Source organism: Prolixibacteraceae bacterium (genome assembly GCA_019856515.1).
Classification (GTDB): domain Bacteria; phylum Bacteroidota; class Bacteroidia; order Bacteroidales; family Prolixibacteraceae; genus Halosquirtibacter; species Halosquirtibacter xylanolyticus.
In genome coordinates this window covers 3,921,654-4,152,339 of the sequence record CP082230.1, presented here as the reverse complement: position 1 = coordinate 4,152,339, position 230,686 = coordinate 3,921,654, and the positions used below count along the sequence as shown (strand labels likewise).

The window sequence follows — 230,686 nt, the reverse complement described above, 5'->3', positions numbered from 1 at the left end:
AAGTGTATAAGAACGATATTTCATGAAAAGTATAAATGTTTTTTAATGCACGTTCCCTAAAGAAATATAAGATAAAGTGCATCTGTTTAAGTTACAAACGATGTTTAGAATTAAGCCTAAAAAATTCTTCTCCAAACTGATACAAATATACCTAAATTACACAAAACCAACAAATTGAAACACATTGACACATAACAAGCCAATACCATCTCAAATAGTAACACAGAAACCCATTTAGACAACATTTTACATCATTAATCAACTAAATTGTGACATTACCACAATACATCCATTCTATCAGAATCCAACTTAAGAAATATTGACAAAAGAATAGTAAAGGACCATAAAGAAGAGCCACCATAACTAATAAATGGCAAAGGAATACCAATCACGGGTGCCAAACCTATAGTCATTCCGATATTTACCGCAAAGTGAAAGAACAAGATACAGGCCACTCCATAACCATAGACCCGACTAAAACGAGAGCGCTGTCTTTCAGCTATATATATCAGCCTAAGAAACAAGAAGATAAACAGAAAAACGACTAATGAAGAGCCCATAAAACCCCACTCCTCACCGATAGTACAGAAAATAAAATCGGTACTCTGTTCAGGAACAAAATTAAACTTCGTTTGGGTTCCATTCAAGAACCCTTTACCTGTAATACCACCAGAACCAATAGCAATCTTTGATTGATTCACATTATATCCAACACCTAAAGGGTCATTTCTTATCCCCAACAACTCCTCAATACGAGCACGCTGGTGAAGTTGCAATATATCATTAAAAACATAATCTACAGAAGAGGAAAAAATCAATGCTCCAAGAAGACTCAAATAGACAAGAGCCTTGCTAATATGTCTTGACAACAAGGTTTTTATCGAAAAAATAGCGGCATATAACATCAAGCCATACAACATTATATTGCCCACACTTATATCATATCCCATCTGCTCAATCATATAAGTTGGAATAAAATAAAGTAAACCCAATCCAATAGTAAACACCACAAAATGTTTGTAATCCTTAATAAAGAAACAATAAATAATGGCATATAATCCACCGATAATCAACAGGTTTACTCCTCCAGAATAGACAAGAGTTACAATAAATATAGAAGTCAATAAGAAACCAATAAAAAGGAATATACCAGGAAGTCCTTCGCGATATAAAACCAAAATAAAGACAAAGAATACTAAAGCTGATCCAGTATCATTTTGAAGTAATATAATCAAAATAGGCAAACCTATGATCAAACCAATCTTCAAATAAGAGTTAAAGCTATTCACCTTAAAATTATACTGACTAATCATCTTTGCCAATGCTAAATTTGTAGCAAACTTAGCCAATTCGGCAGGCTGCAGTGCAAAACTACCAATCTTAATCCATGCCTTAGCTCCTTTCACAGAGGTACTAGAAACAAGGGTGACAAGCAAGAGCAGGATGGCGGCACCATATATATAATAAGCGAAAGTTGTAAAGAACTGACTATCCACAAGCATAACAACAGCCATTAAGATCAATGAAGCACCAATCCACATCAACTGCTTTCCATACCTTTGACTAAAATCAAACATACTATCATGATCAATATTATACACCGCGGCATAAATATTTACCCAGCCAATCAACATCAGCATAATATATAGCAAGATGGTCACCCAATCCAACTTTGAAAGTATATTTGTCTGTCTCATTCTTCTTCTTTCTTTTCTTCTTCCGATTCTAGCAATACGGATGTTTTCATTCTATCCTCGAGATACTGTCTCCGCGGAGAGATAAATCCTTTTATATACTTCTCAATCATCAAACTCGCAATAGGCGCAGCATACTTAGCACCCCACACACCTCTCTCCACATAAACAAAGATGGCTATCTTAGGATTATTCATAGGAGCAAAAGCAATAAATGCAGAGTGGTCTGTTCCCGATGAGTTCTCAATAGTTCCTGTTTTACCTACAATCGAAACAGAATCGATATAAGCAACACGACCAGTACCATTCAAAATCACTTCCCTCAAACCTTCTGTCGTCAGATTATAATAGGTACTATCAATACCCGTTTCATAATGCTCAAAAGTCAACTCATCCACTTTACCTGTTGGCGACACCACCTTCTTTATAATATGAGGTGACACAAAATAACCTCTGTTGGCTATTGTTGCTGCCACATTAGCCATCTGTAAAGGAGTACATAAAAGCTCTCCCTGACCAATAGACAAAGAACGTACCGTTAACGAATTCCACGATCCTCGATATAGCTTATCATAGAATTGTGCCGAAGGAACATTACCTTTCCGCTCACCACTAATATCTCCTGAAACACTTCGCCCTAACCCAAAACGCTTTATATAGTTATACCACTCCACATACCCCTCTTTTGTCGAAGAGTATTTAGACATGCTCGCTTTGAAAGTTTGCCAAAAAAATGGATTACACGACTCCCTAATCGCATCAACAATACCCAGAGGTGTGATGTGATCATGAGTACATCTTACTGGACGTGAAGCCCTTCCATGACAAACAAATTTAGTATAAGGGGTGATTACCCCCTCCTGCAAGGCTACCAATCCATTAACGGGTTTAAAAGTAGAACCAGGAGAATATGCAGCTGAAACCGATCGATTATATAAAGGTTCGTTACTATCTTTCTGAAGTATCGTATAATTCTTACCACGAATACGACCAACCAATAGACCCGGATCATAAGACGGGGCACTAACCATCGATAAGATCTCGCCAGTTGCCGGCTCAATAGCCACAATAGCTCCAGCTTTTCCTGCCATCAACTGCTCACCATATAGTTGAAGTTTAGCATCCAACGTAGAGATCAAATTATCTCCTGTTACAGCTGTCGTATCGTAACGCCCCTCTTTAAAGCTTCCCTTCAATCGACTATGAACATCCACTAACTGGTAAGTAACCCCTTTCTTGCCACGAAGTTGCTTCTCATAAGCATACTCAACACCTCTCTTGCCAATATAGTCTCCTGAAGCATAATACTCATCTCGCTTAAGATCTCGATCCCTCACCTCCCCTACATATCCCAGTGCCTGAGATGCTATTGGGAAAGGATACTGTCTAAGTGTACGACTTCGTACATAAAAACCAGGATATTTATACAACTGTTCCTGCAAAGAGGCATATCGACTCGCAGACAACTGCTTTAAAATCACCGAAGGTTTATATCGAGAATACTCCTTTGCCTTATTCAGATTTTTAACCAACAGCTCTTTCTCTACCCCTAAAATAGCACACAATGCGGTGGTATCGAAAGAGGCGATCTCTCGGGGAGTAGCTAAAAAATCATAAGCCGCTTGATTATACACAAGCAGTTCCATATTACGGTCATAGACCAACCCTCTTGCAGGATACGAAACAACCTTCCTAACGACATTGTTCTCTGCCGAGAGTTTCCATTTATCGTCAACAACTTGCAGATCTAACAGCCTTACGATCAAAGCAATCGCAACAAGGGTAAAGATACCTGCAATAACAAAAGGTCTATTCGTTTGAACATCTGGATTCATAACAACTTCTTTTTAATCCAGTTTCTACTCTTTTATAAACAAAAACTGACTCAACACCATCACACTCACAGTCACTACAGTAGTCACCAAACTATGTAATATGACCTCAAAAAGATGAACAAATGAGAGGGACTCTAAGATATATAGGTATAGCGTATAGATAAAAGTAATAATGAAGCAATACTTCATAAACCAAGCTACGCCATAATATTTGATTCTAGGCAACGAGCCCTTCTCATAAACATCACGTGAAGAGATAAGTCTCAACACCGTAGGTCTAATAAAACCGACCAACAAAGTAGCGGAAATATGAACTCCCAACGTATTACTAGGAATATCTATCATCAGCCCCAAGAAAAAAGACAACACCAAAAGTGTGACGCCACTAATTTCAAAAGGGAGCAATAGAAGAAAAAGAATATACACCTGTGGATTCACATAACCTAACCAATAGATATTATTCAGAACAAAGACTTGAAGCAAAACCAAGCCGATAAAAAGATACACATATTTCAAATAGTCCTTAATCATTCTTGCTCCTCCAATGTTATTCGTTCTTCCTTCGAAGTATAATTAATGATATTCACAAAGTTAACACTCTTAAAGTCGGTTAACAACTCCACATCGATATCATAGAAATTACTCCCCCCCTTCTTTTCGAACGTTGAAACCACTCCTACAGGAATGCCCTCTGGAAAAATAGAAGAGTAACCACTAGTGACAATAGTATCACCAACTTGAATATCTACATGAAAAGGAATCTCATTGAGTTGTGCATGGCGATATGACTCTCCATCCCACGACAAGGAACCATAATAATCATTCTTCTTTACCTTCGAACTCAACTTAAAATGTTTATTCAACAAAGAGATAGCCACCGCATAATGTTTCGACACCGAAGTAATTACACCAACAATCCCCTGATCGTTCATTACCCCCTGATCTACCTTTAAACCATCCTTCGAACCTTTGTCTAGTGTCAAATAGTTAAAATTTGTAGAAACGCAATTATTAATCACTTTTGCATTATTCATGGTGTAAACCAAAGTACTATCTAGCCCATTTACCAATCTATCGCTTACAGCCGAAACACTATCCATCTCTTGTTTCAAACTATCCACCACAACAGAATCACCATATGCCACAGACTTAGTGGCCTGAAACTGAAGCACCACCTCTTTTAAACGTGCATTCTCATTCACCAAACGCTGATTCTCTTTAGACAAATAGCCATACTCTTTTACGTCGTCCACCATAGAAAATAGGGTTCCCGTGATAAAATTACTTGAATTAAAAAAGGAGACCTGATGATAGTTATTAAACTGAACCATCATCAACAGAGCGATAAGTTCCAAGAATAGGAACATAAAACCGAAGTGGTACTTTACTAAAAATTTCAATAGGTTCTTCACCTGATATGCGCTGTTTATAAAGTGATTAGATAGATTAATTCTACACAATAAGCTAAAACCAACACAAGGTGGATGAGAGATTCGTCTTTCATCCACCTTGAGTAAACTTTAAATATTTAAATATGGTAAGATATTATCTTTCAAGGAACTTAAACCTACCCACATTCTTCAATGCAATACCTGTTCCACGAGCCACAGCTCTTAGAGGATCTTCCGCAATATGAAAAGGAATATTAATCTTATCCGACAATCGCTTATCCAACCCTCTCAACAGTGCACCTCCTCCTGCTAAGTAGATACCTTTATTTACCAAATCCGCATATAACTCTGGTGGAGTCTGCTCTAAAGCACTCAAGATCGCTGTCTCAATCTTAGAGATCGACTTCTCCAAACAGTGAGCAATCTCCTGATACGAAACAGGAATCTCCACTGGCAATGCAGTCATCTGGTTTGGTCCTTGTACAATATAATCTTGAGGTGGCTCTTCCAACTCGGTCAATGCTGCACCCACATTAATCTTAATATCTTCTGCCGTACGCTCTCCGATCTTAATATTATGCTGATGACGCATATACTCCATGATGTCAGCAGTCAAATCATCTCCTGCGATACGAATGGACTTATTGGTTACAATACCACCCAAAGAGATTACAGCAATCTCTGTCGTACCTCCTCCGATATCCACCACCATATTACCTTCTGGGGCTTCCACATCAATACCAATACCAATAGCAGCAGCCATAGGTTCATAAATCATATAAACCTCACGACCTCCAGCATGCTCTGAAGAGTCACGTACAGCACGCTTTTCCACTTCAGTACTTCCTGAAGGAATACATACCACCATTTTCAATGAAGGAGAAAAGAAGCTGCTTCTACGAGGAATCATTTTAATCATCCCACGAATCATCTTCTCTGCCGCATCAAAATCAGCAATAACTCCATCTTTCAACGGACGTATCGTTCTTAGATTCGAATGTGTCTTTCCTTGCATCTGGCGAGCCTTTTCGCCAATAGCCTCCATCGCATCTGTTTTGGTATTCATCGTAACAATCGATGGTTCGTCCACCACAATCTTATCGTTATGGATAATGATCGTATTGGCCGTACCCAAGTCAATTGCTATCTCCTGTGTTAAGAAAGAGAAAATCCCCATTATATTGACAAGCTTTAAATTTTAATGTTTAAAATGCCTGAAACCTGTCATTACCATTGTCATATCGTTCTGATCACAATACTGGATAGAATCATTATCTCGAATTGAACCTCCTGGCTGAATTACACACTTTATACCTTCTTTATTGGCTATCTCCACACAATCAGCGAAAGGGAAGAAAGCATCCGAAGCCATCACAACACCATTTAAATCAAACCCAAAATTCTTCGCCTTATCGATAGCTTGTTTTAAAGCATCTACACGCGAAGTCTCTCCTACTCCACTACTGATCAACATATCTCCTTTTGCAAGTACAATGGTGTTCGACTTAGTCTGTTTCACCAATCTATTTGCAAAAAGTAGATCACAGACTTCGCTATCATCTGCAGCTCGTTTCGTGACCAAAGTTAAATCTTTCACAGTTTCTTGCTTCAAATCTTTATCTTGAACAAGCATCCCATTTAAGACCGAACGATACTGTTTTACACCAGTTTCAGTTTCTTTGCGTACTAAGATAATTCTATTCTTTTTAGTAGACAACACTTTTAACGCATCTTCTTCATATGAAGGTGCAATTATCACCTCAAAGAAAAGCTTGGTCACCTCCTCTGCCGTCTCCACATCCATTTTCTTATTGGTAATTAAAATACCACCAAAAGCAGAAACTGGATCACTAGACAAAGCGGCCACATACGCCTCCTTCAAATTATCCCTCGAAGCACATCCGCAAGCATTATTATGCTTCATGATTGCAAAGGTAGTAGAATCAAACTCATCAATCAAGTTTACAGCTGCATCAATGTCTAATAAATTGTTATATGAGATCTCTTTTCCATGCAACTGATCAAACATCAAATCAAAATCACCATAAAAAGTACCATCTTGATGTGGATTCTCCCCATATCTTAATGGCTTTCTTTGGTTATAAGACAAACGTAACGATTCACCATCTGAAGGAGCAAAGAAATCATGAATAGCAGTATCATAATGAGAAGAAACAGCAAAAGCTTCTCCTGCCAATTTTTTACGATCGGCTAACGATGTCGCCCCATCCTTCTCTTTCAAGATATCCAACAATGTCACATACTGGTCACGATGTGACACAATCGCAACATCCTTAAAGTTCTTTGCTGCTGCTCGAATCAACGAGATACCCCCAATATCGATCTTCTCAATAATATCGGCCTCCGAAGCACCACTAGCAACAGTCTCCTCAAAAGGATAAAGATCAACCACGACCAAATCAATAAACGGAATCTCATACGCTGCGACCTCTTTTTGATCGCCTTCATGATCTCTACGCGACAAAATACCACCAAACACTTTGGGATGTAAAGTCTTTACCCTGCCACCCAATATCGAAGGATACGAAGTTAAATCCTCTACAGCTGTAACCGAAATACCCAAATCTTCAATAAATTTCTGGGTTCCACCAGTAGAAAAAATCTCGACATCTTGTAATGCCAACTGTCTAACAAGAGGTTCTAGGTTGGTCTTGTCAAAAACAGAAATCAATGCTTTACGAATACTCTTTAAACGGTCCATCTTTAGGTTTTTAAATGATACCCTAAAATTACAACATTTAATCTACTTCTAAGTATTAAGTTATTGTAAACACCCCCTATTTTAACACACCAAACATCAGAAAATCAACACCAAACAGGCCGAACCCCTATTTTCTCTTTTATTAACTATTTATTAAGCCATCTCTCGACAACATAGATTCTTAAAATGGAGCTCATCTCTAATACATATTAAAAAAGCATGACTGCTTGTTAAAAAATATCAAACAACGAAACAACAACGGATTAGATTAAACTAAAATCATTATTCCATGTTTGATAATTAAACTACTCTTCCAATTTAATTTTGTAATAAAACCATAACCACATCTTCATTAAAATGAAACATCTACTGCATTCTTTTGTATTGTAAATTTCTAATACAGCTTTTATGAAACATTTTTACATTTCCCTTAGAATTGTAGCGATACTATCCATCTCTTGGATCTCCATCTCAACCTCTTTTGCTCAAACCAATTTTCCTAAAAAAATTATTCTCTTAATTGGGGATGGCATGGGTACCGAAGAGGTTAAAGCAGCCAACATGTTTCAAGGTGCACCCCTCTCATTCGAAAACATGCCTTACAAAGGATATGCAACAACCCACTGTTACAATAAAAAAATTACCGACTCCGCAGCATCTGGCACAGCCTTGGCTACAGGTAGAAAGACCAACTATCAAACTGTAGCCATGGACATTAATGGGAATAATCTAACCACCGTACTTGAATATCATAAACAACAAGGTAAAAGTACTGGGTTGGTAACCACGACATTCTTAACCCATGCTACACCTGCTAGTTTTGCCTCACATCAAATAAAAAGAAACAGGTATACACAAATTGCCCAAGATATGTTAAGCATAAAACCAAACGTACTGATGGGAGGTAGCAAATACATTAAACGGACCAATGCTATCAGTGCGGGCTATCGAGTGGCCTACACAATACCTGAATTTAAAAAACCGATCCAAATAGACCAGAATCCACACTATGCAGTCCTTTGGCCTACCAACAACCATATGCCATACGAAGCAGATTATGCAAACAGAACCTATCCTTATGCACATCTTTCTGATATGGCCATCAAAGCAGTTGAAATATTAAACCAAGACCCGGATGGTTTCTTTCTAATGGTTGAAGGGGGCAAAATTGATCATGCAGGTCACCAAAACAACATCAAAAGAAATGTCTATGAAACCATTGAATTCTCAAATACCGTAGCCAAAATATTAGCGTGGGCCAAGACAGAAGAAGATGTACTTATTCTAGTGACAGCGGACCATGAAACAGGCAGTTTACTTGTCAAAAAAGATAATGGAAAGGGAAAACTACCTACCGTAGTGTGGGGAACAGGTGGACACAGTTTTTTACCCGTAGGAGTATATGGTTATGGAGAACAAGCCAAATCCATTCACAACAAGGTTATTGACAACATCGACATCTGCCATCTAATGATTCCAACCCCTCCTTTAAACCCATCATTAGATAGTCAGAAACGACCTAAATTAACCTGTAGTCAATGGGCACTAGCAGGAGGATACACCTTTATTTCATCTCCTTCAACCCAACGTATTAACCTTAATATATCGCCTTCATCAGCTGTCGACCATCGAGAGACCTCCCCTATAGGAGAAAAAATATATTGGTCAAAAGCCTATCGAGGAGCCGTCAGTGTCACACAGATCAATCCAAGTCCACAAATCACACAAAACATTCAAATTTATGGGCAACCCAACACACCCAAAAAACCTTCCTACACACCATATCCATATGCAGGAAGAGAATCAACACTAAATAGCAAACATACACTCGGCGCAACAAACTACACATGGACCATTACCCCCGAAGAGGCATACGAATCTATCCAACCTCTTTTTAATGAAGCCAAAGTAATATGGAATGAAAACTTTTCTGGATCTATAAAAATAGAAGTTCAAGCAGTTAACCATTGGCAAACACAACCAACAAAAGCCCAACGAAACACCTTTGTTAGACTTAGCTATCCCCTTCACCTTAAAGTGATGAGTCAAAATAATCACCTTCCAATAGAAGGAGCTAAAATTAATGTGGCAAATGAAAACTTTATAACAGATTATCAAGGAAAAGCTGAAATCGAACATTGTATATCGGGAGACCAGATCCCCCTGACGGTTCACTCTGAAGATTATCTTGATCTTCAGAAAAACATCTCCGTAAATCAAGAGAAAACCATTGAAATTGAACTGACCTCTCTATCCACCTCTACGAATTTAAAAGCAACCCAAGAGCCTTTCTTAACCACCCAAGGCTCAACGATTGAACTACACCAGGTAGATAAAATTAAACGTATCGAAGTGATTAATTTATATGGTTCCGTACTTCAAACCATCCTCAACCCTAACCAAGACCAAAGAATTCGTTGTCAATCGATTCCTTCAGGAGTATACATCATTCGTCTTTATAGAGAAGAAGGAGCCAAACCCATACTACTAAAAACAACATTATAACACCATCAATAAATTCATTTACAACCATGCGTTGGAAGTTATACACTTTCGGCGCATGATCACCAGTTCCATATTAAAAGCTTATAAACAAAAACCGTTAGGAAAACGACAGGACATTATGGATTACTTTTTTATGAAACCCTCTGTACCGATCATATAAACATACATCGTGTAATACTAAAGTCCCTGAGTAGACTCCTACTTCAGGGATTTTTCATTATATTGCAACTCTAGAAATCTAAACATCCAATAAGCAAGCTTTTAATAGATACAGAAACCATTATGTTTTTGCATCAAATAAAAACTAATTAAATTCAACAATTTATGAGACAATTATGTCTACACATGAAGTGGTTAGGATGTTTATGCCTTTTATTTTTTACCACCAACACTTTTGCCCAAAAATCTTTTCCTAAAAAAATCATTCTCATGATCGGAGATGGAATGGGGCAAGAAGAAGTGAAAGCAGCCCACATATATAATGGAGGTCCACTATCTTTCGAAAAGATGCCATACCAAGGCTTTGCAACCACCCACTGTTTCGATAGAAGAATCACCGACTCTGCAGCTTCGGGTACGGCACTTGCAACAGGTCGAAAAACAAATTATCATACTGTAGGACGCGATGAAAATCAAAAAGTATTGACCAATATCGTGGAGTACTACCAATCGCAAGGTCGTAGCACAGGGGTGGTTACTACAGCCTATGTTACCCATGCCACTCCTGCGGCATTCACAGCCCACCAACCCAAGAGAAGTAAGCTAAAAGATATCGCACAAGACATTCTTAAGCTAAAACCAAACGTTTTGATGGGTGGTAGCAAAATACTACATAAAGATGACGCGGAAGCCGTAGGCTACTATGTTGCAGAGACAAAAGAGGACTTCAACAAATCAATACAACTAAACAAAACACCACACTTTGCAGCACTATGGCCAACCAAAAATCATATGCCATACGAAAAAGCATATCGTGGTAAAGAGTACCCCTATGCCCATCTCTCTGAGATGACCACCAAAGCGGTAGAGATCCTCGATCAAGATCCCGATGGATTCTTTCTAATGGTCGAAGGTGCTAGAGTGGACCATGCTGGACACGGAAACAACATCAAGAACAATGTCTTCGAAACACTCGAATTCGCAAATGCCGTGCAGAGAGTATTAGACTGGGCCAAAGACAGAGACGATGTCTTAATCCTAGTAACTGCCGATCACGAAACAGGTAGCCTTCTTGTAAAAAAAGACAATGGAAAAGGAAAGATCCCTTCGGTGACTTGGGGAACTAGAGGACACAGTTTCCTTCCTGTAAGAGTTTGTGGATATGGAGATCAAGCCAAAGCCATCCATAATAAGGTGATAGACAATATCGATGTCAATAACCTAATGGTTCCTAACGGCCCAATCAACCCTGTCGTAAACGCAAAAAACAAGCCTGTTCTGACCTGTAGCAACTGGGCTTTAGCAGGAGGATACACCTTTATATCATCCCCTTCAGATCAACGTATCAAGATAGATATAAAACCCGCAACAGCCGTTCTAAAAAGAGAAGAAGGTCCTTATGGCGAACGAATCTATTGGGCAAAAAACTACCAAGGAGAAGTAACCTTGAAACAGACCAATGGGGCCACAACAAAAACGGTAACCATATACAGTCAGCCTGACACAGCCAAAACTCCTACGGTATCTCCATCTCCTATTGCTGGAAAAAAATCCACACTAAAAACAAAACACGCATTGGCAGCAACAGAGTATCAATGGACCATCACCCCTAAAAAAGCATACCTCTCCATCTCACCCAATAGCAACGAAGCACAAGTGGTATGGAACAAAAACTACAAGGGGAAAGTAACGGTAGAGATTACCACCAAAAACAATTGGGCCGTACAACCCATTAAAACAAAACTAGAGACAAACGTTCAATAGATCATAAAAAAGGGGGAGCTCGACACAAATGTCAACACTCCCCTTTACTATTACCACAAAAAAGGTTAGGTTAGGCCAATAAAAACCCTATTTGCTCAATAAAACATATCTACAATCCGATACCGCCTCAGCTCCTCGAACAGTGGGATGCACATAGAAAGCATACATATGTAGTTTCGCCTCCACCATATTCGATGGAATCATAAACTTCGTAGAGCCTTCCGAAACCTTTGCTACATCCTCCATCACGTAGACCTCACTCAAATCTTCTGTCACAATCATCACCTGCACTTGAAAATCCGACAGATAATCCACACCACTCCAAGACCAACTTAAGTCTACCAAACCTGTCGAATCCAACGCCCCTGTAACATCAGTTAATGGCGAATGCATTCCGTTAGACAACTCCAAACGAGGAAAATCGACCACGATACAATCATCCTTAAATTGGAAACAATCGAAGTTACGAGACATCGCCACATTATGACTCGTCTGTTTGATCGCCTCAGGATATAATCCCTTTCTCACCAAGGCCCCTGCCCTACTAAAAAAAGATCCAGCAGCACCAAAACGAGCACGATGCTCCAACAACTTCACACTACTCGACTTCTTCACATGAGCAGGCAACGAACGCATTACATTAATGCCCTTCCATGTGCTACCAACCACACTACCTACTTTTCCAGAAAAGCCTCCAAGAATCCCTTTTTTAAAAGTACTCATAAGTCATATTAGATTAGGTGATACAATAAATTATCACCACAATAATACCCCCTTTTCATCCCCAAAACTAAGGGTAGGTAAAAGATGCACGCTATTACCACCAAATGCATCATAAAAAACACAAAAGCGATGCTCGCGTCTCCTTCTTGCGACTCAACAAAGATCCTTCTAATCCGTGGCTAAAATTCCTTGTTTTCCATCCTTGCGCTCCACCCCTTCGTGCCTTTGTGTCTTCGTGGTTCAATTCTCCTTACACCACAACCAGATCCGTGGAAATCCGTGGCTATATAATTTAGACGCGAACATCGCGCCTCTACGTAATCATAAAAAAATCCGTTTCATCAGTGTGCCATCCCTGCGAATCATCCCAATATCCAAGTTTCTGCCAATGCCTTACCATGAGAGGGATACTACAACCGCTGGGAACGCTGAGCTTCGCTCGGCATCGTACCGCAAGAGAGCGACAACCTTAGTATTCATCTGCATATGTTGCATCACAGGCAAGTTTCTCCATGGTAAGGTTGACACACGATGCCGAGCGAAGCGCTGCGTTCCCAGCGGTTGTCCCATCCCTTGCGCTTCAACCCTTCGTGCCTTTGTGTCTTCGTGGTTCAATTCTCCTTACACCACAACAAAGATCCGTGAAAATCCGTCTGATCCGTTGAATCCGTGGCTATATTTCCCGTGCGCTTCAACCCTTCGTGCCTTTGTGCCTTAGCGGTTCAATTTCACTTGCACCTCAACCAAGATCCGTGAGAATCCGTCTAATCCGTCCAATCCGTGGCTATATTTCCCATGCGCTCCAACTCTTCGTGTCTTTGCGGCTTCGCGGTTCAACTCCCCTTACACCACAACCAAATCCGTTTCATCTGTGTGCCATCCCTGCGTGTCTTAGCACCTTAGTGGTTCTGATAATGAGTAAGAGACGCTTTGAAAACTAAGTTCCACCAATAGGTATGATAGAATTTGTTCCATAGCAACCTAAATCGTAAGATATGACTATTTCACTGAGAACAGAGAAATAGTCATATAGCGACGCAATACTCGTTATCTCCACAACCCACCCCTATTTAGAGTCATTCTATCGAACAAAAATGAGAACAGTTAACTAGAAGGGTATAAGAGAGAAATAAAAAAGCACAACCCCTTGAATAAATATATGTTAGATCGGTTTCTCAATCTTCATATGACTCCCCCTATATGTTAGGATAGATCCGTAGTGGGAATTGCTGAAGAGACACTTCACCTCTGCCATATAATGGCCGTCATTACAAAAGTCATATAATTTATCCTACAATATTTATTATATTAGATCCTACACCCCTTTATTAATTGGGACAAAAATTATTGAACCTAAATGATTTCTTATGGAAAGAGAATGCTTAAAAATGACCGTGTCCAAGCTATATGTGGACAACCCATTGAACACCTTACACAAAATTAAGAAGTGCCTTCATGAGAAGATTTCATCATTCTCTCCACTTCAAGTTGAGATGCTCTATAAAGATACACTTCAACAGACCACACAACAAGTAAAAGAAGACTTTCAAACCCTCGCCTCTTGCCAAAGAGAAAAAATGCGCCCTCACCACAAGAAACAGGTGTCCATTTTCATACTAAGACAGCTTGATCATCTGTCATTATTGATCTACAGCTACTACCGATGGAACGACAGACACCTCAAAGAGATATTCTATAGTCGTATCTATTTTGGAGACACCGAAGAGTGGATCGTTTTCTATCAATACACCTATTGGGCACAGATGCTCGAACATTTCGCACCTGAATATAAAAATATCATGATCCCTAGAGAGACGTATCTATACAAACAGCTCGTAAGTCTTTATGATGCCCAGACAAATAAAAATAGTATTCATCTTAGTCGTCCTCACAAACTACTGAAATTTATACATATTGTGGCTCCTCTTCATTACGACCACCTTCAGCTACATCAAAGAATCACCAATCTATTGGAGAAACTAACATCAAAACCATTTCAGCAAGAAGATGTGGTAATTAGAATCAATGCTCTACTACACGAGAGTTATCAACAGATCATGGAGACCTATCAAGAGAATAGAGAACAGTGGATCGGAGGAATAAACAAAACACAATTACGTTTTTCCTTCACACACCTTAATATTCTATATGCCTATCTTAAGTCTGAAAGCATCAAAAATGATGAACAAGAGTTCTTTAGTAGTATCATAATAATGATTGAAGAGGCCGAAATATACCTTCACTCACAGGTGGCAACACCTGTCACACCCACAAGAAAAAAACAAGCAATACACTATGACAACCCCATTAAAGTAACTCACCCCTTAGAGAGAACAAAAATTATCGAACATCATGAACTACTATTTAAAAAACAGTTCATCAAAGCACAGCTACCGATCTTTCTTAAACTGTTCAGCCAACAACCCATCCATGAAGTGATCGTTTGGCACGGCTCTCAAAGAGATCTACACACATGGCTAACCACCCTCAAAAAGATGAATATCATATCTATTCCTCATGGAGGCTGGCAACAGATTAGCCAAATGTTTGTAAGCGAAAAAAACGAACACTACACTGCCCAAAGTCTCACCAAAAGCAAAGAGAGTATCAACAAAGAACAGATTGAACTATGGTGTAACATCCTAAAATAACAACACCTTGAACAGATTAGCGATTCCTCTTCTTTATCTAAAAACAAAGAAGAGGGATCTCATTAAAGACGATTTTTACACCTCCCCAAGCGAAAAACTTTTTCTCCTTTACAATTCATCTTCTCCTTGCATATCCTCCCATCTTGTCGCAACCACACCCACATACTTCAACTCCATAGGGACGTACAATTAGCCAGAATCGTTTCATTCATCCTATCCCCTCTCTACCTTTGAATGAGTAGAAACTATAACCCCACATAAGGATGAAAAAAGATAGTCACACCCACGACACACCCAAAGCACCTTTTGTTCGCCACACCCTCCTCTGTCTCAAAACAGAGAAGGCCACCCTACAAAAAGTACAAAACGAGTTAAATCGTCTCGTAGACATCATCTGCCTTCTTAAAGATCTACTGCACCCTCTGCTGATGCGCAAAGACCGATGGCTCGACACCCAAGATGTTTTGGTTTTGCTACATATCTCCAATCGCAAACTGGTATCCCTGCGCAATAGAGGCACACTCCCCTACACCCGTCTAGGAAAGAAGTATCTCTACAAAGAGTCGGACGTGATGGCCATGCTACACAAAAACTATCGGTCACAAAACACTTCTCCTCCTAATGAAGACAAAGAGAAGTGACCATAAACTATCAAAAATCATCATCTAATTTCATGTGTATCATGCTTCAGTGGGATAGCGACTCCCACCCTCTAGCGCCGATCGCATAATATGGTGACAAGGGCACCATCAGGCCACAAACAATAGCCCTATACGATCCCATTGGTTGTAAGTCCATACACATGAAATTTTCATCAAAACCTTATACTATGAAATATCTGTTGATCCCCATTGCATTAATTCAATTTACCTATCAACACAATGCCCTCGATGCACTACAACTATACCTCTACCTTCGTAACCAACGATCAGTATCGTTCGACACCCCTACCATCACAACGATCGCCACAACCTTTAGTTGCTCCATCCCAACCATCAAACGACGCATCCAAAAACTCCAGCGCCTTCGTATGATACGATTAGACCGACATAGAAACCATCGAACAGTATCGCCCTCTCAACTCATCAAACAACATCACTTGGCACCACTAGGGTCACTCTATTGGCTCAACAAATACCAGATGAGACATTTCAAAATCATCGCCATTGTCACCCTTCTCTACTACACCGCTTTTCGCCGTGAGATGATCCAACAGAAAGCCAACCACACGGCCCACTATCGCAAGCTGCTACGCAAACACAGTCGCTATGCCCCCCATCTGGGGATGGTACTACACACACGACAGTTCACCGTGCCGAAGAACTATTTACAAAAAGCACTCCGTGTGTCCACCTCCCAATTCTATCGCTATCGACAACAGGGTCAACGGCTCGGATTATTGGTCATTCAACAGAATCACCAACATCTACCCTTAAAACCCAAAGAGATTAATGGTTTACGAAGCCACCATAAGTCGCTTCCATATATTATTCATCGTAATGGACAATGCTACCTTCAAAAGCCTTCAACCATTACATTTAAAATTAACATTCGGTTATGAGAAAAATAACAAGAATTATCATTCACTGCTCTGATAGCGATAATCTCGAACACGACAACATCCAAACCGTTCGCCGTTGGCATATGGAGAGAGGATGGAAAGATATAGGCTACCACTACTTTATCTGCCTCAATGGAGACATCAAATGGGGAAGGGCCGTGGAGACAATTGGAGCACACTGTAGAGGTTACAATGCCGACTCTATAGGCATATGTCTCAGTGGTAAATATCGTTTTTCAGATGCCCAATATGCAAGCCTTTGTCTTCTCCTTCGAAAGCTGATGAAGAAATTCTCTATTAAAAAGAACCGAATATATCCACACAACCATTACAACAAGAAAAAGACATGTCCCAACTTCAATCTCAAAGAGATCTTGATGAGACTATAATCCCATCTCATCATTCAATACAAACCGAATAATTAGGTATAATACACATTCGTCATAGTATCAATTCAGGTAGCTGGGTGCACTTCGGTGCCCCAGTTTTTAAATCACAATTCCCATGAAACATCTCAAAACCATCGCTCGTACAGCCCGACATATCACCGACAAGGTCATCAACAACACCGCCACCGCCGACAAACAAGACGCCCGCCACCGCAACGATCAAGCCAACCAAACTGCCACCACAGGCTTCCTTGATCGCAACATCCACGAGATCGTCATTCTCATCATCCTCTTCACCTGCCTCTTCGGCCACAAACTCAACATCCCATCCCCCACCCTCAACAAATTCACCGAATACCTCGCCTACGTCATGTGCTTCCTCTTCGGCCGTCACCGCAAATAACCATCACCACATTCCACATCCAATACGACATAGTTTGAGCCAATGTCTTGCCACAAAAGAGCATCAACCCCAGGGAACGCCGAGCTCCAGCTCGGCATCATGCGTCAACCAAATCCGTTAAAATCCGTTGAATCCGTGGCTATAATTCCCTGCAATTCAAACACAAATAAAATCAGTAAGAATCCGTCCAATCCGTTTCATCTGTGTACCATCCCGTAAAATCCAACCCATCGTGCCTTCGTGGTGATTTTTAAAAATCCGTTCCCGACAATTGAAACCAAGCCCCGAACGGGGTGGCCGAACCTAGCCCAACGGTGAAATGAATATGTTGCGCGGTAGTGCTGCATAAGAATGAGCCTTGGGTACAACACACGACCTATCACCAAAGGCTGAAGGCCTGACCCATCTCAGACATAACGCATCCAATACGACCAAGTTTGTGCCAATTTATTGGCACGAGAGGGATACCTCATACAGGCACGAGCATCTCGCCTCTACCCTTCCTATCTTTGCGCCTTCACAGTGCGCTTCATCCATGAGAACACATCGTTCCACTCGGTATCATGCGTCAACCAAATCCGTCTAATCTGTTGAATACGTGACCATAATTCCCGTGCACCACAACCCTTCATGCCTTTGCGCCTTTGCAGTTCAATTCCCCTTACACCACAACAAAGATCCGTGAGAATCTGTCTGATCCGTTGAATCCGTGGCTATATTTCCCATGCGCTCCAACCCTTCGTGCCTTTGTGTCTTCGTGGTTCAATTCCTCTTGCACCACAACAAAGATCCGTGATAATCCGTCTGATCCGTTGAATACCATCGATTGTCTAAGTATTTGGGAAGAAATATATAGTACAGATTTTAATTCCCTCGATTTCGATGGAATTAAAAATCAAACAGATCTTACCCATTTGTACTATCGGTAAACATCGTACAAGACACACAATTCCGCCAATGGGCCGCACAACGCTTAAAAGATTACTTGGTAAAAGGATATAGTATAAACCAAAAACGAACGTCAGCAAAATGATCGTATCGGACTTACAGCCCTCCTATTATCATGAATCTGTCTGATCCGTTGAATCCGTGGCTATATATTTTAGACGCGAGCATCGCGCCTCTACGTAGTCACTCTCCTGACACACGATGCCGAGCTGGAGCTCAGCGCTCCCAGCGGCTGTCCCATACCCTTGCACCCCATTCGTGGCTATGATACTTTTGTTTAACCTATAGGGGGCCAGGCCTTCAGCCCTTGGGTATTGATTTTATTATCAATACCCAAGGCTCCAACCTGTATGATGCGCTATTGCGCAACATATGGTTTTCACCATTGGGCTATGTTCGGTTTCCCTTTCAGGGAATGTTGTCTCATTACCATAATTAAACAGATATAAGATCTGTGGATATCTGTGTGACATCCCTTGCGCATCAACCCTTCGTATCTTTGTGTCTTCGTGGTTCAATTCCCCGTGCGCTTCAACCAGATCCGTGAGAATCCGTCCAATCCGTGGCTATATCGTTCCCAATGGTTTTAATTAACCTTACAACCTAAAATTACTTTTTTTCATATTCATCTATTTTATTCGTTGTTTTTCACATCCCATTTCGCACTTTTATCTATTTTTATAACTCCTTTATTACATTATTCAATCTAAGTAACTACACAACTATGAGTTTCAATGAAGACACCCGCGTTAAAATACCTGCAATCATCCACTTAACCCACTTAGGGTACAAATACATAGACCTCAATACAAATAAAAGAGATAACAATACAAATATATTTACCGATATCTTTTTTGATGCTATATCAAAAATAAACCCTTCGGTGAAGGAAGACGATATTAAAAGAAAATATCACGAGATAACGCTCCAACTACAAAATAACGACCTCGGAAAAGCTTTCTTTAAAACATTAACTTCTCAAAATGACATAAAGATTATTGATTTCGAGAATTTCAACAACAATCAATTCAATGTAGTTACAGAGCTAACATACAAAATAGATCAAGAGGAATTTCGCCCTGATATTACAATTCTTATCAATGGATTGCCTCTTGTTTTTATCGAAGTGAAGAAGCCAAATAATAAGGACGGTATTATTGCTGAAAGAAACAGGATTAATGCTAGATTTAAAAATAAAAAATTCATCCCTTTCATAAACATTACTCAGTTTATGATATTCTCTAACAATATGGAATACGACGATCTCGACAGAGAGCCTATTCAAGGGGCATATTATGCAACCCCCTCATATGGTAAAGTCGTGTTTAACTATTTCAGAGACGAAGAATTCAACAAACAAAATCCTCCTATTTTAGATCCTTTTAATAACACGAATGAAGATCTAATCCTTGCAGACAACAACCTGATCAACATTAAAAATAGTCCCGAATTTATCCAGAATAAAGATCCATATACTCCGACGAATCGAATTTTATCTTCGCTTCTTCATAAAGATAGATTGGCTTTCATTTTAAACTTCGGGTTGGCATATGTGAATGAATCTTCTGGGTTGCAGAAACACATAATGAGGTATCCTCAAATATTTGCTACTAAAAAAATAGCAGAACATATCAATATTAATAAAACGAAAGGTGTTGTTTGGCATACTCAAGGAAGCGGTAAAACGGCTTTAGCTTATTTTAATGTAAAACACCTTACAAGCTACTACAACAAATTAAATGTCATTCCAAAATTCTATTTTATCGTCGATCGGCTCGACCTTCTTACCCAAGCCTCTATTGAATTCACCAATCGTGGACTTATTGTCCATAAGATAAACTCTAGAAACGACTTCGTGAAAGATATTAGATCTACGAAGTCTGTTGAAAACGATCAAGGTAAGATGGAGATTACCGTTGTCAATATTCAAAAATTTAAAGACGATCCGAATGTTACTAGACCAAACGATTACAACCTTAACATTCAGCGTGTTTTCTTTCTAGATGAAGTACATCGAAGTTACAATCCCAAAGGTAGCTTTCTTGCAAACCTAAACCAGTCCGACAAAAATGCAATTCATATTGGTCTTACTGGAACTCCTCTTCTTAAAAAAGATGCAAATACAAAAAATCTTTTTGGAGGTTATATACACAAATACTACTATGATGCATCTATTGCGGATGGTTTCACCCTTCGTCTTATCAGGGAAGAGGTCCAAACTAGGTACAAAATTTTACTTCAAAAATCGCTGAACGATATTAAACTTTTGGAAGGAGAAATCGACACTCGAGACCTCTATGCGCATCCTCGTTTTGCAGAACCAATGCTTCAATACATCGTGGACGATTTCGAAGAGTCTCGTCATATTTTTAACGACCCTTCTATTGGTGCAATGGTCGTCTGCGACTCTGCAAAACAAGCAAAAGAACTTTACAACCAGTTTATAATATCTCAAAAACACAAAAACAGCCAAGACTTATCCGTCGCTGCTGAATCCAATGCCACATACAAAACTTCTCTTGATCAATATAAAGTAACCTCGGCGGAGATTATTCTGCACGATATATATACCAAGGACGAGAGAGCTGATATTGTCGAAAAATTCAAAGAGGGTAAAATTGACATCCTTTTTGTCTACAATATGCTTCTTACTGGATTCAATGCTCCGAGGCTTAAAAAATTGTACCTCGGTCGGGTAATTAAAGAGCACAACCTCCTTCAAACACTCACTCGTGTCAACAGAACCTATAAAAATTTCCAATATGGATATGTCGTTGATTTCGCAAACATTAAAAAAGAATTCGACGCAACAAATAAAGCTTACTACAACGAACTTCAAGAAGAACTCGGAGAAGAGTTTCAGAACTATTCAAATCTTTTTAAATCTGCAGAGGAAATCAAAGAGGATCTAGATGTCATTAACACCACTCTAACTCCTTACGACACACTCAATAGCGAGATTTTCTCCCAACAGATATCTGAAATAGCCGATCGAAAAGAGATGCTCAAAATTACTTCTGCACTAAACCATGCAAAGGAACTCTACAATATCATGAGACTCACCCAGCAAGATGAACAATTAGAAGATTTCGACATTCATAAGATTAACGAACTGGCTCGGGAAGCCAATAACCACCTTGCACTTCTCAACCAAAAAGAAGCGCTAAACACAAACCCTGAAAATGTAGATATTCTAAATCTTTCCATTGAAAACCTACAATTCTCTTTCTCTAAAGCTGGTGAAGAGGAACTCATTATGGCTGATAAGATGAATAAACTAAAAGCCCAAATACACAAAGAGTTTCTCTATAATTTCGATCAAAAAGACATTCAATTTATTTCCCTTGCCGAAGAGTTTAAAAGAATTCTTGCCAAATACGATGCCAGAGAGTTTTCTCAAGATGAACTTAAAGAAGAAATATTTACTCTTACTAAAGTTCACGATCAAATTAAAGAGGTAAATAGACGAAACAATCTTTTAAAAGCAAAATATACCAACGACAAAAAATATGCACGTATACATAAACGTCTTCGCGAAAAAAGTTTGCTCTCTAAAAAAGAAGAACTTATTTTGTATGCCCTCCAAAACATTAAAACGGAGGTAGATATTATTGTTAAAAAAAATAACGCCATATTGAAAAACGAAAGATATTTCTCCAAACTCATGGCTAAAACGATCCTTGAACAATTACAAAAAACAAAAGGAGTACAATACGATCTCGAGGCAATTAACAACATTAATATCCTCATTACAAAACAATATACTGAAGAGTTTAACGCAAGATTTAAATAAAAATGACATCTCTAGAATTTAAAACTCAAGTTACAACACTCATCGACGACCTCAAAAGTGTATGTGCCACTTTTGGCCTTGGTAACGATGGCAATGAGTTTAAAATAATTACCCAGCTGTTCCTTTTCAAATTCATGAACGATAAGTTCGAATTCGAATTCAAGAAAGCAAATCCGAAATACAACAACAACGACTGGTTCACTGAGATTGAAAAACTTTCACCAAGCGAATACGAGATGCTCCTATTGATGCTCGATGTGGATACTGCCAAACTAATGCCCCAGCATCTTCTAGCTCACCTATATCAAAATCAGAACGCTCCCGATTTTGCAAAATATCTCGATGATACCCTCAATGAAATTGCGCTTAAAAATGTCGACCTATTCTCTGTACAAACTGCAGGTGGTGAAAAAGTGAAGCTATTCGATCGTGTTACAGAATTCGTCTCTGACGGTCGCGACGAATTCGCAAAAGCGATTATTAACAAGCTTATTACATGTAATTTTCAACCTATATTTAATGAAAAATTCGACTTCTTCGCCACAATTTTCGAATATCTAATCAAAGACTACAACAACGACAGTGGTGGTAAATATGCCGAATACTACACACCACATGCTGTTGCTAAAATTATGGCTTCTATCCTTGCTCCAGTACCCGTCGAAAATGTGACATGCTACGACCCTTCTGCGGGTTCTGGTACGCTTCTAATGAATATTGCCCATGCTTTAGGCGAACAAAACTGTACAATTTATTCTCAAGATATTTCACAAAAATCGTCAAATCTTCTTCGTTTAAATCTGATTCTAAACAATCTGATTCATTCGATTCCTAATGTTGTGCAAGGAAACACCATCCTCGATCCTTTTCATAAGGAAGACAATCTTCTTGATGAAAACAACACTGCACAGACTCTTAAAAAGTTCGACTTTATCGTTTCTAATCCACCGTTTAAACTCGACTTCTCTGACTATCGCGATCAACTAGCAGACAAAAACAACAACGATCGATTCTTTGCAGGCGTACCAAAAGTCCCTGCTAAGGCAAAGGATAAGATGTCAATCTACTCTTTATTTCTCCAACACATTATATTTTCCCTTAGTCCCAATGGGAAAGCAGCGGTTGTAGTTCCCACAGGTTTTATCACTGCTCAAAGCGGGATTGATAAAAAAATACGTCAACATCTTGTCGACAATAAGATGCTTGCAGGGGTAATTAGTATGCCTTCAAACATTTTTGCTACAACAGGAACCAATGTCTCCATTATCTTTATCGATAAAAACAACCAGGAAGATGTCGTACTGATCGATGCTTCTTCCCTGGGTAAAACAGTGAAAGAGGGGAAAAATCAAAAAACAGAACTAACTCCTGAAGAGGAGCAGTATATCATCACCTCTTTTCTCAATAAATCAGCCATAGATGAGTTTGCGATGGTTGCAAAATATAATGAGTTAAAAGAAAAAAACTATTCTCTTAGTGCAGGGCAATATTTCGATATTAAAATTGAATATTCCGATATCTCCCACCAAGAATATTTGGATAAAATGAAATCCTTTCAAGATAACCTAGATGCTCTTTTCAATGAAAGTAAGGTCCTTGAAAATAAAATTCAAAATAATTTGAAAGGATTGAAATATGAATAAATGGATCAAACTAAAAGATGTTGTTATCTTTAATCGAAAATCATATAAAAAAAATGAAATACCAACATTTGTTAAATATCTAGATACAGGTAGTCTCACAAAGAATAAAATAACAAAACTCCAATATATTGATACTAGAACACAAGTACTACCAAGTCGTGCTCAACGTAAAATATCTAAATATTCAATTTTATACTCGACAGTACGACCAGTTCAAGAACATTATGGTTTTTTTGAATCTGAAATAACTAATCTTGTCGTTTCAACTGGCTTTATTACAATTGATATTATTGATGATTCAATATTCCCCAAATATATTTATTATTTACTTTGCCAAAATTATGTTACTAATTTTCTCCAAAATGTTGGTGAAAATTCAGTATCTTCATATCCATCAATATCTCCACATGATTTAGGGAATCTAAGATTCAAAGTCCCTCAAAATATTCTAATTCAAAAAAAAATCGCCAAAGTTCTTTCTGATCTAGATTCAAAAATTGAATTAAACAACAAAATAAATCTGCAACTAGAGGAAATGGCCAAAACAATATACGATTATTGGTTTGTGCAATTCGACTTCCCCATATCTAAAGAAATTGCATTAGAAATGGGAGATCCTTCTCTTGAAGGTAAACCATACAAATCCTCTGGTGGTAAAATGATTTTCAATAAAGATCTAAATAGAGAAATCCCTCAAAATTGGTCCGTTGTAGAATTAAGTGATATCGCTGAAATTACAATGGGACAATCACCGTCAGGAACTTCATATAACGAAAACAATGAGGGCATTATATTCTTTCAAGGATCAACTGATTTTGGATGGAGGTTTCCTGCTATTAGACAGTTTACGAATAATCCTAAACGTTTTGCAAAGCAGGGTGATATTTTGTTAAGTGTTCGTGCTCCTGTCGGTGACATAAACATAGCAAATCATAATTGTTGTATTGGTCGAGGTTTAGCTGCATTAAGAAGCAAAGAAAACTATAATTCATATCTTTTTTATGTTATGAAATATTTTAAAAATATTTTTGATTCAAGAAATAAAATAGGTACAACATTTGGTGCAATAACTAAGGACGATCTTTTTTCATTGAAACTAGTTTACCCATCCAAAACAGAACTTATAGCTTACGATAATATTGTTAAAAATCACAATACATCAATTTTTAATAACGATCAACAAAATCGTCAACTCACCAAACTTCGTGATTGGCTACTCCCTATGCTTATGAATGGACAAGTCTCTGCTGAAGACATACCAATAGATTAATTAAGATATACTTATTCCTCCTTTTGTTCTTATCTCAAAAGGAGGAATAACCTCTTTTTATTCGAATAAACAAACCGATTCCAAACATATGAACTACATAGACTCTCTTATTGACACCATTAATTCACACAACAGTAAACTTCCTATTTGTCTAAATGCGAATAACCACAACATAGTACCTGAACTTCGCAATCTGTTTGATGATTACATCAATCAAGTTAAAACCTGTATCCATGGGAATAGCATATCTCTGACAAAAAAACTTCCTCCTTATTGGACATACAATTCTTTGATCGAAATGTTAGAAACAATATCAAATTCTTTATTAAATTCTATCGATCATTTCCATGCTGGCTTACCAAACAAAGCATATAATCGTTTAGCAGAAGGCCTATCTATATTATTAAAAAACAAGTCCACCAGAAATAATTTTAGAGAGCACTTTACTCTTTCACTATCTCACTTCAAATCATATCGACTACGCAATAAACTTAGACCCAATGATATAATAAATCACCCGAAAGATTTATTTCATATTCCATTTGGAATACGAAGAATTACCAAATCATACAGATACAGTATCCCTGGATTTCCTTGTCTATATCTCGGAAGTTCCCCTGAGATTTCATTCAAGGAAATAGGAGAGAGTATGAAAGATCTTTTTGGAATTGTATTCGAATCAAAGAAAAATCTCACCTTTTTTAATATTGATTTTTCCGAAGTGCCATATTCAATCGATATAGAAAAACTCTACATCAAAATAGTATCTTGGCCTCTTATTGCGGCATGTTCTATCAAAATGAATGATTCTCATAAATCATATGAGTTTAAACCAGAATACATCATTCCACAACTTCTTCTTCAATATATACGTCAACAAGAAATTGGTCTATACACCCAAACTCAAGACATTAATTTGGATTATATCAAGGACCTTATTCATCTCCTGAAAAAAAACATATCATCATCCCCTGACTATATTAATAAGCTCATAAAAGAACTCGATAGCCTTCAAAAAATCATATCTGAAATACTTTGCTACAAAGAGTCTGTATCAAACGATGACGAGAGATCTAATAAGAATAAAGAATACCAATTGAAAGCCCTACAAAAAGATCTTAAGAAAAACCTACAAACCAATCTCAAACTATTAAAAAAAGACAACTCTAAAAACTTATACATACAGGAGGAGGATGATCTTATGAGTAAATCAAAAAATGAAATAAATCGATTAATCTCACTATTATCTTATGAATTTAAAGAAAACCCAATTAATGGAATCAGATACTTATCTACCCATTACGACTCTAATGTCAGTTTCAACCAAGAAAACTACGTCCTCCCTGTTCTAGAAAATAAATCAGAAGGTTACTGTTCACAATTAACGAATCTATTTACAGTATCTCCAGTTGTTGAAATAAAACAAACAACAAATCCTTTTAAAGAACTATGTAAACAAAGTAATTTATCAAATTTAAAAATAAAATAAACACCTCAATAAACATATGAGAGCTTTTGCACTAATAATAGGAAATAATGAATACGATGATTCTAACGCGAATCTAAATAATGCCAGCAATGACGCGAATGATCTAGCAGCAAGACTTGAAGAGTTAGGTTTCTTCGTTCGTTGTTTGATAAATATGAGTTGTGAAGAAATTGACAGTGTATTACTCGATATTGAAAACACATTAACAGAATATGATCTTGTTCTTTTTTTCTATGCAGGGCATGGTTTTCAAATTGAAAATAAAAACTACCTAACGGCTAGAGACACCCCTTTTGAGAATATTACATCTATTACAAGGAGGTCTATTGGACTTGATGATATAATATCGAAACTCAATAGACCTAAAGATTTAATTAAAGTTATAGTCCTAGATGCTTGTCGAAACGACCCATTCCCTAATAATACAAGAGGTATAAGCACAACATCGTTAGCTCCAATGTTCGCTCCAACAGGAACTATTATAGCATTCTCAACATCTCCTGGTCAAACAGCTCTTGATAGTGGATCAAATGACAGAAATAGTATCTATACCGAAGCCTTATTAAATCATTTAGAAGATGAAAACATATCAATTGAGGAGTTTTTCAAAAGAGTAAGAACGACGGTCTATAATTTATCCAATAAAAGGCAAACAAGTTGGGAACATACTTCCCTTATTGGCGATATCTTCTTGAACTCTGGAAATATAAATCATTCCATAGATCTTCCATATAGAGATGAGGTAATTGCAGATAAGAATTTCGTATCCAAAGGAGAGACGATTGATGATATTATAAATAATCTTAAAACTTTAAAGTGGGATTGCCAAACAAAAGGAATTGAAAATATAGTTTTAGTAAATAAGAATTCTATCGATAAGAACTATCAATTTCTTCTTGGAAGAAATATCGTTCAAGCAGCAGAAGGCAATGCTTACAGTGCTATAAATTTTTGTGAAGACCTTTCAAGTCGGTTAAATAGGTGGTTCTTAAATGATCAAAATCACATATTAAATGGGATGTTATTTGAGATCTATTTTAATAATTATGGGCGGTTTCGTAAAGAGAAATTTAAATCTAGGTTTCTAAAGAACTTCAGCCAACTATCTTTCAACTCCAAGTTCAAAGCATCTTTCGATTTCATTCAGAAACAGCTTCAGCCATTCAAAGATCAATTAATATATATCCCATCGACAAATCCTAAAACGATTCATTTAGAAATCATCTTAACAAACAATGAGACAGATTCAATCCATTATGTAAAATCAGTTAAACATCAAAATAGAGAATTTGTTCATGACGTAGATGATAAACTTAATGATATTTCATTTTCAATAGAAGAGTTTAAGAAGCAATTATCAAACAAATTGTTTATCCCAGAAAACTTATTGAAGATATCATTTAATATAAATGATGACTCCATTAACGTGATTTGTATTTCTAAAAACCAATCAATTGCCTTAAGTAAGTAGGAGATAAAAGTTAATATTGATACCATAAAGAGTATTGTTCTAGTTACAAAAGAAAGAGTTATAACTAGAATAATACTTTTTATTAAACAGAGTATTTCAAGTGTCGTAATTAATTTAGTGTAAATGTTTTAAATATTAAGAAACAAAAAGTCATATGTTATTATTTTCTTTTTGTTTTACTCTAATATTCAACATGAGGTGACAACAATAAACACTCCATAAATTCCAAACAACCTATGGCAGCATCCTATACCACCAGAGGTCTTTCTTTTCAACTGGAAGAGCTGATCAAACGAGGCACCATATTTGTAATCTTAATGACTCCTTACCTCAAGTTTTTAGAAAGCACGAGATGAATCAACATCATATTACAAATAGATACAGGGCTTATTTTTTAATGATAAAAGCCTCAACACGAATGTAGAGGCTTATATTTTTTATGTAAAGAGGATTCGATTATTAATGTTTCCAAACAGATGGACTCTTTTGATATTTAATATAGAACGAATTGGGTTTGCTTTCTTTAAATCTTGCCACCTTTTGAACACTATTTTCACCACAAAACGAATCATACTCATAGGTGATCATTTTTGATTCAGGCAAATTGATTATCGACTGCACATAAAAATCATTCTGTAGTGATATATTCTCTTTCCTATCTCCTATTCGATATGTAAAACGGTTAGAAACGACAAAAGGGCTGCTTGCAGAATCAAAAGAGAGCTTACGTATCTCTCTCTTTTTCGGATATCGATAGAGTTCACAATCTCTAAATACAATGCTATTGATATCGTACTCTCCGATGCTCTTCGATGATTGAGTAGGAATACAAATAACCCTCTTTTCTTTCATTCTAACCGAGCTTCCATTTATGGAGTTAGTTATTTGCGATATATTACTCTTTTTTAGAATTGAATGGGTTATAACACTTTCGGTTGTGCGATTCTTGAAATAATCATAGGCATGACCATTTAACACAAAAAAACTTTCCCCTAAATCTAGATAGATATTTTGATCGCTTTTATTAAATAGCTCTAATTTCACAAAGCCTTTCTCACTCCACAGATCATACGTTACAATACAATGCTCATCTTCAAACACTAAATTATCTTCTTGTAATGAACTATTATCAACAGACTTAACATCATATACCTGATAGTAATATTTCGACATACACGATGTCATACTCATCAGGAATACAAAAACAGAAAACACTTTTATCGATTTCATTTTTTACTAGTTTTGTAGTTATTCATTTATTATTTACGATCAAAAACGTGTGACTTATGGCAAACAACACAAGTCAATATTTTTATATGGATAAAATCAAAGAGATGATTAATTCGGATTGTATTATCACACCTTTTACATCGAGATAGATCTTTTTGATTTGAAGGCAAATATATCAACTATCAATGCAGTCTATCTACATAGAAAAAAAAATCTTCTAAATATATCATCACTTCTACATCCATTAATGCGCAAGGCGTGCCAATGAATTGGCACAAACTACGTAACCCAATGTCGACAAAATGATGGGGTCGGACTTACAGCCCTCCTATTTATTTTCACATCAATACCCAGCGCTTCGCACTGGGCTATGTTCTATTTCCCTTTCAGGGAATGTCTCAGCATACAAAAGATCTGTTCCATCGGTCTAATCCGTTTCATCTGTGTGCAACCCTTGCGCTTCAACCCTTCGTGCCTTTGTGTCTTCGTGGTTCAATTCCCCTGGCACATCAACCAGATCCGTGAAAATCCGTGGCTATATAATTTAGACGCGAGCATCGCACCTCTACGTAATCATAAAAAAATCCGTTTCATCAGTGTGCCATCCCTGCGAATCATCCCAATATCCAAGTTTCTGCCAATGCCTTACCATGAGAGGGATACTACAACCGCTGGGAACGCCGAGCTCCGCTCGGCATCGTACCACAAGAGAGCGACAACCTTTGTATTCAACTGCGTAGGTTGCATCACGGGCAAGTTGCTCCATGGTAAAGTGGACACACGATGCCGAGCGAAGCTCAGCGTTCCCAGCGGTTGTCCCATCCCTTACGCTTAAACACTTCGTGCCTTTGTGTCTTCGTGGTTCAATTCCCCTTACACCACAACAAAGATCCGTAAAAATCCGTCTGATCCGTCCAATCCGTGGCTATATTTCCCGTGCGCTCCACCCCTTCGTGCCTTTGTGTCTTAGCGGTTCAATTCCCCTTGCACCTCAACCAAATCCGTTAAAATCCGCGGCTAAAATTCCTTGTTTTCCATCCTTGCGCGTCAACCCTTCGTGCCTTTGTGTCTTCGTGGTTCAATTCCCCTTACACCACAACCAATCCGTGAAAATCCGTCTGATCCGTGGCTATACTCCCAGTGAATTCATTTTCTCTTTTATTAACGACCCTAAATCTCTATATTTACAGTATACTGTGGTATTCACGAACAGTATGATAAGACGTGACAAACATTCATTGTAGAAAAGAAGCTGAACTCTAGACAGCAAGAAAATACATTAAGTAAATCTTAGAACCGATGGAAACAAGTGGACAACATAACATCATCATATACAATACACCTGACGGTAAAGCTTCAGTAAAACTCTATGCCAAAGATGGATCTGTATGGATGAACTAAAATCAATTGGCAGAACTTTTTGCCACCTCCAAACAGAACATCGGTCAACACATTCGTAACATCCTAGAAGATGGTGAGTTAATTGAACATTCAGTTGTAAAGTTTTTCTTTACAACTGCTCCTGATGGAAAAGAATATAACGTAGCTTTCTACGCTCTAGATATGATCATTGCTCTTGGTTTTAGAGTCAAAGGAAAAAGAGGGACACAATTTCGTGTTTGGGCCAATAATAATCTTAAGTCATATATGGTCAAAGGATTCATTATCGATAATGACCGCTTAAAGAATCCTGATGGTCGTCCAGACTACTTCGATGAACTTCTAGAACAAATTCGAGACATTCGTGCTTCGGAAAAACGTTTCTACCAAAAGGTAAAAGACCTTTTTGCTTTAAGTAGCGACTACGATGCCACCGACAAAGCAACCCAAATGTTTTTTGCCGAAACCCAAAATAAACTATTATACGCCGTAACAAACCAAACTGCAGCGGAATTATTGTATCTCGTACGAATGCTGAATCTCACAATATGTCTCTAACATCATGGAAAGGTAAAACAGTGCGTAAACAAGATATCTATATTGCCAAAAACTACCTGAACAAAGACGAAATTGACGAACTAAATCGATTGGTTACCATATTTCTTGAAACAGCGGAACTACGTGCCAAAAAACGAATTGATATCACAATGAATTTTTGGCACGATAACGTACATCGTATCCTTGAATTCAATGATCTGAAGCTCCTAATTGGACAAGGAGCAATAAGCAGTAGCAAAATGAAGTCGATTGTAGATAAGATCTATGTTAAATTTGATCAACACAGAAAATCGTTGGAAGCACTACAAGCCGATAATGAAGAGTTAAAAGAGATAGAAAACGAAATAAAAGCAAATAAAAAATAGATAACATTACCCAAGGCTACGTTCGGTTTCACTTTCAGGGAAAGATGTCAGAGATAGACCACAAACGAGAGACGAAAAATTTGATAATATATATTTATCTGTGATATTTTTTAAATTAGAGTAATATTGAGAAAATAAAGATAAGTGGTAATTTTAACATTAAATATTTGTAAACTAATGGCTTTTTACACTATATTTGTAATCAATAATACCCGCCACGCTTCTCGTCGACCAGCGCACCTTGGTGGGTTTTCGATTTTTAAGAAGGAGGTGTACGTATGAAATACACCAAATCTTCCCTCTCTATAGTAGATCAAATTGAAAGACTAAAGTCTCGTGGGCTAACATTCAATGACGAAGAAAAAGCGGCTCATACCTTATCAAATATTAGTTATTATCGCCTAAGAGCTTATACCTATCCTTTTCAGGATAACGAAAACGTAAACCATCCATTCAAAGAACATATATCCTTTGAAGAGATATTACAACTATATTACTTTGATGCCAAACTAAGACGTCTCGTATTCGAAGCCTTAGAGAATATTGAGGTTGCTTTACGGACACAGATTATTTACCATATGTCCCTAGCTTATGGTAGCCATTGGATGACAGAAGAGGATCAGTTTATAAACAGTCGGTTCTATAATAGTAATCTGATATCGATAAAAGAAGAGCTCAATCGCTCCAAAGAAACTTTTATCAACCACTACAAACAAAAATATAACGAACCTCAATTACCTCCTTCTTGGATGAGTCTAGAGGTCGTTTCAATGGGACTCCTAAGTCAAGTATTTTCTAACATCAAACCTTTTCAACCCAAGAGAGATATTCAAACTCATTTTGGTCATAAACGTGACTCCATTTTCAAAAGCTGGATACATAGTTTTGTTGGCCTTCGTAATATCTGTGCACACCATGGCAGGCTATGGAATCGTAGATTTACAATTAGACCTACATTACCTACAAACAGCATCTTCCATTTTCTTGACAACTCTGAAATTACGAATAATAAGCTCTATGCAATGCTCTCATGTTTGAATTATACCTTACGTTGCATTCAACCCGATAGCGATTGGTTAACAAGAATAAAAACACATTTAGTAAGTTGTCCATTGGCGAACCTACATCATATGGGATTCCCTGACAGCTGGGAATCTGAAAGGTTGTGGGAAGACAACAAACATTTTATCCCTATTATTAAAAACAACTTATAATTGAATTGTAAAGTTGCAATTTAAAGAACAATAATTCTTTAGAGCCAAATACCCCTACCTTTATTAACAAGTTGAAGACAGTAAGAGATTCCCACTATCATCATAGATATGTATAGGGGGAATTCTAAACCTAGGATAACATACTAGGCAAGAGACAATTTACCCTTTCAGGGAATGTCGCAACATATAAAAAAAATCAGTTTCATCGGTCTAATCAGTTTCATCTGTGTACCATCCCTGCGCTTCAACAAAGATTCGTGACAATCCGTGGCTATGACACTTTTGTTTAACCAATGGGGGGCCAGACCTTCAGCCCTTGGTTGTTGATTTTACTATCAATACCCAAGGCTCCAACCTGTATGATGCGCTATTGCGCAACATATGGTTTTCACCATTGGGCTACGTTAGGTTTCCCTTTCAGGGAATGTCGCAACATATAAACGAAATCCGTTTCATCTGTCTAATCTGTTTCATCTGTGTACCATCCCTTGCGCTTCAACAAAGATTCGTGACAATCCGTGGCTATGATACTTTTGTTTAACCAATGGGGGGCCAGACCTTCAGCCCTTGGTTGTTGATTTTACTATCAATACCCAAGGCTCCAACCTGTGTGATGCGCTATTGCGCAACATATGGTTTTCACCATTGGGCTAAATTCGGTTTCCCTTTCAGGGAATGTCGCAGCATATAAAAAAATCCGTTTCATCGGTCTAATCTGTTTCATCTGTGTGCCATCCCGTAAAATCCAACCCATCGTGTCTTCGTGGTTCTTTTTAAAAATCCGTTCCCGACAATTGAAACCAAGCCCCGAACGGGGTGGCCGAACCTAGCCCAATGGTGAAATGAATATGTTGCGCGGTAGCGCTGCATAAGAATGAGCCTTGGGTACAACACACGACCTATCACCAAAGGCTGAAGGCCTGACCCATCTCAAACATAACACATCCAATACGACCAAGTTTGTGCCAATTTATTGGCACGAGAGGGATACCTCATACAGGCACGAGTATCTCGCCTCTACCCTTCCTATCTTTGCGCCTTCACAGTGCGCTTCACCCCTGGGAACACATCGTTCCTCTCGGCATCATGCGTCAACCAAATCCGTTAAAATCCGTGACTAATGATACTTTTGTTTAACCAATGGGGGGCCAGACCTTCAGCCCTTGGTTGTTGATTTTACTATCAATACCCAAGGCTCCAACCTGTATGATGCGCTATTGCGCAACATATGGTTTTCACCATTGGGCTACGTTAGGTTTCCCTTTCAGGGAATGTCGCAACATATAAACGAAATCCGTTTCATCTGTCTAATCTGTTTCATCTGTGTGCCATCCTTGCAGATATACTCCCCCTAGAATGCAGCCAAAGAGCAGCCCACCAAAGGAAGGAGCATCTATATCTACATTTCACTTTTAAGACCATGGATTCATAAAAAATAGATATCTTAAACGATTATTTGGTTTAAGATACTAACAACTAAATGTATGATGTGATAAATCTTCATCGAAGAAACCATCAGACAACCTTTAAAACATCCATTATGAACAACAAAAACAGACAATGGAGGTACTATTTACCTCTATTCGTAACCCTTTTGTTATGCACATTTCAAGTGAAAGCACAAAAGGATCTTATTCAAGAAGAGTCAAAAAAAGTCCAGTTAGAGACGTTGACTTTCCCTAATTATCCAACCTATCAAGACAAAGACTTTTGGAATAACGTCCCTCCTAAATGGAAGCAGAGCTTTATTAAAGATGGCGAAGCGTGGTTAGATTACTCTTGGCCTATTGCGAGCGCATGGGGATATATGTCTTATAAGCTAGAGGGTGATCGTGGTCCTATCAATGAAGTGTATCATAAACGCAAAGAGGCACTAGAACAGTTAGTGATTGCCGAATGCATAGAGCGCAAAGGACGATTTATGCCACAGATTATTAATGGTGTATATGCTTTTTGCGAACAGACAGCATGGTCTAACTCGGCCCACCTATCTCTTCAAAAAAAGGGAATAGGTCTTCCTGATCACAACGAACATATCATTGACCTATGTACTGGAGAGATTGCTGCCAACTTAGCACTGACCTACTACCTTCTAAAAGATCAATTTGACTCTATTCATCCGCTTATCAATCAGCGAATCAAAGATGAGATACAAGAGCGTGTCTTAGATGTCTATTATGCCCGTGATGACTTCTGGTGGATGGGATTTAATACTGAGTTTGTCAATAACTGGAACAGTTGGATCAATTTTAATGTATTGAACTGTATGTTAATCTGTGAAGAGGATAAAACACAACGCACAGAAGGAGTAAAAAAACTACTTAGTAGTTACGATAAGTGGCTAAACTTCTATCATGAAGATGGAGGATGTGAAGAGGGAGCTACCTACTGGGGACATGCTGGAGGTCAGATGTGTGCATTCTTAGACTTGATGTATAAAGCCAGCGATGGAAAGGTGAACCTGTTCAACAACACGAAAGTGAAGAATATCATTCAATTCCCAATGTACTCATACATCGGAAATGAAAGATCCGTAAATTTTGCAGATGCCACCCCATTTGTAAAACCTAAGCCAGGACTACTATATCGTATGTCTAAATATATCGACGACAAAAACCTAGAGACTTTTAGTCGTATGATGGCACAGGAGTATGGCTATGGTGATCACCTCTCTTTTGACAACTTAGCCAAGGTGATGCCCAACATTATTGAAGGGGACAAATGGATCGACAAACCGATCAATCCATTCACTTGGAAGACCAAATACTACCCAGAGACAGAGGTTTTATATGCTCGTGACAACGACACCAAACATGGAGAGTTCTATCTCGCAGCCAAAGGAGGATATAATAGAGAGAGCCACAATCACAATGATGTAGGTAATTTTATGCTATACTACAACGGACAACCATTCATTATGGATGTCGGTAGTGGCGTATATACCCGTAAAACGTTTAGCTCTAAACGTTATGAAATATGGAACTTTACCAGTGACTTCCATAACGTACCTAAAATTAATGGGGTGAGTCAGAAAGATGGATATGAATATAAAGCCACGAACTTAAAACTTAGTCGCAAGAAGAGTAAGACGGTCTTCTCACTAGACATCAACCAAGCATATCTAAAAGAGGCAGACGTAAAACAGTGGCATCGTAGTTTTGATTTCAGATATGGCAAACAGTTAACCGTAAAAGACAACTATACGTTGAATAGATATATCGCACCGCAACAGATCTATTATATGACTGCGGCCAAGGTTGAGAAAATCAAAGATGGGTGGATAAAACTAGAGTTAGAGAAGACCACCCTAAAAATGAAATACAACGCCAAACAGTATGATTTTGAGGTAGAAGAAATAGCCCTAAAAGATAGCAAGATCATGAAAACATGGCCATCAGGTGTTCGTCGAATGATACTTAAAAGTAAGAGCAAAAACACAACAAGAACATGTGAAGTGACTTTTATTAAATAGAAGAAGTTTCACTCCAATCACTTATTCTCAACAACCTATTCGATCCGAATGGGTTTGTTGAGAATATCCTCCCAACCATACCTCAAACACAGGATATAGGGTCACCAACACCATATATCTCCCACATCAAACTCCACAAACCAACACACCACCATCTCAAAGAACGTGCATGGCGTGCCAATAAATTGGCACAAACTACGCAAACCAACGTCGATGGGATGGATAGAGAGCGGTCGGACTTTCAGCCCTCCTATTTATTTTCACATCAATACCCAGCACTTCGCACTGGGCTATGTTCTATTTCCCTTTCAGGGAATGTCGCAGCATACAAAAGATCCTTCGTATAGAATACGCTGGTGCGTTTTACCGTGCCCTTCAACTAGATCCATCCGTGAGAATCCGTGGCTATATATTTTAGACGCGAGCATCACGCCTCTACGTAACCATAAAAAATCCGTTTCATCGGTCTGATCTGTTTCATCTGTGTCCCATCCCTTGCGCTTCAACAAGATCCGTAACAATCCGTGGCTATGATACTTTTCTTTAACCTATGGGCGGCCAGGCCTTCAGCCCTTGGTTGTTTATTTTACTATCAATACCCAAGGCTCCAACCTGTATGATGCGCTACTGCGCAACATATGGTTTTCACCATTGGGCTAAGTTCGGTTTCCCTTTCAGGGAATGTTGTCTCATTACCATAATTAAACAGATATAAGATCTGTGGATATCTGTGTGACATCCCTTGTGCATCAACCCTTTGTGTCTTCGTGGTTCTTTTTACCGTGCCCTTCAACTAGATCCATCCGTTAAATCCGTGGCTATATAATTTAGACGCGAGCATCGCGCCTCTACGTAACCATAAAAAAATCCGTTTCATCGGTGTCCCATCCCTTGCGCTTCAACCAGATCCATGCAATTGGTATAATAACTTTCGTAATAGTGTTGTTCGAGCGGATCGTATGGCACGAGCCATAAATGCATCTCTTCGGTTTTGGACAGATGGTCTGGGAGAGGAACGGTGAGGTAGTTGTTGTTAGGCCAAGAGAATGGACCTAGCTGTACAGGATCTCCCTCCACCAATAGAAGAAGGTAGAGGGTTAGATGGGTAGGCTGTCGTTTTGTTGCATTGGTAATTTGAAGATGAAGCTCCGCTCCTACTCTGTGCGCTTTAAGCTGTGTGATCACTTTCTCTTCCGAGATGCTCATTCTGATTTTTGCATAGTCAAGATATAAGTTTGGGTATTGTCCAATAATATTATGTCGCATAATTAGTGATTTGGCTCTATTATAGGAGGTTATTGTTGTTTTACTCTCCACAACAAAGGCGTGACGCACGATTTGTGGCCAGTAGGATAGAAATTGGTTTGCCAAACGCATCCGTTCTCTCTGTGCCAACTGCTTGGTGGATTTGCGATCACGATATTTGTGTGGTCTACTTCTTGCAACTTTCTGTCCATGGAGGGTATAGCATACCACATCCCCTACCATCCCATGTAGGGCATTGTTTTTTTGTGTTGCCATTTTTAACTGAATTTTAGGTGGTTATCAACTGTTTACAACATGGTTAATAACTCTATTACCTCCCATTAGTACGGTTCTATCACCGATGGTATTTTGAAGGAGTTCATAAAGATCACCACGCTTGCATTACTATAAATAGAACGTACCAAACCGCCTCTTTGTTCTTGATTACAAGACCTTTTCGTTACGGTTTCGTTACCTTCTTGTCGTGTGGAGGTAAGGGAAGGGTAAGTTAAAGGTAACTTTAGGGTAAGTTTAGTATAGGGATGGTATAGGGAAAGAGTAGGTGAAGGGGTGGTCGATCTAGGAGCATAAAACTTAAAGGTTGTCCATTAACCATAATTAGGTATTTTATTACCAGACTTCTAACACGTAAACTCCACAATATACTAACAGACAGATTATTATGATGATACATGATCTATCCCCATAAATAGGTATAATAGAAATAAGCCCTAGATATTCGGACTAACGGGTCTATATTTAAGGACTTAATCATCTATTTAAACAAAAATTATGAACATTAAATTCTTCTCACTTCTTATAGGTTGGATTCTTATAGGAATATCTACGCATATTACTGCCCAAGAGAGAACAGATATAATAAAAGGTACTGTTGTGGACCAGGCAGGACAAGCTATTCCATCTGTTGTGGTCATCTCTTATCCTTCTGGTTTGGGAACCACGACAAATGCTAATGGAAATTTTAGTATCAATATAAAGGATACGGACCGATATATAGAGTTCAAGATGATGGGGTTTGAGAACCAACGTTTATTAAGAAGTCGTTGGAGTAATCCTCTTCAAGTAACTTTAGTGTCTGGAGACGAGAACTTAGACGAGGTGGTGATCACTGCAGGCCGAAGCAAAGAGACATTGAATGAAGTGCCTGGAGCTATTTCGATAGTATCAAAACGAGTGTTGTCACAACAGCTTGGTGTCACCACGAACCTTAATGAGGTGTTGGCCAACAGTGTACCTGGAATGGCGCCATCATCACAAACATCAAGTAACTGGGGACAGACCTTGAGAGGTCGGAATGTTTTGGTGATGGTAGATGGTGTTCCTCAATCCACCCCTCTAAGAAATGGGCAGTTAGGTATTCGTAGTATCGATCCCAATGTCATTTCGAGGGTTGAAGTGATCAAAGGAGCTACGGCCATCTATGGAAATGGCGCCGAGGGAGGAATTGTAAATTATATTACACAGAAGAGTGGTGGAGAGAAGAAAATATCTTCAAAAACAGTTATTAGAGGGTCACAATCGTTGGTATCCCCTGAAGATAGTCGAAGCTATAGTGTTCAGCAGATGTTTTATGGTACGGTAGGTAAGTTCAGATATCTCGTTAATGGAGGGTATGAGAAGACAGGACTGTTCAAAGATGCTGATGGAGATATCATAGGACAGATCTATGGTCTATCTAATAACACGAACTATAATATTTTTGGTAAACTAGGCTATGATTTCACGTCGAAATCTACACTAGAAGTGATGGCCAATCGTTATCAGTCGAAACAAGGTTTGGACTATACCACTGAGGCTGGAGGTGCATTTATCAATAGTGATGGAGAGTATGAGCTTAAAAAGGCTCAAGGTAAGAGTGGCGAACAACCGGGAGTTTCACCAGGGGTGGTCATAAGCAATATTACGGCGAGTTATAGTCATCAAGATATTTTTTCTGGTAGTCACTTGAATGTGGATGGGTATTATCAGAAAGCAGAAAATATATTTTTCTACTCAAAGAATTTTGAGAACGGAGGACAGTCTGAGATTAATTCAGAGAAGATGGGATTACGTCCACATATTGAAACTACCCTATCTCTTTTTGACACCAGTACTTTACGTTTGCTTTATGGTCTTGATCTTTTAAACGATAAAACATCTCAAGATTTGGTTGATGGTAGACACTGGACTCCTGTGATGGATATGTTAAGTGTGGCACCCTATCTTCAAGCTTCATTGCGCATAAAAGAGGCGTGGATGTTAAAGGGAGGTGTAAGATATGAGAATATGTCGGTACGTGTTCCTACTTATAAGACCTTACCCTATAGTGCCAAAGGCGATGGAGTTTTCTCTGCGAACAGTACGATTCAAGGAGGGACACTTCGTTATGATAATGTGACATTTAATGCAGGGCTTCGCTATATAGCGCATGATAGTTTTAGGCCATATTTTAGTTACTCTCAAGGGTTCTCAGTGTCAGATCTAGGGCGTGTACTTCGTTATGTTCCAGCAACGAAAGCGATTAATTCTATCGATGATATCTCGACAGAACCTGTGATAACAGATAATTATGAGCTTGGATTTAGCAGTCACTTTGGAATCTTTAAGATGTCTGCCTCTGGATTCTTAAGCACATCAGAGATGGGTAGCAGTTTGGTGTTTGATAAGGTAAGTCAAGGGTATGTCAACAAACGACAACCTCAAACAATATTTGGTTATGAAGTGACTGCGGATTTAAAGCTATGTAAGAAATTAATGGTTGGGGGTAGTTACTCGTTTACCGAAGGTCTATATGCGGATGATCAAACCAAGAGCATATCTTATATTCCAAACACCATTATTTCGGCTCCGAAGAGCACTGCATATATCGATTATCAACCTATTGAGAAATTATCATTACATATGAACGTACTACACGTAGGTCAAAGAGATCGCTTTGCTGCAAATGACAAGGGACTCTATGCATTTGGTCATCATCCTGTTAAAGATGCCTATACTGTGATTGATCTACTGGGGAGTTATCAATGTAATTCTCATCTAAAATTAATGGCCTCGGTGAAGAATCTATTAAATACAGACTATTTCCCTGCACGTTCGCAGTGGGGAGCTTTTAATGGGTCATATATTATTAAGGGAGAAGGGTTGACAATGCAACTCGGGCTAGAGTATACTTTATGATGCCATAAAATATGAAAATGAAATGGAGTGAGAACAGAGCCTTAAGATCGATGTAACACCAATAAATAGATGTTATAAGCGATATTCTTACGTTCTAAATTGTTTATAACTCACTTGGATCAATGCCATAAGGAAGGAGACCTTTCCTTATGGCACTCTGTATAAACAAAATATACTTACCACTGCTTACCGTTTACTACCTGATTCAATGGGTTTAAAGGGTATCATTTCATACCTTTCGCCTATAGTTGAATAAAATAATTATAGATAAGTTTATTTCTTTTCTAGTAGCGGAGAGAACTGTGATTGAAGCAGCTCAAACCACTGTTCAAGAGAAGGGTCCATATTGAATCCATTCAATTCATTAATCACAATTAATTTATCGAAATCTTTATCGTCTAATTGGTATTGCTGAAAGAACTTGAACAGGTTTGGGTGGTTCTCACTCCATTTTTTTGAACATATTTTCACGATATCATAACTATCCTCAAAGGCATGGTAAGGATCGTCAAGCATCTTTATGTACTTCTTGTTGAACATCGGATGAGGATGACCACCAACAATAAAGAAGTCTTGTTTCTCTGAATATTTGGCATTGATATGCAGTGCTGTCTCCGACTCAATCTTCTCTTCATTACAGAAGTGGAAACTATATCTTTTGGCCACCTCATTCAGTCCATGTTCTGACTCTGTTCCGAATAGAGGTCGAAAGATAGTAATATCTTTATACTTGCTGTTATTCTCTAGATCGGTCAAGGAGTTTAGAGTAGAGTAACTTGGAACAAGAACACCCATCTGTGCATTCTGATATAGGTCACCAATAACGACCTGTTCAGAGTTTGTTGTCACATGAACATTTTGAGGAAACCACCCTGTAATAGAGATATCTATCTCACCTTCGGTAAGTGCTTCAGAAAGATTTGCCACCGTCTTAATCTTCACGGTATAGCCTTTGGATTCAATAATTTTCTTTGTGAAACGGGTAATCGCAATGTCTTCAGCCCATGGCACAGATCCAATGACTACATCAGGCTTACTGTTTTCTGAGGGATTCGCTTTCTTACTTGTCTTTGTGCTACAGCCAAATAGGCACAATACAAATAGTAATGATAATCTAAAATTCATAATGATCTGGTGATTTAATAAAACAATATATGTCCTTATCAAGCACTATGTTAACGTCAAAGGGGACCTGACATAGCAAGTTCATAAATGTAACAATTATTGTATTACAATAAAATCAATTAACATAACAACAACAATTTTCCCCGATAAAGAACTTTTAATAACAAGAGAAAATTCCGATCATTTTTGAAGAAATAGTATACTATACAATAATTAATCAACTTATAATCAATACTTAATCGTCGCTAAAAGCAGAATAAAACTTGATAATACAGTTCAAATATTAGATGTTATTTGAGTTTATTTTGTATCTACCAACACCACATTTTATTAAGATTTATTTTAGTTATGATTTATTTACGCCACCGAAAGATCTCTTTATAAAGAGATCGTCTGTGATAGACAATTAATCTTTAAATATTATATATGCAATACTATTATTACATGTAAACAGAAGTTGATCATGACAAAATAGGGCGTAGAGGTCACAATATCAAAGTTACATATGTACGTTAATATTATGCTCTACGCCCTTGTATCGTAAGCAGATCTTTTCGATAGATGTGATTTTAATCTATAACTATCGAAAAGGGGGAATTATATTCGTTAAATTATTTCTCTTCTAATAGAGGTAAGAATTGTGGTTTTATAAGCTGAAACCACTGTTCAATGGCAAGCTCTAAATTAAACACATTCAATTCGGTAAGTTCAACTAATTTATCGAAATCTTTATCATCTAGTTGATAATGTTGAAAGAACTTATAAAGTTCTGGATTTGCCTTACTCCACTCCTTAGAGCAGATCTTCACGATATCGTAATGCTCTTCAAAAGCATGGTATGGATCTTCAAGCATCTTCAAATACTTTGAAGTAAACATTGGATGAGGGTGTCCTCCGACAACAAAAAATTCCTCTTTTGCTTGATATTTAATTCTCATATATATCGCTGCGATGCTATCATGTTTCTCCTCATTACAGAATTTGAAGTTGTATCTTTTAGAGAGTTCATTCAATCCATGTTCGGACTCTTGACCATGAAGAGGTCGATAGATTGTGATGTCTTCATAGTCTTCATTGTTTTCCAAATCGGCCAAAGAGTTCAATGGAGAGTAGGAGGGGACAATGACACCCATGACTGCATTTTGATAGGTGTCGCCAATAACAATAAAGTCAGAGGATGTTGTGACATACATATTTTGTGGGTACCAGCCCGTAAGGGAGATATCGATATCTCCAGCCTCAAGTGCGTCAGAGAGGTTGGTCACACTTTTCACCTCCACTTTATAACCTTTAGATTCGATAATTTTCTTCGCCAATCTTGTGATGGCAATATCCTCAGCCCATGGTACCGATCCAATAACCACATCTGGTTTATTATTCTTTGGGGTGTTGACCTCTTTATTGCTTTTAGTCCCACAAGCAAAGAGACAGAAAACAAATAGCAATGATAATCTAAAATACATAGTGATTTCATGATTTAATTTAAACAACAAATGTCCCCATCAAGCACCATGTTAATTCCTAAGAGGTCTTATCAACCAAGCCCATAAAAGTAACAATAATAATATGATCATAAAATATATTACTTAATTAACTATCTAAAACAAGTCATCATATTCCATAATAAGGTTAGATTCGCTCATGCTCCGCTACGAATTGGGTACTGATGTTGTAATTAATGAATGCTCTACAAATAACAAGATATAAAACAATTAATGAATCCTGTCGATTGCCATACATAGAGATAAGATGGAGTGATTTAAATTTAACACATCATGAAAGACATCGATACACAGGAGGCGAACTGATTTTAATTACTACTCCAATCCTGCATAAACACATATGCAGACGAAACTAATAATATAGAACCGGATGACACTATTTTACCCTAATAATATTTTATCATCAGGAATATCATCCAGAACAAAGATGTGACATCGTCAATGAGAAGTAATGCACCTTCTTTAAAGGTATGAACTTTATCAAAAAAGGAGCAAATAAATCTGTTAATAATAATTCATGAAATCACACTCTGTTTTATAGATGCTATTTGACAATTAACTTGGTCCGTTTACATCTAAAAAACGCAAAGTAACTATCATAGTTTGTAAAATATTATATACTTGGGATGAATACAATTCAATTTCATTAAAAAATATCCCCATTAGGAAAGATATACTTTAGTTTTAGTGTCTAGTTCGAACAAAACATATTAACCATAACCTACAACTCATTTCATAACCTAATTGTAGTTCTAAGATATCTCATCATCGCGTGAGCAGTAAATTGGTGAGGTATGAGGTCATTGAATAACATAACTACAAGCGGCAGTATAAAATGTCGAAGTACATATCATTGGAATCATCAAACAGGTGTCATTGAAACATCTCCTATGCGTTAGCAAAAAAGGTTAATAACAAGACATAAACAATAATGAGTGTGGCATATGTTTATCCTGGCTTAGATTATTTTATGACTGTATTTACTCCCAAATAAAGATAATCGAAATTAAAATTATACATCAGGGGATAAAAAAGCATAAAACAGACTGTATAATTTAAACACATCATATATTCATCAATTACAACCTACTACAATAAAACTCTATAAAACAATGTATTAATACAGCATCTACTTCCAAGATCCATTAATCAAATGTATAAAATCATACAACTAACACAAAAAGGACATTTTTTAACACTATACGTATAGAAGAAAACAAATCACATATTATGTAGTGATACTTTTACTAGACATAGTAAAAGATATAATGGTATTTATTAATATTTTAAGATCTAACTACAATTATCAACACTTTCATCAGCATATAATGTTAGTGTTCTTTTCATATTATCTATAACTACTTTCTCAATACATAAAGTTATCAATAAACCGAATCAACAACTAGAGAACATATTTAAAACTAGTTGAATTAACATCAAACAATTGGTCATTATTTTATGAATCCAATGATACACATTTACAATCTATGAAATTATTATTTAATCACAAGTTGAAAAGAAGGTTAAGCTCCAGCTTGAGCACACCTCGGATCACGCTTAAATCTCTGGCTATAGTTACTGCCTTATTTATGTCATATAACTCGAATGCAATTTCATCTAACGATGCTATAGAATCGCATATTGAAGTGACACAAACTGTAAAGACAAAATTAATCAGAGGTCAAGTCATTGATGAAAACAAAGGTCCTCTACCTGGAGTTACCATAACTACCGAAGGAGCCAAACATGGAACAATTACTGATATGGATGGGTTCTTTCAACTGAAGATAGAAGAGAGTGTTGATAAATTACATTTTTCTTTTGTTGGTATGAAGACAAAAACGGTAATCTTGGGAACCAATAAGTTAATTAATGTGCAGTTATTTCCAAGTGCAATTGGACTTGACGAAGTTGTAGCTGTAGGTTTTGGAACGCAGAAAAAAGCCAACTTAACGGGGTCAGTAGCCTCAGTTGGAGAAGAAGCCTTCTCAAGTAGACCCGTTTCAAATGTCACACAAGCTCTACAAGGGAAAGTTGCTGGATTATCTATTACGACCAATAAATCTGGTGGCACGCCTGGGGCAAGCAAGTCAATCAACATTAGAGGATTAGGGTCAGTAAATGGAAAGAATGCTCCTTATGTACTAGTAGATGGTATTGAGATGAGTTTAGATGATATCAACCCTAATGATATTGCACAAATTTCTGTATTAAAAGATGCTGCTGCTTCAGCGATCTATGGTGCACGGGCAGCATATGGAGTGATATTGGTAACGACCAAAAATGGAAAAGAGGGTATTCATGTTAACTACTCTAACAATTTCTCTTTTTCTACTGCCACAAACCTTCCCAATAAGATGAATTCACTGGATTTTGTTGAGTATTATAATGATGCAGCACACAATTCAGGACAATCTCCAGTATTTAATGATGAGATGATTGATCGCATCAGAACTTACATGGGTGATCCCAATAGCATTCCCGTTGCAGTACCTAAAACGACAGATCCAACACGTTATGATTGGGGAACTGCGAATGCCAATACGGATTGGTATGACGAGCATTTTAAATCTTGGGTTCCAAGTCAGACACACAACATTAGTATTAGTGGCGGAAATGGTAATACTAAATTTTATTTGAGTGGAGGATATTTCACACAAGATGGAATATTAAAGTATGGAGATGATAAATACACACGAAAGACGATTAATGCAAAATTAGAGACTAAAATTGCATCATGGATTACCGTTAAAGGGTCGATCTTGTATAGGTCATCGACAAATGACAAACCATCGACAGGAATTGAGCAATATTTTCATGATGTATCAAGATTATGGCCTACGTACCCTATTATAGATCCGAATGGAAATTTCACCGATCTATCAAAAGTGACAGGAATCAGAGATGGAGGGCGTAATATTCAAGAGAAGAATCTGTTTGGATTAACAGGGGAGATTAATTTTGAGCCTATAAAGAACTGGGTTACTACGGTTAGGATAAATAAAAAGATTGGATTTAACGAAAGCAATAAGAGCTCATTATTCTATAATGGTTATTTGGTTGATGGTTCAACAGTTCCTTTAAATAGACAGAACTCATTAACAACGGGGGCATCATCTGCAAACTTACTATCACCTCAAGTTTTTACCACATATAAATTAGATCTTGCGAAGGATCATCATTTCAATATTTTGGCTGGTGTACAGCAAGAGCTAAAAGAGTCAGAAGGAAAGACAATAACACGAAAAGACTTAATCACTCAAGGTGTTGTTTCTGTAAAAACAGCAGTCGGAGATCTAACGGCTTCTGATAATCGAGAACATTCATCTACACAGAGTCTATTTGGACGTTTTAATTACAACTATAAAGGCAAATACTTGATTGAGATGAATGCTCGTGCTGATGGAACTTCGCGTTTTGCTGAAGGTAGTCGTTGGGGGTTCTTCCCATCAGTATCTTTGGGTTATGATATTGCGAAAGAGGGGTATTTCAAATCATTGACTGATCATATATCTCAATTAAAAGTGAGGTTCTCTTATGGTTCTTTAGGAAATCAGAATGTTGCTAATTACTTGTATTTGGAGAACATGAAATATAAGGCTCAATCAAGTTGGATACTGGGAAGTGTTCGTGATCCTTATATGGAAAATCCGAATATCAAGAGTTCAAGTTTGACATGGGAGGTGGTAACCACAAAAACAATTGGTCTTGATATTGCCCTCTTAAACAACAGGCTGACAGGTACATTTGATTTCTATGAAGGAATAACAAGTGATATGTTAGGGCCTTCAAATACAGTCCCAGCAGTATTGGGAACTGGTGCACCCAAAGAGAATAATGCGGAGATGAGAACCCGAGGAATAGACTTCTCATTATCATGGAAAGATAAAATTGGTGATTTTAATTATTTCATCACAGGAACACTGAATAACTACTCAAAGGAAATTACGAGCTATAAGAATGATCGCCAGTTGATCAATAATTATTATGTGGGTAAGGAAATTGGAGAAATATGGGGATACCGTTCCAATGGATTGTTTCAATCAGAAGAAGAGGTAAAGGGAGCTCCAAGTCAGAAGTTCATAAATAAAAAGCCATGGCAGGAAGGTGACGTAAGATATGAAGATCTTAATGGAGACAATGAAATAAATAAAGGGAAGCAAACCATTCAAGATCATGGTGATTTAGAGGTTATTGGAAATACGACACCTAAGATGCAGTATGGAATTAGTCTTGGTGCTTCATGGAAAGGATTCGATTTTTCTATGTTTATTCAAGGGGTAGGAAAACGAGATCTGTGGTTAGATCAGAGTTATTTCTTTGGAATTGTAGGTAATAAACATGTCTCTTCCGCTTTTAACGACCATAAAGATTATTGGACACCTGAAAACACCAATGCTTATTATGCTCGTCCATATATGGATAGACAGTCTGGAAAGAATCAGCAGAAGTCATCAAGGTATCTACAAAATGGTGCATATATACGACTTAAGAACCTACAATTAGGGTATTCATTACCTAGTTCCTTACTACAAAAGTGGTCGATCACTAAAATTAGACTATTTGTCTCAGGAGAGAACCTATGGACACACTCTAACCTTGCAGATATGTTTGATCCAGAAGCAACTTCGGGAAAGAAAAATCGAAATTCAAACAAAGCAGGTACGGGTAATGGTAAAATATATCCACTACAGATGGTTCTTTCAACAGGTATCAGTGTTTCTTTTTAATAATTATGATGATGAGAAAAAATTTAGCTTATATATTTATACTTTCTTTCTTAATGATTTCATGTGAGAAAGACTTTCTAGAGAGATATCCATTAGACAAGATTAGTTCTGCTGATTATTGGACTTCTGAAAATGACCTTAGGTTATATGCCAATAAGTTTTATCAGAAGTTACCGTCACATGGCACAAACTACTCCTCTGGTTATATGTTTAGTCGAGATAAAGGCACAGATAATCTAATCTCAGGTAAAGCAGATGATCGTTTTAGTGGTGTATTGGTTACTCCGTCGAGTGATGGCAGTAAGTGGAATTGGAGTACTATACGTTCTGTAAATTATTTTATTGCTCATTGTGATAAAGTTACGACAGGAAATAAAGCTTCAATTAACACATACAAAGGGGAGATCTATTTTTTCAGAGCATATTTTTACTATAATTTATTAAAAAAATATGGTGATCTTCCTTGGGTTGATAAGGTGATGACAGAAAATTCTCAAGAGCTTTATAATCCACGTGTTTCTAGAAATATCATTGCAAACAATATTGTTAAAGACTTAGATATTGCCATTGAACTGCTTAAGTCTCGCGCATCTCAAAAAGGGGATGATAAGATGAGGATTTCTAAAGAAGTAGCATTGCTTTTTAAGTCTAGAGTTTGTCTATATGAAGGTACTTGGGAGAAGTATCATCAAGGAACAGCATTCGGTGTTGATGGAAAAGATGGTAGAGAATTTCTAGAGCTTGTTCCAGACGTATTGAAGCAAATGAAGATGCTAGGGACATGCGCTATTGAGACTGGAGACCCTACGAATGCTTACTGGTCTCTGTTTAATAAGAGCGACTACACGAATAGTAAAGAGGTTTTATTGTGGAGGAAGTATGATATAAGCTTAGGCTTAGGTCATAACCTAAATAGAAACCTTGCGAGAGGAAACAGCGAAGGGTTAACCAAATCATTTATTGATTCTTTTTTGGATATTGAAGGAAATCCGATTTCAGCAAGTAATGTTTTTCAGGGTTATAATTCATTGACTGAGATTGTAGCTGATCGTGATCCTAGACTGAAACAATCGGTTTGGGTAGAGAATACGACATTGACAACAAATCATCCTTCTGGTAAAGATGAGTATTTTGATATCCCTCTAGTGGTGGCAAGTACAGAAGATCGTAGTATTACTGGATTTAATACTTACAAAGGTTTTAATCCTGATTATGATCAGAGATCAGCAAATCATATTTGTACTACTGGTGCGATTATTATGAGATATGCAGAGGTGTTGTTAAATGATGCTGAAGCCAAAGCTGAATTAGGAACATTAACACAAGCAGATGTGGATCAAACAATTAATGTTCTACGTGATCGTGTAGGAATGGTTCATCTAGATATTGCAAATATCACAGAAGATATTAATTGGCAATTCCCAAAAGTATCAGATGTGATTAATGAAATAAGAAGAGAACGACGTATTGAACTGTCATTATCAGGATATCGTAAAGATGATTTGATGAGATGGAGAGGTGCCTCTTCTTTTATCAATAAACGTCCACTTGGGTTTAAATATACCGGGTCAGTATACGAAGGAAAGTATTTAGACAAAAAAGGAAAAGACATGGTTAAATTAAATCAAAATCTTTTCTTGACAGATGAAGGATTTATTGATCCTTTCAAAAAGATACTGCCTAATGGTTATGGTTTTGATGAGAATAGAGACTATCTACTTCCGTTGCCATTAGATCAATTGAATCTAAATAATAACTTGAAGCAGAATCCTGGATGGGAATCGTAATGAATTGAGTTAACTATGATGAATTAAAATAATTACGTTTATCTCATTACAGACAAGTCTTTATTAAGTTCTATTATTGTATTGAAAGAACTTGGTAAAGACTTTTTTAATGGCACATGTTCATCTACACTGTCATAATCTATTGACAAAAAGAACTTCAGATATAACAAACGAGAAGTTCGTATGTATTCTATTGAAATTGTCGATATTTAAAACAGAGCAAACCTATCCATTATAATCGATTCGTTCTGTTTTAAATATCAACAATTTATTTTATGTACTGACCTATTTAGTTTATATTATTCATCTAAATATAAGTACTTAAGACTCCTTCTCTTCTACTAATAGGGAGTATTCAGGTTTATATAGTTGATACCATTCATCTATGGATACCTTGGTATCCCATTTGTTTTTATCGGTCAACTCTATTAGTTTCTCAAAATGAGAAGTCTCGAATTGAAAGTTTTTAAAGAATTTCTCTAGTTTAGGATGTTTTTTGGCCCATGAACGAGAACATACTTTTACCAGTTGGTATTTGGTTGCAAAAGCATGGTATGGATCTTCAACTATTTTAAATAGTTTTTTGTTGATCATGGGATGAGGATAACAGCCTACGATAAAAACATCTTGCTTTTTTTGCAGTCTATCTTTAACCAAAGTGACCATTTGTAATTGGTCCATTCTTTCGACACATAGGTTGAAGTTATAGCGCTTTTTGATTTCATTAAGAGCACACTCCGATTCGAAACCGAATGTAGGAGTATAGATCGTATGAGAATCTTTATTTTCTTTGTTTTCTAACTCAGCCAAAGAGTTAATCTTAGTATAATGAGGAACGATCACTCCCATCAAAGCTTCATTATAGAGGTTTCCTAATACGGCATAATCAGGACCTGGCTCTGGATAGATGTTTTGTGGAACCCAATCAGAAAGCACAATATCTACTTTTTTATTTCGTAGGGCTTCCATTGGGTTATGGGTAGGTTGGATCTTCACGTTATATCCTTTTGAGACAAGGATACGCTTTGCAAATTGTGTAATGGCTTTATTCTGCCGCCAATGATCGTATGCAATCACAACATCTGGGCGGCTCTTATCATTCGTATTTACTGTTTTCTTTTTTGATGTTGAACATGCAAAACAAGCACAACAACAGATAAGAACAGACACCAAAGAATTAAGGTTCATGGGAAAAATTTTAATTAGATTATTATTGTCAACTATGGGTATAAGGGGAAATTTATAAAATCGAACAAATATATACATTTAACTTGATTGGATTTTTACTGAATTAGCTCATATAATATGATAATTTATTATCGTAAGGACTTTTAAATTTGTCCAATTTTCAATATTCATCTAAACCACAGAATATAATGGGACGAATATGTACGATGATTATGAACCATTGTGCAATAAATGACATTCTATAATAATTGGTTGAGCTATCTTAGACTAGTCATGATGTATAGAGCTTATAATACAACAAATAAGAGAAGAGTAGTTATAAGTATATGATCGATAGCTTTCGTTCTATTTTGGTTATACCGTGGTTATATTTTCACTATTAGGTGAGTAATGCTCTCTGGTTATCTAAACAAAATATATTCGCAATAACTTATCTATTATTTCGAAATGATTTTGAGGTTATATCAAGCATGATGACTTTAACTAAATAAACTTAACAAACGTATGAGTAAAAGAGATCTACTATGGATTATCTGCATGGTCTGCTTTATTTCGATAAACAGTTATGCACAAGAGGAGTTCCCTCACTATTCTAAAGGAAGAACGCATGTCGATACTTCGCAAGTAAGTGCGACAAAGTGGAAAGCATTGAAAAGAGATGTGCCAGCATGGTTTAATGATGCTAAATTTGGCATTTATGCCCATTGGGGGCCATATTGTGTACCGATCTATACTACCCATTACACTGGAAGTGGAAATAGCTGGTACTCACGATGGATCTACACCAAAGGGCATCCCTATAATATCAATCAAATCAATAAGTATGGTCCTTTGCAGTCGTTTGGATACAAGGATTTCTTTCAGATGTTTTCGGCACCGAGATTTAATGCAAACGAGTGGGCAGAGATTGTAGCAGCTTCTGGAGCTAAGTTTGCAGGTCCTGTAGCGATGCATCATGATGGTTTTGCAATGTGGGATAGTGATGTGGCTCCATGGAATGCAGCCGACTATGGTCCCAAAAGAGATATCTGTGGAGAGCTGATAGAGGCCTATAGAGGTAAGGGGTTGAAGGTGGTCTCCTCTTTTCATCATGGTTATACTTTTTCGGGGCTCTACTATGGTAGGAGTAAGAATATAGAACCCAATACGGATATTTACGATCCGAAGTATGCCAAACTTTATGGAAACTTTAAGGATCAACGGGATGCAGAAGCATATTGGCTCGCCCTACTAAAAGAGTATATCGTGAAGTATAAGCCGGATCAGTTGTGGTTTGACTGGGGCCAGAGGTGGATTAGCTGGGAGACACGATATCAGTTGGCGAAATTCTATTATGAGACATTAGAGAGAGCTGGGATGAAGGGTATTATTTCAATGAAAGCCAACCAATGGCCTATCGAAGTCAGTCTACGTGATTTTGAGAGAGGTGGCGCAAAACAGATCGAGTCGCGTCCTTGGCAGACAGATGACTCTCCAGGTCCATGGATGTGTAAAGAGCAGATGGTCTTTAAAGGAGCTGATTGGATTAAAACATTGCTTGTGGATGTGGTAAGTAAAAATGGTACGTTGCTACTAAATATTACACCTCATCCTCTTGGATATATACTCGAAGATCAAGCATCGTCTCTTCGTGAGGTTGGTCAATGGTTAAATATCAACGGGGAAGCTATCTATGGTTCACGACCTTGGAAAGTGTACTATCAAGGTCCAAACAGTAGGTTTACGTTGAAGATAAAGAAAGGGCAGCATCTTCCTAAAGGTGTCGAAGTATATGCTAACAGTGGGCACACCTACTATATCAAGCTACAAAGCAATGATTTTAGATTTACTCGATCGAAGGATGGTGGTTCACTCTATGTTTTTGCAATGAATCGTCCATCGGACTTTGCTATTGCCTCGCTCCATTCGAAAGATCTAAAGCGACACAGTACAATTAGCCTGTTGGGTTCTGACAAGAGGGTAAGCGTTGAATTTAATAAGGAAAAGCAAGCTTATGTGAAGCTTGACACTTTCAGTAAGGAGATGGAGAAGCTTTCGGCTCCATATGTATTTAAAATTGAAGGGTTAAAACGATAACCGTTAAAGCAAAATATCATGATTCATAAGGAAATCATATTGTCCTTTTTGAATCATGATATTAATACCAATTATCTTTATAGATAATTGGAATAATCATTCCCTAATGGGTCCCCGAAGGGACCCGACCTGTTCGAAGTTACTCTTTATCCCAACCGGGATTCTGTTTCAAATTAGGGTTCTCAACAAGCGATTGACGAGGAATCGGCTTTAGATAATGCTTCGATTCGTCGAAAGTTCTAGAATATCCAACATCTCCTTTATACATGTCGATATAACCATTCTCATCTATTTTCGTTTTACTTGTAACATATTTTGCATTCATTCCTGTGACTTTCATACCTCTTAATGGCTTCTCTAAGAATTTACCAGCTTTCCAACGCATTAAGTCATCATATCTAAACCCTTGGGCAGCTAGTTCCACACGACGCTCACGACGTATCTCTTCCAAAAGTGGAGATAATGAATAGTCGAGAAGGGATCTATCTGATGTTGCAGCAGGTTCAGCAATAGGGGCAACGGTTAACTTTGCATCCATACCGACACGAGCACGAAGATCATTTACGGTAACATCTAACACCTCTTGTGTACATTCGCCAAGTTCCGCAGTTGCTTCAGCATAGTCTAACAGTACTTCAGCATAACGAATAATAGGTGCATCCATACCTCCCATATCACCATAGTTTGTTTCGTTAAATTCGTAAGATAAAGAGAAATGATAACCTGTCGTGGTAGAAAATAAAGCTCCCACATTCTGTTCTTTTCCCTTTGGATTTACAAACTTAGAACCAAGAAGTGAAGGTACTGGAATAGTCGAGATTGGCACTTCAGATGCAATTGGTGCAAATACACCTCCTTTAGGTGAGAACCATATGGTTTGACGTAGACGAGGATCACGATTGCTTAGCTCTGCTTCAAGGTTCTCATCATTACTGCCATCATAGAATGTACCATCAAGATTCAAATAGTCATTGACAAAGTCTTTTGTTAGCCCATCTTTACCATTACGGTAACGTAAACGAGCATGTCCATAGATACCAGTGATATATCGACGTACAAGGATAAGTTCATTAATACCACTCATTTCAACGAATTTGAATAGATCATGGTATGAGCTTTCTACACCACTTCCTCTATAAAGAGAAAATTTCTTCGAGTCTATTAACTCTTTGGCTGCATCACGCGCATTCTGTAGAAATATCTCTTCATCACCCAATCCATGGTACTTTCTAAAGGTTCCTTCATGTAGGCAGATTCGTGCTTTCAAAGCCAATGCAGTTCCTTTGTTGACATAGTCGTTTTTCTTGATATCCCCCCACTTCATATTCTCACAAGCGAAAGTAATGTCAGTCAACACAGAGTCCATCACATCTTTTCGAGGGGTACGCGCACCAAAAAGAATCTCTTTATCGTTTGGTTCAATCAATTTTGAAGACCAAGTTACATCTCCAAATTGCTTTACTTTTTTGAAATAGAACCATGCTCTCCAGAATTTAGCAATTCCTTCATAATGTTTCTTTTCTACATCTGTCACCACACTATTAGGAAGACCTGCCAATAGGAAGTTTGCCTTTCTAAGCTGCGCCCAGTTTTTCACTTCACCCCATCCACCTTTGGAATCTGGGACGATCTGCTGTCCAGCGGAGATCTTATTAAACCTAAAAGGTGCTTGATTATCTGTTTTATCATCTTCATATAGATAACCTTTTTGGCCCCATCCACCATCGTGTCCTACAATCTCCGTATAGAAACCATTACAGTAAAGGTCTAAGAATGTATTGGTCCACTTTGTTTCAAGAGTCAAAGCATCTTTGGGTTTTGTCTCAAGAAAATCATCATTACATCCGACCAAAGCGATGATGCTGATCATTAATACTCCTAAATATTTTATATGTCTCATGTTCATGTCCTCCTAATTAGAATGTGATGTTTGCACCAAAAGCTACGGTTCTTTGGAATGGATATATCTTTCCCCCTTCATTCAATCCTTCAGGATCGAACGTCTCATTCAGTTTAGTATACTCCCATAGGTTCTGACCAGTAACATAAAGTCTAATTTTACTGATTCCTGCGCCTTGAGTCCAATGCTTTGGGAATGTGTACCCAAAAGTGATGTTCTTAAGTCGGATATATGATGCATCTTGTAGATAACGAGTCTGCTTATTCATGTTACCACGATCTTTATTGGGGGCATTACGTGGAAGGAATCCATCTTTGTTGTCTTCTCTCCAGTGGTTGTTATGTGTCCATTTCGTCGGAACAGTATATGTTTGAGCAATATTACCCCAATAGTGTGTAGATCCAATCCAGTAGTCTCTCTTGGCAACCCCTTGGAAGAAGATTGTACAATCGAACCCTTTAAAGTTTAGATTGGTTGTAATACCATAAGCATAGCGTGGTGTATCGTTTCCAATAATCTTCAAATCACCATGATCATCTAGCGTTTTTGCACCATTGGTGATCTTACCATCTCCATTTAAATCTTTATATCGAACATCACCAGGTTGTGAATCATATAGACGGAACTGAGAGTAATCGACGTTTTGCTCCTTAACTTCTTCGACTGACTGAAAGATCCCTTCGGTTTCGTATCCCCAAATCTCCCCAAGCTTCTGACCTTTATAGTATATATTTTTTGTGTCAATAATATTATTAGGATTGTCGAACCTTGTTATTTCTGTTTCATTATCTGAAAGGGCTAAAGTTACTCCATATCCGAAATCCGATCCTATCTTATCTTGCCATTTAAGCGAAAGTTCCCATCCTTTAGTCACCAAATCAGCTCCATTTACTTTTGGATAAGCTGCACCAAACATCGCTGGGCCACTCATTGGCAAAAGCATATCTTTCGTTTCACGCTCATATTTGTCAAAAGAGACATTCATACGACCACGCAAAGCGGTGAGGTCTAGTCCGTAGTTAGTTGTCGTTACCGTCTCCCATGTTAGGTCGGCACTGGTTGCACTCGCAGGTGTAATTACCATGGCACGCTCTCCACCTAAAATATATGGAATCGTTTTGGTTTGCATGGTTCCAAGGTAAGGCTGGTAAGAAAAGACAGCTTTCCCATTCACTTTATCCTTAATCATCTGGTTACCCTGTGATGCATAAGATACTCTAAGTTTAAAGTTGTCAATTACCTTCTTCACTCCTTTCATAAATGGCTCTTCTGTTACTCTCCAACCTGCAGAATAGGAAGGATAGAATGCCCCACGATCTTCAGTTCTAAAACGAGAAGTAAGGTCATAACGTCCATTCACTTCCATTAAGTAACGCTCTTTAAAGTTATAATTTACTCTAAAGAATCCTCCTCTTATGGAACGTACACCACCACTACCATTTGTTGTTTGGTCTCCTGAGGTGAGTCCTAAATTCGGAGTTTCGGCAAGCTTATCTTTACGCTGTACCCAATATGAGTTGTCGATTATCTCCTCTTGGTTGTAACCAGCCATTAACTTAAAGTTATGGGCATCAAATGCACTACCTGTATATTCTGCAAAAGCGTTAATGGTTTCGTAATCTTTATAAGCAGCAGACTGTTTTACATAGTCGTTTGCAGGTTCAGAAAGAACTTCTCCTTGGTTAAGATAAGCTATCTTTCTAAAATCAACCTGTTTATCATTAGATTTACGGTTAGTAGTATAATCGGCCTTGATAATCATCCCTTTGAATGGTCGAATAATTGTATTTGCAGTGATCCAGTTATCATCGATACGAATATTTTCACGTCCACCATCGGTTAGATAGGCAATAGGGTTAGATTTTGATTTCCAAGCACCCATTTCATCATCATACTCTGAACTTGCATTTGGCTTTTGACGATAGATAGCATGCCAATAAGAGCCAATATTATTATACTTTACAGGCTTATCACTCTTACTACGGTTAAGGGTTGACTTCAGTCCAATAGTCCACCACTTATATAGATCTACATCTATTTTCAGTGACACATTAATTCGCTTATAACTATCATCTGCCGCTTTTAACAGACCTTGTTGATCATACATACCGAAAGATCCATAATAGGATACTTTACCTGATCCACCAGATACATTGGCTGAATATTTCTGTACTGGAGACTGATTCGCGAAAATAAGATCATTCCAATCAGTATTTTTGAAGTTAATAACGTTACCGTTATCATCTAACACATCTCCATTTTCATCTTGCAAATAAGAGATATCTTCACCGTTTACATATTTCTGGTATGCTGACAAGACTTTCTCTCCATAAAATGGCTTCTCTCCATCCGCAACTCTCCACTCGTCGTAATTGAGCATGTAGTCATATGTATTTACAGGATCTGGTTGACGACTAGGGCGATTGAAACCATAATATGCACTTACATTTACCGTAGGCTCACGATCGCGCTTACCATTCTTTGTAGTAACCAATACCACACCAAAGGCAGCACGTCCACCATAGATAGCACAAGATGCCGCATCTTTAAGGACCGTAATATTCTCTACATCATCAGGATTAACTAGATTCATGGCCATCTCTACCCCATCAACAAGTACAAGCGGGCTACCACTAGTAATAGAAGTAGTACCACGGATATTAATCTTAGGAGCAGATCCGGGTTGTCCATTTTCTACTGTCACGTTCAGTCCCGCTACGGAACCTTGAAGGGCATGACTCAAACTAGGTGCTGGTCGATCGACAATCGTCTCGGAAGATATCGTCTCCACAGCCCCAGTAAGGTTGGCTTTTTTCTGAGTACCATAACCAACAATAACGACCTCATCAAGGCCCTTTATATCACTACTAAGGATCACGTCTATTTTTGTTTTTCCTTTTATTATAACTTCTTTGGAAGCGTATCCTACGTAAGAAAAAACAAGGGTATTACCTTCAGTCGCTTTGAGCTGGTAAACTCCATCGAAGTTAGTAATGGTACCTGCATCGGACTCTTTTACTCGAACAGAAGCACCCGGAATAGTCTCACCAGAGGCATCAGAAACCGTTCCGGTGATCACAATCTTCTCTTGTGCTATAGATGAAGAGGAAATCATCATATAAACAGAAAGCAAAAGAAGCGTTGCAATCTTTTTTGTTAATAATTGTTTTCTCATATGTTTTTGGTTTTAGAGAGTTTATTGATTTCACTTACGAAAATATGTTTATGTATGTTCATAAGTGTTTCATTCCTTCCAATGATTGACTGTATATGAACAATTAACAACATTTATGTTTGCGTTTATCCATATGTTCAATTCCATTTATCATATAGTTAAATAGAACTACGTACAATTCAATCCTGTCAATATGAGAGATCAAAAAGAGTTCATTTTTTGGGATATTATAATGAGATTTGGTATGATATTGAAGAGAAAAAGAGTATTCAACATTCAATCAACAGCACTTTATTGACATCTAAATGAACACATTATCATTAAACAGACAGAAACTAATGATGCTCATATAACTTATGCTGAAGTATAAATATCTATTTCGGCATCCAATTCTAGGTAAATTTGAAATACACTACGTATAGAGATCAAAACTAGCATTACACTATTTTTCACTATATTTACTATTGCTAAATAGATATACAAATATCATATATATCCTAACACTGAAGAAGAGATTGAGGGTATAGAGATAAATTATTTAGTTGTGTTAAGAAAAGCACATACTTCAGTTGTTAATCTAGGATTAATGACTGAAGTATGTGCTTTTTTTGCTTGTTATTCCAACGGATTATCAAGACGGGAGTGAGACTATTTCGAAAAGGTCTTATTCAAACAGATTTAAAGATAGAATCATAACCTTAGGATTATGATGATAGTTTTAATGTCGAACAGACAAATAGAGACTAAGAATAAGGTTCCATCTAATCTGGCATGTAATTATTAAACTCTAAATAGCAGAATGTATGAAAAGGAAGAGCTCTTTTTTAATGGTGATTATTTTACTCCTATCTCTTACGACAAGTTGTGAATGGCTTTCGATGAGGAAGCTCGAAAGAGCAAATATCTTTTGCATCTCTGAAGATAAATCGGCTATCATTGTCGATGGAATAATCAACTCAAATGCTCTTGAGGATTTTAAACGACTGATGGAAGAGCAACCTGATATCAAGAAGTTGAGATTTATACAGTGTGATGGGTCTATCGATGACAGTATCAACCTTGTGCTAGGCACTCTTATTCACAAAAACAGGTTCAACACCGAAATCGTAGCTAATGGGAGTGTTGCATCTGGAGGTACTGACCTATTCCTAAGTGGGATATATCGTACTATAGGTTCTAATGTTGAAATAGGAGTTCATTCGTGGGCAGGAGACGAAGAGGTTGCCACTGACTTTGAGAAAGGACATAAATATCACGAGCCTTACATCCGTTATTATCAGGAGATAGGGATGACAAGAGATGATGCGGAAGCTTTTTACTATTTCACTATATATGCTGCACCAGCAGATGGAATACATATTATGACACCTGAAGAGATCGAACAGTATAAGATCCAAACAGAGTAGTGTTTTGCAATAGATAGGCCCATATAAAGGAATTAATACCATTATATGGGCCTAATTAACCGACTGTTAGAATCTATATTTAATTATCCTAAGATATCATTCAACATCTATAGTTCTATTTACTTAATATTTAGGATTCTTAGGAGTCCATGCAAACTTCTTAGAACTATTGTCTAATGGTGTTTTTGCCAAGTGGTTCACATAATTACTTATAACCTTTTGTGATAGGCCTAATACGATATCTAAAAGATGTCTGTTTTCGTAACCCACATCATAAAATCGTTCTAACTCAGCATCTGTTAGCACACCTCTATTTCGCACAATAAGCAGGGTGGTATTATGTAGAACTTGCAACTTATCGGAAGGCAAGAAAGTCTCATTTCTTAATGCCTCTATAATATCACTATCCACTCCCATCGACTTAGCAATAAGGGTATGTGCCGGAACACAGTAAGTACATTCGTGTTCAACATTAATCGTCTGCCACACCACCGTAAGCTCTTCTTTGTTAAACGAAGAGTTCTCAAATAACTTATGTAATCCAACATAGGCCTCAAGGAGTTGGGGAGATTCAGCCAATACACCGTATAAATTAGGGATACGTCCTCTATTCTTCAAAGCATCTTCTAGTATTGAATGACTCTTCTCTGGTGCAGATGCTACATCGTGTATCTTAAATATTCTCATCATAATATAAAGCGTTACATTTAAACTTTGGTTCTGAAATTAGATATGAGATAGTGATCGCAATGTTTCGTTACTTTTCATCAAACATTAAGTCCTATAAGAACACCATATTGCCAGTTATGTTTTCATGAAATCAGATGTTTAACGATAGGTGCTTATTATTAACAGATGGATTCATATCATGTTAATTCAGCAAATGAAGACACAAAGAGAGGAGTGACCTAAGATATTTGGATAAAACCGATACCAGAGAAGTGTTGGTGCTACAAGGGAAAGCAGGTAATAGGAGGAAAAACATTGCCTCTAACATGAGGAGTTCTCACGATAGAGGCTATGGATAGTATTTTTATGATCTGTTCATTAGCTCTTCAACCATACAAGTCAGAGAGATAAAGTCTTCAACACTCATCTGTTCAGGACGTCTTTGAAGCATTTCAGTATCTAACTCTGAAACATTCGCACATACCGACTTGAGACTGTTACGAATGGCTTTCCTTCTTTGATTAAAGATAGCTTTGACTACACGGAAGAACATCGCCTCATCACAAGGAAGAGTTTGACGATCATTACGAGTAATACGCATCACTGCCGACTGCACTTTTGGTGGTGGGTTAAAGACATTCGCCTCCACCGTAAAAAGATATTCGACATCGTAGAAGGCCTGTACAAACACCGAAAGTATTCCATACACTTTTGATCCATGAGGCGAACAAATACGCTCTGCCACCTCTTTTTGGATCATCCCGACAGATTCAACCACTTGATCTCTATTCTCTAATATCTTAAAGTATATCTGCGTTGAGATATTGTATGGAAAGTTACCGATAATGACAATAGGATCTTCTGATATCGCTTTAAAATCCATCTTCAAAAAGTCGCCATCGTAAATACGATCAGAAAGAGTTGGATAGTGTTCTTTTAGATATGCCACAGATTCGACATCAATCTCTACAGGATATACCTCTGGAAATTCCTCTTCGATCAAATATTGAGTTAGCACCCCCATTCCTGGACCCACTTCAATAACCTTAGACACCTCTCGGTGTTGAATACTATCGACAATTCTTCTTGCAATACTTAAGTCTGTCAAGAAGTGTTGTCCTAAATTCTTTTTTGCTCTTACCAGTGACATATTTTTCTTCTATTAATATATGGAATTCATCCAAAAGAGATATCTTAGCTAGCTACAATTTGGTACTTTTGTATGTTAGCATGAATATGGATGCAAATATAACAAGCTTGATGAAACTTCTGTTTTGTTAAACCTCTTAAAATTAATTCTCTTGGTTAAGATATTTCAAAATAAACTTAAATATATTCTTTTTCTTCTGATAGGTGCAGGAATATTTTACTATATCTATCGTGACTTTGATTTTCAGTTATTACGCAACCATCTGTCTCAAGGCTTTAAATACCAGTGGGTATTGATGGCCATGGGGATGATCATCTTAAGCCACGTATTTAGGGCTTTAAGATGGAATATTGTATTAAACAACAACCAGCGTACCGTCAGTTTTAGCAACTCTTTTTTGGCGGTAATGTCTGCATATTTCATGAACTATATCGTTCCTCGAATGGGAGAAGTGACTCGTTGTGCTGGCATATCTAAAATGGAGAAGATCTCTTTTAGCGAGGCTCTAGGAACAGTAGTAAGTGAACGTATTATCGATATGATCATGCTCCTATCGCTGACAGTGGTAGTGATCCTTGCACAGACCTCTAAAATCATTGACTTCATAAAAGAGCAACCCAAGATATATGATAAGATCACGATGATTTTTCTAAATCCTATGGGCATAGTGGCTATTATAGCCATCGTAGCTGCATTGGGATTCATAGCGTACAAAGTGATCGTTTCGGAAAGACTAAAGAAAATCACAATGGTACAGAGCTTTATACAAGGTATTCTGGCTATTGCAAAGATTCAAAAGCCATTTCAGTTTATTCTCTATACGCTAGCCATATGGTTTCTATACTTTGCGATGGACTATGTATGCTTCTTTGCTTTTGACTTCACAAGCCACTTAAGCGTCATGGCAGGAATGACAGTATTTGTCTTTGGTAGCTACGGAATGGTGGCGCCCGTTCAAGGAGGAATGGGACCATGGCATTTTATGACTGTCGAAGCATTAGCACTTTATGGCGTGGGTCGACAAGAGGGATTAATCTTTGCATTGGTAGTACACTCCGCCATAACCCTTGTGACCATCGTGGTTGGAGGGATCACATCTATCATAGTTACATTTAAGAAACCACATCAATTGACGGAGGCATAAGAAAATGAAGTATGAATATTTTTTAGCAAAAAGACTGTTCTTCGATAAGAATCAGAAGCACCATTTTAGTCGGTCGATCATTAACTTTGCCGTAGCAGGAATAACGATTGGTATTGTGGTGATTATTCTGGCGGTCTCAATTACTGTCGGTTTTAAAAAAGAGGTAAAAGACAAAGTTGTAGGATTCGGTTCCCACATTCAGCTATTGAACTATAGCACAAGCAATAGCTATGACAACATACCAATTCTCTCTGATGAGGAATGGGTCGATAAAGTGAAGTCGCTCGACAACGTCAATCATATGGAGACCTTTGCGACCAAATCTGGTATCATACATACCGGTGAAGAGATCGAAGGAGTAATACTTAAAGGATTCGGGACAAACCACCGCTGGACCTTCTTCAAGAAGCATCTTGTCGATGGCAAGGTATTAGATCTAAAGCGCGACAAGGCAGGCATTGGTATCATGATATCCCAATCTCTTGCATCGAGAATGCGACTCAAAGTAGGCGATGCAATACGAATGTATTTCATGAAAGAGTCACAAACGGTTCCCCAGCTACGTAAGTTTATTGTAAAAGGCATCTTCTACACCTCTCTAACAGAGTTCGATAAGATCTTTGCCCTTGTAGATATCCGACAAATTCAACGTCTCAATAAGTGGGCACCAAATCAAGTCAGTGGTTATGACATTACACTTAACGATTTTGACCGTCTAGATCAAACCACATATGATGTACAAAACATTGTTCTTAACTATAAAGAGAACATCCCCACCATACGCCCCGTGAATATCAAACACAAATACAGAGAGATATTCGACTGGCTAGGGCTTATCGATATGAATGTGTGGGTTATACTAGGGCTCATGATTGCGGTGGCTGGCTTTAATATGGTCTCGGGTGTACTGATCCTTATTCTAGAGCGCACACAGATGATTGGTACATTAAAAGCGATAGGAGCTCAGAACAAAAGCATCCGAAGATTGTTTCTAACCATAGCAGCCTTTCTTATTACCAAAGGTCTGTTTTGGGGGAATCTTATCGCATTAGCACTCTGTTTTGCACAGAAAAAGTTTGGTATCATTCCTTTAGATCCAACTTCATACTATGTCGATAAAGTCCCCATCGAACTCAATATCTCTTATCTGGTAATCCTCAATATCGCGACACTTGCCATTACCATTATAATGCTTGTGATTCCGTCGATGATGATATCTAGGATCTCGCCAGACAAGGCCATTAAATTTGATTAGATGAATAGAAGAGAATCCATTAGCTACCTAAAAGAACAGATTACACACCATCTCCCTGGAGAGGAGGCACACCTTCGAATGCTACCTTATATTAGAGAGCTGAAGCCTCTAGGAAAGCATGTACAACCGAAAGAGAGTGCTGTATTGATCGTGATATGGTTCGACCAGACATTCAAAACATGTGTGATCAAACGAACTTCAAAAATGAGAAATCATGCAGGACAATTTGCCCTCCCTGGAGGCAAGTTCGACATCGAAGAAGATCGTAACCTAATGGATACTGCACTCAGAGAGACTTTCGAAGAGGTGGGACTCAACATCAATAAAGAAGATGTGATAGGACCACTCTCTAAAATATATATCCCTGTGAGCACCTTCTATATCACCCCCTACCTTGCGTTTATCAGTGGCAAACCACAATTTCAAATCAATCCTGATGAAGTAGAGGCACTCGATGAGTTGATTATCGACGATCTCTTTGGCTCTAAAGGCAATATGCAAGTCGATGTCAAAGGGAACATCGTCACAGTTCCTAGCTACAACTATCATAACACCAAAATATGGGGAGCCACCGCCATGATTCTTTCAGAGATGGAGATAATATGGAATAGGTTAAAAGAGAAGGCACAAAGTCAGATTACATTTTAACCCCCATCACATCCGTTAAACAAGGATATCTATACAGGAGCCTGGCTTACCAAAATCGGGTAGATGGCTGGAAGATATTTTATCTTCCAGTACACCTCCCACACCACCGTACGTACGGGTCTCGTATACGGCGACTCCCTAAATCACGACTTTACTTTCTGATAATAATCACTTAGCGTAATATAGCCTGCCTTCTCCAAATTCTTATTCGTTATAGTCGTTTGTAGAATTGGACTCTTTGAAATGCGCCAATACTTTTTCCTCGTATTAGCATATTCATACGCTTTGTTCTTCGAAACTCCGAGTTTCATTAAATTCTTCATCTTCGTTCTTACTCTTTTCCAACATTTCCATATTACCATACGGATACGTCGTCTTAGCCATTCATCTACTTGTTTCAGAAATGATTTCATATCTGCCAATCGATAATAGGTTACCCATCCTTGAATATAGCTTTTAAGCTTGGATTTGATTTCATCGTAACCAATACTATTATTCCGTGCTACAATTCCTTCCAAAGAGCGCTTCACTTTCCGTTGTGTCTTTTTCGACAATCGAAAACGAACGACACCTTTTGTTTTGTAAAAACTGTAGCCAAGAAACTTAATCTGATTGTAGCGCACCACTTCTGTTTTATCTCGATTCACTTTTAAGAATAGAGTATCTTCTATAAAACGAATTGTAGAATTCATCGTGCGTGTAGCTCCTCGCTTGCTTTTACATAAGATGACAATATCATCTGCATAACGAACAAACTCATGTCCTCGTCTTGTGAGTTCATGGTCTAATTCATTCAGCATAATGTTGCTTAGCAATGGACTTAATGGTCCTCCTTGAGGAACTCCTGTTTCTGTTTCTTGAAACTGCTCTTCAACAACAACTCCGGCTCTTAGATATTTATGGATTAAGGAAACTAATCGACCATCTTTTATCGTTCGTGATAAGATCTCTATCAACTTGCTATGATTTACGGTATCGAAAAATCTTTCCATATCCATATCGATAGCATAATGATAACCTGCTGTGATCGTTTGGCTACAGGCTATAATAGCTGTATGTGCTCCTTTATTCGGACGGAATCCAAAGCTATAATTGGAAAACTGTTCCTCATAAATAGGACTAAGAACTTGTGAAATGGCTTGTTGAATAACTCGATCCACGACAGTAGGAATACCTAAAGGGCGTGTTTTACCTGGTTCTTTGGGTATTTCGACTCGTCGTACAGGATTGGGAAGGTACTTCCCTTCTCGTAGTTCTGCTATTAAAACTTCTCGATGAAGTCTGAGATAATCTTTTAAGGATTCCACTTGCATCTCATCAACTCCATGACTCCCTTTATTACGATAAACCTGTAAATAAGCCTTATTTAGGTTACCTGATTCTAGGACACGTTCTAATAAATTATCTGTTGTAATGTTCGTTTCCATAATGCCTTCAGTTATCCCTTGAAAGTGTGCGCTCTTGAGTTATTCTCGAGTTCCGCTCTACCTTCACTTAAGTAGCTATCTTCCGATATTTTCTGCATTGATCCTTTCATTAGGTAACAGTCTGTATTATGAACAATTTAAGATTCAGTCCTTCCTGTAAAGTGGCTACAGTACTATGACCTCGGCTGACTTCTCACAGTTAACTTTTTATGAATGGACAGGGAAATACATTGTATCCATCTGCGAGACCTCCCATGGTAAGGAAATTAACTTTCACTCCATCTATCCGCCACATCTACGGTATAAACTCCGTGTAGAATTCGGACTTTACTTTGTTGTGCAAGCTTATCCAGTTATATACCGCCTAATGCGATTCGTATACCTCGGATCAGAGTTTTGCATACGGCTTCCTTCAGGTTATACCTCACGATAAGCACCCTTGCCTTCTGCTAGGTGGTTGGCTCTACAAACCTCCACTACGGACTTACACCGATTAGTTAATTTCCATGCATGGCACACAATCGGGTAGATGGCTGGAAGATATTTAATCTTCCAGTACACCTCCCACACCACCGTACGTACGGGTCTCGTATACGGCGACTCCCTAAATCACGACTTTACTTTCTGATAATAATCACTTAGCGTAATATAGCCTGCCTTCTCCAAATTCTTATTCGTTATAGTCGTTTGTAGAATTGGACTCTTTGAAATGAAATGCGCCAATACTTTTTCCTCGTATTAGCATATTCATACGCTTTGCTCTTCAAAACTCCGATCAAATATGCCGCATGAAATAATGATAATTCGCCATCGGGTTAACACTTACCTTTTCGTAGTTCTGTTATTAAAACTTTTCGATGAAATCTGAGATAATCTTTTAAGGATTCCACCTGCATCTCATCAACTCCATGACTCCCTTTATTTCGATAAACCTGTAAATAAGCCTTATTTAGGTTATCTGATTCTAGGACTCGTTCTAATAAATTATCTGTTGTAATGGTCGTTTTCATAATGGCTTCAGTTATCCCATTGAAAGTGTGCGCTCTTGAGTTATTATCGAGTTCCGCTCTACCTTCACTCAAGTAGCTATCTTCCGATATTTTCTGCATTGATCCCTTCATTAGGTAACAGTCTGTATTATGAACAATTTAAGATTCAGTCCTTCCTGTAAAGTGGATACAGTACTATGACCTCGGCTGACTTCTCACAGTTAACTTTTTGTGAATGGACAGGAAAAAAAATACACTGTATCCATCTGTGAGACCTCCCATGGTAAGGAAATTAACTTTCACTCCATCTATCCGCCACATCTACGGTATAAACTCCGTGTAGAATTCGGACTTCACTTTGTTTGGCAAGCTTATCCAGTTATATACCGCCTAATGAGATTCGTATACCTCGGATCAGAGTTTTGCATACGGCTTCCTTCAGGTTATACCTCACGATAAGCACCCTTGCCTTCTGCTAGGTGGTTGGCTCTACAAACCTCCACTACGGACTTGCACCGATTAGTTAATTTACATGCATGGCACACCAAAAAAAGGAGATCTTTTTAAATAAAGATCTCCTTTTTTATATATCGTATAATATCAAACTTATGACGCCCTCAATAGATTCGCATAACTATGATATCGCTCCATCACGTTCTGTACGTAATTCGTCGTCTCAGTACCTCTACAATAACCCCATTTAACCACAGGATCTTTATAGTATTTACTCAACGACTTCTTCAATAAGAAAGGCGCTACATTATCGTCCCACGTATTCATATCCTTACCATACTTATTGGCCAAACGGCGCGCATCTAGAATATGACCCAAACCAATATTATAAGAAGCAAGCACAAATTTAACTCGCTCTTTAGGGTCCGATATATGATCCATAAAGTAACTATCCAGCCATGCTAAGAATCGCGTTCCAGCATAAACATTCTGCTCTGGGTTCTTTAAATCAGTAATCTCATAACGATCTGCTGTCTCTGGCATCAGTTGCATTAAACCAACAGCTCCAGCCCATGACTCCGCATCTGGATTAAAGTTCGACTCCTGATAAACAACCGAAGCTACAAGACGCCAATCCCACTCAATATTCTTACTCGCCTCTTTAATAATATCATCATAAGAGGACAAGTGATCGCTCGTTGCCGACTTACTTACATTAGCGGTATATCGTCTCGAACGTTTCGAAGTGTAATATTTAGCATACAACATCTTATATTGACGAGTCTTAGAGAAGTCTAACAACCACTTACTAATATATTCGTTCAAGGCCGTCGAATTAGAACGAACAGCCCATGCCATATCTTGGGTAAAGCTAACGGGTGTTGAAATATCTAGATTCTCATAATAAGCTTGATTAAGTCGCGCCACCTCTTCATCACAAACTGTCATAGGTACTTTGCCATTTGCAACCATCCCAATCAACTGCTCTACGCCATGAAGCGAATCGGTCACGATATTAATATCCTCACCTATTTCATCAGAAAGACTATTCAATCTCTTATAGAAGGCAGTATTTTTCTGTACATAAACTGTCTTCTCTGCTAGATCTCTCACATCTCTAATTAGATGTTCGTCGACCTCTTTACTTGCCATTTTACGCCATGATTCTGGCTTTGGCTGTACCAAAACCTGTCGGCTAGACAATAGCGGATAAGTGAAAAGAACTTTTGCCTTACGCGATTTGGTAATCGTAAGATTCTTTGCAATTAGATCTACGGTACCACTATCTAATAGGTCGAATGTCTCTTTTATATTATTACTTACACGAATATCTAAGGATACTCCCATATCATCAGACAGTAGGTGTAAGATATCATATTGGAAACCCATCGGTTGACCACGATAAATAAAGTAGTTAATTGAATTATAATCAATAACAACTTTAAGTGTTCCTGATACTTGAATCTGTTCAAGCTCTTTTAAAGCTGCGCCACGTTGTGCTTGCCCAACTTCTTTTTGTAAGTTTTTATCGCCCTTACAGGAAGCGAATATAAACAACATCAATATCAAATGCTTGATATACGATCTCATAAAATATGTATTGGTTCATAAATAGGATAAATCCCTTACTTTAGAAACAATGTTCCTTAAATATGGTTCATCCGTTACCTTGCCCTATATCTCGTATAAGGTCTTCTCAAAAAATTATATATCTATTTAGTCATAGAAGCTCCACGATGCTCCGAAAGAGAGATCTGCAGGCTGTATTGGATACGATGGTGATGTAAAGTAGTCAATTCCTCCAAGTAGTTGGTTAACAAATGCATATTTCACAAACAATCTCACACGCTTTAACTTAAGCGATAAGAATAGGTCACAAACTGGATATCCTCCAATTTTCTCGTCATTTTGTAAATAGAATTGATTTAAAGATGGAGAGTATTTATCCGCATAATATTTCGTTGAAAAATATGTGTCCACTCCAAACTGTCCCTCTAATACAGGGTATATATAGCCACTAATGTAAGTACTATTTCTAAATATAAATGACGGTATATGAATGTACGTATCAGAACTGCTTTTCTGATAGATCATACGATTCTCCATTATGAATGGTCCAAAATGGAAATCTTTTTGTAAAGAGACCGACCAAACAGAGAACTCACTCGCTGCTTGCTCTGGTACTACGTTATATCCATAGTATACGTAATTGTTAATAAAGGCCATGTCCGCTCCTACCTTGAAATGGATCGATGGCTTCTCATATTTTGCATGTAATAATAGACGATATGTTTTATCAAAATTATTATCCCACTTATAGTGGTTCGATGTATATTTCTGCACATAATAGTTAGGCGTAGTCAAATCCATCTCTGCATTCAACGTCAAAAATGATGTATCACGCTTCGTTCGTATCGGCTTCGACATCACACCATAAAGCGATAGATCCTGGCTACGGTATCCTGTTACATAGTAACGTCCTCCTGCCGACCAGTTCCAAAACTTCCCTTTCTCGCGTGCCACCTCTCCGCCAACATACACATTATACAAATTCTCCTTGATATTCACTCCCGAAATAGACTGTGTCCCCTCCGGCGTAAGAATCTGTTCTGTCTGTGGCAGTTGCTCTCCTATGATATCAAAACCTCCATACACACGTTTCGAAAATGAGTATTTACGATCCTCATCCTCTTGAAATTTCACCTGTAACAAGTTAGACAATACGCTCTCTTTTGCAAAATCATCCGTGCGACTATCCGACAAATAGTAGGTGGGATTATATCCATAATAATAGTCCGAATCCAATGTAGAACCTGTTCCATTCGACGGATTAGCCTCTGTCTCTGTATACGATTTTGTATCGTTACGATAAGAGATCGTATGCATCAACGTGATTTTAGGTACGAACTCTTCATATACACCATCTTCATACTGTACCTTCTCGAATTTACCCAGGTCATACTTATGATTATAAGAGATATTAAACTCTTTCATCACATTCTGACTCCCTTCCATCCACACAATGTAGTTCTCAGGCTTCAGATCTTTGTTATGAATCACATTTGGGTTTCGCAACCCTCCATTCTCTTGCTGGCTAACCTTGTTTTGTGAAAAACTCAGATATCCAGAGTATCGCTCTCCTTCATAATTCGTAAAGAAAGTGAATGAATTATCCGTACTGTTTTGATACTGATAACGACCATCAGAGCCATTATACTTATAGTCAAACCCAAAGTTCAGATAAGGAGTGATATTTTGTGTATGAATAACATGAAAAGTAGTCTGCCCTTTGGGTTTATTATTCCACCACTGTGAGTAGTCCAATAAAGTATAAGGCGTTGTGGTATTATAGTAAACCACAGAGTTTGGATTCGTAATATAATCTTGATAATTTTTCAAGTACTGGAATCCACTAACAGAGTAGTCTCGCTCAAAAAAAGAGTAAGATTGATATGCCGTACCTAAGTTACCTGTGTTCTGCACATATATATTCTTCTTTTGATCTAAGCGTCGTTGATGAAAATGCGTCAAACTAGTATCCATCTCTGTCGTGATCTTCTGTGAGAAGTCTTCATTAAAACGCCACGTTTTAATGTACGACTTTATAGAATCACTCTCTTCAGGATGATTATGCCCACTCTCCTCCTCTGATTCTTCAATCCCTGTCAGGTCATTTACTTGACCTTGAGATGTAGACACTGTTCCGAGGATAACGAGAACAAATAATGATATGACGTACAATAATTTCATCGCAGCAAAAGTAAATATTTAAATCTTGTTCTCAATGATTTTAAGCCCTAATCGTATGTGACAATTCATACCCTCCAACACACCACACCACTTAACAAACTATAATACAATTAAATACACCTAATTTCCAATAATCAACCTACGGGTATTTTTTATTGAATTATAGCCACTATTATTCAATAATTAGGCTTTTTATAGCAAGTACTATTAAACATAGTGTTATAATTCTTCTTAAAAACAGAAGAATATCCTATACAACAGTCAAAAACAATGCCATAATTTTATGCCAATTCTAATTTGAAATGAGAGATATAGTATCTAATTCAAAACCCTTGACCTCCCTGATAAGCTTTCTCAAGAACAGGATATATTATGTTCCAGTTAGGTTGTGCAAACAACACATTCTGCACTTCGTGATATCCCTCCAAATATTTACGTCGTCGATGCTCATCCATGTCCAACGTCTCTCTCTTTATCACCTCACCTACAACATTCCTTAATTCATAATAAAGATCTTCTCCAATACCCACCTCGATAACATCACCATCAGCGACCTCAATAACCCGCTTCGAGAAAGATGGAAAATCAAGTATCAGTTTCGTCACAACACCATCAGAGTGAATAAGATACTTATCCATCAAACCTGTACCTCGTAAGAACGAATATCGGATATGACCACCCATTATCGGCACCTCCACATCCACATCCGTTAATGCTGTAGGTATACGAGGAGCAAATGTGATGGCATCTAATGCATTATCACTCGGCCTCACCCCCATGAAATATTGATACCATACCCTTATCTGCTCCGCCTCCGACCAAGCCTGCCAATAGGTTCCTGTAAGTCGAGGATAGTCCCCTCCTTTATGTGGATAACAATCACTATTCTCATTGACCATGCCAACACCAGTACGTTCCATACCTTGCCTACACATATTATGAAAAAGCTTATAGGCAATATCCTTACCCCCTATCTCAATCATCTCTTGCATCGCAACACCATTAAGCCACTGCCATACAGTCCCATTATGGTATGCCTCATCTTTATGATAGTGTGACCATGCCAAATGAAAAGGGTGGAAATCCGGATCATCATGATCAAGCGATGAGACTCCCCAAGGATAAACCAATCGTTCCCATACCAATCGAACAACCTTTTTCTTCTTCTTAATATCATCCACATGCTTCAATGCAAAAAGCTGATTCGGTCTCAACTGATAGTCTGCGACCCCACGAGGATCAATACGATCGGCCAAATACCCTCTCTTATCACTCCAATAGTCGCGAATAAAATGTGTCTTCACCTTATCATACATCGCCTGCCACTTGCGAGCATCCTCCGTTCGATCTAAATAGGTCGCAAATTTAATCCCCGTAAGTAACTGATCCATCCATAACGACTGAATATCATTGGCTGCCTCATCTCTTGGCGAATAGGACTTTAGATCCGAAGCCCGTCGTGCATCCATCCATGTCTCATTATCAGCATGAATCAAATAGCCTCTATCGTTAGTCCATCGCTTCATCGCACCTTCAATACTTCTTCTAACCGTAGGATAAAAAGTGGCAATAGAAGCCGTATCACCCGAATACTGCACATAAGCCATCATCTGAGAAATAAATCGTGGAGTCCCATCCGTTGTATGATAATTCAAAGAAGACATCTTCACAATATTAGGGATACGCCCATAATATTTCGAATCCTCCACCGTATCTTGAACCGAGGCAAAAGAGTCTAAAATCTGTTTCGCAGTAGATGTATCGCCTAAAACGAGCGTACCGCCAGGAAGAGATATAAACGTGTCTCGTCCCCAATACTCATTAAACCACGGAACTCCTGCATAAATACCATATCCTCTTTGGTGTGTCACCAACCCATCCATTGTCAACGTAAACCATTTCAAAGCACGATTCACCAACGTATCATTCGTTTGGGTATAGGTAGACTCCTGAATAAGTCTATTCATTCGATCAGCCCGTTCCCTCTTTAGCTTATGAGACATCGATGCTGCAACTGCCGCCTGATCCATTAACAACGAGCGATCCTTACTATATATCAGATAGAAATGAACGCACCTACCTGAACCTACTTTTACATCAATAGAACCATCCTTCAACGAGATATCTTCTGCATCCGAAGTTAAATAGACATATCCGCCACTCTCTTTAGATCGAAATATCACCCCACGTTCATCCACATCAATAAACTCCAACAGTCCATCACCATGAACCAAACTCATCCGAACATAATCTCCAACAACATCACACAAATCAACTTCTATGAACTGCTGGTCATCAAACAAATATAGTTCCTCAGCCCCTTGATCACCTCTCCGCTCCAAATAGTGAGGATAAACCTTAACTTTCGCACCTGCTCGGTCAAATAGTATTCCATCGACATAAAGCTGATAGCCCTTTAAAATACGTCGCTGTCCAATATTCCATCCATCAAACCAACCATACAACTCACTCTCTACACCATGCGTTGTCGTCTGATAATACGAATCCATCTTATTGCTGTAAGCAACCATACGTTGTTCATTTACCCCAATATCGACCCCCAACCGATCCACACTATCTCTTGAACTATAGCGATCATCACTACTACTATCACAAGAACTAATTATCATGGGCAAAACCAACATGAATACTATATATAACTTGAGCTTCATACACCTTCATTTATTACTTTAAACATCCCGCCTCTGAGCGGCCCGAACAAATATAATTCGATATCTGTACATCAATAACAATACCAATCTTTTTATACCAATCAAATGATCAAATAAATGCTAAACCAGTACAATCATATCTTGTTTAGTCAAGAACGCAACAACAGTGTTCATCTCATGGTTTAATTGGTATTAAAACATCGTACAAGCCTAAAAGTTCTAATATCACCAAAGATTACACCCCCAACAATAAACAAAAAAAAAGGCCTCTATAATGATATAGAAGCCTAAGTAGAATAACTCGAAAAGAAAATAATCTAGAACTCATCTTTACTTAGTAAATACAATTCAGGATAATTTTTATCATCATCACCATATCTCTCTTTCAATGTCAAAAGCTCTGACTTCAGCTGCTTTACCAGCGAAGCACTCTTGGCATCATCATAAATATTGTGCATCTCCATCGGATCGTTCTTTAGATCATACAACTCCCATCCTTCAGGTGTATCCCAACCCTTAGTACAGCCATCCAATCCCAATCCACGACCATAAAAATAGATCAACTTATATCGATCCGTCTTAATACCATAATGAGCTGGCACATTCGAACCCTTTATCTGCATCCAATAGTGGTAATACATCGAATGTCTCCAATCTTTCGGCGTATTCCCTTTTAGGTTCTCCTTAAAACTTCGCCCTTGCATATCGCTTGGTATAGCAATCCCAGCAATATCCAAGATGGTTTCAGGAAAATCTAAATTGGTAATCATATCCCCATTTCTTACATCCTTCTGTCCCTTCTGTGGATACTTAACAATCAAAGGCATCCTTAACGACTCATCATACATCCAACGCTTATCGTAATAGTTATGCTCTCCTAAAAACATTCCTTGATCCGAAGTATATACCACCACCGTGCTCTTTGCCAATCCGCTCGTCTCTAAATAATCTAACAAACGACCCACATTCTCATCAATAGATGCCACCGTTCGAAGATAATCCTTCAAATACTTCTGATAAGCCGACTTGACACGTTGTTCATAATTCATCCCTTCCGTATTCAATCGCCCTGTTGGATACTCTTTCTTACGCATCCCTTTGTTCATACGACCCGAAAGTTCATCCATATTGCGACCATAAGCTCTCGATCCTTTCGACCTCGAATCCTTTGGATCAAACAATGATGACGGCTCTGGAATATCAACTCCATCCAACAAATGCTCATACTTAGGATGATACTCCCACAAACCATGGGGTGCCTTATGATGACACATCAAAAAGAAAGGCTTATCACTATCCCTTTGCTTTAACCATGACAAACACTGATCCGTAATCACATCCGTAGCATACCCCTTATATTTTACACCTTTAACCTTCTTACCTGGCTCCCATTCGTGATTCGAATCCTGAAAATTTGGATCAAAATACTTACCCTGACCTGGAAGAACACTATAATAATCAAAACCTTGAGGTTGGGTGTGTAGATGCCACTTTCCAATAATAGCAGTTTCATACCCCGCTTTCTGCAACAACACAGGGAAAGTCTTCTCCTTCACATCTAAATCATCCCATAACGTATACACTCCTGTCTTATGACCATATTTACCTGTCATGATAGTAGCCCTACTCGGAGTACAGATAGAGTTGGTCACATTACAATTCGTAAACAACACCCCATCTTTCGCAATACGATCAATATTGGGAGTCTGAAAAACATCCGCATACCGCCCCTTATAAGCACTAATTGCATTTGCAGTGTGGTCATCACACATAATATACAGAATATTCGGCTTCTCCACCTCACTCTTCTTTTTCACCTCTCCTCGACACGACACCAAAGAGATTAACGACAATCCTACAGTTACAGCTTTATCAATACGAAACATACACACAAAGTTTTTATACCAAAGCTATCAGTCCACCTTCATCTCCGCGAACAAATACGCACAATCCATAACACCTATGTAACAATCAACTCATTGTTAACGTGCATATTTCATTTTCTCTCCTCCTAAATAAATCATCCCTACATCCCTCACTATAAACAATCACTCAACACCCAAAACCCAACTCACTCAACATCAAAACCGAATTCACACAGCATCAATAGTCTTTAAATTCCAAACAACCAATATCCAGATTATCAATCAAAAAAACCGACTCTTTAATAAGAATCGGTTCTCTGTAAAACGGCGGCGACCTACTCTCGCCCATATCTGCAGTAGCCTCAGCACAGTAGTCCTTAACTTTTCTGTTCCCAAAGGGCAATGATGTCGGGGAGAGGTTCCTCTTGCCATAATGGAGACACAATAATTTCCATAGTTCATCTATAGCATTATTCACAAAAAGTATAGACGCAAAAAAACCGACTCTTTAATAAGAATCGGTTCTCTGTAAAACGGCGGCGACCTACTCTCGCCCATCTCTGCAGTAGCCTCAGCACAGTAGTCCTTAACTTTTCTGTTCCCAAAGGGCAATGATGTCGGGGAGAGGTTCCTCTTGCCATAATGGAGACACAATAATTTCCATAGTTCATCTATAGCATTATTCACAAAAAGTATAGACGCAAAAAAACTAACTCTTTAATAAGAATCGGTTCTCTGTAAAACGACGGCGACCTACTCTCGCCCATCTCTACAGTAGCCTCAGCACAGTAGTCCTTAACTTTTCTGTTCCCAAAGGGCAATGATGTCGGGGAGAGGTTCCTCTTGCCATAATGGAGACACAATAATTTCCATAGTTCATCTATAGCATTATTCACAAAAAGTATAGACGCAAAAAAACCGACTCTTTAATAAAAATCGGTTCTCTGTAAAACGGCGGCGACCTACTCTCCCACACCTCTGCAGTAGCCTCAGCACAGTAGTCCTTAACTTTTCTGTTCCCAAAGGGCAATGATGTCGGGGAGAGGTTCCTCTTGCCATAATGGAGACACAATAATTTCCATAGTTCATCTATAGCATTATTCACAAAAAGTATAGACGCAAAAAAACTGACTCTTTAATAAGAATCGGTTCTCTGTAAAACGGCGGCGACCTACTCTCCCACATCTCTGCAGTAGCCTCGGCGCGGTAGGGCTTAACTTATCTGTTCCCAAAGGGCAATGATGTCGGGGAGAGGTTCCTCTTGCCATAATGGAGACACAATAATTTCCATAGTTCATCTATAGCATTATTCACAAAAAGTATAGACGCAAAAAAACCGACTCTTTAATAAGAATCGGTTCTCTGTAAAACGGCGGCGACCTACTCTCCCACATCTCTGCAGTACCATCGGCGCGGTAGGGCTTAACTTCTCTGTTCGGAATGGGAAGAGGTGGAACCCCTATGCAATAACCACCTTAAATTGTAAATATTATAATGTCATTGAAAAGATCAACTCTAGTGAATTGATCTTTTACTAAAACGGCGGCGACCTACTCTCCCACATCTCTGCAGTACCATCGGCGCGGTAGGGCTTAACTTCTCTGTTCGGAATGGGAAGAGGTGGAACCCCTATGCAATAACCACCTTAAATTGTTAATACGGTTATTTATATCTGACTTAATGTTACAATCTAACATTATCAGCATACATAGTTCAATATATCTTTTGACATGCTCCTGGAAAAAGTAATCTAAATACAACTAATCTTTTATTCTAATGAAAGTTTCGGGTAATTAGTACTGCTCGGCTTTGGTCTCACAACCTTTACACCTGCAGCCTATCAACGTCGTAGTCTCCAACGACCCTCTAAGGAAACCTCATCTTGAGTGGAGCTTCGTGCTTAGATGCTTTCAGCACTTATCTCTTCCAAACGTAGCTACTCAGCAATGCACCTGGCGGCACAACTGATACACCAGAGGTTTGTCCACCGCGGTCCTCTCGTACTAGCAGCAGCTTCTCTCAAGTTTCCTGCGCCCACAACAGATAGGGACCGAACTGTCTCACGACGTTCTGAACCCAGCTCGCGTGCCACTTTAATGGGCGAACAGCCCAACCCTTGGGACCTTCTCCAGCCCCAGGATGTGACGAGCCGACATCGAGGTGCCAAACCGCTCCGTCGATATGAGCTCTTGGGAGCGATCAGCCTGTTATCCCCGGAGTACCTTTTATCCTTTGAGCGATGGCCCTTCCATACGGAACCACCGGATCACTATGCTCTACTTTCGTACCTGATCGACGTGTTGGTCTCACAGTCAAGCACCCTTGTGCCATTACACTCTACAGACGGTTACCAATCGTCTTGAGGGTACCTTTAGAAGCCTCCGTTACTCTTTTGGAGGCGACCACCCCAATCAAACTACCCACCACACAATGTCCTCATTGCTGAGTTAGGTTTCAAACAAGCAAAGGGTCGTATTTCAAGGACGACTCCACAACGCCTAGCGACGCCGCTTCAGTGTCTCCGACCTATCCTACACATTACTTGCCCAAAATCAATGTGAAGTTGCAGTAAAGGTTCACGGGGTCTTTCCGTCCCGTTGCGGGTAATCGGCATCTTCACCGATACTTCAATTTCACCGAGCTCATGGCTGAGACAGTGCCCAGATCGTTGCACCATTCGTGCAGGTCGGAACTTACCCGACAAGGAATTTCGCTACCTTAGGACCGTTATAGTTACGGCCGCCGTTTACCGGGGCTTCATTTCAGCGCTTCTCCATACGGATAACGCCCCCACTTAACCTTCCGGCACCGGGCAGGTGTCAGGCCTTATACATCATCTTTCGATTTAGCAAAGCCCTGTGTTTTTGATAAACAGTCGCCTTGGGCCTTTTCACTGCGGCTCCCCTTGCGAGGAGCGATCCTTCTCCCGAAGTTACGGATCGATTTTGCCTAGTTCCTTAGCCATGAATCACTCGAGCACCTCAGGATTCTCTCCTTGACTACCTGTGTCGGTTTGCGGTACGGGTTTATATAATCTACGTTTAGAGGTTTTTCTAGGAAGCCCTTAGGCACACTATCCAATCGTCCGAAGACTCTCGGTACTATCGGGTTTCAGCTCAACGTGCGGATTTGCCTACACATCTCATAACCTACGCCCTTCAACGTACTATTCCGTCAGTACGCGGTGCTTTCATCACTCCGTCGCCCCATCACAACTATATAAAGTACGGGAATATTAACCCGTTGTCCATCGAGTTCGCCGTTCGGCTACCCCTTAGGTCCCGACTAACCCTGATCCGATTAGCGTTGATCAGGAAACCTTAGTCTATCGGTGGGAGGGTTTCTCGCCCTCCTTATCGTTACTTATGCCTACATTTGCTTTTCTAACCGCTCCAGCGCACCTCACAGTGCACATTCAACGCAGTCAGAATGCTCCCCTACCACTTAATGGTAGTCCATTAAATCCATAGCTTCGGTGATATGTTTGATGCCCGATTATTATCCATGCCCGATCGCTCGACTAGTGAGCTGTTACGCACTCTTTAAATGAATGGCTGCTTCCAAGCCAACATACTAGCTGTCTATGCAATCAGACCTCGTTTGTTCAACTTAACATATACTTGGGGACCTTAGCTGATGGTCCGGGTTCTTTCCCTTTCGGACATGGACCTTAGCACCCATGCCCTCACTCCTGGTAATCATATTACAGCATTCGGAGTTTGTCTGGAGTTGATAGGCGGTGAAGCCCTCGCATCCAATCAGTAGCTCTACCTCTGCAATACTATATCCAAGGCTGCACCTAAATGCATTTCGGGAGTACGAGCTATTTCCGAGTTTGATTGGCCTTTCACCCCTACCCACAGGTCATCCAAGAGCTTTTCAACGCTCCTGGTTCGGTCCTCCATCTTGTGTTACCAAGACTTCAACCTGCCCATGGGTAGATCACACGGTTTCGCGTCTACCCCCACTAACTTCGACGCCCTATTCAGACTTGCTTTCGCTTCGGCTCCGAGCCTTAAGCTCTTAACCTTGCTAGTGAGGAGTAACTCGTAGGCTCATTATGCAAAAGGCACGCCGTCACATCTAATGATGCTCCGACCGCTTGTAAGTGTATGGTTTCAGGTACTATTTCACTCCCCTGTTCGGGGTACTTTTCACCTTTCCCTCACGGTACTGGTTCTCTATCGGTCTCTTAGGAGTATTTAGCCTTACCAGGATGGTCCTGGCAGATTCAGACAGGGTTTCACGTGCCCCGCCCTACTCAGGATACTGCTAGATCATATTTGCTTACGTGTACAGGACTATCACCCTCTCTGTGTAACTTTCCAGTTACTTCTACTTCACGCATAATCTCATATCGCAGTCCTACAACCCCAACCACGCCGAAACGTAATTGGTTTGGGCTAATCCGCGTTCGATCGCCACTACTAACGGAATCACTTTTGTTTTCTCTTCCTCCGGGTACTTAGATGTTTCAGTTCTCCGGGTTTGCCTCTGACATAGTCAGATAACCAATAAATTGGCTGGGTTGCCCCATTCAGAAATCTTCGGATCAAAGGTTGTTTGCACCTCCCCGAAGCTTATCGCAGCTTATCACGTCTTTCATCGCCTCTAAGAGCCTAGGCATCCACCATACACCCTTACTTACTTTCTATTATAATTAACCTTTAATGTTAATCTCGATATCTGTTGTATTCTTTTACAGATTACTTTTTTCCAGAATGTCAAAGAACTTATATACACCGATCTAATCAAATTAAATCTAACTAAATCAATATAAATGTGTGGAGAATATCGGAGTCGAACCGATGACCTCCTGCGTGCAAGGCAGGCGCTCTAGCCAGCTGAGCTAATCCCCCAAATAACCTCGTATAAATAATATTACGAATGTAGTCCCGCCAAAGACTTGAACTGGGACCTCTACATTATCAGTGTAGCGCTCTAACCAGCTGAGCTACGGGACTATGTTATAAACATAACCACCTTAGTTTTTCAGCCTAACGCTATCCACTTTGGTTATGTGGGTATATAAGGTTTTTTGATATGACAAGAAAAAACAACCTAATCTCGTCGATTTTCTTTAACCGTTCTTGTCGGCTCCAGAAAGGAGGTGTTCCAGCCACACCTTCCGGTACGGCTACCTTGTTACGACTTAACCCCAATCACTAGTTTTACCCTAGGCCGCTCCTTTTCGGTAACAGACTTCAGGCACCCCCAGCTTCCATGGTTTGACGGGCGGTGTGTACAAGGCCCGGGAACGTATTCACCGCGCCATGGCTGATGCGCGATTACTAGCGAATCCAGCTTCACGGAGTCGAGTTGCAGACTCCGATCCGAACTGAGACCAGTTTTAGAGATTAGCATCCTGTCGCCAGGTAGCTGCCCTTTGTACTGACCATTGTAACACGTGTGTAGCCCTGGACATAAGGGCCGTGCTGATTTGACGTCATCCCCACCTTCCTCTCACCTTACGGTGGCAGTCTCTCTAGAGTCCTCAGCTTAACCTGTTAGCAACTAAAGATAGGGGTTGCGCTCGTTATGGGACTTAACCCGACACCTCACGGCACGAGCTGACGACAACCATGCAGCACCTTGTACGTCGTCCGAAGAAAAGTCTATCTCTAGACCGATCGCCGTACATTTAAGCCCAGGTAAGGTTCCTCGCGTATCATCGAATTAAACCACATGTTCCTCCGCTTGTGCGGGCCCCCGTCAATTCCTTTGAGTTTCAATCTTGCGATCGTACTCCCCAGGTGGATTACTTAAAACTTTCGCTTAGCCACTGACTGTGTATCGCCAACAGCGAGTAATCATCGTTTACGGCGTGGACTACCAGGGTATCTAATCCTGTTCGCTCCCCACGCTTTCGTACATCAGCGTCAGTTATACCTTAGTAAGCTGCCTTCGCAATCGGTGTTCTGAGTAATATCTAAGCATTTCACCGCTACACTACTCATTCCGCCTACCTCAAGTATACTCAAGTAATACAGTTTCAATGGCAGTTCTACAGTTGAGCTGCAGGATTTCACCACTGACTTATATTACCGCCTACGTACCCTTTAAACCCAATAAATCCGGATAACGCTTACACCCTCCGTATTACCGCGGCTGCTGGCACGGAGTTAGCCGGTGTTTATTCATATGCTACCTTCAGCTACTTTCACGAAAGTAGGTTTATTTGCATATAAAAGAAGTTTACAACCCATAGGGCAGTCATCCTTCACGCGGGATGGCTGGTTCAGACTTGCGTCCATTGACCAATATTCCTCACTGCTGCCTCCCGTAGGAGTCTGGTCCGTGTCTCAGTACCAGTGTGGGGATCATCCTCTCAGAACCCCTAGACATCGTAGCCTTGGTAAGCCGTTACCTTACCAACTAGCTAATGTCACGCATGTTCATCTTGTACCGCCGGAGCTTTAATCACCAAGTCATGCGACTCAATAATACTATGGGGCATTAATCCAAATTTCTCTGGGCTATTCCCCTGTACAAGGCAGATTACATACGCGTTACTCACCCGTGCGCCGGTCGTCGTCTAGTAGCAAGCTACTTCCGTTACCCCTCGACTTGCATGTGTTAGGCCTCCCGCTAGCGTTCATCCTGAGCCAGGATCAAACTCTTCGTTGTATAAAAAGTTAATTAATTTAGCTCAACAAAAACTCAAAAATCTATTAGATTGACGGTTGCTTTTTTGTACTTGTCATTATCAAAAAAAATCTTCAAAGAACGTTTAGTTCATAAAAAAATCAACTCTAGTGAATTGATCTTTTATTAAAACGGCGGCGACCTACTCTCCCACATCTCTGCAGTACCATCGGCGCGGTAGGGCTTAACTTCTCTGTTCGGAATGGGAAGAGGTGGAACCCCTATGCAATAACCACCTTAAATCTTAAATACGGTTATTTATATCTGACTTAAATGTTATGATATAACATTATCAGCATACATAGTTCAATATATCTTTTGACATGCTCCTGGAAAAAGTAATCTAAATACAACTAATCTTTTATTCTAATGAAAGTTTCGGGTAATTAGTACTGCTCGGCTTTGGTCTCACAACCTTTACACCTGCAGCCTATCAACGTCGTAGTCTCCAACGACCCTCTAAGGAAACCTCATCTTGAGTGGAGCTTCGTGCTTAGATGCTTTCAGCACTTATCTCTTCCAAACGTAGCTACTCAGCAATGCACCTGGCGGCACAACTGATACACCAGAGGTTTGTCCACCGCGGTCCTCTCGTACTAGCAGCAGCTTCTCTCAAGTTTCCTGCGCCCACAACAGATAGGGACCGAACTGTCTCACGACGTTCTGAACCCAGCTCGCGTGCCACTTTAATGGGCGAACAGCCCAACCCTTGGGACCTTCTCCAGCCCCAGGATGTGACGAGCCGACATCGAGGTGCCAAACCGCTCCGTCGATATGAGCTCTTGGGAGCGATCAGCCTGTTATCCCCGGAGTACCTTTTATCCTTTGAGCGATGGCCCTTCCATACGGAACCACCGGATCACTATGCTCTACTTTCGTACCTGATCGACGTGTTGGTCTCACAGTCAAGCACCCTTGTGCCATTACACTCTACAGACGGTTACCAATCGTCTTGAGGGTACCTTTAGAAGCCTCCGTTACTCTTTTGGAGGCGACCACCCCAGTCAAACTACCCACCACACAATGTCCTCATTGCTGAGTTAGGTTTCAAACAAGCAAAGGGTCGTATTTCAAGGACGACTCCACAACGCCTAGCGACGCCGCTTCAGTGTCTCCGACCTATCCTACACATTACTTGCCCAAAATCAATGTGAAGTTGCAGTAAAGGTTCACGGGGTCTTTCCGTCCCGTTGCGGGTAATCGGCATCTTCACCGATACTTCAATTTCACCGAGCTCATGGCTGAGACAGTGCCCAGATCGTTGCACCATTCGTGCAGGTCGGAACTTACCCGACAAGGAATTTCGCTACCTTAGGACCGTTATAGTTACGGCCGCCGTTTACCGGGGCTTCATTTCAGCGCTTCTCCATACGGATAACGCCCCCACTTAACCTTCCGGCACCGGGCAGGTGTCAGGCCTTATACATCATCTTTCGATTTAGCAAAGCCCTGTGTTTTTGATAAACAGTCGCCTGGGCCTTTTCACTGCGGCTCCCCTTGCGAGGAGCGATCCTTCTCCCGAAGTTACGGATCGATTTTGCCTAGTTCCTTAGCCATGAATCACTCGAGCACCTCAGGATTCTCTCCTTGACTACCTGTGTCGGTTTGCGGTACGGGTTTATATAATCTACGTTTAGAGGTTTTTCTAGGAAGCCCTTAGGCACACTATCCAATCGTCCGAAGACTCTCGGTACTATCGGGTTTCAGCTCAACGTGCGGATTTGCCTACACATCTCATAACCTACGCCCTTCAACGTACTATTCCGTCAGTACGCGGTGCTTTCATCACTCCGTCGCCCCATCACAACTATATAAAGTACGGGAATATTAACCCGTTGTCCATCGAGTTCGCCGTTCGGCTACCCCTTAGGTCCCGACTAACCCTGATCCGATTAGCGTTGATCAGGAAACCTTAGTCTATCGGTGGGAGGGTTTCTCGCCCTCCTTATCGTTACTTATGCCTACATTTGCTTTTCTAACCGCTCCAGCGCACCTCACAGTGCACATTCAACGCAGTCAGAATGCTCCCCTACCACTTAATGGTAGTCCATTAAATCCATAGCTTCGGTGATATGTTTGATGCCCGATTATTATCCATGCCCGATCGCTCGACTAGTGAGCTGTTACGCACTCTTTAAATGAATGGCTGCTTCCAAGCCAACATACTAGCTGTCTATGCAATCAGACCTCGTTTGTTCAACTTAACATATACTTGGGGACCTTAGCTGATGGTCCGGGTTCTTTCCCTTTCGGACATGGACCTTAGCACCCATGCCCTCACTCCTGGTAATCATATTACAGCATTCGGAGTTTGTCTGGAGTTGATAGGCGGTGAAGCCCTCGCATCCAATCAGTAGCTCTACCTCTGCAATACTATATCCAAGGCTGCACCTAAATGCATTTCGGGGAGTACGAGCTATTTCCGAGTTTGATTGGCCTTTCACCCCTACCCACAGGTCATCCAAGAGCTTTTCAACGCTCCCTGGTTCGGTCCTCCATCTTGTGTTACCAAGACTTCAACCTGCCCATGGGTAGATCACACGGTTTCGCGTCTACCCCCACTAACTTCGACGCCCTATTCAGACTTGCTTTCGCTTCGGCTCCGAGCCTTAAGCTCTTAACCTTGCTAGTGAGGAGTAACTCGTAGGCTCATTATGCAAAAGGCACGCCGTCACATCCAAAGATGCTCCGACCGCTTGTAAGTGTATGGTTTCAGGTACTATTTCACTCCCCTGTTCGGGGTACTTTTCACCTTTCCCTCACGGTACTGGTTCTCTATCGGTCTCTTAGGAGTATTTAGCCTTACCAGATGGTCCTGGCAGATTCAGACAGGGTTTCACGTGCCCCGCCCTACTCAGGATACTGCTAGATCATATTTGCTTACGTGTACAGGACTATCACCCTCTCCGGTGTAACTTTCCAGTTACTTCTACTTCACGCATAATCTCATATCGCAGTCCTACAACCCCAACAACGCCGAAACGTCATTGGTTTGGGCTAATCCGCGTTCGATCGCCACTACTAACGGAATCACTTTTGTTTTCTCTTCCTCCGGGTACTTAGATGTTTCAGTTCTCCGGGTTTGCCTCTGACCGAAGTCAGATAACCAATAAATTGGCTGGGTTGCCCCATTCAGAAATCTTCGGATCAAAGGTTGTTTGCACCTCCCCGAAGCTTATCGCAGCTTATCACGTCTTTCATCGCCTCTAAGAGCCTAGGCATCCACCATACACCCTTACTTACTTTCTATTATAATTAACCTTTAATGTTAATCTCGATATCTGTTGTATTCTTTTACAGATTACTTTTTTCCAGAATGTCAAAGAACTTATATACACCGATCTAATCAAATTAAATCTAACTAAATCAATATAAATGTGTGGAGAATATCGGAGTCGAACCGATGACCTCCTGCGTGCAAGGCAGGCGCTCTAGCCAGCTGAGCTAATCCCCCAAATAACCTCGTATAATAATATTACGATTGTAGTCCCGCCCAGACTTGAACTGGGACCTCTACATTATCAGTGTAGCGCTCTAACCAGCTGAGCTACGGGACTATGTTTAAAACATAACCACCTTAGTTTTTCAGCCTAACGCTATCCACTTTGGTTATGTGGGTATATAAGGTTTTTTGATATGACAAGAAAAAACAACCTAATCTCGTCGATTTTCTTTACCGTTAATGTCGGCTCCAGAAGGAGGTGTTCCAGCCACACCTTCCGGTACGGCTACCTTGTTACGACTTAACCCCAGTCACTAGTTTTACCCTAGGCCGCTCCTTTCGGTAACAGACTTCAGGCACCCCCAGCTTCCATGGTTTGACGGGCGGTGTGTACAAGGCCCGGGAACGTATTCACCGCGCCATGGCTGATGCGCGATTACTAGCGAATCCAGCTTCACGGAGTCGAGTTGCAGACTCCGATCCGAACTGAGACCAGTTTTAGAGATTAGCATCCTGTCGCCAGGAGCTGCCCTTTGTACTGACCATTGTAACACGTGTGTAGCCCTGGACATAAGGGCCGTGCTGATTTGACGTCATCCCCACCTTCCTCTCACCTTACGGTGGCAGTCTCTCTAGAGTCCTCAGCTTAACCTGTTAGCAACTAAAGATAGGGGTTGCGCTCGTTATGGGACTTAACCCGACACCTCACGGCACGAGCTGACGACAACCATGCAGCACCTTGTACGTCGTCCGAAGAAAAGTCTATCTCTAGACCGATCGCCGTACATTTAAGCCCAGGTAAGGTTCCTCGCGTATCATCGAATTAAACCACATGTTCCTCCGCTTGTGCGGGCCCCCGTCAATTCCTTTGAGTTTCAATCTTGCGATCGTACTCCCCAGGTGGATTACTTAAAACTTTCGCTTAGCCACTGACTGTGTATCGCCAACAGCGAGTAATCATCGTTTACGGCGTGGACTACCAGGTATCTAATCCTGTTCGCTCCCCACGCTTTCGTACATCAGCGTCAGTTATACCTTAGTAAGCTGCCTTCGCAATCGGTGTTCTGAGTAATATCTAAGCATTTCACCGCTACACTACTCATTCCGCCTACCTCAAGTATACTCAAGTAATACAGTTTCAATGGCAGTTCTACAGTTGAGCTGCAGGATTTCACCACTGACTTATATTACCGCCTACGTACCCTTTAAACCCAATAAATCCGGATAACGCTTACACCCTCCGTATTACCGCGGCTGCTGGCACGGAGTTAGCCGGTGTTTATTCATATGCTACCTTCAGCTACTTTCACGAAAGTAGGTTTATTTGCATATAAAAGAAGTTTACAACCCATAGGGCAGTCATCCTTCACGCGGGATGGCTGGTTCAGACTTGCGTCCATTGACCAATATTCCTCACTGCTGCCTCCCGTAGGAGTTGGTCCGTGTCTCAGTACCAGTGTGGGGATCATCCTCTCAGAACCCCTAGACATCGTAGCCTTGGTAAGCCGTTACCTTACCAACTAGCTAATGTCACGCATGTTCATCTTGTACCGCCGGAGCTTTAATCATCAAGTCATGCGACTCGATAATACTATGGGGCATTAATCCAAATTTCTCTGGGCTATTCCCCTGTACAAGGCAGATTACATACGCGTTACTCACCCGTGCGCCGGTCGTCGTCTAGTAGCAAGCTACTTCCGTTACCCCTCGACTTGCATGTGTTAGGCCTCCCGCTAGCGTTCATCCTGAGCCAGGATCAAACTCTTCGTTGTATAAAAAGTTAATTAATTTAGCTCAACAAAAACTCAAAAATCTATTAGATTGACGGTTGCTTTTTTGTACTTGTCATTATCAAAAAATATCTTCAAAGAACTTTGTATCTTATTCATCCATCGTCGCCGTTGCGCCGATGTTTTTGCGGTTGCAAAGATAAACGATTTTATCTTTAAACTCCAAATGTTTTCTTAAATAATTTCTCAACTTAATTGAGACTTAAAAAACACTCTCCGCTTTTTTCTAGAACGTGGCTGCAAAGATAACTCATTTCATTTGAAAGATCCAAATGAAAAGTGAAATATTTTTTCACCTTATATTCTAGTCAAAATTTCAATGTCCTACCTACCTCTAATCATGCCCTGGTTTTCTATCAGCTTCTTATGTCCTCTCTTTCTCATCTCGCTAGAATCAATGGAGCCACACAGCGGAAGGGATAATATTCAGTTCACTGTAAATATGTCGGTAGAACGTGTGCATTTGTTCTCAAATGCGATGCAAAGAAACATCATTTTCACCCACTATTCCAAATAAAACAACATGTTTTTTCTTAGAAAAAAACAGACCTCCACCCCCAGCCCCTTACGACCAACCTGTTACACCCAAAACTTTTTTCAAACAAAACACACAACACCCCATATCCTATCCACACCACACTCCTCTCCCATCTCAAAAAATGCATCCGTTATATATATAACCCCATTCAAAGAGAAAAAACACCAGAATCAAATTTCAAACACACCACATCAACCACTCCCTAAAATCAGCACGACAAATACACCAACCCAGGAACAACAGCAACCAAAATCACACCTCCCCCTAACCAACCTCGCACCTAATCCGTCGTTAATCCGTCCTTAATATATACTTAATCCGTCCTTTGTCCATGGTTTAGCCATGATTCGTCCATGGTTTGTCCATCGATTTCGGGGGTTTCGATGGCTGAACCATGGACGAATCATGGCTAAACCATGGACAAAGGACGTACTAGGGACGGGTTAAAGACGGATTAGGAATGGATTAAGTCCGAGGTAGGTAGCTTTTAAGGCATAGTTAAGTAGGGAATCGATGGAGAGAAGGTGGGAAATAACGATTTTTCGTGGTAGTGTAAATTAAACTCTGTCTGGATTATGAAATACCAATTATGGTGTTGGTATCTGAGAGGTTAAGAGATGTAAATATCATTGGATAATTTGGATGGTAGAGGGACAGTGTAAAATAAGCTCTCTCCCCCTCTACAAATGATTGGGGTTAGATATTGCACTAAAGTAAATAATTAATATTTTTATACCATATTACATATATATATACATACTTTTAATTTAATCTCAAAAAGTATGTTTCAGTTTACTGGGCAAAATAGGATTGAATCAAAGGGATCCTAACATGCTCATTTATAGGGATACTAAAGCCATTATACCACATCGACATGGTTATTTTCAGTGGGTTAACAGCAAGAGCTGCCATTACACAATCAACTGGCATATAAGGTATTACATAACATTAATTCATAATACTAACGACACACAATGAGATCTCTTTTATTAATTTTAGTGGTTGCATTTGGTTTTACCTCTAATGCAAAGAGTTCTTCTAATGAAGATATTAATGACACCGACCCCATCTAATACCGAATGTCTTAAAGACAGTATTATATTTTACGTACAACAGGAAGATATAGATATGGCGAAGATATGCTTTGACCAACTTGTAAAAAGAGAAGAGGCTGATTACAGCATTACTTATTCGGAAAGGGCATATTATTCAATCTCAGCAGTTATTTTATTGAACATCTAAAAGGAGTTATCCCACATTTACATATTTATTTGAACTTAAGACGTCCTATGAAATTTACATTTCAACATTACATTTTATTGTTGATGATATTCATCAGCACTGATGGATATGGCATAACTAGTAAGAAAGATAAGGCGAAAGCCACAAGTATCGTTGGCTCTGTTATAGGTCAAACAGAAGAAGTCAATACGACAACTACTGTATCGGTTACAGAGCGTGGTATTTTGTCGGATAATTATAAGAAAAGAAAACGACGAACCTATAAGACACTTACGAGTAAAAAGAAAAAGCCTCAGGATATGTTCTACGTTGGGCTAGCGGGAGTTATCCTTGCACCTAAAACTAATCTTCTTTGTGAAGGTCGCGGGGTTAGTTTTTCGATGGGAAGCATTCAATCTAATGTCGATATTGATTTCTCGACAGATATAATGGGTGGATTAACCAAGTACGACATAATGTCTTATATCACCCAATATGAAACGGAAGAATTTAAAGCAGGCACAGAATATCTTTACATAAACTATAGTACAGGAATAGGCTATATTATGCGGTTTGGGAATAGTTCTTTTACGTTTACAGGAAGATTAGGTTATTCTCGGTTTAATATCGATAAATATATACTATCCAAAACGATAGACTTAACACCGTGTGGGAAACTAAACCTCTGTTTATATAATCAGACCAAAAGATATAACAAAAAGAGCGTATTTCGGATCAATCTGATGGCTGAAGTTGGTTATGCTGTCACTATGATTAAACTAGATGGGAATACAGGAAACAGTGGAGGATATATAAAGATGGGGATTAGTGTTCCCTTCGCAAGAGATTGACTTCAATTATTGTGAACAGCTTCTATTGTTGTTAAAATAAATAACGATACAAATGATGAGACAACTAACTTCTCTATTGCTTTTAATGATAGCACAAACGGTATGTGGGCAGCATACTGAAGATATTTCGCTCACGGATACTATCGATATTACTGAAAGGATGTCGAAAGAGTATCAGAAAAAGGAGTATCATCAATTATACGTATATTCTAAGCACTATATACTGATACAACTGGAACATAGAGATCTAGAAGAGGCTGCAGCGGCTTTTGATGTTCTCTTGGACCATGAGATGAAAGACTCTTTGCAAGTGAGTGGGTATTCGAAAAGTATTATAAGCCTGATGTTAGGGGATAAAGATAAGTTCTTTCGGTATGTGAATGATATTTCAGAAGGATCGAAGAGAGTAGTTACGGCCCCTAATGAGGCTGTCAGTATTCGTAGTATGAGTGCCCCTTGGCCCAATTCTAGTTATAACGATAAGTTAAAGGAGATCTATATTGAGCATAAGGATTTCTATCGAGATGTTTTTGACAAAGAAGGGTTAACCGATGCACAAAAGCAGGTTGTGGATTTCTTCGAAGAGTATATCACAACACCTTGTTATATAGAGAGACATAAGCAACTGATGAGAGGTATGTTGAAGTATCACATAGCAAACCAGAATAGTGATTATAATTTGTTTTATCAAAGGTCTCTTTTTCAGAATAGCCTCCCACTCAAAGAGGCGGATAACATTTCAGCGTATTGCTTTAAGGCTTTTGAGGCAGGCTATCAAACCCATTTCTTAAGCAAAGAGGCTACACCGTATTTAAAGGCCAATGGAGAGGGGGGATATATAAAGATCGCTTCCGCATATGGAATAGATTACAAGCTCACGACCATCCCTGCCTACATTGATATATTTTTCGGTGTATCCACTTTTACAAGTCGTGTCTCTTTCAGATCTGGGAATGATGGAAGAGTAGTGCCTATTGGTAGTTCGATCAATCTAATTGAGTATGGTTTTAATTGTGGGATACCTATCTATAACAATAGGGCTATTAATGTTATTGTTCATGGGGGTTATAGTTGGAGTTCTCTGAATTATAATACGACGATTAAGGATAGTAAGAGTGGGAAAGATAAGGAGGAGTGGTATAAGATTGATAACAAGAACAATCGTTTTACAGCAGGTATTACGGGACATTTTAGATTGCTTCGTTCGTATTCTTATGAACATAGTTATATCCGTTTTAATGGGTTGTATCTCACCGTATGTTCTAAATATAATTTTGATTCTAACGCAAACATATTTGAAGTATCTAAAATAAACACCCATATAGGATTGGCTTATCACTACTAGCAAGTTCTATATTTTACGAATAAAATCAACATGAAAATATCTATTATGAGGTTTATAATTTTATTAATGCTAAGCACTCTTTCTTTTGGGGCTTATAGTCAAGCATTTGATCCATTGTATGAAAGTAAAAAGAAAGAGGCAGAAAGTGTGCAGAGTATCAAAAGAGAGATGATTGGTCATATAAATAAAGATCAATTGACTGAAGCTAGTAACGCTTACAATAGATTGGTAAAGAACAAGAGTGCAAATTCGATTATGTTGTATTCTGAATGGATCTACTGTACAGCAATATTTGAGGATACAGAACAGTTCCAAAAGATAATAAGTAGCAGGTATAAGAAACCTGTATTTCAATCAGAAGAAGATTTGCATCAATTTGGAAGCTCCTTAAAGAGTATCAAAAAGTATTATAATAGACATTTTGATGAGATCAAAGAGCATATTATCCATAAAGACTCCTTAGACGATGAGATTAATAACCTCTATGTCTACCAATTCATTGTAACAGACCCAAAGATAGAGGATAAGAAACAGAAGCAGTATAAAGCGATGTTGGAGGCACATGTAGATAGAAATCCAGACAGTAAAGACAGATACTATATCCTATGGCTTATTAATGAGATAGATGATATTAATAGTATTATTACACAAGGAGAGATGAAAGGTGGGATAAAAACACACTCGTCTAACGAATGGAATGCTATTGGAGTCGGGATGGGCGGATTTAGTCCAAATATTTCACTGTTTGACCAAGGCAAAGGTTTTTATATTTCTTTTGGTTCAATCTATAATAACTTATATCTAGAGAGTAATTTAAACTACACCTTCAGCAACTTTACCAGACCAGATCACATCATTGGAGAAGATGGTTCAGGATTTGATGTTTCGACCAAAACAGGTGTAACATACTATAATCTTAATATCGGTGTTGGTCCAATGATATCACTAGGCAAGAGTCATATTATTATTATGGGAAGATTGGGATATTCTAGTATGAGGGTTAGCAATAATGGTAAAACATATTCTCTTACGAGTAATTTGAATATCGCACCCGCAGGTCGTATAGGTTTATGTCTTTATGATAAAAAAATGAAGAGTGAATATGACAGACCATTCAGGTTGTATTTGACAGGTGAGGTAGGCTATAATAAGTCTATAATAAAGTTCCACGAGCTAAAAGTTGGAGATGATGGAAGTTATTTTCAAGTGGGACTAAATTTTGCTTTTAAATAATTCGAGTCATGATATTATAAGGATATTGTTGACCCAATATCCACTTGTGATAATCTATTTTCTTTCGAACAAATACATTTACTAAGGTTCAGTTTTACGAAGAGAGAATACATTCATAAAACTATTGGTGTATTTTATATCGAAGTCACATTGATATAATGTATAGATCATTTCAAGTGGTAACATAGAATAACGACATAATATTGACACTATTTAGGGTCTAGTCTTCGATAATATCCCATAGGTATGGGGGTTATATGATTATTCCTCACATGGTATAAAACGAATGGATAATTTAGGTTATAAGAGATGAAGGGAAGTGTACTATTACTTCTATGTTTGATCACATGGAGTGTGAGAGGAGCAGAGTTTAAGAGAGAGGATGCCAACCATAATCGTACCACATCACCGTTATGGAGTATGAAAGAAAAAATGGTGAAGCAGATCAGTAGTGAAGAGTTAGATGAAGCCTACAGGACTTATCAACATCTGTCGAAAAGAGTTGATGCAAATGATGTAATGCGATTTTCAGAGTGGATCTACTGTTCTCTGATCTTTGACGATGAAGCACAGTTTATAAAGATGACCCATATAGAGGATTATTCAGAGCCTTGTTTAAATTCAAGTCAGGTCGGCAATAAGGCTTCAAAGGAAATTCAACGGTGCTATAAGAGACATTTTGGAGAGATCAAAGAACATTTTAATAAAAAGAAGTCTATTCAAGATGGGGTTGATAGCTTGTATACGTATCTATTTTGGGTCAGTAATCCGATATTGGAGAAAAAGGAGTCATCTGAGGTTAAAAACCAATTAATAGAGGTATTAGATCGTGACTCGAGTTCTACATATAGATTTTATATCCAATGGTTAATTAACGAGATAACGATAGATAATGAGACTGAGAAAGATAATGAGACTGAGAAGTTTGTTGCATCCTCTCAGTCAGATGAGCAATGGTGGGCAATGGATATTGGGTATAGCAATATCAATTTAAGTAATTCGATCCTGCAATCCCGAGGTGGTTTCTATTGGGGTTTTATGTGTTGGTATAATAATTTTATTTATGACATACGATTACAGCTCTACAGTCTTAAAAATAAAACTGCATATAATATTCCTAATTATGAAGATATTATCATAAGACAGAACTCTTATATTGATTACAATAACATTCAACTAGGGGTTGGGCGTCTCATTAATATTGGAAAAAACCAGTTGGTTATAATGGGTAGAATTGGTTATTTCTATTTAGTGTACCAGGAAGATCCAAATGATGAAGAGAGCAGACTATTTTTCTCTAAAACCCTAAACATTAGCCCTTCAGCTAAATTTAATCTTTGTCTTTACGATAAGAAAGAGAAAGATTCATTTAATCTATTACATAGCATCTTTCTATCCGTTGAAGTAGGGTATGTTCAACATTTGGTGAAATTTCAATCTGGGATTGAGAACAATGGTGCTTTTATCAACCTCGGTTTGGTATTTGCGAAAAGAAATAATCATTGATTAAATGACGATGAAATAAAGAACAGCATAATCATAACTGACACATAGTTTAACACCTATGGTTGTCTCTAAAATCAACAACAGATGAATAAAATGAAAACGATTCTCTTACTCTTACTTTGCTATTGTCCACTTATCTCATTTTGTCAAACTACTGTTAATAGCAAATCGTCAGAGAGCCTATTAACAGTGAAACGGAAGATGGTAGACTGTATAAAAAGCAGTGAGATAGAAGAAGCACAGAAGTACTATCAGCAATTGGTACAGGACAATGAGTCTAATTCGATTATGATGTATTCTGAATGGCTTTATTGTTCTATGATCTTTAACGATCCAGAGCAGTTCCACCGAATGATTTTTGTGTCAGATTACAAGAAGCCTAAGGTTGTATCGGAAAAAGCAATGCAACAGTATAAATCTACATATAGTACGATAAAGAGGTATTATAAAAGGAATTTTAGGACGATCAAGAAAGCTATTGTTCATAACTCGTCTATAACAGAAAAAGAGAATATCTTATATGTAAACTTTCTTACTACAACAGATCCCAATAAAGCTTCTTCGATGTATTATCAGCAAATAGGGATGCTGAAACACCAATTAAAGAGTGATGAGTATCTAAACAATCAATTCTTTAACACGTGGCTAATCCAAGAGATGTCTTCTAAAAATAGTGTATCATCAGAGTTGGAGCTTGGGGAAGAGATGCAATCGTATAATCCAGGTCCTTGGACCATTATTGGAGTAGGAATGAACGGCTATTCACCGATTGAGAAAGATTTTATTGGTGGTAATGGTATCTATTTTTCGGTAGGAACCATGTATAAGGCATTTCTTATTGAATCAAATTTTAGCTTCACTAACTGCGAAATAGCTGAGAAGATGAATTTATTCGGAGATGATGGATCTATTAACATAAAAGGAAAAGGGGCAGATATGACCTTCTATGATATAAATATTGGTTTTGGGCCAGCAATAAGTATTGGTCAAAGTCAAATTATATTGTTAGCTAGATTTGGCTATTCAAGTATGCAAATAAAGGGATCTAGGGAGAAATATAAGCTTACGAGTAATCTAAATATTTGTCCTGCGGCTAAATTAAACTTATGTATCCACAATAAAGTATTACGCGGAGCTGGAGACAAGCCGTTTAAATTATATCTATCGGCTGAAGGTGGCTATAAGAAGTCCGTAGTTAACCTTTATCGTGATATAGATGATGACGGTGGCTACTTTCAGGTAGGACTGAACTTCGCCTTTAAATAATCGGGTAGTCTATTTCTGAAAACTATATGGAGTACCATAATTATTGATTATTATGGTACTCCAAATGATGAAGTGTAACTAACTTATCGATACAATTCGGTTTGTGTTTATTCAAAAAGATGGTAACCAATGTTCAGGCTAACCTCTTTAATATTTACGTCATTGGAGAAGGTGGGTATAATATGGATCTTAAGCGATTATCTAAAAAGATTATATATGATGAACTGTAAATAAGCAAGTTCTATTTCCAGTTCTGTATAAATATCACTTTCTAAGCAGCACATTGCATCCAATCATTTCAAACGATGCTTTAACCATTTACCGATAGTTAAAGCATCGTTTTTTTATATCAAATACTCATATCATATACCATCATTATAGCTTATTAGAACATTATGCTTACTATGTAATCAATTGAATATGGACATTTAATGGAGACTAATATCTACATAAACTAGAAGGTTGATGTACGAGTCTATAAAGTGTTTACCCTTATTGGAATATTGTCTTTATTATATCGAGTTAATAAACTGTTTAACAATTTATTATGAAACAATAACAGACCTACGGTGTTGTAAATATGGTTAATGAAGTATATGCCACTCTAATCATCGGAAGTCATTATAGGAATTCAAACCAAGGAGTTATAGGTCAAGAGCTATTGAATCATTGCTAGATGATCATGACTTCGCAATTGAAGAGTAAGATGAGATTGTCGTTCTGACTTACTTAACTTATTAGAGCATATGGCTCATTGATGTCTTAGAACTAATGAATATTATTTATTTAATCATAAGATAGCATCCATCATGAGTGAATTGATTAATAATTCGAAGTATCGAAAAGAACAGTTAAAGCAGTTAATACTTAAATTACATGAAGGTGAAACGGTAGAGGTGGTTCGTCGGGAGCTGGCTGAGACTTTAAAAGAGATCCCATATGGTGAAGTAGTAGAGGTTGAGCAAGAGTTAATACAGGAGGGATTACCAGAAGAGGAGGTGTTACAGCTTTGTGATATCCATGGCTCTGTGCTGGAAGGGAATGTGGACCTGAGTGGAGTACAAGATGTACCGGAAGGGCACCCTGTAGATGTATTTAGGAAAGAGAATATTGAGATCACAAGAGTAGCAGAGAAAGCTTTTCAGGTATTAAATTCATTAGAGCATGTGGAGCCGTCTGAGTTCATGCCATTTGTATATGGTGTTCAGGGTCTTTTTCATCAATTGATGGATGTGGATAAGCATTACCAACGTAAAGAGTATTTGGTTTTTCCATATTTAGAGAGGAGTGACATCACTGCTCCACCTAAGATTATGTGGGGTAAGCACGATCAGATAAGAGAGCAGCTTAAAGCGTGTATTGAGATTCTCCATACCGAAGGAGTTACGAAGGAAGATTTAGAAGACTCTATTGAACTGTTGTTTTTACCCACACTTCAGTCGATCATTGATATGGTTAAGAAGGAGGAGGAGATCCTTTTTCCTATGAGTTTAGATGTACTTACGACAGAGGATTGGTGGCATATAAACAATCAAACCCTTGAGTTTGGATATTGTCTTTATGATCCTACTGTAGCGTGGAAGCCAGAAGGAATGATAGAGGAGGTTGCTGATACGACAATCTCTTCGGATGGTAATATTCAGCTACCATCAGGCAGTTTTACGTCGAAAGAGATTATGGCCATCTTGAATTCTGTACCCTTCGATATGACCTTTGTGGACAAACATGATAAGGTGAAGTATTTCACACAAGGAACAGAGAGGATATTCGCTCGTAATCGTTCCATAATAAATAGAGATGTTAGGTTGTGTCACCCTCCTGGCAGTACACATATCGTAGAGAAGATCATTGAAGATTTTAAGTCGGGAGCTGCGTCGCATGCACCATTCTGGATTCAGATGAAAGGTAAATTTATAAAGATTGAATATTTTGCTCTACGTGGAGAAGATGGGGAATATCTTGGAACGTTAGAGGTATCTCAAGATCTTGCTGAGAACAGAGCATTAGAGGGAGAACGAAGAATATTAGAGTATACCAACGAGAAAGGGGACGATGATGCATAGTTTGATAATCACCCCTAAGACAAAGATATCAGATCTTTTAGAAGCATATCCTCAACTAGAAGAGGTATTGATTGGGATTGCCCCTGCCTTTAAGAAATTAAAGAATCCTATCTTAAGAAAAGTGGTAGCTAAGGTGACAACCCTATCACAAGCAGCAGTCATTGGAGATATTAAGGTAGAAGAGCTGGTACTACTGTTACGAAAAGAGGTCGGGCAAGAAGGTGTTGGGATGATGGAGGTAGAAGAGAATCGCTTTCAGACCACACGCCCTGACTGGCATGACACATCATCGATCGTTGAGACCCTTGACATCAGAGAGAAGCTGAATGAAGGAGAGCAACCGATGCATGATATTTTATCCTCGATAAAGAGACTTAAATCGAATGAGATGCTCAAAGTAATTGCACCTTTCATTCCTGCCCCTATCATCGATAAGACCTTGAGTCTTCAATATGAACATTGGCTAGTAGAGAAAGGACATCAGGAGTATTGGGTTTTCTTTAAGAAACAGTTACCGAAATAATGGTAGTCTTTCTTTAGAGGACCTATTATTTACGAAGAATCTTATTATCATATGGTTATACAACATGATTCTATATAACTAAAACATAAAGATGACTGTTATATGGTAAGAGAGCAACATGTCGATGAATGATTTATATTGGTCTCTAACTATATAATTCTATTGTGAAACATATCATTTTTAGAAACTAAGTTTATGAAGAAATTATGGATTTACTTTGCCGTCGTAATGGTGGTATCCTTCGCTGTTCTAGGATACTACGGGGTAGAGATTTATAGAGAAGCACCACCTATCCCGACAAAGGTGGTAAATAGTAATGGGGAGACCATATTTACAAAACAAGATATCCAAGAAGGTCAGCAGATATGGCAGTCTATTGGAGGTCAAGAGTTAGGGAGTATATGGGGTCATGGGGCATATACAGCACCCGATTGGAATGCGGACTGGATTCACAGAGAGGCCACTTACCTATTAGATGGTTGGTCTGAGAAGGAGTTTCATCGTTCATACGATGATCTAGATACAGAGCAACAAGCGGCATTAAAATCACGTTTAACCAAACAGATCAGAAAGAATACCTATAATAGTGATACGGATCAGATTGTCCTATCGTTACAAAGAGAAGATGCAGTAAATAGTAACGTGACCTATTACAGTAAGTTATTCTCTGATGATCCAGATCTATCTCACTTGCGAGAGCAGTATGCCATGAAAGAGAATACACTCTCGGGGCATGAGAAATTATTTAAGCTTGGAGCCTTCTTCTTTTGGACTTCGTGGGCATGTACGACAGATCGACCGAACCAAAACATTACATATACAAATAACTGGCCAGCAGAAGAGTTGATAGGAAATAAACCATCAGGATCTTTACTATTATGGACAGGATTTAGTGTGATCATGTTATTGGCAGGTATTGGAGTTTTGGCATTCTATCATGCAAAGAAGCAAGAAGACGAGATTGATGAAGCTCACCTACCTGCAGAAGATCCTCTTATGGGTATTAACTCTACCCCATCGATGCGTGCGACATTAAAATATTTTTGGATCGTTAACTTTCTTATTCTGTTTCAAGTTGTCATGGGAGTGGTTACGGCACATTATGGTGTAGAGGGTCAAGGGTTATATGGAATTCCATTAGCGAAGTTCTTGCCATATTCTATCACACGTACATGGCATGTTCAGATAGCCATATTCTGGATCGCTACATCGTGGTTGGCCACAGGATTATATATTGCACCAGCGGTGTCAGGTTATGAGCCTAAATATCAACGACTAGGTGTTAACTTTCTTTTTATATCACTACTTATCATTGTGGTAGGATCGCTTATAGGTCAACTACTAGGTGTGATGCAACAACTGGGTTTGACTACAAACTTCTGGTTTGGACACCAAGGCTTAGAGTATGTTGATCTAGGTAGATTCTGGCAGATATATCTATTTGTAGGACTTATCTTATGGCTTATACTCATGTTAAGAGCACTAATGCCAGCACTTAAACGTAATCATTCGGATAAGAATCTACTTCTACTCTTTATTATCTCCGCAGTTGCTATTGCACTTTTCTATGGAGCAGGACTTACATGGGGACAACACACCCACCTCTCTGTTATAGAATATTTTAGATGGTGGGTTGTTCATCTATGGGTTGAAGGGTTCTTTGAAGTATTCGCAACAGTTGTAATTGCATTCCTTTTTGTACGAATGAAGATTATCAATATCAAAGTGGCGACCTTTACAGCGATTTCATCGGCGACCATATTCCTTGTCGGAGGTATAATAGGTACATTCCATCATCTATACTTCACAGGAACACCTACAGCTGTTTTAGCATTGGGATCTACATTTAGTGCCTTAGAGGTGGTACCCCTAGTGTTTATGGGTTATGAAGGATTCCATAACTATAGGGTGATGAAAGCGACCACGTGGACAATTAACTACAAGTGGCCTATATATTTCTTTATATCCGTTTCTTTTTGGAATCTTGTGGGTGCAGGGATATTTGGTTTCATGATTAATCCACCTATTGCATTATATTATATCCAAGGACTCAACACCACTTCTGTACATGCCCATACAGCACTCTTTGGGGTATATGGTATGTTAGGTATAGGATTGATGCTCTTTGTCGTTAAGGGATTATCGAGACCACAACAGTGGAAACAAGGGTTAATACGATTTGCTTTTTGGTCATTAAATATTGGTCTTATCTTAATGGTACTATTGAGTGTTCTTCCCGTAGGACTAGCACAGACGGTAGCAAGTGTTGATAAAGGATTATGGTATGCAAGATCGGCAGAATTCCATCATTTAGATTATATCCTTGTTTTCAAATGGCTACGTTTTATTGGAGATACAATCTTTGCAGTTGGAACCATTGTCCTCGCATACTTTGTTATTGGATTAAAATTTGGCTGGTCATATGAAAAATCAGACAAGTCATAACTAAAAGACACATAAGCATAGAAGAAATTACTAAATTATATCAGCTCTAACATTGAGATGGTAGTTATAATACATTCGAACGTAATACAACTATCAACTCAATGTTAGGGCTGATTTATTTCCCCATATTTAGAGAAATCCTATTATGTATTAATCTCTTCTTATCGATTTTACATAAACAAGATAAATATCATTATGGAGTATACTGTATTAATGTATTTTTTAATTAACTTAAACCTACGCAAAAAAGACCCTTACAAACATTGATTTAATAGTATACAAAACATTAATACTTTCAATATGTTATAATATTAATATTAACATAAAACAACACTTAATTTATATAAGTAAACGTGGTTGTATATTTGCATATCATTTGTTTATCGAGCATATCCTAAAATAACAAATATACAAACATGAAAAATAGATTACTTTTAATCACCTTATCCCTATCTCTCCTGATGGGATGTAGCACATCTAAGGTCGAATATGTGTGTAGTACCGACGCAACAAAACTTGCAGGAGAGTACATCCCTGTAAAATTAACTACAGATGTCTCACACCTATCCAAGAATCAACAGAAGATACTACCTCTTCTTTTCGAAGTTTCGGATATTATGGATAATATCTATTGGAAACAAGCATGGGGAAATAAAGAGGTATTGTTCGAACATATTAAGGATAATAATTTAAGGAAGCTTACTACAATAAATTATGGGCCATGGAATCGTCTAGATGGGGATAACTCTTTTATCGTAGGCATCGGCAATAAATCCTTAGGAGCTGAATTCTATCCTAAGGATATGACGAAAGATGAGTTTGACCAATTGAAAGACCCAAATAAGACGAGTCATTACACCATCATTAAGAGAGATTCAATGAACAACCTTAAAGTTGTTCCTTATCATCTTGCCTATAAATCGGAGTTGGACAAAGCTTCTAGCCTCCTAAAACAGGCAGCAACACTTGCTGAAAATCCCCCTTTTAAGGCTTACCTAGAGTCGATAGCTCAATCATTGGTAGATGACAACTACTATAAGAGTGACATGGCATGGATGGATATTAAAGATAGTAAATTAAACTTTGTGGTTGGGCCTATTGAACGTTACGAGGACCAATTGTATGGTTACAAAAACTCATTTGAGGCGATTGTTCTTGTGAGAGATGACAGTTGGTCTAATAAAATAGATCATATCATACAACTACTCCCTCAACTGCAAAAAGCGCTCCCTGTGGATGAGACATATAAGAGTGAAGTCCCATCTCTAAATTCACATCTAGATGTTTGTGATGTGGTCTATTGCAAAGGAGATGGTAATGGTGCAGGAAAAACCATTGCATTAAACCTTCCAAACAATCCCAAAGTGCAACAAGCCAAAGGTAGTCGAAGAATATATCTAAAGAACTGCATGAAGGCCAAGTTCGATAAGATTATGGTGCCTATTAGTAAAGAACTTATCGTTCGAGAGCAACAACAGTATGTAACTTTTGATGCATTCTTTGACAATACATTACTTTTAGAGATCGCGCACGGGTTAGGGATGAACCATACTGTTGATGGAAAACACACGGTGATGGAACAACTGAAGGAACACTACTCTGTCATTGAGTTGGGTAAAGCAGATATCGTTGGACTTTTCCTTATCAATGAACTAGACAAGGTGAAAGCACTTGGTGAGAATCATGATATCAAAGATAATTACGTCACTATTATGGCTGGGATATTTAGAGCACTACGTTTTGGTGGGGCAAATACACATGGTAAGGCCAATATGATTCGTTTCAACTATTTCTGTAAGTATGGGGCATTCGAGAAAGACATGGTAACAGGCAAATATCATGTAGACTTCGACAAAATGCATGATGCTATGGTTAACCTCTCTAAGATATATCTAAAGCTACAAGGTGATGGCAATTATGACAAAGCTTCTGCATTTATATATGATCTAGCAGTCATCCCTGCCGATCTTGAGGCTGACCTAGTAAAACTAGAGACTGCTGGCATACCAAGAGATATTGTATTTGAACAAGGGTTAGATCAGTTAGATCTATAACCGACTATTGGCTTTGGAAGTGGTAGACCTCCAAAGCCAATAATATTTATATTATATTAACTCTTACATTTCAAAACTACAATCGCACACTGCATTAAATAATCATTAAATATCTATTCAAACAACACATCCATCCACGCAACAAACATAACACATATACACCTAATAAACAACACAATATAAAAACATAAACATCCACAGATTACTCCTTAAAATCTCAATACACACTGCTTTGAAATCATAAGCGTCATATGGGTTTACATATAGTATATATTCACGAAATAATATAATATGAAAACCAAAACATCATGAGACAATTCTTTACTTTGTCAACTCTTTCCATCTTAATTCTGTTAGGATGTAACCCCTCTAAAGAAGAGTACAAGTGTAACACCAATGCCCAAAAACTTTCAGGAGAGTACGCTCCTTTCGCATTAACCACCAATACAAGTCACCTAAGTGATAACCAAAAAGAGTTACTTCCCATCCTCTTTGAAGTGGCAGATATCATGGATGAGCTTTATTGGAAACAAGCATGGGGCGACAAAGAAGATCTATTAAGCCGTATAACTGATGATCATCTAAGAGAGATAACTCTTATTAACTATGGACCTTGGAATCGATTAGATGGACAGAAATCATTTATTGTTAACATCCCAAAGAAATCTTTAGGTGCTGAACTTTATCCTAAGGATATGCATAAAGAGGAGTTTGACCAGTTCCTGTCCCCAATAAAGACTAGCAACTTTTCTCTTATTAAAAGAGACTCCTTAGGAGCTCTTAAAGCGATACCTTACCATATTGCTTACAAAGCATCGCTACAAAAAGCATCTACCCTACTTCTTAAAGCGGCATCCCTTGCAGAGGATAGTAAATTTAAAGCGTATCTAACCAAACGAGCAAAGTCACTGATCACAGACGAATACTATGAGAGTGATATTGCATGGATGGATATTGCCGATAGTAAAATAGATTTTGTTGTTGGCCCTATCGAGAACTATGAAGATCAACTATATGGATATAAGACCTCTTATGAAGGGATCGTATTAATTAAAGATGAAAGACAATCAGAACAACTAGATCAACTGATATCTATTCTTCCCGAACTACAAAAAACACTCCCTGTAGCAGAAGCATACAAAAGTGAAGTTCCATCACTGCACTCGAAGCTTGGGATCTATGATATGATCTACTCTCAAGGAGATGGAAATGCAGCAGGTAAGACAATTGCGATAAATTTACCTAACGATGCCAAGATAAGAAATACCAAAGGAAGTCGTCAGATGCTCTTACGCAATGCAATGAGAGCCAAATTTGATAAGATCGTTATTCCTATAACAAGAGAGGTGATTGTAAAAGAGCAACAGCAGTATGTAAATTTTGATGCTTTTCTTCAAAACACGATCTTTATTCATCTAGCCAACAGTCTCGGCATGCGACAAACTCTTGATGGAGACAAAACAGTTGCCGAGAGCCTTAAAGAGCACTACACCACCATCGAGTCTTGTAAAGCAGATATTCTATCACTATATCTTCTATCAAACACACAAGAGCTTGGAGAAGATCATGACATCAAGAACAACTATGTAACGATCATGGCTGATATCTTTAGATCACTACGTTTTGGAGAAGCAAGTAACAGCGGTAAAGCCAACATGATTCGTTTCAACTATTTCTGTCAATATGGAGCATTCGAAAAAGACATGATAACAGGAAAGTATCAAGTCAACTTTGAGAAGATGAATGAAGCCATGAAGAATTTAGCAACAAAATTGCTTACTATTGAAGGAGATGGTGACTATCAAAAAGCATCAGAGCTTATTGAGGATCTAGCCATAGTACCTGCAGACCTTAAAGCAGATCTTGTTAAAATAAGAAATGCAGGAATCCCTAGAGATATAGTATTTGAACAAGGAATAGATCAGTTAGAACTATAACTCCATCTATTATCTATACAAGGATAAAAATAAAAAACTCCAACTACATGATGTAGTTGGAGTTTTTTACCTTAAAACAATACATAGTCATCTTGCGACTTATTGTTTAATATAGAATATCTCACTCGGCATACTCTCATTACTCGCCCTATCTACTGTCGTGATAATATAGTAATGTTTTTTACGGAACAGTCGTAAAAACTTACGGTGGATATCAAAAGTACAGTCAGAAGTGAATTGCACCATATTATCTGGAGTTAACTCAAATAGCTTATCTGCTTTCGTAAATCGATACACGGCATAAAAACGCCCCTTATCCATCTCACCACCTAACACAGGGTCCCAGTATATCTGACGCCCTCTCTTTACCTTTCGCATATTGATATTGATAGGGTAAGCTGGAGGAACAGAATCCATCCATGCCATATTAGGTGTAAAAGCAGGTGTCGAAAGATAATTTGCTTTCAATGAATCTTTAAAACCCATCATCGATTGGGTCAAGTACTTCGATGAATAGAATGCAAAACCATCTACGCCTTCAATATCACGATCAAGTTTAATCTGTTCTATTCCCTCTTGTGCAGATTGCCATGAAACAGCAGAAGCATCAGGCTTCATCTTATATAGTGCATTCCCAATGTAGCAATGACGACCTTTATTATTCTCCCCCCACCAGTGAGCTAGCGTCTCATAGTCTACTTTCGGTTGTCCTCGATACCAATAAATTTGAGGCAACAGATAATCGATCCACTTCTTCTCTTGCCACATAATAACATCCGCATAGAGGTGGTCGTAGTTGGTCATTCCACCAGTAGTGTTAGAGCCTCTCAAATCAGATCGTTTCTCTCGCCATACACCGAAAGGACTAATCCCGAACTTAACCCATGGCTTAGTCGCATGAATACTATCACTTAACTGCTTAATAATAGTATTCACATTATGACGCCTCCAATCCTTCACCTGATTTGCCTCGAATCCAGCAGGATATCGTGCAAAAGAAGTAGAATCAGGCAGAGCCTTGCCTGCAATAGGATAGGGATAAAAATAGTCATCAAAATGGATAGCATCTACGTCATATCTTCGCACCACATCTGTCACTACATCAGCCACCCAATTTCTTACTTGTGGTAACCCTGGATCGAAATAAGTACGCTTGCCATATTTAAAGGTCCACTCAGGATGGACTTTCGCAATATTCCCATCACTTAATTGATCTTCTTCACGTTGCTTCACACGATAAGGATTAAACCATGCATGTAGTTCCATACCTCTTCTGTGACATTGATGAATCACAAAAGCCAAAGGGTCAAAATAGCTCTCAGGCATTTCCCCTTGTGTCCCAGTTAAATATTTAGACCAAGGTTCATATTTTGAATGGTAGAATGCATCAGAAGTTGGTCTTACTTGAAAAATCACAGCATTCATATTGTAAGATTTCAAAGTATCAAGTAACGTACATAGATCGTGTTTCTGCTTCTCCACATCCCCACCACGTGCTTTCGGCCAATCAATATTGGCTACGGTAGCAATCCATGCCCCTCTAAACTCATGTTTAGGTTGGTTACGATGGTTTTGTGCGAACAGAGCGCCTTGAGAAAGAAGTACTATTACTGTAAAGAGAATAGATCGGTAAAAATTCATAAGTATTAATCAGAATTCCATTATTTGTATTTACGTAATACAAATATAATCAATTAAAATATCGAAGACTGATTTTCCTCTACATACTGTGAATAATGATCAATAAACTCTCCAATATGATTACGCATCGCCTCTTCTGCACGGTCCTCATCTTGATCTTTTATTGCATCATAAACGATTTGATGTCTATCACAAATCACCTCTTTAGCCGAATAACCATCTTCGGCATAGATTGAGTCACACAGTTTTGGTAGAAGGTTAAACACAGGTTCCATACTCACCACCACAAAACGGTTATGGGTAGCCTGAGCAATCAACTGATGAAATTCAACATCTAGAGCCGCCGTTTTACGATCGGTATACTCGGTAAAAAGGCGTGAACGTTCAATGTTTTTCTTAATACACTCTAAGTTATATCCGTTACGACTTTTGGCAGCCATTCGTGCCACTTGAGGTTCAAACTGTAGTCTAAATTGAGCAAGTTGATGCAACCACTTTTCATTGAAAGTAGAGTTATAGAAATGGTTCACAGAATCCAATGCATTATTCATCGCATAATGCGACACATAGACACCACTCCCCTTACGTATCTCGACCAATCCCTTGGCAGACAACGAACGGAGAGCCTCACGAACAGTGGTACGGCTCACCGATAACAGTTCACACAACTCTCGTTCAGCTGGAAGTCGTGTCCCCTCTTGAATCTTTCTTTGCAATATTGCTGTTTCTAATGTCTTGATTACACGCTGAACTAGCGTTAATCCCCCATCTAGATCACTAAATATATTCTTCATACTTCTTCTCCTCCACTAAACCTTGCTACAGTTGATCTGCTTCCATACGCCTAATAATATGTAACAACATTTTATCATCTTCCTCATCGAAAGTGGTATTAAGATTTGCCCCCACCATTAGTGCCATACCTCTCCACAACCAAGCATTGCCTGTTCCTCTAAACTCTTTGATCAAAACATAAGGAGATTTTCCTGTTTGATAACTAATCAGCTTCAGTAAGAGTTTATTTTCCGAATAAGACAGTGCCTTAAGTGTATCTATATAAGTATCATAAATATGATCTTGATACCATTTAATATACTTCTTACGTTTACGCTTCGAATTATACACCTTGGCATACTCTTTATTCACCTTATCATACTCCTCCAATACGATCAACGAAACAGGATAGACTCTTTTGACTCTCTCCTCCAGTTTCTGATATTTATTCTCTTGTCTATGGTTTTTAAACTTATAAGGAGGGATAATCTTAACCTCTAGAAGGTTAAAATGTAACAAAGAATCTTGCCTTGTCTCATAATTCACTTCGTCTTCTTTCTCTTGAGCAACAACCTTTTGGAAAGAAAATAGGAAGATAAACAAAACAAGGGGGCGCAACAAACTAAACAATTTTTTCATCTCTTTACTTCATAAACAGAACCACAAGCTCCATTATATTACAGCACAAGTTAGAAATAAAAATCACAATTTCATGTTAAGCAGACAAAAAAAGGAGGATTTACATCCTCCTTCTTAATACAATTATATTGTAACTCTTCGAATTCTATTTGAAATAATCGATATTGAATCCGTACAATTTACTTCGTTGTAGGTGCTACTGATTTCTCTATAATGTCTAATCCAATACGAGGCATTAACAATCGAGTAATCACATTTCCGCCTCTAGAAGGAGCTTCATCAATCTTATTTGTGTAAAGTGAACGTACACACTGTACTTCATACGCTACATTTGCTTCAAGCTTTGCTGTCTCTTCTCCCTTTATCACAATAGAAGAGGCACCATCATCATCTGTGGTTAAAGTAATTAGTGGTACTTCTGCTGTATTTGGAGGAGTATCTCCATCATCCACTAACTTCATTACATAAACCGACATAGTCTCATCCGCTACAAGAGGAACATCCCACTCCACTGTTGTTGGACTTCCTAGCTCAATCATCGACTCTGTCAAACTAGGCTCTGTCATATTTATTGACACAACATTAGTATAAGTCTGTCCATTATCCCCTTTCACTTTAAAGGTTCCTTGAAACACAGTCTTATCTTTAAAACCTAATGCATAATAACTTCCATCCGCATAGAAAGGCATTGGCTGATCATCAAACATCACTGTGTTACCACCAACTAATTCTGTTGTATATCCATTTGAATTAAAAAACTGGGTTTGTGCAATACTGCTATTGTTCACCATATCACACGTTAAGCTAACTGTCATAGAGCTATCGGCAATAGACTTTGGTTTAAAGTCATCATCTAAGCAAGATGTTGCAAAAATCGCAACGCAAATTAATAGGAGGTGTTGTACTGTTCTCATAAGTATCTAATTATTAATCTAGTTTTCAAATATAAACAAGATGAAGCAAAATGCGTACCATTTTCAATAATAAACGATCTTAAAAGATTAAAAAAACTAAAAAACCACCTTCCGATATGAAAGGTGGCACTCATAGATGACATAGTTGATTTGCTACATATATGATTCTATCGGATCACATGTGCATACCAAATTCCGGTCTCCAAATGCGTCATCCACACGACCTACGGGCACCCAATATTTACCATCTCTTAGCCATGGTAGCGGGTATGCAGCCTTCGATCTTGGATAACTATGTTCCCACTCATCAGCAGTAACTACCAAATCCGTATGCGGTGCATTCTTCAACACATTATCTTCTTTATTGGCCTCGCCACTCTCCACCTCTTTAATCTCCATAAAGACGGTATTAAGGGTTTCGATAAAACGATCCAACTCATATTTCGATTCACTCTCTGTTGGTTCAATCATCAATGTTCCAGCCACTGGAAACGATAGTGTTGGGGCATGAAAACCATAATCCATCAAACGCTTTGCGATATCCAACTCCGTAATACCCGAAGTAGCCTTCACTCCACGACACTCTAGTATAAGCTCATGTCCGACACGTCCGTCCGCACCAGTATAAAGCACTCCAAACGTATCTTTCATATGATGTGCAATGTAGTTTGCATTCAGAATCGCAACTTCAGTAGCACGCTTCAACCCATCGGCTCCCAACATCTTGATATAACCATAAGTGATAGTTTGTACCAAAGCACTACCCCATGGGGCAGAAGAGACAGCATGAATACCCACATGACCATTATTGATCACCGAGTGTGAAGGCAAACACTCCACTAAGTGAGCAGCCACACCAATAGGGCCTACACCAGGACCACCACCACCGTGAGGAATCGCAAAAGTCTTATGTAGATTCAAGTGACAAACATCTGCTCCAATAAAGCCAGGATTAGTCAATCCTACTTGCGCATTCATGTTCGCACCATCCATATAAACCTGACCTCCGTTCTCATGAATAATATTACATATCTCACGTATCTCCACTTCAAACACCCCATGTGTCGATGGATAGGTAATCATACAAGCCGAAAGATCATCCTTATGCTCTTTCGCCTTTGCTCTCAATGCTTCCACATCCACATTACCATTCTCATCACATGGCGTCACCACAACTTTCATTCCTGCCATCACCCCACTTGCTGGGTTTGTTCCGTGTGCCGAAGAGGGAATCAACACCACATCACGATGTCCTTCACCTCTGCGTATATGATACTCTCGAATCACCATCAATCCGGCATACTCACCCGCTGCTCCTGAATTTGGTTGCATCGACATGTCCGCAAAACCGGTAATCTCACTCAAGTCTCTACGCAACTCCTCCATCATGGCATGGTATCCCAATGCCTGATTTTTAGGAATAAATGGATGCAAACCGTTAAATTCAATCCAACTTAATGGCAACATCTCGGTAGCAGCGTTCAGTTTCATCGTACATGACCCCAACGAAATCATTGAGTTCAACAACGAAATATCCTTACGCTCCAAACGCTTAATATATCTCGCCATCTCTGTCTCACTACGATAGCGATTAAACACCACCTGCTCCATAAAAGGCGTAGTTCTTTTCAACTCACTATCGTAAGTTACCGCCTTAGGGAACGTCGTTACTTCTGGCTTTGGAAGGTTAGCCGCTTTAGCAAACACCTCTAGTATCCAGTTTATATCTTCTAAGTTAGTGGTCTCGTCAATAGCAATTCCCACATCTCCATTATCGAAATAGCGGAAATTCATCTCTAGATCCAAAGAGAACCACTCAATATCTTCTTTCTTCACTTTGGCTGGCAAAGCAATACGCAACGTATCGAAAAATGTCTTGTTCACCTGACAGTACCCCATCTGTTGAAGCTCTGTTGAGATAAACGAAGCGATCGTATGGATACGCGTTGCTATCTGAGTCAACCCATCTGGCCCATGATAAGTCGCATACATCCCCGCCATGGTAGCCAATAGCGCTTGTGCTGTACAAATATTCGATGTTGCGCGCTCTCTCTTGATATGCTGCTCACGAGTCTGCAAAGCCATACGAAGTGCTTGATTTCCTTGTACATCTTTCGTAATACCAATGATACGACCAGGAAGATTACGCTTATATGCCTCTCTTGTTGCAAAGAAAGCGGCAGCAGGACCACCATACCCCATTGGAATACCAAATCGTTGTGACGAACCAAACACCACATCTGCACCCCATGTTCCTGGAGCTTCTAATACAGTCAATGCCATCAAATCTGTAGCCACAGCCACACGAACCTCTTTCTCATGACAAACAGCCGTAAAATCGCGATAATCCGCTACTACACCATCCGCATTTGGATACTGCACCAACGCACCGAAAAACAGATCATCTAGTTCAGCCGTCTTAAAATCACCAACCACAAGCTCGATACCAAGAGGCTCAGCACGAGTAATCAAAACATCCAAAGTTTGTGGCCACACTTGATGATCCACAAAAAACTTCACCGACTGTTTCTTCTTACGACCTTTGGCATTAAACAACATGATCATAGCTTCCGCAGCAGCAGTACCTTCGTCCAATAAAGAAGCATTCGCTAGCTCCATTGCTGTAAGCTCTGTAACCATGGTTTGGAAATTCAACAAAGCCTCTAAACGTCCCTGTGAAATCTCTGCTTGATAAGGAGTATAGGAAGTATACCATGCTGGATTCTCCAACACATTACGTAATATCACCGATGGTGTAATCGTATCATAATACCCCATTCCAATGTAGGTATTAAACACTTTGTTCATCGATGCCAACTTCTTAATATGCTTAAAATAGGCTCTCTCTGTCATCGCAGGAGAGATATTCATATCGGAGATACGAATATCTTTAGGGACCGTTTGATCGATCAACTCATCCATCGATGCAACCCCCAACTCTTGAAGCATCTGTTCCACCTCATGATCTCTAGGACCAATGTGTCTATCTATAAACTTTTCGTATGGCATAACGAACTATATTTTAAACAGTCTAACCTCTCTTTCCCCTTCCCTAATAGGGAGTAAAAGCAGACTACTATGAATAACAATAAAACATTCAATGATCACTTAAATCACTACCCAATGTTACAACTCATTTCAAGAAAAAGGCGTGATAATAGTCATTTGCATGTAACAATTGATATAAAATTAATCAGAAGCATCCTAAAATCATAATATAGCTATTGCATAACATATAAAAATACAGAGCATCTGCCCTGAAACACGGAGCTCCTGCTCAGCCAAGACTTCAACAAAAAAAAGAGAGGAAGAACTCCTACAAACGATGGGGGTAACAGCGGGGAATACTGAGCTCCAGCTAAACTATGACATCAACAAATAAAATTACCACATAATTTTATTATATTTACAAATAAATACACTTGTAAACAATAATACCACTTTCATTAGAAGAACATTAATGGAGTGTGTTTACATTTTGTTCTAAAGATATAGGCGACAACCTTTTCCATAAAAATAACGAAGAAACCCATTCGAAATCAAACAGACCTAATCATATGATAACGAACCAAATCATGAAGCGATCTACTCTTTTTATCGTTAAAAATGTAACAACCGCAATCCTATCATTACTACTATTTAGCAATTGTTCCAAGGATGATGAAGTAATATATTTTCCTCCACAAGCTGAAGGTTATTACAAGTTGGTCTCAATAAGTCCTGACGAGCAACATTTTATCGATTCCAATGAGAATGGTAAAAGGGAAGATTTTTACACCGAATTCACTACAGGCAATAACCTATTTATCGTTGATGACCCAACCAACTTTCTTCAAGTTAAGAGTGAATTTGATGTCAACAAAAACAAAACGATTCTTTTTGAATTTGCTGTTCCTGGATTCCATCTGCTCAAACAAAATGAAGTAAATGCTATCGAACAGAAAGAAGGACAACGATGGAAAGTATGGTTCAGCAACAAAGTAGAGACAATCCCATATGAGGAAAATATTCTCGCAATGAACGAAATAAAACTATCATCACTAGGTTATCAAGTAAGGGTTCTATCGACTAAATACTCCAACAAAATTTTAATGGTTCGAGTTCATTTCTTGAATCAAAGTCAAGACAAGAATGAAGCTGGAGGATATGTTCTAGACCTTGTATATAAATTTATCAACAACAACAGAGAAAGTGCCATAAAACAGTCTTCTTCCGTTAAATTAGAAAATAGAGATGTAGTCCCTGAATAACACATTCAACACCTATCATCTCTTCAAACTTATGTTATTGCAATATGCACTGAAAGTGCTACAGTTAACAGCCCAGTGCGAAGCGCTGGGTATAAGTGTCAAAGATATAAGAGGGCTGTAAATCCGATCATTATATATCCATTTGTTATAGCGAGTATCTTGAGATGGATCCGACTTACAGCCCTTAGTGGTTGGTAATTATACACACCTAGTGTAAAATCCTAGACTAGAAAGTGTTAAACTTTCAGCGCATGGTTGCAGCAAATACAGATGGACTGTTTTGAATAGGTTTATCTTTCAATATAATCTTTTAGATCTCTTCGAATGATGTAAATGGATCATCCCTGATGATACTGAAATCATTACGATAACATAAAATCTAATAGCTAAGCCTATTCAAAATACTGAGTTGTATTAAACTATCTTACTTCTACTTTCTTTCGAATAACTATATTATCACTCGCATCTCCTATCAATAATTGATATTTACCAGCATGAACAGCCCAGTCATGTCTCTCCACATCATAAAAAGCAAACATATCTCTCTTTACATGAAAAGTCACCTCTTTTGATGCTCCAGCTTCTAAAAATACTTTCTGAAACAACTTTAACTCTTTCATTGGTCTTACTACCTTAGGCTTCATATCGTGAACATACAGTTGAACAGTCTCCGAACCGCTTCTATCTCCACAGTTCTTTACAGTCAAAGTCAGTTTTACGGTCTCCATATCCGAAACGATATTGCGATCCATCGAGACCGAACCAAGTTTAAATTTCGTATAGCTTAATCCAGAACCAAAAGCAAACAGAGGTTTCTTCTTGACATGATCAAAATGACGGTAACCAGTAAAAACACCCTCTTTGTAGAACTCCTTACCCATCTTGTGAGGTTTACCATGAATACTATAAAGCGGTTTACTATCCAACTTCGCATGGTTTATATCATAGCTAGCAGAAGCAGCATTGTCTTCCCAACGCTTCTCGATAGTAATAGGAAGCTTACCAGAAGGGTTGACCTTCCCATAGAGAATATTAGCTAGAGCACGACCTCCTTCTTGACCAGGATACCAACTGTGAACAATAGCTCCGACTTTATCCACCCAAGGCATCGCAACCCCACCACCTGCGTTGATCACCACCACAGTATTACGATTACGTTGTGCCAAAGCTCCGATCAAATCATTCTGAAACATAGGCAAACCAAAAGGTCTATCATGTCCCTCACCTTCAATATTACTGGTAAAGCCAACAAAGGCCACCACCACATCATACCCAGGCACAGCATATAGTTTAGAAACAAAGTCATCTGATAAACCGTCGTTAGTATACGCATCATTTTTAGGCAACTCCAACAAGTCTATTTCATAATTATTAGGAGCAGATGCCACCATGCTATCATAAAAAGACAGAGGTTTCGCCGCCTTCACTTTCGCTGCACCTCCACCACTATACATGCTCTGTTTTGCATTAGGCCCAACAACGAGTATTCTCTTCATTCCTACCCCTTCAATAGGGAGTAGAGATCGTTTGTTCTTCAACAAAACAATTCCCTCTTCTGCCACGCTCTTAGCACACTCCTCTCGTGAAGCAAGATCAACACCTTGCTTACTATATTTATCTTTCTGATGGTTGAGTGTAAAAGTAAGAATCCGTCGAACCTTATCATCTAAAAGCTTCATGCTATCAGGAGATGAAAGCACGATAGGTTTTACACTCTCTACATTTAAATATTGAGGTCTCGGCATTTCCAAATCCAATCCAGCCTTAAAAGCATCCGTACTATAAACAGAGACCCAATCTGACATTACCACCCCTTTAAAGCCCCACTTTTCCCTCAGAACGTCCTCTATTAAGTAGTGCGATTCAGAAGTATGTACCCCATTAAGAGGATTATAAGAGGTCATGATCGCTCCGACCGCAGCCTCTTGAACCGCAGCCTTAAATGGAGGGAAATAGATCTCATGCAATGCACGTTCGTCCACTTCTGAACTTACTCTATGGCGATCATAATCCTGATTGTTAGCCACAAAATGTTTCACTGTCGCAACCACCCCCATATCTTGAACTCCTCTGATATATGCTACAGCCATCTGAGAGGTTAAATATGGGTCTTCTCCCATATACTCAAAATTACGACCACACTGTGGCACACGATACAAATTAACCCCCGGAGCAAGCAAAACATCTTTATCAATGGTCTTTACATCTGAAGCGATAGACTGCCCCATTTGAAAAACAAGATCCCTATTCCATGTCGCTGCAGCGCAAATCGTCGCAGGGTAAGCCGTAAATTTTTTCTTCTTATCCTTCACTCCCATCGGACCATCTGTAAAGCGCATCGTTGGGACATTTAAACGAGGAACACCCCTTGTATTAAAACCTTTATAACCACCGATAAGATCAATTTTCTCTTCTATCGTCATTCTCAGCAGTAACGACTCCACTTTCGAATTCACATCTGTTTGTGCAAAGCCCAAACTAGAAAGCATAAAACATATTAGAACCAATAAATAACTTCTCATACTCAAGGATTTTAGACCAATACTACAAATCGCATAGGATTGGTGATTTAGTTGTGTATTTAATCTCTTCTATCAGCTATATATTGAAATGCACCCAATTCAACTGATATAATTATTAACTACCAAATTTATCCTTCCATTCCCTTATTTATTACCACAGATGTAACACAAGAGTGATAATTATATTACCGACATAAGTATTTATGCGAAAATAGTGATCATTAGAAAAAGAAAAAGACATCGAATGGTAGGAGAGAAAGAGAAAATGTAAATATCATTGAATTCAAAAACTGAGAGTACTGAGCTATAACTTCAACATAAAAAGATGAGATGCGCACATCTCTTAGAAACAAACTCCACATCCAGCACGACTTAGTTTGGGCCAATTCATTGGCACGAGAGGGATACCTCCACCGCTGGGAACGCCGAGCTCCAGCTCGGCATCGTGCCACAAGAGAGCGACAACCTTAGGATTCATCTGCGTACTATGTTGACAAATAATGGGGTCGGACTTACAGCCCTCGTGTATTTCTTTTTATCTATACCCAGCGCTTCGCACTGGGCTATGTTCTATTTCCCTTTCAGGGAATGTTGCAGTATAGACAAAATCCGTAGTGTCTTAATGGTTCTTTTTACCGTGCGCATCAACCAGATCAGTGATAATCCGTGGCTATATTTCCCTTCGTGATATATTTCATACACGTCATCCATTCCACATCCAGCACGACTTAGTTTGGGCCAATTCATTGGCACGAGAGGGATACCTCAACCGCTGGGAACGCCGAGCTCCAGCTCGGCATCGTGCCACAAGAGAGCGACAACCTTAGGATTCATCTGCGTACTATGTTGACAAATAATGGGGTCGGACTTACAGCCCTCGTGTATTTCTTTTTATCTATACCCAGCGCTTCGCACTGGGCTATGTTCTATTTCCCTTTCAGGGAATGTTGCAGCATAGACAAAATCCGTAGTGTCTTAATGGTTCTTTTAACCGTGTGCATCAACCAGATCAGTGATAATCCGTTTAATCCGTGGCTATATTTCCCTTCGTGATATATTTCATACACGTCATCCATTCCACATCCAATACGACATGGTTTGTGCCAATTCATTGGCACGAGAGGGATACCTCCACACACATCATAAAATCCAACACAAACCATGTACACAAATAAATCATCGAGCAGAGGTTGTATGCGATGCAGAGGCGCACGGCGTACCAATGAATTGGCACAAACTAAGCAAATCCACTTCGATGGGATAGACAGGATTGGTTCACACCTTCGACCTTAAGGCAAAGAGTAGTTTCTATCCCCTGTACTTCACTTTCAGAGCAGAAATAGTATTAAAAACAATTAAATAAGAAAGACTATATATGATCTATCTCCGAATACTCCCTACGAAACAATAAACATATATGTCATTTTAAATTCAATTTAAAACACAAACACCTGCCAAACCTTAAAAATGACATGTCAATATTTTAAAATATCACTTATTGCCAACAACAATAGCCCAATAACACATCCAAAACAATCAATAAACCAACAAATACAAGACTAGCCCCACCCAACAAGTCATATGTTAAAACATACAAACAACGCAAAATAAATGTGTTAATACATTATAATTACATCAATATAATTTAATATTTTTTATAATGAAAAAACTAATCTTTTCACTTATTGTATTAAAAAAAAAGGGGGGGGGGGGAGGTATAATGTTATACCAACAAGAAGCCATGGATACAACAAGTAAAACAGTAGATACAAATACCTTTGATATCTTATAGATTAGAATATTAACCTTTAGTCAGATAGATTATTACTTCAGTCTGACTCCTATTAAAATTACGCTATGAAAAAAACAAACTTATTATTTATCCTATTAATCACACTATTCTCGTGTTCTAAAGAGGAAACTCCTGAAGTTCCTTCGTACATCGAAGGGCACTATAAACTTGTAGGAGTAGATGCACCATCGTTTAACTCAGACATCAATTATAACGGTAAAATAGAAGGCTTCTATACCGAATTCACTACTGGAGACAATGTTTTCTTAACAAATAATAGAAATAAATTTCTTCATCTCGGTTTAGGTAAAGACTATAATAATAAGCCAGCAGCAGTTTTTCTTTTTCAGGTTCCAGGACAAGTTTTAGACATCAAAGAGATTCCAGACAAATACTTTGACAAAAACATGAGTAGAAGGTGGTATGCAACAGCAGAAAAAACTCTTTGTCCATATGACAACAATGGTGCTATTAAATTTAATTTAAACGGTGATAACAGTGGTAGTAGTTATGGTGGAATTAATCAAATTATATATCACAACAATATGCTTATTATCTCCATCAACTCAATATATTACAACCAAAAGAAAAAAGCAAGTGAATTAATTAAGCTAAAATTAATATACAAGTATCTTGACAATGATATAGACAAAGCATCTAAAATAGCTCCGTCAATCACACTAGATAAAGACGACTTCACTGATAAATAATTATCAAAACTTTAATGGCGGAGTGAAGTATCAACATATACATGATTAACCCTTCAAAAACGCATATTCCCCAGCGACAAAAGATCTATTCGCACAATGCCACAATCCAGCAAAACATTAGTGATCTATATGGCATCGGATAATGATCTCAAAGGGAATGCAATGGTAGACCAATGGTTTTAGTTGTACCAGGAGAAGAACCTCCTGCTCTTAATAAGGAGAATCCATCAAGATATATGGACTAAAATAATAACAGTTAGAACAATTGAACACAACTTCAATTGTTCTACTTTTTTTAATACTTAATACTTACTACTTATGAAATATTTATTTAAAATAATTGGTTGTTTAATTCTTTTCAACTCTTGTAAAACAAATGAAGATCTAAATAATATACCAAACTATATTCTTGGGGACTACAAGATGGTAGCATGGGAATCTTCAGAAAAAATTGATATTAATAAGAATGGAAAATTTGAAGATCTTCTTACGGAATTTGAATCTTCAGGATACGGATTAGGCTTCGATCCAAGCTCACCTCAATTTAAACTTTCTATTTACAATAGTATTGGCCGTACATATTTCATTTATGAAATACCTAAAGCTGTTGTTGACCATATCGAATACCCAAATAATGTTGCTTTAGATTATGAATATTGGAATATAGATAGTAAAGAATGTAATCGATCTATAGATCAAAGTCTTCTTTTTAAAACACACATTACAACAAAGGGAAATAAGAATGACACCTTTAATTCAATACAATTCAAGAATGACACAATTATAATAGACATGACAGCCGAAATTACGAATCTCGAAGACCCTAGGGCTGTTTACATAACTGATATGAAATTATATTATAAGAAGGACAAACAATAAGTAGTACTATGCACTCAAAAAGTACGAGCAAATAAATACCTCATTACTATTTTGAGACATCTATTCTTCTTAAAAACATTTAATTAAAACAAAGATGAAACACCTCCTATTTATTGTCTTTGCTATCATATGCTTCAGCTGTAAGCAAACTGACACCTTAAAACCACAAGCCAGCGAGACATTAGTGATCTATATGGCTGCGGATAATGTTCTAAAAGGCAATGCGCTGTTGAATGTATATGATATGGTAGAAGGCATAAAGGAGGATCAGAAGATCGTGGTTTTTATGGATAAAGGAGACAAAAGCTCTTACCTTATGGAGCTAAACAAAAAGAATGGTACGGCTATCCACCGACAAGTAGTTAAACAATATCCCGATCAAAACTCGGCGGATAGCCATACCCTCCATCAGGTACTTAAAGAGGTAATCGAGAGATATCCATCCCAGCAGTATGGATTGATATTATGGTCACATGGAACGTCATGGTTTCCTGTGCCGAAACCGAAGACCAAATCATTCGGTGTAGACAAGCAATCTACTATGGAGATCCATGATCTCGCAACGGCATTGCCAACCAAATTTAAATATATCCTTTTCGATGCCTGTTTGATGGGAAGTGTAGAGGTGGCTTCAGAACTACAAAACAATACCGACTACCACGTTGCATCACGGTTATCTTGCTCGATAGTAGGGTTGACACACGATGCCGAGCGAAGCTCAGCGTTCCCAGCGGTTGTCCCATCCCGTGCCCATCAACCAGATCAGTGATAATCCGTGGATATATTTCCCTTCGTGATATATTTCATACACGTCATCCATTCCACATCCAATACGACATGGTTTGTGCCAATTCATTGGCACGAGAGGGATACCTCCACCGCTGGGAACGCCGAGCTCCAGCTCGGCATCGTGCCACAAGAGAGCGACAACTTTAGGATTCATCTGCGTACTATGTTGACAAATAATGGGGGCGGACTTACAGCCCTCGTGTATTTCTTTTTATCTATCCCCAGCGCTTCGCACTGGGCTATGTTCTATTTCCCTTTCAGGGAATGTTGCAGCATAGACAAAATCCGTAGTGTCTTAATGGTTCTTTTAACCGTGTGCATCAACCAGATCAGTGATAATCCGTTTAATCCGTGGCTATATTTCCCTTCGTGATATATTTCATACACGTCATCCATTCCACATCCAATACGACATGGTTTGTGCCAATTCATTGGCACGAGAGGGATACCTCCACACACATCATAAAATCCAACACAAACCATGTACACAAATAAATCATCGAGCAGAGATTGTATGCGATGCAGAGTCGCACGGCGTACCAATGAATTGGCACAAACTAAGCAAATCCACTTCGATGGGATAGACAGGATTGGTTCACACCTTCGACCTTAAGGCAAAGAGTAGTTTCTATCCCCTGTACTTCACTTTCAGAGCAGAAATAGTATTAAAAACAATTAAATAAGAAAGACTATATATGATCTATCTCCGAATACTCCCTACGAAACAATAAATATATATGTCATTTTAAATTCAATTTAAAACACAAACACCTGCCAAACCTTAAAAATGACATGTCAATATTTTAAAATATCACTTATTGTCAATAACAATAGCCCAATAACACATCCAAAACAATCAATAAACCAACAAACACAAGATTAACCCCACCCAACAAGTTATTTGTTAAAATACAAAAACGATATAAAACACATGTGATAATACATTATAATTGTATCAACATAATTTAATATTTTTTATGATGAAAAAATTAATCTTTTCACTTATTGTTCTAGGGGGGGTATAATGTCGTGCCAACAAGAAGCAATAGAACCAACTAGTCAAGCAGTAGATGCAAGTGCTTTTGAAATCTTGCCTACCATTTCTCAGAGCGAAGCACAAACCAAATTCGCTAAGATTCTTTCTAAAGCAGTGTACAATGATGAAGGTGTTCGAGGCTTTATTCAAAGAGAAGCACTAAAGCAGTTCGATTGTGACTATGATATTCTTTATGGTAAAATAAAGAACAAAGAAGTCAAAGAAGGACTCACTTTTAAACAAGCTCTAGATGTATACGCTGAGGATGCAAATACATTGGATCAGATCGAAAAAAGTGCTCCGCTTATCAATATTTTACTTCCAAACCTAGAATTTGCAGGTGGAATGAGTGCAGAAAAATGGGATATCTCAAATAACCGCATTGGTGTCGCAGCAGAAGCTGGAAACACTGAAAATACCGTTTATGGTAATGGAGAAAAGGTATACTATATTGGGAAAAATGAAATCCCAAAATTTCCGTTACTTGTAGTCAAGAACAATGAGAGAATGATTGTAAAAACTCCTGCAACAAAGTCTACCGAAGCAAAATACGAATTTGCAAAAAATTCATACAACCCTAATTATAACAATTCGAAATCTACGAAATGGTCTGAATGGAGAGAACAGAATGTTTCAAGAGGAGGGGACACTTTAGATTATCTTTCAGGAAAACGTATATACTCTAGATTGATTGAAGCATATAAAAAAACAAACACTCCAATATGTCAACGTGATTATGTATATTACAATATTAAAAATGATTCGAAACTACTTAATCGAAAAAAGAATATTGAAGAGAAATTAATTCAATTCCGAGTTAATGGAAGTCTTTGTGATGATTTAATTAATGATAATAATAATTTACATCCGACTACTGGAAAAATATTACTTGAAAATAATGATCCAAAATTTACAAGTTTTACCGTGGAAAAAAGATATGCAAGTTCAAGTGAGATAATAAAAGGAATCTGGACAGAAGGTGCATGGGAGTTCGTTCTAATATTAAAACATCAATGGCTTGATGGGTCAACCACACAACAACCATATTCATTTTCAGTAAAGGGGGAAGATCTATTTGATATTATTACAGTTTCTAACGATAGAACAATTCCAACATGGTTTAATCATAGTGAAAACAATTATCAAATGAGGACCAAAGATAAGAACCGAATTACATCAAAATGGTTTAGGCCAAACGGGGAATATGGAGTATGGCTTTTTGAATGGGATATTGCAAAAGAATCAACAACAGTAGCTTGGGTATTAGTTGAGCAAGATTATAACAATAACAAATTTGAGACTGAAGTTGAAACAACATTTACTCGCCAAACAACTTGGGATTTTAAAGCTGGAATTTCGGCTAAAGTCAAAGAGCTAGTTTTTAATCTTTCAGGAGGTTATAATAACAATTATGGTTCTGTGATTAAAACAAAAACAAAAATATCGATTAAAGAGTCAGATGACGTAATTGCAAAAGGAGATATGAAATACCATCATCCATTGATTACAAAAAAAAGACCAGTTGTTGAGAATCACTATCCAGTAGAACCTGTTTGCAATGGGAATACAGCGTTTATGATAATTCAACCTGACTTAAGAAACTAAGAACATGACAAAATATTGCATTCTACTTCTTTCTATATTTTTCTCATGCAAAAATGAGGATCTAACAACAGCAAAGGAAGATCTCCCCATGGAAATGAGAGGCCTTTATAAACTGATTGAAGCTAAAACAGAAGAAACATATCATAATTCAATTGACATCAACAATGACGGTATTGAATCAGTTGATATTCTTGGACAGATCATGAACAGTTACTGCACTATTAATATCAATAAACCCGCATTATTTTCAGTTGTCACATCAAATACTATATTTCTAAAATTTCCGAGATCGAGTAAATACAGTTCAGCAAAAAGCACTTGTTTTACTAGAGACCTTACATGGAGATATACAGCACAACGATATGTACTTAATAGAAATATAACTTTAGATCTTGACAATGTAAATTACAATGATGGTTCATGGAGCAAAATTAAGTACAAAGATGGAATAATTTCAGCTACATACCAAGCTGATTTCTATGACTTTAAAGAAGATAGATTTACAAATCTTATAGTCAATGTAAAACTTAAGAAACTAACTTACGATCAAAACAAAGCCTCTATGGTTGCTAAAAACACGCCCATAACCTACTCTAAGGATTACCCTAAGAAATAATTCAAACGACCTTGTAGTTCAAAATGGAGCTACAAGGTTTCTTTATTTATCCCTTATAAAGAAAATACGATCTAGTTATGAAACACCTCCTATTTATCAGCTGCAAGCAAACAGATCGTTCAGAACCACAAGCCAGCGAGACATTAGTAATCTATATGGCTGCGGATAATGATCTAAAAGGCAATGCGCTGTTGAAAGTGTATGAGATGGTAGAAGGAATAAAGGAGGATCAGAAGGTCGTGGTTTTTATGGATAAAGGAGACAAAAGCTCATACCTTATGGAGCTCAACAAGAAGAATGGTACGGCTATCCACCGCCAAGTGGTTAAACAATATCCCGATCAAAATTCGGCGGATAGCCATACCCTCCATCAGGTACTTAAAGAGGTAATCGAGAGATATCCATCCCAGCAGTATGGATTGATCTTATGATCACATGGCTCATCTTGGTTTCCAGCTCCGAAACCCAAAACCAGATCATTCGGTGTAGACAAGCAATTTACTATGGAGATCCATGATCTCGCAACGGCATTGCCAACCAAATTTAAATATATCCTTTTCGATGCCTGTTTGATGGGAAGTGTAGAGGTGGCTTCAGAACTACAAAACAATACCGACTACCACGTTGCATCACGGTTATCTTGCTCGATAGTAGGGTTGACACACGATGCCGAGCGAAGCGTTGCGTTCCCAGCGGTTGTCCCATCCCGTGCCCATCAACCAGATCAGTGATAATCCGTGGATATATTTCCCTTCGTGATATATTTCATACACGTCATCCATTCCACATCCAATACGACATGGTTTGTGCCAATTCATTGGCACGAGAGGGATACCTCCACCGCTGGGAACGCCGAGCTCCAGCTCGGCATCGTGCCACAAGAGAGCGACAACTTTAGGATTCATCTGCGTACTATGTTGACAAATAATGGGGGCGGACTTACAGCCCTCGTGTATTTCTTTTTATCTATCCCCAGCGCTTCGCACTGGGCTATGTTCTATTTCCCTTTCAGGGAATGTTGCAGGCAAGTTTTGATCATAATATACCAATAACATCAACATATCTTAATAGCTATCCCCTAGCATTCAAACCACTGTTTGGTTCTCTGTTTAAAGAGTGTTGCGATACAGTTGGCTTACCTTTTGGTGCTATTTTGGTAAGGGAAGGGTAACTTAAAGGTAAGTTAAGGGTAAGTTTAGTATAGGGATGGTACCTATGAGGTGTAGGGATGGAGGCAGGAAAGAGGATGGGATATGGGTACGAAAAAAGAGATAACAGGATGCTATCTCTTTTTTTATGTTGATTAAAACCAATCAAACCCGTTGGTAGATGGGTTTTTTCTATTGTAGAAAAGGGTTGTTCTGCTTTTCGTTGGCGATGGAGGTAGCGATGCCGTGTCCTGAATAGATGGTTGTCTGTTCGGGAAGAGGCAATACTTTCTCTTTGATTCCATCAATCAGCTGTTGGTGGTCGCCTTTGTATAGATCAGTACGTCCAATACTACCATTAAATAGTACATCTCCACACACCATAAAGTGATCTTCTGGACTATAGAAGATGATACTTCCTGGCTCATGACCAGGGACATGGATGGTGTCTAACTCACTGTTACCAAAGGTAATTTTGTCGCCTTCGTGGATCTCTTTTTCAATCGCTGGAGCCGATGGTACTTCAATACCAAACATAGCACCTTGGGATGGACCACGTTCCATGATCTCTTGTGAATAAGGGTGTGCTTCGACAGGAAGATCCCATTTTTTAGCCACAAAATCATTACCCCAAATATGGTCAAAATGGCCATGTGTATTTATGAGTCGTACTGGTTTCAACGATTTTCTTTCGATAAAGTCCACCAGTTGTGCCTCTTCGGCTGGATTAGAACAACCCGGGTCGATAATAACACATTCCAGTGTTTCGTCCCAAATAACATATGTATTTACCTGTACAGGGTTAAAAGTCAAGCATGCAACATTCATCATAACGTATCTATTTTTTATTCTCTACCTTTGAGCATCGGAACGAATGAAAAGGCTCCGTGATTCTCTGTTTGAAATTGGTCGCCACATCGTCTTATCTTGATCATCTCTTGATCTTTTCCTTCGCCAACAGGCACCACCATAATTCCACCATCTCCTAGTTGTTTTAAGAGTTGTTGTGGTATTTCGGGGGCAGCAGCAGTGATTAGGATTCGATCGAATGGTGCGATGGTGGGTAGGCCAATATAACCATCCGCATAGTATAAACGTGGACGGTATGTTAATTGTTCTAAGAGCTGTTTGGATTGCTCATGCAGTGGAAGGTGACGCTCGATGCTAAAGAGATTGGCTCCCATATCACATAGCACTGCCGATTGGTAGCCAGATCCGGTACCAATCTCCAACACTTTCATACGTGGAGCAACTTCTAATAGAGAAGTTTGGGCAGCCACGGTGAAAGGTTGGGATATTGTCTGTCCACAACCAATAGGGAAGGCCATATCTTGATAAGCATATCGAAGAAACGACGGCTCAATGAATAGGTGTCGCGGAACGCGAAGCATAGCCTCCATTACTTTAGGGTCAAAATTCCCTTTATGTGCAAGCTGTTGCACCAATCTTTTTCTTAAACCTCGATGTTTTATGTTATCCATTACCACGCATTAAACAGTAGAGAACATATTTTTAAAGCAACCGAAAATAAGAAATTTAATTCATATCTAAGAATAGAAGTGGTAAAAATGGCTATAGAGGTGCTGTTTGGTAAAGATTAAGGTAAGATTACGTCCATACGATATGAATAAGGTCGATTATATCTCGCCTCTATCGATGGCTTGGACAATCAATTCGATCAGGTAGTCCTCGCCATAAGGGTCGTATTTTGATTTGAGGTCTTGTCGGAATATTCTAGCTACGGATTGCCAGATGAAGGCTGTGAAACCACCACGAAACTCTTTGATGATATGGTATGAGGTGAGGTTTACCTCTCGGTCGATTAGGCGGATCAATATGCGCCCTTCACTCATTTTCATCTTTCGGATCATCGGTTCGTACTCTTTAAGCAGTGCTTTTTCGAGTCCTTTGGCAAATCGACGACGGTCGCGCTTCTTGTTATATTTGTTGTATTCCTGTTCATACTCGGCTACGACTACTCTCGCTTTTTTGGCTAAGGGGTATACTTTTTTTACCTTACGTACCAAGCGATAATACTTTCGCCAATAGTTACGGCTGTAGTTCTGATTTACACGAACTTCGGGCAGTAGCTGTGGTTTCGAAATGAGCGTATCAGACACACCGACATTGTGGATCGAAATAGGGGCTTTCTCTTGTGCTATCCCTCTTCCAACCACTCCAATGAAAAAAAGCAGTATCATGTGTCTAAATCCTCTCATTTTCCTTCGGTTTTCTTGAAATACAAAGATATCAATGAGAAACAATATAAGGAAGAAATAATAATCATACCTTAAATTGTGATAATAAATTATATTTGTAGATAGACAGTATTCAAAAAAGATAATCGCATAACCCATGAAAAATTTTCAACTGAATGTGACTTCAGAGATCGGGAAACTAAATGGTGTGATTCTACACACTCCCGGAATCGAGGTAGAGAACATGACCCCAGAGAATGCGGAGAAAGCATTATATAGCGATATATTAAATCTATCTATCGCACAGAAGGAGTATGCTCAATTTAAAGGAGCACTTCAGAAGGTAACCAATGTTTTCGAAGTAAAAGATCTATTGGCAGAGACACTTCATAGCCATGATGCTAAGGCGTCGTTGTTAGAGAAGATCTGTTGTGAAGAGAAATGTTTCGATATTATCGATGAATTGAAGGAGATGCCTACGGATGAATTGGCTCGACAGCTACTTCAAGGGGTTCCTATTCAAAGAGATAATCTAACCAACTTTTTAACGGAGGATCGTTTTGCTCTTCGCCCATTGCATAATTTCTTGTTTACGCGTGATGCGTCGATGAGTGTTTGGGACAATGTGTTGATTGGTAAGATGGCCAGTAAGGTGAGAGAGAGAGAGAGTTTTGTGATGGAGACGATCTTTCAATATCATCCGACCATAAAGGCCAGTACGGTAAATCCATTGACTGCGAAGCGTAAGTTTCCATTAGATCCACGTGTCTCTATCGAAGGAGGAGATGTACAGGTTGGCGCAGAAGATCTGTTGGTGATTGGGTGTGGTAGTAGAACGACGACCTATGGTATTGATTTTATCATCGAGACACTGAAGCAGAGAAAAGATACCCCAAAACATATTATCGTTCAAGAACTTCCTCATACACCTGAATCATTCATTCATCTGGATATGGTGTTTACTTTCTTAGCAGAGGATAAGTGTATGGTTTATGAACCATTGATTTTGGGACGTAATAAGTATCAGACGATCCATATCGAGATCGATAACGGTAAGGTGAAGAAGATTGAGACGGAAGAGAATCTACTGAAGGCATTGGCAAAGAGAGGTATTCACCTGGACCCAGTTCAGTGTGGAGGAACAGCTGACCGTTGGACTATGGAGAGAGAGCAGTGGCATAGTGGTGCTAATTTCTTTTCGTTTGCTCCAGGTAAGGTGATTGGTTATGCCCGAAATGTGCATACGATAGAGGAGATGAATAAGCATGGTTTTGAGGTGATTCCAGCATTGGATTTTATTGTAGGAAAGAGAGATGTCAACGACTATGAAAAGGCGGTAGTTACGATCGAAGGGTCTGAATTGGCTCGTGGTGGTGGTGGTGCTCGCTGTATGAGTATGCCTATTCAGCGTGAGAAATTCACTTGGAAATAGTTAATACCAATTACATCTATAAATGAGCTATATCCTTGTGTTCTAATTTGTTTATCCGTTTGGTGGCAAGAGTGTCTTGAGATCAGGGTTGATGAATGACACCATAAGATGGTTAAGGATTTTTGTATAAAACAATAAAGCGCATCCTCATAGTTGTTGACTATATAGGGTGCCGCTTTATTTGTTTTAATGATCAGGGAGGGGTCTAAATCTTCTTGATCTTTATGGTTTGTCCAATAGATAGCGATCTTGCATTACGGATGCTATTAAGGCTCTTAATAGAGCTCTCAGTAACTCCGTTGTACTTCTTCGCGATCTTCCATAGGGTGTCGTTCTTTTTCACGGTGTAGTAGACGTATTTTCCAGAACTAGACTTAGAGCTAGAAGCTGTTTTATTGCGATAACCTCTTGCTCCAATCGCTTGTTGCTTTTGGGTAAAAGACTTTGTGTTAAAGCCTTTATAGTAGCTATATTTTGAGGCAGGGACGTAGATTACGAGCTTCTGTCCTACACGGATCATGTTACGGCGAATGTTGTTCCAGTAGCGAAGGTCACTACTTCTAACATGAAACCATTCGGCAATGTATCCCACGTTGTCTCCATTCTTCACTTTATAGTATACTTTCTTTTTCCCTTTGATGTCTCCGTGGGCATATTTAGATGACCCTAATGATTTTGGTTTCATCAATCTGTTGTTCGGGAAATATTTGTTTCTATCTAGTGCATAGATGTGTGACTCTTGGTCGATGAAGTCTCCAACTCTTTCCGCTGGAAGTCTTAACATGTACGTATCAGTAGCTGTTGCAGGGATTACATCTTTACGATACTGAGGATTCAACTCACGTATCATATCGATCGGGATGTTCATCTTGGTTGCCACCTGCTGTAGGTGTAGATAGTGATCGACGGTGATGGTATCCGTAGCTAGTGGTAAGACGCGTTTGTTTGGTGTGATTCCATATTCATCGGCATAGTTCATGATGTATGTTGCAGCGATGAATGAAGGCACATAACCTCTTGTCTCTCTTGGTAGGCGATAGTATATCTCCCAGTAGTTACGTGCTCCACCACAACGACGTATGGCTTTGTTTACATTCCCTGGTCCACAGTTGTATGCCGCAATAACTAAATGCCAATCTTTGTAGATGCTGTATAGGTCTTTCAAGAATTTGGCTGCTGCTTCAGAGGCCTTGTAAGGGTCTCTTCGTTCGTCGACATAGCTGTTAATACGAAGTTTATACTGTTTTCCTGTGTGGTACATAAACTGCCATAATCCAGATGCACCAGCTCTAGAGTAAGCTCTAGGGTTCAACGAAGATTCGATGATCGGAAGATATTTCAGCTCTAAAGGCATGTCATAACGATCTAAAACTTCTTCAAACATTGGGAAATAATACTCTGATAGTTGCAGTAAGTTTGCAATCTGTCTCTTGCGACGTACGGCATATAAGTTGACAAAATTCTTTACGGTCCCGTTATAAGATAGATCAATAAATGAGTTGATATTTTCGAACTGTTTGATGTATACACTGTCCGATAACATTCCTTTTAATACCTCTGATTCGTCGATCACATGGTCAAGTCCATTGATGGTGTCTTGGTTGAGTGGTTCGAAAGATGTCAAACAGTTGGTTCTCCATTGGATGACCATTGAATCTAATCGGTCGGTAAAGATATCGGATAGATCTTCATCTACCTTCACGTAAGACCACTGATAGGTTCCATCGAAGTCTAGCTTGTCTACGGACTTGATCTTAATTCTTTGTAGTGAATCAGCATCTACACTTTTGCTCTTGTTGTAGTCATTGGCCGTGACTGGAGAAAAGGAGATGAAAAGAGATATAAAAAGAAGAATATATAACTTCATTATTGTCTATTGAGTGAGGTTAAAATTTGAATTGTACACCCACTCCCATTTGGTCTGGAGTGGCATAGGGTTGAACATCCATCGAAAGATTATCGCTGATATCAAAAGTAGAGAAGTGTGCATCAATACTGGCATCAATGATATTCAGTAGATAAAGTGCTGCCATACCTACGACGTTCAAATCTCTATTACGTTTGTAGTAAGACATACCAGATTCTAGCTGTCTTAGTAGGTACTCTTGCTGTTGTGGATCTTCAAGGTTAACGTTTGGATTTCGAATCAACTGCTGCAAGTAAGCAAGTTCTTCGGGAGTCAATGAGCTATACTCTTTAGATAGAATCTGATATCCTTTCTTATAGTCTTTGTATTGACCGTTGTTCCATGTGAATCCATATGTCATGGCTGCAAAACCACCATAAATTAGTGGAAGTTTCCAATATTTATGGTTGTAGATCTGTCCAAGACCAGGAACAAGTGCTGACATAATAGATGCCTTCTTAGGAGAACGAGGAATCATACGAAACTGAGGCTCAAGCTCTGTAGTATCCATAGGAAGTTTGACACTATCTGCAACGACTACAGAAGCTGGCATCACCTCCTTTTTCTCTTGACCAATGGATTGAATTACCACTGAAAGAAGTACTACACATGTGATCAAAATACGCTTACTGAAACTATTCATCTCCATCTAAAGATCTACCTATTTAGTTTTTGTTTGGTCCAATATAGAAATAATACGCTCCAATTCCTTAGGATCGTCAAAAGGAATTACAATTTTCCCTTTTCCTTTGTCATTCATTCTGAAATCCACCGTCGCATCGAAATAAGAACGAAGATGTTGTTGAAGTGAACCAAATTCTTGTGGGAAAGGGTCTCTTTTAGCTGCGGGATTCTTTGGAAGTTCACTCTCTTGCTCTCCTTGATTGTATTGGCGAACAAGCTCCTCTACTTTTCGTACAGAGAGACCTTCCTCGATGATCTGATGGTAAAGTTCGACTTGGAAATCTTCATCATCGATGTTAATGATAGCTCTTGCGTGTCCCATGGATAGGGCTCTCTTCTGAAGGCCATTCTGTATTACCACAGGAAGCTTTAGAAGACGTAGGTAGTTGGATACCGTAGCTCTTTTTTTGCCTACCTTATCGCTAAGGGCATCTTGGGTCAAATTACATTCGTCAATTAATCGCTGGTAGCTTAATGCCACCTCTATAGCAGATAGGTTTTCACGTTGTATGTTCTCTACCAATGCCATCTCGAGCATCTGCTCATCGCCAACTTGTCTAATCCAACAAGGAACGGATGTTAATCCTGCAACTTGAGAGGCTCTAAAACGTCTCTCACCAGCAATTATTTGGAGCTTACCACCTCCGATTTTACGTAGAGTAATAGGCTGTATTAGCCCCAACTCTTGAATCGAAGTTGCTAATTCAATAAGTGTATCATCATCAAATTCGGTACGTGGCTGAAAGGGGTTTGCCTCAATCTTATCTATGTCCACATGGGTGATAGATGAAGATGGATCATTCACTAAATCAGCATCATTGATTAATGCACCCAAACCTCTACCTAAAGCATTTCTTTTTGCCATAATTACTCTATCCTGAACGGGTATATATTTAAACTGTAGCTAAGCTACTATTATTAACAATTATTTCGCGAGCAAGTTCTAAGTATTGTTTTGCTCCCGTTGAATTAGCATCATACTCTATGACTGCTTTGCCATAACTAGGAGCTTCACTCAACTTAATATTTCTTGATATCACGGTCTTAAATACCATCGATTTAAAGTGTGTCTTTATCTCTTCATATATTTGATTCGCTAAATTTAATCGTGAATCATACATGGTCAGTAAAAACCCTTCGATCTCTAAAGTGGGATTCAGTCGACTCTGTATAATTTTGATGGTGTTAAGAAGTTTTCCTAATCCCTCTAAGGCAAAATATTCGCTCTGTACAGGTATTACAACGGAATCCGCAGCGGTAAGTGCATTGACTGTGATTAGTCCCAAAGAGGGAGAACAGTCAATGATGATAAAGTCATAATCATCCCTTACCTCTTCGAGGACCTTCTTAAGAAGTTTTTCTCTATTGGCTAGTTGAAGCATCTCGACTTCAGCACCGACCAAATCGATATGTGAAGGGACCAAGTATAGCCCTTCGATGTCGGTCTCTTTAACGATAGTTTTTGGGTCTAGCTTATCTACTATACATTCATAGATGGTAGACTCAACTTCACTCAAATCAAAGCCTAAACCAGAGGTAGCATTCGCCTGAGGATCTGCATCAATAATTAAGACCTTCTTCTCTAATACAGAAAGGCTTGCAGCCAAATTTATTGAAGTGGTTGTTTTACCCACCCCTCCTTTTTGATTCGCTAACGCAATGATTTTACCCATAGTAATTTGAATTATTCCATCATTAAAACGTGTAAGACATCCAGTGTGTGCCTTCTTTGTTCAAGTAAACAAAAGTAAGATATTTTTTGCAAAATGACCTATAATGGGTCGACATCTATAATAATCGAGACATTCTTGTTCGATGAATGTGATAGTACATGAGAGATAATCTTTTCAATCAGTTTCTTTGCCGCTGAAATCGAATAGTCTCTTTCGTACTTTAGGATTATCTGTTTTTGGTAACTATTCTGAACCCTACTTAACAATGGATATTCAGGACCAAGAACACGATCGCCAAACTGCTGTCGGAGGACATAGGCCAGTTGATTAGCAAAAGTATCTACGATATTCTGATACTTATGTTTAACCATAATCGATACCATCCGGTAGAAAGGGGGATAGTGGAACATCTCTCTATCTTTTATTTGTGAACGATAGAGCGATGGATAATCCCCTTTGATTACATCATTAAATAGTGGGTTGGTTGGGTCGCTTGTCTGTATAACCACCTTACCGCCACCATGAAGACGTCCTGCCCTGCCACTGACCTGTAGCATTAATTGGAAACTTCTTTCGTATGCTCTAAAATCGGGAAACTTAAGGATGGCATCCGCATTAATGATACCCACAACGGCTACATTAGAGAAGTCAAGCCCTTTGGTGACCATCTGTGTACCGATGAGTATATCAGCTTCATGCCTTTCGAAGGAACCGATGATATGATCGAATGCATTCTTCTTTCTTGTGGTGTCGAGGTCCATACGTAGAAGCTTTGCTTCAGGAAACAACTCTTTTATCTCCGCCTCTATCTTCTCGGTGCCGTGACCTATGTCTTTGATCTCTTTCCCATGACATGTAGGGCATGCTTTTGGGAAATACATCTTATAACCACAGTAGTGACACACCAATGAATTATCAGCTTTATGATATGTAAGACTCACATCGCAATGCAGACATTTAGGGGTCCAACCACAACTATTACATTGAACAAACAACCCATAACCACGTCTATTTTGAAATAGGATGACTTGCTTCTTATTCTCTAGGCTTTGCTTTATCTCTTCGACAAGGACAGGGGTGAAAGCCCCCTGCATGGATTTTGTTCGTTTCGCTTCAGAGATATCCGTGATGACAATCTCTGGAGGAACAATATCGTTATATCTTTGGGTCAATGTTACTAGGCCAAACTTACCACTCTCTGCATTATAGTATGTTTCAACCGATGGTGTTGCAGAACCTAATAGTGTTTTACACTGGTGAATATGAGACAACACAATTGCTGCATCACGGGCATTATATCTTGGAGATGGGTCGTACTGTTTAAATGAGGATTCATGCTCTTCATCAACAATAATCAACCCAAGCCTTTTGAATGGCAGGAATATAGCTGAGCGAGCTCCGAGGATTACTTGACACTCACCCTCTGTATTAGAGGGGTCATAAGCATGCATCTTCTCCCACAACTCAAGCCTCTCATTATCTGAAATACGACTATGGTATATCGCCACTCGATTGCCGAAAACGCTCTTTAAACGACGTATAATCTGTGTGGTCAACCCTATCTCTGGCAATAGGTATAAGACTTGCTTATTTTGCTTTAAACAGTCCGCAATTAAACGTATATATATCTCGGTCTTTCCACTTGCTGTCACTCCATGAAGTAAGACGACCTGTTTCTCAAAAAAGTTATGTAGAATCTCTTTGTAAGCCGTCTCTTGAACCTCTGATAAACAAGGGAGTGTTGTCTCCGTAGAATGAGCATTAATCAACTCACGCTCTTCTACTTCAAAGAGTTCAATGATCCCCTTTTGAACAAGTGGTCGTACACCGCTATAAAGCTGTCTTTTTTTGATTTCATCTGTCGAAAATCCATAAGCCCAGTTGTCGTCTATACGACACTCATCCATCATATAGACCATTAGCTCTTGCTGTTTGGGTGCTCTAGAGAGCCCCTTTAGCACCATCTCTAGCGTTTTCAAATGTCTATATGAAGAAGATAGCCGCACCATCTTAACCATTCTTTTTTGGACTCCTCTAGCGGAACCATCACATGAGAATACGCTTTCTCGCATTAAAGAAGAGACGATTTGGTATACCTCCTCTTTACCGAATTCCTTTACTAATTTCGATAGCTTAAGGTCGCGATCACCAAGTGCATAATAGTAGATCTCTCTGGTTTGGTTATCCCACTGCTCCACTCTTTGTGGTTCAACCTCTTCATCAACCGAGATTCGAGCATCGGCATCTAAACGCAGTGATGCAGGAATGGCTGCTTTCATCACCTCTCCAATAGTACATTGATAGTAGTTGGCAATCCAAGACCAGAAGTTTAATTGAATATCACTAACAGAAGGTGTCGTATCTACGATAGATACAACCGCTTTCGTTTCGTATCCTTCAGGTTTATTGCCATGTAGCTTAAGTACAATCGCAACAATAGGCTTGTTTCGAAATGGCACAACAATCCTCTTACCAACTTGTATCTGCCCACTTAACAATTCGTCGTAGTGATAAGTAAAGGCAGATGCAAGTGGAAAAGGCACCACTACATCGACATATAAACTTGAACTATTCATAATTCACACATATAAAAAAAGGGTAGCTTTCGCTACCCTAATATATAATATTTTTCTTCGCTTAATCGAATTATTTCACGATATCTTTGAATTGAGCATCATCGATATACTTAGCGAATTCAAGATCTGTTTTAGCCAATGCTTTATATTTAGCATCTTTTGCAACAGCATCACGCAAACTAGCATACAACAAAGTTGTTTTAGCAGTACGTGCACCGATAACAGCTTTCAAGTAATCAACTAACGCATCGTCAGACTTGTTGTTGTTCAAAGTACGAAGTGCACCGTTGTTGTCTCCAGCTAACATTTGAGCCAAAGCAGCGTTTACACAAGAACATTTTCCGAAATACTTAACAGCAGCATCGTAATCACCTTTCTTGATTGCAACAACACCAAGGTTGTAATCTACTTCTCCACCAGCTCCGTTAGCAGCACCGAATAGCTCTTCAGCTTTTGCTACATCACCGTTAGAAAGAGCAACAGCACCTAAGTTGTTCATCACGATAGGATTCTTAGGATCTAATTGATCTGCTTTCTTGAAGTTCTTGTTTGCAGCATCAACGTTACCGTTCTTCATCTGGATCATACCCAAGTTGTTGTAACCTCTCCAGTCAGATGAGTAGTTCTTGATGAATGCATTGTAGATAGCCATTTGCTGATTCTTATCTTCAGTCAAAGTAGCAGCATACAATAGCTCTGCTTGGTTCAATTTTGAAGCATCAGAAGTAGCTAAAGCTGAAATCTCTTCATCACTCTTACCAATTACATCTACAGAAGCAGTGATCTTCGCACGACGTAGTTTAGGAAGTACTTTGTCTGCCAATACAGTGAATGCTTCAGAAATATTCTTGATCTCACGATCACGTACTTCAGGATCATTATACATAGCAAGAACACGCAAGATAAGTTGCTTGTCTGGAATGTCAGAAGCTTCAACAAGCTCTTTGAAACCTTCCCAATCTTCTGGAGTAAAACGACCAGTTACATCTGCGTCAATTTTATTACGCTTCAACTGACGATTAACATACTTAGAAGCAGAGTTCTCACGATTCTTAGCAAGTTTCTCATTAAGATTCAATGCTCCATCTGGAGAAGCATAAGCAGAAATCTCGATGTCTTTCAACTCTTTCTTCTCATCACCATAAGCAGCTTTGATATACTTTGTCAACTCAGCTACATCTTCTTTCTTAAGCTCTTGTCCACGAACATAAGCACTGTTAATTAGATACATCAAGTCAGCTCTATACGATTCAGGAACAACTCTTTGGAATTGATCAATTGCTGGATCATAAACACCTGTTGTGTTTTTTGATTTTTGAATACCAACGATTGAAGCAGGTGTATTTTCTACAAGAGTAGAAGTTGCAATAGTACCTTCACCAACCTTGATAGGATCAAAAGTCACAGATTTAGCTCCTTTAGAAGCAACAATACGTACTTCTAAATCACCTTTTCTCATTCCTTCTACGAAAGGTACAGTTCCTTTATAAGAAAAACTTCCACCTTTTGCATAAGGAATCACTTTAGCATTACCGTCTACTTTTTCTCCTTGAAGAGAGTAAGGCTTGAAAGCTTGCTCACCACCTTCATAAACAAATACTGGAGTAGCTGTTACTGAAGCACCCTTTACGAAATAACTTTCAGGGATGCGTCCTTGAATCGCAACATCTACATTACCACCGTGAGACTCAAGAATCTCAGGAGTTACGTCATAAGTAATCTTATCCGCATTCTTTTTCATCTTTTTAATGCTAGCACATCCAGACAGCAACACGGCTGCAAGGATAACACCACCCAAAGATCTAAAGTTGAATTGTTTCATGATATACATCTATTAGTTTTCTAAAAACCACTTATTCTACATTATACACAAAAGTAAAACGATTTGTTAATTTTGAAAAAGTTTTTAAGCTATTTTTTCTTATCAATTAAGGTATTAACCTAGTTAAACCTTTTGGGTAGCTCTGACCGAAAATTATACGCTCAATTTTATCAAAATCAGCCTTATTTTTCACAAAATCTAACTCATCTGTTGTAATAGCAACAACAGGGAAGTCTCTTTGTTGAGAAAAAAAGTTAAAATAACCATCTGTGATCTGTTTCAAATAGTCTGGAGTTATCTCTGTCTCATAGCTTCTTCCACGATTTGAGATGTTCTCCATCAATCGTTCCGTACTTAAATGAAGATATACATAAAGCGAAGGCTTAGGTATATTTTGATATATGATGTCAAAGAATTTACGATATAAATTATATTCATCCTCTTGAAGTGTCGATTTAGAAAATATTAGAGACTTCATAAAGTAATAATCCGAAACAGTAAAAGTTTTAAACAGATCTAATTCAGCTTGCTGCTTCAACTGATTATATCGCTCTGCCATAAAAGACATCTCTAATGGAAATGAAAATTTATCAGGATCCTTGTAGAATCTTGGCAAAAACGGGTTATCAGAGAACTGTTCTAATATTAATTTCGCATTATACTTCTGACTAAGCATGGTAGACAAGGTGGTCTTACCTGCTCCAATATTACCCTCAATAACTAGGAAATTTATATCCATATCTTACTTATACAAACTATTTATCAACGGTTGGATTATCTTTCTCATGACGACGATCTTTCAGATCCCCTGCTACATATCCCAGAACAAAAGCGATCACTCCGATAGAGACCACTAAAAAAAGCATCTTCTCAACCCCCATCAAAAACAGAACCAAAGAAGCCACCACGATAGAGCCAATCATCGACCACATCGCAAACTTACTAGCATAGTGATGTGCAGATCTAACACCATGTTCCGTTTTTAGGTGATCGGAAACAGAGTTCAAATAACGGTCCACCTCTTTACGTTCGTGCCCAGGCTGAGCAATTGCAGCCTTTATCATTGGAAATATTTCTTTTGTTCCAGACAACTTTCTATTACAAATGTCACACTTATCAGCATGAGAAGACATCTCTTCAATTTGAGTTTTTAAAACCTCATTAGGAAAGAAGCGAAGATCTTTCTCAGATACACCTTCAATTGAACGATTTAGATCATCAATTATCTCTTGGGGGTTATGCATGAAAGTATTTTTTCAATTCAAAATTAAAGTACAAAAAAAATCCCTTCTAACCATAGAAAGGACTTTTTAAATTATCTCGATTCATCCTATGACTTACAAAAAAAGCACTGAGCTACAGACAAAACCACATACAATAACATGGCGAAAGTAATTCCCAACACACCAAAGCAGGAGATTAGGGTAATCACCACAGCTAAAAAGAAAAATCGTATTTTATTCTCTTTAAAAGATAGATTCTTAAACTTAAATGAAAACATTGGAACCTCAGACACCAACAAGAATGATGTCGCAAAGGCTAGAATCGCCAAAAGAGTTGGATTAAACATAAACGCATACCAATGTCCTTCCACTCCATCCACACAAAGCAGAGCCAAAGAAGCCCAAAAGATTGCATTTGCTGGAGTTGGCATACCGATAAAAGATGTCGACTGTCTTGTATCAACATTAAATTTAGCCAATCTAAGACCTGAGAAAACGGGAATAACCAAAGCACACAAGTAATACCCAACGTATGAAGAGTTCACAACCTCCATCGGTGACATCACCTTACCTTCAAGAGTTATCTGCAAAACACCAAAAAGGAGCGCACCAGGAGCAAAACCAAAAGTGATCATATCGGCTAAAGAGTCCAACTCTTTACCAATATCTGAATATGCTTTTAAAGCTCTTGCCACCAATCCGTCACAGAAATCAAATATAGCTCCACAAAAAATTGCAATCACAGCAAGTTTAAGTTCACCATACAAAGCAAAGTAAACAGCGAGAACCCCTGAAATTATATTCAAGCTGGTAATACTATTCGGTATATGTTTTTTGATCATTTTCTAAATATTTTATTTCGAAGCACTCAATGAATTAACAATCTTCACATCGTAAACCCAGAGCGACTCTTTTATTCTTTCATACTACGATATCAATCTAATATAAAAATAGACCATAGGTGCAGCCAAAATCACACTATCGAAACGGTCTAACAAACCTCCATGTCCTGGAAAGAATGATCCGCTATCTTTGACATCAATACTACGTTTAAACATCGATTCCACTAAGTCACCCAATGTTCCTGCCACCACTGTAATGAGTGCTACAACCAACATGTCCACCATTTTATATTGTGGAAAAAGATAACTTAATACGACAGCTGCGATCATTGTCATCACACCGCCACCAATACTTCCCTCCCATGTCTTCTTAGGAGAGATACGTTCAAACAACTTATGCTTTCCAAACTGAGAACCGAAAAGGTAAGCACCTGAGTCATTGGTCCAGATAAAGATAAATATCCCCATTAAGAGATATGGTGAATAAGCAGCGTATGCCTCTCCTTCAGGAGGAAATACAAAGAAATTAAACAGGGCCAAAGGAGTAGTTACATAAACCAATCCCAAAAGCGTAAAAGCCAAGTTTAAGAAAGGCACTTTACTATCACGATAGAGTTCATATACAAAAAGACCCACGATCAATGGAATGATACCCAGCGTCACTTTTGATGGCACCATTCCTGATGCAACAAGAAAAAATGAGATAAAGATATAGATACTTGTAGCGATACCTATCTTTCTATTGGGGCGCGCTTTGGCTTTATAGGCAAGATGATAAAATTCATTGGTTGCCAGATAAGAGATCAAGATAAAAAGCACAAAAAAAGTCCATTTACCAATAGCGATTGATCCAACTAACGTACAGACAAAAAGAATGCCCGTCAGTGTTCTTTGTTGTAAATTATTCAATGGGTCTAGTATATATTATATTGTTCAACAATAGCCTTAGCATCATCAACATCTTGAGGTCTCACATATAACAATGCATAACCTAAAGACAACATTGACTCTTCGCCATAATCCAATAGCATCGAGACAATTTTTTGGTCTTGAAGACAGTAAGTAATCTCATCTAAAATATACTTATCATTAGATATCGAGACAAGCTTCCAGCCTTCGTCATACCTATCGTATTCTTTACGAACCGTTTGTAAATCTAGCATGTCAATGATATCTATTCAAAAAGACTTTAGTTTATAATACTTTAACACTCTTTCAAGATTCAGCATCCGCAAATGTAAGAAAAAAACTTAATGTGTCGTTTATTCATAAAATAATATAGCGATTTTTATTATTGTTAATGTTCAGTATACAGACTAGCCTCAAAATGGCATCAAACCACCTCTCTCAATAGTTAAAACAACCGATTCAACAAAACGTTTAAATAAAAAATGAGGCATCCCAAATATGGAACACCTCACTCACTTTAATATATCATTTGAATATCACTTCGACACGAAATTATGCCTCCGCTTCATTCTTATCTTCTGATGTTTTCTCCTCACTCGAAACTTCCTCTTCCGATGTTTCCATCTTCTGTTCAGCAGCCTCTGCTAAAGCAGCTTCACTTTTAACATAAGCCTCCTCAAGTTCGTCTGTCTTGCTTTTCCAAGGACGTGCACCAAAGATAGTCTGTACATCATCCGTAAAGATTACCTCACGCTCAAGAAGAATATTTGCCAACTTCTCAAAGGCCTCTTTATTAGTCAACAGAATCTGTTTTGCTCTCTCATAAGAAGCCTCAATTAGCTCTCTTACCTCATGATCAATCATCACAGCTGTCTCTTCACTATAAGGCTTAGAAAAACCATAACCTTGATTTCCTGATGAGTCATGGAAACTAACATTTCCGACCTTACCACTCATACCATAAATAGAGATCATCGAATAAGCCAACTTGGTTACTTTCTCCAAATCATTTTGTGCTCCTGTAGAGATACGACCAAAAACAATCTCTTCCGCCGCACGACCACCTAAGGTAGCACACATCTCATCCAACAACTGCTCTTTGGTTGTAATCTGACGCTCTTCAGGCAGATACCATGCTGCACCTAAAGCGTAACCACGTGGAACAATAGTCACTTTAACCAATGGATGCGCATGTTCAAGCAACCAGCTCACCGACGCATGACCTGCCTCATGGAAAGCAATTGTCTTCTTCTCCATTGGAGTTAATATCTTATTCTTCTTCTCCAATCCACCCACAATACGGTCTACTGCATCCAAGAAATCTTGACGATCAATCACATCCTTCTTCTTACGAGCAGCATACAATGCAGCCTCATTACAAACATTTGCAATATCTGCACCAGAGAAACCAGGAGTCTGTTTGGCCAAGAAATCAGAATCGAAATCCTCACTAACTTTCAAAGGACGTAAATGCACTTTAAAAATTGCTTTTCTCTCATTCAAATCAGGCAGATCTACATGTATCTGGCGATCAAAACGACCTGCTCTCATCAATGCCCTATCTAAGATATCCGCACGGTTCGTAGCAGCTAGGATTATCACCCCTGAATTGGTTCCAAAACCATCCATCTCAGTCAACAGCTGATTCAGAGTATTCTCTCTTTCGTCATTCGATGAAAAACCACCATTCTTACTTCTTGCACGACCAATAGCATCGATCTCATCAATAAAGATAATACAAGGAGCTTTCTCTTTTGCTTGCTTAAACAGGTCACGAACTCTCGAAGCTCCAACCCCAACAAACATCTCCACAAAGTCAGAACCTGACATCGAGAAGAAAGGGACACCAGCTTCTCCAGCAACGGCTTTAGCCAACAACGTCTTTCCTGTTCCGGGAGGTCCTACAAGTAGTGCTCCACGAGGTATTTTACCTCCAAGCTTAGTATATTTATCTGGACTCTTCAAGAAGTCCACAATCTCTTCAATCTCCTCTTTAGCTTCCGAAAGTCCTGCCACATCTTTAAAGGTAGTATCTACTTTCTCGCCTTTCTCGAAAACCTTTGCCTGTGATTTACCCACATTGAAAATTCCTCCAGAACCACCAGCGCCACCACCTTTACCCATACGACGGAAAAGGTAGAACCATATAAATATGATAATCAATATTGGAGCCAAGCTAAACAACACACTCATCGAATCGGTACGTTCTTGGTAAGAGATCCCAATACGATCATCTTCGGGTACATTACCCTGTGCTTTTTCCAACTGTCTTGTAAAAACAGCCACATCTCCAATATTCACATAAAACTGAGGTCCTTCAATAGTAGGTTTAGAGAAGGCTCCTTTAAATTCGCCCTCATACTTCTTAAAGCTATCGGCTTTAAGAAAAAACTCAGCCTTAGATCGATTCACTACATCAACCTTCTGAATATCCTGATTTGACACCATTGGACGTAGTTCAGTCCAACTTTTTTCTATTGCACTACCACCTCCAGCAAAAAACTGAAACCCTAAAAACAATAGGGTGATAATACCAAAGAATAGAAAAGGATTAAATTTTTGGGGAAGCCCACCCTTACCATTATTGCTGGGCTTTCCTTGTTTAGGCTTATTCCAGCCCTTCTTATTATTATCTTTAGCCATATTTGCTTTTAATTTTCGCTTTCTATTAGGGTTAACTCTCCATCTGACCATAAATCTTCGATGTTGTAGAAAGAGCGATACTCTTCTAAGAACACATGAACGATCACATCGAAATAATCCACTACAACCCATTGGGCATTACGCAAACCTTCTACCGTTCTTGGATCTATATGCAATTTACTCACCACCTCTTCGGCAATACCATTACAAATTGCATCTACATTTACCGTGGAGCTACCATGACAAAATATCATATAATCCGTACTTGCACCATCTACTTCACGGAGGTCTATCACCTTAACATCTTTTCCTCTCTTTTGTTGTATTCCCTCAACAATAGAATCAATCAATTTTTGAGTTTCATTCATATAGTCTACTCTATCTTTTTTCAGATGGTCATTAGTTACAAAGATATATTTTAATCCGTAATTATTATATTTAAGACCAAAGGATATTATTTTTGCCCAATATTTTCAACACATAAAGAAAAACTTTCAATGAATACTAACATTGGTGACATAATAGTTCAATTAAATCACATAGATTCTACCAATAACTATGCCAACCGTCTATTACAGACAAAAAGTCAGGTGCATGGCACCACCATATTCGCCAACCTCCAAACGGCAGGCAAAGGACAGAAAGGAAACTACTGGGAAAGTACAGCCAATCAAAACCTCACCTTTTCCATTATTCTCGAACCTCGAAACATAGAAATCACCGAGCAGTTTCGTATATCACAGGCCATCTCTCTTGGACTCTGTTCATATCTTCAACAAAAAACGGCACAAAAAGTTACAATTAAATGGCCTAATGACATCTATGTCGATAACAACAAAATATGTGGGATACTTATTGAAACAAAATGGATGGGTAGCAAAGTGTCAGTAGCCGTTGCTGGGATAGGGCTAAACATAAATCAACAACACTTTAGCTCGGATGCACCAAACCCTATCTCCTTATCACAGATTACAGGCCAAACCTACGATCTAGAGACAGAACGAAAAGAGCTATTACAGCACATACAAACACAGTGGGACATCATGGAGCGCGACCCTAATATGATCGACAACCATTACCATCAACAGCTATATCTTCACCATATCACAGCGACATACGAAGACAAATACGGGATATTTAAAGGAACGATAATTGGAGTGAATTCGATAGGGCAACTAGAAGTAGAAAAAGAAGATAAAACCCTACACACCTACAATTTCAAGGAGATACGTTTGATACACCCTGCCAAATAACAAGGTGTATCAAAATTCAGATATCCACTATAGATTTCCGAATGGAATTTGTTGCAAGCCATTAGCCAACTGGTTAATGCCGCTCTTCAACTTCTTCCCCACCATCATTTTCATCATCATATTCATATCAGCATGAACTGTCAAACGAACCTTAGAAGTAGTAGAAGTCACAGGAAGAACCTGAATCCAAAAAGTAAATTTAAATGGAACAGTCCCATTACCAGTCATCTTAATCTCTTTCGATGGCTCACGGTTGACAATCTGTAAACCAGTACGCCCCATCGATCCTACCTTAAAAGAACAAGTGTCGTCAGTAGCTTCAAAATCTTCTATTTTAAAGTCAGGAGCATCTTTCACCTGGCTCTTCACCTTCTCTATATTCTCTGGTGAGAAAAGCGCTTCAAAAGTCTTAAACGTACTTAGTTTCTCATAAACCACATGCTGATCCCAATCCAAGGTCACCACATCACTAATATATTTTTCTAATCCCATAATTTCATTTTTTTGGCAAAAATAAACCTTCTTTTGAAACCATCACTAATAAAAACACCATAAAAAAGGCTATTCCCTTTTCGAAATAGCCTCTCTAATATGGTGTTGGATCAACTAGCGTCCCCAGTTAGCTGGATCAATTCTCCAACTATCCAAATCTTGCTTTTGATCTTCTGTAATGTCGCCATTACTTAGTGCAAGCTCCAAAAGATTTTGGTACTTACTCAAAGTGGTCAATTCAATATTAGCCTCTTCAAAATTCTCTTTCGCAATCGTAAAGTTATAAGTAAAGATAGCCAACATACCTAGCACATCTCCACCAAAATTACGAATCGCTTCAGCAGCTTTAAGCGAACTAACACCTGTAGATACCAAATCCTCGATGATAACCACCTTTTGATCAGGAGTCAAATCTCCTTCAATCAAATTCTCTAAACCGTGATCTTTTGGCTTCGATCTAACGTATACAAACGGAAGGCCAAGCTCTTCTGCTACCAACACACCATGTGCGATAGCTCCTGTAGCCACCCCTGCGATCACCTCTGCTTGAGGATATTTCTCTCGAATCAATTCTGCAAATCTCTTTGCAATAAAAGTACGAACAGCAGGATAAGAAAGCACCTTTCTATTGTCACAATAAATTGGAGACTTCCATCCAGATGCCCAAGTAAAAGGACTCTCAGGTGAAATCTTGATTGTATTAATCTCCACTAACTTTTTTGTTACTTCCAATTGTAAGTCTTCCATATCAATATGCTTTTTCTTGTATATTTGAATACTTCGGCAAAGGTAAGAAAGTTTTAATATTATTCAATAATATTCTACTTAACAACATCCTTAAGAAATCGTTAAATCATTAATAAAAAAACACCTACGGCTAAAAAGTCTCGGTAAACCTCGGCTCCTAGCTCTCATTCTAAACCGATACTCTCTTTTCAACAATTTGAGTATTCGCATAGTTCAAAATATCACAGATAAGCTCCTTTGCCTATAATAAATAAAAAGATGAGACGTTTTAAACTAACAACAAGATATACGTAAATAGTAATTTCGAAACATAATGGGCTTTACAAAGAACCTTTTCTTCAAACAAGCAGGCCGTGCCATCATGGCTTTTTCTCTTCTCTTCACCTTTAGCAACTGCCAATTGAGCAGTCTTATAAAAAAAGCAAACCGCAGCAAAGAGAATGGAGAATACCATAAAGCGGCAAAGCTATTTACAAAAGCAGCATCCAAATCGCAAAGCAAAGAGCAGAGAGGTCGCTTCTTCTACGAGACAGCACAAAACTACCATCGCATAGGAGACTATCGTAAAGCTTCGGCATTCTACAAAAGGGCTTTGACCTATAAATATAACGACTCCACACTACTACTCACCTATGGTGACATGCTTTGTGGCAGTGGAAAATATGAGAAAGCGATAGAAACATACGAAACATTCCTACAGGCCAACCCTAAATCAAAAGTGGCTAAAGAGAAGATACGTATGGCAAAACTTGCGCCTGAATGGATTCAATCCAAGTCGAGAGTAGAGATCAAAAAGATGAAAGAGATCAACTCTAAAGGATCTGATATTGCCGCGATATACCCCACATCACGCAGCAACTATCTTGTCTTCTCATCCAACAATCCAGAGATCGTAAGCAAAAAGAAAAGTAGCATTACAGGAGAGCAATTCTACGACCTCTGTTATGCAAATTTTAATATACAGAGACAGCGTTGGGAGAAACCAGTTACGCTCGACCCAAATATGATTATCAACGGACCAGAAGACGAAGCCGTCACCTCTTTCACCTCTCAAGGTTCCGTAATCTACTATACAAAATGCCAGTACAACAAAGCAGGGAAAGCCAGCGCGGTAGTATATAAGAGTAGAGTAGATGGTGATCAATGGGCCAAACCAGAGCCAGTAATGATACCCAACGACTCCATCATGGTAGCCCACCCATCCATCACTTTAGATGGCAAAGAGCTATACTTCGTATCCGACCGACCAGGAGGTTATGGAGGAAACGACATATGGGTAGCTAAAAACAGTAATGGCAAGTGGGGACGTGCCACCAACCTAGGGCCACAAATCAATACCCCAGGAAACGAGACCTACCCATTCATTAGAGACAATGGAGAGCTATACTTCTCTTCCGACACCCACATCGGCATAGGAGGACTAGATATATTCAAAGCCATACAAAATGAAGATGGTGTATGGGAAGTCGAAAACGCAAGATCACCCATCAACTCTTCAGAAGACGACTTCGCCATCACCTTTCTTGCTGGTAAAGAACAAGGACTATTCACATCCAATAGAAAAGGTACACGATCAGACGACATCTTCTCTTTCATCATTCCTGCCATGGAGTTCACCATCGAAGGACACATTAGCAACAAAAAGACGCAAGAGCCGATCAGCAATGCCACAGTTCGAATTATTGGAACACAGGGAACCATGTTGAAACTAAAATCAAGAAACGGAAAATACAGTTTCAATATCAAAAAAGACGAAGAGTACCTCGTTGCAGCCTACAAGAAAGGGTTTCTTAATGCCAAATACCTTTTCAACACACTAGAAGCAAAAGAGAGCATACATCTAAATACCAACCTTGCCCTCACCCCCACCGATGCTCCGATCTCGGTAGACAACATCTACTTCGACTTAGCCAAATGGGATCTTCTACCTCAATCGAAAACATCCCTCGACCAGCTATATCAAATTCTTATAGACAACCCAACCATCGCCATTGAGATCATGGCGCATACCGATGCACGAGGAGACCAACAATCCAACTTTACCCTATCACAAAAACGTGCACAAAGCGTTGTCTCTTACCTTAAAGCCAAAGGCATCCAAAGTGTTCGCCTAACAGCCAAAGGATATGGAAAGACTTCTCCTAAAGTAGTTGATACAGCATTAGCAGAGAAATATGACTTCCTTAAAGAAGGAGAAGTGCTTACCATGGAGAATATTCTTAAGATGGATAACGAGCAGCAAGAGATCTGTCACCAAATCAACCGTCGTACTGAATTCCGTGTCATCTCGACCAACTACCTAAAAAAATAGCACCCACTCTATCAGAGAGTTCGGGAAAAACATAACATCTTACACCTAATAAATCAGCCGATAACAAGTTTGTTATCGGCTGATTTACTTAATTGTAATAAAAAAGACTTATCAATGCAACAACATCGTTGCCAAATAAGCCCCACTACAAAACAGGTAAACTAGTGCAATAATAAAATACAAAACACTAACCCGCACAATATAACGAGGATAACGTTTATAATATAAAAGTCTATACCCATTAAACTGCAAACGCTGCGCTCCAGCTCGTCATCATGTATCAGAAGAGTAACAACTTACTATTCAACTCAGATCTTAGTCGATACGTAAGAATAGAATAAGGATGACACAAACTAAACTGATTAATACGGATCTTCTTGTTATACCCACATCAAATCCTCCACATTCCCTGAAAGGGAAACCGAACATAGCCCAATGGTGAAATGTAATATGAAGTGCTTTAGCTCTGAATATGAAATGAAGCCTTGGGTAACTCCACCCACCACCAACCAAGGGCTGAAAGTCCGACCTATTTCATTTTATCCATAAAAAAGTTGCATCTCCAAAGCTGCAAACACTGGGAACGCTGAGCTCCGCTCGGCATCGTACCACAAGAGAGCCACAACTTACTATTCAACTCAGATCTTAGTCGATACGTAAGAATAGAATAAGGATGACACAAACTAAACTGATTAATACGGATCTTCTTGTTATACCCACATCAAATCCTCCACATTACCTGAAAGGGAAACCGAACATAGCCCAATGGTGAAATGTAATATGAAGTGCTTTAGCTCTGAATATGAAATGGAGCCTTGGGTAACTCCACCCACCACCAAGCAAGGGCTGAAAGTCCGACCTACTGCATTTTATCCATAAAAAAGTTGCATCTCCAAAGCTGCAAACACTGGGAACGCTCCGCTCCGCTCGGCATCGTACGACAAGAGAGCCACAACTTACTATTCAACTCAGATCTTAATCGATACGTAAGAATAGAATAAGGATGACACAAATCAAACTGCTTAATACAGATCTTCTTGTTATACCCACGTCCAATACTTCAACTTTCCCTGAAAGGGAAACCGAACATAGCCCAATGGTGAAATGTAATATGAAGTGCTTTAGCTCTGAATATGAAATGAAGCCTTGGGTAACTCCACCCACCACCAACCAAGGGCTGAAAGTCCGACCTATTTCATTTTATCCATAAAAAAGTTGCATCTCCAAAGCTGCAAACACTGGGAACGCTGAGCTCCGCTCGGCATCGTACCACAAGAGAGCCACAACTTACTATTCAACTCAGATCTTAGTCGATACGTAAGAATAGAATAAGGATGACACAAACTAAACTGATTAATACGGATCTTCTTGTTATACCCACATCAAATCCTCCACATTACCTGAAAGGGAAACCGAACATAGCCCAATGGTGAAATGTAATATGAAGTGCTTTAGCTCTGAATATGAAATGGAGCCTTGGGTAACTCCACCCACCACCAAGCAAGGGCTGAAAGTCCGACCTACTGCATTTTATCCATAAAAAAGTTGCATCTCCAAAGCTGCAAACACTGGGAACGCTCCGCTCCGCTCGGCATCGTACGACAAGAGAGCCACAACTTACTATTCAACTCAGATCTTAATCGATACGTAAGAATAGAATAAGGATGACACAAATCAAACTGCTTAATACAGATCTTCTTGTTATACCCACGTCCAATACTTCAACTTTCCCTGAAAGGGAAACCGAACATAGCCCAATGGTGAAATGTAATATGAAGTGCTTTAGCTCTGAATATGAAATGAAGCCTTGGGTAACTCCACCCACCACCAACCAAGGGCTGAAAGTCCGACCTACTGCATTTTATCCATAAAAAAGTTGCATCTCCAAAGCTGCAAACACTGGGAATGCCGAGCTCCGCTCGGCATCGTACGACAAGAGAGCCACAACTTACTATTCAACTCAGATCTTAATCGATACGTAAGAATAGAATAAGGATGACACAAATCAAACTGCTTAATACAGATCTTCTTGTTATACCCACGTCCAATACTTCAACTTTCCCTGAAAGGGAAACCGAACATAGCCCAATGGTGAAATGTAATATGAAGTGCTTTAGCTCTGAATATGAAATGGAGCCTTGGGTAACTCCACCCACCACCAACCAAGGGCTGAAAGTCCGACCCGACTCATTTCATCCTACGTCCACAAATCTAACATACAACCCTCACAAACTAAAAACCACACCATCCATTCCACACCCAATACGTCATAGTTTGTGCCAATTCATTGGCACGTGAGGGAAACCCCAACCATATAACATAAAAAGCATACCAGAACCAAGTGTTCTAATATGCTTTTTCTTAATCCTACTCTCGCTGAAACTATCTCTCTGACAATAATTCTAATGAACCATCTAGAAATCTTCGATGAAGTCTTAATCCTACTCTCGCTGGAACTACCTCTCTGACAAGACGGAATAACACCTGAATCTTCGAAAGAGGAATGTCTTAATCCTACTCTCGCTGGAACTACCTCTCTGACAAGGACGCGTATATGCATCCTCCAAGGCGGAAGGTCTTAATCCTACTCTCGCTGGAACTACCTCTCTGACCGATGAAAGCCTAACAGTCTGGGTTAAAACAGACAGTCTTAATCCTACTCTCGCTGGAACTACCTCTCTGACTTCATGGATGAGTATGTTTTATTCGTAAAGCAATGTCTTAATCCTACTCTCGCTGGAACTACCTCTCTGACAACGTTCTTGCAAACAGTGCAAATGGTTTGCAAATAGTCTTAATCCTACTCTCGCTGGAACTACCTCTCTGACAGAGTACTCAAGTGATCTAGGTGTGGAGTTAGATTGTCTTAATCCTACTCTCGCTGGAACTACCTCTCTGACAAGACAAGAAAAATGCTATTAGTAGTAATAATCGGTCTTAATCCTACTCTCGCTGGAACTACCTCTCTGACATCACCAATGCAACAATTGGAGTTAAGTACATTGTCTTAATCCTACTCTCGCTGGAACTACCTCTCTGACGACGCTAACACAGTTAACGATGTTAATAACCAGGTCTTAATCCTACTCTCGCTGGAACTACCTCTCTGACCCTGGATAATTTATTGATGGATTTCGGTCCATCAGTCTTAATCCTACTCTCGCTGGAACTACCTCTCTGACATGAGATAGAATACAATACCAAGGAGAAATCCGTCTTAATCCTACTCTCGCTGGAACTACCTCTCTGACTCAAACTTAAAGTTGTATCGTAAGAACTTTGAGGGTCTTAATCCTACTCTCGCTGGAACTACCTCTCTGACTATCTCTAAAGATGCGTAAACGAACTACAATTCAGTCTTAATCCTACTCTCGCTGGAACTACCTCTCTGACTAATATCAGTGTGTCTTTGAAATCCATCTTGATGGTCTTAATCCTACTCTCGCTGGAACTACCTCTCTGACAGCAAACAAAAGGCAATACTGATAATCAATCGATTACGGCAGTATTTTAACAAAAACTCTATCATCTTTACAATTATTAACCTTTAGTAAGCACACTGCAAAGATAGAAATAAAAACGACACCATAAACATGCTATACAGCATAGGATATATCCATCTCTTTGCACTGTAAATATGATCATAATTATGGAGATATGCAAAGTATTAGGTAACGTAATTAAACGAAAAAGCCAGAATCAATCTTGAGGCGCACGACGTGCCAATAAATTGGCACAAACTACGCAAATCCACCTCAATGAAATTAGCTATCCAATAGACGCGAGCATCACGCCTCTACGTAGTCATAAAAAAATCTGTTTCATCGGTCTAATCAGTTACATCTGTGTCCCATCCACTGGGAACGCTGAGCTCCGCTCGGCATCGTACCACAAGAGAGCGACAACCTTAGTATTCATCGTATGTTACATCATGGACAAGTTGCTCAATAGTAAAGTTGACACACGATGCCGAGCTGGAGCTCAGCGTTCCCAGCGGCTGTCCCATAACGCTGGGACCTCAACCAAGATCCGTAGAAATCCGTGGCTATGAATTTCTTGTCTTCCATTTATATAAGTTAACTACGATCTGAGGGGTCAGGCTTTCAGCCCTTGGATGTAGGTGAGTGGTGCTAACCCAAGGCTCCATTCCTTATTCAGAGCTAAAGCACTTCATATCCATTTCACCATTGGGCTAGGTTAGGTCACCCCATTCGGGGCTGTTGAAGTATCCAATAGACGCGAACATCGCGCCTCTACGTAGTCATAAAAAGATCCCTTTCATCGGTGTACCATCCATGCGCATCAACCCTTCGTGTCTTCGTGCCTTAGCGGTTCAATTTCCCTTGCACATCAACCAGATCCGTAAAAATCCGTCTAATCCGTTGAATCCGTGGCTATATTACCATGCATCACCACTAAGCGCAAGGCGTGCCAATGAATTGGCACAAACTACGCAAATCCACGTCCATGAAATTAGCTATCCAATAGACGCGAGCATCGCGCCTCTACGTAGACATAAAAAGATCCCTTTCATCGGTGTACCATCCATGCGCATCAACCCTTCGTGTCTTCGTGCCTTAGCGGTTCAATTTCCCTTGCACATCAACCAAGATCCGTAGAAATCCGTCAAATCCGTTGAATCCGTGGCTATATTACCATGTATCGCCACTAAGCGCAAGGCGTGCCGAGGCATTGACACAAACTACGCAAATCCACCTCAATGAAATTAGCTATCCAATAGACGCGAGCATCACGCCTCTACGTAGTCATAAAAAGATCTGTTTCATCTGTGTGCCATCCACTGGGAACGGGGTGCTCCGCTCGGCATCGTACCACAAGAGAGCGACAACCTTAGTATTCATCTGCGTAGGTTGCATCACGGACAAGTTGCTCAATGGTAAAGTTGACACACGATGCCGAGCGGAGCACCCCGTTCCCAGCGGCTGTCCCATACCCCTACACATCAACTAAGATCTGTGAGAATCCGTCAAATACATGGCTATGAATTTCTTGTCTTCCATTTATATAAGTTAACTACGATCTGAGGGGTCAGGCTTTCAGCCCTTAGATGTAGGTGAGTGGTGCTAACCCAAGGCTCCATTCCTTATTCAGAGCTAAAGCACTTCATATCCATTTCACCATTGGGCTAGGTTAGGTCACCCCATTCGGGGCTGTTGAAGTATCCAATAGACGCGAACATCGCGCCTCTACGTAGTCATAAAAAGATCCCTTTTATCGGTGTACCATCCATGCGCATCAACCCTTCGTGTCTTCGTGCCTTAGCGGTTCAATTTCCCTTGCACATCAACCAGATCCGTAAAAATCCGTCAAATCCGTTGAATCCGTGGCTATATTACCATGTATCGCCACTAAGCGCAAGGCGTGCCAATAAATTGACACAAACTACGCAAATCCACGTCAATGAAATTAGCTATCCAATAGACGCGAACATCGCGCCTCTACGTAGTCATAAAAAGGTCTGTTTCATCTGTGTGCCATCCACTGGGAACGGGGTGCTCCGCTCGGCATCGTACGACAAGAGAGCGACAACCTTAGTATTCATCGTATGTTACATCATGGACAAGTTGCTCAATGGTAAAGTTGACACACGATGCCGAGCTGGAGCTCAGCGTTCCCAGCGGCTGTTCCATAACGCTACACATCAACTAAGATCTGTGAGAATCCGTCAAATACATGGCTATGAATTTCTTGTCTTCCATTTATATAAGTTAACTACGATCTGAGGGGTCAGGCTTTCAGCCCTTGGATGTAGGTGAGTGGTTCTAACCCAAGGCTCCATTCCTTATTCAGAGCTAAAGCACTTCATATCCATTTCACCATTGGGCTAGGTTAGGTCACCCCATTCGGGGCTGTTGAAGTATCCAATAGACGCGAACATCGCGCCTCTACGTAGTCATAAAAAGATCTGTTTTATCGGTGTACCATCCATGCGCATCAACCCTTCGTGCCTTAGCGGTTCAATTTCCCTTGCACATCAACCAGATCCGTAAAAATCCGTCTAATCCGTGGCTATATTACCATGTATCACCACTAAGCGCATGGCGTGCCAATGAATTGGCACAAACTACGCAAATCCACCTCAATGAAATTAGCTATCCAATAGACGCGAGCATCGCGCCTCTACGTAGTCATAAAAAGGTCTGTTTCATCTGTGTGCCATCCACTGGGAACGGGGTGCTCCGCTCGGCATCGTACCCCAAGAGAGCGACAACCTTAGTATTCATCTGCGTATGTTACATCACGGACAAGTTGCTCAATAGTAAAGTTGACACACGATGCCGAGCTGGAGCACCCCGTTCCCAGCGGCTGTCCCATACCCCTACACATCAACTAAGATCTGTGAGAATCCGTCAAATACATGGCTATGAATTTCTTGTCTTCCATTCATATGAGTCAACTACGATCTGAGGGGTCAGGCTTTCAGCCCTTGGATGTAGGTGAGTGGTGCTAACCCAAGGCTCCATTCCTTATTCAGAGCTAAAGCACTTCATATCCATTTCACCATTGGGCTACGTTCGGTCACCCCATTCGGGGCTGTTGAAGTATCCAATAGACGCGAGCATCGCGCCTCTACGTAATCATAAAAAGATCCCTTTCATCGGTGTACCATCCTTGCGCATCAACCCTTCGTGTCTTCGTGCCTTAGTGGTTCAATTTCCCTTGCACTTCAACCAGATCCGTAAAAATCCGTCTAATCCGTGGCTATATTACCATGCATCACCACTAAGCGCAAGGCGTGCCAATGAATTGGCACAAACATATCATCCATTTTAGAATAGGCCACAAGGCTAAAATCAAACCCATGATTAATTACACAAAAAGAACCTTAATAAAAACACAAAAATGACATGGCAATATTTTCAAATCACATATATTGCGAACAACAATAGCCCTATAACATCTAAAGACACAACTAACACATTACTTCAAAAGACATTTCACCCCCACTCGCCTCATATGTTAAACATAACAAACACAAAATAAATTTGTATTAAAACCTTATCATTACAATAATATAATTTAACTATTTTTATAATGAAGAAACTAATTTTATCACTGATTGTATGATTCTCCTTCTTCAGCTTCTGTTTTTGATCATAAAACAGAACTAGGTAATGAACTATTCCTTATAATTAGGCCAGAATAGGAGTTATTATCTATTAATCCAAAGGAAGCATAACAATTTTATGATACTTGTAATATCTTACAAGTATCATATATAAATCAACTGAATAATGGTGCCGTCGGGTTAATAATTAAAAAAACTTTTTTTTAATATTTTACATAGCCATAACATCACGAACTTTATAATATGAAGAAAATAGCATTATTAACAACCCTACTCTTTGCAGGATTATTTTCATGCCAGAAAGAAGTCATGATTGACGCTCAGAAACTTCCAAGTCAATTCCTAGGAGCCTATCAATTAGTAGATATGATATCCGACTCTCCAATTGATTTTAATGGAAACGGAAAACATAATAAATATCTACTTAAACAGTATGAAACTGGTGATAAAATGGGACCTGTAAGATTTATACAGGCAGGACATTTATCATATATTAGTGGAGAATTCCCTACCATTGAAATCGAGATTCCTAGAAATATAGAATACAAAGTTAGTGAACACAAAACAATAGTGCACTTCAACTACAGGAACAACTGGACTGCAAGGTACTGTGTTGAAAAAACACCAAATGAGGGTTATAGAATACTCACTTCTTCTTCTGGACCCATTCAGGAACAACTTAATATCGGAAGTGGTGACATCGGAAATATTGTTATTCATAATCATATAATGACAGCAAACGCTTTGATTGATTGTTACGATCATATGGATAAAAAGGTGAAGAAACTTAATGTCCAATGCACATTCTTATGGCAAGCAAAAGGAAAAGAAGAAGCCCTTGAAATAGCAATCAAAACACCTATTTATAAACACTGATCTACATTACATAAATATTCACGTCTTCCAATCTTTTTTATTTAACCATATTGAGTTTAAACGCGATCATCGTTTCTCTGCAACATATAGGGAAGCGAAGTTCCTGTTTGAACAATGATCTAAACGGCTTTTTTAAAGGGTTCAAACAGGGACCATCCCTATACTAAAGTTACCCTAAACTTACCCTTAAGTTACCCTTCCCTTACCTAAATAGCACCAAAAGGTAACTTAAGCGTATGGCTAAGGTAGATGAAGGGTAAGGCAAATATAGGGGAGGTATAAGGGAGGGATAGAGAAATTAAGGAAGAGAGGAGTTGAATACTGAGAGGCGAAGGGATTGCTCTTTTTCATTAAGAGAGAGAAATTATTTTTGGGAAGGTGGAATTATTGTTATTGGAAAGTGGGATTTATTTTGGGAGCTGGGATTATTTTTTGTTGAGAAGAGTCGATAATAAGATGAATGATGGTAAAATAAATAGGAGTTATGATATTTAGAGTTGGTCCTGTTTCTTCTCACACCGAAATAATACAATCCCCCATTTATAATTGAGATACAATGCATTACAATTAGGAGATATAATTTAAATCATTCTAAATAATAAGACTATTATATCCGTTATTATCAAATATAGAGGCTGGTTTTGAATTATTATCCAATTATTAGCTTTACCTTTGCATGCAGTAATTAATTAAGAACACGAAACGATGGGGGTGCCTATGCGAATAAAAGCATTCAGGCTGAGATCAGACCCTTTGAACCTGAGGAGATAATCCTGCTTAGGGAATTTGTAGATCCACGTATCCTCCATGTTTGTATTCATTTTAACAGTAATGAAAAACAACATGAGAAATCTATTCTTAGCACTTATTTTAACCACATTATCTTTTTCATTGTATGCCCAACAGACCATCAAGGGTGTTGTGGTAGATGAAAACCAATCGCCCATTCCTGGGGCAGCCGTTGCCATTGAAGGAAGCTCCAAAGGAGATGTTACGGACTTCAATGGAAATTTCACTTTAGAGGTTAAAAACAAAGGGACTTACGCTATTGATGTGAGTTATATGGGGTATAACAAGCAGGTTATTTCAGTCAAGACCCCTCAAAGCAAAACATTAACAATCATACTTAAACCCTCGTTGCAAAATGTTGATGAAATTCTAGTTGAAGCGACAAGGGCTGGAGAGAAAGCGCCTTTCACCTATTCGAATATCTCGAAAGAGGTGTTGGATCAGAAGAATACGGGTCAGGATCTTCCTTATCTATTGAACAACACTCCTTCGTTGGTTGTAAGTTCGGATGCAGGTACTGGAATTGGTTATACGTCGATGAAGATCCGTGGAACGGACCAGTCGCGTATTAATATTACCGTTGATGGTATCCCACTTAACGATTCGGAGAGTCAGAATGTATTTTGGGTCAACATGCCTGATTTTGGGTCTTCGGTTCAGAATGTGCAGGTACAACGTGGAGTTGGAACCTCAACCAACGGAGCAGCCGCTTTTGGTGCCACAGTAAATATTCAAACAGCAGCACCTGACACGGAGCCTTATGCCGAGTTAAACTCAATGGCAGGATCATTCGCTTCATTTAAAAACACGGTCAAAGTGGGAACGGGTTTAATCAACAACCATTTTAGCTTTGATGCGAGAGCAAGTTTTATCAACAGTGATGGTTATATAGACAGAGCTACTTCGGATCTTCAATCCTACTATGTTTCGGGAGGCTACTATTCAGAGAACAACATTGTAAAGATGAATGTTTTCACAGGAAAAGAGAAGACCTACCAGGCATGGTCAGGAGTTCCTAACGACAGTCTTAAAGCCGGTAACAGAACGTATAATCCAGAAGGGGTATATACTGATGCCGATGGTAAGACTCAGTATTACGATAATCAAACAGACAACTATGTACAGACGCATTTCCAGCTGTTCTACACCCATATCTTCGACAACAAAGCTACTTGGAATGTTGCGCTCCATAGTACACTCGGTGAGGGATACTATGAGAGCTATAAAGACAACAAGAAACCAAAGAAATTTGGCATAACATCGACTTCAGAGAAGATGGATTTCATTACACAGAAGTGGCTAGATAATACCTTCTATGGTTTTACGACCTCCTTCAAACAACCTCTTCCTTTTGGAGATTTCATTGTTGGTGGAGCGTGGAACAAGTATGATGGAGACCACTTTGGAGAGATATTATGGGCAGAGAAAGTCAATGTACCTTATGAAGATGAGTGGTATCGTGGTAATGGAACCAAGAAGGATGGTAATATATATGCCAAGTTAAATGCCAATATAACAGACCAACTCTCTGTAATGGGAGATGTTCAATATAGACATGTAGACTATGTTATTAGCGGTACGGATGATAATATGGTTAATATTGATCAGTCGTATAACTATAATTTCTTCAACCCTAAGTTGGGTCTTTATCTAGCCCCAAGCCAAGCATGGGACAGTTATGTTAGTTTTGCGGTGGCACATAAAGAACCAAAGCGTTCTGATTTTGTGGATGCACCAACAAATAAGAAGCCTACCCCAGAGAGACTTTATGATACAGAGCTAGGATTTAACTACCATACGAAGACAGTACAGTTCTCAACCAATTTTTACTATATGCAGTACAAAGATCAATTGGTGAACACTGGGGAGTTGAACGATGTAGGGTCAGCGATCATGATAAACACACCAGACAGTTATCGTTTGGGTATTGAGCTATCTGCAGGAGCACGTCTTAATAAGATGTTTGATCTTTCAGGTAATATTGCATTCTCACAAAATAAGATCAAGGATTTCACCTCTTATGTGGATGACTATGATGCTGATTGGAACTATCTAGGTCAGAAAGAAGAGTCATTGGGGACTACAGATATCGCCTACTCGCCTAATGTAGTAGGTAACATTATTGCCACGATGCATGCTACTGAAGATCTTGATATATCTTGGACTACACAATATGTAGGAGCACAGTTTATGGATAACACGAGCAGTTCAGATAGAAAGATTGATGCCTACAGTTTTACCAATATCAAAGCGAGTTATGAACCAACCATTAGAGGGTTGAAGAGACTTATGATTTGGGGACAGGTAAATAATATCTTCGCACAAGAGTATGAGACCAATGCATGGGTTTACTCTTCTTATGTTGGTGGCACAAGAAACAACGACATCGGATGGTATCCACAGGCAGGGATCAATTTTGCACTGGGACTTACGATACGTCTTTAATTTAAAAAATTATTTCATCACCTCAAATCTATTATAAAACACTATTATTTCTTATAGTTGATCTTGCGTCGTTATTGACGACGTAAGATCTAGTATCAATTATATGTTGAGATTATTTCGAAATACAATTGGTATAAATCTTTCCCATAGCCACATCCCTTTTATTGCATGAAAGAGGTTGTGGCTTCTCTATTTTATAACGAAAGAGAAGAGCCAGCTTATATATATCCATAAAAAAGAGCGTAGGATAGACAATTAGTATGCATCGTAGAACAGGAGCCAAACAGATAAGTATTGGGCCGATGATAGAGGTGAATCTATTTTGATTTAAACGATCATAATAATTCATTAATTTCATCTCCTCACGTAAAGATTGGTTCTTTGGAGTAACTAAGATCTCTTTTAGGGTTTGTGTAGCGAGCTCCATCTTTCTTATGGCATCCTTGTTTAAATCTAGCTCTGAGTTAAGTACAGGGTTGTCTATATGGATCACTTCGATATTAGACTGTGTCAATTCGTTCTGAAAAAGCATATCCTCATAACCATATCGACATAAAGAGTTGTCAAAAGGATGTGTCTCTAATACGGTCCTACGTATCGCGAAATTGTTTGTTAAAAACGCCCTATTACCAATCACTTTTCTCTCTACAGCAGGGTTTGCAACACGATAATTTCCATACAACCCTTCGAGTCTTTTATTACAAGAGAAGCTACTAGGGTATCTACGACCACCATATATAATTTTGCATGTAGGATCATCGAAAGCACCAAGGTAAGTTCGAATATAATCCTTTTTCATTATGATGGAGTCACAATCAATAAATACCAGTAATGGAGCTTGGGTCTTTTGAAGAAATAGATTGCGTATTCTTGCCCTACCAATATTTTCTGGAAGTAATTCATAAGTAACATGTTTGCCTTCTAGTTGACGATTGGCTAAAGAGAATTTCTCCTGAGAAGCATCATCCAATAGTATCACATTTACAGGTAACTGATAACGTTCGATTTCAAAAACCAAAGCGGTTACTAATAACGAGATATTTCTATTATATATGGGGATGCATACGCTCAGTTGGGGCATCATAACATTAGTGGTTTTATTAATTCATAACCGATTTTATGGATTTTTATTGTACAACAAAACGCTTTTTATGTGTGTCTACTTCTGCGTATCTTCTAACATTAAAGCGATGTGTCTCTATTAAATTAAGATAACTTTAATACTTTTTGAGGGAACATCTTTGCCCTTAATAGGTTATAGAGTTATAATTGTACCCATATACTATAATGAGATGATCTTGTGGTGTCGGTACTCCAAAACGGATCTATATGAGAAAGATACTATATATACTAATACTATTTACAATGACAACATACAGTAGTGAGGCTCAAAACAGATACAATAGCCTGAACACACAAGAAGAGAATGTAATTGAGAACAAACATACAGAAGCTCCTTTTACAGGCCAATACGATAAGTTTAATGAGAACGGAACCTACATATGCAAACGTTGTAATGCACCACTATACCAGTCGTCAGATAAGTTTGATTCAGGATGTGGATGGCCTGCATTTGATGATGAGATAGAGGGGGCTGTTAAACGAATTCCAGATAACGATGGTTTGCGTACGGAGATTGTATGTGCCAATTGTGGAGGACATCTAGGACATGTATTTCTAGGCGAAGGATTTACTTCAACGAATACCCGACACTGTGTTAATTCGATCTCGATGACTTTTGTGCCTAAAGGAGAACCGCTACCAAAGATAATTGCCCCTCATAACGACACAGAGGTGGCTTATTTGGCTTCGGGATGTTTTTGGGGCACAGAGTATCATCTACAGAAGATTCCTGGCGTCATTTCGACTACAGTAGGTTATATGGGTGGAAAGACAAAAAACCCAACCTATCGAGAAGTTTGTACGGGCAATACAGGTCATGCAGAGACCACCAAAGTTGTTTTTGACCCCTCTAAAGTAAGTTTCGAAACCATTGCAAAAGTCTATTTCGAGACCCACGACACCTCACAGATAGACGGACAAGGGCCAGACATAGGTACACAATATCGCTCGGTGGTATTCTATACTAGTGATCGACAGAAGGCGACCACAGAGAAGCTTGTAAAAGAGTTAGAGAAGAATGGTTATACTGTAGTTACTGAAGTGATTCCAGAAGAGACATTCTATGATGCTGAAGCGTATCATCAAGACTATTATGAAAATAAGGGATCGAGTCCTTATTGTCATATATATCAAAAGAAATTTTGATTCTTTCTATTATTATTCTGAAAAGTAAAGGCTTATGGAGTTCTTCTCCATAAGCCTTTTATTTTTTTATGCCCAATCGAGTGATGAATTGAGCGATATTGTTCCATACAAAATTGTTTATCCTTCGTTAGGCAATATTACTAAGTGATGTAACACAAATATTGACATATTTATACTTAAATAAGGCGAAACGACTCTTTTTCGTCTTGTTTAATTAGTAGTTTTTCCAAACAGTTTACCTATCACGATATGACTTAATTGGTATGGATACGAACAACACTTATTCTCCTAAGAAATCACGTCTCACCTTTTGGTTGATCTTGAGCCCATCAGGGTCACTCGCAGTCTTTAATCGACATAGATCTTCAGCCCAAAAAGAGGTGCGAACGCGTAAAGGAGGATTTTTATCGATGGCTACCTGATAAATAACTTCTGCGACTTCTACTCCTGTTTGATACACTTGGGCATTGCTCTCTGCTGATCTTTTTTGAGAACCACGCATATAGTCATTAAAGATATCTTGATAAGCTCCTTGCTCCATCTTACCATCTTGCAATGTACTAGCCACTGCTGAATTCATAAACTCCGTTGTGACACCCCCTGGTTCGACAAGTGAAAACTGAATATTAAAAGCAGGGGTGATATAACTTGCTAAAGACTCCGTAAAACCTTCCACTGCAAATTTAGCGGCACAATAGAATTCATTAAAAGGCTGACCAACAAGCCCACCAACCGATGAAATATTAATTACTCTTCCTGACTGTTGCTCACGCATATAAGGAAGTGTGGCTTTAATCACTCGCACTATTCCATAATAGTTGACATCCATCACCCACTTCATCTCCTCTTCAGAGGCTTGTTCTATATTCTTGGCAAACCCAACTCCTGCATTGTTTATCAATAGATCAATTTTATTCGATTTATCGATAATATATTTTACTGTAGACTCAATCGTAACAGTATTCTGTACATTTAGCTCTAATATTTGGATATCTAGCGTCTCTGCATCGATTCGTTGATCCAGTGCATTTCGCTTATTTAGATTACGCATAGTTGCATATACTTTGTACCCCATTCGCGCGAAAAGAACAGCACTCTCCAATCCGACCCCCGTAGAACATCCTGTAATTAAGACAACCTCTTTTTCTGTACTCATAAATTCAGCTATTTTTCTTTATTTACAACTTGATTACACCCAATATCTTAAGAGAACAATAGGCTTCAATAGGTTAAAATAAGTCTAATTTATTCAGACAAACAACTCTTCTATTATCAATTAATAAAATGAAGATCTCTCTCTTTTATCATTCAAATATGTTCATGATAGACTTATTGCAATTCGTATGGGGGTAATAGATGTAAATTACAAAGTCGATACTACCTCTCTTTTCATATTGTAACAGAGAGGTAATATCGACTTTATACGTTTATTGTGTTGCAGGACCTAACAAGTTGTCGGTTCTATGAGATTTTCTGGAATATATCCCAAAGAACGACTCCTGCACTTACGGAGATATTTAAGGAGTGTTTGGTACCATATTGTGGTATCTCTACACATGCATCACATTGGTCTATCACTTTTTGGTCGACTCCTTTCACTTCGTTACCAAAAACAAGTGCCAACTTCTCTCCTTTTGTCGGTTGGAAGTCTGGTAGCATGATAGAGTGTTCAACCTGTTCGATGGCACATATTTTATAACCATAGGCTTTAAGAACCGCGATAGCGTCTAGTGTATTCTCAAAATATTTCCAATCCACACTCTCTTCTGCTCCTAATGCTGTTTTACGAATATCATCACTTGGAGGGGTGTTTGTGATCCCACATAGATAGAGGGAGTTAACAATTAGGGCATCCGATGTTCTAAAAAGAGAACCTACGTTATTACTACTACGGATGTTATCCATCACCACCACAATAGGTGTTTTATCATTGGCTTTGAACTCGTCGACAGAAAGGCGACCAAGCTCACTATTCTTAAGCTTTCTCATCATTAAATAAAATGGGATTTATACCTCTCCTTAGAATGGAGGTGTATCATCAAACTCATTGCCTGTAGGGAAATCGAATCCACCAAAACTAAGGTCTTGACCTTGTGGGTTAGAGTTACTTGAATCGATATCACTATTCATCTTAGAGCTAAAGGTTTGTCCAGCATTCACCACCTGTCCTGGGTTGACGTTCACCTTAGGATCTAATGCTTCCGTAGAGGCATACTCAAGAAGTTCAGGATCGTCAAGATTGCTAAACTTAGCCATAGAGCTTTCGAAACGCAGCTGCACATCACCTGTCGCACCATTACGGTGTTTTGCGATAATCAACTCTGCAATACCTTGCAGGTTATTTCCATCGGCATCTTCCGTAATTCCATAATACTCTGGTCGGTGAATAAATAGCACCATATCGGCATCCTGCTCGATGGCACCAGATTCACGAAGGTCAGATAGCTGAGGACGACGTCCCTCTCTCGACTCTACTGCACGACTAAGCTGAGACAGCGCGATGATGGGAACATCGATCTCTTTGGCAATGGCTTTCAAGTTACGTGAGATGGTAGACACCTCCTGTTCACGAGAGAATTTTGCATCCCCACCTGTAGTCATTAGCTGAAGGTAATCGACAATCACACAACCAATATTATGCTGGCTCTTCAGACGTCTACATTTCGCTCTGAATTCATATACAGAGAGTGCAGGCGTGTCATCAATAAAGAGAGGTGCTCCAGTCAGTTTCTCCAAACGAGAATGTAATTCGCCCCACTGGTGTTCCTCCAATTTTCCTGTTTTAATCTTCTCTGACCCAAAACCTGTTTCGGCAGCAATCAAACGATTAACCAACTGCAACGAGGACATCTCTAGTGAGAATACGGCAGTAGGTTTTTGGTGTTCAACAGCGATATTACGAGCCATCGAGAGAACAAAAGCGGTCTTACCCATCGCAGGACGTGCTGCGATAATAATCATATCTGTCTTTTGCCACCCTGATGTGATACGATCGAGACTTGTAAATCCAGATGGGACACCACTCATACCTTCTGGTTTGACAGAGTTTTCGCGCATCGTTTCAATAGCTTGGGCAATCACGGGTTTCACAGGAACAGACTCTTTGGAAATGTTTCCCTCTGTTACTTTGAAGAGTGATGATTCGGCAAAGTCGATTAGATCTTCTAGCTCCACAGAGTCTTGGTAAGACTTTGTTTGGATCTCTGAAGACATATGGATCAACTCACGTTGGATATGTTTTTGCGCAATGATTCGTGCATGAAACTCAATATGGGCAGCAGAAGCTACTTTAGATGTCAACTGGGTGATATAGAGAGGACCTCCAACGATGTCCAACTCCCCTTTATCACGGAGCGCTTGGGTAACCATTAACAGGTCGATGGGCTTATCCGAAAGGTTAAGGTCTTTGATGACCTTAAAGATTCTTTGGTGCTCATCTTTGTAAAAACACTCAGGCTGTAACATGTCGGCCACCGATACATAAGCATCACGCTCTAACATTAAAGCACCAAGCACAGCTTCTTCCACCTCCACTGCTTGTGGGGGTAGTTTTCCATATTGCGCTTCAATCTGCTCTAAGGAAGGAGCATTACTATTTCGGATGTTATTCTGACGCTGTACAGCCATCTTTCGATTCGTGTTTGATACATTAAAAAAGAGCGGCAAAGATAATTAATCCTTTTGAAAGATCCGTGGGAATCTTTGCGCTCATTTAAATCTACAAAATTTAGTTCAATAATTCATCCAATATGGCCACCAAAATAGAGGTCTCGGTATAACCGGCCGCCCTAATTTGTTGTGGAATAAAACTTGTTTCAGTCATTCCAGGAACCGTATTCACTTCCAATAGTCGGAAGATCTTGCCATCGTAGATGAAGTCCGCACGTATGATACCACTACAATCTAAAGAGCGATATAATTTCTTGGTTAGCGACTGTATCTCTAAAGTCTCTTCACTAGAAAGATCTGCTGGAGTAATTTCGTCTGCTTTTCCTACCACATATTTCGCTTCATAATTGAAGAATTCATTTTCCGTAATCACCTCCGTCACAGGAAATGCGGTCAATTTACCGTGAAAATGTAAGGCTCCACAAGTAAACTCACGTCCCCCCATAAAGGATTCACAGAGAACTTCTTCTCCTTCATCAAACGCTAGTTTAATCGCTCGGTCTAGTTGTTCCAACTCTTTCACTTTGGTCACACCAAAGCTTGACCCACCCGCATTGGGCTTCACAAATATCGGTAGTCCTAGACTCTCGACCATCTCATTTGAGTCCCACATGTCCCCTTTCAGTAGACGATGTGATTTGGCAACAGTAAAGCCTTCACTACGCAAGAATTGATTGCAGTAGTACTTATTGAAAGTTAAAGCAGAGGTGGCAGCATTACAACTTGAGTAGGGTATTCCAATCATATCGAAATATCCCTGTAGCTTTCCATCCTCCCCTGGCGTACCATGAACGATGATGTAAGCTGCTTTGAATGCAATTTTCTGTGCCCCCACCATACTAGTAAAGTTGTTCTTATCCACAGAATAAGATTCTCCTTTATGGCTTGTCACCTTCCACTCATTATCAGAAATGTCCACCAACCAAGGCTGGTAAGCAGTGGATTCCAGACATTTCATTACAAAAGCAGCACTTCGAAGAGATACTTCTCTCTCCGAAGAGTAACCGCCTGCTATGATAGCAATATCTATTTTCATTTATACAATAGTTGAATGTATATGACCTACTCTGTGCCTCTGTTGGCAATATAGTTACGCCATCTGTCGATACATCCTGCCATATCTTCAGGTATAGGAGAGTCGAACACCATCTCTTCGCCTGTTGTAGGATGAATAAAACCTAGCATCTGTGCATGTAGTGCTTGTCGAGGCAATACATCAAAACAGTTCTGCACAAATTGCTTATATTTAGTGAAGGTTGTTCCTTTCAGGATCTTATCTCCACCATAGTTATCGTCGTTAAAGAGCGTATGTCCAATGTGTTTCATGTGTACACGAATCTGGTGGGTACGTCCTGTTTCAAGTACACACTCCACTAGATTGACATAACCTAAACGTTCGACCACACTGTAGTGCGTTACGGCATGCTTACCATAATCCCCTTCAGGGAAAACGGTAAAGACCTGTCTATTTTTCAAGCTACGACCGATATTTCCAACCACCGTACCCTCTTCTTCTTTAACATCTCCCCAAACGATAGCGTAGTATCTACGTTTGGTTGTTTTATCGAAAAACTGTTTTGACAGATGGGTCTTGGCATGTTCATTTTTTGCCACGACAAGAAGTCCCGACGTGTTTTTATCAATACGATGAACCAATCCTGGACGCGTATCTTCGTTGTTATACATCGGCAAATCTTTATAACGATAGGCCAAAGCATTGACAAGGGTACCAGTATAGTTTCCATGACCTGGATGAACGACCATTCCTGGTTGTTTGTTCACCACCACTAAGTCGTCGTCTTCATACACGATATCCAAAGGAATATCTTCTGGAATAATCTTTAGTTCACGACGAGGATAATCCATCATGATGGTTACCACATCGCCAGGCTTCACTTTATAGTTTGCTTTTACTACTTCGTCATTGACACGCACAGAACCTGCATCAGCAGCTGTTTGTATCCTATTTCTTGAGATCTGATCTATACGATTCACCAAGTACTTATCTACACGAAGAGGTTTTTGCCCTTGATCGACTTCGATCTTATAGTGTTCAAAAAGCTCTTCTTCGTCATTGGAATCATAATTTGTCATTGCATCTTCTACCATCTTCAACTACTCCTTTATTGTATTACAATGGTATCTTTCACCGACGTCAACCAAATGTCGATAAACGATCCCTGTTTCACTTTTCCTTCTTCCACCTTTGGTTGTTGTGTCGACACGTGTGCCTCTAGACTATCTTCAGCGGTCACAAAAGAGTCGTCATAGATAACCACTCCTAGAGATAAACCTCTGTCATCTAACAATTGTTTTACCTCTTCTATATTTATTCCTGAAAGATCAGGTATTTCTATCTCTTTAACATTCAAAGAGCTACCGACCTCTAGATCGACAACACTTCCAAGAAAGACTTTATCCCCAGAAGGAATCTCTTTGCCTTCCACCTTTTGAGAGAGAACAAGATCTTCATATGGAGAAGGCACTAACGTGATCTTTCCCAACTCTAATCCTCTTCTAGATATCTTCAGTTTTGCTTTACGTATAGAACCATTAACCAATTTAGGCATCTGTATCTCCTTAGGATTATGGGATGCTATGGTAACAAAAACTTTACGCCCCTCTTTGATTTTAGATCCAGGTTCAGGAGTCTGCTCCATCACAGTACCAGGCTCAATTCCATATTTAAAAATAGAATCAGAAACTGTTAGTCGCACCAATACATGATCGGACTGCTTCAACTCATTAATCTGAAGCCCAGCATAATTTGGTAAGATGATCGACTCCCCATGCTTGGTGTAGATCTTAATACAAAACATGGTGATCCAAATTATTACTGGAATCAAAACAAACAGGCCTAACAAGTTGTATAAGAACAGTTTTGTTCTTATAAATACTTTAAAGGTTTCCAATGTGTTATACAGTTTTGATTTTGCAACTTCTATAAAACTCATACTGTAATATTATGTGATTATTGATGACTTTCTCATTATGATACAAATATACAGATATGCGAATGAATAATTCAACAAAAAGAGAGCCATATCTACGATATAACTCTCTTTCTATTTGCGACACATCCAATACACTATAGATATGATCCTATTTTTTTTCCAAATCAGCTCGTTTTGGTCATACTATTCGAAGCGTTCGATAATATTATACAAGGTATCTCTTTCAGCAGCTGTTTTACCTGCATCATGAATCATCCCTACTAGCTCTTGGGTTGTGGAACTCGGATTTTGTACTGCTCCCGCCATCGAATAGATCTTGGTTGAGTCGTCAATCGTACCATCGAGGTCATCCACACCGTATGATAGAGATAACTGTGCCACCTCTTTACCAATCATAGGCCAGTAGGCTTTTAGATGAGGTATATTATCGACATAGATCCTTGAGATAGCATAGTTTCTTAGATCTTCCGTAGTGGTCGACTCCTCAACATGTGAGAAAGCGTTGTTATAACGTCGAAACTTCAGTGGGATAAACGTATTGAAACCGTCTGTTTTATCTTGTAACGACCTAAGACGTTCCATGTGGTCTAAGCGGTGGCTATAGTCTTCAATCAATCCATACAACATCGTGGCATTGGTTTTCATTCCCAAACCATGTGCTGTTTCATGAATATCTAGCCACTCTTCAGAAGTCGCTTTATCAGGACTTATCTGTTTTCGCACCTCTTCATCGAATATCTCTGCGCCACCACCAGGGATAGAGCCTAAGCCAGCCTCTTTAAGCGCCATAAGACCTGTTTTAAAGTCCACCTTTGATATCTTGCATATCGCTTCGATCTCTACAGCAGAAAAGGCCTTTACATGTAGTTCGGGCATCTCTTCTTTGATCACTCTGACCATGTCACAGTAGTAATCTAAACCTCTGTCGGGGTGTACCCCTCCTGTGATATGGACTTCGGTCACCTTTTTATCCTTATACTTTTTGATCGTTTCACGAAGCTCTTCAATACCTTCTTCCCACGCGCCCTCTTCATTAAAACGACGTTTATAGGAACAAAATGCACAATTTTTCATGCATATATTGGTCGGTTCGAAATGGAAATTACGATTGAAAGTAACCTGTGTGCCATTGATACGACGTCGTACGACCTCGGCCAATAAGCCCAACAGAGGCAACTCAGCCTCTTGGTAAAGAAGCATTCCCTCTTCTCTAACCAAACGCTCTCCACCAAACACCTTCTCAACAATTGGAAGGAACTTAGAGTCATTGGAGAGCTTTTCGTATATAAGTTCTTTTATTCTTTGCATCTCTCAAAACATTTTTTGTAAAGATAAACATATTCGGGGGTTGCAAAAAAAGACCTTTTAGTTTTTTATTTTTTAAACACAAAAAAAAGGTAAAGAACATCGACTCTTTACCTCTCTTAAATCATTCCAAAGAATTATCCGAAACCGGATAAGCTTATGCTTTGTGACGTGGCTCGTCAGAAACAGATAGTTTCTTACGACCTTTTGCTCTACGAGCTTTCAAAACTTTACGTCCGTTCACAGTAGACATTCTCTCTCTGAACCCGTGTTTGTTACGTCTCTTTCTGTTCGATGGTTGAAATGTTCTTTTCATCGGGTATACTTTTTCTGATTATATTCGCTAAATATTTCGGTCTGCAAAAATAATTCTTTTTTTTGCTCTACCAAACTAAGCGGTTTCTATTTTTAAAAATTCGCTATTTATATAGACTTTAAATCCAAATAAATACGCAGCAATCACCACAGTCCAACGGGACTATAGCTCTAAATGTATCACTTTTTTCGTCTCAAAGAATTCTTCTTCAAAAAATTCTGGGATAGGATAAACGCTACATTTGTCGGCAAAGGTAGCAATCTCTTCTGTAAAATCGCCCCCTTTTATGTATAAAATTCCATTAGCCAATCTGTTAAAAGATTTTTTACTCACCACAGGGCGAGACATGGCAACAAATTTTGGGAAAGCAGTGACAGCACGACTCACAATAAAATCGAACTTCTCTTTCACGTTTTGAACACGCTTATGCTCCCCTTTTATATTGGTTAAACCCAATGCTTCACATACCCCATTAACTACGGTTATTTTCTTTCCTATGGCATCCACACAAAGGAATTCAGTTTCGGGGAATAAGATCGCCAAAGGGACCCCTGGGAATCCACCACCTGTACCAACATCCAGAACACGTGTACCTGGTTCGAAGCACATAACTTTAGCAATAGAGAGAGAGTGCAGAACATGTTTTTCATATAGATGTTCCACATCTTTACGAGAAATCACATTGATTTTTTCGTTCCACTCAGCATACAATGCTTCAAGCATCTCAAAGCGTCGCTTCTGTTCCTCCGTTAAATCGGGGAAATATTTTAAAATAATATCCATACTTAATTTTATATCTCAAAGCCCAGAGAGTTTCTACCGCCATCTTTATCGACCAATACACGAAGTCGTTTCTTGGCACGAAACAATTGAACTTTAATTATATCGACCGACAAATTTAGTGCTTTTGAGATCTCCTCATAAGAATAATCATGAAAATATCTCAATTCGATCAATTTACTATATTGAGGACTTAAACAAGCAACCATTCCATGGACAGCACAAGTAAAGTCACGTTTATGAAGAATCGTTTCGGGGGTTTCACTATTTTCAGAAAAACTTTGGTGCATTCCCTGCTCCAACAGATAGGCTTGGTCGGTGAAGGTTAGAGGGAGAGATCTCTTACGCAGATAGTCGATACAGTGATTTTTTGCAATACGAAAAATCCATGTACTAAAAGCATACTCTTTATTATATGAAGAGAGGTTTAGAAAGGCTTTGGTAAAGGCTTCGATAGATATATCTTCCGCCTCTTGATCGGAAAGAACAGCACTCCTTACCCATTGGTATACGGGGCCATAATGACGCTGTAGTAGTTCAGCATATGCCACACTACTACCAGCCAATGCCTTAACCACCCAGATATGATCACAATTCAACTCCTTTTCTGCGCTCAACTCCATCTTCTTCTTTGTCTTTGAATTCTAAATTTCAACCAAAAATTAAAACTATAGAATGGCCAAAAGAGACGTGAGATATATTCAAATAGTACGAAATTCTTTTCTTGTATTTTTTTTGTTATCCATCTTGTGATTAGCATATGTATCAAGCTTCCCAAAGAGAATAGCAAGAGACCCCAAACACGATATTTTGAACATACAATAAGTAAAAGTAGAGAGATGAACGAGACAGGCCATCCCCAATTCTTTAACCATTGCATTACCTTTTGACCGAAACCATACCTCTTCTTCATCAACAAATACTTCTCCCTTTGGTTTAAATAATCGCACTTATCATATGGATCATTTAAGAGAACCTTGGCTCTAGGGTCCATCACAATAGCCAGCTGCTTGGATGTCTGTGTTAAAGAGTGAGCATACCATTCATTGATATAGAATCTCTCATCAAGAAACGCTCTAAATCCTTTGGTATCGGTAAAATGATGTCGCTTATAAGCTATGTTATATGGTAAGGCAGGGACCAAACCATTTATTTGACTATTGCTAAAATGGTCTATTCCATACTTGATGATATGAAGGCGCAAGAAGTAGTTACTCCAAGATTTCACAGGCTCATAATTACATAAACCTTGAACCAAGATATCATCCTCTTTCACACCGGCCATCAATGTCTTCAAGTAATCTTTTTTTACCGGACGCATATTGGGTGTAAGAAACAGCAACCACTCTTTAGAAGCAGCTCTTGTCCCTACTGACAAAGTCAATGCATTATTGAATTCAGTTTCATTGAAGATACGAGTAAATACAAGTTGTGGGTACTCTAAAGACATTTTCTGAAGAGCTATCGGAGTACGGTCTTCTGAGCAGTCGTCGACAACGACCACCTCAAAATCATGATAGTCCTGCTTAAGCAATGATTCTAAAACAGGCTGTAGGACATCAAACTCATTTTTAGTTGACAATATTATTGATACGCTCTTTTGATAATCACCAGAAGCTGTTGTTCGCTTACGGTAAAATAAAAGATGACGAAAGTCAGTAATAATATAGAAGACAAAATAAAAAAGTATGATCGATAGAATGATTATCTCTAGAATAGTCAGTTCCGCAAAATTAAATCGAGGGAACAAAGATGAGAAAAACTCATGATTCAGAGGCATATAACAACTTTAGTTTCGTAAATAACTCTTGTTAACTAACTTTACACTAATCAAAATTACATATAATTTAATTCACAAGAAAGTGTTTCATCGCGTTATCTAAAAATTGAAGGCTATCGGTTTTGTAATTAAAAAAAGATCTATACAGAGGATCCTTTTAGATAAATCCCTCCGTTTCATTAGATATTGATTATCTTTGTCGCTTAGCGAGAGTGAGAATGATGGATCATTTTCTCATATATTTGCATGTTATTTTAAAAATTAGACAACGTGAAGTTCGAACTCATACATAAGGGAAAAGGAACCAAAGCAAGGGCAGGAAAGATCACTACCGATCATGGTGAAATCGAAACGCCTATTTTTATGCCTGTGGGGACTATTGGATCCGTAAAGGGATTGCACCTGAAAGATTTGACCGATGATGTCAAAGCACAAATTATATTAGGAAATACATACCACCTTTACTTGCGTCCAGGACTAGACACCCTAGAGAAAGCAGGTGGACTACATAAATTTAATGGTTGGAATGGTCCCATTCTAACGGACAGTGGTGGATTTCAGGTCTTCTCTCTTGGAGATATCCGTAAGATCACAGAAGAAGGGGCTGAATTTAGCTCTCATATCGATGGATCGAAACACCTTTTCACTCCAGAGAGTGTGATGGACACCCAGCGTACTATTGGAGCTGACATCATCATGGCTTTCGACGAATGTACTCCTGGTGATTCAGACTATGGTTATGCAAAAAAATCTTTAGCATTAACACAAAGATGGTTAGAACGTTGTATCAAGCGTTTTGATGAAACAGAACCTAAATATGGTTATAGCCAAACACTATTCCCAATTGTACAGGGTTGTGTTTATAAAGATCTTCGTGTTAAAGCAGCAGAGCATGTAGCGAGTTTCGAACGCGATGGATATGCTATTGGAGGGCTATCTGTAGGAGAGAGCGAAGAAGATATGTACTCTATGGTAGAAGTAGTGAATGATGTTCTACCAGAAAACAAACCAAGATATCTAATGGGTGTAGGAACTCCCGTTAACATTCTAGAGAATATTGATCGTGGTGTTGATATGTTTGACTGCGTTATGCCCACAAGAAATGGTCGTAATGGTATGTTATTCACATGGAACGGCATCATGAATATGAGAAACCAAAAGTGGGCAAACGACTTTAGTCCATTGGACCCTTCAGGAACATCTTACGTAGACCATTCTTACACAAAAGCATATGTAAGACACCTATATAAATCGAAAGAGATGTTAGGCGCTCAAATTGGAAGTATTCATAACCTTACGTTCTATCTTTCATTGGTTAGAGAGGCCAGAAAGCAGATCCTAGATGGAACCTTCCCAGAATGGAAAGAGCGCATGGTGAAGCAACTTAGTAGAAGGTTATAATACTAAATTAAGAAGCGCAGCATATGAAGCCATTCTTACAAAAAATTGATTATTATATCATAAGAAAGTTCCTCGGAACTTTCTTCCTTTCCATCACACTAATCTTAAGTATCTCTATTGTATTTGATATTAGTGAACATGTGGATGATTTTATTGACAGTGAAGCTCCATTGAAAGCAATCATTTTTGATTTCTATTTAAATTGGATACCTTACTTTGCCAACCTTTTTATTGGTCTTTTCACCTTTATCTCAGTGATCTTCTTCACATCGAAGATGGCATCAAACTCTGAGATCATTGGTATTCTTGCAGGAGGAGTTACCTATAGGCGTCTAATGCGTCCTTATTTGGTCTCTGCGTTCCTTATTGGGTCGATGTCTTGGATATTGGGTAACTTTGTTATCCCACACTCCAACATCAAGATGCTAGACTTCAAGAACACCTATATCAAAGGGAAGTACTACAATACGGAGAGCAACATCCACAAACAGATACAACCTGGGGTTTATATGTATATGAGTCGATATAATGTAAACACAGATACAGGACACCGTTTCTCTCTAGAGAGAGTGGAAAACAATAAGCTTGTTTCAAAACTTATGTCTCAATATATTCGATGGGATAAAGAGAAAGAGAAGTGGACCATCCACGACTACTATATTCGTGATATCGACAAGAGTGGAAAAGAGACACTCACATTTGGAAAGAAAATTGACACCACTTTAACAATTCATCCGAAAGAGTTCAAGACGCGTGTTAATGAGGCTGAGAAGATGAATCTTTTTGAGCTTAACGACTACATCGAGAGTCAAAAGCTAAGAGGAGTATCAAACCTTGAAGAGTATCTTATCATGAAACATGAAAGAACTTCAGGCCCATTCTCCACCTTTATTCTTACTATTATTGGTGTAGCACTTGCATCCCGTAAGACCAGGGGAGGCATTGGACTTCACATTGCATTAGGGCTGCTTCTTAGCTTCTCTTATATCATGTTTATGCAGATCACCAAAGTATTTGCAGTAAGTGGTAGTACCGATCCATTTATCGCTGTTTGGATCCCCAATATAGTCTATACAATCATTGCCCTCTTCATATATCGATGGGCATCTAAATAGAACTGAATTACAAGGAAGTGTATCTATGGATCACTTCCTTTTTTTATGTCTCTAAAGAGAGTTCGACCCATGAAATTTCAATACAAAAAAGATCTGTTTGCTTTATATCCTAAAGCACGACGATAGGTGTCTGCTCCTACCCTCCTTCGTCTTTTGTTCATATAATGGTCACATATTGGTCATATATTACTTATATCTCCGTCACATTTTGTGTGAACAGTAGATGAACCATATGTGACCATTATATAGATCATAGTAGAATGAGGGTCGAAAGAAGGTAGAAGCAGACTACTATGATGTAGCGATCTGTGAGTACCTTTATCCATTCTATATTAAAGTTTCGATTGTTCTTTCGTTCCATTGTTTCAATATAGAACGTATATTACTCAATCACGAAGTGATTTCTCATATTTACGGTTATCTCCTTTACGGAAAGGCATTACCTCAGTATAGATTCGATGGGTTTCAACATACATCTCTTCAGGAGTATTTAAAAGCTCAAACGAACTAATTAAAGGATCATTGGTTCGTTTCATTGTCTTTCTCATCTTATCTCTATATTGTCGTACTTGTTTTGCAAAACGAGGGTTATCAATAAGGTTATTCAAGCAGTCGGGATCGCTTTTAAGATCATAGAACTCTTCGACAGCACGATATCTAAAAAGATCTACACGTTTTTGATGCAGCATCTCCACACTCTCTTTCATCGCTTGAAGCACTTTCCCCTCATTGGCATTATGATAGGTTCTTTTTCCATCACTCCAAGGGTTAAAGATGTAACCATAACTTTTATCTTGAATGCATCTCATTGGATACTCTCCAGCCCTATTAATATAGTCAATTTGTGTAAATACACTATTACGATCTCTTTGATGCTTTCCCTTTAGTAGGGGAAGAAATGAAGCACCATCGACCTCTTTAGGTGCAGAGAGCTTCAACAGATCCATAATGGTAGGATACAGGTCTATTGTAGAGACATACTCATCTTTCACTTGATGTGGTTTAAATAGAGATGGGGCATATACAAACATCGATGTTTGTGTCGATTTTAAGTAACAATTCGCTTTGGAGAAAGGCATAGCAATACCATTGTCCGATAAAAATATTACGATGGTATGATCCAAAACAGAAGATTCAGAAAGTGCATCCATCACCCTTTTAAAAGTATCATCGAGTCTTCTTGTTGAAGAGTAGTATTGTGACATTTCTCTTCTTACTTGAGGAAGGTCAGCGAGGAACTTTGGAATAAATACCTCATCCGGAGAGTAAACCTTAGAAGGATGGGATGCTCCTGGTTGTAGGCCTTTTTGTGGATCATAATAAGGACGGTGTGGATCATGGGAGTTAACCATGAGATAGAATGGTTCATTCTTCTGTTGACAGTTCTGAATAAACTCTTTGGTATAGTGATAATATTTATCTGGATTACGCCCGCTCCCTAGACTCTTTTTCAACTTATAGTAGTCCCATCGAGTTGAGAATTTAGCCGAAGAGTGAGCAACCTTACCCAACACTCCCGTTTGATAGCCACTAGCTTGAAACTGCTCCATCATGGTAGGCACCTCCTCATTTGCATAGATAAAACCATGATGCCCCGAATGGAAACCATATTGACCAGTAGCGATGGTTCCTCGACTAGGCATACATATTGCACTGTTGACATGTGCATTTCGGAATCGTACTCCTTTTTTAGCAAAACTATCTAAATGAGGTGTCAACTCTTTCACCTCACCTCCAAATGAGTTTAATCCCATTCCAGCTGGACCTAGGTCATCTGCTGTAAAAACAACTACGTTATACTCTTCTAACGACTTGGTCTTTTGAGACATTGCAACATGAGGTATTGCAAAGCACAATCCACAAGATGCGACATTTATTAAGATCTCACCTATCTTCATAATATATGGTTTTAGCAAGTTTCATTGATGATATTCTTCAAATTTACAGATTAATGAGAACCCATAAAGTTTCAAGCACCTTAAATTGTCTCAATCCTAGCATCATGTCGAGGAAACAGATATCGTGGGACTATTATGGACAGCCTGAAACATTAAAAATATTGAGTTTTAATCAAAAACGTGATATAGTTCCTCTCTCCCTCTTTATCAATGTCAATATTTTATTTAAATGATCGCATCCATATTCGACTTTTAATAGCCTTTATCTACCATGATCATTGTATAGAGAGAATCTTCCTTGATAAATAAGTAATACTAGACATTGGCTGTTGCATATTAAACATGAGATTTGGTGAATTAAAATAGTTTTGTTGACAACACATTAGCATGAATTGTTATGTCCAAAACAGATAACAGAATGAGAAAACTAAGAGTAACACTACTGGGACTGATGCTCCCAGCATTATCATGGTCATGTCGAGAAAGTATTCAGAAGGAGGTATCACAACCCAATATTATCTTTATTATGAGTGATGATCATGCTTTCAAAGCGATAAGTGCTTATGAAGGTGGAATCAACAACACTCCAAATATAGACCGTATTGCAGATGAAGGTGTCCTTTTCACCCATGGGTATGTAAACAACTCAATATGTGCACCTAGTAGGGCTGCCATGTTAACAGGGAAGCACAGTTTTGCAAATGGAAAAGTCGATAATGTACATCCATTTGACTGGAATCAGAATAATATTGCAAAAGAGCTGCAACGCGCAGGTTATGAGACCGCACTTATTGGTAAGATCCACCTGAATGGTTTGCCACAGGGGTTTAGTTATTCAAATGTTCTAGTTGGACAAGGACAGTATTATAACCCCGATTTTATTGAGAATGGTAATCCTAAACGGTACCATGGATATTGCACAACTATTACGACCAATATTGCCATGGATTGGTTAAAAAGTGGTCGTAAAAAAGATAAGCCTTTCTTTTTGATGTATCATCAAAAAGCACCCCACAGATCTTGGATGCCAGAGCCTAAATATATGGGAATGTTCGATGATCAACATTTTGAACTGCCCAAGAATTTCTATGATAATTATGACGGTAGAGTTGCAGCAAAACATCATGAGATGGGGATCTATGAACATATGGATCTAGCCTATGATCTTAAAATGTTAGATGAAAAGCAGGAGATCCCTTCCCACTATAGAAAACATGCACAGAGAAACTACAACCGAATGGACTCCACACAGAGAGCTCAATGGGATGCATACTATGCACCATTAATTAAAGAGTTCAAAGAGAAGAACCTAAAAGGAAAAGCACTCGCAGAATGGAAGTATGATAGGTATATGAAAGATTATCTAAGTACGATTCAATCTGTTGATGATGGTGTAGGAGAGCTCCTAGACTATTTAGATGCTGAGGGACTAGCCGAAAATACAATCATCGTATACACTTCAGATCAAGGATTTTATCTTGGTGAACATGGGTGGTTTGATAAACGATTTATGTACGAAGAGTCATTTAGAACCCCTATTCTTATGAAGTACCCTAAAGAGATTAAATCACATACCATTGAAAATAAGCTGGTTCAGAATATTGACTTTGCTCCTACATTTTTAGACTATGCCAATATTGACATCCCTAAAGATATGCAAGGGGAGTCGTTCCGATCTCTACTTAATGGCTCGGACCACAAGTGGCGTAACAGTATCTACTACACCTATTATGAATACCCAGGAGAGCATAGTGTGGAAAGGCACCATGGCATACGAACAGAGAGATATAAGTTAATTCACTTTTATTATGACTCTGATACATGGGAGATGTATGACATGGAGAATGATCCTGAAGAGATGCATAATCTATACGGTAATCCATCGTATGTACGAATACAAGAAAATCTTCACATGAAATTGGATTCATTAAGAGAGAAGTATGGAGACTCTGATCGTTTAGATCAACATTATATCGATAGATATCTCTCGAGTAAACAGTATAAGAGAAGAGTAAAGATTAGAGAGAAGATGCTAACAAAGAAGTGACACCAATTATATTAATAATACACACCCAATAATATAAAGATTATTAATGTCCCCTTAATGCGCTTTACGTTTATGGCTGACTCCCTTGAGTTAGCCATAAACATTTAATCCCTTTTACGATCTAATGGTTGTAAGTGTAATTTCCCTCCTCCTCTGCTCAATGCAATAAGATGCACTGTGGTTTTCGATTTAATTTTAGTAAAAACCATGTTACTGTTATATAAATATGAATAAATAATAGGGTGGTTGTTAATACGACATGATATATGTATTTTTGTGTAAAACAGCCTAATATTGTTTTTTGGGGATTAACTAAACGGATAAGAAGATTGTATTGAACTTTGTTAAACAACATTTCTATGATTAAGCGAAAAGTCATTGTAACCACTATTGGAATTATTATTTTACTTGCTTTTTCTATGGCCTTTCAAGCGATGCTTGCTGGAGGAAAGGAAGAGAAAAAGGAGGCGAAAGTAGAAGAGAGCATACGTTATGTTCATGCGATCCCTGTAAAGTATGCTGAGTTAAGTTCTCCCATTAATTCTCAGGGGAGAGTTTTATCTAAAAATATCGTAGCATTGAGCGCTGAGGCATCAGGGAAATTGATGTCAGGTAAGATCTCACTAAAGAAAGGGGCTCGATTTAAAAAGTCAGATAAACTATATCAGATCTATGATAAAGAAGATCAGTTGGCCTTGAGAGCATCGAAGAGTGAATTTCTTACTATTGTTGCGAGAATGTTACCTGATATTAAGATCGATTTTCCGAATGTCTACCCAACATTCCACTCTTTTTTCGATCAGATAACCTTGGATAAAGATCTTCCTGCACTACCTCAACAGGATATCGATTCAAGCAGTAAGTTTAAAACCTTTCTTGCAACACGTAATTTCTTGAATACCTACTATCGTATCAAACAGAATGAGCTAAGATTGAAACGCTTTTCAGGTTATGCTCCTTTTGATGGTACGTTCACTTCGGTGAATGTTGAAGTTGGGTCATTTGTAAACCCAGGACAACAGATCGCGATGATGGTAGATAACTCTCGACTGGAGATTGAAGTGCCATTAGAAGCGAAGTATATTCAGTGGGTAAAGAGAGGAATGAAAGTCTCTATCCAAACAGAGCTGGGTGAAGATTTAGGTGTGGGAAATATCACTAGGATATCACCATTTGTAGATGCAGGCACACAATCATTAAGTGTGTTCGTGGGAATTAACAGATATGAGATGCCAAATCTATTCTATGGGCAGTATGTACGTGTGGTATATCAGAACTTTACGGTAAAACATGTAATGCGTCTTCCTAGAAGTAGTGTATTCAACCACAATCAAGTTTTTATTGTAAAAGATGACCTCTTAATAAAGAAGGAGGTAGAGATCCGCAAGATTGAAGATAAAGATATTCTTGTTTCTGGTCTAGAAGAGGGTGCAATGGTAGTAGACGAACCATTGGTTGATGCAAGAGAAAATACGAAGGTTAAATTACTTAATTCTGCAACACGATGAGAAAGTTAGTATCAGAATTTGTAAAGTATCCTTTTTACGCAAACCTTATTATTATATTTCTACTTATCGGAGGTATTGTGAGTTACAAGTCGATGAAGAAATCTTTCTTCCCCGAGGTAAGTAGCCGTAATATTTATGTCTCTGTTTTCTATCCTGGTGCTTCACCCGTAGAGATGGAAGAGGGAGTCACTTCGCGTATTGAAGAAGCAGTGCGAGGGTTGGTCGGGATTAAACAAATCACCTCCACCTCTTCAGAGAATAGTTGCTCGGTACAGATTGAAACCACGGGAACTATCGATATTGACGAAACATTAATGGATGTAAAGAATGCTGTAGATGGAATTTCATCCTTCCCTTCCGCGGCAGAGCGTCCAATAGTTTATAAACAGCGTAACACTTCCATGGCACTCTATATCTCATTTAATGGAGATATAGAGCTACAAGATCTGAAGAAGTACGCACAGCAAGTGCAAGAAGACTTTTATGCCTCAGGGGTGATCAGTCAAGTATCGATAATGGGGTATCCTGATTTGGAAATATCAGTGGAGGTAAAAGAGGATGATTTGATGCGTTACCAAATCACTTTTGACCAGATCACCAATGCTATTCGTTCGAATAATAGAGACATGTCTGGAGGACAGATCAAGTCACAAGAGGAAGAGGTATTAATTCGATTCCGTTCACGCTCGGCAAAGCCTAACGACATTGCGAATATCGTACTAAAATCGAATGTGAATGGTGCAGATATTCGTATTGGTGATATTGCTGTTGTTAAGAGGAAATTTGCAGATATACCATTGAGATTTCAGAAACGAGGTAAGCCGCTCGTAAGTATGATGGTCAATAAACTGAATAGTGAAGATCTAGAAGATATCACGGTTTATGTAGACGATTATATTACTGAATTTAACAAGACACACCAAGGTGTTGCGATGAGGAATGAGTTCTCATTTATGGAGATCTTACAGAGTCGTCTTGATCTATTGACATCAAATGGACTAACAGGTTTGATACTTGTTTTGATCACGCTAGCTCTATTTTTGAATTTACGTCTCTCCTTCTGGGTGGCGTGGGGTATCCCTTCCTCATTCCTATCGATGTTTATCGTTGCCAATTTAATGGGATTGACCATTAATATGATCTCATTGTTCGGTATGATCCTTGTGATTGGTATATTAGTAGATGATGGTATTGTTATTGGAGAGAATATCTTTCAACATATTGAGCGTGGTGAGAAACCTTTGAGAGCTGCCGTTAATGGTACTATGGAGGTAGTCCCATCCGTTCTTACATCTGTAATTACCACGATGGTTGCTTTTATGCCTCTATTGTTCTTAAAGAACCAGATGGAGACCATGAGGGAGATGGCCTATGTTGTGATCCTCTGTCTATTCTTCTCTCTGTTTGAAGCCTTCTTTGTCCTTCCTGCTCACTTGGGTAGTTCGAAGTCACTCGATCCAAGTAAAAGAGAAGAGAAACAAAATTGGATACGTCGAATTATGGAACGTTTTATCCATTGGCTAAGAGATATCATCTATGATAAATACCTAACACTCTCTATTCGTTGGCGCTATATTGTGATCTTTGTACCAATAGCCATGATGATTGTCACTGGTGCTATGTTTCAAGCCAGATGGATACGTACGACATTCTTCCCTGCCATGGAGTTCGACTCTTTTACTATTGACTTCGCTTTTACTCCAGGTTCTGGAGAGAAACGAACGCAAGAGTATCTAGACATTTTCAACAAAGCAGTATGGGAGGTGAACGATTCATTAATGCAAGTACATGGTGATGCAATAAAAGAACTTGAACCATCATGGATAAGTAAGCTTACGGATCATCAGATGGATACCACTCAATCATTTATAAAAGAGACTTTCGTTGTTTTAGGAAGTTCATTTAATGGACTTGAAAGTGGTTCACATGCAGGTAAAATTGACTGTTTTCCACGAAACCTAGAGGGGCTACCTGTCTCTTCTCACGAGTTAACCAACTTAGTGAAGAATAAGATTGGATCAGTACCAGAACTTCAGAAGTTCTCTATTGCTGGACAAAGCATGTTTGGTAAACCAGTATCACTTAGCTTACTAAGTCGTGATAAGGAAGCATTAGATGGGGCAAAACATTTTCTAGAATCACGGTTGTTAAATAACCCAAAGCTTAAGAATGTCAATGACAATAATACGCTTGGAAAACAGGAGATACTATTAGAGCTTAAGGATAAAGCTTTCTCTCTAGGATTAAACGAAGCTTTTATTGCCAATCAAGTACGTCAAGGCTTCTATGGTGATCAAGCGCAACGACTTCAAAGTGGTCGAGATGAATTACGTGTTTGGGTTCGTTATCCACTGTCGGACAGAGAGCGTGTTGGACAGCTAGAACAGATGAGGATCAAGACACCAGCAGGGAGTTATCCACTGTCGGAATTGACAGATTATCATGTAACTCGTGGGCCCGTGTCAATTAAAAGATATGATGGTTATCGAGAAGTAAAAGTAGAAGCGGATGTAGTAGATCCAAAAAGTTCGGTCACGGACATCTTAACGGAGATACAAAAGAGTGATCTTGTAGAGCTTCAGAAACGATTCCCTACCGTTAAGATTGAGAGTCAAGGGCAACAGAAAGAGAGTAAAGAGGCGATGGATACTGTCAGTTTCTACTACTCTATTGCTTTCTTTATTATAGTAACTATTTTGATGATACACTTCAAATCATTTCAACAGCCACTATTGGTTTTGATGATGATACCGTTAGCAATTATTGGCGCATTCTGGGGTCATGGATTATGTGGAAAACCAGTATCTCTGTTATCCGTATGGGGAATTATTGCTTTAACAGGAGTGATAATTAATGATGCCGTCGTCTTTCTGTCCACCTATAACAGTAATATTCTTGATGGGGACATGCCAGAGCATGCAATACATAAAGCGGCAAAGTCGAGATTACGTGCGATACTACTGACCACATTAACCACAAGTATTGGGCTTTATCCTCTAATTCTAGAGAAGAGTTTCCAAGCACAGTTCCTGATCCCAATGGCAGTTTCATTGGCATATGGAGTGGCGTTTGGTACACTATTTATTCTACTCTTCTTCCCATCATTGGTTATGATACTAAATGATGCAAGAAGAGCATCTAAAGGACTTAGAGTGACGATTAAGCGTTATATTGACACGGGAAAATGGGAATGGCATACGCCTTCGGCTAGAGAAGTTGAGATTGTGAATGTCAATGCGAAGAAACAGATAATGTATGACTCATCGAAAGATGTCAATACGTTGGTTGGCGATTTAGATTTGCATCTAAATAATGATGACTGAGCGTCATAAGTTTTCTTAGTTTATATCATAACACTCTTCTACTTATAATGAAAATTATAAGTGGAAGAGTGGGTTTACACTTCAAAAGAAGAATATAATGAAGATACTATTTAGATGTTTATGTTTGTTTTTATTGCCATTAGGAGCATGGGCACAACAACCTCTCTCATTAGAAGAAGCAATTCAGAGAGGGTTAGAGAACAACTATGATATCAGGATTCAAGACAAAGAGGTAGCAAAGGCTACCACACTTAACAGTTGGGGACAAGCTGGAAGATACCCATCTATAACCTTTGTTGGCAAAGGAACCAACCAAGATAATTATTCTCCGACCCTTTCACATCAATATAGTGTTACAGGTGGGGTAACATTAAATTGGGTACTATTTGATGGTTTCCGTATTAATATTACCAAAGCAAAACTAGCAGATCTACAGAAGTTCTCTGAAGGCAATGCAATGGTTATAATAGAGAATACAGTTCAAAGTATTATTTTAGGATACTATCAGTTGTTACAGAACCAGTCCGAAAAGGAAGTACTTGCACGTGTAAAGCAACTTTCATACGATCGATTAAAGTATGTGGAAGAGCAACGTAAAGTCGGTACATCGGTAAAATTTGATTACTTACAAGCGAAGAATAACTATTTGGCCGATAAAGCGAAGTTATTAAGTCTTAGTGTTACGACACAAAACTTAGAACGTAACTTAGCATATCTAATGGGAGATGATAGTTCTGTTTCGTATAAGTTAACGACTCCATTAGAAGTTCCCAAAGCGGACTATGTAATGATTGATTTGGAACAGAAGATGAGAAGTTCGAACCGTAACCTTATCAATCAATATTTATCACTTGCTGTTATTACAGATGACTACCGCTTATCAAAGAGTGGAGACTATCCTTCGGTTAATGTAACGGGATCTTATAATTATGGACATGGTTGGTCTGACGCATCAGGTTCGATGGGCAATGCCCCTGTAAGTAATCTCTTTATTGAGATGGGTGTGAGATACAATTTGTTTAATGGAGGTATTCAGAAACGAGCAAAGAAAGTTGCTAAGTATAATGTAGAGGTACAAGAGCTTAGGACGGAATCTCTATGGCTTGGGCTTAAGAATCAGTTGATAAACCAATTCAACAAGTACATGTTGGAGAGAGAGCTTTTTGAAGTGGCAAATGAAGCTGAGAAGAGTTCTTTATTGAATCTTGAGATTGCCCAAGAGCGATATAATGTCGGAGCAATCAACTCATTTAACTATCGTGATATTCAAATTGCTTATCAGAATGCAGCATTAGGTATGGTTCGATCTAAATATCGTCTGATCGAAACTAACGTAGGCTTAGTTAAATTGACCGGAGGCATATTAAATGACTATACGGAGATAAAGAATTAATCACTACAAGCTAGAGCGTAATAGTATTTTTTTATCCAAAAGAATGGGGAATAGACTCTTCACACAAAAGTCTATTCCCCATCTTTATTTTTTATTAATAAGAGCTAAGATCTGGTCCATCTGTCATAATAAATCCACTTCCATGAATATTCTTAATCTCAATATTTGGATCTAGTTTCATATATTTTCTCAATTTGGTGATAAACACATCCATACTTCTTGCAGTAAAATAGTCATCTTCACCCCAAATCTTCTTCAGTGCAGTCTCTCTAGTCAGCAGTTTATTCTTATGTTGACAAAGAAGTTCTAATAGTGCAGCTTCCTTAGGTGATAACTGTTTGGTTGTATTTCCTGATTTGATCACTCTTGTGATTGGAGAGAAAGAGACTGTTCCAATTCGATACTCCTCCTGCTGTTCCTCTTCTTTGTTTCCTTTACGACTAAGAATTGCTTGAACTTTACAAATCAACACTTCAGTATCAAAAGGTTTAGTAATATAGTCATCCGCTCCAACATGATAACCTTGAAGAATATCTTCTTTCATCGCTTTTGCTGTAAGATATATCAACGGAATATCTTTGTTAATAAGTCGAATCTCTTTGCCTACAGAGAAACCATCGACATTAGGAAGCATGACATCAAGGATACATAAATCATAATGACTCTTCTTAAATGTATCTACAGCTAATGCTCCGTCATTAACCCATGTAACATCGTAGTTGTTGATCTCTAAATATGATTTTAGTACCGTCCCGAAACTAAGATCATCTTCTAAAAAGAATATTCGTGATTTATCTGACATATGTTATTATTTTTAACGCTTTAACCATTTCTTACTTTACGTTTACATAGTGAGGAATATAGACCTCAAATGTACTCCCTTTACCAGGCTCACTCTTCACCGTTACTTTACCTTTATGGGCATCTACGATGGCTTTTACATAGTTCAATCCAAGACCAAATCCTTTGACATTATGGATATTTCCAGAGGTCTGACGATAGAAACGTTCAAAGACTTTATTTTGAACAGAACGACTCATTCCCATCCCCTTGTCTTCTACAGAGAACAGAACACCGCCCTCTTTGTTTCGAGTACGAACAGTTATTTCAGGAGCTTCTGAAGAATATTTATTTGCATTGTCTAGTAAATTATTAATCACACTAGAGAAGTGATTCGGATCAGTAAAAATCATTGGATTCTTTGCATCTGGTTCGAAATAGATACTTCCACCTCTCTGCTCTACTTGTAGCTTAAAGCTTTGTATACACCTCTCAAGAAGTTCATGAACATCAAATTCAGTAAAGTTTAATTCGAGCTCTTTTCTTTCAAAACGAGCAATACGAAGGATCTTCTCTACATGTGAATTCATTCGTTTATTCTCTTTCTTAATCATCTGTGCAAAGAAAGATATCTGTTCTGGATTATCAATAATACGGTCATTCATTATTGTGTCGGCAGCCACACCAATTGTCGCGATAGGAGTCTTGAACTCATGGGTCATATTATTAATAAAGTCATTCTGCATCGCCGATGTCTTTCGCTGCTTCAATATAAGATAAAGACTCAATGCAAAAGTCACAATAATTATTAATGAAAATAGAGTGGACAGTAGCAGCATTCCAACGATAGATCCTACAATATAGTTCTTACGGTGAGGGAAACTAACCCCAAGCTTATAACCCATTCGAAGTATTGCGGATGGAAAGAGAGAGGCGTAAGTTGCTTTTTTACTTTCAAATTCATTAGAAGAGCAAAATAGTCTCTTATTTTGGGCAGACAAGCAGTAGGCATAATCTGTTTTTATTCCTTTATTACGTAACTCTTCATTTAATATTTTATTCACCAACTTAGGGTCCATCTTGTGTCCTTCTTCCCAACTCCTAACTTCATTGGCAACCTTCATCATGAAGCTCTCGATTTCACCCATTTGCTCCATAATGGAACCATTAATATTTTTTAGTTCGACATCTAGACTTCTAGATGCACTCTGAGTTGGACCAACTTGTTGTGTTGCTTTAGAATTACTGCTTTGTTGTATTTGACGCTTTACTTCAGGATCTAAAGGGATGTCAATATGAAGGTTGTTCTGATTCATTTGATTTAGATAGGGGTGAGCCTGAATTTCGACTGTAACCTTACCTTGAGGAATCATATTTTGAGGGACCATTCCCTGTACAATCTGGCCACCCTTTAATAGTAGTTTATTTATATTAAGGGAATCAGAAAAGAGAATATGGTTTGCAAACTCCATCTTCTTATAGTTCTCAAGTCGGCGAGCTGTTTGGTATATCGCATCATTAACGCTACGTTCAAAGATTTCGTTCTTGACGTCTATGGCATTCTTAATCCAATAAATTTGAATACCTGTGATACCAGCCAAAGAGATGGTCATAAGACCAATTAATAAATTAATGTAAGCTTTCTTCATATTGTCCTTTTATTTCTGAACTAGTTCAAAGATAAGTAATAAAAAGGAGCATATTTAGTGTGTTAACTTTTCGTTAACTGTAATTAACCGCGCTTTAACCGCAATGTCTGTTCTTTCACCCTACATTTGTAATGTAACAAATAGGGAACAAGTTCACTTGTTTATTACAGAGTTCTTTTAAATGTTGGGTTTCTGTAAATACCACAACAATCATTGTAGAGATTTCATAGATTTTTTAGATATAGATAGTTGGTTTTAGTTTTGTGTTACAAGATAACACGTTTTTTTCATAAGCAGATATTTTGAGCGGTGGAGGATCAATTACTCCACCACTTTTTTTCTAAAAAAGACTCTACAGTTCTTAGTAATGAGATTTCATAGATTTAGATATAGATATAGATAGTTGGTTTTAGTTTTGTGTTATTATTAATAACACGTTTTTTTTCATAAGCAGATATTTTACTTAGGATAGAACAAGGTTCTATCCTAAGTTATCTTTTTCTCGATTACAAGAACAATAAATTTGATTTCATAGATTTTAGATATAGATAGTTGGTTTTAGTTTCGTGTTTTTAACACGGTTTAGTTAGTTATTAGGTCTTGTTGGTCAAACACTCTGTTTGATCGACAAGATATTTTAAAAAGAGATTTCATAGATTTAGATATAGATAGTTGGTTTTAGTTTCGTGTTCTCAACACGGTTTAGTTAGTTATTAGGTCTTGTTGGTCAAACATACTGTTTGATCGACAAGATATTTTAAAAAGAGATTTCATAGATTTAGATATAGATAGTTGGTTTTAGTTTCGTGTTCTCAACACGGTTTAGTTAGTTATTAGGTCTTGTTGGTCAAACACTCTGTTTGATCGACAAGATATTTTAAAAAGAGATTTCATAGATTTTAGATATAGATATAGATAGTTGGTTTTAGTTTCGTGTTCTCAACACGGTTTAGTTAGTTATTAGGTCTTGTTGGTCAAACACACTGTTTGATCGACAAGATATTTCAAAAAGAGATTTCATAGATTTAGATATATAGATAGTTGGTTATAGTTTTAGTGTTAAGGGGAATAACACGTACTTTGCATTAATTGCAAGTTGGGTTCGAATGATAGTTCATTCGAACCTTTTTTATTTATGCCTAATTATGAATCTACCCCTCAATAGTTTACACGCAGAACAAGACACTACCCTATTAATCATATTGTTAATAAAAGAGTGGACTATACAAAACATTTAATCACAACTCGTGACAAATATTATGTATGTTGTGTAGCACATTTAAATAATATGGGACTCTACCCATATACACACACGCCTGTAAATCAGTAGATTATAAACACAAAATTCACACAACCACGATTATAGGGATAACCCACGTTGGACTATAGTGATATTTCTACTGAACGATTATACCATCGAGTTGAAATTTGAATTATAATATTTGCACTGTTATGCTTTATCATGGTCATGCACCTTTAAAAACTCATGATCAACAAAGAATAAGTTACTGTTCAAAAAAACTAATAGTGTAAATAATAAAATCAATTTGGCTTATGAAAAAAGTTCTACTTTTAATTACTATGTCACTAGTGGCATTTTCAAGTGTATTCGCTCAGGAATCAGTATTATTTTATCCAACTTTAAGATACCTAAAAGGTAGTAATGGAGCCACTCCTGTGACTATTATAGGGAATGCACCAGAAACAGAAAAGATTTGGACTAGGGGTAACAAAATTAGTGAAAGTCTAATTGATTACACACGTCCAGCAGCTACGGATGACTACAAGTACGTAGCAATAACAGCCTTAGAAAGCAACGGAACAACTGTTACCGAAACAGAGTCTTGGTTAGTATTAGATCAAGTCAACCTACAAAATGCAATTGGGGCAGTTAATCTTGACTACTACTACTCTATTCGTAGTGCAGATAAATCAGGTGGACAATCACGAGTACAAATTCTAGCAACAACTGATTTTTCGGGAGACGTTAACAGTGCAAATATTCAAGCAGCAACATGGACTGATATTACTCCTGCTGAATATAAACAAATTGATAACACTGTTGACCCAAAAATAGAATACTACAGACATACGATTGAGCTAGCTCCGTTTGTTGGTAAGAATGTAAGAATTGCCGTCAAATACACCTGTGATTATACTGGTACTAAAGCAGATAATGGTTCTCCATTAATGTTTCGTATAGGTGATATTCGTGTAACAGAACAAGTTGACTACTCGGGCTTCACATCTTCATTATCTGTAGACTTCGAAGATGATTCATATGGTACTGTTGCAGGAGCTGACTTTGGTGGCGCATACGTTGATGGATATCAAATTGGCCCTGTAGGAAGTGAATTCGAAAAACATGCAATTAATCAAGTGGCGGATCTTAATCAACAGAACTTCTATGTTTTCCAATCAAATTCTACTAAAGAGTTTGAAGCTGGAAAATTTGGTATAGATAATAGATATGTAAGACTTACAGGAAAAAATGCCAATCTTAATCGTGTAGCATGGTTTATTTCACCTGAGCTTGACTTAACAAATGTTTCTAATGCATATATGGAATTTAAAAACTCTGTAAGATATGGAACGTTCGCAAATTACAATATTGAACTTCTAGTAATTGAAGGATATACAGGATATGATGGAGATGGAGATCCTGCGGATCAAATCACTGCAACGCATAACATCACATCAAGAGTTACTTGGGGAGAAACGAACAAGGGGTACTATTACACCCCAGAGTGGACAAATTCAGGAAAAGTAAATCTTTCTGATTTTGCTGGAAAAAAAGTACGTTTTGCTTTCAGAACTAATTTCAGTGATGCAACAGCAACTAACTTGTTATTAGATGATATTAACGTATCTACAAAGAAATCTACTTCGACTGCAGTAGGCGATGATAAGAAACAAGCACAATGGACCATTTATCCTAATCCAGTTGTTTCACAATTCAATATCTCAGGAACAGAGCGTATAAACAGAGTAGAGGTTTATAGCATCTTAGGAAATAAAGTGGCAGATCTTACTGTTACAGCACAAGATGGTGTGGATGCTAGCACTTTGGCTCCAGGCTTATATGTAGTGAAACTACATGGGGAAAGAGGAACCGTTGAATTTCAAAAGATTCTTAAGAAATAATACAACTCGATTGTAGATCACATCTATAATTCTATTAAAAGCGTTGTGTGAAGGATAACTCCTTTACACAGCGCTTTTTTATTAGGCTTTTTCCGAAACTTTGTGGATGACCATATTAAATAGAACAATGCTCATATACCCTTATCACATCCGACCACATCAATATCACCTTACTCTGACCAACAAGCTACTTGCTCCTGCTTTTCCCCTGAGATGGCTCGAAGTTCATTCAAAGTTCACTCGAAGTTCATTCATCGATTTCCCTTTTTGGGTGAGGGAATTTCGAATTTTCTTGGTATGACACCCAAGAGAAATTAGGTGATAGTAGCATGTTAGTCAGGTGATGGGGGCTTTAAGAGTTCTTTATGAATCTCGATTTATCTAAAACGTCTTAATCACGCAGGTTGTATCCTTTAGGGCAATATTTCATTGATTCGTGTTCTTCTTCCATCTTGAATTTGTTGTTCAATAATTGTACTGCTTTAATAGGCATCTAAACTCTTCTATGTTACTAGTTTTGGTGAAGGCGATATGTGGTTACCCATCAAATCTCGGAAAGAGCCTTTTTTTATTACCGTATCAATATTTATACACCTTCTTTTCCACACGAACACGTTCCTTAGGTTGAACCGCTAACGATCAATTGTAGAGTTCAAATGGGATACTTTTCTATTACGCCATAAACAGAAGCAAAGTGATTACTGCAGTGGAGTCACGAAAAGGGATAGCACAAGTATCAGACAAATAGATGCTGTTATTAGGTATTATCATCGAATAGACCCAATGGACTTAGGAATTCAGCAACAGTTAAGCAATCAATGAGTTATACAACTAAACCCTATTGAAAGTGAAATGGTGTAACTAACCCGTTACATTACAATCCATATGAGACCTAACTGTTTTCTATGGAAGCATGATCTAAAATAGACATTAGTAAAAAGAAAATACTAATTTTGTATATGGTATAGGGTACTAAAAACAAGCCATGGAAATATTTCATTTCGATTATATTGTCGTAGGTAGCGGATTGGCAGGCTTAGCCACTGCATACCACGCATCCAAATATGGAAACGTTGCAATTCTGACCAAATCCACAGCTCAGACAAGCAACTCTCACTTTGCGCAAGGAGGGATTGCCTGTGTTTATGACAGAGAGGATAGGTTAGAGAAACATGTAGAGGATACATTGATTGCAGGTAGAGAGCTGTGTAATGAGTCGACAGTCAACATACTTGTCAAAGAGGGTGTGGACCGTGTCAAGGAGGTGATTGAGCTAGGTATGCAGTTTGATACAGATGAGCATCATGAGATTATTTTAGGATTAGAAGGGGGACATTCTCACCGTCGGATACTTCATGCTGGGGGAGATGAAACAGGTGCTCGACTGACCTCCTTTATGTTAGAACAGGTTCTGAAACTTGATAATGTGACTATATTTGAAAACATGTCTGCTACCTCTATTCTTCATCGAGACAATCGAGCTTATGGTGTCGTAGCATATCCTCTTTCCAGAGGGGAGTCAAAGGCATTCATCGGCAAGCACATTGTTTTGGCTAGTGGTGGTATATCAAAAGTATATTCTAGATCAACCAACCCTGATACAGCTACAGGGGATGGTATTTCGATGGCCATTGCAGCAGGAGTGGGTGTACAGGACCTTGAGTTTATTCAATTCCATCCATCCGCACTATCGATAGAGGGCAAACCCTCTTTTTTGATCAGCGAAGCGGTCCGTGGAGAAGGGGCATATCTTTTGAACTCTAAAGGAGAGAGGTTTATGGTGGGTCAGCATCCGAATGGTGAACTGGCTCCAAGGGATATCGTGGCTAGTGCAATATTTAGAGAGATGAAAAGTGATTCATCTAATTTTGTTTATCTTAGCCTAAGACATTTAGATGGAGAGAAGATGCGAGAGCGTTTTCAATCTATCAATCGCTTCCTGATGGATTTAGGCATTGACTTCACCAAAGAGGATATACCTGTGGCCCCTGCTGCACACTATATGGTAGGAGGAGTTGCAACGGGAAGTCATGGTGAGACATCGATGAATCATCTATATGCAGTAGGAGAAGTGGCATCAACAGGAGTAATGGGGGCCAATCGACTAGCGAGTAATTCGTTATTAGAATGTTTGGTCTTTGCACATAGAGCAGTAGCTCATTCGACAGCGGAGACTGTGGAGTTTGATCAAGAGGTTAAGATTACAGATATAGCACGTCTATTTCATGCTAGTGAATCGTCGTTAACACAACATCAAGAGATTATTCATGAAATGAGTGTTGTGATGATGCAATATGTGGGCATCATTCGTAATGGCAATTCACTTTCACTAGCACAAGAGATACTAGTGGGACTAAAGGCAAAAGTCATGGAGCCCAATAGCATTGAGGGAATAGCTATAATTCAAAGAATTAACAGTTGTTTATTAATGATCGAGATGGCGAGTTCACGTAAAGAGTCGAGAGGGGGGCATATCCGAAGTGATTACCCCAAAAGTGATGAAGCTTTTAAAGAACATACGAAACATTAATAAAACATTAATAAAATTAAAAAATTATTTTTGCTAGATTGCAAGAAAATCGTAACGCAATAAAAGAACTATGAAGCTAGATTTTGATGACATATCATTTTTAATACATTCAGCATTTGAAGAAGATCTAAAAGATGGTGATATTACTTCTAATAATATCATCCCGCTGGGCAAAGAAGGTAAAGCGTCGATGCGTGCTAAAGAGGATGGGGTAATTGCAGGCCTAGAAGTGGTAAACGAAGTTTTTAATTATCACGATGAAGACATTAATTATAAGCCATTAGTTGACGAAGGACAGTGGGTTAAAAAAGGAGATATTATTGCAGTAATGTATGGACCTTATAGATCACTACTTATTGCAGAGCGAATCGCACTTAACTTTCTTCAAAGAATGTCTGGAATTGCCACAGAGACTCATAAATATGTTGCGGAAACGAAAGGCACAAAAGCAAAAATATTAGATACACGTAAAACCTTACCAGCATTTCGTCACTTAGATAAGTACTCTGTTTTTGCAGGTGGGGGAACGAATCACCGAATCGGATTATACGACATGGTGATGATTAAGGATAATCATATCAAGATGGCGGGAAGCATTACTAAAGCTGTAGAGCAAGTAAGGTTGCATATTCCAAATTCTATAAAGATAGAGGTTGAAACGACCACTTTTGAAGAGGTAGAGGAGGCCGTAGCTTCGGATGTTGATATCATCATGTTAGATAATATGGACAACAACTTGACGCGAAAGTGTGTTGAATTTATTAATGGTCGTGCAAAAGTGGAGGCCTCAGGAAATATGACATTGGATCGTATTGCATCTGTAGCAGAGACTGGCGTTGATTTTATTTCTGTTGGTGCCATCACCCATTCGGTAAAGGCACTAGACATCAGCATGAATTTTGTGGGTTAAGATGAATTTGATCATTGATATTGGGAATACCCGTATTAAATATGCACTTTTCGAAAGTCAGAAGTTGATCCATTTGGAGTCAACTTCTGATTTTGATCTCCCTTTGATAACAAAATGGGTAGAGGATTATCCAATCAAAAGTGCTATCGTTTCGGATGTTCGAGACGTACGTCATCAGATCGAAGCAGATCTCATGAAACTATTATCTAAAGTTTTATTCTTAGATGAAAAAACAACTCTACCCATTAACAATAGCTATCGGACTCCTGAAACACTAGGTAAAGATCGCATTGCTGCCGTTGTTGGTGCATGGAGTCGTTTTCCAAACAGAAATAGTTTAGTTATCGATGCAGGTACAGCGATAACCTATGATTTTATTGATCAAACAGGAACATATTTAGGAGGAAATATTTCTCCTGGATTACAAACTCGTTTTCGTGCACTGCATGATTATACGGGAAAACTCCCACTACTTGAAGTCAAAGCAGTGGAGGAAGAGATAGGGAAAGACACTACCAATGCAATACAGAGTGGTGTAGGGTTAGGATTGACCTTTGAAGTAGAGAAATATATCAGTCATTTTTCAGAAAAATATCATGATCTTCATGTTATTATAACAGGAGGAGATGCTGTTTTCTTTGAAACGATCCTAAAAAATTCCATATTTGTAGACTTAAATGTAACGTTAATAGGACTAAACCGAATCCTCATAGATAATGACAAATAAATTCTACACTTTTTGTTTAGCCATTCTGATGGTTTGTATTTCAAACTACACCATGGCACAGAATAACAATACAAGTTCTCCTTTTTCAGCATTTGGATTTGGAGAGTTATCCAACAAATCCACCGGTAGATCTAATGCCATGGGAGGAACGGCTATTGGTATGCGTTTTCGTGACCAAATTAACCCAGCCAATCCAGCATCTTATACTGCAAGAGACAGTATGTCTATGGTATTCGAAATGGGTGCGAGTGGAAAACAGACTCGTTTTGCAAGCAATGGGGCAGTTAACAATACAAATGACAGTAACTTTGATTACATCGCACTGTCTTTCCGTATACAGAATGGAATAGCTCTAGCTTTTGGTTTACAACCATATACCAATAGAGGCTATTCGATGTCCAGCACACTAAAAGCAGGCACTACAGAAGAGGCTACAGTGCTCTATTCAGGGGACGGCAGTGTCTCTAAATTCTTTTTCGGAACAGGTGTTAAACTATTTAAAAACTTGTCTTTAGGGATCAATGCAAACTATTATTTTGGTACTTTAACAACGAATTCAAGTTCAGACTTTAAGCAAACATTGAGTTCTGACATCTATTTTAATAATACGAATAGGATTAGGGGGTTAGGTGTTGATGCAGGTCTACAATATCAGCTTGATTTGGATCCAGAAGGCAAAGGTCCATATATGGTATTTGGAGCTACAGCTAAATTTAATACTAAATTGAAAAGGGATTATGATATACTAAGATATTATTCTAATCACAACATAACGAGCGGTGGATCTGTAACGAGTACGAATGACACCATACAAAATATGACAGGTAGCTCAAAGGATGTTAATTTACCTTTAGGTCTTGGTTTAGGTGCATCATATAATGTTCCAAACAAATTAACTCTTTCGGCAGACTTCTATATGGAAGATTGGAGTGATTACAATGATAATGTTGGGTATGCAACAAAAGATGTAACTTATGGAAATCGTTACATTGCTGCTGCAGGTGTAGAGTGGATCCCAGAGAAATTCGCTTTAAGAAACTATTTAAAACGAATCTCCTATCGTGCAGGAGTTCGAATGGAACAGGATTACATAAAGATCAACGGCAACAATATTAATACGTATGCTGTTACAGCAGGTATCGGGCTGCCTATTGCACGTCAACGTTCGACGTTAAATATAGGGGTAGAATTTGGAACAAAAGGAAGCTCGACAAGTACAACGTTTAAACAAGACTACACGAAGCTGTATATTAGTTTTGCACTTCATGATTACTGGTTCTTTAAACGTAAGATCGACTAAGAATATAATACGTAGAATTATATATTGAAATCAAAATGAAAGCAATTTTTAAAAGAACACTAATGTTGATGATCGCAATCTCTTTGAGTAGCGTAGCAGCATTAGCGCAAAAGAAAATCACCGGGGTAGTTTACAAAGAAGGTAAACCAGCCGCAGGAGTGGAAGTGTCTGCACACAAATCGAAAGACTCGTTTTTTACTAGTTTCGATGGCAAGTATGAACTAACGATCTCTTCGAAATCAAAATATATTCGTTTTGCATTTCCAGACAAAGAGGAGAAGTTAGACATCGAAGGTAAAGAAGGGAATGTTTTTAACTATAACTACGGTGGAAAGCCATTTGAGGCACCAAAAGCTGCAGTAGGTGGTGTGAACTTAGGCTCACATTCTGAGTTAGCTAAAGCCAAGAATGCAGACTATACTAGAAATTACAGCTTATTCTCTGATTTCTATAAACAAAAGGATTATAAGAGCGCATTGAAGCCATGGAAGATTCTTTACACTAAGTATCCTAAATCATCAGTTAACATCTATATCAAAGGGGTTAAGATGTATGATGCTTTCATTAACCTTGCTTCTACTAAGAGTGAGATTGATGAGTTGATGAACAAAGAGCTAGAGATCTATGACCAACGTGCTAAATACTTCGGTAAAAAAGGATATATTGAAGGACGAAAAGCAATTAGTTATCTTCAGCACATGTACAATAAAGAGAACATGACTGACGATCAACTAAAGGTGGTTTGCAAGAAAGGTTACACGATGCTTGATGCATCAATTAAAGAACAAGGAAACAAGTCGCAAGCAGCAGTTATCCTACTTTATATGCAAGTTTCTGGAGATCTTTACCGTATAGGAGAGTTGAGCAAAGAGCAGATGATTAAGAACTACGATACGACCTCTGCGATCATCGATGCAAATGATGAAACAGAAAGTGATTCATTCAATACGATTAAGTCTTCAATAGACAAAATGGTAGTAAGAAGTGGAGCACTAGATTGTGAATCTATCGTTGCTATTTACGAGCCTAAGATTAAAGCAAATCCAGACGATATCGCGATGCTAAGAAAGATGATGAGATTATTCCGTCGTCAGGATTGTACAGATAGTGACCTATTCAATGAAGGAGCTGAACGTCTTTATTCTCTTGAACCATCAGCTGGATCTGCGATCTCAATGGCACAGCGTTATATGAGAAATCAAGAAGCGGACAAAGCTATCGAGTATTTGAACAAGGCTCTTGAGATGAATAAGACAGAGAAGAATATTGCTAATGATTTCTCTGCAAATTACTATTTAGGTGCACTTTATTACCAAAAAAGTTCTTTTGGCAAAGCCCTTAAGTATACTAAATTAGCTATCAAAGCGGATCCAGAAGAGGGGAAAGCATATATTCTTGCAGGAAATATCTTAGCAGTGGGTTCAAAAACATACGGTAAGAGTAGTTTTGAACACTCAATGGTATTCTGGTTGGCTTATGACTATTTCGCAAAAGCAAAACGAGTAGACCCATCTGTTGCAGCAGAAGCTCAAAAGAAGATGTCTACTTACAAGAAATATTTCCCTGAGAAGAATGAGTTATTCTTCCAAGGATATAAATCAGGACAAACAATACAGCTTGGTGGATGGATTAACGAATCAACCAAAGCTAGAAATAAATAGTACCATATGTTGGTAATAAAAAAATATAGGAATATGGTGGCACTACTTACAGTAGTGTCCACTCTATTCCTTTTTTCATGTAAAAATACGGGAAGTGACCAAAATATACTTCCTGAATACAAGCACGTACCTATTTCGACAGCAGAGAACTTTGAGATGACTTTTACTGACTCAGCCAGAGTTACGATGCATTTCACAGCTCCAGTGCTAGTGGTTGATACCAAAGAGGTAGATGACGAAATAGAACAGTTTAAAGTTTGTCCCAAAGGTTTTATCGTAGAACGCTTCAACAATGACGGGGTTCAGGTTGGACATATTTCAGCCGATTACGGAAAACAAGAAGAGGCACTACATCGATTTGAAGCACGAGGAAATGTAATTGTCTCAAACGATAAAGGAGATACACTTAAAACCGAACATCTCATCTATCTTCAACAAGAGAAGAAGATCTATTCAGATGTATTTGTAAAAATCATTCAAAAAGATCGAATTATCACTGGTGACCGATTCGAATCAGATGAGAATTTTGAGAATAGAGTTCTGTATAACTCTAAGATACAAATGGATATTGATGATAATGATATCCAAAAGAAGTAAATATAAACCAATTTTATCTTAAGATGAGTAGTTTTGCCATTGTTATCATTACCATGGTTCTCTCTGCATTTTTTTCAGGCATGGAGATCGCATATTTGTCAGCTAACAAGTTAAGATTAGAAGTAGACAAAAATCGAAATGCGTTAAACTCACGTCTTTTAAACATCTATACCAAACATCCGAGTAGATATATTTCCACAATGTTGGTCGGAAATAATATAGCTTTAGTGATCTATGGTTTGGCTTTTTCAAAGATCTTAGAGCCACTCATATATGGTTACGTTACTTCATCTACAGCTGCACTTCTTTTTCAGACACTCTTTTCAACACTCCTTATATTAGTTTTTGCGGAATTTCTTCCCAAAGCACTGTTTCGTGTTAACCCGAACTTAGCCATCAATATTTTTTCTATCCCAGTTGCGATGTTCTATGTTCTCTTCTACCCTATCACATCACTAACACAGGCATTTACAAAGGTGGTCATGAAACTCTTTTCAAGAGGAAATAATGTCATCAATGATCAAGAGAAGCAAATTTTTGGAAGAGTCGATTTAGACAACCTTTTGAATGAACATAAGCTTGAAGACCTAGAACATATACCAGAGAATGAGATCAAACTATTCAAGAATGCCCTTGATTTCTCAAAAGTCAAATTAAGAGAGTGTATCGTGCCTCGTCCAGAGATACATGCCTTGGAGATTGATAGTACTATTTCCGAAATGAAACAGATGCTGATTGAGACTGGATTTAGTAAGATATTGATCTTTGAAAATTCGATTGATCATATCGTTGGATACGTGCACTCTTCTGACCTTTTTAAACACCCTGATAGCATTAAAGATATATTGAGAACTATTGCCTTTGTTCCAGAAACGATGGAAGCGAGTAAGCTACTTTCTAAGTTTCTAAAACAGAATGAAAGTATCGCAGTAGTAGTGGATGAGTTTGGTGGTACTGCAGGAATAGTAACCAATGAAGATATCTTAGAAGAGATCTTTGGAGAGATTGAAGACGAGCATGACAGTGATGAGTATATCGCAAATAAAATAGACGAAAACACCTTTATACTCTCAGGGAGGCTAGAAATAGATGATCTGAATGAAAGGTTCCATCTTTCTCTACCAGAAAGCGAAAGTTACAAAACTATTGCTGGTTTAATTATCGATCGAAGTGAGCGTATTCCTAAGATGCAAGAGGTGATAAAAGATGGAGCATATCAATGGAAAATACTCAAAAGTACTCCTACACGGATCGAATTAGTTGAGTTGACAATAAAAGATATGAATGCAAACTAGGCACACATCTAAATATTTGTTAATTTTACATCCATAAGAACAAATTATTTGATCAACTCGATCGATATAGTCGCTTTATATTCACAACTATTTTACTATATTCGTAGCTCAATAGGAGTTATTTAAACTTGTAATTACAAATTCACAAATAAATATCGATGGCAACATTACAAAAGATTCGAGATAAGGGTGGCGTCTTCACAGCAGTTCTGATTGGAGGAGCTCTTCTAGCCTTTGTACTTGGAGGTCTACTAAAATCGGGAAGCTCATTTAGTCGTGATGAAGCGATGGAAGTAGCTGAAATCAATGGAAACTCTATTAAGCAACCTGAATATCAAAAGATAGTAGACGACTACACAGAAGTTTATAAGATGAGAGCAGGTGGTGCTTCAGTAGACGAACGTGTATCGCAACAAATTCGTGAGCAAGCATGGCAAGTGCTAGTTCGTAAATATGTTATGGAAGACATATACGAAGATCTAGACATTAATGTAAGCTCTGAAGAGTTACTGGATATGATCCAGGGAGAGAACATTCACCCAATGATCAAACAGTTGTTCGGAAACCCACAGACTGGAGAAGTTAACAGAACTGCAATAGTTCAGTTTTTACAGTCTCTTGAAACAACCGCTTCAGCACAACAGAAGATGTATTGGAACTTCCTAGAAGATCAAATGATCAAAGACAGAGAGTTTTCTAAGTACAGTAGCCTTATCAACAAAGGACTTTTTGTAACAAAACAAGAAGCACAATTGGATCTTGCAGAGCGTAACAATCAATTTAACATCGATTATGTTGTGAAAAGCTTTAGTTCTGTAAGTGATAGCTTGGTAAAGGTAAGCGATGCTGATCTAAAAGCATACTACAACAACCATAAAGACAACTATTCTCATGATGAAAATGCTACGATCAAATATGTTGTATTTAATGTAGCACCGTCACAAGATGATGACCTTCAGACAAAACAGTGGATGGAAGATCGTAAAGAGGAGTTTACTACTACAGCAAACTTAACTTCTTTCATGCGATTGAATTCAGATGTTGCTTATGCTGACAGTTATGTAAAACCTTCAGAAGTGGCTGCAAACCTTAAAGAGTTTGTTCAAGACGGAAAAGAAGGAACAGTATATGGTCCTTATCAAGAAGGTAACAGCTGGAAGATGGCTAAAATTGTTGACTTCAAAGAGATGCCTGATTCTGTTAACGCAAGACATATTCTTCTTTCAGTACGTAACCAAGCTGATATGGTGAAAAACCAACACCTAATCGACAGCTTGAAGAGTGCTATCGAAACGAAAAAGACAACATTTGCTGCTGCTGCGAAAACTTATTCACAAGATCCAGGTTCGGCCGTTAAAGGTGGTGACTTAGGGTGGTTCAAAAGAGGTCAGATGGTTCCTCAATTTGAGGCTGCTGCATTCTCTGGAAACAAAGAGCTTCAAATTGTACAATCACAGTTTGGATTCCACTTGATTGAAGTAATTAAGAGTGGTAAAAAAGCTGAGAATGTAAATGTTGCTATTCTTGTTCGTAATATTGAGCCTAGTACTCGTACTTATCGTAATGTATACGACAAAGCATCACAATTTGTAGCTGAAGCGTCTAATGAGAAGTCATTTGATAAGCAAGCTGAAGCGATGAAAGTTGCTCCACGTATTGCAACGCTTTCAACAACTCAACAAGATATAGCTGGTATTCCTCATTCAAGATCAATTATTCGTTCGGCATTCCAAGCTAAAGACAGAAACAAATTGATTCTTGACAGTAAAGATGCTGCTATTTTCGAATGTGATGACAACTTTGTTGTGGCACTACTATCTGCAAAGCAAGAAAAAGGAAACTCTACTTTTGAAGCAGTTAGAACACAAGTGAAGATGGCTGTAGAAAAAGAGAAAAAAGGAGAATATATTGCAACAAAGATGAAAGGTTCTGAACTTGCATCTATTGCATCAGCAAACGACCTTACAGTGAAGAATGCTGACAACCTTAACTTCTCATCATATGCAATTCCAGGCGCAGGTATCGAACCAGCTGTTATTGGAGCTGCAGCATCATGCAAACTAAACCAAGTTTCAGCTCCTGTAGTTGGAAACAATGGTGTATATGTAGTGAAAGTTACAAAGAAAGAGAAAGGAACAGACAACAACGTGGATGCTGCTCAAAAGCGTCTAGCAAGTGAAGTTTCTTATCGCGCAGCTTTCCAAGCATACAATGATTTAAGAGAAACCGCAGATGTGAAAGATTTTAGAATTAAGTTCTACTAGTCGATCTCATCACAAGATATTAAAAGGGCTAAACCATTAAGGTTTAGCCCTTTTTTCATGTCGTCAACCACACTAAATGGAAGTATCATTTGTTAGGTTATCCAACTCATCATCATTCACTAATGCTATATGGAGAGTGTAAATCACATATTGCTTCGTTTATTTTCATACAATAGGATTAAATATGCTCTGTTAAAACCAAATATATTGAATTGCATACGCTATAATAACAAGCTATAATAGCGACTGTTTAACGAGGTGAATAGCTTGACTCATTTAATATTTCAGAGGAGTTCGTTCTTCCTAATAGTTCCTCTAAAGATAAATTCTTATGATTCTTCATGTAGGATTGAATGATTTTGTATCCAATCCATCGACCGCATTGACCTGGTGATTTAGGGGTAAAAAAGTTAGTAAATGGAGCAGGACCAACCATTTTGCGAATCAATAGCGGATCACTTTTAAATAGTAATTTCTGGTCCACCAAGTAATTCCACATCCCGATTTCACTATTTTGGCACCACTCCCACTGTTGTTTTGTAAATCCTATTGGATAATAAAGTTCTTGGTCAGGAAATAGGTAGCTTAATGCATATAGGATTTGTCCTTCATAAATTATATGATCTATAAGTTTACGTTTCTTTATCGAAAGCGGATACTGTATTCGCAACCATAGTTCCATCACATCGATAGCAACCCTTTCTGGCTTCATTTGCTTTCGCTTATAGCTTGGAATCCCTAACATCTCATAGTACTTACAGTTTGCACCTAAATACTTATCTAAACTCACCCCTATTTGTGTTTGATTATAGACAAGACTATGGTTGAAACCAGAAACTAGAGTGTAGATCTGAGGCAACGGTTTAGCAGGGAAATAATGGTTAAAATAACGAAATGAAGTAAAGTAGTCATTGTCATTTTTTTTATTGAACAGAGAGTCCACCGAATGATATGCTTTCGAAACAACCGAATCAGATAGGAATTGTTGGCATATATTGATAAAATCAGGACTTTTAAGATCATTCACACCCAACACCTGTGTTGCAAAAAACTGAGCTGCTTCATCATCCTCTTGAACAAAAGCATTTAAATTCTGTATACTTCTATTTTGTGGAGAAAGAATCTTTTCAATATGGACCACTTGTTCCACCGTTTTGGCTCCTTTGGTGGAAACATCTCGATTTTCCGTTGCACAAGAGAGGCAAAGTGTAGACAGAAACAGAGGCAATAGATAAAAACTCCTAATATTCATAACAATAGATATTAAAAACAACAATAAATAGATCGTGATGCTACTACTTTTTGTAGAATCCTCCAACAAAAATGAGAATCTTTTAGTAAATTAAAAACCAACTTTAAAACTATTAAAGTACTTTTGAAGTTACAATTATGATGACTTTAAAAAGATAATACTACAAAAACCTATGTTATGATTAAAAAACTTGTAATCACTTCTGCTTTTTTGTGTTTAGGAATCGTTAGTACTTTTGCACAACAGAAATTTAGATTCTCATTTGTTGCTTCACCTCAAATAGGATGGATGAAATCAAGCGACAGTACAGTGGATGAATCGAAAGCAAGATTTGGCTTTAGTTTTGGTATCGAAAGCGATATCTTTTTAGAACCAGAGCATCGCTATTCGATTGTTACAGGTGTACTTCTATCTTCGATGGGCACAAAACAGAGTTATACGGAAGATAAGACGATTCAAGGTGTTGTCGTTTCTAAAGGAGAAGAGGTAAAACTCGGATACAAATACTTAGAGATCCCTCTGGCAATTAAACTACGATCGAGCCAACGTCACAGATCAATCTTTTACGCACAATTTGGACTCACCAACTGGCTCAACATTGGGAGTAGTGTTAACACAAAAGATAAGACACTCAATGGAAAGAATATCAAAGACGATCTATCTTTCTACAACCTAGGATATAATGTCGGGGGAGGCTTCGAATATGACTTAGGTGGAAAGAATGCACTGAATATTGGTATAATATATCAGAATGGTTTTACAGACACCACCACAAAAGATGCTTTCATAACAGATGCATCACTGCGAAATGTCAGATTGAACTTAGCCTTTATATTTTAGATTTGTTGCCAATAGTCGAAGAACGATAAAATCATAAATAATAAACAGACCGAGGATGAAGATAGCATTAGCACAGCTTAATTACCATGTCGGTAATTTTGAACAGAACACAGAAAAGATCCTCCATCACATAGAGAAGGCCAAGAGAGAGAATGCAGATGTAGTAGTATTTTCTGAACTAGCCGTTTGTGGATACTACCCTCAAGATCTTTTAGAGAAAGAACGATTTGTTAACAGTTGTATTGAATCTGTTAATAAGATTGCGGAGCATGCACACGACATCACTGTTATGGTTGGTGCACCATCGATTAATAAGACATCAAAAGGGAAGCGTCTTTTTAACTCTGCCTATATTCTTCAAGATGGAAAAGTTTTAGATATCATCCATAAAACACTGTTACCCACATACGATATCTTTGATGAATATAGACATTTTGAGCCAAACAAAACGTTCCGTTTGGTTGAGATAGGTGGAAAAAAGATTGCTATCACTATATGTGAGGATATATGGGATGAACAAAGTTCGGATAACAATTTTGCTCAAAAGAAGCTCTACACTGTTTCGCCAATGGAGGAGCTAAGTAGACTTAATCCAGATATTGCAATCAACCTATCGGCATCTCCTTATTCTCATGACAAAGAGACCAAGAGGAAGAAAACAATACAACAGCATGCATCGAAATATAGACTACCATTTATATATGTTAGTCAAGTAGGAGCCCAATCAGAGATTCTTTTTGATGGTGGGTCTGTTTATGCACTCCCTGATGGATCAATTCAGAATGAATTGGCTTATTTCAAGGAAGATTTTGCTGTTATTGATACAGCAGCAAAGAGCAAACCATCGATTCAACCATTCAAAGACAATATTGGTAAAATCCACGATGCATTGGTTGTTGGAATCAAAGACTACTTCCATAAGTCAGGGTTTAGATCTGCGACGCTAGGACTTTCGGGAGGGATAGACTCTGCTGTTACCGTTGTTTTAGCCGTAGAAGCGCTAGGAGCAGAAAATGTAAGGGTATTGCTTATGCCATCTAAATACTCTTCAGATCACTCTGTAAAGGACGCTGAGGAGCTTGCAAAGAATCTTGGTATTCAATATGACTTAGTTCCAATTGTCGATGCAGTAACTGCTTTTGAAGGAAGTTTATCTAATGTGTTTGCAGGATTAAAAGAGGACGTTACAGAAGAGAATATTCAAGCCCGAATACGAGGAACTTTAATGATGGCCATCTCCAATAAATTTGGAAATATCCTACTGAACACCTCCAACAAAAGTGAAGCAGCCGTTGGGTATGGCACACTTTACGGAGATATGAACGGTGGTCTTTCTGTACTTGGTGATGTCTATAAAACAGATGTATTCAAACTAGCTCACTATATCAACAGAAATGAAGAGATCATTCCTGTGAATACCATTGTAAAACCTCCATCGGCTGAGTTAAGACCCGATCAACAAGACAGTGATTCACTACCTGATTATGATCTACTCGACAGCATTCTTTATCTCTATATTGAAAAGACCATGTCAAACGATCAGATTGTTTCACATGGATACCCAAGAGATGTAGTAGAGAGGATTGTTGGGATGGTAGATAGAAACGAATATAAACGTTTCCAATGTCCACCTATAATTAGAGTCTCATCGAAGGCTTTTGGAGGTGGTCGTAAAATGCCAATCGTTGCAAAATATCAGAACTGATAGTTAAGGATATAAAATTATTCAAGAGAGAGGTGAAAAGCTTCTCTCTTCTATTTTGTAAGCCCAAGTAAACAATCGAGAATAAAAACAGTTCACAAGACGCACTTTTTTTTTCAAATTTATTGTATATTCGGTCACATAAATAATTCTAAATAATTTTATATCAGGATTATTTCATTAACTTTGATGCTGTATAACATAAACAGAGTGGAGTATGTTTAATTCAAATTTCGATCTAGAGGGTCACTTTGAAGAGAGAGAAAGCATATTTACAGTTTTGTCGCCAGAAGAACTTAAAGAATTAGAAAAAGCGAGACAAGTAATTCGTTGTCGTCGTAATGAGATAATTTATAAGGAAGGCGACACTCCAACGGGTATGGTTTATCTTCATGAAGGAAAGGTAAAGATCTACAAAGAAGGTGTCGGAGGACGAGAACAGATTATCCGCATGGTAAAATCTAGAGGTTTAGTAGGTTTTAGATCATTACTAGCTGGTGAAAATCATATATCGTCTGCTGTTGCGTTAGAAGAGAGTGTGATCCACTGTGTACCAGAGGATTTTCTTTTCAACACGTTATTGAAAAATAATAACTTCTCTTTGCGTCTTTTGCAGAATCTAGCTCAAGAGTTAGGGTTCTCCAATAAACGAACTATAAGTTTGACCCAGAAGCATATTCGAGGTAGACTGGCCGAAAGTTTACTTCTTCTTAGAGACAAATATGACTTTGAAAACGACAATGCGACGTTGAAGGTCTATCTATCACGAGAAGATATCGCCAACTTATCGAATATGACTACATCTAATGCCATTCGAACGTTATCCACTTTTGCGAACGAAAAGGTGATTGCCATTGATGGCCGTAAGATTCGCCTTCTCGATATTGAAGCTTTAGAAAAGATATCAATGCTTGGCTAAAAAGATAACCACCACCGTAGATTGTCTATCTCTACGGTGATGGTTACATTTTTGAGGCCCACTTCCATAAACTACTCACCCTATCTCTTTTAAATACCCCTTTTTTTCTTTAAATTACCTAGCAAGTAGTTCGTAGGGTACATTTAAACGTAAAAATATGGAGATTCAAATATATTGCAATAATACAGGCATTCGAAGAAACTATCCATTAGGTGTAACTTTAAAAGAGATCGCGGAGGATCAAGATGTCCAGATAGATAGTGATCTTCTTGGAGCGATGGTCAATAACAGATGTAAATCATTAGATTATCCTGTCGTAAAACCCAAAACCATCGCTTTCTTTGGGTATGAACATCCTGAAGGTAGACGAATGTATGCCAAATCTCTATCTTTCTTATTGTGGGTGGCGGGATTACACTGCTTTCCCGAACACGAATTATCCATACGTAATTCAGTATCTGGAGGCTACTTCTGTAAATTTACCAATCCAGATACTTTGCCATTAAACTTTCTAGAGATACTACTCAGTGAGATGCATCGTCTTGTAGAAGAGAACATCCCTTTTCACCGTTATTTATATCCTATCGACGAGTGTGCAGACATCTTAACAAAAGAGGGGCTAATGGCCAAGAGACGACTGTTTCAAGAGTATGGTAATCTATATGCTCCCCTAAATGAGTTTAATGGACACCATAACTTCTTTTACAATCACCTGGTTCCCAATAGTAACAATCTTAAGAGTTTCGATCTAGAGCCTTACGCGGATGGTTTTATACTACGACTCCCAACAAAAACAAATCATGGAGAGTTAGAACCGATTCACAACCAGCAGAAGTTGTTTCAAACTATAAGATATCATAGAGATTGGGCAAGCACGCTTAATGCACGTAACTTATCTCAACTTAATGACTGTAAATACAGAGAGTGGGATCGCGACTTAATCAAGATCGCGGAAGCTTTCCATGAAAAGGAGATTGCAAGGATTGCCGATAAGATCATACAGAGTAGAGATGAGATAAAGATCGTTCTTATTGCTGGACCTTCTTGCTCTGGAAAAACAACTTTTAGCAAGAGATTAAGTATCCAACTCTCGGTATTGGGATGTACACCAAAACAACTCTCGTTAGATGACTATTTTGTAGATAGAGTCGACACACCTCTTGACGAAGATGGTAATTATGATTTCGAAGCTTTCGAAGCCGTAGACCACACCTTTCTTAACAGTCAATTGAAGGCACTTTTTGAAGGAGATGAGGTAAACCGTTATCGTTTTGATTTCACGAGTGGAACAAGAGTTAAGACCGATGATCTAATGCATCTAGGCAAGCAAGACATATTGATTATTGAGGGGATCCATGCCTTGAACCCAAAGCTAATAAATCAAGTGGCTCCAGAGCATATCTATAAGATATTTATATCTGCACTTACCCCAATATCACTCGACGAACACAATTATATCCCTTCAACTGACAATCGCTTAATACGTAGAATTGTTCGCGACAGTAAATTTCGCAATTATAGTGCTGCGGAAACCATTCAAAGGTGGCCTAGTGTTCGCAAAGGAGAAGAGAAACACATTTTTCCTTATCAAGAAGAGGCAGATGTGATGTTTAACTCGGCTTTAATATATGAATTAAGTGTTCTCAAACCATACCTTGTCTATCGACTAAGGGGAGTAAAAGAGAAGGCACCAGAGTATGCTGAGGCAAAACGACTACTCAACTTCATATCCTATTTTAGGAGCTTTAATGCTACAGAGATCCCTCCCACCTCGATCTTAAGAGAGTTTCTTGGAGGAAGTAGTTTTGAATATTAATTATCAATACAGAAGGCAACCAAAATAACTATTGGTTGCCTTCTATATGACATAGAATTAAAATCATATGGCATCTATCTTACGGAAGATCTCTTTTTTGGCAAGAACTGTTTGGAAGAAGCCTCGCCCAAACATAAAAGCAACCATCGCAAGCCATAAAGCATGGTTCCCAAGATAAGGTTTAAAAATAAACCACATTGGGAAAAATAGCACTAGAGTGGCCAATATCATCGTATTTCTCATACCTTTTGATGAAGTAACACCAATATATATCGCATCCCATATATAAGCGGGAAAACTCAGTATAGGAACAAGGATTACCCACCACATATATTGGTTTGCAACCTCAATGACCTCCCTATTGTTTGTCAATAATCGTAATATTGTCTCCCCTGCAAAAGCATATACAACAGTAAATAACCCCGCGAGTCCTACCCCCCATACAAATAGTAGTTTTAATAAATTTCGAAAAGATGATTTGTCTCTTGCACCATAGTAGTTGGCAGAGAGAGACTCACCTGCGTAAGCGAAACCATCCATAAAGAAGGAGAAGAACATCATAAATTGAAGTAGAAGTGTGTTGGCTGCAAGTATTTGATTATCTACTCCTGCCGACTTCGAGGTGAAGAAAGTAAACACCAAAATAATACACAGCGTACGAATAAATATATCTCTATTTAGCGTAAAGAACTTCTTCAGGTCATCGACATTCAAATAGTAACGTAAATTATGCCATGAAATCCTGTCAGGAAAAGCACGATATATCATCACTCCTGTGACAGTAAAACCGACAAATTGAGAAATAACCGTAGCGAGTGCGACACCATCAGAGGTCATCTTTAACACCAAAACAAAAAAGGAGTTAAGAAGAATATTCACAATATTCACCAAGATAGCAACCATCATCGGAATCTTTGCATTCTTCATACCCACCAACCAACCATTTAGGGCATACAAGCCTAGTGTTGCTGGGGCTGCCCATATACGTATACGGAAATAGACTTTTGCAGACTCTTTTACGGCATCACTTCCCTCTAAAATACCAAAGCTCATCCATTCAATTGGAGATTGTAGTAGAATTAGTGACAAGGCAATAATTAAAGAGACCAAGAGAGATTGGTAGAACAGGTGATTTACCTTCCATTTATCTCCTGCACCGTAAGCCTGTCCTGTTAATCCACTGGTTCCCATTCGAAGGAAATTAAAAGCCCAATAGATGAAATTAAACAGAACACCTCCAAGGGAGATCGCACCAATATATATATCAGAATCCAAGTGTCCCATCAATGCTAAGTCCACTAACGATAATAGAGGAACAGTGATATTACTGATGATGTTGGGGATAGCCAACCTTAATATTTTCTTATTCATATGATTTATGTCGAGATAGAATTTCACCTCAAATATGTATGACGCAAATGTTATAGATACAGATCTAGCACTTTATCAAAACTAGATTTATTTGGCCAATCTTTCTTCCACACTTCATCCACTACCTTTTCCATCTTTTTGAGATAAACACCATCAAAACCTTCTTTGAATATCAAGCTCACGGTCTCTTCAAAACTCTTGTAGATACTTTGATGAAAATTTGCCTTACGAATATTACGACTCCTAGGAAAACTGACGGCTAGATCGATATAGTAAAAAGCAAAATCAAACTGGTTATCCACAGACACCCCTAATGTAACCAACTGTTTCATATACTTCTTAAAAGTTGTTGGTCTCATTTTGGGTCTACGTGACCTTGGAGGATAAAACTCCTTTGTAACTGCCACTTTAGCCTCCTCTAAGAGCTTTTCTTCATTTGGATTAAAGTAGAACTTATAGAACTCTTTGATGTCCTTAAAACGCTCATAAAGGTCCATTATCTGCTCTTTCAATTGGTTCTCATCTAAAGTCTCCAAATGCTTTTTTAATTCTCTCTTACTCATACAGTTTTATTTTATCATAAGACAAAATAAATCCTTCTAGCCCGAAGACTAGAAGGACATATCTATATTTTTCATTCATCGGTTGCACCCATAACAATTTGAAATGACAGCCCATGATGGTTAATTTCTTCTACCGAAGAAACGTAGAAGGAAAAGGAACAGGTTGATGAAATCTAAATACAGAGTTAATGCACCTAGGATAGCCACCTTATTTCCTGACTCTTCGTCATGTGCCATTACCGAATGCATCTTCTTAATTTTCTGTGTATCATAAGCCGTTAAACCTGTAAATAAGATCACTCCAGCATAACTGATAATCCAATACAAAGCCTCACTATTCAGAAATATATTTACCACCGATGCAATAATAATACCGATCAAAGCCATAAATGCAATGTTCCCAATCGAAGACAAATCTTTCTTGGTTACCATGCCATACACACTCATAATACCAAACATTACTGCTGTAATTAAGAATGTATAGTATATCGATGCCGAAGTGTAAGCTAAGAATATAATACCCATGGTCACCCCATTTAAAGCCGAATACAAAAAGAACAGCAACTTCGCTGTTTGTGACGAGATCCTATCGATACGAGATGAGATATAATACACCAAAGCAAACTCAGCTATAATAAAAGGAAATATACCATATCCACTACTAAATACCATATTGATAATTGTAGCCGAAGAGGCACTATAATACGCGACACCTGCAGTTATCAACAAAGCTGAAAACATCCAAGCGTATACTTTCTGCATAAAAGCGGACTGAACCTCTGAGGCATCCCGCTGCATCCATCTATTTTCCATAATTCTATTCTCTAATTTTAATTTGTTGGTCTGATTAGATTCCACAAAAATAACAAAAACAATTGATACAATCTCCAAACGAATTGTTATCGATCTAATAATAGAGTAGTCAAAAATCGTGCCTATGCTAAATTGACAGTCTATTTATTCAAAAGAGTAAGAAAATAAAAAAAGATTTGACAACTTTACACCGTAATAATTATCTCCTCAGTAGAAACTTCCGCTTGAATTAGTCACACAGAACTAAACATAGCCCAAAACGGACCTAAGGAGCTATAATCTAAATGAAAGATGAATAATGCTATAATGTGGTTAGTGATGTTACTAGCCAATTTTATTTTAATCGTTCTTGCCTATAAAATATTCGGTAGAAGAGGACTACTTGTATGGATACCGATCTCTACGATCATCGCCAACATTCAAGTAATGCAAACGGTACACCTATTTGGAATGGTCGCAACTTTAGGGAACATTGTTTATGCCTCCTCCTTTTTAGTTACGGATATCCTCTCCGAGAACTATGGAAAAAGAGATGCCAATCAAGCAGTATGGATAGGTTTCTTCAGCCTTATCTCCATGGTGATACTGATGAATTTAGCACTCCTATTCACCCCCTTGACTGGAGATACCATGTCTGAAAAGACACACGAGTCTCTGTCTATGATATTTAAACTCATGCCTCGTATTGCCATTGCGAGCCTGATATCTTACATCATATCACAAAGACATGATGTATGGGCATTCCATTTCTGGAGAAGATATTTTCCCAAGGATAATCAGTTGTGGATACGCAACAACCTCTCAACAATGGTATCACAACTAATAGATAGTGGATTTTTTACCGTTGCAGCATTCTATGGTGTCTTCTCTAACAATGACCTATTACAGATTTTTATATCAACCTATGTACTCAAATGGGTCGTTGCAGCGGCAGACACCCCATTTGTATATCTAGCAAGACGCATTAAGAAGAAGAACAGTTTCATTTATGATGAAACACTGAGATAAAAAAAGCGGGTCCTTAAACCCGCTTTTTTATTTATTCATCTGTAAAAGTATCTTCATACCTCACAGCTATAATCTTTATTATCTGATAGGCCACCGTAATTACCACTGGAACTGACAGCAACCATAATATTGAACTTGTATACATGATCAACACATTTAATTCGTTAGTAAATATGAGTATCTCCGTGCTCAGAAACCTCAGCCTCTGTAATATCTTTCTTATTTATTGCTCTCCAAGCATAGAAAATATAAGCGACTACAAAAGGAACAATTAAAGAGACCCAGCTCATTACAGTTAAGGTATACTCCGAAGAACAGCTACTTTGAATACTCAACGACGATTGCATATCTACATTTGATGGATAATAACATGTATTATTATATCCAGCTAATATAAAAAGTGCAAATACCGTCAAAACGGTTCCTACTCCAGAGAACCAAATCGCCTTCTGCTTCTCTGGAAATCGAATCGATTTAATAATCCCCCAAAGCACCAGTACCACTCCAACCAATAATGCCACAGTGTTTATTGGCATCTCCAGTAAGTTTAACAAATACTTATTTGGTACAATAGAGACAACCCCGGCAGCATCATAAGCTCTTCCATCAATAAAAAGAATCGAGATTAAAAATGTCAAAAAGAACAGTAAGAACAGTGCGGAGTTAACGACAATAGCTTTTCTATATCTAGAGATAAAACCATCATAACTAATACTATTCATGAAATAGTGTAATGCCAATACTCGAGCTAAGAACACCACTGCCAATCCTAATGACACATTAATGTAGTTAAATACAGCCTCCAAACCACGCATAGGATGTTCCCATGAAGAGAAGTTCATCTCATCCAATTTAAAATTAGCTCCGGTGAAGAATGTTCCAACCACGACACCAATCAATAGTGGGGCCAATGCGCCATTGATAAACAAAAAAACCTCAAACGTACGACTACCTAAGAAGTTATTTGGTCGTTTACGAAACTCATACGATACCGCTTGGATAATAAAGCAAAATAGTAGCGCCATCCATGCCCAATAAGCACCTCCAAAACTTGTAGAGTAGAACAATGGGAACGATGCAAAAAAGGCTCCACCAAAAGTAACTAATGTTGTAAAGGTAAACTCCCACTTTCGACCTAATGCATTAATCAACAAAGTCTTCTCAGTCTCATTTTTTGCAAAAGAGAAGATCATCGACTGACCACCTTGAACAAAAAGCAAGAAAACCAATAGACTCGCCAACAAAGAGATGATGGCCCACCAATAATGTTGTAAAAAACTATACGATAAGAATCCTAACATAATCTATAAATATTATACAGCCTACTGCTTAGGGCCAATTTTAATTTGCTTAACCATAATCATTATCTCTGCAATCAGCAAGAATGTAAACACTATTGCAAAAAGACAGAATGTCACCACCACTGCACTCGAATCAATATTCGTTACAGCTGCAATGGTAGGCATTAGGTCTTGAATCACCCAAGGTTGACGTCCCACTTCTGCAACAACCCAACCAGCCTCTCCTGCAACATACACCAAAGGCAATGAAAGAAGCGACAAATAGTAAAACCATTTATGCTTCGTTATTTGTCCTTTTAATGAAAGGAACAGTGCCAAACCAAATAGTACAATAAAGAAACTACCTAAAGCAACCATAATATGGAAACTATAGAATACCAACGGTACGTTAGGAATAATGTCTTCTGGGTTTTTAAAATAACCGTATCCAAAATATTTAAAGTAATTCTCCTGAAAAGACTTACTCATAAATTTATCTCTTAATACCGCTGCCTCCTCAGTCTTCTTCGAGCGCTTCGCCTTCTTATACTCTTTCAGTGTAAGAATTGCCTCACGACCTCTCTCTATCTTTTCCGTTGTCGATAGCATACCTCTTTCAGGAACACCATCTAAAATATCATATACGCCAGGAACATAAGCATTGGCATCATGAAAAGCCAACATAGAACCCCCTTTTGGAATCTCTAGCTTAAAAGCAAACTTATCAGCATCACGTGTAGAGTGATCCTTGACCTTATCGTTAGATAGAACTCCTAAAGCAATCAGAGGAGCACCTTCTTGCCCACGATACAACCCTTCCATTGCAGCAAACTTCATCGGCTGGTGTTTCGCAACCATCTGGCCCGATCCATCACCAGTTGCAGCTAAAAATAGAGAACTGATCAATCCAAAGATACTAGCAACTAAGATACTTCGCTTCGCAAAACCAATCTCTCTTTTTCTCAACAAGAACCAACATGAAATACCTAAAATAAAGATGCTTCCTGTAACCAATCCTGAACCGATAGTGTGAACAACTTTATTGGCAGCCATTGGACTCAAAGCCACATCCCAAAAATTAACCATCTCATTTCGTGCGGTGTCTGGATTAAATTGCATTCCTACAGGATTCTGCATCCATGCGTTAGCAATTAATATCCATAATGCAGAAAGGTTAGCACCAATCGCTGTCAACCAAGTTGCGGCTAAGTGATACCCCTTACTTACTTTGTTCCATCCAAAGAACATCACTGCAATAAAAGTGGACTCCATGAAGAAAGCCAACATACCTTCAATAGCCAACGGAGCACCAAAAATATCTCCAACAAACCAAGAATAGTTGGACCAGTTCGTTCCAAACTCAAACTCTAAGATGATACCTGTAGATACCCCAATAGCAAAGTTTATACCGAACAACTTCATCCAAAATATAGTTGCTTTCTTCCATTTCTCATTGCCTGTCTTATAGTAAATCGTTTCCATTATAGCCAAAAGAAACGTAATACCAAGAGTTAATGGAACAAACAGCCAGTGATACATAGCTGTAAGTGCAAACTGGGCTCTCGACCAGTCTACTGTCGATAAGTCTAAAGTCTCAATCATTATTTATTATCTGTTTGAATGTTTGTCAAATTATCAATTACATGAGAGCTTCGCTCCTGATCAGTAGTAAACTCTGTATTTAATTTATTGGGGAAGAAAAATAACTTCAACACAAAAAACATTACAAACAACTTCACAAGAATTACCGCCCATGCCTGTTTTCCCCAAGTCATAGATTTAAATCCTTGATAATAAAATTGAAAAACTCGTTTAAATATATTCATGTGTTTCATTTTAAATTCACTCTTATTCCGTGAAAATACAAACTTATTTCAATAAAAGAATATAAGATGCTTTTTTCTTATACTATATAATATTCACTATCATAAAAGCACCTTGACCACAACCAATACTAATAACTGAACACCAATGCTTTATATATGTTCAAGCATGACATAATGTTTTTAAATATAATCACAAAACACAATTTATACTGTTTAAAAATAGCACTCAAATTAACCCCATAACCGATTCCAAATGACGAAAGTCACATGATAAAAAATAGAAGGTGATTACATTTGTTCCCCTTTATTAATAATTTAACCTTATTTAATTAATACACACAATATATTACAGTCAAATACAACAACTAACTTTGACTGTAGTTACAAATCCTTAAAAACTATTTCATATGATTAGGACCTTTACTTTATTTATTTCATTATTAGTCGCATCACTATCCTTTGGTCAGATTCCTGCAGGATACTATAAAACGGCAGACGGTAAAAGTGGACAAGAATTAAAACTGGCACTTCATAACATCATCAAAACCCATAAGGATAATGGATATGGTGGACTTCTGACATATTATCCTGAGACCGATGCACGTACAGACGATCCGAGCAAAGTCTTGGATATGTATTCAGACATTCCAAACGGAAAACCTAAATATCTGTACTCTTTTAATCAATCTGGAGCCTCTGCAAAAAATGAGGGCGAAGGATATAATAGAGAACACATCGTACCCCAAAGTTGGTTCGGGAAAAAATCTCCTATGAGAAATGACTTCTTCCATGTATATCCAACAGACATCAAAGTAAACAACCTTAGAGGAAGTTATCCACATGGAGATGTAAAGAATGCAACAACAACAACAACGAACGGTTCAAAAATTGGTACATGTGCAGATGAAGGATACACTGGAATCGTTTTTGAACCTATTGATGAGTACAAAGGTGATATTGCACGTAGTTATCTATATATGTCTACCTGCTACAATGACAAAATTTCTAGTTGGAATGCAAAAGGAGGTTCAGTACTAACGGGAAAAGAGTTCCCTTCGTTTAAACCATGGTTTATTAAAGTCCTTCTAAAATGGAACAAACAAGACCCTGTCAGCAAGCGCGAGATAGACAGAAATAACAATGTTTATAAGGTTCAAGAAAACCGTAATCCATTTATTGACCATCCGGAATATGTTGAGATGATATGGACAACAGATGAGCCATATTTCACCACAACGACAACCGAGCCTCAATCATTCAAAACGGGTAAAATCACAATCCACACAGAGTTTGAATGTCCTAACGGCGTCAAGTCAATGAAACTATACTGGGGATCTACAAAAGATGATCTTTCGAATGTAGAAGTTATCACCAAGAATGATCAAAATAACTATCCTCTTAATGTAGATGCAAAATTGAAAGAGGTATTCTTTAAAATCGAATTAGTAGATAATAAAGATAAAAAAACTACCAGTACAGTGAATAGTATTAAGAACAGTGACCTATTACCTCTTTCATTATTTAATGAAGAGTTCAATGGTAGTACTACCATGACACTGTACAAAAATACAAATTCAAAAACACCATACATCTACAAAAATACAGTTCTTGCCTTTAATGCCCATAGAGGTCCTGAACCAGCGGACCTATGGTACATATCTAAAGAGATAGACATCAGCAATGTTATGAACTTTAACATTACAACTGATCTATGGACCAAATATGCAGACGGTGGAAATTCACAGCCATTTAAGATTCTTTATTCATATGACTACAACGAGGGCAATCCATCAGAAAATGGCACATGGATAGAGCTAAATCTTGACTATCCTTCAGCGAATTCTAATACTTGGAAAAGAGATATCCAATCAGGTAATATACCATCAAATGATCATACTAAACTGTTCATTGCAATACACTATGTTACCTCTGGAACAGGCAATGGTGAAACATCATGGTGGCAAATTGACCGTTTAGAAGTCACTGGAGAGACAAACAAAACAACAGATGTTAATGATCTCACATTAGCAAGTAAGGTCTATATTCATCCAAACCCAGCAGCAGAGTTTATTCAGATACAGAATAATACCCAAGATACTCAATTCACAAAACTTGAGATATACAATATCATGGGGATGGTTGTAAAACAACGAGCATTACAAATTCAAGATCAAAAAATAGACCTTAATACACTTAACGCAGGAGTATATATAGTGAAATTATATACATCCAGCGGGAAAATAACTGTAAAGAAGTTTATTAAGAGATAAAAACAACCTTACAATTAAATAATTCACTTGGGACCCTACAATGGGTCCCTTTTTTTTTCTACTTTGCACTTATCCCCCTATATTATAATTTAAATAAATATCACAGATGAAAAAAATTACATTTCTATTGGCATGTCTATGCATCGGACTCTTTTCTTGTAATAAAAAAGAGACATTTATTATCACACACAACCAGATTGGGCAAGTAACACTACAAACAACCCACGAACAACTAGTAAAACTTTATGGGGATAAAAGTTTAAAAGAGACGATGGACGAAGGCACAGGAGCTCTGGGCACAGAAGTTCTATTTAAAAATGCCAATAACAACATCCATATCACTTGGCAGACATCAAAAAAAGTAAAACCTGTCATTATCAAAACAGATAACAAAAATTCAGAATGGAAAACCAAAGATGGAATTCATATCGGCACAACATTAAGTGAAGTAGAGAAGATCAATGGTGCGTCATTCAAAATAATGGGCTACGAAATCGACAGGGACTTAGCAGGAACAGTCACTGATTGGGGGAAAGGGACTTTAAACGATGCTAAAATTGGATTCCAATTTGAACTTACAAAAGAAGTTGGAAATGACTACATGAAACTAATTGGAGATAAAGGTATCTCAACAAACAATGAGATCCTAAAAAAAGCGGAGCCTGTAGTTCAATCCATTTTTATTGTACAACAACAGTAGCCAATCATTTCAAACAACAGTAGATCAAAAAAAATGCCTGTATTGAGTCAATACAGGCATTTTTTTTGATCTATTGTATTCAACTACTCAATGACTATTTCGTCAAGATATAACCATGCATAGCGATCCGAAAACTTGTGCCAAGAAGGATTATTCCGTCTGTTTTCACCAATAATACGAATATAACGGATTTTCATTCCTCCGGGGAAACAGTCCACACTCTGAACAAACTCTTTATGTCCATTAGCAGGATAAATTTCATGAAAAATATTCTTAAATGAGATCCCATCTTCTGATACAAGATATTTAACCGATTTCGGTTCAAATACTGACTTATTCGGACGAACCAACCAATCGGTATTGATACGAAAAACCTCTACTCGCTTACCCAAATCTAGAGTTACATCCATATTCTCCATCTCCATTGTTTGGAAATCATTTCGAATACCATCCACTAACACATCAGGTCGGAAAATCCCTTGGTCACTTGAATACATATAACGAAATGACGTTTTTGCCATCAACCCCTTGTGTTCCTGTAATCGTTTTCCATACACCTTGGCTCTTGTACCATCTTTATAAAAAGAGCAAGCTTTTATTAACATCTTTCCTCTTATCGGTATTGGTTTAGAGTAGAGTGTCGATTCAACCGTTGGCTCTTTTCCATCTTGAGTATAGCGTATCTGTGTATCTGCATCGTTAGATAAAGTAAGCGCAAACTTCCCATTCGGCTGTTGTTTCGTACGAAACTCAACTTTATGAGCAAGATGTCCATATCGTAAATTATTTCTTTTCAAGTAGGGTATCAAAAGCTTCTGCCTAGAGTTAAAATCATTCCAATCTTTATCACCATAACCACTCCATCCACTCTCTGCAATAGCAAACAGTCGAGGAAATAGACGATAACTAACAATATCAATATCAGGAGACGTATTTGTCCACAACAGAGCCGCTACTCCTTTTATATATTTTGCAGCGACCTTATTCTTTTTCTCATCAAAATTAGGAGCAAATTCATACACCTCTCTCAGAGTTAACAATCCTCTTTTTGCTTTGGAGTAGCCATCCAGAGTCTGCGATATCTTTAATGAATATTTTCTTTGAGGACATATTATTATTGGATGTTTATGTAGAATATTCTGCTTTCCAGCACCTGTACTCTGCCACACCATTGCCATTGAATTAGGGTTGGAAGAGTACCTATAAATCTTATTCCAGCCAACTAATTTCTTCCCATGTTTATATATGACCTCCTCAATATCCGACATAAAATGATCCTGAAGTTCATCTGTTGATTTAAAACCGTGCTCCTTCATATGATCATGACACCCTTCACACAACTGTTCATAAGGTGCCGACATATAACCACCACCAACATGAACAAAAGGAGAATCAAACACATGTCCAAGTTCAGTAATTACAGTGTCCCAAAACTTTAACACTTCAGGATTACCCATACAGGCTGGATAACTCTTTTTTACATCCTTATCTTTAAGACCATCATAATTAACACAAGACAAATATGGATAAGCACTAGCTGCAGCCTTCATATGGTTAGATACCTCTACCTGAGGAATGATCTCAATATTCAATTTCTTTGCAAAACGAACTAAATCTCTTAACTCAGATTGTTTATAATAACCACCATACTTCTTCCCATCATCTTTATTTATACCATATTTTTGATTCGACGGATAACCAACAGATGGTCTCCATGCTGCAACCTTTGTAAGCTCAGGATAAGATTTAATTTCGATACGCCATCCTGCATTATCTGACAACTCCAATACAAGCTTATTCATCTTTATATGCGACATCACTTTAATGATGCGTTTAAGATCTTCTATGGAATAAAAATGGCGACATACATCTAGATCAAGACACCTATATTCAAATGTTGGAGTGTCTGCAATATTAACACAAGGGATAGTTACCTGACTGCTGTCCCTTTTTTCCATCAATTGAGACAACGTTTGGAAGCCGTATAAAATACCTTCCTTTTTATTTGCCTCTATCACGATGCCCGAACTAGTCACCTGGAGGTGATAGCCTTCGTTATTTAAACGGCTATCTTTAATCAACCGAACCTTAATATTAGGGTTCTCCTTACTTCTTTTAACAGTTACTCCTGTTGCTTCATGAAGTAATTCTCCTCCTGTTTTAGCAACTTGCCTCAGAAGTGCAGTATTGGTTGCCAGCCTTAATTCACTAGGGACAACATAAAATCCATCTCCCATATCTGCAGATGCGACTTTGGGAAGAACATTCAATTCTATCTTCTCTTTTTTGACATCCTGACACCCTACTAGTAGGGCTGAAAATAGAAAAAGAAAACTTAATTTAAAGGAAGAACTCATCATAAGTCAATAACATGTTAATTATCAATAGCGAATATAAATATTTTCGAAGACTATATATAACATTTAAATAATTATTGTTAACAACTGAGTAACAACAACTACCACAAAACACACATTCAAACCGCTGTATTTCTGCTATTTAAATACATTATTGCATTAATTAACATTTGTAGTAATATCGAATAATAAAACACAATAGTAGATTATTTATAGCATATACCAGACATCGAATATGAATAAAACAAAAAAGCCACCTCATAAAATGAAGTGGCTTTTTCTTAATGTGGGAAATGCTGGATTCGAACCAGCGACCCTCTGCTTGTAAGGCAGATGCTCTAAACCAACTGAGCTAATCTCCCGAATGGATATCAATACGTTTTTTCGTGGGAAATGCTGGATTCGAACCAGCGACCCTCTGCTTGTAAGGCAGATGCTCTAAACCAACTGAGCTAATCTCCCGAATGGATATCAATGTGTTCAATGGTGGGAAATGCTGGATTCGAACCAGCGACCCTCTGCTTGTAAGGCAGATGCTCTAAACCAACTGAGCTAATCTCCCATTTGTTCACAATTGCGGTGCAAATATAGGTCAATTTCTATTTGTTGCAAACATTTTAACCAATCTTTTTTCATCTTTACCACTACGCACAAGTCCCTACAACCTCGACTACATTCATAATCTTAAGGTTATAGCTTGAATCGTTTAAAATCTTTTTTCACAAAGTTCTGCTCATTTTAAAACATTCTAGAAGAAACCACGTCTTCTTTATGGTTTGGCAACATTTCAATAGATGTAAGGCATGCAAAAAAAAATCAACATAATAAAAACACATGTCAAACATCAAACCCTTCTAATATCGCAAACTACAGGGGGGGATATAATAGGATATCTACAAACTTTTGAGACAATCTCATAATCTTGAAAATAAAAAATGACCACACTTCACACTACTTCTTTTTCCTCATCAATAAATAAACAACACCATTCAAAACAGCCCCAACACTATAGCAAACAAGGGGCAAACAGGGGGTAAACTTACCCTTAAGTTACCCTTAACTTACCCTTCCCTTACCAAAACAGGGCAAAAAGGTAAGGAAACCGTAACGTAATCGTAATTTATACGTGTTTTTATGATAGTGTAGTTTCATGGTTATCTCCCTCCTAATCCACTATAGAATCGAGTAAATAATGAACGAATACACTATCGCTTCATCATGTGATAAAACGGTGATAATATTCAACATTAGACAAGATTGCAAGGCACTATTTTAGATAACTGAATTTATTGTAAACATATAGTCTATTGGCAAACATTTTTATGAATATCGTTTAGGTAAGACATATATTATTTCACAAATAATTAAACTAACAACAGTTCAAACACAACAACCTAACTTACAACATAGTAAATAATCAATCTTTCACATAAGTTATTTGAACCAAACTATAAAACATTGGTTTAAGCAGGAAGGATGTGGTGTTGGCGTTTTTACAACAAATATCTTGCAACAATTTACTACTTTTGTAAATATTCAAAACATCTGAAATAAAGGTCATGGAACTGAATAATCTTACAGCCATATCTCCTGTAGACGGAAGATATCGAGGCAAAGTTGCTTCACTTGGAGAGTACTTCTCAGAATATGCATTGATTAAATATCGTGTGTTTGTTGAAATCGAATATTTTATCGCACTATGCGAACTTCCATTACCACAATTGGAGGGATTCGACAAATCGAAATATGATGCCATTCGTGATATATATAAAAACTTCACAGAGAAGGATGCGCTTCGTATCAAAGAGATAGAGTCAGTTACGAACCACGATGTAAAAGCGGTAGAGTATTTCATCAAAGAGAGATTCGATGCGCTTCAGATTGGGGACGATAAAGAGTTTATCCATTTTGGATTAACATCACAAGATATAAACAACACCTCTGTTCCTTGCTCTATAAAAGATGCTATTCAAGAGGTTTATCTTCCGATGTTAGAAGAGTTAATTGAGAAATTAACACAACTAGCAGAAGAGTGGAAGCAGATTCCAATGTTGGCTAAAACACATGGTCAACCAGCTTCTCCTACCCGATTAGGGAAAGAGATACTTGTTTTTGTAGAGCGTTTGCTTGTACAGTTAGAGCTTCTTAAAGCCATTCCATGTTATGCAAAATTTGGTGGCGCCACAGGTAATTTCAATGCACATATTGTTGCCTACCCAGAGATTAATTGGGTTGAGTTTGCAAACAATTTTGTGAACGATCACCTAAAGCTAGAGAGATCTCAGTTGACAACACAAATTGCACACTATGACAACTATAGTGCTACATTTGACAACATGAAACGTATCAATACGATCATTTTGGATTTGAATCGTGATATGTGGACCTATATCTCGATGGGATACTTCAAGCAGAAGATCAAAGCGGGAGAAGTAGGATCGTCAGCCATGCCACATAAAGTGAATCCTATCGATTTTGAGAATTCTGAAGGAAATGTGGGAATAGCCAATGCAATGTTTGAACATCTTTCAGCAAAACTTCCTGTTTCACGTCTACAACGTGATTTAACAGATTCAACTGTTTTAAGAAATATTGGAGTTCCTTTTGCTCACACAGTTATCTCTATTAAGTCGACATTGAAAGGACTTGATAAACTTCTTCTGAACAACGATGAGTTAGAGAAGGATCTTGATGACAATTGGGCTGTGGTAGCAGAAGCCATTCAAACGATACTTCGTCGTGAGGCCTATCCTAATCCTTATGAGAAGCTTAAAGAGTTAACTCGTACCAACAAGAAGATGAATCAAGAAGTGATTCATGACTTTATCGACACATTAGATGTTAATGAGGACATTAAAGAGGAGCTTAAAGCCATTACACCACACAACTATACTGGTGTAATGTTCTAGATAGAACAATTGGTTCATAATAATAATATCATGACAAACAAGCATATACGATGACTCCATCCTTATGCTTGTTTTGTTTTTATAACACTTCAAATAAAAGATATTAACGTCTCTTTTTGTAACTTTGTAATAAAAGGTATAGATAATGAAACATGATATCACCAACGAAGCTGACATTAAGTTAATGGTAGACAGCTTCTATGCTAAGGTAGGCGAAGACGAAATCTTGGCACCAATCTTCAATGAGAAGATTCAAGGAAATTGGCCCGAACATCTAGAGAAGATGTATCGCTTCTGGGGATCAATGCTTCTAGATCAAAACAATTATGTCGGTAATCCATTAATGAAACACCTTACACTCCCAATCTCCGAAGAGCATTTTGAGAGATGGGTACAGCTCTTTTTGATTACTTTGGATGAACTATTCTTTGGTCCAGTAGCAGACCACGCAAAAGTCAGGGCTCAGAATATTGCAAAGATGTTCCAACAGAGAATTGGAGCTTATAAAGACAAGCCTTTCTCTATGGATTAAGTCTTGATATTGCACTCCAATTATGTCTTGAGATAGCACCTCACCCTAACGGAAGGTTGTAAATACTACTTTACTGCAATTGAATCATGAAATTGAGGTGTCATCTCTTCTTCTGATTATTCTTTAATCTGAAGGATTACAAGATGAAATGAGAGATGGATAGTACAATCGACCATGCCTTAGTATTATTGATTATAAATTAGCACAAAGTGCATATTTCCAATACTATTAAAGATCTTTTCCCCCAAGTATTTTGTTAGTTTTACGGTTAGTGTTAACTAAGAAAATTGTATCTTATTATGGCAATAAATGATATTGTAATACTCGGACTGATTGGTTTGATAGCTGGAGTTGTAAGTGGAGCATTAGGTGTTGGAGGGGGAATCGTATTGATACCAGCACTTGCACTGTTTTTTGGAATGTCACAACACATGGCCCAAGGAACAAGCATCGCGATACTACTACCTCCAACGGGAATCTTAGCTGCTATCACCTATCACAAACATGGTAACATCAATTGGCAATATGCTTTCATCATTATGATCGTTTTTGTTCTCGGAGCTTGGATAGGTGCGAAATTTAGCGTTTCGATACCAGATAAGATGTTGAAAAAAATATTTGCTGTCTACCTTGTATTGATTGGAATTAAAATGTTTTTTGGAAAATAGAAAGATAGATAACCCTATGCAAAACCTTATTCACCAAATAGATGAATTAGCGGAGTCGTTTTATGACGAAGTCGTTGGCTTTAGACGACACTTTCACCAAAACCCAGAGCTCTCGTTTGAAGAGTTTGAGACCTCTAAGTATATACAGGAGAAGCTTACAGAACTTCAAATACCTTTCACCGCTGGATATGTTAAGACTGGAATCGTAGGCCATATAGAAGGCAAGAAGAAGGGCACAGGACCTACCATCGCTCTTCGTGCAGATATGGATGCACTTCCAATCAAGGAAGATAGCGATGCGCCATACTGTTCGACAAACAGTGGTGTGATGCATGCCTGTGGTCATGATGCACATAGTGCTGCACTACTGGGGGCGGCAAAGATGTTAAAACAGTTAGAGGATGAATTTGCTGGTACTATCGTTCTTATCTTCCAACCAGGAGAAGAAGAGCACCCAGGTGGAGCGAAGCTCATGTTAGAATCTGGTGCATTAGATGCTTTTAAGCCCGATATAATTTTAGGACAGCATGTATTACCTGAGATGGAGGTTGGACATGTTGGTTTCAGACCAGGAATGTATATGGCTTCTGGAGATGAGATCCACTTTACGGTGAAAGGCAAAGGAGGACACGGTGCACTTCCACATAAACTAACCGATACCGTACTTACGACAGCCCATATATTGACATCCATGCAACAGATTGTTAGTCGCAATGCTCCTGCTACGATACCTACAGTTCTCTCTTTTGGGAAGGTGATTGCAGACGGAGCGACCAATATCATACCCAATGAAGTGGTGGTAGCAGGTACATTCCGTACAATGAACGAAGCTTGGAGAGCCGAAGCGAAGCGACGTATGGCGGAGGTTGCTCATGGAACGGCTGCAGCCATGGGGGCATCTGTAGATTTGGAAATTAAACATGGTTACCCCGTACTTCACAATGACGATAAAGCCACTGTACGGGCCATGGGATATGCCAAGGAGCTGTTAGGAGAAGCGTGTGTCGAGTCGATGGATCTAAGGATGACTTGTGAAGATTTTGCCTATTACTCTTTAGAATATCCAGTTTGTTTTATGCGCTTTGGTGTAAAAGGAGAAGGAGAAGACATTAAAGGAGGGTTGCACACCCCTAAATTCGATATTGACGAGAAGGCATTAAAAACAGCCATGTCGAACTTAGCGTATTTGGCTATACGTTTTCAACAAGAAGGCTAGATTGTTCATAACTCCAATCATGAGAAGGATCCTTATTTACAAAAAATAAGGATCCTTTTTTGTATGAAATAAAAACTACTCTTCAGATTGATACAGTCGTACCATCTGATCTTTTTCGGCAGTAGCTTTAAATTCCGTTGAACGAGGTTCTCCGTTAGTTCCAGGGAAGGTAAATGTATACGTTTGATTCTTTTTCACCTTAAACTTAAGGAAGTTGTTCAAGTCATCGTATGCATCTGGAGATTGTCCAGAACTAATGATTTTATCCTTGTGGTAGAGGTCGATTTGACGAGCAACACGAGCGTCACTCTGATCAGAGCAGGCCATTGTTTTGAGTAGTACAACACGCAACATGACCTCGTCTTCTTTTAGTGGTTGTCCTTCAATAGATTTCTGATATACTTTAAGATATCTATCTGTGACATTCTCCGCATGTATCCATTTGATATTCTCATTCCATACGGCAGGGAAGTGATCTTTTCGTGGCTTCCAAGAGGTTGCAAAGATAGCATGATTGTATTCGTTTGGATTGGCTTTTCCTGCATCCGAAAGAAACCAAGCCTTGTCTAGATCTTCGAAATAGTACTCCGTAAAATACCATTGGCCATCTAACCATACTTCAACCCAGCTGTGGTTGCCTCTATCATCGAACCAATTGTAGGTCCCTGCAAAACGAGCAGGTATTCCAACAGCACGGAAGGCATCAATAAGTAATACAGACAAACCAGTACATGTAGCACGACTCTGTTGCATCGATTCATAAGGGCTTTGATCAGGTTTCCAACGATTGGTGTTATACGCTACACCAAGCTCTTTCTTTGCATTTTTATTGACAGCATATATCGCCTCTTTCATCGACATTTCTGGAGTAATAAAGTTGGAAAAACGATCCATAAAATCTTTTCGCCAATCATCACGATGTTCATTGATCGAAGCATAAGGAACCACATCATTAAAGAAGATAGAATCAGGAATCTCTTTTGCCCAATTATATTTACTTCTGGCCTGATAAGCAAGATCAACATTCTTCAAAAGGTAGTCTGCTTTAACCTGATCTAGGTCCATTTGGGGCATATAGGAAACCAAATATGCCATCGCTTCTTTTTGCTTTGATGGAACTTTATCTAAAGCGGTTTCAATTTCTATTGCATTATCGCCAGCTTGACTTACTGCTTGTTGTAAATCATCACGATAAGCTTCAGGGAACTTATTAAATGGATTGCAACTTTCAAAGAGAGAGATGACTGAAAGTAGCACAATAAATGTAATGTATCTCTTCATAATAATTTAATGCTTAGTTTCTTACCCTAAAATAAGCATTATTTAGCTCATCTCAGAATCTAGCCTAACAAAGCATACCTGATTATCAATAGATTATATATTTATGTATATATTTTGATAGGTTTTTTCGTCACATAAAAAGAGGAGATAACGTTCTTGCGAACACTATCCCCTCAACACTATGTAAATCTATGAGAGTAGTTTACTTCTTAGCCCACCAAAGTTTAGTGGCCATATTGTCTTTACCTTCCAAAAGCAATAAAGCTTTTTGATATTCTTTTTTATTCAACAAAGGTGAATCAATAGAGTATCCTATTCTTGATGGTAAAGTAGTAGTAAGTTCATCTATAAGAGAGGTAAACTTATACTCTTTACCCAATGTTTTATCATCCTTTTTATTCAGAATACCTGCCTTATCTACAAATGTAACATCCCCAGGCATCAACAATGTTTTAGGAAATCCTGTTCTTCTGTACTCAGCCCATGCATTATGTGGTTGCATATATAACGCAATATATTTTTGTGTTAATACATTCTCTTCTGTTGCAGGCTTAAGCGTTTTCATATACGCATCAATAGCACCTATTTGTACTCCCCATCTCTCCATCGAAGCACGTACCCCTTTTTCATACTGATCCTTATTCCATCCATCTCTTTCAGAGAGTAAGAAACAAACTTCAGCATAGTCCATTAATGGATTACTAAATTCTGCTAATATTGGCATGTTAGGAAGTGATTTATCCTTAATCTTATTAGCATACTTGCTCTCAATACCATAAGGCATTCCAATATAGTTTTTGGGAGCAAAAGAGCCCTCACCCAACTTATCAGAAGCTTTAGGAACATAGTCTCCCTTACAGATATTTAGTCCCGTTGCAGCCAAAGCTGAAGCTCCAACTGGAGAAGCATAATAATATAGACGAGGATCTACAGTACCGAAAGGACCACTCTCCCCTTTAAGTAGATCAACGAATGAATTAGCAACGGCAAAATCTTCTCTATTCTTTCCTGCAAATGCTTGATAGAATGGTGAAGCATTCGCTGTTGTCTTCTCTCCTTTAAACATTGCATTGTCGGCATTGCTTTTCATAACACCAGAAGCAATCGCTTTATCCATCGCATCTTTTGATTCTGCAGGATAAACCGCACTAATACGTGTTGCTCCACGAAGTATTAGAGAGTTCGCAAAACGTTTCCATTTGGTTGCGTCACCATTAAACATTTGATCCCCTAAAATGAATGCTTTATCACCCTCATTCTTTGCAAGATCATCTGCAGCAGCTCTCAACTCTTTTAAGATATCAAGATATATCTCTTTTGAGTCAGCAAACGCAGGTGAAACAATACCTTGTTTTAACTGTAATGCTTGGAAATTAGGATTATCAACACCTACAGAATGGTAAGGAATAGGACCATATGTTTCAGTTAGCAACATAAAAGTCCATGACTTCAACACTCTAGCAACTGCAATTTGACTTACATTTGGTCCATTAGATGCAGCTTGCACCTTGGTTTTTGGATTTGTATTTAAATCAATAATTGCCTGCAGATCACCTAGGTCAGCATAAATTAATTTCCATGCAGATGAGTTAGAGTTCTTTCTATATTGGTAGCGACTCTCTTGTGTATAACTTGTCTGTGCAAAATATTGGATCCAAGTTAATGCCATACGTCCTGAATACCATTCATCTCTAATATCATCAACCAAACGAAATTGTGCGTTGGTTAGCAATGATGAAGTAGGAACATATGTTGGTTCATTTGGATTCACGTTTGTCTCAGTCAACAAATCAGAACAACTTGTTAGTAAAAATAGGGCTGCAAATGCAGTATATAATATCCTTTTCATGATAATGCTATTAATAGTTTATTTGACCTAAATTCTTATTGTGATTAGAACTTAAGTTTTAGGTTCACTCCAAAAGTTGCTGTTGAAGGAAGTGCTCCACCTTCTATACCTTGTACATTTCCCGATGAAGTTACTGCAGATTCTGGGTCAAATGACTCATTGCTTAATCCCCAAACAGCAAGGTTACGACCATACAATGATATATTCACATTCTTTATTGGACCAGTATATCTTCCAGGAATAGTATACCCCACAGTTACTTCACGTAGCTTGATATAAGAAGCATCGAACACATTTTGTGCATTAGGCCCAGTATAATAACCCCTTGAATAATCTTCCCCTTTAAGGTTCTTTGTATTCGCTATCGGAGATGCAGAGGTATTGCCATCTTTATCTGTATATACTACATTACCATCATCTCCTATTTTACCATATACTCCATCAATGACGATACCCTTCTCACGAATATCAACGCCATTTTGGTGTACAGATCCTTCTAACATACCTGTATACATTCCCCACATGTTTGTCGTAGAGAAGTAACTTCCACCTTTTTGCACATCGATAAGAGCAGTTACAGTTAAGTTTTTGTATCTAAATGAGTTGTTAAGACCAAGATTATAATCAGGAAGCACAGTACCCAATACTTCAGCTGTTTCGGACTTCAAATATTCACCTTTAGTAGAAACAATTTTATTACCAGCATTATCGAATACAAAATTTGTTCCCATAATTGCACCGTAAGTCTCACCTACAAATGCATTTACAGTAACTTCAAACGGCGCATTCGCCATTTTATAGTTGTCGATACCTTCAGCAAGTTCTACTAATTTGTTGTTGTTCTTCGCAAAGTTCAAAGACAGATCCCAAGAGAAATCAGATGTCTGGATTGGAGTAGCAGTAAACATGATTTCAAAGCCCTTGTTGGTCATTACCCCTGCATTCATCTTGTTATATAGATAACCACTTGCTGGAGATACTGCAACACTTGTAATCAAATCTTCTGTACGATTCGAATAGTATGTAGCATCAATTCCTATACGGTTATTAAAGAACTTCAATTCAGCACCGATTTCCCATGATTTAGTAATCTCTGGTTTTAATGTTGCAGTAGGAAGTGTGTTTGGCGTACTATAACGAGCAACACCTCCAAAATTTGGTTGATAATTTGTATAAGTCTCCTGTAGTGAATATGGACTAGTGTCATTACCTACCATCGCCCATCCAGCTCGAACTTTACCGAAAGTAAACCATGGAAGATCTTTAAGAGCTGATAGCTCCGAGATAACAACACTTCCTGTAAATGAAGGGTAGAAAAATGAGCGATTCTCAATTGGAAGAGTGGATGACCAATCATTACGGAAAGTTGCATCAAGATAATAGGTATTTTTGAAACCTAAGCCTAAACTTCCATATGCACTATAAACTAATTTTTTCTCAATTGGTCTCATTGATGTATATTTATCTATAGTTTCAACAGGATCCTTCGAGTTTGATACAACGTAAAGATTTGGCAGGTTCAATCCACCTTTAGTAGATACATAATTATAATGATATGCATTTTTTCTAATATTTCCACCAACCATGGCAGCAACACTAATATCATCAGTAACATTCTTATTAAAATTCAACATTCCTTCAAAGTTATTCTCGTTTGATTGTCTTACGCGCTCTGCATAACTTGAAGTCTTTTGGGAACCAACAGCAACACGTTCAGAACTACGGAACACATATGAGTCATGATATGTTTTTACACTTGCTTTCAACGATTTATTAAAGTCATAAGTAAGACCTACATTACCCATATATCTAGCACGCTCATCCTCTGAATAGTTCTGATATCTTGTCCAATATGGATTATCATGATATTTAGGAGCAGAATTACTTGAAGAGGTTCTATTCCAAGTATTCTGTGTACCATCATCATTCTTGTAGTTCTTCAAACGATCCATGTCTACCTGACGCTGACCCCATTGAGAAAACTTCACCATAATATTATTATCACCATACCCAGTTTCAGGACGACCTAATGCTGCAGTATTTACATATGACACACCTGCTGTAACTTTTAATTTATCTGTTAATGCAGTTGAACCATTAAAGCTAATAGTATACTTATCTAAGTTTGAGTTTGGGATATATCCATCTGTATTAACACTAGATATTGACATTCTAAACTTGCTTTTTTCATTACCACCAGCAAAAGAGACAGAGTTGTTATAAGTAACACCAGTGTCAAAGAATTTTTCCACATCATTTGCAGGAGCTACCCAAGGACGTGTTTTTAAGTCTTTATCGCCATTTAAAAAGGCATCCCAGTGTAGTACTTGTAAGGTTGGATCGTATTTAGGTCCCCAACTTTCATCTACTTTATAAGCTGCTACATTATATTTCTGTCCATTGATCTCTTCTTGCTCAAAAGAACCATTACCACCACCATAACTAGTTTGATATTGAGGCAGACGATTAACTCTCTCAAAAGCAACACCTGAACTTACAGATATTCCAATTCCATTTCCTTTACTGCCCTTCTTGGTAGTGATCATGATCACACCGTTAGCAGCACGAGATCCATATAGTGCTGCAGCTGATGGGCCTTTAAGAACAGACATCGTCGCAATATCCTCTGGATTGATATCTTGAGCCATATTACCATAGTCATATCCTCCAGCACCACGCTCAGCCGTTGACGAGTTGAAATTAGAATTATCGATTGGAACCCCATCCACAACAAATAAAGGTTGGTTATTACCTGTAACAGAACTTGCACCACGAATAAGAATACGACTTGATCCTCCCATAGATCCTGAAGAACCTGACACTTGTACTCCTGATACTTTTCCAGAAAGAGC

148 protein-coding genes, 7 tRNA genes, 7 rRNA genes, 1 pseudogene, 1 CRISPR repeat array and 1 riboswitch (2 of these 165 only partly in view) are annotated in these 230,686 nt (G+C 38.4%); of the genes and pseudogenes, 76 read left to right on the top strand and 87 right to left on the bottom strand.

What is annotated here, in order from left to right:
- From K5X82_15240 to purH, 7 genes are all read right to left on the bottom strand, one after another.
- On the bottom strand, positions 1–24 hold the start of the coding sequence (locus tag K5X82_15240; GenBank protein QZT36587.1) for a lysine 2,3-aminomutase. It extends 1,272 nt beyond the left edge of the window; 24 of the gene's 1,296 nt are visible here — the first part of the coding sequence; it begins with the start codon at positions 22–24; the stop codon falls past the left edge of the window.
- Positions 25–275: 251 nt separating this feature from the next.
- Positions 276–1,697 (bottom strand): rod shape-determining protein RodA, encoded by a 1,422-nt coding sequence (gene rodA / locus K5X82_15235; protein ID QZT36586.1) that lies wholly within the window; start codon positions 1,695–1,697, stop codon positions 276–278.
- Positions 1,694–3,529, bottom strand: a complete 1,836-nt coding sequence (gene mrdA, locus K5X82_15230) for a penicillin-binding protein 2 (GenBank protein QZT36585.1) — start codon at positions 3,527–3,529, stop codon at positions 1,694–1,696. The genes rodA and mrdA overlap by 4 nt, the downstream gene beginning before the upstream one ends.
- A 24-nt stretch (positions 3,530–3,553) precedes the next feature.
- Positions 3,554–4,060, bottom strand: a complete 507-nt coding sequence (locus tag K5X82_15225) for a rod shape-determining protein MreD (protein QZT36584.1) — start codon at positions 4,058–4,060, stop codon at positions 3,554–3,556.
- Positions 4,057–4,941 (bottom strand): rod shape-determining protein MreC, encoded by an 885-nt coding sequence (gene mreC / locus K5X82_15220; GenBank protein QZT36583.1) that lies wholly within the window; start codon positions 4,939–4,941, stop codon positions 4,057–4,059. The genes K5X82_15225 and mreC overlap by 4 nt, the downstream gene beginning before the upstream one ends.
- 133 nt (positions 4,942–5,074) lie before the next feature.
- A complete protein-coding gene (locus tag K5X82_15215; protein QZT36582.1) occupies positions 5,075–6,097 on the bottom strand; it encodes a rod shape-determining protein in 1,023 nt (340 codons plus the stop codon).
- A gap of 21 nt (positions 6,098–6,118) precedes the next feature.
- Positions 6,119–7,642 carry a bifunctional phosphoribosylaminoimidazolecarboxamide formyltransferase/IMP cyclohydrolase gene (gene purH, locus K5X82_15210; GenBank protein ID QZT36581.1) on the bottom strand — a complete coding sequence of 508 codons (1,524 nt, stop codon included), beginning with the start codon at positions 7,640–7,642 and terminating at the stop codon, positions 6,119–6,121.
- Positions 7,643–8,050: 408 nt separating this feature from the next.
- On the opposite strand from purH, the gene K5X82_15205 reads away from it, so the two are divergent.
- Both K5X82_15205 and K5X82_15200 read left to right on the top strand, forming a co-directional pair.
- Positions 8,051–10,147: an alkaline phosphatase gene (locus K5X82_15205; protein QZT36580.1), complete on the top strand. Its 2,097-nt coding sequence runs from the start codon at positions 8,051–8,053 to the stop codon at positions 10,145–10,147.
- A 324-nt stretch (positions 10,148–10,471) separates the two neighbouring features.
- Positions 10,472–12,070: an alkaline phosphatase gene (locus tag K5X82_15200; protein QZT36579.1), complete on the top strand. Its 1,599-nt coding sequence runs from the start codon at positions 10,472–10,474 to the stop codon at positions 12,068–12,070.
- A gap of 87 nt (positions 12,071–12,157) precedes the next feature.
- Here K5X82_15200 and K5X82_15195 read toward each other — a convergent pair whose 3' ends face one another.
- Entirely contained in the window at positions 12,158–12,793 is a 636-nt protein-coding gene (locus K5X82_15195) for a DUF6266 family protein (GenBank protein QZT36578.1), read from the bottom strand.
- A 1,367-nt stretch (positions 12,794–14,160) separates the two neighbouring features.
- Here K5X82_15195 and K5X82_15190 point away from each other — a divergent pair.
- From K5X82_15190 to K5X82_15140, 11 genes are all read left to right on the top strand, one after another.
- Positions 14,161–15,444, top strand: coding sequence for a hypothetical protein (locus K5X82_15190; GenBank protein ID QZT36577.1), 1,284 nt, complete (start codon positions 14,161–14,163; stop codon positions 15,442–15,444).
- A 263-nt stretch (positions 15,445–15,707) separates the two neighbouring features.
- Positions 15,708–16,085, top strand: a complete 378-nt coding sequence (locus K5X82_15185) for a helix-turn-helix domain-containing protein (GenBank protein ID QZT36576.1) — start codon at positions 15,708–15,710, stop codon at positions 16,083–16,085.
- Between the two features lie 188 nt (positions 16,086–16,273).
- Positions 16,274–17,005, top strand: coding sequence for a hypothetical protein (locus K5X82_15180; GenBank protein ID QZT36575.1), 732 nt, complete (start codon positions 16,274–16,276; stop codon positions 17,003–17,005).
- Positions 17,002–17,394 carry an N-acetylmuramoyl-L-alanine amidase gene (locus K5X82_15175; protein ID QZT36574.1) on the top strand — a complete coding sequence of 131 codons (393 nt, stop codon included), beginning with the start codon at positions 17,002–17,004 and terminating at the stop codon, positions 17,392–17,394. The genes K5X82_15180 and K5X82_15175 overlap by 4 nt, the downstream gene beginning before the upstream one ends.
- A 115-nt stretch (positions 17,395–17,509) precedes the next feature.
- Positions 17,510–17,797 (top strand): hypothetical protein, encoded by a 288-nt coding sequence (locus K5X82_15170; protein QZT36573.1) that lies wholly within the window; start codon positions 17,510–17,512, stop codon positions 17,795–17,797.
- Between the two features lie 931 nt (positions 17,798–18,728).
- Complete coding sequence (locus K5X82_15165; protein QZT39138.1) at positions 18,729–18,830, top strand: virulence RhuM family protein; 102 nt, start codon at positions 18,729–18,731, stop codon at positions 18,828–18,830.
- Between the two features lie 639 nt (positions 18,831–19,469).
- The gene (locus K5X82_15160) at positions 19,470–22,538 is read left to right on the top strand and encodes a DEAD/DEAH box helicase family protein (protein ID QZT36572.1); all 3,069 of its coding nucleotides are present in this window, start codon (positions 19,470–19,472) and stop codon (positions 22,536–22,538) included.
- 2 nt (positions 22,539–22,540) lie between these two features.
- The gene (locus K5X82_15155; protein QZT36571.1) at positions 22,541–24,181 is read left to right on the top strand and encodes a type I restriction-modification system subunit M; all 1,641 of its coding nucleotides are present in this window, start codon (positions 22,541–22,543) and stop codon (positions 24,179–24,181) included.
- A complete protein-coding gene (locus tag K5X82_15150) occupies positions 24,174–25,451 on the top strand; it encodes a restriction endonuclease subunit S (protein ID QZT36570.1) in 1,278 nt (425 codons plus the stop codon). Before K5X82_15155 ends, K5X82_15150 begins: the two co-directional genes overlap by 8 nt.
- 88 nt (positions 25,452–25,539) lie before the next feature.
- The gene (locus K5X82_15145; GenBank protein QZT36569.1) at positions 25,540–26,940 is read left to right on the top strand and encodes a hypothetical protein; all 1,401 of its coding nucleotides are present in this window, start codon (positions 25,540–25,542) and stop codon (positions 26,938–26,940) included.
- 16 nt (positions 26,941–26,956) lie between these two features.
- Positions 26,957–28,411 (top strand): caspase family protein, encoded by a 1,455-nt coding sequence (locus K5X82_15140; protein QZT36568.1) that lies wholly within the window; start codon positions 26,957–26,959, stop codon positions 28,409–28,411.
- A 459-nt stretch (positions 28,412–28,870) separates the two neighbouring features.
- Here the strand turns inward: K5X82_15140 and K5X82_15135 are convergent, their stop codons facing one another.
- Positions 28,871–29,641, bottom strand: a complete 771-nt coding sequence (locus tag K5X82_15135; GenBank protein QZT36567.1) for a hypothetical protein — start codon at positions 29,639–29,641, stop codon at positions 28,871–28,873.
- A 1,407-nt stretch (positions 29,642–31,048) separates the two neighbouring features.
- Here K5X82_15135 and K5X82_15130 point away from each other — a divergent pair.
- The 4 genes from K5X82_15130 to K5X82_15115 all read left to right on the top strand — a co-directional run bounded on the left by K5X82_15130 (position 31,049) and on the right by K5X82_15115 (position 36,630).
- Complete coding sequence (locus K5X82_15130) at positions 31,049–31,579, top strand: virulence RhuM family protein (GenBank protein QZT36566.1); 531 nt, start codon at positions 31,049–31,051, stop codon at positions 31,577–31,579.
- Complete coding sequence (locus K5X82_15125; protein ID QZT39137.1) at positions 31,570–31,944, top strand: virulence RhuM family protein; 375 nt, start codon at positions 31,570–31,572, stop codon at positions 31,942–31,944. The genes K5X82_15130 and K5X82_15125 overlap by 10 nt, the downstream gene beginning before the upstream one ends.
- 278 nt (positions 31,945–32,222) lie before the next feature.
- Positions 32,223–33,158: an Abi family protein gene (locus tag K5X82_15120; GenBank protein ID QZT36565.1), complete on the top strand. Its 936-nt coding sequence runs from the start codon at positions 32,223–32,225 to the stop codon at positions 33,156–33,158.
- Between the two features lie 1,540 nt (positions 33,159–34,698).
- The gene (locus K5X82_15115) at positions 34,699–36,630 is read left to right on the top strand and encodes a heparinase II/III-family protein (GenBank protein ID QZT36564.1); all 1,932 of its coding nucleotides are present in this window, start codon (positions 34,699–34,701) and stop codon (positions 36,628–36,630) included.
- Between the two features lie 873 nt (positions 36,631–37,503).
- Here K5X82_15115 and K5X82_15110 read toward each other — a convergent pair.
- Positions 37,504–38,151, bottom strand: coding sequence for a DUF6266 family protein (locus tag K5X82_15110; protein QZT36563.1), 648 nt, complete (start codon positions 38,149–38,151; stop codon positions 37,504–37,506).
- 516 nt (positions 38,152–38,667) lie between these two features.
- Here K5X82_15110 and K5X82_15105 point away from each other — a divergent pair.
- Positions 38,668–41,052: a TonB-dependent receptor gene (locus K5X82_15105; GenBank protein ID QZT36562.1), complete on the top strand. Its 2,385-nt coding sequence runs from the start codon at positions 38,668–38,670 to the stop codon at positions 41,050–41,052.
- Between the two features lie 273 nt (positions 41,053–41,325).
- Here K5X82_15105 and K5X82_15100 read toward each other — a convergent pair whose 3' ends face one another.
- Positions 41,326–42,177: a hypothetical protein gene (locus tag K5X82_15100; protein QZT36561.1), complete on the bottom strand. Its 852-nt coding sequence runs from the start codon at positions 42,175–42,177 to the stop codon at positions 41,326–41,328.
- Between the two features lie 611 nt (positions 42,178–42,788).
- Positions 42,789–43,640 carry a hypothetical protein gene (locus tag K5X82_15095; protein QZT36560.1) on the bottom strand — a complete coding sequence of 284 codons (852 nt, stop codon included), beginning with the start codon at positions 43,638–43,640 and terminating at the stop codon, positions 42,789–42,791.
- 1,628 nt (positions 43,641–45,268) lie between these two features.
- Here K5X82_15095 and K5X82_15090 point away from each other — a divergent pair.
- On the top strand, positions 45,269–48,409 hold the full coding sequence (locus K5X82_15090; protein ID QZT36559.1) for a TonB-dependent receptor: 3,141 nt from the start codon (positions 45,269–45,271) through the stop codon (positions 48,407–48,409).
- An 11-nt stretch (positions 48,410–48,420) separates the two neighbouring features.
- A complete protein-coding gene (locus tag K5X82_15085) occupies positions 48,421–50,196 on the top strand; it encodes a RagB/SusD family nutrient uptake outer membrane protein (protein QZT36558.1) in 1,776 nt (591 codons plus the stop codon).
- Between the two features lie 321 nt (positions 50,197–50,517).
- Here K5X82_15085 and K5X82_15080 read toward each other — a convergent pair whose 3' ends face one another.
- On the bottom strand, positions 50,518–51,384 hold the full coding sequence (locus K5X82_15080) for a glycine betaine ABC transporter substrate-binding protein (GenBank protein QZT36557.1): 867 nt from the start codon (positions 51,382–51,384) through the stop codon (positions 50,518–50,520).
- Positions 51,385–51,888: 504 nt separating this feature from the next.
- Here K5X82_15080 and K5X82_15075 point away from each other — a divergent pair.
- The gene (locus K5X82_15075; protein QZT36556.1) at positions 51,889–53,460 is read left to right on the top strand and encodes an alpha-L-fucosidase; all 1,572 of its coding nucleotides are present in this window, start codon (positions 51,889–51,891) and stop codon (positions 53,458–53,460) included.
- A 139-nt stretch (positions 53,461–53,599) separates the two neighbouring features.
- Here K5X82_15075 and K5X82_15070 read toward each other — a convergent pair whose 3' ends face one another.
- Positions 53,600–55,360, bottom strand: a complete 1,761-nt coding sequence (locus tag K5X82_15070) for a RagB/SusD family nutrient uptake outer membrane protein (GenBank protein QZT36555.1) — start codon at positions 55,358–55,360, stop codon at positions 53,600–53,602.
- Positions 55,361–55,376: 16 nt separating this feature from the next.
- Positions 55,377–58,535: a TonB-dependent receptor gene (locus tag K5X82_15065; GenBank protein ID QZT36554.1), complete on the bottom strand. Its 3,159-nt coding sequence runs from the start codon at positions 58,533–58,535 to the stop codon at positions 55,377–55,379.
- Between the two features lie 803 nt (positions 58,536–59,338).
- Between K5X82_15065 and K5X82_15060 the strand changes: the two genes are divergently transcribed.
- Entirely contained in the window at positions 59,339–59,941 is a 603-nt protein-coding gene (locus K5X82_15060) for a hypothetical protein (GenBank protein QZT36553.1), read from the top strand.
- Between the two features lie 123 nt (positions 59,942–60,064).
- Here K5X82_15060 and K5X82_15055 read toward each other — a convergent pair whose 3' ends face one another.
- Both K5X82_15055 and rsmA read right to left on the bottom strand, forming a co-directional pair.
- Positions 60,065–60,631: a hypothetical protein gene (locus K5X82_15055; protein ID QZT36552.1), complete on the bottom strand. Its 567-nt coding sequence runs from the start codon at positions 60,629–60,631 to the stop codon at positions 60,065–60,067.
- A 343-nt stretch (positions 60,632–60,974) separates the two neighbouring features.
- A complete protein-coding gene (gene rsmA / locus K5X82_15050) occupies positions 60,975–61,760 on the bottom strand; it encodes a 16S rRNA (adenine(1518)-N(6)/adenine(1519)-N(6))-dimethyltransferase RsmA (protein QZT36551.1) in 786 nt (261 codons plus the stop codon).
- Positions 61,761–61,911: 151 nt separating this feature from the next.
- On the opposite strand from rsmA, the gene K5X82_15045 reads away from it, so the two are divergent.
- The 3 genes from K5X82_15045 to K5X82_15035 are packed head-to-tail and all read left to right on the top strand — an operon-like array spanning position 61,912 to position 64,807.
- Entirely contained in the window at positions 61,912–62,904 is a 993-nt protein-coding gene (locus K5X82_15045; protein QZT36550.1) for a flippase-like domain-containing protein, read from the top strand.
- A gap of 4 nt (positions 62,905–62,908) precedes the next feature.
- A complete protein-coding gene (locus tag K5X82_15040) occupies positions 62,909–64,159 on the top strand; it encodes an ABC transporter permease (protein QZT36549.1) in 1,251 nt (416 codons plus the stop codon).
- Positions 64,160–64,807, top strand: coding sequence for a CoA pyrophosphatase (locus tag K5X82_15035; GenBank protein QZT36548.1), 648 nt, complete (start codon positions 64,160–64,162; stop codon positions 64,805–64,807).
- Positions 64,808–64,950: 143 nt separating this feature from the next.
- Here the strand turns inward: K5X82_15035 and ltrA are convergent, their stop codons facing one another.
- From ltrA to K5X82_14950, 17 genes are all read right to left on the bottom strand, one after another.
- A complete protein-coding gene (ltrA, locus tag K5X82_15030) occupies positions 64,951–66,234 on the bottom strand; it encodes a group II intron reverse transcriptase/maturase (protein QZT36547.1) in 1,284 nt (427 codons plus the stop codon).
- Between the two features lie 815 nt (positions 66,235–67,049).
- The gene (locus tag K5X82_15025; protein QZT36546.1) at positions 67,050–67,343 is read right to left on the bottom strand and encodes a hypothetical protein; all 294 of its coding nucleotides are present in this window, start codon (positions 67,341–67,343) and stop codon (positions 67,050–67,052) included.
- Positions 67,344–67,829: 486 nt separating this feature from the next.
- Positions 67,830–69,266, bottom strand: coding sequence for a transporter substrate-binding domain-containing protein (locus K5X82_15020; protein ID QZT36545.1), 1,437 nt, complete (start codon positions 69,264–69,266; stop codon positions 67,830–67,832).
- A gap of 126 nt (positions 69,267–69,392) precedes the next feature.
- The gene (locus K5X82_15015) at positions 69,393–71,426 is read right to left on the bottom strand and encodes a putative porin (protein QZT36544.1); all 2,034 of its coding nucleotides are present in this window, start codon (positions 71,424–71,426) and stop codon (positions 69,393–69,395) included.
- Between the two features lie 323 nt (positions 71,427–71,749).
- On the bottom strand, positions 71,750–74,098 hold the full coding sequence (locus K5X82_15010) for a hypothetical protein (GenBank protein QZT36543.1): 2,349 nt from the start codon (positions 74,096–74,098) through the stop codon (positions 71,750–71,752).
- 317 nt (positions 74,099–74,415) lie between these two features.
- Positions 74,416–75,984: a sulfatase gene (locus K5X82_15005; GenBank protein QZT36542.1), complete on the bottom strand. Its 1,569-nt coding sequence runs from the start codon at positions 75,982–75,984 to the stop codon at positions 74,416–74,418.
- 1,346 nt (positions 75,985–77,330) lie between these two features.
- Positions 77,331–77,441, bottom strand: a 5S ribosomal RNA gene (gene rrf, locus K5X82_15000).
- 59 nt (positions 77,442–77,500) lie between these two features.
- Positions 77,501–77,611, bottom strand: a 5S ribosomal RNA gene (gene rrf / locus K5X82_14995).
- A 126-nt stretch (positions 77,612–77,737) separates the two neighbouring features.
- Positions 77,738–80,617: ribosomal RNA gene (locus tag K5X82_14990) — 23S ribosomal RNA — on the bottom strand.
- A gap of 131 nt (positions 80,618–80,748) precedes the next feature.
- Positions 80,749–80,822, bottom strand: a tRNA-Ala gene (locus K5X82_14985).
- 31 nt (positions 80,823–80,853) lie between these two features.
- Positions 80,854–80,927 (bottom strand) — tRNA-Ile (locus K5X82_14980).
- 139 nt (positions 80,928–81,066) lie between these two features.
- A 16S ribosomal RNA gene (locus K5X82_14975) occupies positions 81,067–82,590 on the bottom strand.
- A 147-nt stretch (positions 82,591–82,737) separates the two neighbouring features.
- Positions 82,738–82,848: ribosomal RNA gene (gene rrf / locus K5X82_14970) — 5S ribosomal RNA — on the bottom strand.
- A gap of 127 nt (positions 82,849–82,975) precedes the next feature.
- A 23S ribosomal RNA gene (locus K5X82_14965) occupies positions 82,976–85,857 on the bottom strand.
- A gap of 131 nt (positions 85,858–85,988) precedes the next feature.
- Positions 85,989–86,062, bottom strand: a tRNA-Ala gene (locus K5X82_14960).
- Between the two features lie 30 nt (positions 86,063–86,092).
- Positions 86,093–86,165, bottom strand: a tRNA-Ile gene (locus tag K5X82_14955).
- A gap of 137 nt (positions 86,166–86,302) precedes the next feature.
- Positions 86,303–87,822, bottom strand: a 16S ribosomal RNA gene (locus K5X82_14950).
- Together the 16S, 23S and 5S rRNA genes with 4 tRNA genes alongside form the textbook arrangement of a ribosomal RNA operon.
- A gap of 1,597 nt (positions 87,823–89,419) precedes the next feature.
- On the opposite strand from K5X82_14950, the gene K5X82_14945 reads away from it, so the two are divergent.
- The 11 genes from K5X82_14945 (at position 89,420) to K5X82_14895 (ending at position 104,822) form a co-directional block, all read left to right on the top strand.
- Positions 89,420–89,620 (top strand): hypothetical protein, encoded by a 201-nt coding sequence (locus K5X82_14945; GenBank protein ID QZT36541.1) that lies wholly within the window; start codon positions 89,420–89,422, stop codon positions 89,618–89,620.
- Between the two features lie 47 nt (positions 89,621–89,667).
- Entirely contained in the window at positions 89,668–90,450 is a 783-nt protein-coding gene (locus K5X82_14940; GenBank protein QZT36540.1) for a hypothetical protein, read from the top strand.
- A 52-nt stretch (positions 90,451–90,502) separates the two neighbouring features.
- Positions 90,503–91,795 carry a hypothetical protein gene (locus K5X82_14935; GenBank protein QZT36539.1) on the top strand — a complete coding sequence of 431 codons (1,293 nt, stop codon included), beginning with the start codon at positions 90,503–90,505 and terminating at the stop codon, positions 91,793–91,795.
- A gap of 45 nt (positions 91,796–91,840) precedes the next feature.
- A complete protein-coding gene (locus tag K5X82_14930) occupies positions 91,841–93,028 on the top strand; it encodes a hypothetical protein (protein ID QZT36538.1) in 1,188 nt (395 codons plus the stop codon).
- Positions 93,029–93,337: 309 nt separating this feature from the next.
- A complete protein-coding gene (locus K5X82_14925; protein ID QZT36537.1) occupies positions 93,338–94,534 on the top strand; it encodes a hypothetical protein in 1,197 nt (398 codons plus the stop codon).
- An 84-nt stretch (positions 94,535–94,618) separates the two neighbouring features.
- On the top strand, positions 94,619–95,800 hold the full coding sequence (locus K5X82_14920; GenBank protein QZT36536.1) for a hypothetical protein: 1,182 nt from the start codon (positions 94,619–94,621) through the stop codon (positions 95,798–95,800).
- Positions 95,801–96,609: 809 nt separating this feature from the next.
- A complete protein-coding gene (locus K5X82_14915) occupies positions 96,610–97,863 on the top strand; it encodes a DUF438 domain-containing protein (protein ID QZT36535.1) in 1,254 nt (417 codons plus the stop codon).
- Positions 97,853–98,386: a DUF1858 domain-containing protein gene (locus K5X82_14910; GenBank protein ID QZT36534.1), complete on the top strand. Its 534-nt coding sequence runs from the start codon at positions 97,853–97,855 to the stop codon at positions 98,384–98,386. Before K5X82_14915 ends, K5X82_14910 begins: the two co-directional genes overlap by 11 nt.
- 195 nt (positions 98,387–98,581) lie before the next feature.
- Entirely contained in the window at positions 98,582–100,831 is a 2,250-nt protein-coding gene (locus tag K5X82_14905; GenBank protein QZT36533.1) for a nitric-oxide reductase large subunit, read from the top strand.
- A gap of 416 nt (positions 100,832–101,247) precedes the next feature.
- Entirely contained in the window at positions 101,248–102,885 is a 1,638-nt protein-coding gene (locus K5X82_14900; protein QZT36532.1) for a Zn-dependent hydrolase, read from the top strand.
- Between the two features lie 308 nt (positions 102,886–103,193).
- On the top strand, positions 103,194–104,822 hold the full coding sequence (locus K5X82_14895; GenBank protein QZT36531.1) for a Zn-dependent hydrolase: 1,629 nt from the start codon (positions 103,194–103,196) through the stop codon (positions 104,820–104,822).
- 99 nt (positions 104,823–104,921) lie between these two features.
- Here K5X82_14895 and K5X82_14890 read toward each other — a convergent pair whose 3' ends face one another.
- The 5 genes from K5X82_14890 to gcvP all read right to left on the bottom strand — a co-directional run bounded on the left by K5X82_14890 (position 104,922) and on the right by gcvP (position 111,799).
- Positions 104,922–106,463, bottom strand: coding sequence for a family 10 glycosylhydrolase (locus K5X82_14890; protein ID QZT36530.1), 1,542 nt, complete (start codon positions 106,461–106,463; stop codon positions 104,922–104,924).
- Positions 106,464–106,516: 53 nt separating this feature from the next.
- Positions 106,517–107,257, bottom strand: a complete 741-nt coding sequence (locus K5X82_14885; protein QZT36529.1) for a FadR family transcriptional regulator — start codon at positions 107,255–107,257, stop codon at positions 106,517–106,519.
- A 25-nt stretch (positions 107,258–107,282) separates the two neighbouring features.
- Positions 107,283–107,876 (bottom strand): DUF4294 domain-containing protein, encoded by a 594-nt coding sequence (locus tag K5X82_14880; GenBank protein QZT36528.1) that lies wholly within the window; start codon positions 107,874–107,876, stop codon positions 107,283–107,285.
- A 179-nt stretch (positions 107,877–108,055) separates the two neighbouring features.
- Complete coding sequence (locus tag K5X82_14875) at positions 108,056–108,790, bottom strand: hypothetical protein (GenBank protein ID QZT36527.1); 735 nt, start codon at positions 108,788–108,790, stop codon at positions 108,056–108,058.
- A 153-nt stretch (positions 108,791–108,943) separates the two neighbouring features.
- Positions 108,944–111,799, bottom strand: coding sequence for an aminomethyl-transferring glycine dehydrogenase (gene gcvP, locus K5X82_14870; GenBank protein QZT36526.1), 2,856 nt, complete (start codon positions 111,797–111,799; stop codon positions 108,944–108,946).
- 548 nt (positions 111,800–112,347) lie between these two features.
- Between gcvP and K5X82_14865 the strand changes: the two genes are divergently transcribed.
- Positions 112,348–113,040 carry a hypothetical protein gene (locus K5X82_14865; GenBank protein ID QZT36525.1) on the top strand — a complete coding sequence of 231 codons (693 nt, stop codon included), beginning with the start codon at positions 112,348–112,350 and terminating at the stop codon, positions 113,038–113,040.
- 419 nt (positions 113,041–113,459) lie between these two features.
- Here K5X82_14865 and K5X82_14860 read toward each other — a convergent pair whose 3' ends face one another.
- Positions 113,460–115,562 carry a glycoside hydrolase family 3 C-terminal domain-containing protein gene (locus tag K5X82_14860; GenBank protein ID QZT36524.1) on the bottom strand — a complete coding sequence of 701 codons (2,103 nt, stop codon included), beginning with the start codon at positions 115,560–115,562 and terminating at the stop codon, positions 113,460–113,462.
- Positions 115,563–117,419: 1,857 nt separating this feature from the next.
- On the opposite strand from K5X82_14860, the gene K5X82_14855 reads away from it, so the two are divergent.
- From K5X82_14855 to K5X82_14825, 7 genes and pseudogenes are all read left to right on the top strand, one after another.
- Positions 117,420–118,064 (top strand): hypothetical protein, encoded by a 645-nt coding sequence (locus K5X82_14855; GenBank protein QZT36523.1) that lies wholly within the window; start codon positions 117,420–117,422, stop codon positions 118,062–118,064.
- A gap of 318 nt (positions 118,065–118,382) precedes the next feature.
- Positions 118,383–118,943 carry a hypothetical protein gene (locus K5X82_14850; protein ID QZT36522.1) on the top strand — a complete coding sequence of 187 codons (561 nt, stop codon included), beginning with the start codon at positions 118,383–118,385 and terminating at the stop codon, positions 118,941–118,943.
- A 94-nt stretch (positions 118,944–119,037) separates the two neighbouring features.
- Positions 119,038–119,712 (top strand): hypothetical protein, encoded by a 675-nt coding sequence (locus K5X82_14845; protein ID QZT36521.1) that lies wholly within the window; start codon positions 119,038–119,040, stop codon positions 119,710–119,712.
- Between the two features lie 1,044 nt (positions 119,713–120,756).
- A complete protein-coding gene (locus K5X82_14840; GenBank protein QZT36520.1) occupies positions 120,757–122,373 on the top strand; it encodes a hypothetical protein in 1,617 nt (538 codons plus the stop codon).
- 4 nt (positions 122,374–122,377) lie between these two features.
- A complete protein-coding gene (locus tag K5X82_14835; GenBank protein ID QZT36519.1) occupies positions 122,378–122,989 on the top strand; it encodes a hypothetical protein in 612 nt (203 codons plus the stop codon).
- Between the two features lie 77 nt (positions 122,990–123,066).
- Positions 123,067–123,420, top strand: a complete 354-nt coding sequence (locus tag K5X82_14830) for a hypothetical protein (GenBank protein QZT36518.1) — start codon at positions 123,067–123,069, stop codon at positions 123,418–123,420.
- A gap of 3 nt (positions 123,421–123,423) precedes the next feature.
- Positions 123,424–123,720, top strand: a pseudogene (locus K5X82_14825) (hypothetical protein).
- Positions 123,721–124,329: 609 nt separating this feature from the next.
- Here the strand turns inward: K5X82_14825 and K5X82_14820 are convergent.
- The 3 genes from K5X82_14820 to K5X82_14810 form a co-directional block, all read right to left on the bottom strand.
- Complete coding sequence (locus tag K5X82_14820; GenBank protein ID QZT36517.1) at positions 124,330–124,968, bottom strand: MBL fold metallo-hydrolase; 639 nt, start codon at positions 124,966–124,968, stop codon at positions 124,330–124,332.
- Between the two features lie 14 nt (positions 124,969–124,982).
- Entirely contained in the window at positions 124,983–125,618 is a 636-nt protein-coding gene (locus K5X82_14815; protein ID QZT36516.1) for a protein-L-isoaspartate(D-aspartate) O-methyltransferase, read from the bottom strand.
- Positions 125,619–125,774: 156 nt separating this feature from the next.
- Positions 125,775–126,356: a DUF4294 domain-containing protein gene (locus K5X82_14810; GenBank protein ID QZT36515.1), complete on the bottom strand. Its 582-nt coding sequence runs from the start codon at positions 126,354–126,356 to the stop codon at positions 125,775–125,777.
- A gap of 136 nt (positions 126,357–126,492) precedes the next feature.
- On the opposite strand from K5X82_14810, the gene K5X82_14805 reads away from it, so the two are divergent.
- Entirely contained in the window at positions 126,493–127,767 is a 1,275-nt protein-coding gene (locus K5X82_14805) for an arginine deiminase (GenBank protein ID QZT36514.1), read from the top strand.
- 205 nt (positions 127,768–127,972) lie between these two features.
- On the opposite strand, the gene K5X82_14800 is transcribed toward K5X82_14805, so the two are convergent.
- The 13 genes from K5X82_14800 to rsfS all read right to left on the bottom strand — a co-directional run bounded on the left by K5X82_14800 (position 127,973) and on the right by rsfS (position 142,413).
- Positions 127,973–129,634 carry a transglycosylase SLT domain-containing protein gene (locus K5X82_14800; GenBank protein ID QZT36513.1) on the bottom strand — a complete coding sequence of 554 codons (1,662 nt, stop codon included), beginning with the start codon at positions 129,632–129,634 and terminating at the stop codon, positions 127,973–127,975.
- 19 nt (positions 129,635–129,653) lie between these two features.
- Positions 129,654–130,316 (bottom strand): hypothetical protein, encoded by a 663-nt coding sequence (locus tag K5X82_14795; GenBank protein ID QZT36512.1) that lies wholly within the window; start codon positions 130,314–130,316, stop codon positions 129,654–129,656.
- 18 nt (positions 130,317–130,334) lie between these two features.
- The gene (locus K5X82_14790; GenBank protein QZT36511.1) at positions 130,335–131,222 is read right to left on the bottom strand and encodes a ParB/RepB/Spo0J family partition protein; all 888 of its coding nucleotides are present in this window, start codon (positions 131,220–131,222) and stop codon (positions 130,335–130,337) included.
- 28 nt (positions 131,223–131,250) lie between these two features.
- Positions 131,251–132,030, bottom strand: a complete 780-nt coding sequence (locus tag K5X82_14785; protein ID QZT36510.1) for an AAA family ATPase — start codon at positions 132,028–132,030, stop codon at positions 131,251–131,253.
- Between the two features lie 98 nt (positions 132,031–132,128).
- Positions 132,129–134,606: a primosomal protein N' gene (gene priA / locus K5X82_14780; GenBank protein QZT36509.1), complete on the bottom strand. Its 2,478-nt coding sequence runs from the start codon at positions 134,604–134,606 to the stop codon at positions 132,129–132,131.
- A 70-nt stretch (positions 134,607–134,676) separates the two neighbouring features.
- A complete protein-coding gene (locus tag K5X82_14775; protein QZT36508.1) occupies positions 134,677–136,428 on the bottom strand; it encodes a tetratricopeptide repeat protein in 1,752 nt (583 codons plus the stop codon).
- A gap of 106 nt (positions 136,429–136,534) precedes the next feature.
- The gene (locus tag K5X82_14770; GenBank protein ID QZT36507.1) at positions 136,535–137,167 is read right to left on the bottom strand and encodes a deoxynucleoside kinase; all 633 of its coding nucleotides are present in this window, start codon (positions 137,165–137,167) and stop codon (positions 136,535–136,537) included.
- Positions 137,168–137,183: 16 nt separating this feature from the next.
- On the bottom strand, positions 137,184–137,672 hold the full coding sequence (locus tag K5X82_14765; protein QZT36506.1) for a hypothetical protein: 489 nt from the start codon (positions 137,670–137,672) through the stop codon (positions 137,184–137,186).
- A gap of 86 nt (positions 137,673–137,758) precedes the next feature.
- The gene (gene pssA / locus K5X82_14760; GenBank protein ID QZT36505.1) at positions 137,759–138,493 is read right to left on the bottom strand and encodes a CDP-diacylglycerol--serine O-phosphatidyltransferase; all 735 of its coding nucleotides are present in this window, start codon (positions 138,491–138,493) and stop codon (positions 137,759–137,761) included.
- An 84-nt stretch (positions 138,494–138,577) separates the two neighbouring features.
- The gene (locus K5X82_14755; protein QZT36504.1) at positions 138,578–139,402 is read right to left on the bottom strand and encodes a phosphatidate cytidylyltransferase; all 825 of its coding nucleotides are present in this window, start codon (positions 139,400–139,402) and stop codon (positions 138,578–138,580) included.
- A gap of 5 nt (positions 139,403–139,407) precedes the next feature.
- Positions 139,408–139,656: a hypothetical protein gene (locus K5X82_14750; protein ID QZT36503.1), complete on the bottom strand. Its 249-nt coding sequence runs from the start codon at positions 139,654–139,656 to the stop codon at positions 139,408–139,410.
- A 298-nt stretch (positions 139,657–139,954) separates the two neighbouring features.
- Entirely contained in the window at positions 139,955–142,096 is a 2,142-nt protein-coding gene (ftsH, locus tag K5X82_14745) for an ATP-dependent zinc metalloprotease FtsH (protein QZT36502.1), read from the bottom strand.
- On the bottom strand, positions 142,054–142,413 hold the full coding sequence (gene rsfS, locus K5X82_14740; GenBank protein ID QZT36501.1) for a ribosome silencing factor: 360 nt from the start codon (positions 142,411–142,413) through the stop codon (positions 142,054–142,056). The genes ftsH and rsfS overlap by 43 nt, the downstream gene beginning before the upstream one ends.
- Before the next feature lie 129 nt (positions 142,414–142,542).
- Between rsfS and K5X82_14735 the strand changes: the two genes are divergently transcribed.
- Entirely contained in the window at positions 142,543–143,298 is a 756-nt protein-coding gene (locus tag K5X82_14735; protein ID QZT36500.1) for a biotin--[acetyl-CoA-carboxylase] ligase, read from the top strand.
- A gap of 27 nt (positions 143,299–143,325) precedes the next feature.
- Here the strand turns inward: K5X82_14735 and K5X82_14730 are convergent, their stop codons facing one another.
- Positions 143,326–143,790 (bottom strand): hypothetical protein, encoded by a 465-nt coding sequence (locus K5X82_14730; GenBank protein ID QZT36499.1) that lies wholly within the window; start codon positions 143,788–143,790, stop codon positions 143,326–143,328.
- Between the two features lie 114 nt (positions 143,791–143,904).
- Positions 143,905–144,537: an orotate phosphoribosyltransferase gene (gene pyrE / locus K5X82_14725; protein QZT36498.1), complete on the bottom strand. Its 633-nt coding sequence runs from the start codon at positions 144,535–144,537 to the stop codon at positions 143,905–143,907.
- 313 nt (positions 144,538–144,850) lie between these two features.
- Here pyrE and K5X82_14720 point away from each other — a divergent pair, with 313 nt between their 5' ends.
- The 3 genes from K5X82_14720 to K5X82_14710 all read left to right on the top strand — a co-directional run bounded on the left by K5X82_14720 (position 144,851) and on the right by K5X82_14710 (position 158,048).
- Positions 144,851–146,848, top strand: a complete 1,998-nt coding sequence (locus K5X82_14720) for an OmpA family protein (protein ID QZT36497.1) — start codon at positions 144,851–144,853, stop codon at positions 146,846–146,848.
- 2,358 nt (positions 146,849–149,206) lie between these two features.
- A CRISPR array of direct repeats spans positions 149,207–150,312; the repeat unit is 37 nt; unit sequence GTCTTAATCCTACTCTCGCTGGAACTACCTCTCTGAC.
- Between the two features lie 3,869 nt (positions 150,313–154,181).
- The gene (locus K5X82_14715; GenBank protein ID QZT36496.1) at positions 154,182–154,814 is read left to right on the top strand and encodes a hypothetical protein; all 633 of its coding nucleotides are present in this window, start codon (positions 154,182–154,184) and stop codon (positions 154,812–154,814) included.
- A 697-nt stretch (positions 154,815–155,511) separates the two neighbouring features.
- Positions 155,512–155,616, top strand: a riboswitch (TPP riboswitch).
- Positions 155,617–155,657: 41 nt separating this feature from the next.
- The gene (locus tag K5X82_14710) at positions 155,658–158,048 is read left to right on the top strand and encodes a TonB-dependent receptor (protein ID QZT36495.1); all 2,391 of its coding nucleotides are present in this window, start codon (positions 155,658–155,660) and stop codon (positions 158,046–158,048) included.
- A gap of 112 nt (positions 158,049–158,160) precedes the next feature.
- Here the strand turns inward: K5X82_14710 and K5X82_14705 are convergent, their stop codons facing one another.
- Complete coding sequence (locus tag K5X82_14705; GenBank protein QZT36494.1) at positions 158,161–159,132, bottom strand: glycosyltransferase; 972 nt, start codon at positions 159,130–159,132, stop codon at positions 158,161–158,163.
- Positions 159,133–159,377: 245 nt separating this feature from the next.
- On the opposite strand from K5X82_14705, the gene K5X82_14700 reads away from it, so the two are divergent.
- On the top strand, positions 159,378–160,316 hold the full coding sequence (locus tag K5X82_14700; GenBank protein ID QZT36493.1) for a bifunctional methionine sulfoxide reductase B/A protein: 939 nt from the start codon (positions 159,378–159,380) through the stop codon (positions 160,314–160,316).
- Between the two features lie 280 nt (positions 160,317–160,596).
- Here K5X82_14700 and K5X82_14695 read toward each other — a convergent pair whose 3' ends face one another.
- The 11 genes from K5X82_14695 to K5X82_14645 all read right to left on the bottom strand — a co-directional run bounded on the left by K5X82_14695 (position 160,597) and on the right by K5X82_14645 (position 171,120).
- Positions 160,597–161,472: an SDR family oxidoreductase gene (locus tag K5X82_14695; GenBank protein ID QZT36492.1), complete on the bottom strand. Its 876-nt coding sequence runs from the start codon at positions 161,470–161,472 to the stop codon at positions 160,597–160,599.
- 305 nt (positions 161,473–161,777) lie between these two features.
- Positions 161,778–162,305 (bottom strand): RNA methyltransferase, encoded by a 528-nt coding sequence (locus K5X82_14690; GenBank protein ID QZT39136.1) that lies wholly within the window; start codon positions 162,303–162,305, stop codon positions 161,778–161,780.
- 30 nt (positions 162,306–162,335) lie between these two features.
- Positions 162,336–163,943, bottom strand: a complete 1,608-nt coding sequence (dnaB, locus tag K5X82_14685; protein QZT36491.1) for a replicative DNA helicase — start codon at positions 163,941–163,943, stop codon at positions 162,336–162,338.
- A gap of 100 nt (positions 163,944–164,043) precedes the next feature.
- A complete protein-coding gene (locus K5X82_14680; GenBank protein QZT36490.1) occupies positions 164,044–165,021 on the bottom strand; it encodes a D-alanine--D-alanine ligase in 978 nt (325 codons plus the stop codon).
- Between the two features lie 26 nt (positions 165,022–165,047).
- Positions 165,048–166,094, bottom strand: coding sequence for an RluA family pseudouridine synthase (locus tag K5X82_14675; GenBank protein QZT39135.1), 1,047 nt, complete (start codon positions 166,092–166,094; stop codon positions 165,048–165,050).
- Positions 166,095–166,108: 14 nt separating this feature from the next.
- Complete coding sequence (locus K5X82_14670) at positions 166,109–166,939, bottom strand: PASTA domain-containing protein (protein ID QZT36489.1); 831 nt, start codon at positions 166,937–166,939, stop codon at positions 166,109–166,111.
- 183 nt (positions 166,940–167,122) lie between these two features.
- Positions 167,123–168,247 carry an aminofutalosine synthase MqnE gene (gene mqnE, locus K5X82_14665; GenBank protein ID QZT36488.1) on the bottom strand — a complete coding sequence of 375 codons (1,125 nt, stop codon included), beginning with the start codon at positions 168,245–168,247 and terminating at the stop codon, positions 167,123–167,125.
- Between the two features lie 154 nt (positions 168,248–168,401).
- The gene (rpmH, locus tag K5X82_14660) at positions 168,402–168,560 is read right to left on the bottom strand and encodes a 50S ribosomal protein L34 (GenBank protein QZT36487.1); all 159 of its coding nucleotides are present in this window, start codon (positions 168,558–168,560) and stop codon (positions 168,402–168,404) included.
- A 162-nt stretch (positions 168,561–168,722) separates the two neighbouring features.
- A complete protein-coding gene (gene rsmG, locus K5X82_14655; protein QZT36486.1) occupies positions 168,723–169,343 on the bottom strand; it encodes a 16S rRNA (guanine(527)-N(7))-methyltransferase RsmG in 621 nt (206 codons plus the stop codon).
- Between the two features lie 8 nt (positions 169,344–169,351).
- The gene (locus K5X82_14650; GenBank protein QZT36485.1) at positions 169,352–169,963 is read right to left on the bottom strand and encodes a sigma-70 family RNA polymerase sigma factor; all 612 of its coding nucleotides are present in this window, start codon (positions 169,961–169,963) and stop codon (positions 169,352–169,354) included.
- Positions 169,954–171,120, bottom strand: a complete 1,167-nt coding sequence (locus K5X82_14645; protein QZT36484.1) for a glycosyltransferase family 2 protein — start codon at positions 171,118–171,120, stop codon at positions 169,954–169,956. The genes K5X82_14650 and K5X82_14645 overlap by 10 nt, the downstream gene beginning before the upstream one ends.
- 270 nt (positions 171,121–171,390) lie before the next feature.
- Here K5X82_14645 and tgt point away from each other — a divergent pair, with 270 nt between their 5' ends.
- Both tgt and K5X82_14635 read left to right on the top strand, forming a co-directional pair.
- Positions 171,391–172,521, top strand: coding sequence for a tRNA guanosine(34) transglycosylase Tgt (gene tgt / locus K5X82_14640; GenBank protein QZT36483.1), 1,131 nt, complete (start codon positions 171,391–171,393; stop codon positions 172,519–172,521).
- A gap of 23 nt (positions 172,522–172,544) precedes the next feature.
- Positions 172,545–173,636, top strand: coding sequence for an LptF/LptG family permease (locus K5X82_14635; GenBank protein ID QZT36482.1), 1,092 nt, complete (start codon positions 172,545–172,547; stop codon positions 173,634–173,636).
- A gap of 386 nt (positions 173,637–174,022) precedes the next feature.
- Here the strand turns inward: K5X82_14635 and K5X82_14630 are convergent, their stop codons facing one another.
- Complete coding sequence (locus K5X82_14630; protein ID QZT36481.1) at positions 174,023–175,534, bottom strand: sulfatase; 1,512 nt, start codon at positions 175,532–175,534, stop codon at positions 174,023–174,025.
- Between the two features lie 418 nt (positions 175,535–175,952).
- Between K5X82_14630 and K5X82_14625 the strand changes: the two genes are divergently transcribed.
- The 4 genes from K5X82_14625 (at position 175,953) to K5X82_14610 (ending at position 183,805) form a co-directional block, all read left to right on the top strand.
- Positions 175,953–177,581 carry a sulfatase gene (locus tag K5X82_14625; protein QZT36480.1) on the top strand — a complete coding sequence of 543 codons (1,629 nt, stop codon included), beginning with the start codon at positions 175,953–175,955 and terminating at the stop codon, positions 177,579–177,581.
- Between the two features lie 359 nt (positions 177,582–177,940).
- On the top strand, positions 177,941–179,089 hold the full coding sequence (locus tag K5X82_14620; protein ID QZT36479.1) for an efflux RND transporter periplasmic adaptor subunit: 1,149 nt from the start codon (positions 177,941–177,943) through the stop codon (positions 179,087–179,089).
- A complete protein-coding gene (locus K5X82_14615; protein QZT36478.1) occupies positions 179,086–182,412 on the top strand; it encodes an efflux RND transporter permease subunit in 3,327 nt (1,108 codons plus the stop codon). Before K5X82_14620 ends, K5X82_14615 begins: the two co-directional genes overlap by 4 nt.
- 97 nt (positions 182,413–182,509) lie before the next feature.
- Positions 182,510–183,805: a TolC family protein gene (locus K5X82_14610; GenBank protein QZT36477.1), complete on the top strand. Its 1,296-nt coding sequence runs from the start codon at positions 182,510–182,512 to the stop codon at positions 183,803–183,805.
- Positions 183,806–183,899: 94 nt separating this feature from the next.
- Here K5X82_14610 and K5X82_14605 read toward each other — a convergent pair whose 3' ends face one another.
- Entirely contained in the window at positions 183,900–184,607 is a 708-nt protein-coding gene (locus tag K5X82_14605) for a response regulator transcription factor (protein ID QZT36476.1), read from the bottom strand.
- 31 nt (positions 184,608–184,638) lie between these two features.
- Positions 184,639–186,234, bottom strand: a complete 1,596-nt coding sequence (locus K5X82_14600) for a HAMP domain-containing histidine kinase (protein ID QZT36475.1) — start codon at positions 186,232–186,234, stop codon at positions 184,639–184,641.
- Between the two features lie 1,554 nt (positions 186,235–187,788).
- Between K5X82_14600 and K5X82_14595 the strand changes: the two genes are divergently transcribed.
- The 9 genes from K5X82_14595 (at position 187,789) to K5X82_14555 (ending at position 200,662) form a co-directional block, all read left to right on the top strand.
- The gene (locus K5X82_14595) at positions 187,789–189,378 is read left to right on the top strand and encodes a choice-of-anchor J domain-containing protein (GenBank protein QZT36474.1); all 1,590 of its coding nucleotides are present in this window, start codon (positions 187,789–187,791) and stop codon (positions 189,376–189,378) included.
- A gap of 985 nt (positions 189,379–190,363) precedes the next feature.
- Positions 190,364–191,908, top strand: a complete 1,545-nt coding sequence (gene nadB / locus K5X82_14590) for an L-aspartate oxidase (GenBank protein QZT36473.1) — start codon at positions 190,364–190,366, stop codon at positions 191,906–191,908.
- 70 nt (positions 191,909–191,978) lie between these two features.
- Positions 191,979–192,818, top strand: coding sequence for a carboxylating nicotinate-nucleotide diphosphorylase (gene nadC / locus K5X82_14585; protein ID QZT36472.1), 840 nt, complete (start codon positions 191,979–191,981; stop codon positions 192,816–192,818).
- 1 nt (position 192,819) lies between these two features.
- Positions 192,820–193,545: a type III pantothenate kinase gene (locus K5X82_14580; GenBank protein ID QZT36471.1), complete on the top strand. Its 726-nt coding sequence runs from the start codon at positions 192,820–192,822 to the stop codon at positions 193,543–193,545.
- A complete protein-coding gene (locus K5X82_14575) occupies positions 193,535–194,845 on the top strand; it encodes a hypothetical protein (protein ID QZT36470.1) in 1,311 nt (436 codons plus the stop codon). The genes K5X82_14580 and K5X82_14575 overlap by 11 nt, the downstream gene beginning before the upstream one ends.
- Positions 194,846–194,880: 35 nt before the next feature.
- Positions 194,881–196,506, top strand: coding sequence for a tetratricopeptide repeat protein (locus K5X82_14570; protein QZT36469.1), 1,626 nt, complete (start codon positions 194,881–194,883; stop codon positions 196,504–196,506).
- Positions 196,507–196,512: 6 nt separating this feature from the next.
- Positions 196,513–197,103 carry an LPS export ABC transporter periplasmic protein LptC gene (gene lptC / locus K5X82_14565; protein ID QZT36468.1) on the top strand — a complete coding sequence of 197 codons (591 nt, stop codon included), beginning with the start codon at positions 196,513–196,515 and terminating at the stop codon, positions 197,101–197,103.
- 23 nt (positions 197,104–197,126) lie between these two features.
- Positions 197,127–198,398: a hemolysin family protein gene (locus K5X82_14560; protein QZT36467.1), complete on the top strand. Its 1,272-nt coding sequence runs from the start codon at positions 197,127–197,129 to the stop codon at positions 198,396–198,398.
- A gap of 158 nt (positions 198,399–198,556) precedes the next feature.
- Positions 198,557–200,662: a SurA N-terminal domain-containing protein gene (locus tag K5X82_14555; protein QZT36466.1), complete on the top strand. Its 2,106-nt coding sequence runs from the start codon at positions 198,557–198,559 to the stop codon at positions 200,660–200,662.
- Between the two features lie 250 nt (positions 200,663–200,912).
- Here K5X82_14555 and K5X82_14550 read toward each other — a convergent pair whose 3' ends face one another.
- Complete coding sequence (locus K5X82_14550; GenBank protein QZT36465.1) at positions 200,913–201,914, bottom strand: hypothetical protein; 1,002 nt, start codon at positions 201,912–201,914, stop codon at positions 200,913–200,915.
- Between the two features lie 177 nt (positions 201,915–202,091).
- On the opposite strand from K5X82_14550, the gene K5X82_14545 reads away from it, so the two are divergent.
- The 4 genes from K5X82_14545 (at position 202,092) to K5X82_14530 (ending at position 207,191) form a co-directional block, all read left to right on the top strand.
- Entirely contained in the window at positions 202,092–202,754 is a 663-nt protein-coding gene (locus K5X82_14545; GenBank protein ID QZT36464.1) for a PorT family protein, read from the top strand.
- 55 nt (positions 202,755–202,809) lie between these two features.
- A complete protein-coding gene (locus K5X82_14540; protein QZT36463.1) occupies positions 202,810–204,459 on the top strand; it encodes an NAD+ synthase in 1,650 nt (549 codons plus the stop codon).
- Between the two features lie 214 nt (positions 204,460–204,673).
- Positions 204,674–205,375, top strand: coding sequence for a Crp/Fnr family transcriptional regulator (locus tag K5X82_14535; GenBank protein QZT36462.1), 702 nt, complete (start codon positions 204,674–204,676; stop codon positions 205,373–205,375).
- 157 nt (positions 205,376–205,532) lie between these two features.
- Positions 205,533–207,191, top strand: coding sequence for a nucleoside kinase (locus K5X82_14530; protein ID QZT36461.1), 1,659 nt, complete (start codon positions 205,533–205,535; stop codon positions 207,189–207,191).
- Between the two features lie 63 nt (positions 207,192–207,254).
- On the opposite strand, the gene K5X82_14525 is transcribed toward K5X82_14530, so the two are convergent.
- The 3 genes from K5X82_14525 to K5X82_14515 form a co-directional block, all read right to left on the bottom strand.
- Positions 207,255–208,562 (bottom strand): MATE family efflux transporter, encoded by a 1,308-nt coding sequence (locus tag K5X82_14525; GenBank protein QZT36460.1) that lies wholly within the window; start codon positions 208,560–208,562, stop codon positions 207,255–207,257.
- A 50-nt stretch (positions 208,563–208,612) separates the two neighbouring features.
- Positions 208,613–209,125: a DUF6155 family protein gene (locus tag K5X82_14520; protein QZT36459.1), complete on the bottom strand. Its 513-nt coding sequence runs from the start codon at positions 209,123–209,125 to the stop codon at positions 208,613–208,615.
- Positions 209,126–209,245: 120 nt separating this feature from the next.
- Entirely contained in the window at positions 209,246–209,938 is a 693-nt protein-coding gene (locus tag K5X82_14515) for a Bax inhibitor-1/YccA family protein (GenBank protein ID QZT36458.1), read from the bottom strand.
- Positions 209,939–210,229: 291 nt separating this feature from the next.
- Here K5X82_14515 and K5X82_14510 point away from each other — a divergent pair, with 291 nt between their 5' ends.
- Positions 210,230–210,946 (top strand): queuosine precursor transporter, encoded by a 717-nt coding sequence (locus tag K5X82_14510; GenBank protein ID QZT36457.1) that lies wholly within the window; start codon positions 210,230–210,232, stop codon positions 210,944–210,946.
- Between the two features lie 164 nt (positions 210,947–211,110).
- On the opposite strand, the gene K5X82_14505 is transcribed toward K5X82_14510, so the two are convergent.
- Genes K5X82_14505 through K5X82_14495 form a run of 3 tightly spaced genes read right to left on the bottom strand, consistent with a single transcriptional unit; the run spans position 211,111 to position 214,052 of the window.
- Entirely contained in the window at positions 211,111–212,247 is a 1,137-nt protein-coding gene (locus K5X82_14505) for a cytochrome d ubiquinol oxidase subunit II (protein QZT36456.1), read from the bottom strand.
- A gap of 21 nt (positions 212,248–212,268) precedes the next feature.
- The gene (locus K5X82_14500; GenBank protein QZT36455.1) at positions 212,269–213,828 is read right to left on the bottom strand and encodes a cytochrome ubiquinol oxidase subunit I; all 1,560 of its coding nucleotides are present in this window, start codon (positions 213,826–213,828) and stop codon (positions 212,269–212,271) included.
- Positions 213,828–214,052 (bottom strand): DUF4492 domain-containing protein, encoded by a 225-nt coding sequence (locus tag K5X82_14495; protein ID QZT36454.1) that lies wholly within the window; start codon positions 214,050–214,052, stop codon positions 213,828–213,830. Before K5X82_14495 ends, K5X82_14500 begins: the two co-directional genes overlap by 1 nt.
- Before the next feature lie 407 nt (positions 214,053–214,459).
- Here K5X82_14495 and K5X82_14490 point away from each other — a divergent pair, with 407 nt between their 5' ends.
- Positions 214,460–216,322 carry an endonuclease gene (locus K5X82_14490; protein QZT36453.1) on the top strand — a complete coding sequence of 621 codons (1,863 nt, stop codon included), beginning with the start codon at positions 214,460–214,462 and terminating at the stop codon, positions 216,320–216,322.
- Positions 216,323–216,428: 106 nt separating this feature from the next.
- Positions 216,429–217,022 carry a hypothetical protein gene (locus K5X82_14485; GenBank protein ID QZT36452.1) on the top strand — a complete coding sequence of 198 codons (594 nt, stop codon included), beginning with the start codon at positions 216,429–216,431 and terminating at the stop codon, positions 217,020–217,022.
- Between the two features lie 83 nt (positions 217,023–217,105).
- Here the strand turns inward: K5X82_14485 and K5X82_14480 are convergent, their stop codons facing one another.
- From K5X82_14480 to K5X82_14465, 4 genes are all read right to left on the bottom strand, one after another.
- Positions 217,106–219,382, bottom strand: a complete 2,277-nt coding sequence (locus K5X82_14480; protein ID QZT36451.1) for a family 20 glycosylhydrolase — start codon at positions 219,380–219,382, stop codon at positions 217,106–217,108.
- A gap of 284 nt (positions 219,383–219,666) precedes the next feature.
- Positions 219,667–219,741: transfer RNA gene (locus K5X82_14475), tRNA-Val, on the bottom strand.
- A gap of 25 nt (positions 219,742–219,766) precedes the next feature.
- A tRNA-Val gene (locus K5X82_14470) sits at positions 219,767–219,841 on the bottom strand.
- Between the two features lie 22 nt (positions 219,842–219,863).
- Positions 219,864–219,941 (bottom strand) — tRNA-Val (locus K5X82_14465).
- 997 nt (positions 219,942–220,938) lie between these two features.
- On the opposite strand from K5X82_14465, the gene purB reads away from it, so the two are divergent.
- The 4 genes from purB (at position 220,939) to K5X82_14445 (ending at position 224,704) form a co-directional block, all read left to right on the top strand.
- On the top strand, positions 220,939–222,288 hold the full coding sequence (gene purB, locus K5X82_14460) for an adenylosuccinate lyase (protein ID QZT36450.1): 1,350 nt from the start codon (positions 220,939–220,941) through the stop codon (positions 222,286–222,288).
- Positions 222,289–222,433: 145 nt separating this feature from the next.
- A complete protein-coding gene (locus K5X82_14455; GenBank protein ID QZT36449.1) occupies positions 222,434–222,820 on the top strand; it encodes a group III truncated hemoglobin in 387 nt (128 codons plus the stop codon).
- A gap of 299 nt (positions 222,821–223,119) precedes the next feature.
- The gene (locus K5X82_14450) at positions 223,120–223,488 is read left to right on the top strand and encodes a sulfite exporter TauE/SafE family protein (GenBank protein QZT36448.1); all 369 of its coding nucleotides are present in this window, start codon (positions 223,120–223,122) and stop codon (positions 223,486–223,488) included.
- 16 nt (positions 223,489–223,504) lie between these two features.
- Positions 223,505–224,704 carry an amidohydrolase gene (locus K5X82_14445; GenBank protein ID QZT36447.1) on the top strand — a complete coding sequence of 400 codons (1,200 nt, stop codon included), beginning with the start codon at positions 223,505–223,507 and terminating at the stop codon, positions 224,702–224,704.
- A 75-nt stretch (positions 224,705–224,779) separates the two neighbouring features.
- Here the strand turns inward: K5X82_14445 and K5X82_14440 are convergent, their stop codons facing one another.
- The 3 genes from K5X82_14440 to K5X82_14430 form a co-directional block, all read right to left on the bottom strand.
- Positions 224,780–225,985, bottom strand: coding sequence for a transglutaminase-like domain-containing protein (locus K5X82_14440; GenBank protein QZT36446.1), 1,206 nt, complete (start codon positions 225,983–225,985; stop codon positions 224,780–224,782).
- Positions 225,986–226,187: 202 nt separating this feature from the next.
- Positions 226,188–227,834, bottom strand: coding sequence for a SusD/RagB family nutrient-binding outer membrane lipoprotein (locus K5X82_14435; protein QZT36445.1), 1,647 nt, complete (start codon positions 227,832–227,834; stop codon positions 226,188–226,190).
- Positions 227,835–227,878: 44 nt separating this feature from the next.
- On the bottom strand, positions 227,879–230,686 hold the 3' portion of the coding sequence (locus tag K5X82_14430; GenBank protein QZT36444.1) for a SusC/RagA family TonB-linked outer membrane protein. 426 nt of this gene lie beyond the right edge of the window; only the last 2,808 of its 3,234 coding nucleotides appear in the window; its start codon lies beyond the right edge, outside the window; it ends in the stop codon at positions 227,879–227,881.

Excerpts from the sequence above, each read along its gene's own strand:
- rodA (QZT36586.1), bottom strand. The coding sequence starts at position 1,697 with ATGAGACAGACAAATATACTTTCAAAGTTGGATTGGGTGACCATCTTG.
- mrdA (QZT36585.1), bottom strand. The coding sequence starts at position 3,529 with ATGAATCCAGATGTTCAAACGAATAGACCTTTTGTTATTGCAGGTATC.
- K5X82_15225 (QZT36584.1), bottom strand. The coding sequence starts at position 4,060 with ATGATTAAGGACTATTTGAAATATGTGTATCTTTTTATCGGCTTGGTT.
- K5X82_15215 (QZT36582.1), bottom strand. The coding sequence starts at position 6,097 with ATGGGGATTTTCTCTTTCTTAACACAGGAGATAGCAATTGACTTGGGT.
- purH (QZT36581.1), bottom strand. The coding sequence starts at position 7,642 with ATGGACCGTTTAAAGAGTATTCGTAAAGCATTGATTTCTGTTTTTGAC.
- K5X82_15205 (QZT36580.1), top strand. The coding sequence starts at position 8,051 with ATGAAACATTTTTACATTTCCCTTAGAATTGTAGCGATACTATCCATC.
- K5X82_15200 (QZT36579.1), top strand. The coding sequence starts at position 10,472 with ATGAGACAATTATGTCTACACATGAAGTGGTTAGGATGTTTATGCCTT.
- K5X82_15195 (QZT36578.1), bottom strand. The coding sequence starts at position 12,793 with ATGAGTACTTTTAAAAAAGGGATTCTTGGAGGCTTTTCTGGAAAAGTA.
- K5X82_15190 (QZT36577.1), top strand. The coding sequence starts at position 14,161 with ATGGAAAGAGAATGCTTAAAAATGACCGTGTCCAAGCTATATGTGGAC.
- K5X82_15185 (QZT36576.1), top strand. The coding sequence starts at position 15,708 with ATGAAAAAAGATAGTCACACCCACGACACACCCAAAGCACCTTTTGTT.
- K5X82_15180 (QZT36575.1), top strand. The coding sequence starts at position 16,274 with ATGAAATATCTGTTGATCCCCATTGCATTAATTCAATTTACCTATCAA.
- K5X82_15175 (QZT36574.1), top strand. The coding sequence starts at position 17,002 with ATGAGAAAAATAACAAGAATTATCATTCACTGCTCTGATAGCGATAAT.
- K5X82_15170 (QZT36573.1), top strand. The coding sequence starts at position 17,510 with ATGAAACATCTCAAAACCATCGCTCGTACAGCCCGACATATCACCGAC.
- K5X82_15160 (QZT36572.1), top strand. The coding sequence starts at position 19,470 with ATGAGTTTCAATGAAGACACCCGCGTTAAAATACCTGCAATCATCCAC.
- K5X82_15155 (QZT36571.1), top strand. The coding sequence starts at position 22,541 with ATGACATCTCTAGAATTTAAAACTCAAGTTACAACACTCATCGACGAC.
- K5X82_15150 (QZT36570.1), top strand. The coding sequence starts at position 24,174 with ATGAATAAATGGATCAAACTAAAAGATGTTGTTATCTTTAATCGAAAA.
- K5X82_15145 (QZT36569.1), top strand. The coding sequence starts at position 25,540 with ATGAACTACATAGACTCTCTTATTGACACCATTAATTCACACAACAGT.
- K5X82_15140 (QZT36568.1), top strand. The coding sequence starts at position 26,957 with ATGAGAGCTTTTGCACTAATAATAGGAAATAATGAATACGATGATTCT.
- K5X82_15135 (QZT36567.1), bottom strand. The coding sequence starts at position 29,641 with ATGAAATCGATAAAAGTGTTTTCTGTTTTTGTATTCCTGATGAGTATG.
- K5X82_15125 (QZT39137.1), top strand. The coding sequence starts at position 31,570 with ATGTCTCTAACATCATGGAAAGGTAAAACAGTGCGTAAACAAGATATC.
- K5X82_15120 (QZT36565.1), top strand. The coding sequence starts at position 32,223 with ATGAAATACACCAAATCTTCCCTCTCTATAGTAGATCAAATTGAAAGA.
- K5X82_15115 (QZT36564.1), top strand. The coding sequence starts at position 34,699 with ATGAACAACAAAAACAGACAATGGAGGTACTATTTACCTCTATTCGTA.
- K5X82_15110 (QZT36563.1), bottom strand. The coding sequence starts at position 38,151 with ATGGCAACACAAAAAAACAATGCCCTACATGGGATGGTAGGGGATGTG.
- K5X82_15105 (QZT36562.1), top strand. The coding sequence starts at position 38,668 with ATGAACATTAAATTCTTCTCACTTCTTATAGGTTGGATTCTTATAGGA.
- K5X82_15100 (QZT36561.1), bottom strand. The coding sequence starts at position 42,177 with ATGAATTTTAGATTATCATTACTATTTGTATTGTGCCTATTTGGCTGT.
- K5X82_15095 (QZT36560.1), bottom strand. The coding sequence starts at position 43,640 with ATGTATTTTAGATTATCATTGCTATTTGTTTTCTGTCTCTTTGCTTGT.
- K5X82_15090 (QZT36559.1), top strand. The coding sequence starts at position 45,269 with ATGTCATATAACTCGAATGCAATTTCATCTAACGATGCTATAGAATCG.
- K5X82_15085 (QZT36558.1), top strand. The coding sequence starts at position 48,421 with ATGAGAAAAAATTTAGCTTATATATTTATACTTTCTTTCTTAATGATT.
- K5X82_15080 (QZT36557.1), bottom strand. The coding sequence starts at position 51,384 with ATGAACCTTAATTCTTTGGTGTCTGTTCTTATCTGTTGTTGTGCTTGT.
- K5X82_15075 (QZT36556.1), top strand. The coding sequence starts at position 51,889 with ATGAGTAAAAGAGATCTACTATGGATTATCTGCATGGTCTGCTTTATT.
- K5X82_15070 (QZT36555.1), bottom strand. The coding sequence starts at position 55,360 with ATGAGACATATAAAATATTTAGGAGTATTAATGATCAGCATCATCGCT.
- K5X82_15065 (QZT36554.1), bottom strand. The coding sequence starts at position 58,535 with ATGAGAAAACAATTATTAACAAAAAAGATTGCAACGCTTCTTTTGCTT.
- K5X82_15060 (QZT36553.1), top strand. The coding sequence starts at position 59,339 with ATGAAAAGGAAGAGCTCTTTTTTAATGGTGATTATTTTACTCCTATCT.
- K5X82_15055 (QZT36552.1), bottom strand. The coding sequence starts at position 60,631 with ATGATGAGAATATTTAAGATACACGATGTAGCATCTGCACCAGAGAAG.
- rsmA (QZT36551.1), bottom strand. The coding sequence starts at position 61,760 with ATGTCACTGGTAAGAGCAAAAAAGAATTTAGGACAACACTTCTTGACA.
- K5X82_15040 (QZT36549.1), top strand. The coding sequence starts at position 62,909 with ATGAAGTATGAATATTTTTTAGCAAAAAGACTGTTCTTCGATAAGAAT.
- K5X82_15035 (QZT36548.1), top strand. The coding sequence starts at position 64,160 with ATGAATAGAAGAGAATCCATTAGCTACCTAAAAGAACAGATTACACAC.
- ltrA (QZT36547.1), bottom strand. The coding sequence starts at position 66,234 with ATGGAAACGAACATTACAACAGATAATTTATTAGAACGTGTCCTAGAA.
- K5X82_15025 (QZT36546.1), bottom strand. The coding sequence starts at position 67,343 with ATGCAGAAAATATCGGAAGATAGCTACTTGAGTGAAGGTAGAGCGGAA.
- K5X82_15020 (QZT36545.1), bottom strand. The coding sequence starts at position 69,266 with ATGAGATCGTATATCAAGCATTTGATATTGATGTTGTTTATATTCGCT.
- K5X82_15015 (QZT36544.1), bottom strand. The coding sequence starts at position 71,426 with ATGAAATTATTGTACGTCATATCATTATTTGTTCTCGTTATCCTCGGA.
- K5X82_15010 (QZT36543.1), bottom strand. The coding sequence starts at position 74,098 with ATGAAGCTCAAGTTATATATAGTATTCATGTTGGTTTTGCCCATGATA.
- K5X82_15005 (QZT36542.1), bottom strand. The coding sequence starts at position 75,984 with ATGTTTCGTATTGATAAAGCTGTAACTGTAGGATTGTCGTTAATCTCT.
- K5X82_14945 (QZT36541.1), top strand. The coding sequence starts at position 89,420 with ATGAAGATATTAATGACACCGACCCCATCTAATACCGAATGTCTTAAA.
- K5X82_14940 (QZT36540.1), top strand. The coding sequence starts at position 89,668 with ATGAAATTTACATTTCAACATTACATTTTATTGTTGATGATATTCATC.
- K5X82_14935 (QZT36539.1), top strand. The coding sequence starts at position 90,503 with ATGATGAGACAACTAACTTCTCTATTGCTTTTAATGATAGCACAAACG.
- K5X82_14930 (QZT36538.1), top strand. The coding sequence starts at position 91,841 with ATGAGGTTTATAATTTTATTAATGCTAAGCACTCTTTCTTTTGGGGCT.
- K5X82_14925 (QZT36537.1), top strand. The coding sequence starts at position 93,338 with ATGAAGGGAAGTGTACTATTACTTCTATGTTTGATCACATGGAGTGTG.
- K5X82_14920 (QZT36536.1), top strand. The coding sequence starts at position 94,619 with ATGAATAAAATGAAAACGATTCTCTTACTCTTACTTTGCTATTGTCCA.
- K5X82_14915 (QZT36535.1), top strand. The coding sequence starts at position 96,610 with ATGAGTGAATTGATTAATAATTCGAAGTATCGAAAAGAACAGTTAAAG.
- K5X82_14910 (QZT36534.1), top strand. The coding sequence starts at position 97,853 with ATGATGCATAGTTTGATAATCACCCCTAAGACAAAGATATCAGATCTT.
- K5X82_14905 (QZT36533.1), top strand. The coding sequence starts at position 98,582 with ATGAAGAAATTATGGATTTACTTTGCCGTCGTAATGGTGGTATCCTTC.
- K5X82_14900 (QZT36532.1), top strand. The coding sequence starts at position 101,248 with ATGAAAAATAGATTACTTTTAATCACCTTATCCCTATCTCTCCTGATG.
- K5X82_14895 (QZT36531.1), top strand. The coding sequence starts at position 103,194 with ATGAGACAATTCTTTACTTTGTCAACTCTTTCCATCTTAATTCTGTTA.
- K5X82_14890 (QZT36530.1), bottom strand. The coding sequence starts at position 106,463 with ATGAATTTTTACCGATCTATTCTCTTTACAGTAATAGTACTTCTTTCT.
- K5X82_14885 (QZT36529.1), bottom strand. The coding sequence starts at position 107,257 with ATGAAGAATATATTTAGTGATCTAGATGGGGGATTAACGCTAGTTCAG.
- K5X82_14880 (QZT36528.1), bottom strand. The coding sequence starts at position 107,876 with ATGAAAAAATTGTTTAGTTTGTTGCGCCCCCTTGTTTTGTTTATCTTC.
- K5X82_14875 (QZT36527.1), bottom strand. The coding sequence starts at position 108,790 with ATGAGAACAGTACAACACCTCCTATTAATTTGCGTTGCGATTTTTGCA.
- gcvP (QZT36526.1), bottom strand. The coding sequence starts at position 111,799 with ATGCCATACGAAAAGTTTATAGATAGACACATTGGTCCTAGAGATCAT.
- K5X82_14865 (QZT36525.1), top strand. The coding sequence starts at position 112,348 with ATGATAACGAACCAAATCATGAAGCGATCTACTCTTTTTATCGTTAAA.
- K5X82_14860 (QZT36524.1), bottom strand. The coding sequence starts at position 115,562 with ATGAGAAGTTATTTATTGGTTCTAATATGTTTTATGCTTTCTAGTTTG.
- K5X82_14855 (QZT36523.1), top strand. The coding sequence starts at position 117,420 with ATGAAAAAAACAAACTTATTATTTATCCTATTAATCACACTATTCTCG.
- K5X82_14850 (QZT36522.1), top strand. The coding sequence starts at position 118,383 with ATGAAATATTTATTTAAAATAATTGGTTGTTTAATTCTTTTCAACTCT.
- K5X82_14845 (QZT36521.1), top strand. The coding sequence starts at position 119,038 with ATGAAACACCTCCTATTTATTGTCTTTGCTATCATATGCTTCAGCTGT.
- K5X82_14840 (QZT36520.1), top strand. The coding sequence starts at position 120,757 with ATGTCGTGCCAACAAGAAGCAATAGAACCAACTAGTCAAGCAGTAGAT.
- K5X82_14835 (QZT36519.1), top strand. The coding sequence starts at position 122,378 with ATGACAAAATATTGCATTCTACTTCTTTCTATATTTTTCTCATGCAAA.
- K5X82_14830 (QZT36518.1), top strand. The coding sequence starts at position 123,067 with ATGAAACACCTCCTATTTATCAGCTGCAAGCAAACAGATCGTTCAGAA.
- K5X82_14820 (QZT36517.1), bottom strand. The coding sequence starts at position 124,968 with ATGATGAATGTTGCATGCTTGACTTTTAACCCTGTACAGGTAAATACA.
- K5X82_14815 (QZT36516.1), bottom strand. The coding sequence starts at position 125,618 with ATGGATAACATAAAACATCGAGGTTTAAGAAAAAGATTGGTGCAACAG.
- K5X82_14810 (QZT36515.1), bottom strand. The coding sequence starts at position 126,356 with ATGAGAGGATTTAGACACATGATACTGCTTTTTTTCATTGGAGTGGTT.
- K5X82_14805 (QZT36514.1), top strand. The coding sequence starts at position 126,493 with ATGAAAAATTTTCAACTGAATGTGACTTCAGAGATCGGGAAACTAAAT.
- K5X82_14800 (QZT36513.1), bottom strand. The coding sequence starts at position 129,634 with ATGAAGTTATATATTCTTCTTTTTATATCTCTTTTCATCTCCTTTTCT.
- K5X82_14795 (QZT36512.1), bottom strand. The coding sequence starts at position 130,316 with ATGAATAGTTTCAGTAAGCGTATTTTGATCACATGTGTAGTACTTCTT.
- K5X82_14790 (QZT36511.1), bottom strand. The coding sequence starts at position 131,222 with ATGGCAAAAAGAAATGCTTTAGGTAGAGGTTTGGGTGCATTAATCAAT.
- K5X82_14785 (QZT36510.1), bottom strand. The coding sequence starts at position 132,030 with ATGGGTAAAATCATTGCGTTAGCGAATCAAAAAGGAGGGGTGGGTAAA.
- priA (QZT36509.1), bottom strand. The coding sequence starts at position 134,606 with ATGAATAGTTCAAGTTTATATGTCGATGTAGTGGTGCCTTTTCCACTT.
- K5X82_14775 (QZT36508.1), bottom strand. The coding sequence starts at position 136,428 with ATGAAACAATTCAACTTTAGATCTTTGGGTGGTGTTATCCTTGCAGCC.
- K5X82_14770 (QZT36507.1), bottom strand. The coding sequence starts at position 137,167 with ATGGATATAAATTTCCTAGTTATTGAGGGTAATATTGGAGCAGGTAAG.
- K5X82_14765 (QZT36506.1), bottom strand. The coding sequence starts at position 137,672 with ATGCATAACCCCCAAGAGATAATTGATGATCTAAATCGTTCAATTGAA.
- pssA (QZT36505.1), bottom strand. The coding sequence starts at position 138,493 with ATGATCAAAAAACATATACCGAATAGTATTACCAGCTTGAATATAATT.
- K5X82_14750 (QZT36503.1), bottom strand. The coding sequence starts at position 139,656 with ATGCTAGATTTACAAACGGTTCGTAAAGAATACGATAGGTATGACGAA.
- ftsH (QZT36502.1), bottom strand. The coding sequence starts at position 142,096 with ATGGTCAGATGGAGAGTTAACCCTAATAGAAAGCGAAAATTAAAAGCA.
- rsfS (QZT36501.1), bottom strand. The coding sequence starts at position 142,413 with ATGAATGAAACTCAAAAATTGATTGATTCTATTGTTGAGGGAATACAA.
- K5X82_14735 (QZT36500.1), top strand. The coding sequence starts at position 142,543 with ATGAATACTAACATTGGTGACATAATAGTTCAATTAAATCACATAGAT.
- K5X82_14730 (QZT36499.1), bottom strand. The coding sequence starts at position 143,790 with ATGGGATTAGAAAAATATATTAGTGATGTGGTGACCTTGGATTGGGAT.
- pyrE (QZT36498.1), bottom strand. The coding sequence starts at position 144,537 with ATGGAAGACTTACAATTGGAAGTAACAAAAAAGTTAGTGGAGATTAAT.
- K5X82_14720 (QZT36497.1), top strand. The coding sequence starts at position 144,851 with ATGGGCTTTACAAAGAACCTTTTCTTCAAACAAGCAGGCCGTGCCATC.
- K5X82_14715 (QZT36496.1), top strand. The coding sequence starts at position 154,182 with ATGAAGAAAATAGCATTATTAACAACCCTACTCTTTGCAGGATTATTT.
- K5X82_14710 (QZT36495.1), top strand. The coding sequence starts at position 155,658 with ATGAGAAATCTATTCTTAGCACTTATTTTAACCACATTATCTTTTTCA.
- K5X82_14705 (QZT36494.1), bottom strand. The coding sequence starts at position 159,132 with ATGATGCCCCAACTGAGCGTATGCATCCCCATATATAATAGAAATATC.
- K5X82_14700 (QZT36493.1), top strand. The coding sequence starts at position 159,378 with ATGAGAAAGATACTATATATACTAATACTATTTACAATGACAACATAC.
- K5X82_14695 (QZT36492.1), bottom strand. The coding sequence starts at position 161,472 with ATGAGTACAGAAAAAGAGGTTGTCTTAATTACAGGATGTTCTACGGGG.
- K5X82_14690 (QZT39136.1), bottom strand. The coding sequence starts at position 162,305 with ATGAGAAAGCTTAAGAATAGTGAGCTTGGTCGCCTTTCTGTCGACGAG.
- dnaB (QZT36491.1), bottom strand. The coding sequence starts at position 163,943 with ATGGCTGTACAGCGTCAGAATAACATCCGAAATAGTAATGCTCCTTCC.
- K5X82_14680 (QZT36490.1), bottom strand. The coding sequence starts at position 165,021 with ATGAAAATAGATATTGCTATCATAGCAGGCGGTTACTCTTCGGAGAGA.
- K5X82_14675 (QZT39135.1), bottom strand. The coding sequence starts at position 166,094 with ATGGTAGAAGATGCAATGACAAATTATGATTCCAATGACGAAGAAGAG.
- K5X82_14670 (QZT36489.1), bottom strand. The coding sequence starts at position 166,939 with ATGAGTTTTATAGAAGTTGCAAAATCAAAACTGTATAACACATTGGAA.
- mqnE (QZT36488.1), bottom strand. The coding sequence starts at position 168,247 with ATGCAAAGAATAAAAGAACTTATATACGAAAAGCTCTCCAATGACTCT.
- rpmH (QZT36487.1), bottom strand. The coding sequence starts at position 168,560 with ATGAAAAGAACATTTCAACCATCGAACAGAAAGAGACGTAACAAACAC.
- rsmG (QZT36486.1), bottom strand. The coding sequence starts at position 169,343 with ATGGATATTATTTTAAAATATTTCCCCGATTTAACGGAGGAACAGAAG.
- K5X82_14650 (QZT36485.1), bottom strand. The coding sequence starts at position 169,963 with ATGGAGTTGAGCGCAGAAAAGGAGTTGAATTGTGATCATATCTGGGTG.
- K5X82_14645 (QZT36484.1), bottom strand. The coding sequence starts at position 171,120 with ATGCCTCTGAATCATGAGTTTTTCTCATCTTTGTTCCCTCGATTTAAT.
- K5X82_14635 (QZT36482.1), top strand. The coding sequence starts at position 172,545 with ATGAAGCCATTCTTACAAAAAATTGATTATTATATCATAAGAAAGTTC.
- K5X82_14630 (QZT36481.1), bottom strand. The coding sequence starts at position 175,534 with ATGAAGATAGGTGAGATCTTAATAAATGTCGCATCTTGTGGATTGTGC.
- K5X82_14625 (QZT36480.1), top strand. The coding sequence starts at position 175,953 with ATGAGAAAACTAAGAGTAACACTACTGGGACTGATGCTCCCAGCATTA.
- K5X82_14620 (QZT36479.1), top strand. The coding sequence starts at position 177,941 with ATGATTAAGCGAAAAGTCATTGTAACCACTATTGGAATTATTATTTTA.
- K5X82_14615 (QZT36478.1), top strand. The coding sequence starts at position 179,086 with ATGAGAAAGTTAGTATCAGAATTTGTAAAGTATCCTTTTTACGCAAAC.
- K5X82_14610 (QZT36477.1), top strand. The coding sequence starts at position 182,510 with ATGAAGATACTATTTAGATGTTTATGTTTGTTTTTATTGCCATTAGGA.
- K5X82_14605 (QZT36476.1), bottom strand. The coding sequence starts at position 184,607 with ATGTCAGATAAATCACGAATATTCTTTTTAGAAGATGATCTTAGTTTC.
- K5X82_14600 (QZT36475.1), bottom strand. The coding sequence starts at position 186,234 with ATGAAGAAAGCTTACATTAATTTATTAATTGGTCTTATGACCATCTCT.
- K5X82_14595 (QZT36474.1), top strand. The coding sequence starts at position 187,789 with ATGAAAAAAGTTCTACTTTTAATTACTATGTCACTAGTGGCATTTTCA.
- nadB (QZT36473.1), top strand. The coding sequence starts at position 190,364 with ATGGAAATATTTCATTTCGATTATATTGTCGTAGGTAGCGGATTGGCA.
- nadC (QZT36472.1), top strand. The coding sequence starts at position 191,979 with ATGAAGCTAGATTTTGATGACATATCATTTTTAATACATTCAGCATTT.
- K5X82_14580 (QZT36471.1), top strand. The coding sequence starts at position 192,820 with ATGAATTTGATCATTGATATTGGGAATACCCGTATTAAATATGCACTT.
- K5X82_14575 (QZT36470.1), top strand. The coding sequence starts at position 193,535 with ATGACAAATAAATTCTACACTTTTTGTTTAGCCATTCTGATGGTTTGT.
- K5X82_14570 (QZT36469.1), top strand. The coding sequence starts at position 194,881 with ATGAAAGCAATTTTTAAAAGAACACTAATGTTGATGATCGCAATCTCT.
- lptC (QZT36468.1), top strand. The coding sequence starts at position 196,513 with ATGTTGGTAATAAAAAAATATAGGAATATGGTGGCACTACTTACAGTA.
- K5X82_14560 (QZT36467.1), top strand. The coding sequence starts at position 197,127 with ATGAGTAGTTTTGCCATTGTTATCATTACCATGGTTCTCTCTGCATTT.
- K5X82_14555 (QZT36466.1), top strand. The coding sequence starts at position 198,557 with ATGGCAACATTACAAAAGATTCGAGATAAGGGTGGCGTCTTCACAGCA.
- K5X82_14550 (QZT36465.1), bottom strand. The coding sequence starts at position 201,914 with ATGAATATTAGGAGTTTTTATCTATTGCCTCTGTTTCTGTCTACACTT.
- K5X82_14545 (QZT36464.1), top strand. The coding sequence starts at position 202,092 with ATGATTAAAAAACTTGTAATCACTTCTGCTTTTTTGTGTTTAGGAATC.
- K5X82_14540 (QZT36463.1), top strand. The coding sequence starts at position 202,810 with ATGAAGATAGCATTAGCACAGCTTAATTACCATGTCGGTAATTTTGAA.
- K5X82_14535 (QZT36462.1), top strand. The coding sequence starts at position 204,674 with ATGTTTAATTCAAATTTCGATCTAGAGGGTCACTTTGAAGAGAGAGAA.
- K5X82_14530 (QZT36461.1), top strand. The coding sequence starts at position 205,533 with ATGGAGATTCAAATATATTGCAATAATACAGGCATTCGAAGAAACTAT.
- K5X82_14525 (QZT36460.1), bottom strand. The coding sequence starts at position 208,562 with ATGAATAAGAAAATATTAAGGTTGGCTATCCCCAACATCATCAGTAAT.
- K5X82_14520 (QZT36459.1), bottom strand. The coding sequence starts at position 209,125 with ATGAGTAAGAGAGAATTAAAAAAGCATTTGGAGACTTTAGATGAGAAC.
- K5X82_14515 (QZT36458.1), bottom strand. The coding sequence starts at position 209,938 with ATGGAAAATAGATGGATGCAGCGGGATGCCTCAGAGGTTCAGTCCGCT.
- K5X82_14510 (QZT36457.1), top strand. The coding sequence starts at position 210,230 with ATGAATAATGCTATAATGTGGTTAGTGATGTTACTAGCCAATTTTATT.
- K5X82_14505 (QZT36456.1), bottom strand. The coding sequence starts at position 212,247 with ATGTTAGGATTCTTATCGTATAGTTTTTTACAACATTATTGGTGGGCC.
- K5X82_14500 (QZT36455.1), bottom strand. The coding sequence starts at position 213,828 with ATGATTGAGACTTTAGACTTATCGACAGTAGACTGGTCGAGAGCCCAG.
- K5X82_14495 (QZT36454.1), bottom strand. The coding sequence starts at position 214,052 with ATGAATATATTTAAACGAGTTTTTCAATTTTATTATCAAGGATTTAAA.
- K5X82_14490 (QZT36453.1), top strand. The coding sequence starts at position 214,460 with ATGATTAGGACCTTTACTTTATTTATTTCATTATTAGTCGCATCACTA.
- K5X82_14485 (QZT36452.1), top strand. The coding sequence starts at position 216,429 with ATGAAAAAAATTACATTTCTATTGGCATGTCTATGCATCGGACTCTTT.
- K5X82_14480 (QZT36451.1), bottom strand. The coding sequence starts at position 219,382 with ATGATGAGTTCTTCCTTTAAATTAAGTTTTCTTTTTCTATTTTCAGCC.
- purB (QZT36450.1), top strand. The coding sequence starts at position 220,939 with ATGGAACTGAATAATCTTACAGCCATATCTCCTGTAGACGGAAGATAT.
- K5X82_14455 (QZT36449.1), top strand. The coding sequence starts at position 222,434 with ATGAAACATGATATCACCAACGAAGCTGACATTAAGTTAATGGTAGAC.
- K5X82_14450 (QZT36448.1), top strand. The coding sequence starts at position 223,120 with ATGGCAATAAATGATATTGTAATACTCGGACTGATTGGTTTGATAGCT.
- K5X82_14445 (QZT36447.1), top strand. The coding sequence starts at position 223,505 with ATGCAAAACCTTATTCACCAAATAGATGAATTAGCGGAGTCGTTTTAT.
- K5X82_14440 (QZT36446.1), bottom strand. The coding sequence starts at position 225,985 with ATGAAGAGATACATTACATTTATTGTGCTACTTTCAGTCATCTCTCTC.
- K5X82_14435 (QZT36445.1), bottom strand. The coding sequence starts at position 227,834 with ATGAAAAGGATATTATATACTGCATTTGCAGCCCTATTTTTACTAACA.